At 59.2% G+C, this 226,088-nt stretch carries 225 protein-coding genes, 2 tRNA genes and 1 pseudogene (2 of these 228 cut by a window edge); 121 read left to right on the top strand and 107 right to left on the bottom strand.

Going from position 1 to position 226,088, the window contains the following annotated elements; translation table 11 throughout:
* The 15 genes from ASB65_RS01400 to sppA form a co-directional block, all read right to left on the bottom strand.
* Window positions 1–201, bottom strand: the 5' portion of a protein-coding gene (locus ASB65_RS01400) for a NifU family protein (protein WP_003503755.1). The gene continues 363 nt to the left of window position 1, outside the view; the window shows 201 of its 564 coding nt (coding positions 1–201); the start codon lies at window positions 199–201; the stop codon falls past the left edge of the window.
* A gap of 145 nt (window positions 202–346) precedes the next feature.
* Window positions 347–838, bottom strand: a complete 492-nt coding sequence (locus ASB65_RS01395) for a universal stress protein (RefSeq protein WP_003503758.1) — start codon at window positions 836–838, stop codon at window positions 347–349.
* Window positions 839–952: 114 nt separating this feature from the next.
* Window positions 953–2,017, bottom strand: coding sequence for a tryptophan--tRNA ligase (gene trpS / locus ASB65_RS01390; RefSeq protein WP_060722832.1), 1,065 nt, complete (start codon window positions 2,015–2,017; stop codon window positions 953–955).
* Between the two features lie 103 nt (window positions 2,018–2,120).
* A complete protein-coding gene (locus tag ASB65_RS01385) occupies window positions 2,121–2,525 on the bottom strand; it encodes a VOC family protein (protein ID WP_060722831.1) in 405 nt (134 codons plus the stop codon).
* Complete coding sequence (gene murJ / locus ASB65_RS01380) at window positions 2,525–4,114, bottom strand: murein biosynthesis integral membrane protein MurJ (protein WP_031234217.1); 1,590 nt, start codon at window positions 4,112–4,114, stop codon at window positions 2,525–2,527. The genes ASB65_RS01385 and murJ overlap by 1 nt, the downstream gene beginning before the upstream one ends.
* A 7-nt stretch (window positions 4,115–4,121) precedes the next feature.
* Window positions 4,122–6,950, bottom strand: a complete 2,829-nt coding sequence (locus tag ASB65_RS01375) for a [protein-PII] uridylyltransferase (protein WP_003503765.1) — start codon at window positions 6,948–6,950, stop codon at window positions 4,122–4,124.
* Window positions 6,951–7,046: 96 nt separating this feature from the next.
* The gene (mutS, locus tag ASB65_RS01370) at window positions 7,047–9,698 is read right to left on the bottom strand and encodes a DNA mismatch repair protein MutS (RefSeq protein ID WP_077998536.1); all 2,652 of its coding nucleotides are present in this window, start codon (window positions 9,696–9,698) and stop codon (window positions 7,047–7,049) included.
* A gap of 191 nt (window positions 9,699–9,889) precedes the next feature.
* A complete protein-coding gene (locus ASB65_RS01365) occupies window positions 9,890–10,771 on the bottom strand; it encodes a GNAT family N-acetyltransferase (RefSeq protein WP_003503769.1) in 882 nt (293 codons plus the stop codon).
* 94 nt (window positions 10,772–10,865) lie between these two features.
* Window positions 10,866–13,106, bottom strand: coding sequence for a hybrid sensor histidine kinase/response regulator (locus ASB65_RS01360; RefSeq protein ID WP_060722830.1), 2,241 nt, complete (start codon window positions 13,104–13,106; stop codon window positions 10,866–10,868).
* A 55-nt stretch (window positions 13,107–13,161) separates the two neighbouring features.
* Window positions 13,162–13,650: a signal peptidase II gene (gene lspA, locus ASB65_RS01355; protein ID WP_003503773.1), complete on the bottom strand. Its 489-nt coding sequence runs from the start codon at window positions 13,648–13,650 to the stop codon at window positions 13,162–13,164.
* Window positions 13,650–14,510, bottom strand: coding sequence for a TrmH family RNA methyltransferase (locus ASB65_RS01350; RefSeq protein WP_060722829.1), 861 nt, complete (start codon window positions 14,508–14,510; stop codon window positions 13,650–13,652). The genes lspA and ASB65_RS01350 overlap by 1 nt, the downstream gene beginning before the upstream one ends.
* Window positions 14,507–15,640 (bottom strand): class I SAM-dependent methyltransferase, encoded by a 1,134-nt coding sequence (locus tag ASB65_RS01345; RefSeq protein WP_060722828.1) that lies wholly within the window; start codon window positions 15,638–15,640, stop codon window positions 14,507–14,509. Before ASB65_RS01345 ends, ASB65_RS01350 begins: the two co-directional genes overlap by 4 nt.
* Before the next feature lie 93 nt (window positions 15,641–15,733).
* Window positions 15,734–16,075: a LapA family protein gene (locus ASB65_RS01340; protein ID WP_060722827.1), complete on the bottom strand. Its 342-nt coding sequence runs from the start codon at window positions 16,073–16,075 to the stop codon at window positions 15,734–15,736.
* 66 nt (window positions 16,076–16,141) lie between these two features.
* Entirely contained in the window at window positions 16,142–16,468 is a 327-nt protein-coding gene (locus tag ASB65_RS01335) for an integration host factor subunit beta (RefSeq protein ID WP_219256707.1), read from the bottom strand.
* A gap of 2 nt (window positions 16,469–16,470) precedes the next feature.
* A complete protein-coding gene (sppA, locus tag ASB65_RS01330; RefSeq protein WP_060722826.1) occupies window positions 16,471–17,424 on the bottom strand; it encodes a signal peptide peptidase SppA in 954 nt (317 codons plus the stop codon).
* A 234-nt stretch (window positions 17,425–17,658) separates the two neighbouring features.
* On the opposite strand from sppA, the gene lptC reads away from it, so the two are divergent.
* The 6 genes from lptC to ptsN all read left to right on the top strand — a co-directional run bounded on the left by lptC (window position 17,659) and on the right by ptsN (window position 22,887).
* Window positions 17,659–18,324: an LPS export ABC transporter periplasmic protein LptC gene (gene lptC / locus ASB65_RS01325; RefSeq protein ID WP_003503782.1), complete on the top strand. Its 666-nt coding sequence runs from the start codon at window positions 17,659–17,661 to the stop codon at window positions 18,322–18,324.
* Between the two features lie 13 nt (window positions 18,325–18,337).
* Window positions 18,338–18,901 (top strand): LptA/OstA family protein, encoded by a 564-nt coding sequence (locus ASB65_RS01320; protein WP_003503784.1) that lies wholly within the window; start codon window positions 18,338–18,340, stop codon window positions 18,899–18,901.
* 9 nt (window positions 18,902–18,910) lie between these two features.
* Entirely contained in the window at window positions 18,911–19,720 is an 810-nt protein-coding gene (lptB, locus tag ASB65_RS01315) for an LPS export ABC transporter ATP-binding protein (RefSeq protein ID WP_003503786.1), read from the top strand.
* A gap of 265 nt (window positions 19,721–19,985) precedes the next feature.
* Complete coding sequence (gene rpoN, locus ASB65_RS01310) at window positions 19,986–21,536, top strand: RNA polymerase factor sigma-54 (RefSeq protein WP_060722825.1); 1,551 nt, start codon at window positions 19,986–19,988, stop codon at window positions 21,534–21,536.
* Between the two features lie 234 nt (window positions 21,537–21,770).
* Window positions 21,771–22,343, top strand: a complete 573-nt coding sequence (gene hpf, locus ASB65_RS01305) for a ribosome hibernation-promoting factor, HPF/YfiA family (RefSeq protein ID WP_003503790.1) — start codon at window positions 21,771–21,773, stop codon at window positions 22,341–22,343.
* 82 nt (window positions 22,344–22,425) lie between these two features.
* On the top strand, window positions 22,426–22,887 hold the full coding sequence (gene ptsN, locus ASB65_RS01300) for a PTS IIA-like nitrogen regulatory protein PtsN (RefSeq protein WP_003503792.1): 462 nt from the start codon (window positions 22,426–22,428) through the stop codon (window positions 22,885–22,887).
* 81 nt (window positions 22,888–22,968) lie between these two features.
* On the opposite strand, the gene grpE is transcribed toward ptsN, so the two are convergent.
* Together grpE and hrcA are read right to left on the bottom strand one after the other, a co-directional pair.
* Window positions 22,969–23,604, bottom strand: a complete 636-nt coding sequence (grpE, locus tag ASB65_RS01295) for a nucleotide exchange factor GrpE (protein ID WP_003503794.1) — start codon at window positions 23,602–23,604, stop codon at window positions 22,969–22,971.
* Between the two features lie 114 nt (window positions 23,605–23,718).
* Complete coding sequence (gene hrcA / locus ASB65_RS01290) at window positions 23,719–24,810, bottom strand: heat-inducible transcriptional repressor HrcA (protein ID WP_003503796.1); 1,092 nt, start codon at window positions 24,808–24,810, stop codon at window positions 23,719–23,721.
* Window positions 24,811–24,945: 135 nt separating this feature from the next.
* On the opposite strand from hrcA, the gene rph reads away from it, so the two are divergent.
* Genes rph through hemW form a run of 3 tightly spaced genes read left to right on the top strand, consistent with a single transcriptional unit; the run spans window position 24,946 to window position 27,529 of the window.
* Window positions 24,946–25,662 (top strand): ribonuclease PH, encoded by a 717-nt coding sequence (gene rph, locus ASB65_RS01285; RefSeq protein ID WP_060722824.1) that lies wholly within the window; start codon window positions 24,946–24,948, stop codon window positions 25,660–25,662.
* A 17-nt stretch (window positions 25,663–25,679) separates the two neighbouring features.
* Window positions 25,680–26,324 (top strand): RdgB/HAM1 family non-canonical purine NTP pyrophosphatase, encoded by a 645-nt coding sequence (rdgB, locus tag ASB65_RS01280; protein WP_060722823.1) that lies wholly within the window; start codon window positions 25,680–25,682, stop codon window positions 26,322–26,324.
* Between the two features lie 5 nt (window positions 26,325–26,329).
* Window positions 26,330–27,529 (top strand): radical SAM family heme chaperone HemW, encoded by a 1,200-nt coding sequence (hemW, locus tag ASB65_RS01275; RefSeq protein ID WP_060723023.1) that lies wholly within the window; start codon window positions 26,330–26,332, stop codon window positions 27,527–27,529.
* 231 nt (window positions 27,530–27,760) lie between these two features.
* Here hemW and dnaA read toward each other — a convergent pair whose 3' ends face one another.
* The 4 genes from dnaA to mutM form a co-directional block, all read right to left on the bottom strand.
* Complete coding sequence (gene dnaA / locus ASB65_RS01270; RefSeq protein WP_003503801.1) at window positions 27,761–29,221, bottom strand: chromosomal replication initiator protein DnaA; 1,461 nt, start codon at window positions 29,219–29,221, stop codon at window positions 27,761–27,763.
* 871 nt (window positions 29,222–30,092) lie between these two features.
* Complete coding sequence (rpsT, locus tag ASB65_RS01265; RefSeq protein WP_003493474.1) at window positions 30,093–30,359, bottom strand: 30S ribosomal protein S20; 267 nt, start codon at window positions 30,357–30,359, stop codon at window positions 30,093–30,095.
* A 195-nt stretch (window positions 30,360–30,554) separates the two neighbouring features.
* On the bottom strand, window positions 30,555–31,328 hold the full coding sequence (locus ASB65_RS01260) for an enoyl-CoA hydratase (RefSeq protein WP_003503804.1): 774 nt from the start codon (window positions 31,326–31,328) through the stop codon (window positions 30,555–30,557).
* 33 nt (window positions 31,329–31,361) lie between these two features.
* Window positions 31,362–32,258 carry a bifunctional DNA-formamidopyrimidine glycosylase/DNA-(apurinic or apyrimidinic site) lyase gene (mutM, locus tag ASB65_RS01255; RefSeq protein WP_060722822.1) on the bottom strand — a complete coding sequence of 299 codons (897 nt, stop codon included), beginning with the start codon at window positions 32,256–32,258 and terminating at the stop codon, window positions 31,362–31,364.
* A gap of 143 nt (window positions 32,259–32,401) precedes the next feature.
* Between mutM and ubiE the strand changes: the two genes are divergently transcribed.
* The 3 genes from ubiE (at window position 32,402) to ASB65_RS01240 (ending at window position 35,867) form a co-directional block, all read left to right on the top strand.
* A complete protein-coding gene (gene ubiE, locus ASB65_RS01250; protein WP_003503808.1) occupies window positions 32,402–33,178 on the top strand; it encodes a bifunctional demethylmenaquinone methyltransferase/2-methoxy-6-polyprenyl-1,4-benzoquinol methylase UbiE in 777 nt (258 codons plus the stop codon).
* Window positions 33,179–33,214: 36 nt separating this feature from the next.
* A complete protein-coding gene (gene ubiB, locus ASB65_RS01245; RefSeq protein WP_060722821.1) occupies window positions 33,215–34,789 on the top strand; it encodes a 2-polyprenylphenol 6-hydroxylase in 1,575 nt (524 codons plus the stop codon).
* Between the two features lie 163 nt (window positions 34,790–34,952).
* The gene (locus ASB65_RS01240; protein WP_060722820.1) at window positions 34,953–35,867 is read left to right on the top strand and encodes a sterol desaturase family protein; all 915 of its coding nucleotides are present in this window, start codon (window positions 34,953–34,955) and stop codon (window positions 35,865–35,867) included.
* A gap of 7 nt (window positions 35,868–35,874) precedes the next feature.
* On the opposite strand, the gene ASB65_RS01235 is transcribed toward ASB65_RS01240, so the two are convergent.
* The 3 genes from ASB65_RS01235 to ASB65_RS01225 form a co-directional block, all read right to left on the bottom strand.
* Complete coding sequence (locus tag ASB65_RS01235) at window positions 35,875–36,249, bottom strand: MmcQ/YjbR family DNA-binding protein (RefSeq protein WP_003503813.1); 375 nt, start codon at window positions 36,247–36,249, stop codon at window positions 35,875–35,877.
* Window positions 36,246–37,451, bottom strand: coding sequence for a bifunctional phosphopantothenoylcysteine decarboxylase/phosphopantothenate--cysteine ligase CoaBC (gene coaBC / locus ASB65_RS01230; protein WP_060722819.1), 1,206 nt, complete (start codon window positions 37,449–37,451; stop codon window positions 36,246–36,248). The genes ASB65_RS01235 and coaBC overlap by 4 nt, the downstream gene beginning before the upstream one ends.
* Before the next feature lie 69 nt (window positions 37,452–37,520).
* On the bottom strand, window positions 37,521–39,104 hold the full coding sequence (locus ASB65_RS01225) for a peptide chain release factor 3 (protein WP_003503817.1): 1,584 nt from the start codon (window positions 39,102–39,104) through the stop codon (window positions 37,521–37,523).
* 90 nt (window positions 39,105–39,194) lie between these two features.
* Here ASB65_RS01225 and dut point away from each other — a divergent pair, with 90 nt between their 5' ends.
* The 3 genes from dut (at window position 39,195) to cysK (ending at window position 41,536) form a co-directional block, all read left to right on the top strand.
* Window positions 39,195–39,665, top strand: a complete 471-nt coding sequence (gene dut, locus ASB65_RS01220) for a dUTP diphosphatase (RefSeq protein WP_060722818.1) — start codon at window positions 39,195–39,197, stop codon at window positions 39,663–39,665.
* A 143-nt stretch (window positions 39,666–39,808) separates the two neighbouring features.
* Window positions 39,809–40,426 carry a LysE family translocator gene (locus tag ASB65_RS01215; protein ID WP_035212607.1) on the top strand — a complete coding sequence of 206 codons (618 nt, stop codon included), beginning with the start codon at window positions 39,809–39,811 and terminating at the stop codon, window positions 40,424–40,426.
* Window positions 40,427–40,567: 141 nt separating this feature from the next.
* A complete protein-coding gene (cysK, locus tag ASB65_RS01210; protein ID WP_003503821.1) occupies window positions 40,568–41,536 on the top strand; it encodes a cysteine synthase A in 969 nt (322 codons plus the stop codon).
* Between the two features lie 113 nt (window positions 41,537–41,649).
* On the opposite strand, the gene ASB65_RS01205 is transcribed toward cysK, so the two are convergent.
* The 10 genes from ASB65_RS01205 to rsmI form a co-directional block, all read right to left on the bottom strand.
* A complete protein-coding gene (locus tag ASB65_RS01205) occupies window positions 41,650–43,182 on the bottom strand; it encodes a YifB family Mg chelatase-like AAA ATPase (RefSeq protein ID WP_060722817.1) in 1,533 nt (510 codons plus the stop codon).
* Window positions 43,183–43,365: 183 nt separating this feature from the next.
* Window positions 43,366–44,325 carry a glutathione synthase gene (gene gshB, locus ASB65_RS01200; RefSeq protein WP_026363806.1) on the bottom strand — a complete coding sequence of 320 codons (960 nt, stop codon included), beginning with the start codon at window positions 44,323–44,325 and terminating at the stop codon, window positions 43,366–43,368.
* 243 nt (window positions 44,326–44,568) lie between these two features.
* Window positions 44,569–45,081, bottom strand: a complete 513-nt coding sequence (locus ASB65_RS01195) for a cupin domain-containing protein (RefSeq protein ID WP_060722816.1) — start codon at window positions 45,079–45,081, stop codon at window positions 44,569–44,571.
* A 109-nt stretch (window positions 45,082–45,190) separates the two neighbouring features.
* The gene (locus ASB65_RS01190) at window positions 45,191–46,291 is read right to left on the bottom strand and encodes a sn-glycerol-3-phosphate import ATP-binding protein UgpC (RefSeq protein ID WP_003503827.1); all 1,101 of its coding nucleotides are present in this window, start codon (window positions 46,289–46,291) and stop codon (window positions 45,191–45,193) included.
* Window positions 46,292–46,301: 10 nt separating this feature from the next.
* A complete protein-coding gene (gene ugpE, locus ASB65_RS01185; protein ID WP_003503828.1) occupies window positions 46,302–47,144 on the bottom strand; it encodes a sn-glycerol-3-phosphate ABC transporter permease UgpE in 843 nt (280 codons plus the stop codon).
* Between the two features lie 10 nt (window positions 47,145–47,154).
* A complete protein-coding gene (locus ASB65_RS01180) occupies window positions 47,155–48,120 on the bottom strand; it encodes a sugar ABC transporter permease (RefSeq protein ID WP_003503830.1) in 966 nt (321 codons plus the stop codon).
* A gap of 83 nt (window positions 48,121–48,203) precedes the next feature.
* Window positions 48,204–49,502, bottom strand: a complete 1,299-nt coding sequence (locus tag ASB65_RS01175; RefSeq protein ID WP_060722815.1) for an extracellular solute-binding protein — start codon at window positions 49,500–49,502, stop codon at window positions 48,204–48,206.
* Window positions 49,503–49,610: 108 nt separating this feature from the next.
* Window positions 49,611–50,171 carry a sugar O-acetyltransferase gene (locus ASB65_RS01170; protein ID WP_003503835.1) on the bottom strand — a complete coding sequence of 187 codons (561 nt, stop codon included), beginning with the start codon at window positions 50,169–50,171 and terminating at the stop codon, window positions 49,611–49,613.
* A 13-nt stretch (window positions 50,172–50,184) separates the two neighbouring features.
* Window positions 50,185–50,553, bottom strand: a complete 369-nt coding sequence (locus ASB65_RS01165) for a YraN family protein (protein WP_003503837.1) — start codon at window positions 50,551–50,553, stop codon at window positions 50,185–50,187.
* Window positions 50,543–51,481, bottom strand: coding sequence for a 16S rRNA (cytidine(1402)-2'-O)-methyltransferase (gene rsmI, locus ASB65_RS01160; RefSeq protein ID WP_003503840.1), 939 nt, complete (start codon window positions 51,479–51,481; stop codon window positions 50,543–50,545). The genes ASB65_RS01165 and rsmI overlap by 11 nt, the downstream gene beginning before the upstream one ends.
* 267 nt (window positions 51,482–51,748) lie before the next feature.
* On the opposite strand from rsmI, the gene dnaN reads away from it, so the two are divergent.
* The 6 genes from dnaN (at window position 51,749) to ASB65_RS01130 (ending at window position 56,466) form a co-directional block, all read left to right on the top strand.
* Window positions 51,749–52,867 carry a DNA polymerase III subunit beta gene (dnaN, locus tag ASB65_RS01155; protein ID WP_031233744.1) on the top strand — a complete coding sequence of 373 codons (1,119 nt, stop codon included), beginning with the start codon at window positions 51,749–51,751 and terminating at the stop codon, window positions 52,865–52,867.
* A gap of 194 nt (window positions 52,868–53,061) precedes the next feature.
* Entirely contained in the window at window positions 53,062–53,655 is a 594-nt protein-coding gene (gene pmtA, locus ASB65_RS01150) for a phospholipid N-methyltransferase PmtA (RefSeq protein ID WP_003503844.1), read from the top strand.
* A 96-nt stretch (window positions 53,656–53,751) separates the two neighbouring features.
* Window positions 53,752–54,348, top strand: a complete 597-nt coding sequence (locus ASB65_RS01145; protein WP_003503847.1) for a histidine phosphatase family protein — start codon at window positions 53,752–53,754, stop codon at window positions 54,346–54,348.
* A 4-nt stretch (window positions 54,349–54,352) separates the two neighbouring features.
* Entirely contained in the window at window positions 54,353–55,060 is a 708-nt protein-coding gene (gene pyrF / locus ASB65_RS01140) for an orotidine-5'-phosphate decarboxylase (protein ID WP_060722814.1), read from the top strand.
* A gap of 17 nt (window positions 55,061–55,077) precedes the next feature.
* Window positions 55,078–55,365 (top strand): DUF1330 domain-containing protein, encoded by a 288-nt coding sequence (locus ASB65_RS01135; RefSeq protein ID WP_060722813.1) that lies wholly within the window; start codon window positions 55,078–55,080, stop codon window positions 55,363–55,365.
* A 120-nt stretch (window positions 55,366–55,485) separates the two neighbouring features.
* Window positions 55,486–56,466 carry a complex I NDUFA9 subunit family protein gene (locus tag ASB65_RS01130; protein WP_003503853.1) on the top strand — a complete coding sequence of 327 codons (981 nt, stop codon included), beginning with the start codon at window positions 55,486–55,488 and terminating at the stop codon, window positions 56,464–56,466.
* A gap of 608 nt (window positions 56,467–57,074) precedes the next feature.
* Here the strand turns inward: ASB65_RS01130 and ASB65_RS01125 are convergent.
* Entirely contained in the window at window positions 57,075–57,881 is an 807-nt protein-coding gene (locus ASB65_RS01125) for an undecaprenyl-diphosphate phosphatase (RefSeq protein ID WP_003503855.1), read from the bottom strand.
* Window positions 57,882–58,039: 158 nt separating this feature from the next.
* Between ASB65_RS01125 and ASB65_RS01120 the strand changes: the two genes are divergently transcribed.
* The 13 genes from ASB65_RS01120 (at window position 58,040) to guaA (ending at window position 71,550) form a co-directional block, all read left to right on the top strand.
* The gene (locus ASB65_RS01120) at window positions 58,040–58,732 is read left to right on the top strand and encodes a glutathione S-transferase family protein (RefSeq protein ID WP_003503856.1); all 693 of its coding nucleotides are present in this window, start codon (window positions 58,040–58,042) and stop codon (window positions 58,730–58,732) included.
* Between the two features lie 80 nt (window positions 58,733–58,812).
* Window positions 58,813–59,964 (top strand): tRNA epoxyqueuosine(34) reductase QueG, encoded by a 1,152-nt coding sequence (gene queG / locus ASB65_RS01115; protein ID WP_026363808.1) that lies wholly within the window; start codon window positions 58,813–58,815, stop codon window positions 59,962–59,964.
* Between the two features lie 3 nt (window positions 59,965–59,967).
* Complete coding sequence (locus ASB65_RS01110; protein WP_060722812.1) at window positions 59,968–60,840, top strand: SDR family oxidoreductase; 873 nt, start codon at window positions 59,968–59,970, stop codon at window positions 60,838–60,840.
* A 427-nt stretch (window positions 60,841–61,267) separates the two neighbouring features.
* A complete protein-coding gene (locus tag ASB65_RS01105; protein WP_003503862.1) occupies window positions 61,268–61,636 on the top strand; it encodes a septal ring lytic transglycosylase RlpA family protein in 369 nt (122 codons plus the stop codon).
* A 61-nt stretch (window positions 61,637–61,697) separates the two neighbouring features.
* Complete coding sequence (locus ASB65_RS01100; protein WP_060722811.1) at window positions 61,698–62,987, top strand: RsmB/NOP family class I SAM-dependent RNA methyltransferase; 1,290 nt, start codon at window positions 61,698–61,700, stop codon at window positions 62,985–62,987.
* 155 nt (window positions 62,988–63,142) lie between these two features.
* On the top strand, window positions 63,143–64,420 hold the full coding sequence (locus ASB65_RS01095) for an imelysin family protein (protein ID WP_060722810.1): 1,278 nt from the start codon (window positions 63,143–63,145) through the stop codon (window positions 64,418–64,420).
* Between the two features lie 126 nt (window positions 64,421–64,546).
* Complete coding sequence (locus ASB65_RS01090; protein ID WP_236734514.1) at window positions 64,547–66,001, top strand: di-heme oxidoredictase family protein; 1,455 nt, start codon at window positions 64,547–64,549, stop codon at window positions 65,999–66,001.
* A complete protein-coding gene (locus tag ASB65_RS01085; protein WP_060722809.1) occupies window positions 66,001–67,122 on the top strand; it encodes an imelysin family protein in 1,122 nt (373 codons plus the stop codon). Before ASB65_RS01090 ends, ASB65_RS01085 begins: the two co-directional genes overlap by 1 nt.
* A 4-nt stretch (window positions 67,123–67,126) precedes the next feature.
* Window positions 67,127–68,221 (top strand): DUF1513 domain-containing protein, encoded by a 1,095-nt coding sequence (locus ASB65_RS01080; RefSeq protein ID WP_060722808.1) that lies wholly within the window; start codon window positions 67,127–67,129, stop codon window positions 68,219–68,221.
* A 51-nt stretch (window positions 68,222–68,272) separates the two neighbouring features.
* On the top strand, window positions 68,273–68,725 hold the full coding sequence (locus ASB65_RS01075; RefSeq protein ID WP_060722807.1) for a TspO/MBR family protein: 453 nt from the start codon (window positions 68,273–68,275) through the stop codon (window positions 68,723–68,725).
* A 79-nt stretch (window positions 68,726–68,804) separates the two neighbouring features.
* Window positions 68,805–69,254 carry a PaaI family thioesterase gene (locus tag ASB65_RS01070; RefSeq protein WP_003503875.1) on the top strand — a complete coding sequence of 150 codons (450 nt, stop codon included), beginning with the start codon at window positions 68,805–68,807 and terminating at the stop codon, window positions 69,252–69,254.
* Entirely contained in the window at window positions 69,251–69,889 is a 639-nt protein-coding gene (locus tag ASB65_RS01065; protein WP_060722806.1) for a 5'-methylthioadenosine/S-adenosylhomocysteine nucleosidase, read from the top strand. The genes ASB65_RS01070 and ASB65_RS01065 overlap by 4 nt, the downstream gene beginning before the upstream one ends.
* An 83-nt stretch (window positions 69,890–69,972) precedes the next feature.
* Window positions 69,973–71,550 (top strand): glutamine-hydrolyzing GMP synthase, encoded by a 1,578-nt coding sequence (guaA, locus tag ASB65_RS01060; RefSeq protein WP_003503879.1) that lies wholly within the window; start codon window positions 69,973–69,975, stop codon window positions 71,548–71,550.
* Between the two features lie 74 nt (window positions 71,551–71,624).
* Here guaA and ASB65_RS01055 read toward each other — a convergent pair whose 3' ends face one another.
* A complete protein-coding gene (locus tag ASB65_RS01055) occupies window positions 71,625–72,113 on the bottom strand; it encodes a hypothetical protein (protein WP_003503881.1) in 489 nt (162 codons plus the stop codon).
* A 143-nt stretch (window positions 72,114–72,256) separates the two neighbouring features.
* On the bottom strand, window positions 72,257–72,835 hold the full coding sequence (locus tag ASB65_RS01050; RefSeq protein ID WP_060722805.1) for a TetR/AcrR family transcriptional regulator: 579 nt from the start codon (window positions 72,833–72,835) through the stop codon (window positions 72,257–72,259).
* Between the two features lie 362 nt (window positions 72,836–73,197).
* Here ASB65_RS01050 and ASB65_RS01045 point away from each other — a divergent pair, with 362 nt between their 5' ends.
* Together ASB65_RS01045 and ASB65_RS01040 are read left to right on the top strand one after the other, a co-directional pair.
* Window positions 73,198–73,899, top strand: coding sequence for a methyltransferase family protein (locus tag ASB65_RS01045; protein WP_174014687.1), 702 nt, complete (start codon window positions 73,198–73,200; stop codon window positions 73,897–73,899).
* A 91-nt stretch (window positions 73,900–73,990) separates the two neighbouring features.
* Window positions 73,991–74,707 carry a 2'-5' RNA ligase family protein gene (locus ASB65_RS01040; RefSeq protein ID WP_060722804.1) on the top strand — a complete coding sequence of 239 codons (717 nt, stop codon included), beginning with the start codon at window positions 73,991–73,993 and terminating at the stop codon, window positions 74,705–74,707.
* A 202-nt stretch (window positions 74,708–74,909) separates the two neighbouring features.
* Here the strand turns inward: ASB65_RS01040 and ASB65_RS28640 are convergent, their stop codons facing one another.
* Entirely contained in the window at window positions 74,910–75,077 is a 168-nt protein-coding gene (locus ASB65_RS28640) for a hypothetical protein (protein ID WP_003503889.1), read from the bottom strand.
* A 234-nt stretch (window positions 75,078–75,311) separates the two neighbouring features.
* Here ASB65_RS28640 and ASB65_RS01035 point away from each other — a divergent pair, with 234 nt between their 5' ends.
* The 3 genes from ASB65_RS01035 to ASB65_RS01025 all read left to right on the top strand — a co-directional run bounded on the left by ASB65_RS01035 (window position 75,312) and on the right by ASB65_RS01025 (window position 77,476).
* Window positions 75,312–75,659, top strand: coding sequence for an ArsC family reductase (locus ASB65_RS01035; RefSeq protein ID WP_003503890.1), 348 nt, complete (start codon window positions 75,312–75,314; stop codon window positions 75,657–75,659).
* A gap of 12 nt (window positions 75,660–75,671) precedes the next feature.
* The gene (ybaK, locus tag ASB65_RS01030) at window positions 75,672–76,148 is read left to right on the top strand and encodes a Cys-tRNA(Pro) deacylase (RefSeq protein ID WP_003503892.1); all 477 of its coding nucleotides are present in this window, start codon (window positions 75,672–75,674) and stop codon (window positions 76,146–76,148) included.
* 89 nt (window positions 76,149–76,237) lie between these two features.
* The gene (locus ASB65_RS01025) at window positions 76,238–77,476 is read left to right on the top strand and encodes an aminopeptidase (RefSeq protein ID WP_060722803.1); all 1,239 of its coding nucleotides are present in this window, start codon (window positions 76,238–76,240) and stop codon (window positions 77,474–77,476) included.
* Between the two features lie 6 nt (window positions 77,477–77,482).
* Here the strand turns inward: ASB65_RS01025 and ASB65_RS01020 are convergent, their stop codons facing one another.
* Entirely contained in the window at window positions 77,483–78,346 is an 864-nt protein-coding gene (locus ASB65_RS01020; protein WP_060722802.1) for an EamA family transporter, read from the bottom strand.
* Window positions 78,347–78,427: 81 nt separating this feature from the next.
* Between ASB65_RS01020 and ASB65_RS01015 the strand changes: the two genes are divergently transcribed.
* From ASB65_RS01015 to ASB65_RS01005, 3 genes are all read left to right on the top strand, one after another.
* Window positions 78,428–78,928, top strand: coding sequence for a MarR family winged helix-turn-helix transcriptional regulator (locus ASB65_RS01015; protein WP_003503904.1), 501 nt, complete (start codon window positions 78,428–78,430; stop codon window positions 78,926–78,928).
* A 108-nt stretch (window positions 78,929–79,036) separates the two neighbouring features.
* Complete coding sequence (locus ASB65_RS01010; protein WP_003503906.1) at window positions 79,037–79,744, top strand: FadR/GntR family transcriptional regulator; 708 nt, start codon at window positions 79,037–79,039, stop codon at window positions 79,742–79,744.
* A gap of 54 nt (window positions 79,745–79,798) precedes the next feature.
* Window positions 79,799–81,001, top strand: a complete 1,203-nt coding sequence (locus ASB65_RS01005) for a mandelate racemase/muconate lactonizing enzyme family protein (protein ID WP_060722801.1) — start codon at window positions 79,799–79,801, stop codon at window positions 80,999–81,001.
* Here ASB65_RS01005 and xseA read toward each other — a convergent pair whose 3' ends face one another.
* Entirely contained in the window at window positions 81,002–82,600 is a 1,599-nt protein-coding gene (gene xseA, locus ASB65_RS01000) for an exodeoxyribonuclease VII large subunit (protein ID WP_060722800.1), read from the bottom strand.
* Window positions 82,601–82,788: 188 nt separating this feature from the next.
* Here xseA and ASB65_RS00995 point away from each other — a divergent pair, with 188 nt between their 5' ends.
* A complete protein-coding gene (locus tag ASB65_RS00995) occupies window positions 82,789–83,031 on the top strand; it encodes a hypothetical protein (protein ID WP_003507480.1) in 243 nt (80 codons plus the stop codon).
* A gap of 12 nt (window positions 83,032–83,043) precedes the next feature.
* Window positions 83,044–83,415, top strand: a complete 372-nt coding sequence (locus tag ASB65_RS00990) for a hypothetical protein (protein ID WP_060722799.1) — start codon at window positions 83,044–83,046, stop codon at window positions 83,413–83,415.
* Here the strand turns inward: ASB65_RS00990 and ASB65_RS00985 are convergent.
* The gene (locus ASB65_RS00985; RefSeq protein WP_060722798.1) at window positions 83,412–84,395 is read right to left on the bottom strand and encodes a Gfo/Idh/MocA family protein; all 984 of its coding nucleotides are present in this window, start codon (window positions 84,393–84,395) and stop codon (window positions 83,412–83,414) included. The genes ASB65_RS00990 and ASB65_RS00985 overlap by 4 nt on opposite strands.
* A gap of 180 nt (window positions 84,396–84,575) precedes the next feature.
* Between ASB65_RS00985 and ASB65_RS00980 the strand changes: the two genes are divergently transcribed.
* From ASB65_RS00980 to ASB65_RS00965, 4 genes are all read left to right on the top strand, one after another.
* Complete coding sequence (locus tag ASB65_RS00980) at window positions 84,576–85,136, top strand: cysteine hydrolase family protein (protein ID WP_060722797.1); 561 nt, start codon at window positions 84,576–84,578, stop codon at window positions 85,134–85,136.
* Window positions 85,136–86,119 (top strand): GlxA family transcriptional regulator, encoded by a 984-nt coding sequence (locus tag ASB65_RS00975; protein ID WP_060722796.1) that lies wholly within the window; start codon window positions 85,136–85,138, stop codon window positions 86,117–86,119. The genes ASB65_RS00980 and ASB65_RS00975 overlap by 1 nt, the downstream gene beginning before the upstream one ends.
* 109 nt (window positions 86,120–86,228) lie before the next feature.
* Window positions 86,229–87,179 carry an aldo/keto reductase gene (locus tag ASB65_RS00970; RefSeq protein ID WP_060722795.1) on the top strand — a complete coding sequence of 317 codons (951 nt, stop codon included), beginning with the start codon at window positions 86,229–86,231 and terminating at the stop codon, window positions 87,177–87,179.
* A gap of 1 nt (window position 87,180) precedes the next feature.
* Window positions 87,181–87,624, top strand: a complete 444-nt coding sequence (locus ASB65_RS00965) for a GNAT family N-acetyltransferase (RefSeq protein WP_060722794.1) — start codon at window positions 87,181–87,183, stop codon at window positions 87,622–87,624.
* Here the strand turns inward: ASB65_RS00965 and ASB65_RS00960 are convergent.
* Window positions 87,606–88,514 carry a LysR family transcriptional regulator gene (locus tag ASB65_RS00960; RefSeq protein WP_060722793.1) on the bottom strand — a complete coding sequence of 303 codons (909 nt, stop codon included), beginning with the start codon at window positions 88,512–88,514 and terminating at the stop codon, window positions 87,606–87,608. The genes ASB65_RS00965 and ASB65_RS00960 overlap by 19 nt on opposite strands.
* A 176-nt stretch (window positions 88,515–88,690) precedes the next feature.
* Here ASB65_RS00960 and ASB65_RS00955 point away from each other — a divergent pair, with 176 nt between their 5' ends.
* Complete coding sequence (locus tag ASB65_RS00955) at window positions 88,691–89,689, top strand: aldo/keto reductase (RefSeq protein ID WP_060722792.1); 999 nt, start codon at window positions 88,691–88,693, stop codon at window positions 89,687–89,689.
* Between the two features lie 52 nt (window positions 89,690–89,741).
* Here ASB65_RS00955 and pheT read toward each other — a convergent pair whose 3' ends face one another.
* The 6 genes from pheT to infC all read right to left on the bottom strand — a co-directional run bounded on the left by pheT (window position 89,742) and on the right by infC (window position 95,694).
* A complete protein-coding gene (gene pheT / locus ASB65_RS00950) occupies window positions 89,742–92,165 on the bottom strand; it encodes a phenylalanine--tRNA ligase subunit beta (protein ID WP_060722791.1) in 2,424 nt (807 codons plus the stop codon).
* A gap of 24 nt (window positions 92,166–92,189) precedes the next feature.
* Entirely contained in the window at window positions 92,190–93,272 is a 1,083-nt protein-coding gene (gene pheS / locus ASB65_RS00945) for a phenylalanine--tRNA ligase subunit alpha (protein ID WP_003507467.1), read from the bottom strand.
* On the bottom strand, window positions 93,265–94,143 hold the full coding sequence (locus ASB65_RS00940) for a lipopolysaccharide kinase InaA family protein (RefSeq protein WP_060722790.1): 879 nt from the start codon (window positions 94,141–94,143) through the stop codon (window positions 93,265–93,267). Before ASB65_RS00940 ends, pheS begins: the two co-directional genes overlap by 8 nt.
* Window positions 94,144–94,318: 175 nt before the next feature.
* On the bottom strand, window positions 94,319–94,723 hold the full coding sequence (gene rplT, locus ASB65_RS00935) for a 50S ribosomal protein L20 (RefSeq protein ID WP_003507464.1): 405 nt from the start codon (window positions 94,721–94,723) through the stop codon (window positions 94,319–94,321).
* A gap of 40 nt (window positions 94,724–94,763) precedes the next feature.
* On the bottom strand, window positions 94,764–94,967 hold the full coding sequence (rpmI, locus tag ASB65_RS00930) for a 50S ribosomal protein L35 (RefSeq protein WP_003493355.1): 204 nt from the start codon (window positions 94,965–94,967) through the stop codon (window positions 94,764–94,766).
* Window positions 94,968–95,157: 190 nt separating this feature from the next.
* Window positions 95,158–95,694, bottom strand: a complete 537-nt coding sequence (gene infC, locus ASB65_RS00925) for a translation initiation factor IF-3 (protein WP_077767695.1) — start codon at window positions 95,692–95,694, stop codon at window positions 95,158–95,160.
* Window positions 95,695–95,881: 187 nt separating this feature from the next.
* Between infC and ASB65_RS00920 the strand changes: the two genes are divergently transcribed.
* Window positions 95,882–96,670 carry an alpha/beta hydrolase gene (locus ASB65_RS00920; RefSeq protein ID WP_060722789.1) on the top strand — a complete coding sequence of 263 codons (789 nt, stop codon included), beginning with the start codon at window positions 95,882–95,884 and terminating at the stop codon, window positions 96,668–96,670.
* A 118-nt stretch (window positions 96,671–96,788) separates the two neighbouring features.
* The gene (locus tag ASB65_RS00915; protein WP_003507458.1) at window positions 96,789–97,403 is read left to right on the top strand and encodes a transglutaminase-like cysteine peptidase; all 615 of its coding nucleotides are present in this window, start codon (window positions 96,789–96,791) and stop codon (window positions 97,401–97,403) included.
* 56 nt (window positions 97,404–97,459) lie between these two features.
* On the opposite strand, the gene mbfA is transcribed toward ASB65_RS00915, so the two are convergent.
* Window positions 97,460–98,443, bottom strand: coding sequence for an iron exporter MbfA (gene mbfA, locus ASB65_RS00910; protein ID WP_060722788.1), 984 nt, complete (start codon window positions 98,441–98,443; stop codon window positions 97,460–97,462).
* Window positions 98,444–98,582: 139 nt separating this feature from the next.
* On the opposite strand from mbfA, the gene ASB65_RS00905 reads away from it, so the two are divergent.
* Together ASB65_RS00905 and ASB65_RS00900 are read left to right on the top strand one after the other, a co-directional pair.
* Window positions 98,583–99,056: a group III truncated hemoglobin gene (locus tag ASB65_RS00905; RefSeq protein ID WP_060722787.1), complete on the top strand. Its 474-nt coding sequence runs from the start codon at window positions 98,583–98,585 to the stop codon at window positions 99,054–99,056.
* A 178-nt stretch (window positions 99,057–99,234) separates the two neighbouring features.
* Window positions 99,235–100,338: a TRAP transporter substrate-binding protein gene (locus ASB65_RS00900; protein ID WP_003507447.1), complete on the top strand. Its 1,104-nt coding sequence runs from the start codon at window positions 99,235–99,237 to the stop codon at window positions 100,336–100,338.
* 6 nt (window positions 100,339–100,344) lie between these two features.
* On the opposite strand, the gene ASB65_RS00895 is transcribed toward ASB65_RS00900, so the two are convergent.
* Complete coding sequence (locus ASB65_RS00895) at window positions 100,345–101,439, bottom strand: helix-turn-helix domain-containing protein (RefSeq protein ID WP_060722786.1); 1,095 nt, start codon at window positions 101,437–101,439, stop codon at window positions 100,345–100,347.
* 146 nt (window positions 101,440–101,585) lie between these two features.
* Between ASB65_RS00895 and ASB65_RS00890 the strand changes: the two genes are divergently transcribed.
* Window positions 101,586–102,659 carry an alpha/beta hydrolase family protein gene (locus ASB65_RS00890; protein ID WP_060723020.1) on the top strand — a complete coding sequence of 358 codons (1,074 nt, stop codon included), beginning with the start codon at window positions 101,586–101,588 and terminating at the stop codon, window positions 102,657–102,659.
* A 19-nt stretch (window positions 102,660–102,678) separates the two neighbouring features.
* Here ASB65_RS00890 and ASB65_RS00885 read toward each other — a convergent pair whose 3' ends face one another.
* The 3 genes from ASB65_RS00885 to ASB65_RS00875 form a co-directional block, all read right to left on the bottom strand.
* Window positions 102,679–103,197, bottom strand: a complete 519-nt coding sequence (locus ASB65_RS00885; protein WP_060722785.1) for a GNAT family N-acetyltransferase — start codon at window positions 103,195–103,197, stop codon at window positions 102,679–102,681.
* Between the two features lie 19 nt (window positions 103,198–103,216).
* The gene (locus ASB65_RS00880; RefSeq protein ID WP_003507440.1) at window positions 103,217–103,798 is read right to left on the bottom strand and encodes a helix-turn-helix domain-containing protein; all 582 of its coding nucleotides are present in this window, start codon (window positions 103,796–103,798) and stop codon (window positions 103,217–103,219) included.
* Window positions 103,799–103,893: 95 nt separating this feature from the next.
* Window positions 103,894–104,295 (bottom strand): ketosteroid isomerase-related protein, encoded by a 402-nt coding sequence (locus tag ASB65_RS00875; protein ID WP_060722784.1) that lies wholly within the window; start codon window positions 104,293–104,295, stop codon window positions 103,894–103,896.
* Between the two features lie 72 nt (window positions 104,296–104,367).
* Here ASB65_RS00875 and ASB65_RS00870 point away from each other — a divergent pair, with 72 nt between their 5' ends.
* The 3 genes from ASB65_RS00870 to lepA all read left to right on the top strand — a co-directional run bounded on the left by ASB65_RS00870 (window position 104,368) and on the right by lepA (window position 107,742).
* Window positions 104,368–104,976, top strand: coding sequence for a GNAT family N-acetyltransferase (locus ASB65_RS00870; RefSeq protein WP_060722783.1), 609 nt, complete (start codon window positions 104,368–104,370; stop codon window positions 104,974–104,976).
* Window positions 104,973–105,842, top strand: a complete 870-nt coding sequence (locus tag ASB65_RS00865) for a carbon-nitrogen hydrolase family protein (RefSeq protein ID WP_060722782.1) — start codon at window positions 104,973–104,975, stop codon at window positions 105,840–105,842. Before ASB65_RS00870 ends, ASB65_RS00865 begins: the two co-directional genes overlap by 4 nt.
* A 61-nt stretch (window positions 105,843–105,903) precedes the next feature.
* Window positions 105,904–107,742, top strand: coding sequence for a translation elongation factor 4 (gene lepA, locus ASB65_RS00860; RefSeq protein WP_035213098.1), 1,839 nt, complete (start codon window positions 105,904–105,906; stop codon window positions 107,740–107,742).
* Between the two features lie 67 nt (window positions 107,743–107,809).
* Here lepA and ASB65_RS00855 read toward each other — a convergent pair whose 3' ends face one another.
* Window positions 107,810–108,217: a DUF2000 family protein gene (locus tag ASB65_RS00855; RefSeq protein ID WP_003507428.1), complete on the bottom strand. Its 408-nt coding sequence runs from the start codon at window positions 108,215–108,217 to the stop codon at window positions 107,810–107,812.
* A 94-nt stretch (window positions 108,218–108,311) separates the two neighbouring features.
* Between ASB65_RS00855 and ASB65_RS00850 the strand changes: the two genes are divergently transcribed.
* Window positions 108,312–109,088 carry an AraC family transcriptional regulator gene (locus ASB65_RS00850; protein WP_060722781.1) on the top strand — a complete coding sequence of 259 codons (777 nt, stop codon included), beginning with the start codon at window positions 108,312–108,314 and terminating at the stop codon, window positions 109,086–109,088.
* Here ASB65_RS00850 and ASB65_RS00845 read toward each other — a convergent pair.
* A complete protein-coding gene (locus ASB65_RS00845) occupies window positions 109,085–109,978 on the bottom strand; it encodes an NAD(P)/FAD-dependent oxidoreductase (protein ID WP_060722780.1) in 894 nt (297 codons plus the stop codon). The genes ASB65_RS00850 and ASB65_RS00845 overlap by 4 nt on opposite strands.
* 153 nt (window positions 109,979–110,131) lie before the next feature.
* On the opposite strand from ASB65_RS00845, the gene ASB65_RS00840 reads away from it, so the two are divergent.
* A complete protein-coding gene (locus ASB65_RS00840) occupies window positions 110,132–110,590 on the top strand; it encodes an Rrf2 family transcriptional regulator (RefSeq protein WP_003507420.1) in 459 nt (152 codons plus the stop codon).
* A gap of 76 nt (window positions 110,591–110,666) precedes the next feature.
* Here the strand turns inward: ASB65_RS00840 and ASB65_RS00835 are convergent, their stop codons facing one another.
* Together ASB65_RS00835 and ASB65_RS00830 are read right to left on the bottom strand one after the other, a co-directional pair.
* Window positions 110,667–110,984, bottom strand: a complete 318-nt coding sequence (locus tag ASB65_RS00835) for a hypothetical protein (RefSeq protein WP_003507415.1) — start codon at window positions 110,982–110,984, stop codon at window positions 110,667–110,669.
* A gap of 72 nt (window positions 110,985–111,056) precedes the next feature.
* Entirely contained in the window at window positions 111,057–112,469 is a 1,413-nt protein-coding gene (locus ASB65_RS00830; protein ID WP_060722779.1) for a PLP-dependent aminotransferase family protein, read from the bottom strand.
* Window positions 112,470–112,585: 116 nt separating this feature from the next.
* Here ASB65_RS00830 and ASB65_RS00825 point away from each other — a divergent pair, with 116 nt between their 5' ends.
* Window positions 112,586–113,461: a DMT family transporter gene (locus ASB65_RS00825; protein WP_060722778.1), complete on the top strand. Its 876-nt coding sequence runs from the start codon at window positions 112,586–112,588 to the stop codon at window positions 113,459–113,461.
* A gap of 3 nt (window positions 113,462–113,464) precedes the next feature.
* Here ASB65_RS00825 and ASB65_RS00820 read toward each other — a convergent pair whose 3' ends face one another.
* The 4 genes from ASB65_RS00820 to ASB65_RS00805 form a co-directional block, all read right to left on the bottom strand.
* Window positions 113,465–114,577: a GH25 family lysozyme gene (locus tag ASB65_RS00820; RefSeq protein WP_020812473.1), complete on the bottom strand. Its 1,113-nt coding sequence runs from the start codon at window positions 114,575–114,577 to the stop codon at window positions 113,465–113,467.
* A 178-nt stretch (window positions 114,578–114,755) separates the two neighbouring features.
* Window positions 114,756–114,944 carry a YegP family protein gene (locus ASB65_RS00815; RefSeq protein ID WP_003507411.1) on the bottom strand — a complete coding sequence of 63 codons (189 nt, stop codon included), beginning with the start codon at window positions 114,942–114,944 and terminating at the stop codon, window positions 114,756–114,758.
* 58 nt (window positions 114,945–115,002) lie between these two features.
* Entirely contained in the window at window positions 115,003–115,728 is a 726-nt protein-coding gene (locus ASB65_RS00810) for a type 1 glutamine amidotransferase (RefSeq protein ID WP_060723019.1), read from the bottom strand.
* Window positions 115,729–115,865: 137 nt separating this feature from the next.
* A complete protein-coding gene (locus ASB65_RS00805; RefSeq protein ID WP_003524478.1) occupies window positions 115,866–116,315 on the bottom strand; it encodes a DoxX family protein in 450 nt (149 codons plus the stop codon).
* Between the two features lie 145 nt (window positions 116,316–116,460).
* Here ASB65_RS00805 and ASB65_RS00800 point away from each other — a divergent pair, with 145 nt between their 5' ends.
* Together ASB65_RS00800 and ASB65_RS00795 are read left to right on the top strand one after the other, a co-directional pair.
* Window positions 116,461–116,766, top strand: a complete 306-nt coding sequence (locus ASB65_RS00800) for a SelT/SelW/SelH family protein (protein WP_003507408.1) — start codon at window positions 116,461–116,463, stop codon at window positions 116,764–116,766.
* Window positions 116,767–116,885: 119 nt separating this feature from the next.
* Window positions 116,886–116,972: transfer RNA gene (locus ASB65_RS00795), tRNA-Leu, on the top strand.
* A gap of 202 nt (window positions 116,973–117,174) precedes the next feature.
* Here ASB65_RS00795 and ASB65_RS00790 read toward each other — a convergent pair.
* Complete coding sequence (locus tag ASB65_RS00790; protein WP_020812471.1) at window positions 117,175–117,585, bottom strand: pilus assembly protein N-terminal domain-containing protein; 411 nt, start codon at window positions 117,583–117,585, stop codon at window positions 117,175–117,177.
* A gap of 413 nt (window positions 117,586–117,998) precedes the next feature.
* On the opposite strand from ASB65_RS00790, the gene ASB65_RS00785 reads away from it, so the two are divergent.
* The 9 genes from ASB65_RS00785 to ASB65_RS00745 all read left to right on the top strand — a co-directional run bounded on the left by ASB65_RS00785 (window position 117,999) and on the right by ASB65_RS00745 (window position 126,922).
* A complete protein-coding gene (locus tag ASB65_RS00785) occupies window positions 117,999–118,184 on the top strand; it encodes a Flp family type IVb pilin (protein WP_003507406.1) in 186 nt (61 codons plus the stop codon).
* Window positions 118,185–118,307: 123 nt separating this feature from the next.
* Window positions 118,308–118,820 carry an A24 family peptidase gene (locus ASB65_RS00780; protein ID WP_003507405.1) on the top strand — a complete coding sequence of 171 codons (513 nt, stop codon included), beginning with the start codon at window positions 118,308–118,310 and terminating at the stop codon, window positions 118,818–118,820.
* A 126-nt stretch (window positions 118,821–118,946) separates the two neighbouring features.
* Entirely contained in the window at window positions 118,947–119,753 is an 807-nt protein-coding gene (gene cpaB, locus ASB65_RS00775; protein ID WP_003507404.1) for a Flp pilus assembly protein CpaB, read from the top strand.
* On the top strand, window positions 119,750–121,333 hold the full coding sequence (locus tag ASB65_RS00770) for a type II and III secretion system protein family protein (protein WP_060722777.1): 1,584 nt from the start codon (window positions 119,750–119,752) through the stop codon (window positions 121,331–121,333). Before cpaB ends, ASB65_RS00770 begins: the two co-directional genes overlap by 4 nt.
* 56 nt (window positions 121,334–121,389) lie before the next feature.
* On the top strand, window positions 121,390–122,082 hold the full coding sequence (locus tag ASB65_RS00765) for a CpaD family pilus assembly protein (RefSeq protein WP_003507402.1): 693 nt from the start codon (window positions 121,390–121,392) through the stop codon (window positions 122,080–122,082).
* A gap of 34 nt (window positions 122,083–122,116) precedes the next feature.
* The gene (locus tag ASB65_RS00760) at window positions 122,117–123,400 is read left to right on the top strand and encodes an AAA family ATPase (protein WP_003507401.1); all 1,284 of its coding nucleotides are present in this window, start codon (window positions 122,117–122,119) and stop codon (window positions 123,398–123,400) included.
* A 33-nt stretch (window positions 123,401–123,433) separates the two neighbouring features.
* A complete protein-coding gene (locus ASB65_RS00755; protein WP_060722776.1) occupies window positions 123,434–124,906 on the top strand; it encodes a CpaF family protein in 1,473 nt (490 codons plus the stop codon).
* A 15-nt stretch (window positions 124,907–124,921) separates the two neighbouring features.
* Window positions 124,922–125,926, top strand: coding sequence for a type II secretion system F family protein (locus ASB65_RS00750; protein WP_003507398.1), 1,005 nt, complete (start codon window positions 124,922–124,924; stop codon window positions 125,924–125,926).
* Window positions 125,927–125,935: 9 nt separating this feature from the next.
* Entirely contained in the window at window positions 125,936–126,922 is a 987-nt protein-coding gene (locus ASB65_RS00745) for a type II secretion system F family protein (protein WP_003507395.1), read from the top strand.
* A 92-nt stretch (window positions 126,923–127,014) separates the two neighbouring features.
* On the opposite strand, the gene ASB65_RS00740 is transcribed toward ASB65_RS00745, so the two are convergent.
* Window positions 127,015–127,725, bottom strand: a complete 711-nt coding sequence (locus ASB65_RS00740) for a tetratricopeptide repeat protein (RefSeq protein WP_161974158.1) — start codon at window positions 127,723–127,725, stop codon at window positions 127,015–127,017.
* Window positions 127,726–127,981: 256 nt separating this feature from the next.
* Between ASB65_RS00740 and ASB65_RS00735 the strand changes: the two genes are divergently transcribed.
* The gene (locus tag ASB65_RS00735) at window positions 127,982–129,376 is read left to right on the top strand and encodes a leucyl aminopeptidase family protein (RefSeq protein ID WP_060722775.1); all 1,395 of its coding nucleotides are present in this window, start codon (window positions 127,982–127,984) and stop codon (window positions 129,374–129,376) included.
* 108 nt (window positions 129,377–129,484) lie between these two features.
* Here ASB65_RS00735 and pncB read toward each other — a convergent pair whose 3' ends face one another.
* From pncB to ASB65_RS00700, 7 genes are all read right to left on the bottom strand, one after another.
* Window positions 129,485–130,789 (bottom strand): nicotinate phosphoribosyltransferase, encoded by a 1,305-nt coding sequence (gene pncB / locus ASB65_RS00730; protein WP_003507389.1) that lies wholly within the window; start codon window positions 130,787–130,789, stop codon window positions 129,485–129,487.
* A 210-nt stretch (window positions 130,790–130,999) separates the two neighbouring features.
* A complete protein-coding gene (locus ASB65_RS00725) occupies window positions 131,000–131,359 on the bottom strand; it encodes a hypothetical protein (protein WP_031233701.1) in 360 nt (119 codons plus the stop codon).
* Between the two features lie 95 nt (window positions 131,360–131,454).
* Entirely contained in the window at window positions 131,455–132,306 is an 852-nt protein-coding gene (locus ASB65_RS00720) for a C40 family peptidase (RefSeq protein WP_060722774.1), read from the bottom strand.
* Window positions 132,307–132,324: 18 nt separating this feature from the next.
* Window positions 132,325–132,669 (bottom strand): MarR family transcriptional regulator, encoded by a 345-nt coding sequence (locus tag ASB65_RS00715; protein ID WP_003507384.1) that lies wholly within the window; start codon window positions 132,667–132,669, stop codon window positions 132,325–132,327.
* A 362-nt stretch (window positions 132,670–133,031) separates the two neighbouring features.
* Entirely contained in the window at window positions 133,032–134,138 is a 1,107-nt protein-coding gene (locus ASB65_RS00710; RefSeq protein ID WP_003507382.1) for a DUF475 domain-containing protein, read from the bottom strand.
* Between the two features lie 280 nt (window positions 134,139–134,418).
* Window positions 134,419–135,345, bottom strand: coding sequence for a DMT family transporter (locus tag ASB65_RS00705; protein ID WP_173992171.1), 927 nt, complete (start codon window positions 135,343–135,345; stop codon window positions 134,419–134,421).
* Window positions 135,346–135,458: 113 nt separating this feature from the next.
* A complete protein-coding gene (locus tag ASB65_RS00700) occupies window positions 135,459–136,340 on the bottom strand; it encodes a LysR family transcriptional regulator (RefSeq protein ID WP_060722772.1) in 882 nt (293 codons plus the stop codon).
* A 106-nt stretch (window positions 136,341–136,446) separates the two neighbouring features.
* On the opposite strand from ASB65_RS00700, the gene ASB65_RS00695 reads away from it, so the two are divergent.
* The 3 genes and pseudogenes from ASB65_RS00695 (at window position 136,447) to ASB65_RS00685 (ending at window position 140,298) form a co-directional block, all read left to right on the top strand.
* Window positions 136,447–137,943, top strand: a complete 1,497-nt coding sequence (locus ASB65_RS00695) for a CoA-acylating methylmalonate-semialdehyde dehydrogenase (RefSeq protein WP_020809675.1) — start codon at window positions 136,447–136,449, stop codon at window positions 137,941–137,943.
* A 225-nt stretch (window positions 137,944–138,168) separates the two neighbouring features.
* The gene (locus ASB65_RS00690; protein WP_060722771.1) at window positions 138,169–139,239 is read left to right on the top strand and encodes a YjgN family protein; all 1,071 of its coding nucleotides are present in this window, start codon (window positions 138,169–138,171) and stop codon (window positions 139,237–139,239) included.
* Window positions 139,229–140,298: pseudogene (locus ASB65_RS00685) on the top strand (M48 family metallopeptidase). Before ASB65_RS00690 ends, ASB65_RS00685 begins: the two are co-directional and overlap by 11 nt.
* Window positions 140,299–140,322: 24 nt before the next feature.
* On the opposite strand, the gene ASB65_RS00680 reads toward ASB65_RS00685, so the two are convergent.
* Complete coding sequence (locus ASB65_RS00680; protein WP_035213122.1) at window positions 140,323–141,372, bottom strand: Fe(3+) ABC transporter substrate-binding protein; 1,050 nt, start codon at window positions 141,370–141,372, stop codon at window positions 140,323–140,325.
* 173 nt (window positions 141,373–141,545) lie between these two features.
* On the opposite strand from ASB65_RS00680, the gene rirA reads away from it, so the two are divergent.
* The 7 genes from rirA to ASB65_RS00645 all read left to right on the top strand — a co-directional run bounded on the left by rirA (window position 141,546) and on the right by ASB65_RS00645 (window position 147,809).
* Window positions 141,546–142,016 (top strand): iron-responsive transcriptional regulator RirA, encoded by a 471-nt coding sequence (gene rirA, locus ASB65_RS00675; protein WP_003507367.1) that lies wholly within the window; start codon window positions 141,546–141,548, stop codon window positions 142,014–142,016.
* Window positions 142,017–142,186: 170 nt separating this feature from the next.
* Complete coding sequence (locus tag ASB65_RS00670; protein ID WP_035213120.1) at window positions 142,187–143,233, top strand: AbrB family transcriptional regulator; 1,047 nt, start codon at window positions 142,187–142,189, stop codon at window positions 143,231–143,233.
* 149 nt (window positions 143,234–143,382) lie between these two features.
* Window positions 143,383–144,294 carry an ABC transporter substrate-binding protein gene (locus ASB65_RS00665; protein WP_060722770.1) on the top strand — a complete coding sequence of 304 codons (912 nt, stop codon included), beginning with the start codon at window positions 143,383–143,385 and terminating at the stop codon, window positions 144,292–144,294.
* Window positions 144,295–144,373: 79 nt separating this feature from the next.
* A complete protein-coding gene (locus tag ASB65_RS00660; protein ID WP_060722769.1) occupies window positions 144,374–145,540 on the top strand; it encodes an ABC transporter permease in 1,167 nt (388 codons plus the stop codon).
* Window positions 145,537–146,475 (top strand): ABC transporter ATP-binding protein, encoded by a 939-nt coding sequence (locus ASB65_RS00655; RefSeq protein WP_003507360.1) that lies wholly within the window; start codon window positions 145,537–145,539, stop codon window positions 146,473–146,475. The genes ASB65_RS00660 and ASB65_RS00655 overlap by 4 nt, the downstream gene beginning before the upstream one ends.
* The gene (locus ASB65_RS00650; RefSeq protein ID WP_060722768.1) at window positions 146,472–147,212 is read left to right on the top strand and encodes an ABC transporter permease; all 741 of its coding nucleotides are present in this window, start codon (window positions 146,472–146,474) and stop codon (window positions 147,210–147,212) included. The genes ASB65_RS00655 and ASB65_RS00650 overlap by 4 nt, the downstream gene beginning before the upstream one ends.
* 108 nt (window positions 147,213–147,320) lie before the next feature.
* Window positions 147,321–147,809 carry a gluconokinase gene (locus ASB65_RS00645; RefSeq protein WP_060722767.1) on the top strand — a complete coding sequence of 163 codons (489 nt, stop codon included), beginning with the start codon at window positions 147,321–147,323 and terminating at the stop codon, window positions 147,807–147,809.
* On the opposite strand, the gene ASB65_RS00640 is transcribed toward ASB65_RS00645, so the two are convergent.
* The 7 genes from ASB65_RS00640 to ASB65_RS00610 all read right to left on the bottom strand — a co-directional run bounded on the left by ASB65_RS00640 (window position 147,806) and on the right by ASB65_RS00610 (window position 157,863).
* Window positions 147,806–149,107 carry an NAD(P)/FAD-dependent oxidoreductase gene (locus ASB65_RS00640; protein WP_060722766.1) on the bottom strand — a complete coding sequence of 434 codons (1,302 nt, stop codon included), beginning with the start codon at window positions 149,105–149,107 and terminating at the stop codon, window positions 147,806–147,808. The genes ASB65_RS00645 and ASB65_RS00640 overlap by 4 nt on opposite strands.
* A gap of 1 nt (window position 149,108) precedes the next feature.
* Window positions 149,109–150,470 carry a glutamine synthetase family protein gene (locus ASB65_RS00635; protein WP_060722765.1) on the bottom strand — a complete coding sequence of 454 codons (1,362 nt, stop codon included), beginning with the start codon at window positions 150,468–150,470 and terminating at the stop codon, window positions 149,109–149,111.
* 172 nt (window positions 150,471–150,642) lie between these two features.
* The gene (locus tag ASB65_RS00630) at window positions 150,643–151,890 is read right to left on the bottom strand and encodes an NAD(P)/FAD-dependent oxidoreductase (protein WP_035213090.1); all 1,248 of its coding nucleotides are present in this window, start codon (window positions 151,888–151,890) and stop codon (window positions 150,643–150,645) included.
* 101 nt (window positions 151,891–151,991) lie between these two features.
* Window positions 151,992–153,632, bottom strand: a complete 1,641-nt coding sequence (locus ASB65_RS00625; RefSeq protein WP_065694948.1) for an ABC transporter ATP-binding protein — start codon at window positions 153,630–153,632, stop codon at window positions 151,992–151,994.
* A gap of 5 nt (window positions 153,633–153,637) precedes the next feature.
* Window positions 153,638–154,783 carry an ABC transporter permease gene (locus tag ASB65_RS00620; RefSeq protein ID WP_003507348.1) on the bottom strand — a complete coding sequence of 382 codons (1,146 nt, stop codon included), beginning with the start codon at window positions 154,781–154,783 and terminating at the stop codon, window positions 153,638–153,640.
* Entirely contained in the window at window positions 154,783–155,877 is a 1,095-nt protein-coding gene (locus ASB65_RS00615; protein WP_060722763.1) for a microcin C ABC transporter permease YejB, read from the bottom strand. The genes ASB65_RS00620 and ASB65_RS00615 overlap by 1 nt, the downstream gene beginning before the upstream one ends.
* 141 nt (window positions 155,878–156,018) lie before the next feature.
* Window positions 156,019–157,863, bottom strand: a complete 1,845-nt coding sequence (locus ASB65_RS00610) for an extracellular solute-binding protein (RefSeq protein WP_060722762.1) — start codon at window positions 157,861–157,863, stop codon at window positions 156,019–156,021.
* Between the two features lie 205 nt (window positions 157,864–158,068).
* Between ASB65_RS00610 and mepA the strand changes: the two genes are divergently transcribed.
* The 4 genes from mepA to dapB all read left to right on the top strand — a co-directional run bounded on the left by mepA (window position 158,069) and on the right by dapB (window position 161,611).
* Window positions 158,069–159,130 (top strand): penicillin-insensitive murein endopeptidase, encoded by a 1,062-nt coding sequence (gene mepA, locus ASB65_RS00605; protein ID WP_060722761.1) that lies wholly within the window; start codon window positions 158,069–158,071, stop codon window positions 159,128–159,130.
* Window positions 159,131–159,229: 99 nt separating this feature from the next.
* On the top strand, window positions 159,230–159,613 hold the full coding sequence (locus ASB65_RS00600) for a methylglyoxal synthase (protein ID WP_003507338.1): 384 nt from the start codon (window positions 159,230–159,232) through the stop codon (window positions 159,611–159,613).
* A 22-nt stretch (window positions 159,614–159,635) separates the two neighbouring features.
* A complete protein-coding gene (locus ASB65_RS00595) occupies window positions 159,636–160,658 on the top strand; it encodes a glucokinase (RefSeq protein WP_003507337.1) in 1,023 nt (340 codons plus the stop codon).
* Between the two features lie 125 nt (window positions 160,659–160,783).
* Complete coding sequence (gene dapB / locus ASB65_RS00590; protein WP_060722760.1) at window positions 160,784–161,611, top strand: 4-hydroxy-tetrahydrodipicolinate reductase; 828 nt, start codon at window positions 160,784–160,786, stop codon at window positions 161,609–161,611.
* Between the two features lie 21 nt (window positions 161,612–161,632).
* Here dapB and phnF read toward each other — a convergent pair whose 3' ends face one another.
* Window positions 161,633–162,370: a phosphonate metabolism transcriptional regulator PhnF gene (phnF, locus tag ASB65_RS00585; RefSeq protein WP_026363830.1), complete on the bottom strand. Its 738-nt coding sequence runs from the start codon at window positions 162,368–162,370 to the stop codon at window positions 161,633–161,635.
* An 82-nt stretch (window positions 162,371–162,452) separates the two neighbouring features.
* Between phnF and phnG the strand changes: the two genes are divergently transcribed.
* The 16 genes from phnG (at window position 162,453) to ASB65_RS00500 (ending at window position 176,770) form a co-directional block, all read left to right on the top strand.
* On the top strand, window positions 162,453–162,914 hold the full coding sequence (gene phnG, locus ASB65_RS00580; protein WP_060722759.1) for a phosphonate C-P lyase system protein PhnG: 462 nt from the start codon (window positions 162,453–162,455) through the stop codon (window positions 162,912–162,914).
* Window positions 162,914–163,522: a phosphonate C-P lyase system protein PhnH gene (gene phnH / locus ASB65_RS00575; RefSeq protein ID WP_060722758.1), complete on the top strand. Its 609-nt coding sequence runs from the start codon at window positions 162,914–162,916 to the stop codon at window positions 163,520–163,522. The genes phnG and phnH overlap by 1 nt, the downstream gene beginning before the upstream one ends.
* A gap of 1 nt (window position 163,523) precedes the next feature.
* A complete protein-coding gene (locus tag ASB65_RS00570) occupies window positions 163,524–164,633 on the top strand; it encodes a carbon-phosphorus lyase complex subunit PhnI (RefSeq protein ID WP_060722757.1) in 1,110 nt (369 codons plus the stop codon).
* Window positions 164,634–164,766: 133 nt separating this feature from the next.
* Entirely contained in the window at window positions 164,767–165,669 is a 903-nt protein-coding gene (locus ASB65_RS00565; RefSeq protein WP_003507325.1) for an alpha-D-ribose 1-methylphosphonate 5-phosphate C-P-lyase PhnJ, read from the top strand.
* Window positions 165,666–166,442, top strand: a complete 777-nt coding sequence (phnK, locus tag ASB65_RS00560) for a phosphonate C-P lyase system protein PhnK (RefSeq protein ID WP_003507323.1) — start codon at window positions 165,666–165,668, stop codon at window positions 166,440–166,442. The genes ASB65_RS00565 and phnK overlap by 4 nt, the downstream gene beginning before the upstream one ends.
* 67 nt (window positions 166,443–166,509) lie before the next feature.
* On the top strand, window positions 166,510–167,217 hold the full coding sequence (gene phnL, locus ASB65_RS00555) for a phosphonate C-P lyase system protein PhnL (protein ID WP_003507321.1): 708 nt from the start codon (window positions 166,510–166,512) through the stop codon (window positions 167,215–167,217).
* Entirely contained in the window at window positions 167,214–167,831 is a 618-nt protein-coding gene (locus ASB65_RS00550) for a DapH/DapD/GlmU-related protein (RefSeq protein ID WP_003507319.1), read from the top strand. Before phnL ends, ASB65_RS00550 begins: the two co-directional genes overlap by 4 nt.
* A 237-nt stretch (window positions 167,832–168,068) precedes the next feature.
* A complete protein-coding gene (gene phnC / locus ASB65_RS00545) occupies window positions 168,069–168,929 on the top strand; it encodes a phosphonate ABC transporter ATP-binding protein (RefSeq protein WP_060722756.1) in 861 nt (286 codons plus the stop codon).
* A gap of 86 nt (window positions 168,930–169,015) precedes the next feature.
* Entirely contained in the window at window positions 169,016–169,921 is a 906-nt protein-coding gene (gene phnD / locus ASB65_RS00540) for a phosphonate ABC transporter substrate-binding protein (protein ID WP_060722755.1), read from the top strand.
* 70 nt (window positions 169,922–169,991) lie between these two features.
* Window positions 169,992–170,978: a phosphonate ABC transporter, permease protein PhnE gene (gene phnE, locus ASB65_RS00535; RefSeq protein ID WP_020811010.1), complete on the top strand. Its 987-nt coding sequence runs from the start codon at window positions 169,992–169,994 to the stop codon at window positions 170,976–170,978.
* Window positions 170,978–172,327 (top strand): phosphonate ABC transporter, permease protein PhnE, encoded by a 1,350-nt coding sequence (gene phnE / locus ASB65_RS00530; protein WP_060722754.1) that lies wholly within the window; start codon window positions 170,978–170,980, stop codon window positions 172,325–172,327. Before phnE (ASB65_RS00535) ends, phnE (ASB65_RS00530) begins: the two co-directional genes overlap by 1 nt.
* A 273-nt stretch (window positions 172,328–172,600) precedes the next feature.
* The gene (locus ASB65_RS00520; RefSeq protein ID WP_162266765.1) at window positions 172,601–173,299 is read left to right on the top strand and encodes a DUF1045 domain-containing protein; all 699 of its coding nucleotides are present in this window, start codon (window positions 172,601–172,603) and stop codon (window positions 173,297–173,299) included.
* On the top strand, window positions 173,296–174,432 hold the full coding sequence (locus ASB65_RS00515) for an alpha-D-ribose 1-methylphosphonate 5-triphosphate diphosphatase (protein WP_060722752.1): 1,137 nt from the start codon (window positions 173,296–173,298) through the stop codon (window positions 174,430–174,432). Before ASB65_RS00520 ends, ASB65_RS00515 begins: the two co-directional genes overlap by 4 nt.
* Entirely contained in the window at window positions 174,429–175,028 is a 600-nt protein-coding gene (gene phnN, locus ASB65_RS00510; RefSeq protein WP_020811012.1) for a phosphonate metabolism protein/1,5-bisphosphokinase (PRPP-forming) PhnN, read from the top strand. Before ASB65_RS00515 ends, phnN begins: the two co-directional genes overlap by 4 nt.
* Window positions 175,029–175,115: 87 nt before the next feature.
* Window positions 175,116–176,156, top strand: a complete 1,041-nt coding sequence (locus ASB65_RS00505; protein WP_060722751.1) for an AraC family transcriptional regulator — start codon at window positions 175,116–175,118, stop codon at window positions 176,154–176,156.
* Between the two features lie 368 nt (window positions 176,157–176,524).
* Window positions 176,525–176,770, top strand: a complete 246-nt coding sequence (locus tag ASB65_RS00500; protein ID WP_003507304.1) for a LuxR C-terminal-related transcriptional regulator — start codon at window positions 176,525–176,527, stop codon at window positions 176,768–176,770.
* 225 nt (window positions 176,771–176,995) lie between these two features.
* Here ASB65_RS00500 and ASB65_RS00495 read toward each other — a convergent pair whose 3' ends face one another.
* The 8 genes from ASB65_RS00495 to ASB65_RS00460 form a co-directional block, all read right to left on the bottom strand.
* Entirely contained in the window at window positions 176,996–177,985 is a 990-nt protein-coding gene (locus ASB65_RS00495) for an Ldh family oxidoreductase (RefSeq protein ID WP_060722750.1), read from the bottom strand.
* A gap of 150 nt (window positions 177,986–178,135) precedes the next feature.
* Window positions 178,136–179,059, bottom strand: coding sequence for an energy transducer TonB family protein (locus ASB65_RS00490; RefSeq protein WP_060722749.1), 924 nt, complete (start codon window positions 179,057–179,059; stop codon window positions 178,136–178,138).
* The gene (exbD, locus tag ASB65_RS00485) at window positions 179,056–179,541 is read right to left on the bottom strand and encodes a TonB system transport protein ExbD (protein WP_060722748.1); all 486 of its coding nucleotides are present in this window, start codon (window positions 179,539–179,541) and stop codon (window positions 179,056–179,058) included. Before exbD ends, ASB65_RS00490 begins: the two co-directional genes overlap by 4 nt.
* A gap of 6 nt (window positions 179,542–179,547) precedes the next feature.
* Complete coding sequence (gene exbB / locus ASB65_RS00480; RefSeq protein ID WP_060722747.1) at window positions 179,548–180,723, bottom strand: tonB-system energizer ExbB; 1,176 nt, start codon at window positions 180,721–180,723, stop codon at window positions 179,548–179,550.
* Between the two features lie 191 nt (window positions 180,724–180,914).
* On the bottom strand, window positions 180,915–181,652 hold the full coding sequence (hutC, locus tag ASB65_RS00475) for a histidine utilization repressor (RefSeq protein ID WP_060722746.1): 738 nt from the start codon (window positions 181,650–181,652) through the stop codon (window positions 180,915–180,917).
* Window positions 181,653–181,686: 34 nt separating this feature from the next.
* Window positions 181,687–182,472: an ABC transporter ATP-binding protein gene (locus ASB65_RS00470; protein ID WP_060722745.1), complete on the bottom strand. Its 786-nt coding sequence runs from the start codon at window positions 182,470–182,472 to the stop codon at window positions 181,687–181,689.
* The gene (locus tag ASB65_RS00465; protein WP_003507293.1) at window positions 182,472–183,245 is read right to left on the bottom strand and encodes an ABC transporter permease; all 774 of its coding nucleotides are present in this window, start codon (window positions 183,243–183,245) and stop codon (window positions 182,472–182,474) included. The genes ASB65_RS00470 and ASB65_RS00465 overlap by 1 nt, the downstream gene beginning before the upstream one ends.
* Window positions 183,246–183,385: 140 nt before the next feature.
* Window positions 183,386–184,327 (bottom strand): ABC transporter substrate-binding protein, encoded by a 942-nt coding sequence (locus tag ASB65_RS00460; protein WP_060722744.1) that lies wholly within the window; start codon window positions 184,325–184,327, stop codon window positions 183,386–183,388.
* A 208-nt stretch (window positions 184,328–184,535) separates the two neighbouring features.
* On the opposite strand from ASB65_RS00460, the gene ASB65_RS00455 reads away from it, so the two are divergent.
* Window positions 184,536–185,246 carry a YoaK family protein gene (locus tag ASB65_RS00455; RefSeq protein ID WP_060722743.1) on the top strand — a complete coding sequence of 237 codons (711 nt, stop codon included), beginning with the start codon at window positions 184,536–184,538 and terminating at the stop codon, window positions 185,244–185,246.
* Window positions 185,247–185,258: 12 nt separating this feature from the next.
* Here the strand turns inward: ASB65_RS00455 and ASB65_RS00450 are convergent, their stop codons facing one another.
* Complete coding sequence (locus ASB65_RS00450; protein WP_060722742.1) at window positions 185,259–185,777, bottom strand: hypothetical protein; 519 nt, start codon at window positions 185,775–185,777, stop codon at window positions 185,259–185,261.
* A gap of 78 nt (window positions 185,778–185,855) precedes the next feature.
* On the opposite strand from ASB65_RS00450, the gene ASB65_RS00445 reads away from it, so the two are divergent.
* Window positions 185,856–186,494 (top strand): trimeric intracellular cation channel family protein, encoded by a 639-nt coding sequence (locus ASB65_RS00445; RefSeq protein ID WP_003507278.1) that lies wholly within the window; start codon window positions 185,856–185,858, stop codon window positions 186,492–186,494.
* Between the two features lie 73 nt (window positions 186,495–186,567).
* Here the strand turns inward: ASB65_RS00445 and irrA are convergent, their stop codons facing one another.
* Window positions 186,568–186,987, bottom strand: a complete 420-nt coding sequence (gene irrA, locus ASB65_RS00440) for an iron response transcriptional regulator IrrA (RefSeq protein ID WP_060722741.1) — start codon at window positions 186,985–186,987, stop codon at window positions 186,568–186,570.
* A 316-nt stretch (window positions 186,988–187,303) separates the two neighbouring features.
* Here irrA and fabA point away from each other — a divergent pair, with 316 nt between their 5' ends.
* From fabA to ASB65_RS00415, 5 genes are all read left to right on the top strand, one after another.
* Window positions 187,304–187,819, top strand: a complete 516-nt coding sequence (gene fabA, locus ASB65_RS00435) for a 3-hydroxyacyl-[acyl-carrier-protein] dehydratase FabA (RefSeq protein ID WP_003507274.1) — start codon at window positions 187,304–187,306, stop codon at window positions 187,817–187,819.
* 75 nt (window positions 187,820–187,894) lie between these two features.
* A complete protein-coding gene (fabB, locus tag ASB65_RS00430) occupies window positions 187,895–189,118 on the top strand; it encodes a beta-ketoacyl-ACP synthase I (RefSeq protein WP_060722740.1) in 1,224 nt (407 codons plus the stop codon).
* A 6-nt stretch (window positions 189,119–189,124) separates the two neighbouring features.
* Window positions 189,125–189,931 (top strand): enoyl-ACP reductase FabI, encoded by an 807-nt coding sequence (gene fabI / locus ASB65_RS00425; RefSeq protein ID WP_003507271.1) that lies wholly within the window; start codon window positions 189,125–189,127, stop codon window positions 189,929–189,931.
* Window positions 189,932–190,119: 188 nt separating this feature from the next.
* Entirely contained in the window at window positions 190,120–190,716 is a 597-nt protein-coding gene (locus ASB65_RS00420) for a TadE/TadG family type IV pilus assembly protein (RefSeq protein ID WP_060722739.1), read from the top strand.
* Complete coding sequence (locus ASB65_RS00415; protein WP_060722738.1) at window positions 190,713–191,306, top strand: TadE/TadG family type IV pilus assembly protein; 594 nt, start codon at window positions 190,713–190,715, stop codon at window positions 191,304–191,306. The genes ASB65_RS00420 and ASB65_RS00415 overlap by 4 nt, the downstream gene beginning before the upstream one ends.
* 42 nt (window positions 191,307–191,348) lie before the next feature.
* On the opposite strand, the gene ASB65_RS00410 is transcribed toward ASB65_RS00415, so the two are convergent.
* The 3 genes from ASB65_RS00410 to ASB65_RS00400 form a co-directional block, all read right to left on the bottom strand.
* On the bottom strand, window positions 191,349–193,115 hold the full coding sequence (locus ASB65_RS00410; protein ID WP_080868376.1) for a sulfite reductase subunit alpha: 1,767 nt from the start codon (window positions 193,113–193,115) through the stop codon (window positions 191,349–191,351).
* Window positions 193,112–198,613, bottom strand: coding sequence for a glutamate synthase-related protein (locus tag ASB65_RS00405; RefSeq protein ID WP_060722736.1), 5,502 nt, complete (start codon window positions 198,611–198,613; stop codon window positions 193,112–193,114). The genes ASB65_RS00410 and ASB65_RS00405 overlap by 4 nt, the downstream gene beginning before the upstream one ends.
* 408 nt (window positions 198,614–199,021) lie before the next feature.
* A complete protein-coding gene (locus ASB65_RS00400) occupies window positions 199,022–200,350 on the bottom strand; it encodes an MFS transporter (RefSeq protein ID WP_003507259.1) in 1,329 nt (442 codons plus the stop codon).
* A gap of 249 nt (window positions 200,351–200,599) precedes the next feature.
* Here ASB65_RS00400 and cyoA point away from each other — a divergent pair, with 249 nt between their 5' ends.
* The 9 genes from cyoA (at window position 200,600) to ASB65_RS00355 (ending at window position 209,450) form a co-directional block, all read left to right on the top strand.
* Window positions 200,600–201,730, top strand: a complete 1,131-nt coding sequence (cyoA, locus tag ASB65_RS00395) for a ubiquinol oxidase subunit II (RefSeq protein WP_060722735.1) — start codon at window positions 200,600–200,602, stop codon at window positions 201,728–201,730.
* 72 nt (window positions 201,731–201,802) lie between these two features.
* Window positions 201,803–203,806, top strand: a complete 2,004-nt coding sequence (gene cyoB / locus ASB65_RS00390) for a cytochrome o ubiquinol oxidase subunit I (RefSeq protein ID WP_060722734.1) — start codon at window positions 201,803–201,805, stop codon at window positions 203,804–203,806.
* A gap of 5 nt (window positions 203,807–203,811) precedes the next feature.
* The gene (gene cyoC / locus ASB65_RS00385) at window positions 203,812–204,435 is read left to right on the top strand and encodes a cytochrome o ubiquinol oxidase subunit III (RefSeq protein WP_060722733.1); all 624 of its coding nucleotides are present in this window, start codon (window positions 203,812–203,814) and stop codon (window positions 204,433–204,435) included.
* Window positions 204,435–204,830 carry a cytochrome o ubiquinol oxidase subunit IV gene (gene cyoD / locus ASB65_RS00380; protein ID WP_003514416.1) on the top strand — a complete coding sequence of 132 codons (396 nt, stop codon included), beginning with the start codon at window positions 204,435–204,437 and terminating at the stop codon, window positions 204,828–204,830. Before cyoC ends, cyoD begins: the two co-directional genes overlap by 1 nt.
* 168 nt (window positions 204,831–204,998) lie before the next feature.
* Window positions 204,999–205,760 (top strand): SURF1 family protein, encoded by a 762-nt coding sequence (locus ASB65_RS00375; RefSeq protein ID WP_060722732.1) that lies wholly within the window; start codon window positions 204,999–205,001, stop codon window positions 205,758–205,760.
* Between the two features lie 113 nt (window positions 205,761–205,873).
* Complete coding sequence (locus tag ASB65_RS00370) at window positions 205,874–207,094, top strand: phosphopentomutase (protein WP_060722731.1); 1,221 nt, start codon at window positions 205,874–205,876, stop codon at window positions 207,092–207,094.
* Window positions 207,091–208,068, top strand: a complete 978-nt coding sequence (locus tag ASB65_RS00365; RefSeq protein ID WP_060722730.1) for an adenosine deaminase — start codon at window positions 207,091–207,093, stop codon at window positions 208,066–208,068. The genes ASB65_RS00370 and ASB65_RS00365 overlap by 4 nt, the downstream gene beginning before the upstream one ends.
* Before the next feature lie 97 nt (window positions 208,069–208,165).
* Window positions 208,166–208,795 (top strand): uracil phosphoribosyltransferase, encoded by a 630-nt coding sequence (gene upp, locus ASB65_RS00360; protein WP_003493096.1) that lies wholly within the window; start codon window positions 208,166–208,168, stop codon window positions 208,793–208,795.
* A gap of 133 nt (window positions 208,796–208,928) precedes the next feature.
* A complete protein-coding gene (locus ASB65_RS00355; protein ID WP_060722729.1) occupies window positions 208,929–209,450 on the top strand; it encodes a TIGR02281 family clan AA aspartic protease in 522 nt (173 codons plus the stop codon).
* Here ASB65_RS00355 and deoA read toward each other — a convergent pair.
* The 10 genes from deoA to ASB65_RS00305 all read right to left on the bottom strand — a co-directional run bounded on the left by deoA (window position 209,443) and on the right by ASB65_RS00305 (window position 218,671).
* Window positions 209,443–210,759, bottom strand: coding sequence for a thymidine phosphorylase (gene deoA / locus ASB65_RS00350; protein WP_081088388.1), 1,317 nt, complete (start codon window positions 210,757–210,759; stop codon window positions 209,443–209,445). The two genes, ASB65_RS00355 and deoA, sit on opposite strands and share 8 nt — an antisense overlap.
* Window positions 210,756–211,529: a deoxyribose-phosphate aldolase gene (gene deoC / locus ASB65_RS00345; protein WP_060722727.1), complete on the bottom strand. Its 774-nt coding sequence runs from the start codon at window positions 211,527–211,529 to the stop codon at window positions 210,756–210,758. The genes deoA and deoC overlap by 4 nt, the downstream gene beginning before the upstream one ends.
* A 2-nt stretch (window positions 211,530–211,531) precedes the next feature.
* Window positions 211,532–212,332 (bottom strand): purine-nucleoside phosphorylase, encoded by an 801-nt coding sequence (locus tag ASB65_RS00340; protein WP_003507243.1) that lies wholly within the window; start codon window positions 212,330–212,332, stop codon window positions 211,532–211,534.
* Window positions 212,332–212,736: a cytidine deaminase gene (locus ASB65_RS00335; protein WP_003507241.1), complete on the bottom strand. Its 405-nt coding sequence runs from the start codon at window positions 212,734–212,736 to the stop codon at window positions 212,332–212,334. The genes ASB65_RS00340 and ASB65_RS00335 overlap by 1 nt, the downstream gene beginning before the upstream one ends.
* A 4-nt stretch (window positions 212,737–212,740) precedes the next feature.
* Entirely contained in the window at window positions 212,741–213,712 is a 972-nt protein-coding gene (locus ASB65_RS00330; RefSeq protein WP_003507239.1) for an ABC transporter permease, read from the bottom strand.
* 6 nt (window positions 213,713–213,718) lie between these two features.
* Window positions 213,719–214,822 (bottom strand): ABC transporter permease, encoded by a 1,104-nt coding sequence (locus tag ASB65_RS00325; protein ID WP_060722726.1) that lies wholly within the window; start codon window positions 214,820–214,822, stop codon window positions 213,719–213,721.
* A gap of 7 nt (window positions 214,823–214,829) precedes the next feature.
* Entirely contained in the window at window positions 214,830–216,335 is a 1,506-nt protein-coding gene (locus ASB65_RS00320; protein ID WP_060722725.1) for an ABC transporter ATP-binding protein, read from the bottom strand.
* Window positions 216,336–216,418: 83 nt separating this feature from the next.
* Window positions 216,419–217,411 (bottom strand): BMP family lipoprotein, encoded by a 993-nt coding sequence (locus tag ASB65_RS00315; protein ID WP_003507232.1) that lies wholly within the window; start codon window positions 217,409–217,411, stop codon window positions 216,419–216,421.
* A gap of 215 nt (window positions 217,412–217,626) precedes the next feature.
* Entirely contained in the window at window positions 217,627–218,277 is a 651-nt protein-coding gene (gene msrA, locus ASB65_RS00310; protein WP_060722724.1) for a peptide-methionine (S)-S-oxide reductase MsrA, read from the bottom strand.
* Window positions 218,278–218,353: 76 nt separating this feature from the next.
* On the bottom strand, window positions 218,354–218,671 hold the full coding sequence (locus ASB65_RS00305; protein ID WP_060722723.1) for a hypothetical protein: 318 nt from the start codon (window positions 218,669–218,671) through the stop codon (window positions 218,354–218,356).
* A gap of 219 nt (window positions 218,672–218,890) precedes the next feature.
* On the opposite strand from ASB65_RS00305, the gene ASB65_RS00295 reads away from it, so the two are divergent.
* From ASB65_RS00295 to dnaJ, 3 genes are all read left to right on the top strand, one after another.
* A tRNA-Ser gene (locus ASB65_RS00295) sits at window positions 218,891–218,980 on the top strand.
* 296 nt (window positions 218,981–219,276) lie between these two features.
* Window positions 219,277–221,178, top strand: coding sequence for a molecular chaperone DnaK (gene dnaK, locus ASB65_RS00290; RefSeq protein WP_060722721.1), 1,902 nt, complete (start codon window positions 219,277–219,279; stop codon window positions 221,176–221,178).
* 89 nt (window positions 221,179–221,267) lie between these two features.
* Entirely contained in the window at window positions 221,268–222,404 is a 1,137-nt protein-coding gene (gene dnaJ / locus ASB65_RS00285) for a molecular chaperone DnaJ (protein WP_003507223.1), read from the top strand.
* Between the two features lie 69 nt (window positions 222,405–222,473).
* Here the strand turns inward: dnaJ and ASB65_RS00280 are convergent, their stop codons facing one another.
* The 5 genes from ASB65_RS00280 to ASB65_RS00260 all read right to left on the bottom strand — a co-directional run.
* Entirely contained in the window at window positions 222,474–223,025 is a 552-nt protein-coding gene (locus ASB65_RS00280) for a DUF924 family protein (protein WP_003507221.1), read from the bottom strand.
* Window positions 223,026–223,038: 13 nt separating this feature from the next.
* Window positions 223,039–223,251 carry a SlyX family protein gene (locus tag ASB65_RS00275; RefSeq protein WP_035213112.1) on the bottom strand — a complete coding sequence of 71 codons (213 nt, stop codon included), beginning with the start codon at window positions 223,249–223,251 and terminating at the stop codon, window positions 223,039–223,041.
* Window positions 223,252–223,399: 148 nt separating this feature from the next.
* Complete coding sequence (locus tag ASB65_RS00270; protein ID WP_003507211.1) at window positions 223,400–224,905, bottom strand: tripartite tricarboxylate transporter permease; 1,506 nt, start codon at window positions 224,903–224,905, stop codon at window positions 223,400–223,402.
* Window positions 224,906–224,914: 9 nt separating this feature from the next.
* Window positions 224,915–225,376 (bottom strand): tripartite tricarboxylate transporter TctB family protein, encoded by a 462-nt coding sequence (locus ASB65_RS00265; protein WP_035213079.1) that lies wholly within the window; start codon window positions 225,374–225,376, stop codon window positions 224,915–224,917.
* A 97-nt stretch (window positions 225,377–225,473) separates the two neighbouring features.
* A protein-coding gene (locus tag ASB65_RS00260; protein WP_060723017.1) for a tripartite tricarboxylate transporter substrate-binding protein crosses the window boundary here: on the bottom strand, window positions 225,474–226,088 show its 3' portion. 369 nt of this gene lie beyond the right edge of the window; 615 of the gene's 984 nt are visible here — the last part of the coding sequence; its start codon lies beyond the right edge, outside the window — the gene reads right to left on this strand; it ends in the stop codon at window positions 225,474–225,476.

Genomic DNA, 226,088 nt, shown 5'->3' with positions numbered 1-226,088 from the left:
GCCGTCCTTGGTGACGGTGATGAAATCGAAACCGAAATAAACGCCGGTAACCCCCGGAATGGTGAAGAGACGCTCCGCCAGCGGCGAAGCCTGCGCCTGCGAAGGATTGAGAAACTCCACCGTCCCGCTTTCCAGCACCACCTTGCCCGGCAGGAACTTCAGCGTGGTGGGGTTCGGCGTGGCTTCCGTCTGAATGAACATCGTCTTCTCCTTCGAGGTCGCCGTTCACGCCCCGTAATTTAGAATTCTTCCAAAAAATACGCCCGGCGAAGCTTCACTTCAAGCCCTGACATGATAATTACATTCAAGAAATCGTCAGCCCCTAAATCTTGCCTGAGCCTCGGGGTCAGCAGAGTGCGTCGATTTCCTCGTCCGACAACGTATCCGGCAGCACGGTGACGGGGATCGGGAAGGCTGCCCCTCGCCCGGCAATGGAGGAAACGAGCGGTCCCGGCCCTTCTTTAGTCGATCCCGCCGCCAGAACGAGAATCGCGATATCGCGGTCTTCCTCGATCAGCCCGTGGATCTGCTCGGTGGCGCTGCCTTCGCGAATGACAGCTTCGGGCTCGATGCCGATGGTCTCACGAACCTTCTGGGCGATCTTGGCGAGTGTGGCTTCCGCCTCCTCCCGCGCTTCCGCCCGCATGATCTGCTCGACACCAAGCCATTGCTGGAAGTCGCCTTCCGGGATCATGTAAAGCAGCACAAGCCCGCCATTGGAATTCTTGGCGCGACGACCGGCATAGTGCACGGCCCTTTCGCATTCCGGTGTGTCATCGATAACAGCGAGAAACTTGCGACGATGCCCTTCCAGACGCGACAGCCGTTTTGAAACCATTCTGCACTCCCTAGGTCCGCCGTGATCCGAGAAACCGCCCGACGGTTCGGGCGGAGATTATATCAAATCACGGCAGGCGCAAACCGCCCAACGCATCCGCGCAGCAGCGACCTGTCAGCGCAGGAAGCCGATGATATCGCGCACCTCGTTCATCGTCTTTTCGGCGATGGCACGCGCCCGCTCGCCACCTTGGCTGAGGATGGCGTCGATATGGGTCGGGTCATCGAGAAGACGGCGCATCTCATTATTGACCGGTGCCAGGACATTGACGGCAAGCTCGACGAGGGCCGGCTTGAAGGCCGAGAACTGCTGTCCGCCGAATTCGGCAAGAACATCGGCCTTGGTCCTGTCGGACAGGGCGGCATAGATGCCGACGAGGTTTTCGGCTTCGGCACGGCCTTTCAGGCCTTCCACTTCGCTCGGCAGCGCGTCCGGATCGGTCTTTGCCTTCCTGATCTTCTTCGAAATCGCATCGACATCATCCATGAGGTTAATGCGCGACAGATCGGAGGGATCGGACTTCGACATCTTCTTGGTGCCGTCCTTCAACGACATCACACGCGGTGCCGGACCGCCGATCAGGGGTTCCACCATCGGGAAATAGGCGTGCACCGGCTCATCGCCGACCGTGATATCGAGCCCAAGCCCCGCCTTGCGGATATGATTGCTGAAATCGATGTTGAATTTCTGGGCGATGTCGCGTGCGAGTTCCAGATGCTGCTTCTGGTCGTCGCCGACCGGAACATGGGTGGCGCGATAGACGAGAATGTCGGCGGCCATCAGGCTCGGATAGGCGAGCAGACCGAGCGAGACCTGCTCGGCATTCTTGCCGGACTTGTCCTTGAACTGCGTCATACGCTCCATCCAGCCGATGCGCGCCACGCAGTTGAACACCCATGCCAGTTCCGCATGTTGCGGCACGGCCGACTGGTTGAAGACGATGTGCTTCACGGGGTCGATACCGGCTGCGATGAAGGCGGCCGCAATCGAGCGAGTCTGCGCCTTCAGGTCGGAGTGAACGAGCTGGGCGGTGATGGCATGCATGTCGACGACGCAATAGATGCAGTCGTTATCTTCCTGCAGCGCCACGAACTTGCGGATCGCGCCGAGATAGTTGCCGAGATGCAGATTGCCGGTCGGCTGGACGCCCGAGAAAACCAGCGGCTTGAATGCGTTCATTGTCGTCCTCGAAAAGGCTTGTGGAGGGCCCCGCCCCATGGTTGGAATTGCACGCGCGCTTATGCACCCGCAGCCCCCAGCAATCAAGCGGTTTCAGGGCTTGTCAGCCGCGCGATTCCAGAAGATCCCAACGATTTCCGTAAGGGTCAACAAAGACCGCAACGGAGCCGTAAACCTCATGGCGCGGCTCCTCCAGAAAGCCCACACCGCGGGCAAGCATGGTCTCGTAATCGCGCCGGAAATTGTCGGTATGCAGGAAAAACCCGACACGCCCGCCCGTCTGGTTGCCAATGGCAAGCCTTTGCTGCTCGCCATCCGCCTCGGCAAGCAGCAGGGCGCCGCCCTCGGTCCCTTGCGGCTTCACCACCAGCCACCGTTTGCCGTCGCCAAGCGGCTGATCGGAAAGGCATTCGAACCCGAGAACGTCGCAATAAAACGCCTTCGCCCGGCCGTAGTCATCCACGACAAGCGTGACGAGCGCGATGCGGCGGTTTTCAGCAAAGGACATCAGCCCGCCTCCGTCTCGACGTTCTTTTTGCCGCGCTTGCGAATGGCTCTCTTCACCATGCCGATATCGGCCCCACCCGAAACGAAAGCCAGCACGAAATAAACCAGCATGGCCGCGAAGACGAGAGCCATGATGGTGCCAGCCCGGATGAAAATGGACGAGGCGGAAGACAGCTCGAATGTCAGCCAGGTCAGCGCATAGTGCACGAAACCGGCCATCAGGGCCGCGGCCAGCAGCAAACGCGGAATGCGGGTCAGCAGTGGAATATCCACATGCCAGTGACCGCGCCACAACAACATGCCGAACAGCAGAGCGGCATTGACCCAGCCGGCAGTGATTTCTGCAATGGCGATGCCGGGACCGCCAAGGCGCGGGAAGAGCGTCAGCGCCAGCGAGACATTCACGACAACGGAAATCGCCGCGAAGATCATCGGCGTGCGGGTATCCTCCCGAGCGAAGAAACCGGGAATAAAGGCCTTGATCAGAACGAAAGCCGGCAGGCCCAGACCGTAAATGCCGAGGATTTGCGCAACGGTGATGGTGGCCGAGGGCGAGAAATTGCCGCGCTCGTAAAGAAAACGCACGATGGGCTCCGCCATGACGAGAAGGGCCGCGGCGGCGGGCAAGGTCAGAAACAGCACGAATTCCACCGAGCGGTTCTGCAGGCTTCCCGCCTCGACCATATGGCCGCCGCGCAAAGCCCGTGCCAGTTCCGGCAAGAGCACGGTGGCCACCGCGATGCCGACGACGCCGAGCGGCAGCTGGTAAATCCGGTCCGCATAGGCAAGCGAGGAGATCACCCCTTCACCAGCAGAAGCGATATTGGTGTTGATCAGCAGATTGATCTGGGTAATGCCGCCGGTGATCGCCGCGGGCAGGGCAAGAACCAGAAGCCGCTGCACATTTTTGGTCATCCGCGGCCTGCGGAAGCCTATGCGCATGCCGGCATTGCGCACGGCGATCCAGACGATGGCAAGTTGCACCACCCCTGCCACCATAACACCCCAGGACAGGGCGTAACCCACCTGCAGAGGATCGTAATTCTTCCACCACGCCAGAGCGAGAACGCCGATGAGGATGATGTTGAGGAACACAGGCGCGATCGCGGCCGCAAAATAACGGTGCAGCGAGTTCAGCATGCCGCCCATCATCGCCGCCAGAGACATGCAGGCGAGATAGGGGAACATGATGGTCGCGAGCCGGACGGTGTTGTCGAATTTTACCGGATCTTCCAGGAAGCCCGGTGCAATCACGGTGCGCACGATGAACGGCATCGACAGTTCCATCAGGATCGTCAGCGCCAGGAGCACGGTGAAGAGAACACCGAAGACCTCCTCGGAAAAGCGCCTTGCGCCCTCCATGCCATTCGCCTCGATTTCCTTGGCGAAAAGCGGCACGAAGGCCGAATTGAACGCGCCTTCGGCAAAAAGTCGCCGGAAGGTGTTCGGAAAACGAAAGGCGGCGTTGAAGGCATCGGCCACGGGGCCTGTGCCGACGGCGGCGGCCATCAGGGTTTCGCGGAGGAAACCGAAGATGCGGCTGCCGAGCGTGGCGGTGCCGACGGTGGCGAACTTGCCGATCAGACTCATGGGCGCTTCAAGCCTTTGCCGTGCGCGCGGCAGGCAGGGCCGCCACGTCTGGATGGGCGATGATGCCGTTCGGCATGCGGTCACGCAATTCGTCTTCCTGTTCGCTCATCACGGCCTTCAGGCGCTGCGCAATGCTGGCCTGGCGGTTGTCGTTCGTCACCTTCTGGCCGAAGAGATCGGTCACATAAAAGGTGTCGATGACCTTTTCGCCGAAGGTGGTGATGCGGGCGGAGTGAATATCGAGCGACAGATCGGCAATGACAGCCGTCATATCAGCCAGAAGTCCCGGCCGGTCGAGGCACTCGACCTCGATGACGGTGAACTTGTTCGACAGCCCGTTGGAAATGATGACCGAGGGCGGAATGGTGAAAGCGCTTTTCTTCCTGCGGCTCTTGGTCCGCGTGGCGATCATTTCCGGAAGACGCTGCTTGCCGGAGAGAACCTCCTCGATGAGCTTGCCGACATTGTTGCCGCGCCGGGTCTCATCCTCGTCGATCGGAAATTCGCGATTGATCAGGATCGTATCCAGCGCCCGCCCGTCGGAGGTGGTGAAAATCTGCGCATCCGCGATATTGGCGCCAGCCGCCGCACAGGCACCGGTGATGATCGAAAGCAGGCGCGGATGGTCCGGCGCCAGTACGGTGATTTCCGTGATGGCATGGAAGGAATGGGTGCGCACCATGGTCGACAGCGCCTTTTCCTGCTTGTCGGCCTCGCGGATGAAGCGGGTGTGTCGCACCTGGTCTTCCAGCGCCACCGTCAGCAGATAGGGCTCGTAATGCAGCTTGGTGTATTTGCGCCGCGCCTTCTGGCCCCAGTCGTCAAGGGCGTCGTAAAGCGCCTGCCGGGCGATCTGCGCGCGTTCCTTGCGGGAGACTTCCGAGAAGCCGCCTGACAGAAGCAACTCGGTCTCATAATAGAGCGAGCGCAGCAGCTGCCCCTTCCAGCCGTTCCAGACCCCTGGACCAACAGCGCGAATATCGCAGACCGTCAGGATGAGCAGCATCTTCAGCCGCTCCATGGACTGCACCTTGTCGGCGAAATCGGTGATGGTCTTGCGGTCATGCAGGTCGCGCGTCTGGGCGACCATGGACATCAGAAGATGCTGCTCGATCAGCCAGACGACCATTTCGGTCTGCTTGCCGGTCAGCCGGAAGCGCTGGCAAAGCTTGCGGGCCACGCGCGCGCCAGCAATCGAGTGATCCTCCTGCCGGCCCTTGGCGACATCGTGCAGCAGCACGGCCACATAAAGCGCCTCGCGTTCCTCCACGCTCGGCATCAGCTGGTTGGCGAGCGGGTGGGCGTCGACAGCCGTTCCCTTGTCCACTTCCGACAACACGCCGACGGAGCGGATCAGATGCTCGTCCACCGTATAGTGATGATACATGTTGAACTGCATCATCGCGACGATCTTGCCGAATTCGGGGATGAACTTGCCGAGCACGCCGGCCTCGTTCATGCGCCGCAGCGTCAGCGCCGGATCGCGTCGCGAGGTAAGGATCGACAGGAAAAGCCGGTTCGCCTCCTCGCTTTCGCGAAGCTCATCATTGATGAGCGACAGCGAGCGGGTGACGACGCGCAACGCATCCGGGTGCAGTTCGAGATTATTGATATCGGCGATGTGGAAGAGCCGGATCAGATTGACCGGGTCGTTCTTGAAAACATCAGGCTTGGCGAGCGCAATGCGCCCCCGGTCCTCGACAAATTCCACCGAGCCGGGAATCTTGCGCACACGATGGGCGAAGCGGCTGAGAACGCCGGAAAGGCCCGGCACGTCTTTCGCCTGGCGATCCTCAAGTGCTGCGCAGACAATGCGGGTCAGGTCGCCCACATCTTTCGCCACGAGGAAATAGTGCTTCATGAAACGCTCGACGGCGGAAAGGCCCGGGCGCGGCTGGTAACCCAGCGCATCGGCGATTTCGCGCTGAATGTCGAAAGAAAGGCGCTCTTCCGCCTTGCCGGTGATGAAGTGCATCTGGCAACGGACAGCCCAGAGAAAATCATCGGCCTTTTCGAACAGCCGGAGTTCCGGCCGTGACAGGACGCCAAGCTTGACCAGATCGGCCGTATCGCGGACGTGGTAATAATATTTGGCGATCCAGAACAGCGTGTGCAGGTCGCGCAACCCACCCTTGCCTTCCTTGACGTTCGGTTCCACCAGATAACGCGTATCGCCCGCCTTGCGGTGGCGCTGGTCACGCTCGGCGAGCTTGGCGGCGATGAATTCCGGGCCGGTGCCGGTGACGACTTCCGACTCGAAACGCTTTTCGAGATCATCGGTCAGGGATTTCTTGCCGCAAATCGCCCGCACTTCCAGAATGGCGGTGCGAATGGTCATGTCGGATTTGGACAGGCGGATGCATTCATCCACCGTGCGGGTGGCGTGGCCGACCTTAAAGCCGAGGTCCCAGAGGAGATAGAGCACAAACTCCACGGCCTTGTGCATGTCAGGCGTGTTCTTGGCCGGCAGCAGGAACAGGAGATCGATGTCCGATCCAGGCGCCAGCGTGCCGCGACCGTAACCGCCGACTGCCGCGACCGCGATCTGCGGCGCATCCTTGGGATAGACATATTGGCAGGCGAGATCATAGAGGATTTCGATCAATCGGTCCTGAAGCCAGGAGATGCGCCGGGCGCAATCAATGCCGCTGCCATCGGCCTTCAGCAGTTCTCTAGCCTTTTCCCGGCCTTCCGCGCTGGCCTTGCGGAAAATCGGCAACAGGTCGGACCTGATATCGGCGGTGCGTTTGCCGTCTTCCTTAAAGATGATGTCGCATTCGCGCTTCAGCGCCGATACATCGAGAATGTCGGAAAAATCCAGGTCCTTGATGGCCATCTATGCCGGTATCCATGTCCTGTGGGATAATCCCACCGCTTGCGATGGGAGTGTCCTATAGCGAGTTTTAAAGGCGATGGACAGGCAATCTATCCCTTACGCCTTGCCAAGTTCTTTCTTCAACGCATAGAGCGCGTCCAATGCCTCTCGCGGCGTCATTTCGTCGGGGTTGAAGCCCTTCAGAGCCTCCTCCACCTTCGATGATCCGGCCTTGCGGGTTTCCTCGCGGCGAACCGCGATCTGGAACAGCGGCAGATCATCGATCAGCTGGCTGGCCGGGTTCTTGCGGTCGGCATCTTCGAGCTTCGTCAGCACCTCGCGGGCGCGCTCCACCACCGATGCCGGCAGTCCCGCAAGCCGCGCCACCTGAATACCGTAGGAACGATCCGCCGCGCCCGGCCCGACTTCGTGCAGGAAGATGACATCACCTTCCCACTCCTTCACCCGCATCGTGGCATTGGAAAGGCGGCCGAGCTTTTCCGACAGCACCGTCAGCTCGTGGAAATGGGTGGCGAAGAGGCCACGGCAACGATTGACCTCGTGCAGATGTTCCACCGCCGCCCAGGCGATCGAGAGTCCATCGAAGGTCGCCGTGCCACGGCCGATTTCATCCAGAATGACCAGCGAACGATCCGTCGCCTGATTGAGAATGGCGGCGGTCTCCACCATTTCCACCATGAAGGTCGAGCGGCCGCGCGCCAGATCGTCTGACGCACCAACGCGGGAAAACAGCCGGTCGACGACGCCGATATGGGCGGCCTCCGCCGGAACGAAGGAGCCGATCTGCGCGAGGATGGTGATCAGCGCATTCTGGCGCAGGAAGGTCGATTTACCGCCCATGTTCGGGCCGGTGAGCAGCCAGATCGCACCATTCTTGCCGCCGTTCACGGCCGACAGATCGCAATTGTTGGCGATGAACGGTCCAGCCGACTGCCGCCGTAATGCCTGCTCCACCACCGGATGACGCCCGCCCTTGATCGCGAAGGTCATGGAGGCATCGACGATCGGACGGCAATAGGCCTGTTCGGTTGCGAGATAAGCAAGGCTTGAGGCGACGTCGATAGTCGCGAGCGCGAAAGCACCGGCCTTGATCGCTTCCGCCTGCTGCACCACAGCCTCGACCATGCGCGCGAAGGCTTCCAGCTCCATGGTCAGAGCCTGCGCTGCGGCGTTGGCGATGCGGCTTTCAAGATCGGCAAGCTCGGTGGTGGTGAAGCGCATGGCGCCTGCCATGGTCTGCCGGTGGATGAAGCGCGCCTTGGCCTCATCCGTCGCCATCATCACATCTGCGTTGCCGGCCGTGACCTCGATGAAGTAGCCAAGCACATTGTTGTGCTTGATCTTGAGCGACTTGATGCCGGTCTCATCGGCATATTTCAGCTGCAGCCCGGCAATCACACGGCGCGACTGGTCGCGCAGCGCCCGCACCTCATCCAGTTCGGGATTGGCACCATCGCGCAGGAAACCGCCGTCCCGCTTCAAAAGCGGCAGGTCGTCGGCCAGCATCGAGCCAAGCATGGCTTCCAGCCCACTCGGCAGCGCTTTCAAATCCGCGAGCGCCGTCGCCAGCTCATCCGGCAACAATCCCTGATCGAGAATCGCGGCTATCCTTTCGGCCGAAGCCAGCCCCTGCCTGATGGCGCCGAGATCGCGCGGGCCGCCGCGCTCCAGCGCAAGGCGCGAAAGCGCACGCGGCATATCCGCAACCTGTTTCAGCGCATCGCGCAGGCCATCGCTGAGCGACACGTCATCGATGAGATAGGCCACCGCATCGAGGCGGGCATTGATCTTCTCCGGATCTGTCAAGGGTGACATCAGCCGCTCGGCCAGAAGCCGTGCGCCGCCGCCCGTGACAGTACGGTTAAGCGCATGCAGCAGCGATCCGTCCCTTTCGCCCGACAGCGTCTTCACCAGTTCCAGATTGGCGCGGGTGGCGGGGTCGATGAAAAGGGTGGAGGCCGCACTTTCACGCTCCGGCGCGCCAAGCGGCGGACGTTCGGCGATCTGGGTTTTTTCGACATAAGCGACGGCCGCAGCGGCAGCGGCCATTTCCACCCGCGAAAACGTGCCGAAACCATCGAGCGTCGAGACGTTGAAGTAACGGGCGATGCGCCCTTCCGCAGTAGCGCTGTCGAAAAGAATCGCCGGCTGCGGCACGGCCACACGACCGAGCACATCAAACACCGGTCGCAATTCCTCGTCATGGAACAGGCTGTCGGCGACAATCAACTCCCGCGGATCAATGCGCCAGATATCGGCGAGAAGCCGGGTCAGCGTGGTTTCCGCCAGACGGAAGACGCCGGTGGAAATATCGATCCAGGCGAGTGCAAACTGCGCCTCGGCGCTGCCGCGAATACGGGCGAGCGCCATCAGATAGTTGGATTCCGTCGGCGACAGCAGTTTTTCTTCGGTCAGCGTGCCGGGGGTGACAAGCCGCACGACATCACGTTTGACCACGGATTTCGATCCGCGCTTCTTCGCCTCGGCCGGGTCTTCCACCTGTTCGCAGACGGCGACGCGATAGCCGCGCAGGATGAGCTTCTGCAGGTAGTCATCCGCCGCATGGACGGGAACGCCGCACATGGGAATATCGTGCCCCATGTGCTGGCCGCGTTTCGTCAGCGTGATGCCGAGCGAACGGGAGGCTTCGACCGCATCGTCAAAGAACAATTCGTAAAAATCGCCCATGCGGTAGAACAGCAGCGAACCGGGATTGTTCGCCTTGATCTCGATATATTGCTCCATCATCGGAGTGGCCGTCGCGCGGCTCTCTTCCGAGATCAGGGAAGCGGTTGTCAGAACGTCCGTCAATGGCCTGCCGATGTCATATCGTGTTGCGGAAAAGGAGCGCCGACACTAGCGGCAATGCCCGCCCCTGCACAACACGCACCGAACAGCTGCCCACAGGAACATCCCGAAAGGTTCCGATCAAAAACCGGTCAGCCGTTGATGCGCTCGGTCTCACCGCCATAATAGCTGATGTAGCGGCCGGCGATGGACGATACGGGCAGGACCACGAGAACGTCCGTCGTGTTGAAGGCATGGTCAACAACCGCGCCGGAGCCGAACATGGCGCCAAGACGCATATAGCCCTTGATCAGCGGCGGCATGGCGTTCAGCGCTTTGCGGGCGTTGAGCGCCTCGGCCGGCACGAGGTCCATCTCATGATAAAGCTCGGGAAGGGCGGAAGCTGCCCACTCGCCCTTGGCCACGCAATTATGATGCAGGAAGGACAAGGCAAGCGCATGGGCCTCCGGCTGCACGCCGGGGAAGGAGGCGCAACCGATCATGGCATCCATGCGGTGTTTCACGGCATAGGCCCAATTGCCCTGCCAAAGAAGCTCGACGGTACGCTTGGTGCGATATTCCGGCAGCACACAGGAGCGGCCAAGCTCCATGAAGCGCTTGCCCGGATGGCGCGCAACGAGCCCGGCAATGTCGAACTCGCTTGCGGAATAGAAGCCGTTATTGGCGAGCGCCGTTTCCTGTCGCAGCAAACGATAGGTGCCGACGATCTGGTCTTCGCTGTCGCCTTCGATCGCCTTGTCGAGCACCAGCAGATGATCGCAGACGCTGTCCCAGGCATCGATGTCGCGCTTGCGGCGCATCGCATCTGCGGGAAGGCGCGCCTTCATTTCCTCGACGAAAACCCGGTAACGCACGGATTGCGCGGCATCGATTTCGCGTTCATTTCTGGCGAGCCGTGTTTCCAGCGTGCCTATACGACCGAAAAGACCCTCATTGTCCTGAGCTGTCTCGGGACGAGGACTAATGACAACATTGCTTTCACAAATGTCGTGATTGAGGATTTCGGCAACCATGGGGAATCGCTCCGCCACCAAAGAATTTTCCTGTCATAAATCACTAATTGACGACAGAATAGTGACAAAATGTCACCAGCGCGAGTCTGTCAAGTTATGATGGCAACAGGCGTTTCGCCTCGAGCAGCCGACGGATTTCCTCTACCAGCCGTCGCGGGTCGGCAGGCTTGGTCAAAACTGCGCCGGCACCGGCCTTCAGCAGGATTTCGGCGGTCGCGTCACTCGTATCTCCGCTGAGCACGATGACGGGAATATTCCTTTCCCCCTTCAGCGTATGGAGAAGGTCGGGAAGCACGTCCAGCCCCTCGCCGCCCGGCATGTTGAGATCGGAGACGATGAGGTCAGGCAAACGGGATGCGCTTGGCTCCAACGATTGCCGCAACGCCTCAAAGTTCTCGACAACACGGACGATAAAACCGGTTTTCTCCAGAACGGCGCGAACGATGCGCTGATTGACGGCATCGTCTTCGGCCACGAGTATCTCGATACCGCTCGCACCCTCCGCCACCCGCGACGAAAATCCCACATCGGGATGGTTGTCGTTGATCGCGTCCCGTCGCTCTATGCCGCGCAGACGGCCGCACAGGACGTCGATCAGCGATTTTTCGCGCAGCGGCCGGATCAACCAGGCATCGAAGGAAACATGCATGGTCGACGGCCGTTCTTCCGGGCTGACCAGCAGCGTGCGGCGAACATTCTGTTGCGGCCAATCCTTGAGCGCGTCCCTGAACAGCGCCGAAATGCGTCGGTCGACAATGATATCGGTGAGATCATCCGCCCGGGTGGCAGACTCCTTCCGCAGCTTTTCAAGATCTTCAGACTGGTGGATGAGAGTACATTGACCGCCGAAGGCTTCGATAGCCTCCATCGTCACCGCCGCCGCCACGCCCTTTGGCGCGATGAGCAGGACATTTGTATGCCGCAGGCAATGACGCCGTCCGGGATCCGCCATTTCGGCGGGTGCGCCGCCCGGCCGGAACGTCAGTTTGAAAGTGCTGCCCTTGCCCTTTCGGCTGGAAACCGTGAGGCTGCCGCCGAATTCCCGCACGATACGGGCGGAAATCGCAAGGCCGAGACCTGTGCCTGCGCTTCGCTGCGACAGCGGGCCTGCCTGTTCGAATTCACCGAAAATACGGGCCTGCTCGGCCTGGCTCATGCCCGGACCGGTATCTTCGACAGTGATGTGCAATTCGCTGTCGACCATGCGCGCCCGGATGACGACGCCGCCTTCCCGCGTGAATTTGACGGCATTGCCGAGGAGATTGAAGAGGACCTGACGCAGCCTTGCCGGATCGAAATCGAGATGATCAGGCACGTCAGGCGTAACGAAGGAGGTGATTTCTATGCCTTTTTCATGGGCCCGATGGGCCAGCATCTCAACGATGCTCTCGATCATCCGCCGCAGGTTTTCCGCGCGCGGATTGAGCCTGAAGCGACCCGCTTCCATCGTCGAATAATCCAGCAGATCCTCGACAAGCTGCACCAGCGACTGGCCGGACTGCTTCATGCCATCGAGATAATTGCGCTGCTCCTCATTGAGCTTCGTCTGCGACAGAAGATGGTTCATGCCGAGCATGCCGGAAAGCGGCAGGCGGATTTCGTGGCTTACGGTGGCAAGCAGCCTTGCTTTTTCGGCATCGGCCTTTTCGGCCCGCAACCGGGCATCTTCCCGCTCACCGAGCGCAAGCCGCTCTTCGGTCACATCTCTGGCGATACTGCTGATGAGAAGCCGGCTGCTTGCCAGATCGCGGGTCACGACATCATGCCAGGAAAAGATGCGCTGACCGAACGGGGTCGCGATCTCGACATCATAGGCGTGGACCTTGTCACCCGGGCGGAAAGCGATGCCGATTTCCTCGCAGCTCAGCCCTTCGGGGGCCGCACAGCCGGTCATTTCACGAAAGACCCGGTTCGCCTCAACGATGCGCCGGTTCATGTCGCGGATCACGACGATATCGCCCATGAATTCCTGCATTTCGGCAATCAGCGAGCGGTTTTGCGTTTGCCGCATCCGGAGATCGGAATCTGCAACCAGTGCGCCGGGATGCCGGGAGGATTCGCCGAAGAGCGCGTAGAGGAGGACACCGACAAGCACTGCGCCAAAGAAGGTTGCCAGCGCGACGGTAACCGCATAGGGCACCGCAAGCGCGATCAGGGCTGCGGAAAAAGCCCCAACTGATAGTGAAACGGCGACATAAAGCGCAATCGATCTGGCATCGGTCGCATGTTCTTCATCCCCATGGTGCGTTGTCGTATCGACACGATCCGCCGGCTGCGCCGCCGTGGCGGCCAGGCCATCTGAAACTTTCTGTCGAAGTCTTGCCAGTTCGCTCATAGGCAACCGCTACCACGGCAGCGGTTTTGATATGTTTGGCTGAAACCTTAAAATTTTACTTTTTAGCCGCCCGGGCGTGCAAAAACTCGTCGAGAATGACGCAGGCTGCGCCGATGGTTATGAAACTGTCGGCCAGATTGAAAACCGCGAAGGACCATGTCTGCGTGTAAAACAGGATATAGTCGATGACGTGACCGTAGAAAAAGCGGTCGAGAAGATTGCCGGCAGCACCTGCGATGATGAAGGCGAAACCGAGATGGGCAAAGGTTCGGTCCGCCGCCGTCTTGCGCCACAGCCACAGAACGAAGACCACGATGACGAGTCGCATGCTGACGATGAACCAGCCGTGCATATCCTCCAGCATCGAAAAGGCCACGCCGAGATTGTAGGTGCGGTACAGCGCCAGGAATGGAGCAACCGGAACCATCTCCTGCAGCGGCAGATAGGCTTCGACCAGCTGCTTGACGATCTGGTCCAGCACCAGTGCGGCAACGATCAGCGCAAAGGCCGGACCGAATTTCGAGAACAATGCCGCTTTGGCCATTACGTCACCGGTGCGAGTTCGAGGAGATGCCGCCGTGCTTCAAACAGCATGACGGCGGTTGCGATGGCGAGATTGAGGCTGTCGGCGCGGCCCTGTTGGGGAATGCGCGCCAGCTGGTCGGCCTTCCCGGCGAGTTCCGGCGGCAGGCCGGATTGTTCGTTGCCCATTAAGATCACGACCGGCTTGCCGGCATAATCGATCTTTCGATAATCAACCGAACCCGCCAGGTGGGTGGCGACGACGCTGACCTGCGCCGATTTTTTCCAGGACAGGAATTCTTCGACCGAAGCGCGGGCAACGGGCGTGGCGAAGACCGAACCCATGGTGGCGCGCACCGTTCCCAGCGAAAACGGATCCGTGCAATCACCGACGAGAATGCCGCCGGAAGCGCCCGCCGCATCCGCCGTGCGGATAATGGTGCCGAGATTGCCGGGATCACGCACCCGGTCGAGCGCGATATAGGTTTCGCCCTTTTCCGGGCGGATATCCTTCAGCGGCTTCCATTTCTGTTCGAAAATGCCGACAACCATCTGCGGATTATCGCGGCGGGTGATCGAGGCGATGCCCTTTTCGCTGACTTCGAGCACGAGCCCGCCCGTGGCGACCGTCTTCACCGCCGCCTGCTCCTCCAGCGGCTTGCCCTTGGCGGCCTTGGCATAAACCAGCGTCTTGATCGTCCAGCCGAGTTCGAGCGCGTCGATGACCAGCTTCAGGCCTTCAGCCATGAAGGTGCCGGTCTCTTCCCTGCCCTTTTTCTGGGTGAGCGCCTTGATATCCTTGATGATGGGATTGGCAAGGCTGGTCACTTCCTTGACCTGTCCAACCCGGCGCGCGGTGTTTTCACGCATATCCTTCATCATTTCGGCTCCCAGCGGCTGAACAGCGATGTGGAAAGCACGCGGCCCGGCGTCTTGCCGTCGAGCCCGGCTTCACGAATGACAAGCTCGCCTGACGCGACGACGCCACCGGCGCCGCGCATGGTTTCGCGCATCAGTTCATGCATCGAATAGAAGCTCGCCCGGATCGAATAGGCCGTCAGCACAAGGCCGAGCGCCTTGGGCGAGAGGATTTCGCGGCAGATATCCAGCATCAGCGGCAGATGGTCGAACAATTGCCAGACTTCACCATGGGTGCCGCGGCCGAATTTCGGCGGGTCGGTGAGGATGATATCGTAGCTGTTGCCGCGGCGCTCCTCACGCTGGATGAACTTCATGGCGTCTTCGCAAATCCAGCGGATCGGTGCCTGTTCGAGCCCGGCAAGCGCCTGGTTCTCCTTCGCCCAGCCAATCGCTTTCTTGGAGGCGTCGACATGGGTGACTTCAGCACCCGCAGCCGCCGCGACCAGCGAGGCGACACCGGTATAACCGAAGAGGTTCAGCACTTTCAGCGGACGGTCGGCCGTTTCGATGGCATGTTTCAGCCATTCCCAATGCACGATCTGTTCGGGAAAGACGCCAACATGCCGAAAGGCCGTGAAGCGGCCGAGAAATTCGACCCCGAGCAAGGACAGCGGCCATGTCTCGCCGAGCGCTTCCTTCGGAAAGCGCCAGCGGCCCATGCCGTCCTCATCGGTATCGCCGGTAAAGACGGCATCCGCATTCTGCCATACGCGGTCCGGGATCGAAGGCTTCCAGAGAGCCTGCGCCTCGGGACGGACGATGCGGTAATCGCCATATTGTTCAAGCTTCAGGCCGTTGCCGCTATCGATCAGATGAAAATCACCCGCGCCGCTCGATTCCAGAATGACCGGAACCTGTTCCGCGGGAAGCGCCCCGGTGCGCTGCATAAGTGCGCGCGCAGGGGCCTGTTCAACGGCGGTCGCTACGACGGGTTTTTCCTTCGGCGCGGCCTTCTGCACGCTGCGCACGGCATCCGGCTCGCGCTTTTTCGGCGCGGCATCCGCGCGACGCGCCGGCTTTACGGCATGAACCTGTTTTTTCTCGTTCCCGGCTCGCACACGATTGCCCGGCCGGCTGTCTTTTTTCTTCAATGGAAATCTTTCCGCTTTTGCCCGCGTCTTATTGCGCCAGCAAATAGCATTCCATGCGCCGCTCGCCTAGAGCCGGAACGAATGTCGGCGCCATCACTTTGCCGGGAGTTGGCCCGCCTGCGGCAGCTGTCCGGCGGCGGCCGCCTTCTGGCGGTTCGCCTCATCATGCCAGCGCACAGCCTCCTTGGCTTCGATACGGGCACGCTTGCGATGTTTGCCCTGCGCAAACCAGGTGGCCGCCGATCCCAGCAACACGCCGAAAATCACCGCCAGGAACAGGAAGACGAAAAACGGCGCGGTGAAGGACAGAACGCCGTCTTCCGGCCGGAACGGATTGAGCGCCAGCGTCACGGACTGGCGGTTGGCCACGCACAGAATGACGAGGATGACTGCCAGCGGAAGCAGGATGATGAGATTGATGATTTTTTTCGACATCCGACAATACTCCATCGCAGCGGGCGTTCCACCGGCTCCTTTTCAGTCGCCAGGCGGCAGGGACGATCAATCGTCCTCTTCGTCGCCCATACCGGGGTTCAGGCGCTCACGCAGTTCCTTGCCTGTCTTGAAGAAAGGCACCCATTTTTCCTCGACGAAAACCGACTCACCCGTGCGCGGGTTCCGGCCGGAACGCGAAGGACGGTTTTTGACCGAAAATGCGCCGAAACCACGAAGCTCAACACGATTTCCTGCCGCCAGGGCATCGGTGATTTCATCCAGCACCGCATTGACGATGTTTTCCACGTCACGGTGATAAAGGTGCGGGTTACGCGCAGCAACGATCTGCACCAGTTCAGACTTGATCACGGTTGCCCCCTGAAAGAATTGGATTTTTAACGCGGCTCAACCTGCCAAACGGAAACAAGACCGTCAAGAAACAACTTGTCCGCACCGAGCTGGCCGGGGCCTGCGAAGGGAATTAAATCGTCATATCCCAGAAACTTCGCTATTTGCGCAACACTGAAAAGCGAAAAAGGCGAACGGGACGACGGCGCGCGCCATTCGACGATCGGCAAATCCTTGGCAACACCGCGTGTTTCGAAATAGCTGCGAACTTCCTTTTCGCCGCCCAGCGTATCAACCAGCTTGTTGGCGAGCGCCTGCCTGCCAGTGAAAATCGATCCATCCGCCAGTTTCAGCACGTCTTCGCGCGGCAGCTTGCGGCGATCGGCCACAAGGTCGACAAACCAGCCATAGCTGTCCATCACCATGGCGCGGATCATCGACTTTGCCTCTTCCGGCGCCTCGTGGAACGGCGAAGGCTCCGCCTTCATCGGCGACGACTTGATTTCCTGCAACGAAACGCCGAGCTTTTCCATCAGCTGGCCAAGCTGCGGATACTGGAAGATGACGCCGATCGAACCGGTGATCGAGGTTTCGCCAGCAACGATGACATCACCCGCGGACGCGATCATGTAACCTGCGGAAGCGGCGAGCGTGCGCACATCCGAGACAACCGGCTTCTTTTCCGCCACGCCTCGAATGGCCTTGAAGATGCGCTCACCGCCATAGGTGGTGCCGCCTGGCGAGGAAATCGACACGATCAACCCTTTGACATTGTCGCTCTTGGCGATCTTGTCGAGCCGCTCGAGAAGTTCGGTATTATCGGTGATCAGGCCGGAGACCTCCACGCGGGCAATATGGGGCTTCGCACTTTGCTGCGGTCCATCCCATAAAAACCGGTAGAGACCGAAAGCGCCGGCGACGAGCAGAAGAACGGCGGCAATCCGCCAGAAAGTCAGCTTGCGGCGCAACCGCCTGCGATCCGCTATCACCATATTGTCCATAGAAACCTCTGTCATGCGCTTTTGCGTTTCAGGCCATATGGTTCTTCTAACGCGAAGCCGCAAGGAAACAATAAGGAAACCAGAATTACGATAAAATTCGCATTTCCCTTGCACCTCTCCAGACAAAAACCATATTGGCAGGACAAAGCACTCATGCCAAAGACATTTAGATAGAGACACAAGCTTCGATTGTGCGCCAGAATGGCGCCGGGGAAGCATTCCGGACCCACTCTTATGCTCGAAAGACTCCGCGAACCCGCGCCAGCATTCTCGCTGCCCAATGACCAGAACGGTGCCTATGACACCGCGCTGAGGCATTCTGCGCGCGTGAAACGGCTGAAAATCATTCTGCCGCTCGGCGCAGCCATCGTTTCGCTCGCCTTCATCGCCGTCTCGGTTATCCGAACCTGGGCGCCCGATGAGGTCTCTCTGGAGAGCGCGCGAATTGAAGACGGCAAGATCGTGATGGAAAAACCTGCCGTTGCCGGCCGCAACGAGAAGGGGATCGATTATTCCATGAACGCCGACCGTGCGTTGCAGGACATCGCCAACCCCAACCTGATGACGCTTGAGAAGGTTCTGGCCGCAGTGCCGGTGAATGACGGTATCGCCCAGGTGATCGCCCATGAAGGCATTTTTGACCGGGCCACCAACAAGCTGAAGATGACCGCCCCTTTTGACATCAATCTCAGCAATGGCATACAAGCGAAGTTCCAGTCTGCGGATGTCGATCTGAAGGCCGGGAAAATGAGCAGCCAGGAGCCGGTTTCGATCAAAACAAACGACGGCTCGATTGTTGCGCAATCGATTGACATCGCCGATAATGGCAAGACAATTACATTTTCGGGGCAGGTACGGGCACGTATCGCTGCATCCAATATCAAGAATGAAGGCAAGTGAGAGCCCGGTCCAGATGATGCAAATTTCCCGTCCCGTTTCCCTTGGCAAATCCGCCGGCCTCGCAGCCGCAGGTCTTGTTTTTTCGTGTCTTGCAACTGTGGCTTTCGCCCAGAACACCACCAGCAACATGCAGGGCGTCAAGCTCTCCGGCGACCAGCCGATCGCGATTGAAAGCGATCAGCTCGAGATTCGCGATCAGGAGCGCAAGGCCTATTTCACCGGCAATGTGAAGGTGGTGCAGGGAACGACCACCCTTCAGGCCGGCAAGATGACGGTGAACTACAAGGGCGAGGGTTCATCGCTCACCAGCGGCGACGCCAATATCGAAAAAATCTTCGTCGACAATAATGTCTATCTGACGTCCGAGACCCAGAAGGCGACGGCCGATCACGGCGAATTCGACATGGCGGCGCAGACCTTCATCCTCACGGGCAAGCAGGTCGTGCTGTCCGAGGGCACGAATGTCTTCACCGGCTGCAAGCTGACCGTCCTCATGAATACGGGACAGGCCAAGCTCGAAAGCTGCGGCGGCCCTGTTCGGATCATGCTTGATCCGAAATCCCAGAAAAAACAGTAGTCTTTCCTCGTGAAGATACCCTCGATCTCAAAGATATTCGGCGGCGGACGCAGCCGATCCGCGGACGCGGTCCCACCGGCGGACAAGACCCCCTATCAGGGCACGCTGATCGCGCATGGCCTGACGAAGACCTATAATACGCGTCGTGTCGTCAACGGGGTTTCGCTGGTCGTGCGCCGTGGCGAGGCCGTGGGACTGCTCGGCCCGAACGGCGCCGGAAAGACCACCTGTTTTTACATGATCACGGGCTTGGTACCCGTCGATACCGGCAAGATCGCCATCAACGGCAATGATGTCACCACCATGCCGATGTATCGTCGCGCCCGTCTCGGCGTCGGTTATCTGCCGCAGGAAGCATCGATTTTCCGCGGCCTCACGGTTGAGGAAAACATCCGCGCCGTGCTGGAAGTGCATGAGCCGGACGCAGCCAAGCGCAACCACAAGCTTGATGAGCTGCTGGAAGAGTTTCACATCGCGCAGCTGCGCAAATCCCCTGCCGTGGCGCTTTCGGGCGGCGAGCGGCGGCGTCTGGAAATCGCGCGCGCTCTTGCGACCGATCCGACTTTCATGCTGCTCGACGAACCCTTCGCGGGCGTTGATCCGATTTCTGTCAGCGATATCCAGAATCTGGTGAGACACCTGACAGCGCGCGGCATCGGCGTTCTCGTGACCGACCACAACGTCCGTGAAACGCTCGGTCTCATCGACCGCGCCTACATCATCCATGCCGGCGAGGTTCTGACGCATGGGCGTCCAGACGATATCGTCAACAATCCGGATGTACGCCGTCTCTATCTCGGCAACAATTTTAGCCTTTGAACCCAGAGCGGGATAGCGAAAAGTGTGTGCGGTTTTCGCTTGAAATCCCGCTCTAATTATATGATCTAGATCATGATTTAAGATTTTAGGTCGTTTCGACCTAAAATCATCATGATGGGCGCGCGAAAGATTCTTCATCGCGCCCCGCCCTGACGCTTGACCAAACAAGATAAAAAAGCAATTTTTGGGCCAAGTTCCATCGCCTCCGCAAAATTTATGAAAACTGTGGCCATGGAGAAGCTGTAAGGGGAGTTTCGCGTCCGCCATGGCATTGTCTGCCAGCCTTTTGCTGCGTCAAAACCAGTCTCTTGTAATGACACCGCAACTGATGCAGTCCATCCAGCTGCTTCAGATGACGCATTTCGAGCTGACGCAGTTCATCGCGCAGGAGGTGGAGCGCAATCCATTGCTGGAAATTGCGGCAAACGATGGCGATTTGAGCAGCGATGCCCCGGTAGAGGCGGAGAGTTTCGGCGACGCGGACAGCGAAGGCTCGGAGAGATCCGCCACGGTGACATCAGACAGTGACGATTGGTATGGCGATCGCGCCGCAAATCTCGGCGAGCAACTGGATACCAGCTTCGAAAACGTCTTTCCCGACGATGCTGAGCCCCGAAAAGCCGATGCGCCTGAACTGGCCGGCCAATGGAAATCCATGCCCGGTCAGGAGTCCGGGGAAAGTTATGACCTCGATGATTTCGTCGCGGCCAGACAGAGCCTCGGCGACCATCTCAATCAGCAATTGCCGCTCGCCATATCAGCCGCCGAGGACCGGATGATCGCCGATGCGCTGATCGGCCAGCTCGATGAAACCGGCTATATTGCGGCTGATGCCGTCGATGATGTCGCCGAACGGCTGGGAGCGGCGCCGTCGGCAGTCGAGCACGTCCTGAAGACGCTTCAGGGCTTCGACCCACCGGGTGTATTTTCCCGTTCCCTGAGCGAATGTCTGGCGATCCAGCTGGCCCAGAAGGATCGGCTAGACCCGGCCATGCGGGCTTTCGTCGATAATCTGGAACTTCTCGCGAAACGCGACTTCGCTTCCTTGAAAAAAATCTGCGGTGTCGATGAGGAAGACCTCCTCGATATGCTGGCGGAAATCCGCACGCTCAACCCCCGCCCCGGCGCAGGTTACGACTCGATGGTTTCGGAGACCATCGTTCCCGACATTATCGTTCGCCCCTCCTCCACCGGCGGCTGGCTGGTGGAAATCAACCCCGAGACCCTGCCGCGCGTGCTCATCAACCAGAGTTACTTCGCCGAGGTGTCGAAACATAAGGCGCGCGCGGGCGAGGATCAGGATTTTCTGGCCGAATGCATGCAGACGGCCCATTGGCTGACCCGCAGCCTAGACCAGCGCGCCCGGACAATCATGAAGGTGGCGACGGAAATCGTGCGCCAGCAGGATGCCTTCCTCGTCAATGGTGTCGACCAGCTACGCCCGCTGAACCTCAAGACGGTGGCCGACGCCATCAAGATGCACGAATCCACCGTCAGCCGGGTAACGTCCAAAAAATACATGCTGACGCCACGCGGGCTGTTTGAGCTCAAATATTTCTTCAGCGTCTCGATCAGCGCCGTGGAAGGCGGAGACAGCCATTCGGCGGAAGCGGTGCGTCACCGCATCAAGGCCATGATCGCGCAGGAGGCCGCCGAGGCAGTCCTTTCCGACGACGACATCGTCGACAATCTGAAAAAGAGCGGCATCGATATCGCCCGCCGCACGGTCGCCAAATATCGCGAGGCGATGAACATCCCCTCCTCCGTGCAGAGGCGTCGGGAAAAGAAGGCGCAGGCCAAGCTTTCCGCCTTCTGAGCAACGAGCCCATTCACGTTTGGGGCGGTTTTTTGCCGCACCATTGACTCTTGCCACGCCAGGGGCTAGAAGCCCGCCGCACACGTAAGCAAGGTCATTTGTAACGGATTCATCTCCACCGTCCATGGGCGTAAAATTCAAATGGAGGCTTTTTAAGGTCTTCGAAACGCTTGGATGCGCGCGCGGCTTGACGTAAGCTGGTACTCGCAAATCACTACAAAAAGGAAAATTTCCATGAGTGTGCGTGTATCTGGTAAACATATGGAGATCGGTGAATCTTTCCGTCAACGGATCGAGGACAATATAGGTCTGGCAGTTACCAAATACTTCGATGGGGGGTATTCAGGCCAAGTGACCGTGGAGAAGTCCGGATCGCGTTTTGCCGCCGACTGCAAGCTGCATCTCGATACGGGCGTTGTATTGCATGCGGCGGGTCAGGCAAATGATCCGCAAGCCAGCTTCGACGCCGCCGCCGAGCGGATCGAGAAGCGCCTGCGTCGCTACAAGCGCAAGCTGAAGGACCACCACAGTGGTTTGAATGGCGTGTCGCAGGAAATCGCCTATACGGTGATGGATGCTGTTCCCGATGAGGACCACGAGGTTCCTGAAGATTACGCACCCACCATTGTGGCGGAGAGTTCGAAACAGATTAAGACAATGTCAGTCGCCAGCGCCGTGATGGCGCTCGACATGACCGACGAACCGGTTCTGCTCTTCCGCAGCCCCGGCAAAGAATATCTCAACATCGTTTATCGGCGTCATGACGGCAATATTGGCTGGATCGACGCGGAAACGATCAAGAGCTGAACAGTCTGACAAGACGTGGGAGGCAGAGCGCGAAAATGCATCTGCCTCCTGCATCGTCTCGATGGCATGAAGGAAAAAGAGAATGGCGTTGGCAGATTTGCTGCAACAAGATGCGATTATTCCCGCCCTCAAGGTGAATTCCAAAAAGCAATTGCTTCAGGAGCTGGCTGCAAAGGCAGCCAGAATTACCGGAGTCTCGGAACGGGAAGTTTTCGACGTCATCCTCCAGCGCGAGAAGCTCGGCTCCACCGGTGTGGGCCACGGCATTGCCATTCCGCATGGCAAGCTCAACAGTATTCACCAGATCACCGGCGTTTTCGCACGCCTTGAAACGCCGGTCGATTTCGAAGCGCTGGATGACCAGCCGGTCGATCTGGTCTTCCTGCTGCTTGCGCCCGAGGGCGCCGGCGCGGATCATCTGAAGGCTTTGTCCAGAATTGCACGCGCCCTGCGCGACCCTGAGCTGGTGGCCAAGCTGCGCGCGACCGATTCTGACACGGCAATCTACGCCTTCCTCAATCAGGAACAGGCGACGGCGGCTTGATCGCAGGCCGGCTCTCTCAGTTTAACGGCAATAAAAAACGCGCCCTGAAGGCGCGTTTTTTATGACGTAAAGACAGATGCCTTACGCGTCTTTTTCATTGAGAGACGAGGTGCCCGGCTCGGCAGAGGCGGCTGTCTCCACCTTCGGGCCACCCTTGGCGACACCGACCATGGCGGGGCGCAGCACGCGATCGCCGATGGTGAAACCAGCCTGGACCACCTGCAGCACCGTATTGTTCGGAACCGCCGTATTCGGAATTTCGAACATGGCCTGATGGAAATTCGGGTCGAACTTCTGGCCCTCGGCATCGATCTTCTTCACGCCGTGGCGTTCCAGCGTCGACAGCATCGAACGTTCCGTCATCTCGACGCCTTCGATGAGGCCGTTGAGACCGGCTTCACCATTGGTCTTGAGCTCATCGGGAATGGCTTCGAGCGCACGGCGAAGATTATCGGAAACGGCGAGCATATCGCGTGCAAAACCTGCCAGGGAATAGGCCTTGGCATCCTTGACATCGCGTTCGGTGCGACGGCGAAGATTGTCCATCTCGGCCGCAAGTCGCAGGAATTTATCGCGCAGATCGGCGTTCTCAGCCTTGAGCAGCTCGACCGGATCGGGTTCTGCCGTTTCGGCCTGTTCTTCACCTGCCTGGGCAAGATCGACAAAATCTTCCGCGACGTCCGCGTCAGGTCCGGGCTTTTTTGTATCGTCGGTCATGACGTTCTCCAGATTTGAATATTGTTGGTTGCGCCCGATATCGAGCTTTGACGGGCAAAAATCAAGGCTTGCGGCGAAAAGCTTGCCGCATTCTCTGACCTTTGCGGGCTTGTCCTATCTTTGCTTGCGGGAAAGGCGCGCCATGATCTGCGCAGTATAATCCACCATTGGCACGATACGGGCATAATTCAGCCTGGTGGGGCCGATAACGCCGACCGCGCCCACGACGCGATTGTCCTCATCGCGATAGGGCGCGACGATCAGAGAAGAACCGGAGAGCGAAAACAGCTTGTTTTCAGAGCCGATGAAAATCCTGACCCCGGAGCCGCTTTCCGCGAGGTTGAGGATTTCGATGAGGTTTTCCTTGCGCTCCAGATCATCGAACAGCAGGCGCACCCGATCGATATCTTCTTCACCGGCGAGACCCTCCAGCAGGTTGGAGCGTCCGCGAACGATGAGGCGGCCAAGCTTGCCCTCCTCATTGTCACCCGCCCAGACGGCCAGACCGCGCTCGATGAGATCCTGCGCCAGCGTGCCGAGTTCCGATTGCAGTTCCGCCTGCTGCTTCTGGAACTGTGTCCGCAATTCCTGCAGCGTCTGGCCGGACAGATGGGCATTGATGAAATTCGCCGCCTCGATCAATTGCGATGACGAAATGCCGGCAGGCAATTCAATGATGCGGTTTTCGACCTGATTGTGATCGCCGACCAGCACGGCGAGCGCCTTGGTGGGCTCCAGCCTTATGAATTCCACATGTTTGAGGATGACATCATTCTTGGCGGTCAGCACCAGGCCGGCGCCGCGCGACATGCCTGACAGCATGCGGCTTGCCTCGGTCAACAACCCTTCCAACGACTGCTCGTGGCCGGCGACCGGCCCGATCTGACGGTCGATATTCGCCCTTTCTTCCGCGGGCAGATCACCCACCTGCATGAAGGCGTCGACGAAAAAGCGCAGCCCCGTCTGGGTGGGCAGGCGCCCAGCGCTGATATGCGGCGAATAGATGAGGCCGAGTTCCTCAAGATCGCTCATGACATTGCGGACGGAGGCGGGCGAAAGCGACATCGGCAACAGCCGCGACAGGCTGCGGGATCCGAGCGGCTCACCCGTATCGAGATAGCCTTCAACGATGCGCCGGAAAATTTCCCGAGACCGTTCATCCAGCAATGATGCCTGATCTTTTGATAGCGGTGCGGAAAAACCCATTTCGTCCGTTCTTTGTCGTTCAAACCAGCTCGCATCAATATAATGCGTTGCAACGCCGCGGCAAAATGGAAATTGGCTTTGCAAAAGCCCGGAGCGCGCCTTAGAAGGCAGGGACCAACATGGAGAGTGGATCATATGCGGCCTTCAGGCAGAAAAACCGACCAGATGCGCAAGGTTTCCTTCGAGCGCAATTTCTCGAAACATGCCGAAGGTTCCTGTCTGGTAAAATTCGGCGACACGCATGTGCTCGTCACCGCAAGCCTGGAAGAAAAGACGCCGCCATGGCTGCGCAACAGCGGCAAGGGCTGGGTCACCGCCGAATACGGCATGCTGCCGCGCTCCACCCATGAGCGCATGAAGCGCGAAGCCGCCTCCGGCAAGCAGGGCGGCCGCACGCAGGAAATCCAGCGCCTCATCGGCCGCTCGCTGCGCGCCGTTGTTGATCTGCAGGCACTCGGCGAACGCCAGATCAGCATCGACTGCGACGTCATCCAGGCCGATGGCGGCACCCGCACCGCTTCCATCACCGGCGCATGGATTGCGCTCCACGATTGCCTGAAGTGGATGGAAACCCGCAACATGATCAAGGTCGAGAAGGTTCTGAAGGACCATATCGCGGCGATCTCCTGCGGTATCTTCGCAAACCAGCCGGTGATCGATCTCGATTATCTCGAGGATTCCTCCGCCGAGACCGATGCAAATTTCGTCATCACCGGTTCCGGCGGCATCGTCGAGGTTCAGGGAACGGCAGAAGGCGCGCCCTTCTCCGAGGAGGAATTCCTGACGCTGCTCGGTCTTGCCAAGGCCGGATGCAGCGAACTGGTCACCCTTCAGAAACAGGCCATCGCCTGAGCCGACAGGAAAACGTGATGCGCAAGCTCGATACCAGAACGATCGTCGTCGCCAGCCATAACAAGGGCAAGATCGCCGAAATCGCCGATCTGATCGGGCCTTTCGGCTTTTCCGCCAAATCGGCGGCGGAGCTGAATTTCTCGGAGCCGGACGAGACGGGCACCACCTTCGAGGAAAATGCCGCCATCAAGGCGCTTGCCTCCGCAAAGGCATCCGGTCTTCCGGCTTTGTCCGACGATTCCGGTCTGGTCATCGACGCGCTTGACGGTGCGCCTGGCGTCTATACCGCCAATTGGGCGGAGACGGCCGACGGCACGCGCGACTTCGCCATGGCGATGCAGAAGGTCGAGGATGCGCTTGCCGAGCGTGGCGCATCGAAGCTGGAAGATCGCACCGGCCGCTTTGTCAGTGTGCTGTGCCTTGCCTGGCCGGACGGGCATGTCGAATATTTCCGTGGCGAGGTGGAAGGCGCTGTCGTTTGGCCACCGCGCGGAACGAGCGGCTTCGGTTATGATCCCATCTTTAAGCCCGAAGGTTATGACACTACATTCGGTGAAATGACCGCAGACGAAAAACACGGCTGGAAGCACGGCGATGCGTTTGCGCTCTCCCACCGTGCCCGCGCGTTCAAAAAATTCGTCGAAACCTGTCTGGAGGCATGAACCCGATGACCGGGGAGCATCAACTTTCTGCCCCCGGCGCATCGCTTCTGCCGGATACGGGCGATCCCGGTTTCGGGATCTATCTGCATTGGCCCTTCTGCGCGGCCAAATGTCCCTATTGCGATTTCAACAGCCATGTCCGCCACCGGCCGGTGGATCAGGAACGGTTTACGGCTGCCTTTCTCCGTGAAATGGAACATATGCGGACGCTGAGCGGCCCGCGCGTTGTGACCAGCATCTTCATGGGCGGCGGCACGCCATCACTGATGGACCCGCAGACGGTCGGCGCACTTCTCGATGGCGTCGCGCGCTTCTGGCATGTGCCTGACGGTATCGAGATCACCATGGAGGCCAATCCTTCCAGCGTCGAGGCGGAACGTTTTCGCGGTTATCGCGCGGCGGGCGTCAATCGTGTCTCACTCGGCGTGCAGGCGCTCAACGACCGGGACCTGAAGTTCCTCGGCCGCCTGCATGATGTTGCCGATGCCTTGAAAGCCATTCGGCTGGCGCGGGAGATTTTTCCGCGTATGTCCTTCGATCTCATCTATGCCCGTCCGAACCAGACGGTGGCCGAATGGGACGCGGAGCTAAAGGAGGCTGTCTCCTATGCCGTCGACCATCTGTCGCTCTACCAGCTGACCATCGAGGAAGGCACGCCTTTCTACGGCCTGCACAAGGCCGGTAAGCTCATCGTGCCGGATGGCGAGCATTCGGCCGTGCTTTATGAGGCAACCCAGGAAATCACCGAGCGTTACGGCATGCCGGCCTATGAGGTTTCCAACCATGCCCGGCCCGGCGCCGAAAGCCGCCACAACCTCACCTATTGGCGTTATGGTGACTACGCCGGCATTGGCCCCGGCGCGCATGGACGCCTGACGAGAGGCGCTTCCAAGCTCGCCACCGCCACCGAACGCCACCCGGAAAACTGGCTCGAAACCGTTGAGCGGGAAGGCCACGGCATGGTGGATCAGGAACTGCTCGGCGTCGACGAACAGGCCGACGAATTGCTGCTGATGGGCCTTCGCCTGCGCGAGGGCATCGATCTTGCGCGCTGGAGCGACCTTTCCGGCCGCGATCTCGATCCGGAAAAGGAAGAGTTCCTTCTGCAGCATGGTTTCGTGGAAAGGCTCGGCAATTCCCGCCTGCGCTGCACCCCTTCAGGCATGCTTATTCTGGATGCCGTGGTGGCCGATCTCGCCTGCTGATCCACAGCATCGACAACGCCTCTAACCACCAATAAAAAAGCGGCCCGAAAGCCGCTTGAGGGTGATGACGAAGTCTGAAAACTTGCCTTCATCATGCTCTGGCCAGTCCCGAGCATCTGCAACCTATTGATTTTATCATACGTGATCGAATCCTCGGGACAGGCCCGAGGATGACGTCGAATACGAGAGCGGCTTGCCAACGGACTGAAGCGGCCCGAAGGCCGCTTCTTTTTATGCGTTGTTTTCGTTGATCAGGCGCTTTAGCAGCTCAACCTCATGGCCAAGCTTGGTGTCACCGGAAATCAGTTCCTCGATCTTGCGCACGGCATGCAGAACCGTGGTGTGATCGCGACCGCCGAAACGGCGACCGATCTCGGGGAAAGAACGCGGCGTCAGCATCTTGGCCAGATACATGGCGATCTGGCGCGGCTTGACGATGACGCGGGTGCGACGGTTGGACACCAGTTCCTGCCGCGACACATTATAGTGCTTGGCGACGATGCGCTGAATATCCTCGATGCGCACGCGCTTGGCCTCACCCGTCCCGACGAGATGTGACAGCAGTTCATCGACACGGTCAACCGAGAGGTTCGGCTCAAAAGAGCGACGGAACATCAGCTGGTTAAAGGCGCCTTCCAGTTCACGTCCGCTCGCCGTCACGCTTTTGGCAACGTGGGTCAGGATTTCGTCCGAAATCTCGAAAGACGGATCGTCCTGGCGCGCCGAGCCGAGGCGGCGGTTGAGCATTTCGTAGCGCATGTCGTAATCGGGACCTTCGATCTCGATCGCCATGCCGCCCTGAAGACGGGAACGGACGCGCGGATCGAGCGATTCCAGCTCCCACGGCGCACGGTCAGCAGCGACCACGACCTGCTTGGCGCTGTCGAGCAGCATGTTCAGCAGGTGGCAGAATTCATGCTGGATCATCTTGCCCTGCAGGAACTGCATGTCGTCGATGACGAGCAGGTCGATATTGCGTAGCGTGTCCTTCAGCGTCAGGGCATCGTTGTCGCGGATTGCGGTTGCAAAACGCCACATGAAATATTCAGCTGTCAGATAGACCACGCGCGGATTGCGCGGGCTGTCGATGGCGGCATTGGCGATTGCCTGCAGAAGATGCGTCTTGCCGAGACCAACACCCGCATGGATGAACAGCGGGTTGAAGCGCACGGCACCGGCACCGGCTTCGGCGATCGTCTTTGCCGCCGCAAGCGCGACGCGGTTAGACGAGCCTTCAACAAAGGTATCGAAGGTGAAACGTGTGTCGAGCGGCGAGCCGAACAACGGCCCGGAACCGCCCTGACGCAGGGTCGCCTGCGAAGCCGCGGGCTGCGCGGCAGGCGTGGCGGGCTGCGACGGTATAAAGGACTTGTTCCGCGGAGCCGCACCAACCTCCGCAACGGGCTGCACCCTCTCCTCGGTCTGAGCCGGACGGATCGGGCGGCTGGCCGAGCGGACCAGAATCTCCACCTTCAGCACATCCGGATCCTCGCTCTGGACGAGGTTGGTGATCAGGTCCATGTAACGGTTGTTGATCCAGGACTTCAGAAAGGTCGTCGGAACGGTAAAACGGACGACGCTTTTCGAAACGGTATGGAGTTTGAGCCGTGCGAACCAGCTTGCATAGACCTCCGGACCAACCTGTGCCTTGAGCCGCGCGCTAAAACGTTCAAACAGCGCATCGTGCGTCATAGCCGATTTGTCCCCTGCCGCATCTGAGCAAGCTGCATCACGCGTCTTTGGTGCGCGGTCCCCATCAGCCACCGCACCCATCGCCAAATTCAATTGCATATTGCCGCCTTTCAAATTGCCAATCATAGCCTGACGATCAAAGATCGACCGCCAGGGATCCCCCTCGTTTATTTCTGCCCCCAAGCGTTCCCCTCGAAAGAACGCCAAAGGCGACTACTTGTTTGCGAGCCGGTTATCCCATTTCCCTCCCCCTCATGGAGAGGCCTGCGACACGCTAAAAACGCTCCTTTCGCTACAACCTTAAGGCGCATTCTTGAGGACAAAAAACCCCCGCCCGTTCCGGAGACCGAAACGGCACAAAAAGCTCCATGACCTGAAAAAACGGACCTCGAAAGACCCGTCAGCAAGAAGGTGAATATCGTCGATACGATCATCGAGATAATCTGTGGACTGAGATCCGCACCCCTTGTTGAAATGCATTTAGGCAGGATCGTGGGGAGAGATCAATGGCGTTTTTTCTGCAAAAACTCAGATCGGCCATTGACTCGCAAAGGCCGTTTTGCATCACCGACAGGGTGCGAAGCAGAATCGCTTATGAATCAATGAGATTCAATTTTGGCAATTTTAAAGAGCGGATTTTGGCAAAAAAATAAAAATCTTCTTGACTCAAAACTAGCCGCGACTTCCGTAGAGAAAGCCCCTGAGTTTTCCAGAGACCTCCAGCAAGTTATTGTTTTTACTGAAAATTTCCTGTCGTCCATCTGACATGCGTTTGTCACGTTACGGCAGCAATGGTTAACGGGCAGTTAGAATCACAAAAAGCCCGGTCAAAAGACCAGGCTTTTTGAATAATTATTTGTGATTAGCCGGATTAGGCGGAAAGAGCCTTAACGCGCTGTGCGAGACGCGACACCTTGCGGGATGCGGTGTTGCCGTGCAGAACGCCCCGGGTGGCGGCGCGCTGGATCTCGGGCTGAGCTGCCTTCAGAGCTTCGGTGGCGACTGCGAGATCACCGGAAGCGATGGCTTCCTCGACCTTGCGGATGAAGCCGCGAACGCGCGAACGGCGAGCCTTGTTGACTGCGGTACGGCGAGCGATCTTGCGGGTCGCCTTTTTCGCCGAAGTTGTATTGGCCATGTATGCCTCTCTTCGAATTCAAACCAAATTCCGCAACCATAGGATCGGGTCGTTAGAAGACCTCACGTAACCCAAGAATGCGGGAGTAATTTCGGACAAGCCGGATGGCTTTCCTTAACCGTGGGCGGGCATATACCGCTAAAGCTTACGCCCGTCAACGCGCAAAACGCTTAAAAGCGCCGATATTCCGAATCCTTAGCGATTCCGGAAAGCGGGTTTGCGCTTTTCCACGAAGGCGGCCATGCCCTCCTTCTGATCCGCCGTGGCAAAGAGCGACTGGAACGAGCGTCTTTCAAATCTCAGACCTTCTGAAAGCGGCACCTCGAAGGAACGATTGACGCTTTCCTTGGCCATGAGCACGGAGGCACGCGACAGGGAAGCTATGCGGGTTGCGGCCTCAACCGCCTCGTCCATCAGATTTGCAGCCGGCACAACACGCGACACGAGACCGGCGCGCTCGGCTTCCGCTGCATCCATCATGCGGCCGGTCAGAACCAGGTCCATGGCCTTTGCCTTGCCGACTGCCCGTGTCAGCCGCTGCGAGCCGCCCATGCCGGGGATGACGCCGAGGGTGATTTCCGGCTGGCCGAACTTCGCCGTATCAGAAGCGATGATAAAATCGCACATCATCGCCAGTTCGCAGCCGCCGCCGAGCGCAAAACCGGAAACGGCGGCGATAACAGGCTTGCGGGTGGCCGCAACCTCGTCCCAGCCGCCGAGAAAATCGCCGACATAGGCATCGACGAAATCCAGCCCCTGCATTTCCTTGATGTCGGCGCCAGCAGCAAATGCCTTTTCCGAACCGGTAATAATGATCGCACCGATGGAATCATCGGCGGAAAACGAAGACAGAATGTGCCGCAGCTCTTTCAGAAGCACCGAATTGAGAGCGTTGAGCGCCTTGGGGCGGTTGAGGGTGATGACACCCACCTCATCGCGTTTCTCGACCAGTATCGTTTCATAGTCCACGGCAGTCTCCCCTTCTCCGTTACTCCGACAGCGTTACTTCTGGCAGGCGGCGCAATAAAAGGTCGAACGACCGGCCTGCACCACCCTTTCAACCGTACCCCCGCAGCCGGGTGTCCGGCAAGGCTGGCCTTCCTGATCGTAGACCGAAAAGGAATGCTGGAAATAACCGAGCGTTCCGTCCGTCTGTATATGGTCTCGTAATGAGGACCCGCCGGCGGCGATGGCGTCGGCGATGACATCGCGGATTTTCTCCGTCAGATCGACGAGTTGTGCTTTGGGCCTGCCACCTTTCGTCACCAGCGTTCCCGCGGCCCGCAGGGGCGAAAGATGCGCGCGCCACAGCGCCTCACAGACATAGATATTGCCGAGGCCGGCGATGACCTTCTGGTCCAGCAGCGTGCTTTTCAGGGGCTGGCTTTTGCCCTCAAACCGGCTCGCCAGATAATCCGCGCTCAGCGCATTGCCTGTCGGCTCCGGGCCAAGCTCGGCAAAGGCCGGGTAAAGATCGAGCTTGTTGCGCTCCACCAGATGCATGAAGCCGAAGCGGCGCGGATCATTATAGATGACGCAGACACGCTCTTCTCCTTGATCGAGATGAAAGACGACATGGTCGTGCTTGCCGTCCTTCGAGCGGGCGTGATGAAACGCGCCGGGCGTCTTGTCAGCCTCATCCGTTTCCGCCTCGATACGAAACGAACCGGACATGCCGAGATGGGAAACGATCGTCAGCCCGTCTTCCAGCTCGATGAGAAGATATTTCGCCCTTCGTCCGAGCGATATGATCGTCTTGCCCTCGATCAGCCCCGCGAAATCCTCCGGGAAAGGAAAGCGCAAATCCGGGCGGCCGAGATGCAGCCTGCGGACCCTTGCCCCTTCCATAGCAGGTGCAAGGCCACGTCTGACGGTTTCGACTTCTGGCAATTCTGGCATCTGGCTTATCCGACAGTTTATCGTTAGGACCATGTGGTCTATACAGTGCACGCGAAATGTCGCGCCCAGGCGATGCGGCAACAGATAGCGTTGCCATGGCGTTTCCGCTATGGTCCGCCACGCAATAAATATGGAGACAGACGATGACCGACGCCCGTACCACTGCCCAAGGCGGCATGGAAACGTCCTATGGCTTCCACAAGGTGGACGAAGGCAAAAAGCAGGGGCTGGTCAACGAGGTCTTCCATAAGGTGGCCAAGCGCTACGACATCATGAATGACGTAATGTCGGCTGGCCTGCACCGGCTGTGGAAGGACGCGATGGTCTCTTCGCTTTCGCCGCGCAAGGACCCGTCCTACAAGATTCTGGACGTTGCGGGCGGCACCGGCGATATCGCCTTCCGTATCATCGAAGCCTCCAATCGTCTGGCGCATGCCACCGTTCTCGATATCAACGGCTCGATGCTGGCCGTCGGCGAGGAGCGCGCGGCAAAAAAGAAGCTTTCCGACAATCTGACCTTCGTGGAGGCCAATGCCGAGGAGCTGCCCTTCGAGGCGAATAGTTTCGACGCCTATACGATCGCGTTTGGCATTCGCAATGTGCCGCGCATCGATGTCGCGCTGAAAGAGGCACACCGTGTCTTGAAGCGTGGCGGGCGGCTGCTGGTGCTGGAATTTTCCGAAGTCGATATGCCGCTGCTCGACCGTGTTTATGACGCCTGGTCGTTCAACGCCATTCCGCAATTCGGCAAGATGATCACGGGTGATGCCGAGCCCTATCAGTATCTGGTCGAATCGATCCGCAAATTCCCCAATCAGGAAGATTTCGCGACGATGATCCGCACCGCCGGCTTCTCCCGCGTGACCTACACCAATTACACCGGCGGCATCGCCGCCCTGCATTCCGGCTGGAAGCTTTAAGACCATGGCCGGTAAAAGCAGGAGACAAGCATAAGCATGAGTACTTTGGGCGCATATTTCCGCCTCGCAAGGGTTGGCTGGGTTCTCGTGCGCGAAGGCGTCGTGCTGGCCCTGCCGTCCGACGACCTGCCTGCTCCCGCCCAATTATTGAAAGCGCTGCTGAAGCCATTCGCCCGCAGCAAGGCGAAACGGGCGCAGCGCAGCGACCGGCTGGCGGTGGCTGTGGAGCGGCTCGGGCCCTCCTATGTGAAGATGGGTCAGTTTCTCGCCACCCGGCCGGATGTGGTAGGCGCCGACTTCGCCGACGATCTCGCAAGCCTTCAGGACCGCATGGCCTTTTTCCCGGCCGCTGCGGCGAAGGCCAATATCGAGGGCTCGCTCGGACGGTCGGTGTCTGAACTCTACAGGGAATTCGGCGATCCGATCGCCGCGGCTTCCATTGCCCAGGTGCACCCGGCAATGGTGGATACACCAAAAGGGCCGCGCAAGATGGCCGTCAAGGTCATCCGTCCCGGCGTGCGCCAGCGTTTCCAGAACGATCTGGAGGCGATGTATCTGATTGCCGACCTGCAGCAGCGTTTCGTCCGCTCCGCCCGCCGCCTGCGCCCCGTCGAGGTGACGCGCACGCTGGAGCAGACCACCAAGATCGAGATGGATCTGCGGTTAGAGGCCGCCGCCCTTTCCGAACTTGCCGAAAATACCAAGGACGATCCGGGTTTCCGTGTTCCGGAGGTGGATTGGGAGCGCACCGGTCGCGATGTCGTCACCATGGAATGGATTGACGGTGTCAAGATGTCGGATATCGAGGGCCTGAAGGCGGCTGGCCACGACCTGAACAAGCTCGCCGATACGCTGATCCAGTCCTTTCTGCGGCATACGCTGCGCGATGGCTTCTTCCACGCCGACATGCATCCCGGCAATCTCTTCGTGGATGCTGAGGGCGAGATCGTTGCCGTCGATATGGGCATTGCCGGACGCCTTGGCAAAAAGGAACGCCGCTTCCTTGCCGAAATCCTCTACGGCTTCATTACCCGCGACTATATGCGGGTGGCTGAGGTGCATTTCGAGGCCGGTTATGTGCCGGGCCACCACGACAAAGCCAGTTTCGCGCAGGCGATCCGCGCCATTGGAGAACCGATCCACGGCCAGCCGGCCGAGACGATCTCCATGGGCAAGTTGCTGACGCTGCTGTTCGAAGTGACCGAACTCTTCGACATGGAGACGCGGCCGGAACTCGTCATGCTGCAAAAGACCATGGTGGTGGTGGAAGGCGTGTCGCGCATGCTCAATCCGCGCTTCAACATGTGGAAGGCGGCCGACCCGGTCGTTGGCGGCTGGATCAGGGACAATCTCGGACCGAAACGTGTCGTCACCGACCTGAAGGATGGCGTGAAAGCCGCCCTCAAGCTTGCCGAGGCAGCACCGGAGATTGCCGCCAAGACGGAAAAACTGCATTCCGAATTGATGTATATGAGCGAGAACGGCCTGCGTTTTGATGCGCAGACGGCGGAAGCCATTGGCAAGGCGGAAGCGCGCCACACCAAATGGGGACGGGTCGCTCTCTGGGTCATTGCGCTGACGCTTCTCTATATTGCGATCAGGGTGAGCTGAGCATTTCGGCACCGCTATGTGCCATGTTTGTGTAATGCATTGGAGCGATAAGGGTCTGATCTCTAGCCAAGACAGGTGATTGGTGCGGGTAAGGGTTGCTCGGAAGCCTGCGCGGAAGTGCGCCGATGGTAGAGACGGATACGCCGGACAGGATTTGATTTTGATGGCAAAAGCGCAAGTACTAAAAGCAGCCCTTTCCTATACCTCCTGGCCACTGGTGTTCGTCGGCGGCCTCGTCGGGTCCTATTTCGCTTTTACGAGCAGTCATCCAATCGCAGCCTTTCTCGCCGTTTATGCGGGCGCGGTTCTCAGCCTGTTTCTCCTCGAGCGCTATATTCCCTATGAAGTCGAATGGCTTGAGGGGGATGGTGAGACCATCAACAGCATCGGTCACACGCTTCTGACGAAGGGGCTCGTACAACTCGCTGCCGCCGCCGCAGCGATCTTCCCGATGGTAGCCGCGAATGTTCTGCAGCCGCTGGCGGCGATGCGGTTCGACCTGTGGCCTTCCCATTTGCCAATGATTGTCCAGGTCGCGCTTGCGGTGGCGATTGCCGAATTCGGTCTCTACTGGGCCCACCGCATTGCGCATGAAACGGTATTCTTCTGGCGGTTCCATGCCCTGCATCACAGCGTCGTGCGGCTCTGGGTCGTCAATACCGGTCGGTTTCATGTGGCCGACTCCCTGTTCAAGATCGCGCTCAGCCAGATTCCGCTTTATTTCATGGGTGCGCCGCTTCCGGTTTTCTGGTGGCTCGGCGCCGTGACCGCCTTCATCGGTATTTTGACCCATTGCAATGTCGATATGAAAACGGGGCTGCTCGATTATATCTTCAGCACGCCGCGCCTGCACCGCTGGCACCATTCGAAGCAGCTTCCGGAAGGCAACACCAATTACGGCGAAAACCTCGTCATCTTCGATCTCATTTTCGGATCCTACCACAACCCCGACCGGCCTTCTTCCACCGATATCGGCATCAAGGGTGAGATCGCAAAGGGGTTCGTGCCGCAGCTCCTGCAGCCCTTCACCAAAGAAGGCGTCCGCCAGATCATTGGCAAGGACAAGAAGGTCAACTGACCGTAAATTATAAACGGGGTGCGGTATCGATCACGATGCCGAGTTCGCCCCGCAGCTTTTTTGTCAGGCCGGCGGCGACAAGCTCGTAGGAACGGCGCACATAGTGCTCCAGTTCTTCCTGTTCGAGCGGTGAATGATCGGCAATCGAGACCCATTTGCGTTTGGCGAAATAGGGCGCCTGAGCAATGCCTTCGAGTGAGGTCAATATTTCGAAGCTCTCTTCCGAGCATTTCACCACCAGCCGCCAGTCCTCCCGCTCGCCAAGCACGGCAAAGACCTTGTCGCCCACCTTGGCGACATGTGAATCCCATTGATCGACGAACCGGACGCCCGGCCATTCGCCAAGCACCCTGTCGAATGTCTTGCGATCGAACAGGCTCATGCGAGTTTCTCCGCGATCAGTGCCGCCAGACGTTTTGCGACTTCGGTCTTGTCGAGATCCGGCCAGTCCTCGACACCGGCAGCTGAAATGATTTTCACGCTGTTGCGATCCCCGCCCATGATGCCGGTTTGCGCCGAGACATCGTTAGCGACGATATAATCCGCTCCCTTGCGTTCCAGCTTCGCCCGGCCGTTCTTCTCGATATCCTGCGTTTCGGCGGCAAAACCCACCACCAACGTCGGACGCTTTTCATGATGGCCGACGGTTTTGAGAATATCGGGATTTTCCGTCAGCTGCAGCGCCAGCGGCGCATCGCCCGGCTGCTTCTTGATCTTCTGTTCCGATGAGCCCGTCACCCGCCAGTCGGCGACGGCGGCGACCATGACGGCGATATCCGCCGGCAGCCTCGAGATGACCGCATCGCGCATCTCCTCGGCGCGCTCGACATGCACCGTTTCAACACCTGCCGGATCCGCAATCGTGACGGGGCCGGAAACCAGCGTGACCTTTGCTCCCAGCTCCGCCAGAGCCGCCGCAATGGCGTGGCCCTGCTTGCCAGAGGAACGGTTGGCGATATAGCGCACGGGATCGATCGGCTCGTGCGTGGGGCCGGAGGTGACGATCGCCGTTTTGCCATTCAGGGGCTTTGGCCCCTCATCCAGCAATGCGGCGACGGCTTCGACGATCTGCAATGGTTCGGCCATACGGCCAAAACCAGCCTCGCCCTTCTCTGCCATTTCACCGACCATGGGTCCGATGAAAAACACCCCGTCTTTTTTCAGCGTTTCGACATTTCGTACCATCGGTTTGGCAGACCACATTTTCGGGTTCATCGCCGGAGCCACCAGCACCTTACGATCCGTCGCAAGAAGAATCGTGGAGGCAAGATCATCTGCCAGACCGTGCGCCATCTTCGCCATCAGATCGGCTGTGGCGGGAGCCACCAGCACGAGGTCGCAGTCGCGCGCCAGCCTGATATGGCCCACATCCTGTTCATCCTGCCGTGAAAAAAGCTCGGTAAAGACATGGGTGGCGGACAGCGCGCCGACGGCAAGCGGGGTGACGAATTCCTGCGCGCCCTTCGTCATCACTGGCGTCACCTTCGCGCCGCGCTCTTTCAGGCGGCGGATGAGATCGAGGCTCTTATAGGCCGCGATGCCGCCGGAGATGATGAGGAGGATATGTTTGCCTGAAAGCGTCATGATGCCGGACCAGTTTCCCGTTTCAGGGGAAACTAAGCCCTTGGCATTCAAAGTGCAATCCGGCTGATGTCACGCCGCCTTGGCGACGTGATATTCCTTGATCGCGACCATCTTGATCGCCGGAAAACGCTCGGATTCGTAACGTAGCGAGAAGGCGTCCTGCGCCAGAAACACCGGATCGCCGTCCAGATCGCGAGCGATATCGCCGCGTTTGACGTTGAGGAACTTGTCCATTTCCGCCGGCTGATCGGAAGAAATCCAGCGGCAGACCGAAAAACGCGACATTTCGAAGGAGACCGGCAGGCCGTATTCGCCCATCAGGCGCTCCTTCAATACATCGAGCTGCAGCGCGCCGACGACGCCGACGATGGCGGGAGAGCCGTCTTCCGGCGAAAAGAGCTGCACAACGCCCTCTTCCGCCATCTGCTGCAGGGCTTCCTTCAGCTTCTTCGCCTTCATGGCGTCCTCAAGACGTACGCGCCGCAGGATTTCCGGCGAGAAGTTCGGAACGCCCTGGAAAACAAGATTTTCACCTTCGGTCAGCGTATCGCCGATGCGCAGCGTGCCGTGGTTCGGGATGCCCACCACGTCACCCGCAAAGGCGGTATCGGCCAGCTGGCGCTGCGAGGCGAAGAAGAATTGCGGCGCGGTCAGCCCCATCTGCTTGCCGGTGCGAGCAAGGCGCGCCTTCATGCCACGCTCCAGCTTGCCGGAGCAGATGCGGGCGAAAGCGATGCGGTCGCGGTGGTTCGGATCCATATTGGCCTGAATCTTGAAGACAAAGGCCGTCATTTTCTCTTCAGCCGCATGTACGGTGCGGGTATCCGCCACCTGATCGCGCGGCGGCGGCGCGAAATCGCCAAGCGCATTGATGAGGTCACGCACACCGAAATTGCGCAGCGCCGAACCGAAGAACACCGGCGTCATGTGGCCTTCGAGAAACGCCTGACGATCGAAAGGACGGCAGGCTTCCAGCGCAAGCTCCGTTTCCTCGACAAAAAGCTGCCGTTCATTTTCCGGCAGGCGATCGGCAACCGCCTGCGGGCCGTTGACCGGCAGTCCGTCAACCTGGGTATCGTTGCCACGGAAGGTATTTTCGGCGAGATTATAGGCACCACAGAAGGTTTTGGCGCGACCGACCGGCCAGGTGATGGGCGCGGTATCGAGCGCGAGCTTCTCCTCGACCTCATCCAGAATCTCGAAGGGGTCGCGGCTTTCGCGGTCCATCTTGTTGATGAAGGTGATGATCGGGATATCGCGCATACGGCAGACTTCGAAGAGCTTCAGCGTGCGCGGCTCGATACCCTTGGCGGCGTCGATGACCATGATTGCCGCATCCACCGCCGTCAGCGTGCGATAGGTGTCGTCGGCAAAGTCCTCGTGGCCGGGCGTATCGAGAATATTGAAGACCCGGTCGTTATATTCGAAGGTCATGACCGAGGTGACGACCGAAATGCCGCGCTCGCGCTCGATCTTCATCCAGTCCGAACGGGTCTGGATGCGATCCTTCTTCGCCTTCACTTCACCGGCAAGCTGGATCGCTCCGCCGAACAGCAGCAGTTTTTCGGTAAGCGTGGTCTTACCCGCGTCCGGGTGCGCGATAATAGCAAAGGTGCGGCGGCGGGAGACCGCCTCGGCAAGTGTTTCGGCCATCTGACAAATCCTGTGGAATTGCGGGCTATCTAGCGTTTCAGGCCCGCATTTGCAATTGACCTTGCCGCGATCTCGGCAAACTAATGCCGCATGACCGTTCAAAATGACAATAGCCCCCTTCTCCGTCTCGTCCGTCTCGCCAATGGCGCAGACCTCGAATTGCCGTCCTACGAAACCCGTGGCGCCGCCGGCATGGACCTGCGCGCTGCCGTGCCCGCCGGTGAAACGCTGACCCTGCAACCGGGTGAACGCGCGCTGGTCCCGACCGGTTTCATCTTCGAGGTTCCGCAGGGTTACGAGGCGCAAATCCGCCCCCGCTCCGGCCTCGCCATCAAGAACGGCATCACCTGCCTCAACTCTCCCGGCACAGTGGACAGCGATTATCGCGGCGAAGTGAAGGTCATTCTCGCCAATCTGGGGCAAGACGTTTTTATCATCGAACGCGGCATGCGCATCGCGCAGATGGTGATCGCGCCGGTAACCCAGGTTGTCGTGAGCGAGGTGACGGAGACCTCCGAGACGGCGCGGGGCGCCGGCGGTTTCGGCTCCACCGGCGTTTAGCCACACCGCTTGGCCGCCACGCTGGGAAGCCCGCTCGATCAGACCGTGTGTTCTGCCGTTGCGGCAGGACAGAGGGAGTGGACTGATTGTCTTTGCCGGGCAATTTCGCTATGGATTTGGCGGATTTTCCGGGAAACACTATCATGACGCTGACGACCCTTTTCGCTTATGCTACCGCCCTCTTCATCGCCGCCGCCATTCCCGGCCCCGGCATGACGGCGATCGTGGCGCGAGCTCTGGGTTCAGGCTTTCGGGAAACCTTCTTCATGGGTCTCGGGCTGGTGCTGGGCGACATGATTTACCTGACCGGTGTGATCCTGGGGCTGGCCTTCGTCGCGCAGACCTTTCAGGAAGCCTTCATGGTGCTGAAATTCGCGGGTGCTGCCTATCTTCTCTATATCGCCTGGAAGCTTTGGACCGCCGGCCTGCTGCCACAGGAGCTGAAGGCGAAGAAAAGCACCAGCATGCCGATGTCGTTTCTCTCCGGCCTGCTGATCACACTCGGCAACCCCAAAACCATGCTGTTTTACGTGGCGCTGGTGCCGACGCTGATCGATATCCGCATGATCGGCCCTTCGGAATATGCGACACTTCTCGCCATCACCTTTGTCGTGCTGATGGCGGTTCTCCTGCCTTACATCCTGCTTGCGGCCAAGGCGCGTAACCTCCTGAAAAGGCCTAGCGCCTTGACGATCCTCAACCGCACGGCGGCGGGTATTCTGGCGGGAACGGCGACCATGATCGCGATCCGCAGCACGTAAAACAAATTCGTGCATTTATGCGATTTGTCGTGAAATTATTCCTGTAATTCGGGAATATTAGGACGAACGTTCGCTAGCTTGAGAAAGCTATTGCTCCTATTCTGCCGCTCAAATCTTGCGGTCTTTACACAGGAGAATATCATGCCCGAAGCCAGAAAGCCCGGACGCGGACGCGTCTATTCCTCTATTACGGAAACAATCGGCGATACGCCGATCGTGCGGCTCGACAAGCTGGCGAAGGAGAAGGGCGTGAAGGCCAACCTTCTCGCCAAGCTCGAATTTTTCAATCCCATCGCTTCCGTGAAGGACCGCATCGGCGTCGCCATGATCGAAGCTCTGGAAGCGCAGGGCAAGATCACCCCCGGCAAGACCACGCTGGTGGAGCCGACCTCGGGCAACACGGGTATTGCCCTCGCCTTTGCCGCTGCCGCGAAGGGCTACAAGCTGATCCTGACCATGCCTGAAACCATGTCGGTTGAACGCCGGAAAATGCTGGCCCTGCTCGGCGCCGAACTGGTGTTGACCGAAGGTCCGAAGGGCATGAAGGGCGCCATCGCCAAGGCGCAGGAACTGGCCGAGACGCTGCCTGACGCGATCATTCCGCAGCAGTTCGAAAACCCTGCCAATCCGGATATTCACCGCAAGACGACGGCGGAAGAAATCTGGAACGACACCGAAGGCACGGTCGATATTCTCGTCTCGGGCATTGGCACCGGCGGCACCATCACCGGCACGGGCCAGGTGCTGAAATCGCGCAAGCCCGAAGTGAAGGTGATTGCCGTCGAGCCCGCCGACAGCCCGGTTCTTTCCGGCGGCAACCCCGGCCCCCACAAGATTCAGGGCATCGGCGCCGGTTTTGCGCCCGCCATCCTCGACACCGGTATTTATGACGAGATCGTCACCGTCACCAATGATGAGGCTTTCGAAATCGCACGTCTGGCGGCAAGGCTGGAAGGCGTGCCTGTCGGCATCTCCTCGGGTGCGGCGCTGGCGGCAGCCATCAAGGTTGGTGCGCGTGAGGAAAATGCCGGCAAGAACATCGTCGTCATCATTCCTTCCTTTGCGGAACGCTACCTTTCGACGGCGCTTTTCGAAGGCCTTGGGCTTTAAGCCAGGCTTTCAAGCGCAGTGCGATCCCGCATCCGATTAGCGAATATCCCGATGTGCCGCTGGCCCCGCTGGCGGCACAATGGTTTCTGAGGCAAAGCACCAAGGGCGACCTCCTACGCCGCCGCCGTAAGCCTTTCCCCTGCGATACGATAGGACACAGCTTCCGCCACATGGATGCGGCCAACCGTCTGCTTGCCATCCAGATCGGCCAGGGTGCGGGCAACCTTGAGAATGCGATGATAACCGCGCGCGGAAAACTTCAGCCGCTCGGCGGCATCGCGCAGCAATTGCAGCCCGGACGCATCCGGCTCGGCATATTTTTCTATCAGGGTCGTCGTGCAGCGAGCATTCGTGCGAATGGCGGTAAATCCCGCCGCCGCGTAGCGTTCCTGCTGCGCAAGGCGTGCCCGGGCGACCCGGGCGGCCACCACCGCACTCGGCTCGGCCACCACGGGGCGAATGAGATCGGCGGCGGAGACAGCGGGAACGTCGATGCGGATATCGATACGGTCTAGCAACGGTCCGGAAATGCGGGCCTGATAATCGGTTACACAGCGCTGGCCTCGGGCGCAGTTGAAACCCGGCTCTCCCGCCATGCCGCACCTGCAGAGGTTCATGGCCGCAACGAGTTGGATTTCTGCCGGATAGCTGACGCGGTGATTGGCTCGCGCAATGATGCATTCGCCCGTTTCCAGCGGCTGGCGAAGCGCATCCAGCACCTGCGGCGAAAATTCCGGGAACTCATCCAGAAAAAGAACGCCGTGATGGGCAAGCGAAGCTTCGCCCGGTTTGGCACGCAGCCCTCCGCCGATCAGCGCCGCCATGGTGGCGGAATGGTGCGGCGTGCGGAAAGGCCTGCGGTCCGACAGCTTGCCACCCGACAATTGGCCGGCGATGGAATGGACCATGGACACTTCCAGCAACTCCGCCACTTCCAGCGGGGGCAGGATGGAAGGCAAGCGGGCTGCGAGCATGGATTTACCCGAACCGGGTGGGCCGACCATCAGCAGATTATGGCCGCCAGCGGCGGCCACCTCCAGCGCGCGCCGGGCACTCTCCTGTCCCTTGATGTCAGCTAAATCAGGCAGATTAACCGGATTGGCGCGGATGGCGGGCGTCGGGCGCGCGAGAAGCTGTGTGCCGCGAAAATGATTGGCGAGTGCAATGAGACTGCGCGGGGCGAGAATATCGATACTGGCTCCGGCCCAGGCCGCTTCCGGCCCGCTTTCAGCCGGGCAGATCAGCTCCTTGCCGAGTGCATTGGCGCCGATAGCCGCCGGCAGGGCGCCCGAAACCGTACCGATGGTGCCATCAAGATTGAGTTCGCCGAGAACCACATAACGTCCCAGCATGTCTGCCGGTATCGCCCCCAAGGCAGCCATGAGGCCAAGCGCAATGGGAAGATCAAAATGCGATCCTTCCTTGGGCAAATCCGCAGGCGCGAGATTGACGGTGACTTTTTTCGCCGGCAGCGCCAGACCCGAAGCATGCAGGGCGGCCTGCACCCTCTCGCGGCTTTCGGCCACCGCCTTGTCTGGCAGGCCGACAATCTGGATGCCGACCTTTCCGGGTGCGACCATGACCTGCACCTCGACGGGCACACCCTCTATGCCCTGAAATGCAACCGTATTGACCCTTGCCACCATGGCCTGCCCCGCAAACCGGCCGCATCACCAGAGCTTCATGCCCTGTTGCGGCCACCCGCAAGCAACGTGCCACAGGGCAAAGAATAAAACAAGAACATCCAGCGAACAATTTCCCGCTGACGATGTATTTTAGTTGCATCTAGTTGCGCTCATGGAACAAAGCTGGATCGGCAGCAGGTCGCGTCAGAAATCCTGAGCTTCGCGCTTTTTCTCGATCGCGTCCCACAAAAGGCTTGCGACATCGGCACCGCCGAATTTGCGCACTTCACGAATGCCGGTCGGCGAGGTGACATTGATTTCTGTCATATAGTCGCCAATCACGTCGATGCCGACGAAGAGGAAACCGCGCTCGCGCAAGGCCGGACCGATGCGGCGGCAGATTTCCTTCTCGCGCGCCGTCAGTTCCGTCGGTTCCGGCCGTCCGCCGGCATGCATGTTGGAACGGGCATCGTTTTCCGCCGGTACGCGGTTGATTGCGCCCACGGGTTCGCCATCCACCAGGAGGATTCGCTTGTCGCCCTTTCGGACGTCAGGCAGATATTGCTGGGCGATGTAAGGCTCGCGGAACATCTGCCCGAACATCTCCAGAAGCGAGGAGAAATTGCGGTCGTCGCGCGCGGAATGGAAGACGCCCGCGCCGCCATTGCCATAAAGCGGCTTCAGAATGATATCGCCCATTTCATTGCGGAAGCGGGCGATTTCCTCCGCGTCCTTGGTGATCAACGTCTTCGGCATCAGGTCGGCGAATTCGGTGACGAAAATCTTTTCCGGCGAGTTACGGACCCAGGCGGGATCGTTGACGACAAGCGTTTTCGGATGAATGCGTTCCAGCAGATGGGTCGAGGTGATGTAAGCCATGTCGAAGGGCGGATCCTGACGCAGATGGATGACATCCATGGTCGAGAGATCGACACGCTCCGGCTCCGACAGGGAGAAATGGTCGCCCTTGATGTCGCGCAGTTCCATCTGCTCCACCGTGGCGTAAATCTTGCCATCGCGCATGGAAAGGCGCTCGGGCGTATAATGGAACAGCCGGTAGCCGCGTGCCTGCGCCTCGAGGCTCATGGCGAAGGTGGAGTCACCGGCGATATTGATGCCGGAGACATGATCCATCTGGATCGCGACGTTCTTGATCTTCGCCATGCGCATGTTCCTCTTGCAGCATGCGGACGCTTTCCCGGCCCGCCGTGCCCATTGCCTCGCCTTTTCAAGCTTCCCTGCAGTACCGGGAGGGACCCGGAAACGCTTCAGAAAACCCTGAAGATGTAGGGCAGCGATCATTCAAAGGCAACTGCTGCAAGCGGTGGTTCGTGTGAGTTTTATTGAACCTTCACAATTCCGTTGGCGGCGCCGCACCGGCCCCGCCCATCAGAAGGTTTTATGGGTTCAGGCCGCCAGCTTATAGGAACGGCCGGCAAACAGCTTGTTCTTGACGCGATAGGCGAGAGCCAGCGCCTTGGGGAACGGGCGACGCATGAAAGCGACCTTGCGGACATAATCATCCACCCGCCAGGTGGCCCATGTTCCCGCAGGGAAATAGGCGACATCGCCGACCCGCAGGATGCTGATGGAACCGTCTTCCGCGGTTACATGCACTTCGCCTTCCAGAATATAGACGGTTTCATCCCAGCCGAAGAACCAGCGGAATTCCCCCGCCGTGCAATCCCACATGGCGGTGCTGGAAGCACGGTCGCCGCTTCTGGAGTGATCCGCCGCGCGCGCCTGGGGGGTACCGGAAATGACCCAGTCCGGATTGATGGGGGCCGGCTGAAGCCGCAGATCGGTGCAGGATGCGCTGACGACAGCCTCGTCTTTTGACCGACGCAAATAGGCCGGCAATATCGGCATTGTGCGGACCGCCATGGTTGCCGCGGCAGCGAACATCATTTTGAAGGACATATTAGAAAACCCCCGTGAAATATTGGAGGTCTTCTATCATCGGGATCGTAACAAAGCGGTTTTGACAATCGGCGCAATTTTAGTCATCGCGCCGATTTCTGCGATGCGCTCAGGCCGTCGCCATCTGCGCGGGCTGCGCCGCCAGCTGCTCCGCTTTGCCGGCAATGCGCTTGCCGGTTTCGCTGGAGAAGAAATGCAGTTTTTCCGGCGCGATCGTCACGGAGAGCGCGGACGGAACCTCGACATCCGGCGGGAACGCAACCGTCAGACTCTGGTCGCCGATCATGCCGTGGATGAGACGCTGCGAACCCAGTTCCTCGATATAATCGACCCGAAGCGGGAAGCCCTGTTCACCTGCCGCAGCGAGGCGGAAATCTTCCGCCCGCATGCCCACCGTTATCGGGCCGGAGGTGGGTGCAAAACCGTCGAGCGCAAAGAGCGCCGGACCGACGGCAAGGCTATCGCCATGCAACTCGGCGTTCAGCAGGTTCATGGCGGGAGAGCCGATGAAGCTGGCGACAAAGGTGGAGGCGGGCGTGTGGTAGACATCAAGCGGCGCGCCGATCTGTTCGATACGGCCGCCATTCAGCACAACAAGACGATCGGCCAGCGTCATGGCCTCCAGCTGATCGTGGGTGACGTAAATAGAGGTGGTGCCGAGACGCTTTTGCAGACGCTTGATCTCGCCGCGCATGGAAACGCGCAGCTTGGCATCGAGGTTGGACAGGGGCTCGTCGAACAGGAAAGCCGCCGGTTTGCGCACGATGGCGCGACCCATGGCGACACGCTGCCGCTGGCCGCCGGAAAGGGCGCGCGGCTTGCGCTCCAGATAGGGTTCAAGCTGCAGCATACGCGCAGCTTCTGCCACGCGCGCATCGATTTCCGCCTTCGGCGTCTTGCGGTTCTTCAACCCGTATTCCAGGTTCTCGCGCACCGACATATGCGGGTAAAGCGCGTAGTTCTGGAACACCATGGCAATATCCCGATCGGCGGGATCGGTCTGGTTGACCACCCGGTCGCCGATCTTCACCGTGCCTTCGGAGATGTCCTCGAGCCCGGCGACCATGCGCAGCAGCGTGGACTTGCCGCAGCCGGAGGGGCCGACGAGCACGATGAACTCGCCGTCCCTGATGTCGATATCGACGTGATGCACGGCGCGCACGCCGCCATGATAGTCTTTGCAGACCTGACTGATTTCTATCGCGGCCATTTCGGTTTCCTTATTTGTCGCTTTCGGTGAGGCCCTTGATGAACCAGCGCTGGAAGATCACGACGATCATCACAGGCGGCAGCATGGCCAGAACGGCAAGCGCGAAAGCTTCGTTGTAATCGGGAATTTGCGAACCGACCCAGACCTGCAGGATCGACTTGATGCCACGCATCAGGGTGAAGAATTTTTCGTCATTCGTCATCAGCATCGGCCAGAGATACTGGTTCCAACCGTAGACGAACATGATGATGAAGATCGCCGCCATCATGGTACGGGAAAGCGGGATGATCACATCGATGAAGAACTTGACCGGACCCGCACCGTCTATGCGGGCGGCTTCCAGCAATTCCTCCGGAATGGATTTGAAGAACTGCCGGAAATAGAAGGTTCCGGTCGCAGACGCCAGAAGCGGCACGATGAGGCCGGTGTAGGAATTCAGTAGACCGAGTTTGCTCATGACCTCATAGGAGGGCATGATGCGCACTTCCAGCGGAAGGAGCAGCGTGGTGAAAATGATCCAGAAGGCGAGCGTTGCAAAACGGAAGCGGAAATAGACAATCGCATAGGCGGCCGTCATCGACAGGACGATCTTGCCGACAGCAAAACCGATGCCGAGGATCAGCGAATTCAGCACCATGTTGAGGCCCGTCACCTGTCCGGTGAAACCACCCTTCTGGGTCAGGACCTTTTCGTAGGTCTCGATGAAATTGTCGCCGGGAACGATCGCCAGACCGCTGCGGTGGATTTCCGCCGCCGTGTGAGTGGACGTCATAAAGGCAACGATAACAGGCAGGATCAGAAACAGCGCGCCAATGATCAGCACCAGATGATCGAGGGGTTTTGTCTTGTACATTGGTTTTCCCTCAATTGTAGTGGATGCGCTTTTCGATGAAGCGGAACTGGATGATGGTGAGAACAAAGACGACCAGCATCAGGATGACGGACTGGGCCGAAGAGCCGCCGATATCATTGCCGCGGAAACCGTCCAGAAACACCTTGTAGACCAGCGTAATCGGGTTGTTAGCGGCCTTGTCCTTCACCATCACGTCGATGACGCCGAATGTGTCGAAGAGCGCGTAGGTGATGTTGATGATCAGCAGGAAGAAGGCCGTGGGCGCCAGAAGCGGCATGATCACCGTCCAGAACCGGCGAAAGCCGGAGCGGCAGTCGATGGAGGCGGCTTCCCGCACGGAGACCGGAACGCCCTGGAGACCCGAAAGGAAGAAGATGAAGTTGTAGGGAATCTGCTTCCAGACCGCGACGACGATCATGGCGAAGGCCGTATCGAAATAATTGAGGCCGACCTTCATGTCCCAGCCGAGAAACGCAGCCATCTTCACGAAGGGGCCGATATGCTGATCGAAGAACATCATGCCGATAAGACCCGCGACAGGCGGCGCGATGGCGTAGACGGAAATCAGCACCGTCTTGTATGTCGAGCTGCCGCGAATGACCGCATCAGCCTTGACCGCAAGCAGAAGGCCGAGCGCCAACGAAAAGAAGGTTACCAACACGGTGAAAACAACCGTGAATTTGGCGATGCCGAGATATTCCGGGCTGAATATCGCATCCGAATAATTGGCGAAGCCCACGAAGGACGCGCCGAATCCGAAAGGGTCTTCGATAAAAAAGGAAGATTGCACGGCCTGAACGGACGGCCAATAGAAGAAGATGAAGATCACCGCAAGCTGCGGCGCCAGAAACAGATATGGCACGAAGGACGAGGAGAACTGCACGCGCTTCATGCCGGCTTCAGCAGCCTTCGGCGGTTTTCCGGGCTTTGCGGACCGGCCGGAAAATCGGCTCGGTTGTGAGGATGTATAGGCCACGTTTTCGCTTCCTTATCCAAGAGCGAGCCTCCCTTCCGGCGGAAAGGAGGCTCGACAACTATCGTTGGTTTAAAACGGGCCGATTAGCCGGCCGTCTTGGCGAAACGGGCGAGAATGTCGTTGCCTTCCTTCTCGATGATCTCGAAAGCAGCCTTCGGCGTGACTTCGCCGGAGAAGATGCGGTTATATTCGCGTTCCATGACGGCGCGGATCTGCGGATAGAAACCGAAGCGGTAGCCCTTCGACCATTCGCCGCCCGGCAGCGACAGCTGCTGGATACCGACTTCCGCAACCGGCTTTTCCTTGTAGTAGCCTTCAGCCTTGGCCTTTTCGTAAGCGGCCTTGGTGATGGCGACGTAACCGGTTGCCTTGTGGTAGAAGACCTGGATTTCCGGCGAGGTCAGGAACTGGAAGAAGTCAGCCACGCACTTATTTTCGGCTTCAGACTTGCCCGACATTGCAAAGAGAGCTGCACCGCCGATGAAGGAGTTGGTGCCGGCGCCCTTGATGGAGCCCCAGTAGGGAAGGAAGGTTGCCGAGAACGGCATGGTCGCCGTCTTCTGCAGACCGCCGAAGGAGCCCGAAGAACCGATCCAGAAAGCGACTTTGCCTTCTTCGAACGGCTTCTGGTTGTCGTTCCAGCCGGCACCATAATAGGCGAACAGGCCCTTGTCCTTCCAGTCCTTCAGCTTGTCGAACATCATGACGAGGTTCGGGTCGGTGACCTTGAGCTTGGTGTCAGTGACGCTGTCGTAACCATTGTTGTTGGTGGCGAACTGGATGTTGTTACGGGAGAAGAAGTTCTCCGTGAACTGCCAGGTCAGCTGCGACTGAACGAGAGGAATGTAACCGGCTTCCTTCAGCTTCGGCGCAACCTTCTCGAACTCTTCCCAGGTCTTCGGGGCTTCGACGCCGGCCTTCTTCAGGGCTTCGTCGTTGACATACATGATGGGAGCGGAGGAGTTGAACGGCATGCCGACAAACTTGCCGTCAGCGGCAGCGTAGAAATAACGCACGCCGTTGATGAAGGCGTCGCGGTCGAACTTGTAGCCGGCCTTATTGATGAGGTCTTCGGCAGGAATGACAGCGCCCTTGGCGTTGATGATGGTGGCAGCGCCAGCGTCAAAAACCTGGAGGATGTTCGGCTGTTCGCCCGAACGGAAAGCAGCGATGCCGCTGGCCAGCGCTTCTTCATAGGAGCCCTTGGAAACCGGCGTCAGAGCGCATTCCTTCTGGGCTTCGTTGAACTTCTGCGAAACTTCGTTGATGACTTCGCCGTTACGGCCGCCCATGCCATGCCACCAGCTGATGTTGGTAGCAGCCATGGAAGACGTCGCCGAAATGCTGACGGCCACTGCGGCCATGGAAATCTTCTTCAACATTACTAAATCCTCTCCACCATTTATTGGGGTGAGGATGCGAATAGAGGCGTTCGATGACGCCTCTTTGACAGTTCCATGTCAGATTTATTACAGCAGCTGGCGAAACTCTCAGTCGGCTATACGCTTTATGGGCCGAGCCGGATTTCCCACCACCGTCACGCCCGGCGGCACATTGCGCGTCACCACCGAACCGGCGCCGACAATCGCGCCGTCACAAATGGTGATGCCCGCCAGAAGGATCGCTCCGCCGCCGATCCAGACATCTCGCCCGATCGTCACAGGCTTCGCGATTTCAATGCCTTGCGCCCGCGGCACCGGGTCCAGATGGTGTTCCGCACAATAAATCTGCACAGCAGGCCCGAGCATCGCGCCATCGGCTATCGCGACCTTCGCGGAATCGAGAATGGTGCAGCCGGCATTGAGATAAACATTTTTGCCCAGCGTAATGTTGAAACCGTAAGCGCAATGAAACGGCGCTTCAAGAAATGCGCCTTCCCCGACAGAATTAAAGAGGGTGCGCAGCAGCGGTGCAATCGCCCCGCGCTCATCCGGCGGCATCGTATTGTGCTGGTGGACGGCCTTTCGTGCCCGCCAGCGCAATATATCCAGCTCCGTATCCATGCAGCTGTACCATTCGCCCGCGGCCATTTTTTCCCGTTCGGTGGACATTGTTTCCCTCCCCTCAAAAGGCGTCGATGAAATGCTGCGGCAGGCGATGCGGCAGGACCGCGACAATATCGAAACGCAGTGAAAACCGCGCGGCATCCTTGCGGCGGGCGAGCCAGAGATCGGCGGCCGCCCGGATGCGCTGCTGCGAATGGAAGCCGACAGCATCAACCGCACCGGCTCCTGAGGACCGCGCCTTGACCTCGATGATGGCAACGAGGTCCTTCTTGCGGGCGATGAGGTCTATTTCCCCCAGCCGGGTGCGATAACGAATGGCGAGGATGCGATATCCCTTCAGCAGCAGATAAAGTGCCGCCCAATATTCCGCAGCATGGCCGCGTCGTTCGGCTTTGCGCCTTTCATTGCTTCGCCCGTCAGCGGCCATCCGTTTCCTTCATATCCAGCAGCCTTTGATAAAGCTCCTTGCGCGGCAGGCCCGTCAGCTTCGCCGCTTCACCCGCGGCCTTGGCGGCCGACATGGTGGCGACGAGATCCTTCAGAAGCTTCTCGACATCCTCGATATCGGGTATCTCATCATAGGAGGGCGGCTCCACCAGAAGCACGATCTCGCCCTTCACCACCCGGTCGCCATCATAATAATCCGCAAGCTCGCCGAGCGTGCCACGCCGGAATTCCTCGAAAGTCTTGGTCAGTTCACGGCAGACCACGGCGCGGCGGTCGCGGCCGAGCACCTCCGACGCGACTTTGACGGAAGCACCGATACGATGCGGCGATTCAAAGAAGATCAGGGTTGCGGGGATTTTCGCCAGCGCGGCAAAACGGTCGCGCTTGCCGCGATCTTTCACAGGCAGAAAGCCTGCAAACAGGAAGGCGTCACTCGGCATGCCCGAGCCGACGAGGGCGGCAAGCGGCGCAGAAGCGCCCGGCACCGGCACGACGCGATGCCCGGCTTCAAGCGCCAGTTGACCGAGGCGATAACCGGGATCGGAAACCAGCGGCGTTCCGGCATCCGATACCAGCGCCACGGATTTTCCGGCCTCGAGAGCTGCGATGAGCTTCGGTCCCGCTTCGTTGGCATTGTGCTCGTGATAGGAGAGCGGGCGGGTGCGGATACCGTAACGTTCGAGCAGGATGCGGGTGACGCGGGTATCCTCGCAGGCGAGAACATCGGCCGAGGCCAGCGTTTCCAGCGCACGGATGGTAATATCACCGAGATTGCCGATGGGCGTGGCCACGAGATAAAGGGCGGGCTCCAGCGGTCGTGCCGCAATGGTGGCCGTGCCGATCCTGAAGCTCTTCTTGTCTCTGTTGTCGCTGTTCGATATTTCTTCCGTCACACGGCTTCCAATCATTCTGGCCGATCATTCCCGGCCGGTCGCTCCGGTTTTCCCTCTTTATGGGCAATAGAAAACCGGCGAACAAGCTCCATGGATGGTTCAAGCCTGTGGATCATGCTGTATAGCAGCAAAATGAGCGGCGGCAGACGCACTCGGCTCTTGCATTTTCTGCAATAACTCTGCCATTTTGCCCGTCCACATTGTCCGGCTTTGCGGCCGGTGAAGACTCTTCTTGCCGATCCGGCGGTGGCCGGTTCGCAACGGTTGAAAGCGGTAGCGTCCATGCGTATTACTCTTGAGCGGTCGAACCTTCTGAAATCGCTGAACCACGTCCACCGGGTTGTCGAGCGTCGCAACACGATCCCGATCCTGTCCAACGTCCTCCTGCGCGCATCCGGCGCCAATCTGGACATGAAGGCGACCGACCTCGATCTGGAAATCACCGAAGCGACCCCGGCCATGGTGGAGCAGGCGGGCGCCACCACCGTGCCGGCGCACCTGCTTTATGAAATCGTGCGCAAGCTGCCTGACGGTTCCGAGGTGCTTCTGGCGACCAACCCGGACGGCTCCTCGATGACCGTTGCCTCCGGCCGCTCGAAGTTCTCGCTGCAATGCCTTCCGGAGACGGATTTCCCCGACCTGACCGCCGGCACCTTCAGCCACACCTTCAAACTGAAGGCGACCGACCTGAAGATGCTGATCGACCGGACGCAATTTGCGATTTCGACCGAAGAGACGCGTTATTACCTGAACGGCATTTTCTTCCACACCATTGAAAGCAATGGCGACCTGAAGCTGCGCGCCGTCGCCACCGACGGTCACCGTCTGGCGCGCGCCGATGTGGATGCGCCCTCCGGTTCCGAAGGCATGCCTGGCATCATCATTCCGCGCAAGACCGTCGGCGAGCTGCAGAAGCTGATGGACAATCCGGAACTGGAAGTCACCGTCGAAGTCTCGGATGCGAAAATCCGCCTGACCATCGGTTCGGTCGTTCTGACCTCGAAGCTGATCGACGGCACCTTCCCCGATTACCAGCGCGTGATCCCGACCGGCAATGACAAGGAAATGCGCGTCGATTGCCAGACTTTCGCGCAGGCTGTCGACCGCGTCTCGACCATTTCTTCCGAGCGCGGCCGCGCCGTCAAGCTCGCGCTCACCAATGGCCAGCTGACGCTGACCGTCAACAACCCGGATTCGGGCAGTGCGACGGAAGAAGTGGCCGTCGGTTATGACAATGATTCGATGGAAATCGGCTTCAATGCCAAATATCTCCTCGACATCACCTCGCAGCTTTCCGGCGACGACGCGATTTTCCTGCTGGCCGACGCCGGCTCGCCGACGCTGGTTCGCGACACCGCTGGCGATGATGCGCTTTATGTTCTGATGCCGATGCGCGTTTGAAAACGCGCATTTCTCATCAGTTTCATCAAGAACGCCGGGGAACTGCTTCACCGGCGTTTTTTTGATTCGGCCGAAGAAGTTTCACGTCGAAAGCGAATTTTTCCAGTTACGACATTTTGCCTTGTTTTTGCGCCAAATGGGATCAACAGTACGTAACAGTTTTTTGATAATGACCAAAAGCATCTGAGGGAACTATGGCACTTAACCTGAAGCAACGGCTTGAACAGAAATTTGAGGAAGAAATCCGCTTTTTCAAGGGCATGGTCAGCCAGCCGAAAAAAGTCGGAGCCATTGTGCCGACGTCGTCGATTACAGCGAAAAAAATGGCGAGTGTCATCAACCCCCATTCCGGCCTGCCGGTTCTCGAACTCGGCCCTGGCACCGGCGTCATCACCAAGGCCATTCTGGCACGCGGCATCAAGCCGGAGAACCTGACCGCCATCGAATATTCGACCGATTTCTACAATCAGCTGCTCAGGAGCTATCCGGGCGTCAATTTCATCAATGGCGACGCCTTCGATCTCGATGCGACGCTTGGCGAGCACAAGGGCCAGATGTTCGACAGCGTCGTCTCCGCCGTGCCGATGCTGAATTTCCCCATGGCCGCCCGTATCAAGCTTCTCGACGAATTGCTGAAGCGCGTGCCCCACGGCCGTCCCGTCGTGCAGATATCCTACGGTCCGATCTCCCCGATCGTCGCGCAGCCGCACCTCTACCATATCCGCCATTTCGATTTTATCGTGCGCAATATTCCGCCGGCGCAATTGTGGACATATACGCGGGCCTGATTGCCCGACAGGATAGGCAAGGCCGTCATTTCCCGGTCGCGACGAATGGTTAGGGTGTTGATTTGCCCTTTCCATCGCCTTTGAGGACCGATTACCATGCATGCGCTCTACATCACCCATCCCCAGGTCAAGATCGATGCGGATGTTCCCGTTCCCGAATGGGGGCTTTCGGAGAGAGGGGCCGAGCGGGCACGGGAGGCGAGCCGCCTGCCCTGGGCGCGGTCATTGCGCCGCATTGTTTCCAGCGCCGAAACCAAGGCGATCGAAACCGCCCGCATCCTCGCCGAAACCTCCGGAGCGGAGATAGAGATCGTCGAGGCGATGCATGAAAATGACCGGTCTGCCACCGGCTTCCTGCCACCGCCGGAATTCGAGAAGGCGGCGGACTGGTTCTTCGCCAACCCCGAAGAAAGTTTTCACGGCTGGGAGCGCGCAATCGATGCGCAGGCGCGGATTGTCCGGGCCGTCAAAGCCGTTTTCGAGCGACACGATCCGCGGCAGCCGATCGCCTTTGTTGGTCATGGTGGCGTAGGTACGCTCCTGAAATGCCATATCGAAGGCCGTGACATCAGCCGCAGCAAGGACCAGCCGCCCGGCGGCGGCAATCTTTTCCACTTTTCCATCGCCGAATTTTCACTTGCAGCCGCGTCCCCCACATGCGACTGGACGGCAATGGAAACATGGCAGGGATAAGACAATGACCGCGCGCGAAAAACTCATCGTCGGGCTGGATGTTCCGACTGTGCAGCAGGCCGAAGACATCGTCTCGAAAATCGGCGATGAGGTTCTGTTCTACAAGATCGGTTACCAGCTGGTATTCGCCGGCGGTCTCGAATTCGCGCGTGACCTTGTGCAGAGCGGCAAGAAGGTCTTTCTCGACATGAAGTTGCTCGACATCGACAACACGGTTGCTTCCGGTGTCGAAAACATCGCCCGCATGGGCATGTCGATGCTGACCCTGCACGCCTACCCCAAAGCCATGCGCGCTGCAGTGAAGGCTGCTGAAGGTTCCGGCCTCTGCCTGCTGGGCGTCACCGTGCTGACCTCGATGGATGACGTTGATCTGGCCGAAGCCGGTTACGCGTCGGACGCCCGTACGCTGGTGCTGCGCCGGGCGGAACAGGCGCGCGAAGCGGGCATGGGCGGCATCGTCTGTTCGGCAGAGGAATCGACCGCCGTGCGCGAAATTCTCGGTCCGGATCTTGCCGTCGTTACCCCCGGCATTCGCCCTGCCGGCGCAGATCTTGGTGATCAGAAGCGGGTGATGACACCCTACGACGCCATCAAGGCCGGCTCGAGCCATCTGGTCGTCGCCCGCCCGATCGTTCGGGCGGAAGATCCGAAGGCGGCGGCCCACGCCATTCTTGATGACATGCTGCGCGCCAGCTTTCCGGCCAATCAGTAACGACAGGAGCAGATGAAATGGCAAAGGGATATTGGATCGCCCGCGTCGATGTACGCGACAGTGAGCGCTACAAGGACTATGTCACGACGGCAAAGCCCGCCTTCGAGCGGTTCGGTGCCAATTTCCTGGCCCGTGGCGGTGCCTTGACCGAGCTGGAAGGCAAGGCCCGTGCCCGCAATGTCGTCATAGAGTTCCCGTCAGTTCAGCACGCCATCGATTGCTACAACTCCCCCGAATATCAGGCAGCCGCCAAAATCCGCCAGGAAATCGCGGATGCGGAGATGGTGATCGTCGAAGGAATTTGACGGGCGTCAACCGCATTTCCAAAACCGGCCCCTGCCCTGCGACAACATCTCTTCACGCGCGCGCGGCTTTGGGCTAAGAGACTGAAAAACGCTTTATCGACAGCTTCTGAGGAGCCTCCCATGACCTTGGCCAACCTTCCACCCCTCGTCACCGTTTTTGGCGGTTCGGGTTTTGTCGGGCGGCATGTCGTGCGGATACTTGCGAAGCGCGGTTATCGTATCCGTGTCGCCGTACGTCGCCCCGATCTTGCCGGCTTCCTGCAGCCGCTCGGCAATGTTGGTCAGATTTCCTTTGCCCAGGCGAACCTGCGTTATCGCGACTCCATCGTCAAAGCCGTGGAGGATGCTGATCATGTGGTCAATTGCGTCGGCATCCTGACCGAAAGCGGTCGCAACACCTTTGACGCCGTTCAGGAATTCGGTGCGAAAGCCATTGCCGAGGCGGCCCGCGATGCTGGCGCCACGCTGACGCATATTTCCGCCATCGGTGCGGAAGCGGGTTCGCCGACCGGTTATGGCCGTACCAAGGGCCGCGCCGAAGCCGCCATCCATTCCATCCTGCCGGGCGCCGTGATCCTTCGCCCGTCGATCATTTTTGGACCGGAAGACGATTTCTTCAACAAATTCGCCAAGATGGCCCGCAGCATGCCCTTCCTGCCGCTGATCGGCGGCGGAAAAACCAGATTCCAGCCGGTCTATGTCGAGGATGTCGCCGAAGCCGTCGCCCGTGGCGTCGATGGCAAGCTGAAGCCCGGCGCCATTTACGAACTCGGCGGCCAGGACGTGATGACGTTCCGCGACTGTCTTGAGGCGGTTCTTGCTGCAACGTACCGCCAGCGTCCTTTTGTCGACCTGCCTTTCGGGATCGCCTCAACGATCGCCAAGCTCACTTCGCTGGTGCCGCTGATTAAGCCGCCGCTGACGGTCGATCAGGTGACCATGCTGAAAAAGGACAATGTCGTCTCCGCCGAGGCGGAAAAGAACGGCCTGACGCTGGAGGGTATCGGCATCACCCCCGTTCGCGTCGCCTCCATCCTGCCGTCCTACATGGTGCAATATCGCACCCACGGCCAGTTCTCAAACGCAGGTAAAGCTGCCTGAAGCTCAGGCCTGCAGCGCCAGCGATTTCAACGAAAGCGGGAGCCATTCCCGCTTTTTGTTTTTGCCCAATTCAATTGCAACCAAACCGCTATTCGTGCATTTTCTCCTCAACTGCAGGGGAGGTGTAGAATGAACTAAGGCAGATTTCTAAAGCCGGGTAAAAGTTAACGGCCGTCCGGCCGCCACAGGCAAGCGTGGCACAAGCGCAACTGTGGAAAAGACTTCGCATTAACCCGGTATTCAACAAGCTGCTTTATTGATATTCGCCACATTCCAAACATATCCCGAACCCTCACTTCACACACGGCGGCACGATCCGCGCGAACGAACGTCTGAAAGGCAATAATAAAATGGGCAGATCTATCGCACTCTTTTTTGCGTGTGCGGCTTTGGTGGTTCTGGCGGGTTCTTTCATGGCGCCGGGAACGGTTGCAGCGGGCAAGAGCGGTTGCGCTCCCGCCTACGGCGTCGACCCCTGCGCAACGGCTTCGATCAGCACCAACTGATCGGCCTTTAAAAGTTTCAAAGAAAAAGCGCCGCCGGTTCTCCGGGGCGCTTTTTCTGTTTTTGTTCGTTCATTACGGACGAGGGTTATTCCCGTCCTCGGCTCAGCCGAAAACCAGAAGCGCGATCAGCCCCAGCGAACCGATGGCGATGCGCCACCAGGCAAAGGGCGCAAAGCCCCGACGCGACACAAAATCCAGCAGAGAGCGAACAACAAAGAGGCCCGAGACAAAAGCGGCGATGAAACCGACGGCAATCAGCGCGCCGTCATCAAAACTCAGCGCATCGCGGTTCTTGTAAAGGTCGAGCGTGAAAGCGCCGAGCATGGTCGGCATCGCCAGAAAGAACGAAAACTCGGCGGCGGAACGCTTGTCCGTGCCCATCAGCAGCGAGCCGACGATTGTAGCGCCGGATCGCGAAGTACCGGGAATCATCGCAAGGCACTGGAAGAGGCCGATCTTGAAGGCAAGCGACGGCGGATAATCCATGATGTCGGTATATTTCGGTTTCAGCGGCAGGCGATCGACCGCAAGCAAAATGACGCCGCCGATGATCAGCACCACGCAGATGAGCATCGGCGTTTCAAACAGCACGGTCTTGATGAAATCATGCGCCAAGGCGCCGATTATCGCCGCCGGCAAAAAGGCGAGAGCGACGGCCAGCACGAAACGACGCGCCTTGGCGCTGGTTGGCAGGGCCAAGGCTATAGACATAAGCTTTTGAAAATAAACGAGAAGAATCGCAAGGATCGCGCCGAGCTGAATGAGGACGGCAAAGGTGTTGCCAGGTGATTTGAAGCCGAGGAAATGCCCGGCCAGCAGCACATGTGCCGTTGAGGAAACGGGAATGAACTCCGTCAGACCCTCGATAATGCCCAGCAGAAGCGCGCTGATGATCGATTGGTCACCCATGAGGTATCCTTCTTTTCAGGGGGAAGTGGCAATGGAAGGCAATTGCGTTAAACTTGTTTTAAAGTAGCCAAGCTCTTATAGCGTCTTGATGAAGCGAAACTGAAAAAGTTTTCCGGCAAATGCCGATCATGACAACCAATCGTAAAAATTGAGTACCGATGCCAACTCTCTATCACTCTCCGATGTCGACCGCATCCCGGTTCGTTCGTCTGATCCTTGCGGAATACGGGTTCCAGACCGATCTCGTGGAGGAGCAGCCGTGGGAAAGACGGCGGGAGTTTCTGGCGCTCAATCCGGCCGGCACCCTGCCGGTCTATCTCGATGACAATATGCGCTCGCTGAGCGGGCCTTATGTGCTTGCCGAATTTCTCGACGAAACGCATGGCGTTCTGAAGCGCGACCGCCGGCTTCTGGCGGAAGACCCGTTTCAGCGCGCGGAAATCCGTCGCCTGACGGAGTGGTTTCTGCAGAAGATGGAAAATGACGTGACCCGGCCGCTGGTGCGGGAACGGGTCTATAAATTGCAGATGACGGCGGCCCAGGGCGGCGGACCGCCGGATTCCAAGCTGCTGCGCACCGCCCGCAACAATATCCGCCAGCATATCAAATATCTGGAATGGCTGGCCGGTTCGCGCACATGGCTCGCCGGCGATCGGTTGAGCTATGCCGACCTTGCCGCAGCCGCCGGCGTTTCGGTGCTGGACTATCTCGGCGAGATCAACTGGCTCGAAGCGCCGATTGCCAAAGAATGGTATCAGCGGCTGAAATCGCGCCCGTCCTTCCGGCCGTTCCTGAGCGAGCGCATTCCGCGCCTTGCCCCCTCCTCCCACTACGCCGATCTGGATTTCTAAGTTCCAGTCCTGCTGGTTGTTTGCTGTGGCCTGCGGCTCAGCCTATATATGCCGCAGAATAGCCCGCAGGAGAAACGACCATCGACGTCGCGAGCGAAAAGCAGCGGATACGCGCGCACAAACTGACGGACTTCGTTCGTCAGGAAGCGCTTTCGCTCGGCTTCGATCTCTGTCGCATCACCGCCCCAGACAGCATTCCGCTCGCGCCGGAACGGCTGAGACAGTTTCTCGACAACGGCTATCACGGCACGATGGCGTGGATGGAGGAAACGGAAGCACGGCGTGCCGAACCGAAAACGCTGTGGGGCGACGTGCGCTCCATCGTCATGTTCGGACTGAACTACGGCCCGGAAGAAGATCCGCGCGACCTGCTTTCCAAACCGGACAAGGCCGCCATTTCGGTCTATGCCCGCAACCGCGATTATCACGACATCATCAAGGGGCGGTTGAAGGAGATCGCAACCCGTTTTGCCGCGCGCGCCGGCGAAGATGTGAAGGTCTTTGTCGATACCGCGCCTGTGATGGAAAAGCCGCTCGCCGCCGCAGCCGGTCTCGGCTGGCAGGGCAAGCACACAAACCTAGTAAGCCGCACCCATGGCTCATGGCTGTTTCTCGGCAGCATGTTCACCACGGCCGAACTCTGTCTCGATGAGGCCGAAAAGGATCATTGCGGTTCCTGCCGCGCCTGTCTCGATGCCTGTCCGACGGCTGCCTTCCCCGCGCCCTATCAATTGGACGCTCGCCGCTGCATCTCCTATCTCACCATCGAGCACAAGGGGCCGATCCCGCACGAGTTCCGCCCGATGATCGGCAACCGCATCTATGGCTGCGACGATTGCCTTGCCGCCTGTCCGTGGAACAAATTCGCGGCCAGCGCCTCCGAGATGAAACTGCAGGCGCGCGAGGATCTGAAGGAACCTTCCATCGCCTTCCTGCTCACGCTCGATGACGCTGCGTTTCGCAGTTTCTTCAGCGGCTCACCGGTCAAGCGCATCGGCCGCAATCGCTTCATCCGCAATGTGCTGATCGCGGCGGGAAACTCCGCAGACCGGCAATTCGTGGAACAATGCAAGGCGCTTGCGGAAACTGACCCTTCGCCCGAGGTGCGCGGCATGGCCGCATGGGCTTTGTCACGGCTTATGGACAGGGACGAATTCCGTACATACTCTGCCGGTCGCGCCCCGGAGCCTGATCCGGAGGCGGAAATGGAATGGCAACTGGCAGAGGCGTGAACCATGCATGTGATGATTTTTGGCGCGGGATATTCGGGCAAGGCCATTGCAAACGCGCTGAAACCCGAGGCCGCAAGCCTTTCCGGCACCACACGCAGCAAAGACAAGTTCGCAAGCCTCGCCACAGCGGGCATGACGCCGTTCCTCTTTGACGGGGTCCATCTCAATGACGAGCTCATCGCCGCCATGGGCAATGTGACGCATCTCGTACAATCCGTCGCGCCGGGCAAGGATGGCGATCCGTTGCTTGCGCTTCTGGGCGGCGATCTGAAAAAGTTCCTGCCCAATCTGACATGGGTCGCTTATCTTTCCACCGTCGGTGTTTATGGCGACCATCACGGCGCCTGGGTGGACGAGACGACACCCTGCCGCCCTGTTTCCGCGCGCTCCGTGGAACGGGTAGCCGCTGAGGCTGCCTGGACTGAAGCAGCCCAAAAGGCGAATGTGCCGCTTTCCGTCCTGCGCCTGTCCGGAATTTATGGCCCGGGACGTAATGCCTTCATGAATTTCGAAAAGGGAACTGCGCGGCGGCTTGTGAAGAAGGACCAGGTGTTCAATCGCATCCGCGTCGAGGATATCGGTGCCGCACTTGCCTTTCTGGCACGAAAAAACGAACGCGGTATCTTCAACGTGACAGATGATGAACCCTGCCCGCCGCAGGATGTGGTGAGCTTCGCAGCGACGCTGATGGGCGTGGAACCGCCGCCCGAGCAGGCTTTTGAAACCGCCGATCTGACGCCGATGGCGCGCTCTTTCTATGGCGAGAACAAGCGCGTTTCGAATGCCAGAATACGCGATCTTGGCTTCGATTTCCGCTTTCCGGAGTACAGACTCTCCCTGAAACAATTGTGGGAAAACGGCCTCTGGCGAGGCTGAGAATGGTCCCATCGAAAGCGATGAAAAATCCTTCCAATCCGGCTTTTGCGGATGGTTTTCGTCTTATTTCAGCTAATTAGGACTTTATTAACCATCCAAAAATCACTAAAATCGTAGTCATTAGAAAAATATTTCACTCACATTTCGTGAAGTGGATTCACGAAGCCGTGACTTGCAACAACATTTCCATTGAGCGTTGATTCTGCATTATTTTTTCCGAATTGTGACAGGGATGGCCAGACGACGCCTTTCCGGCTAACGATCACGAATATTACAGACTGTAACAGTTCGTGATTTGAGATCAGCTTTTTTTCGCCATTTTTCCCTCGCCCTACAATCTCGCATCAAAAGGCGTTCAGGCCAGTTCATGGCCGTTTAGCAAGGGCACAATCAATCGGCGCGGGGCCGATTTTCAGGGAAGCACAGTTTGTTGAATATCCGTCGTATAACTTTCACCGCTGCAACTATCGCCGCCTGTTCCATCATTGCGCCTCTTCAGGCGAATGCGGCAAATGGTTGTGGAGGCGCATCGTGGTATGCGTTGACCTCCAAGACTGCTTCTGGCGAGCGCATGAACGCCGCCAACCTGACCGCCGCCCACCGCTCGCTGCGGTTCGGCACCAAGGTCAAGGTGACCAATGCCCGCAATGGCAAGGCCGTTGTGGTGCGCATCAACGACCGCGGGCCGTTCATCAAGGGTCGCGTTCTCGATCTTTCCAAGGCGGCCGCCAAGAACATCGGCATGATCAACTCCGGCACCGCCAAGGTTTGCTACGAGATCGTCAAGGCCGATTGAGCCTTGCCCTCGCCGCCATTCGCGTCTACCAACCGGGCTTATCAGAAGAACGAGGTAGACAATGCGTTTAGGCGGGCGTTTGGCCGGAGCAATCGAAGTATTGGCGGATATTGAGGGACGCAGGCGTCCCGTCGCCGATGCTCTGAAAGATTGGGGCCTTGCCCATCGTTTCGCCGGTTCCGGCGACAGGGCGGCAATCGGCAACATCGTCTATGACGCGCTGCGCATGAAACTGTCGCACGCCTGGCTGATGGATGACGATAGCGCCACCTCTCTTGGCTACGCCGTGCTGCTGCGCCAATGGGGCAAGAGCTTTTCGGACCTTTCGGCAGAATTCGACGGCGACAAATTCGCTCCCGCCGCACCGGACGAACAAAGGCAACAGGCCTTTCTCTCCCGTTCCCTCGATGACGCACCGGCCCATATTCAGGGCGACATACCCGAATGGGTGCAATCTTCCCTCGAAACGGCATTCGGAGAGCGCTGGCTCGCCGAGGCGCAGGCGCTGAACGAGCGCCCCACGCTTGATCTGCGCGCCAATACCTTGAAAGCGACGCGCGACAAGGTGCTAAAGGCTTTGGAAGAAAGCGGCGCGGAAGCCACGCGTACCGCCCGGCGGGGCGTGCGCTTCCCCGCCGGCGAGGGCCCTTCCCGCCTGCCGAACGTCACCGCCGAACTGTCCTTCCAGAAAGGCTGGTTCGAAGTGCAGGACGAGGGCTCGCAGATTGTTGCCGATCTTGCAGGTGCGCATGAAGGCGAACAGATCCTCGATTATTGCGCGGGCGGCGGCGGCAAGACGCTGGCCATGGCTGCCAGCATGAACAATAAGGGCCAGGTCCACGCCTTTGACGCCGACCGCAAGCGCCTTGCGCCCATCATCGAGCGGCTGAAGCGGGCCGGCACGCGCAATGTGCAGGTCCATGACCGCGCATCAGGCCTTACGCCGTTTCAGGGAAAATTTGACCGCGTTCTGGTGGACGCGCCCTGCACTGGCACCGGAACCTGGCGCCGACGCCCCGATACCAAATGGCGGCTGACGGCGCGCAATCTGGAAGAGCGCGTGCAGCAGCAGGGCGAAGCGCTTTCGCAGGCCAAGGTTTTCGTGCGCCCGGGCGGTGAGCTGCTTTATGTTACCTGCTCGGTTCTGCCCGAAGAAAACGAACAGCAGGTCAGACGTTTCTGCGAGGAAAATACGGAATTCTCCATTGGCTCCGCGTTGCAGCGCTGGCAGACGATTTTTGGCGACAATGCGAATAAGCCGCATTCTTCCGACGGCAAGACAGTGACGCTGACGCCTGCAACCACAGATACGGATGGCTTCTTCTTCTGCTTGATGAAACGCAAAGCATAACGCCATCTTTGCAAGCACTGATTTTACTTGAAAAACAGCCCTCGATCTTGTTTCAAAGCATTCTAAACTAGAATGTTTGACACAAGTTTGTGATTGGGTCAGAACTCGCTTGCCGCAGCCTGAAGTCATTTCACGCCTGCCGAAGGAGAGGGATCATGATCCGCAAAACCATTCTCAGCGCGTCCTTCGCGCTTCTGGCCGCCTCGGCGGCCTTCACTGCGCTTCCCGCCCGCGCCGCGACCGACGCCGCCGCTGTCGTCAAGCATTATGCCGATGTCGCGCATGCCAAATATGAGGATTCGCTGACCACGGCAAAGGCGCTGGACAAGGCCATCGATGCGCTGATCGCGACGCCGAGCGAAGACACCCTGAAGGCCGCCCGGGAAGCCTGGATCAAGGCGCGTGTTCCCTATCAGCAGTCGGAAGTCTATCGTTTCGGCAACCCGATCGTCGACGATTGGGAGGGCAAGGTCAACGCCTGGCCGCTGGATGAAGGCCTGATCGATTATGTCGACGGTTCCTACGGCACGGAAAGCGACGAGAACGAGCTTTACGTGGCAAACATCATCGCCAATCCGAAGATCAAGATCAGCGGTGAAGAGGTCGACGCCTCCAAGATCACCCCCGAGCTGATCGAAAGCCTGCACGAGGCGGGCGACGTCGAAGCCAATGTGACGACCGGTTACCACGCCATCGAGTTCCTGCTTTGGGGTCAAGACCTGAACGGCACCGGACCGGGCGCGGGCAACCGCCCCTATACCGATTATGACAAGGCGAAATGCACGAACGGCAATTGCGACCGCCGGGCCGATTACCTGAAATCCGCCTCGACCCTGCTGATCAAGGATCTTCAGGAGATGGTGGATGCCTGGGCGCCGGAAGGCGAAGCCACGAAGACAGTGGAAGCCGACCCGAAAGCGGGCCTGACCGCCATTCTCACCGGCATGGGCTCACTCTCCTATGGTGAGCTGGCCGGCGAACGCATGAAGCTCGGCCTTTTGCTGCATGATCCGGAAGAGGAGCATGATTGCTTCTCCGACAACACCTATAATTCGCATCTTTACGACGCGATCGGCATCGCGTCGGCCTATACCGGCGACTATACCCGCGTGAACGGGACGAAGATGACGGGCGCCTCGCTGTCTGAACTGGTCGGCGCCAAGGACAAGGCACTGAACGACGAGATGCTGGCGAAGCTGAACAAGACACTCGACGCCATGCACGCGATGGAAAAGCGCGCCCAGACCGTTGAGGCCTATGACCAGATGATCGGCGAAGGCAACAAGGAAGGCAACGCCGTGGTTCAGACGGCCATCGATGGCCTTCTCGACCAGACGAAGACTGTCGAACGCGTCATAGCGGCGCTCGATCTCGGCAAGATCGAGCTTGAAGGCTCCGAGAGCCTCGACAATCCGAACGCCGTCTTCAAATAAGCGGCAAAGCGGGCCGCAGATTGCTGCGGCCCGTTGCTCTCCATCGCCCCTGTTGTCATGCAATTTTTGCTGCCGCCTACCCCTAAGCCGTTCTTCTTAACCGGGGCAGCCTGCCTTGTGGCGTCGATGGCGCTTGCCGAACCGCTGCGTAGCGATCTGACGGAGACAGATCGAGACCGCGTGCTGGCCGTGACCACCCCAACGACGGATTTTACCAGGCCGGAACCTTTCGAGGCCATGTCCGGCGGAGCAACGACCAGCACCGGCAAACCCGACAGCGGCGCGTTTTCGCATCCTTCCGCCACAATGCCTCTGGCGCGGAAACAGGATTTCAAGCTTGGCAACGCGCTGTTCCAGAAGCTCTGGGTCTCTTCTCCCTCCTCCACACAGGCCTCGGACGGTCTGGGGCCGCTTTTTAATGCCCGTTCCTGCCAGACCTGCCATGTGAAGGATGGCAGGGGTCGACCGCCCCTTGCCGGAGAAGACGCCGTCTCCCTCTTCCTGCGGCTGGCGCGACCGGCCCGCAATGAAGCCGAACGACAGGCCATTGCCAGCCACCAGGTCTTGAATTTTCCCGACGAGACCTATGGCTGGCAGCTTCAGAACCTGGCCATTCCCGGCCTCGCCGCCGAAGGCAAACCGGTCATCACCTATACGGAAAAGCCAGTGCAGCTACCGGGCGACGAGGTGGTGATGTTGCGCAAGCCCGACTATGCCGTGGCTAATCTGCAATATGGCCCGCTTGGCGCCGACACGACGCTTTCAGTGCGCATTGCCATGCCCACCCTCGGGCTTGGCCTGATCGAGGCCATTGCCGCGGCCGATATTCTGGCCAACGCCGACCCAGACGACAACAATGGCGACGGCATTGCCGGGCGTCCGGCATGGGTCAAGGATCATCGCACTGGCGAGATAAAACTCGGACGGTTTGGCTGGAAAGCGCAGAATGCCAGCGTGCGCGACCAGAGCGCCAGCGCCTTCTCCCATGATATCGGCATTTCCACGCCGGATGCGCCGAACGCCTATGGCGATTGCACCGACGCCCAGAATGACTGTCTGGCCATGCCGGCCGGCGTGCAGCCCAGGCTCGGGCCGGTAGAAGCGCCCGACCCGGTTCTCGATCTCGTGACCTTCTACACCGAAAACCTCGCCGTACCGCGCCGCCGCAATGTCGATGATCGGGTGGTTCTGCAGGGGAAGCAGCTTTTCTATGCCTCCGGCTGTACCGCCTGCCATACCCCGAAATTCGTCACCCGACGCGATGCCGCCGACCCCATGCATTCTTTCCAGCTGATCTGGCCCTATTCCGATTTTCTGCTGCATGACATGGGCGAAGAGCTTGCCGACGGCCAGCAGGTGGGTGAAGCAAGCGGGCGGCAGTGGCGTACCCAACCGCTCTGGGGCATCGGCCTGACACAAAAGGTCAATGGCAACGGTTTTTACCTGCACGACGGCCGGGCGCGCAGCCTGCCGGAAGCGATATTGTGGCACGGCGGCGAAGCGCAGAAAGCGCGCGACGCCTTTGCCGCCTTGCAAAAATCCGACCGGCAGGCTTTGCTGGCCTTTCTGGAGTCCCTTTGATGAACAATGCCATGCGAAAAATCTCCGGCCTCTTTTCCGTGCTGCTGCTTCTGGCCAATCAGCCGGCAAAGGCACAGGACGTGGAACTGATGCCGCCACCGCCGCTTGACCCCATGCAGGTGCGGGGTGTCATGGAAAAGGCTGTGAACGGTTTCATCCGTCCCGGCTATGACCACTTCCGGCAATCGGCGGAGACGCTGGAAGGCCGTATGAAAGCGTTTTGCGCCGCTCCGTCCCAAACGACGGAGACGGCAGCGCAGGCGGCTTTTGCCGATACTGTCTCGAGCTGGTCGACCATCGAGATCGTGCGTGTCGGCCCTGTCATCGAGAAGAACCGTTTCGAACGCGTGCTTTATTACCCCGACAAGAAGAGTCTGGGCCTGAAACAGGTGCAGCGTTATCTCGCCGAAAAAGATGAAAGCGTCACCAGTGCCGAACGCCTGAGCGGCAAGAGCGTTGCGGCGCAGGGGCTCGGCGCTCTCGAATTCGTACTTTACGGAACCGGAGCGGAAGAGCTGCTCGACAGGAAGGGTGATTTCCGCTGCCGTTATGGCGCCGCCATCGCCGGCAATATCGCCAATGTGGCGGCGGAACTTTCCGACAGCTGGAATGCACCTGATGGCGCGCAGAAGAACTGGACTGAGCCCGGTGCGGACAACCCCGTCTTTCGTGACGAGCGCGAGGCGCTTGTTGCCCTGCTCGGCATTCTCGTCCACGGCTCCGAGGCCATCCGCGACCAGCGGATCGAAACCTTCTACAAGGGGCCGGACAAGGCAAGATTTCCCCGCACCGCCATTTACTGGCGCTCCGGCCTGACCTGGAAGAGCATTTCAGCCAACATCAAGGCGGTTCAGACCCTGCTGCACACGGCCGGTATGGTCGAACTCGTGCCGCCCGACCAGCGCTCCATCATCAACTCCATCGATTTCATCGCCAAATCGATGATCCGCGTTGCCGGAACCATTGATACGGATGTGCAAAAGGCGCTGGATCAGGACGATCAGCGCGCCAAGGTGGATTATCTGCTGCTCAACGGCAAAGACCTGATCTACCGCCTGAACGATCAATATGGCGGCGCGATCGGCCTCAGCTCCGGCTTTTCCTTCGCCGACGGAGACTGAGCTGATGATCTCAGGCAAAAAGCCGATGCTGATGGACCGGCGAAGCTTCATCAAGGCGGCGGGCATTCCCTTCCTCGCCACGCTTGCCCCCGGCTCGCTGCATGCGCTGGAACGCGCCGACGCCGTCTTCGCTTCAGCCTTTCGCGCCCGTGACGGCTCCTACGGCATCGCGACCATCAGCGAGCGCGGCGAGATCATCGACCGCGTCACGCTTCCCGCCCGCGCCCACGGAATGGCGACGAGCCACGCGACCGGCATGACGGTGGCCTTTGCGCGCCGACCCGGCACCTTCTTCATGGCCTTCGACCCCGCGCGGCGCCACGAGCCGATCGTGATGCACACGCCGGAGAACCGCCACTTCTATGGCCACGGGCGATTCTCACCCGATGGCGCAATCCTTTATGCCAGCGAAAACGACTTCGACGGCAATCGTGGCGTCATCGGGCTCTATGACGCCCGCAACGGCTTTGCCCGCATCGGCGAATATGACGCGCATGGCATCGGCACGCATGACATGACGGTGAGCGATGGCGGACGGCTGATGGTGATCGCCAATGGCGGCATCGAGACCCATCCGGATTTCGGACGAACCAAGCTGAATATCGACAATATGCAGCCCTCTCTTGTGCTTCTCGATACGGCGACCGGTCAGTTGATTCAGAAACACGCAATGCCGGATCGTCTGCGGCAGCTTTCCACCCGCCATGTGGATCTCGGCGATGACGGGCGCATCTGGTTTGCCTGCCAATATGAGGGACCGCGCAACGACCTTCCACCGCTTGTCGGTCATTTCTCGAAGGGTGAGGATGTGTCCCTCCTGGACTTGCCCCAGGAAACGACGATGCGCCTTGCCAATTATGTCGGGGCCATCGCCGTCAACCGGCGCGATGGGCTGGTGGGCCTGACATCGCCCAACGGCAACGCCGCCGTGACCCTGGATGCGAAAACCGGGCGCGTTTTATCCGAGACGACGGTGCGGGAAGCCGCGGGCGTCGCCCCTGCCGCGAACGGCATTGCTGTTTCTTCCTATGACGGATTTTTCGAGACCGTGCGCAGCGACGTGGCATGGGACCAGCATATCGTGCGTCTCTCCAGCTAAAATACTGAAAAGGCACGGGAACAAAAGCATGGTCGGCGCATTGGATGCGTCATGAAAAACCTTACCGTGTACATTGTTTTCGTAGTTGCAGTTGTTGCCGTTGGAGCGCTGATCGGCGTCAACAATATGCCGGGCGAATGGTATCAATCGCTGCAGAAACCATTCTTCAATCCACCCAACTGGATTTTCGGGCCGGTCTGGACGGCGCTTTACGTGCTGATCGGCATTGCCGGCGCCCGCACCTGGATCAGGAAGCCGATGGGGACGCGTATGCGCCTCTGGTTCACGCAGATGATACTGAATTTCCTGTGGTCGCCGATCTTTTTCGGCATGCAGAGCCCGGCAGGCGCACTCGTCATCATCATCCCCATGCTGATCTGCATCATCGCCTTCATGGCGCTGACCTACCGCCGTGACCGCATATCGATGTGGCTTTTTACGCCCTATGCGCTGTGGGTCGCCTTTGCCACGGTGCTCAACGCAAGCATCAGCATGCTGAACTAATTCGGCTGCAAGCCCTTGCCTTGCCCGCCGCCACGCGCCATGTCAGTCTGCGACAGGGCAGAAGGCAGGCAGGTAAGCCATGGAGATCACGGATCCCGGCGATTTTCGTCAGCGGATAGAAAGCAGCTTTGCGCGCCAGGGCGTGGTGCAGGCGATCAACGCCGAGATCACCCGTATCGAACACCGGCTGGTGGAAATCGAACTGCCTTTTCATGAAAAGCTGACGCAGCAGCACGGCATATTACATGCGGGCGTCATCGCCGCCGGTCTGGATACGGCCTGTACCTATGCGGCCTATACGATCATCGAGCCTGACGCCTCGCTGCTGACCATCGAGTTCAAGGTCAACCTCATGTCGCCCGGACGCGGCGAACGGTTCCTGTTTCGTGGCGAAATCATCAAGCCCGGAAACAACCTGATCGTCGCCGATGGCCGCGCTTATGCGCTTTCGGACGGGCCGGCAAAGCTGATCGCCTCCATGACCGGCACCATGATGGTGGTAAAGGGTCGCGAGGATATTACCGGATGAACTACCGGCTTTTGCATGTTGCGGATAAATCCGTCCTCTTCGTCATGGCGGCTTCCGCCGAATACGGCCCCCATCTACAGGCCCGCATTGCGCCGCTGATGACCGGCGTCGGCCCGGTCGAGGCTGCGATTTCGGTAACGGCCGTTCTTGCCGGTCTCGATGCGGCAGACCATTTGCCCGACCTCGTCGTTTCTCTCGGCTCTGCCGGTTCACGCACTCTGGACCAAACGGGCGTCTATCAGGCGATTTCGGTTTCGTATCGCGATATGGACGCCTCCGCCTTCGGTTTCGAAAAGGGTCGCACGCCCTTTCTTGACCTGCCGGCCGATGTGCCATTGCCTTTCCTCATACCCGGCATTGCCGAGGCACGTCTTTCCACCGGCGCCAACGTGGTTTCCGGTGCGGCCTATGAGGCGATCAACGCCGACATGGTGGAAATGGAAACCTACGCCGTGCTCCGTGCCTGCCAGCGCTTCGGCGTACCGCTTGCCGGTCTGCGTGGTATTTCCGATGGCAAGGCGGATGTGAACCATGTGGATGACTGGACGGAATATCTGCACATCATCGACGAAAAGCTGGCGGAGGCCGTCGACGGGCTTTGCCGCGCCATTGAAGACGGTACGATCGCCCTTTGAAACCTTGCGATTTTCGCAAATTTCCGCTGTTTGACACCCGCTTCCGGGTTGCCTAAAGCCGCCATTTTCTTTAAAGGCTCGCCATGACCCAGATAGCCCATCCCGACAGCATTCTCATCATCGATTTCGGCAGCCAGGTGACGCAGCTGATTGCGCGCCGCATCCGCGAAGCCGGGGTCTATTGCGAAATCCATCCGTTTCAGAATGCCGCAGAGGCGTTTGAGAAGCTTCAGCCCAAGGGCGTGATCTTCTCCGGCGGCCCCGCATCCGTGACGGCGGAAGGAAGCCCGCGCGCGCCGCAGGCGGTGTTTGACAGCAAGGTTCCGATCCTCGGCATCTGCTACGGCCAGCAGACGCTCTGCACGCAGCTCGGCGGCGTTGTCGAGGGCGGCCATGCGGCGGAATTCGGCCGGGCCGATATCGACATCAAGAAGGCAAGCCCGCTTTTTGAAGGCTTCTGGGAACAGGGCAAGAGCTATCCCGTCTGGATGAGCCATGGCGACCGTGTAACGAAGCTGCCGGAAGGTTTCGAGGTCATCGCAACCTCCGAGAACGCGCCTTTCGCCATCGCCGCGGACGAGACCCGTCACTACTACTCCACCATGTTCCACCCTGAAGTGGTGCATACCCCTGACGGCGGCAAGCTGCTCTCCAACTTCGTGCACAAGATCGTCGGGCTTAAATCCGACTGGACGATGGCGGCTTATCGCGCCGAGATGATCCGCAAGATCCGCGAGCAGGTCGGCACCGGCCGCGTGCTCTGCGCACTCTCTGGCGGCGTCGATTCCTCGGTTGCGGCTATTCTCATCCATGAGGCGATCGGCGACCAGCTCACCTGCGTTTACGTCGACCATGGCCTGATGCGGCTTGGTGAAAGCGAGCAGGTGGTCGGCATGTTCCGCGACCATTACAATATTCCGCTTGTTCATGTTGACGCCGCCGATCTGTTCCTCGGCGAACTCTCGGGCGTTTCCGATCCGGAAGCGAAGCGCAAGACCATCGGCCGCCTGTTTATCGAAGTCTTCGAGGCCGAAGCGGCCAAGATCGCCGCCGACGGCAAGGGTGCTCCGAATTTCCTCGCACAGGGCACGCTTTACCCTGACGTCATCGAGAGCGTCTCCTTCTCCGGCGGCCCCTCTGTCACCATCAAGAGCCACCACAATGTCGGCGGCCTTCCCGAGCGCATGAACATGCAGCTCGTGGAGCCGCTGCGTGAACTTTTCAAGGACGAAGTACGTGCGCTTGGCCGTGAACTCGGCCTGCCGGACAGCTTCATCGGCCGCCACCCCTTCCCAGGTCCTGGTCTGGCGATCCGTTGCCCCGGCGCGATTACCCGCGAGAAGCTCGATATTCTGCGCAAGGCCGATGCGATCTATCTCGATGAAATCCGCAAGGCTGGTCTTTACGACACCATCTGGCAGGCTTTTGCCGTGCTGCTGCCGGTGCAGACCGTCGGCGTCATGGGCGATTACCGCACCTATGACTTCGTCTGCGCGCTGCGCGCCGTGACCTCGGTAGACGGCATGACGGCGGATTTCTATCCCTACGACATGAATTTCCTCGGCCGCGCGGCAACCCGCATCATCAACGAAGTGCGGGGCATTAATCGCGTTGTCTATGACGTGACGAGCAAACCGCCCGGCACGATCGAGTGGGAATAGGACTATAATCGACACAGTGGCGTTGCTACCGCAACGCCGCCATGTCGAAGGCAGTTTAAACGATGACGCCGCGACTAGTTCGCGGCATTTCTGTTTTGTCGTGTGAGATAGATCATCTGGGCGGCCAGGCCGACCACGAGGATCGCCAGCAACCCTGCCTGAACACCGAGAAGCAGCGGTGATTTCAGGTCCGTAACCAGAGGGTGACCGTCCGGAACACGACGCAGGATTTCGCTGGCCGTCGGGACCATCAAAAGAAACGCAGTGATGCTGAGACAGATGGTTTCAATATATCTGGCCAGGCGCGTTGAACCAAGAACGCGTTCGATGCCGTAACCTGCAAGCAGGAAAAGGATGGTCAGGACGCCAACGCCATAGCTGATCGGCTGATGCGCGACGAGGAAGACCGTCGCAGCTCCAATCAGCATGGAGACAAGATAGAGGGTGCCCGGCGCTGATCGCGGAACGATTCGACCGTAGCGGGCAAACATGTAAATGGCGGCGGGAATGGCCGGCAGGCTTCCAAGTGTATGGATCCAGCCAAGCGGAGAAATTCCGAACATGAGAGATTGCCTTTCTTGTCCAAAAGGACGGGGTGGTCCGGGAAGCAGACTGTCATCGACAAATCTGCCAGCTTAATGCTGTCTGTTGTTTCGGTGGCATGCCGCCCGGGCCACGCCTTCACGTTCCCCGCGAGGCTCCGATTTTAAGCGGTCATGCGCTCCAGCAGGGGGCGGGTTATTGCACCAAAAGTCGTCGCATCACCGTGAGCACGGGCGGAAAGCATCGCGCCGTGCACGGTGGCCATGAAGATTTCAGCATTGGCTCTGACAGTTCCGCTCAGCGCGATGCGCCCTTGGGCAACGCCGCGTTCCAGAACGGTGGTGAGCCAGTCCGAGAGACTTCGAAAATGCGCGCGCACTTCAAGAGCGACTGCTTCAGGCAGAACCGGAATTTCACTGGCGAGCAAAGCGCAAACGCAGAAGGGATGAGTGGCCTCGGCGATACAGCCCTCCCAATAGCCGATATAGGCGCGAAGCTGTTCGAGCGGATCGGAAACGTTTCGCTCCAGTTCGGCGATACCGGCTTCCGCCTCATGCCTGTATTGCGCAACCAGTTTTTGGACCAGATCGGTCTTGCTGGGAAAATGGTGGTGAATGCTCGCATTGCGAATACCGACCACAGCGGAAATATCGGCATAGCTGAAACTGTTGTAGCCGCCCTTTATGATCAGGAAGCGTGCGCAACGAAGAATTTCATCCGCTTTGGTTTGTGGATTTTTCATAGTAATTACCTACCAACTAGTAGGTAGAATGTCAACCCGAAGCCGTTTGCCTTATGGCTGCTGACGGAATCCCGCCGGAAACCAGATGTGCGCGGGGCCGATACTACGGGACGTACCGACTGCCGAAAGCGACTAAAAGATGAACCACCAAACAGTGATCGCCCATTCCGGTCCGCAAGCAGCTGTCGCGCGGTCGGCTAGACCCGAGACCGCTTATGCGTTTGACTTTCTGCGCTTTTTTGCCAGTATTCGACCGTCTTTCGCAGAGTACCGCCGGCCCCGCACCGCTTTAAGGGGTGTAATCAGTCCACCAGGACAGGCTGCCGTTCGTCCTATCGAGGACAATAGAAGGAAGCCCATCGATGACATCCGATGCCGATCCGAAGCCTATGTCACGCGCCGCCGCGATCCTGTACGCCATCAGTTTGCCGCTGGGCTTGATGGCCTTGGTTTTTCTGCCTGCGGGCAGGATCAACTGGTGCCCGGGCTGGATTTTCGTCGTGGTCGTCGTCGTTTCTTTTGGCCTTTCCGCGCTGGTATTGGCGCGTGTGAACCCGGTCATTTTCCGCGCGCGCAGCCGGTTCCAGCCGGGCACCAAGAAATGGGACCTGATTCTGGTCTCCGTGATCCTTTTGGCTTTTTTTGCTGAAATCCCGGTTGCGGCATTCGATGCCGGCCGGATGGAGTGGTCTGCCGTGCCGTTGTGGGTCGTGCTGCTCGGCTACATCCTGCTTGTCGGCGGTATTGCGGTTACGGCTTGGGCCCAGGCCGTCAATCCGTTCTTCGAGCCCGGGGTCCGCATCCAAAGCGAGCGCGGGCAGCGGGTGGTCACGTCGGGCCCATACCGTATCGTGCGCCACCCCGGTTACACGGCCGCAATCGGCATGTTCACTGGCATACCGCTCGCATTGAGTTCCTGGATAGCCCTGCTCCCCGCGGCTTTGGCCATCGTGCTGCTAATCATCCGTACCGGCTTGGAAGACCGCCTGCTGCAGGCCGAATTGCCCGGTTATTCTGAATATGCCCGTCAAAGGCGCTATCGGCTGTTTCCCGGTATCTGGTGAACGTCGCAAAGCTCATGTTCTCTTTTTGTTCTTTCAATTTTAACCGGTGATGGTAATATCGCGGCCCTGGCAAAGGCCATGGAGCACCGTCATGAGTTTCGAGTTGGCAGACGAAGGAAGCTCAAAGCAGCTTTGCTTCGAAGGGTGGGAGTCGGAGAAAATACGGCGTTTCAATCCGCGATTAAGCAGCAAGCTCCTAATCATGGTGAAACCGCCGGCAGCCTTGGCGGAACGAATTTTTGCCGATGCGTCGCGCCAAGCTGCGGGGCGGACGAAGCGTGAGGCCTATCCGCCGGAGCTTCTGCATATAACCCTGCTCTGTGTCGGATGTTTTGAGACCGTGCCTCGCGGGCTGGTACATCGGCTGAAGGCGACGCTCGGGGAAATCAAGGCGCGGCCCGTTCCGATCACATTCGATGGATCGTCGCTCTTCGGCAATCGCAACAGTCTGGTGCTACACAGTGGCAGCGAGATGCAGGAGCTTAAGGCTCTGGCGAAGATGGTGCAGCGCTCCCTTTGGCGAGCAAACCTGCCCTATGTCGCCGCATCGTCTTTTACACCGCATCTCACCATGATCTACGGCTGCGGGAAAATCGAGCTGATGCAGGTTGAGAAACCCTATAGCTGGCTGGCGGGGAACTTCGAACTTGTATTCAGTCACAATGGCGAAACGCGGCATGAATTGCTCGAGCGCTTCGCACTTTCGCCGAAAGCAGACCGTTATGAGCGGCCTGAAAGCCAGTTACATTTGCCGGGGAAAGTGATCGGACCTTCGAAACGGCCGATGCAAAGGGTGGCGATGCGGTAAGATGCACCCGAAGTGGCATAGCACTTCCCACGCCGATAGTCGTTTCCGCATCCGCTGTTGAAAGCTATACGGAACCTTGTTTTGCGAAGCCGGGGCGCTTTTCGCGCCATCCGCGTATCCACCGCGCCCGTCGAAAACCGATCCGGTTGTCGATCCTGAGCGCAAGCGAGGCGGTATCGCCTCGCAACGGATAATGGCCAGCTTAGAGCTGTACCTTGTCGAAAGCCTTACCGTCGATACCGAGAGCTTCGAGATCGGCACGGGCGGGCTTGCGATGTGCGCGAACAGCGGCCGAAACCGAGAGCGCTGCACCGAGAACGGCGAAAGTTTCACCGAAGAAGTTACGCGATGTCTTTGCAACCTGACGCATTTTTCTCTCCATCTTTGATGCCCAGATAATGGGCATTTCGGCCCCGTTCTACAACTCATGATGTAGCAGGGAAGCCATGCAGCTTTGCTCGCGCTCGTTCGGATATCAGCCATTGCGATTTTGCATGACTTAGCATCAAGACGGGGCAAATGCGCAGGGGCAATTCAGCGGGCGGGTTGAATAAGGCGGATATTTTGTTATGCCGGAGAGCTTGAAGACAAAGAGGCTGGCAGCATGACGATCACCATTTACGGCATCAAGAACTGCGACACGATGAAGAAGGCCAGAAGCTGGCTGGAGACCCATGGCGTCGACTATTCTTTCCATGACTACAAGGCGTCGGGCATCGACCGCGCCCATCTGGAAACATGGTGCGATGCCGCGGGCTGGGAAACGGTTCTCAACCGCGCCGGTACGACCTTCAAAAAACTCGACGACGGCCAGAAGACCGATCTGAACCGTGAGAAGGCTATCGCGCTGATGCTGGAGCAGCCCTCCATGATCAAGCGTCCGGTGCTGGAGGCGAAGGGCAAGATAACTGTCGGTTTCAAGCCTGAAACCTACCAGACCCTTTTTGCGTGACTGCAACCTGTCATGTCCAAAACAACACGCGCCACCCAGATGCTGACCAAGGCAGGCGTTGCCTTCACCACTGTCACCTATGATTACGATCCGAATGCAGACCGCATCGGTCTGCAGGCGGCCGAGGCGATCGGTGAGCCACCGCATCTGGTGCTGAAAACGCTGATGGCGGAACTGGATGGCAAGCCAGTCTGCGTCGTCGTCCCTTCGGATCGTGAGGTCAGCATGAAAAAGCTGGCCGCCGCCTTCGGAGGTAAATCCGCCAGCATGATGAAGCCTGCCGATGCGGAGCGCGCCACCGGTTACCATGTCGGCGGCATCAGCCCTTTCGGGCAGAAAAAACAGGTGCCGACGGCCATCGAGGCCGGGGCGATGACGCATGATTATGTCTACATGAATGGCGGGCAGCGTGGCTTGCAAGTGAGGCTTTCGCCCCGCGATGCCCAAATGGCGCTGGAGGCCATTGCCGCACCGCTGGTCGCCGATTGAAGCGCCGGAGGGCATGCCTGAAAGCATTTGGCTTTCGGGAGGAATGGGCTATGGTCGGCGCCTCCGATTGAAATAGACGAAGGCAGATCATGACAGTTTCTCCCATCGATCCCGTCAAACTCGAAAAACTGGCCGAAGTCGCCATCAAGGTCGGCCTGCAATTGCAGAAGGACCAGGATCTGGTGATTACAGCGCCGCTGGCAGCCCTGCCGCTGGTGCGATTTTTGACCAAACACGCCTATCTGGCGGGTGGCGGACTGGTCACCACCTTTTATTCCGATGAAGAAACCACGCTTGCGCGCTATCGCCATGCCAGTGACGCCAATTTCGACCGGGCTTCCGGCTGGCTTTATGAGGGCATGGCAAAGGCTTATGCCAATGGCGCAGCGCGGCTGGCGATTGCCGGCGACAACCCCATGCTGCTGGCCGAACAGGACCCGGCCAAGGTTGCCCGCGCCAACAAGGCCAACTCCACGGCTTACAAGCCGGCGCTGGAGAAGATTTCCAATTTCGACATCAACTGGAACATCATCTCCTATCCCAACCCGTCTTGGGCAAAGCAGGTCTTTCCTGATGTGACGGAAGACGAAGCGGTCCGCAGGCTTGCCGACGCCATCTTCGCCGCCTCGCGGGTGGATCTGGCCGATCCGGTCGCGGCGTGGGCGCAGCATAACGCCAATCTCGCCAAGCGCTCGGCATGGCTGAACGGCGAACGTTTCGCTTCGCTGCATTTCACCGGCCCCGGCACGGATGTGAAGATAGGCCTCGCGGACCGCCACGAATGGCATGGCGGCGCCTCCACCGCCAAGAATGGTGTGACCTGCAACCCGAATATCCCGACTGAAGAAGTGTTCACCACACCACATACGCTGCGCGTGGATGGTTACGTCTCCAGCACCAAGCCGCTGTCGCATCAGGGAACGCTGATCGACGATATCCAGGTGAAGTTCGAAGCCGGCCGCATCGTCGAAGCCAAGGCTTCCAAGGGCGAAGCTGTATTGAACAAGGTGCTCGACACCGATGAGGGCGCGCGGCGTCTGGGAGAAGTGGCGCTGGTGCCGCATTCCTCACCGATTTCGGCAAGCGGCATCCTGTTCTACAACACGCTGTTCGATGAAAATGCCTCGTGCCACATCGCGCTCGGCCAGTGCTATTCAAAATGCTTCCTTGACGGCGCCTCGCTGTCGCAGGAGCAGATCACGGCGCAGGGCGGCAATTCCAGCCTGATCCACATCGACTGGATGATCGGCTCCGACAAGGTGGACATTGATGGCGTGAAGCCGGATGGCTCCACGGTTCCGGTGATGCGCAAGGGCGAATGGGCCTGACGGGACCTATCTCGGCAACTGGCTGCGCTGACTGAGCCAGATGCTGAAAAGCACCGCGACGAAACCTGCGATCTGTGCTGGCGTGAGGCTTTGGCCAAGCGCCAGCCAGCCGAGCAGGGTTGCAACGACCGGGCTTAGAAAACCGAGCGATGCGGCGGCGGAAGGTTCGATACGGGTCAGCCCACGGAACCACAGAAAATAGGTCAAGGCGGCGCCGATAAGACCCAGATAGGTCATGCCGAGAATATTGGCCGCTGTCGGTGTCGGCAGGGCCGGCTCCAGGAAATAGGCGACCGGCAGCAGCAGGATGCCGCCGGCCGTCAGTTGCCACGCGGTGAATGTGAGGTTCGACACCGGCGGCCGCCATTTGCGGGTCAGCACCGTTCCAAAAGCCATGGATACGGCGCCGGCGAGACCTGCCGCCACGCCGATACCATCCAGTGCCGCACCCGGCGCAAGAACCAGAAGCGCGACACTGACAATACCCAGAAAACCGGCTGCGATGGCCAGCGGCCGAAGGGGTGCTGCGAGAAACAGCCGGGAGAGGCCAATCACGATCAGGGGCTGGACTGCGCCCACCGTTGCCGCCACGCCGCCCGGCAGCCGATAGGCTGAAACAAAAAGCATCGCCCAGAAGAACGAGAAATTCAGCGCCCCGAGAATGAAGCTGCGCGCCCACCAGATGCCCTGTGGCAGCTTTCTCACGAAAAGCAGCAGGAGCAGGCCGGCCGGCAATGCGCGCAGCATGGCGACATGCAGGGGATATCCCTGCGGTAAAAATTCCGTCGTGACGAAATAGGTGGTTCCCCAGATGGCCGGGGCAAGGGCGGTCACCAGCACATCGGCGGCATAGGTCGTATTTTTCTTCATTTCAAGAATCTCTATATCAAGATAAGTGCAATCTAGCTGATTTTATCTTGACGTCAAGATACCAGTTGTTATGCCTTGGGAATGAGCAAAGAACCGTTTGACCGCGTCGATCACATTCTGGCGCAATGGCACAGGGAGCGGCCCGATCTCGACGTCGGCCCCATGGGACTCCTCGGGCGCTTGAACCGTCTCACCACCCATCTCGGTCGAGAGGTGGAGGCGGTGCTGCTGAAGCATGGGCTTTCCTCCTCCGCTTTCGATGTTCTGGCGACATTGCGGCGCTCCGGTTCGCCCTACCAGCTCTCCCCCGGCGATCTGCTTGCCATGGCGATGGTAAGCTCCGGCACCATGACCAACCGCATCGACCAGCTTGAAAAAGCGGGGCTGGTGGAGCGCATACACAACCCGAATGACCGGCGCAGCGTCCTGATATCGTTGACGGAGCGGGGGTTTGCCATTGTCGAGGAAGCGGCCGGCGCTCACGTCGAAAACCAGCACCGTCTGGTTGCCGGCCTCAGCGAAGAAGAGCGTGCGACGCTGAACCAACTGCTGAAACGGTTTTTGCGAGATTTCGAAGAATAGGCTTTCCGGGCCGGGCAAACACGCAATGGCCGCGTGATGGCGCTTGTTTCGCCCCAGAAAATCCTGTAAGCAATTTTCCATAAACCTGTACTACAGGTTGGAGGAAAAATGTATAACGCCATTTCCCACGAAACCGGTCTCGTCAGCAGCACGATCGGCGCGATCACCCGCCACATCAGGGAAAACGAACTTGCCCCCGGTGCGAAACTCCCCAGCGAGCTTTCGCTCTCACAGCAGCTCGGCGTCTCCCGTACCGTCGTTCGCGAGGCCTTCAGGTCTCTGTCCGCCATGCGGCTGATCGATGTCAGCGCCGGCAAGCGCGCCACGGTGGCGACACTGGATCATGGTGCGATGTCATTGATGTTTGAACATGGCATTCACACCGAACAGATCAACATCCAGCAGATCTACGATGTTCGCCGTACGATCGAAGTTAGAACCGTAACTTTGGCAGCGCTGCGGCGAACGGATGCGGAAGCGCTCACCATTCTCGACCATGCCAACAATATGGAGCGGGATTTCGGCGACAACGACAAGGTCATGGAACACGATCTTGCCTTCCACCTCGCCGTTGCCAGAGCGTCAAAAAACCCGGTTTTCGAACTTATTCTCGGTGCCTTCCAGAATGTGACGCGCCAGACATGGCCGATCGGCTGGAAAAGCCGCACATCCGATGCGCAGCGCCATGCCGCAGGTGAACTTCACATCGCCATCGGACAGGCCATTGCCGCAGGAGACCCGCAAACGGCCTCAACGCTGATGGCGCGGCATTTCGATGAAAGCGTGCACGCGCTTCTGGCGGCCGGCATCGCCTGATTTTTTCAACACAGTCCCAGACGGAACACGACTTGCCTCTGGAGGAGACACTTCATGAAAATTACGAAACTTGAGACCGTCCGCGTGGCGGAACGGGCAAACCTGCTCTGGGTTCTGGTCCATACGGATGAAGGCATTACCGGGCTTGGCGAAACCTTTTATGGCGCCGAGACGGTGGAAACCTATGTGCACGAATATATCGCACCCCGCGTGATCGGCCGCGATCCGCTGCAGATCGATCTTCTGGCGCAGGACCTCGTCGGTTATCTCGGTTTCCGCTCGTCGGGAGCGGAGGTACGCGGCAATTCCGCTTTCGATATCGCGCTCTGGGATATTTTCGGCAAGGCCACCAACCAGCCGATCGCCCAGCTTCTCGGTGGTTTCAGTCGCAAGGAAATCCGCACCTACAATACTTGCGCGGGCACCGAATATATCAAGAAGGCGACCGGCCAGCAGACCGCCAATTACGGCCTCTCCGGCGGCAAGGATTATGACGATCTGAACGGCTTCCTGCACCGGGCCGACGAGCTGGCCCACTCGTTGCTCGAAGACGGCATCACGGCCATGAAAATCTGGCCCTTCGATGCGGCGGCGGAAAAGACACGTGGCCAATATATTTCGATGCCGGACCTGAAAAGCGCGCTCGAGCCTTTCGAAAAAATCCGCAAGGCGGTGGGCGACAAGATGGATATCATGGTGGAGTTTCACTCCATGTGGCAGCTTCTGCCCGCGATGCAGATCGCCAAGGCGCTCACCCCATACCAGACCTTCTGGCATGAAGACCCGATCAAGATGGACAGCCTTTCAAGCCTGACCCGTTATGCCGCCGTTTCGCCAGCACCTATTTCCGCATCCGAGACGCTCGGTTCCCGCTGGGCCTTCCGCGATCTCCTGGAAACAGGTGCTGCCGGCGTGGTGATGCTTGACATCAGCTGGTGCGGCGGGCTTTCCGAAGCGCGCAAGATCGCTTCGATGGCGGAAGCCTGGCATCTGCCGGTCGCGCCGCATGATTGCACCGGCCCGGTGGTGCTCTGCGCCTCAACGCATCTGTCGCTTAATGCGCCGAATGCGCTGGTGCAGGAAAGCGTGCGAGCCTTCTACAAGACCTGGTATCGCGATCTCGTCACCGCATTGCCGGAAGTGAAAAACGGCATGATCACCGTGCCGCCAGGTCCCGGCCTCGGCATGGAGCTGCATCCCGATATCGAAAAGACCTTCACCGTCAGCCGCCGCTTTTCGGATGCGGCGTCGATCTGATCAGAACAGGTTGCCCTGATCCGTTGGGCCAGAAGAAGCCGGTTTTGCCGGCTTCTTTTTTGGCGCGGTTGACGTATCCGGGGGCGGCGTCCCCTCTCCCGTTGTGATGGCAGAAACGCGGCCATCGGCAAATTCCATCGATACCGCAGCACCAGACGCGATGGTGGCAGCGCGGGTCAGCGGCCGGTTCTCCTCATCGCGGATGACGGCATAACCGCGCTTCAGCACGTTCTTATACGACAGCGATTGCAGAATGCGGTCATGGGAGGCAAGGCCCGCGCGGTTCTGCGTCATGCGGTGCAGCACGGCTGTATCGGCGCGGCGTGCAGCAGTGACAATGCGTTCCTTCTGCCGCTCCAGCTGGCCGAGTAGCCGGGCGGGAAGCGAACGCAGCGAAGAATCAAAGGCATCGACACGGCCTTTTCCCTGCAGCAGGCGGCGCTCAACCAGGGTCTCGGCCCGATGCATGCGCTCGGTAATCCGCTGCCTGTGCTGTTTGAGACCGTTCAGCAGGGTTTCCGGCCTGAGACCCGAGGCTGAACGTTCGAAGGCGCGGCGTTTGTTCAGCGTGGTCAATTCCAGTCCCCGCCCGAGACCGCTCGCGGCCTCATCAAACCGGCGGCGCGGCAAAGCGAGAAGCTGATCGAGCGAGGGCAGCGCCCGCACCAGCGCCCGCACGCCCTGACGGCGATTGTCCATCTGCCGCGATACCGAGCCGGAAAGGCGCGCGGCAAGGCCGGAAAGCTGCGCTTCCAGCTCGGCCCGCACCGGCACAGCCATTTCGGCGGCCCCCGTCGGCGTCGGCGCGCGAACATCGGCGGCATAATCGATCAAGGTCGTATCGGTCTCATGCCCCACGGCGGAAATCAGCGGGATTTTGCTCTCGGCAGCGGCACGCACGACGATTTCGTCGTTGAAACTCCAGAGGTCTTCCAGACTGCCGCCGCCACGGGCGACGATCAGTACATCCGGCCGTGCAATTTCACTACCGGGTTGAAGCGCATTGAAGCCGCGAATGGCGTTCGCCACTTCCTCGCCCGAACCTTCGCCCTGCACCTTGACCGGCCAGACGACGACATGCACGGGAAAGCGATCCGAGATGCGGTGAAGAATATCGCGGATGACTGCGCCCGTCGGCGAGGTCACGACCCCAATGACGCGCGGCATGAACGGCAGGCGACGCTTGCGTTCCGCATCAAACAACCCTTCCGCCGCCAGACGTCGACGGCGATCTTCGAGCAACGCCATCAGCGCGCCGGCACCTGCCGGTTCGAGGCTTTCTATGACGATCTGGTATTTCGAGGAGCCGGGAAAGGTGGTGACCTTGCCGGTGGCAATGACTTCCATGCCCTCTTCCGGGCGGAACTTCAGTCGCGAAAACGTGCCCTTCCAGATCACCGCATCGATGCGGGCACGATCGTCCTTCAGCGAGAAATAGGCATGACCCGAAGAATGCGGACCGCGATAGCCGGAAATCTCGCCGCGCACCCGCACCTGCTCGAAAGCCGTCTCCACCGTGCGCTTGATGGAACCCGACAGTTCGGACACCGAGAACTCGGCAAGATTGCTCAATGCTGCGTGGGAGAAGATATCGCTCATGCCCGTTTGTAACCAAAACCCGTCGATTCGGAAATGCCGGCACCGGCCCGGCCCATTTTAACGGCGATGAAACCATATCCTCAACTAACGAGTTAGGAAAATGGGGATTGGAGGAGAAAACAAGGGTTCGTTAGGGAAGACGGCGTTACGTCTGTCCCAGGCCCGGCAACCAAAGAGGAGGCGGCATCATGATTTTTCTTACCGCCACAGTGCTCGGCGTAACCGCAGTTGCGTTGCGTTCGGTTTTCAGCATCGTTTTCATCTGCATGATGATTATCGGTGCCTATGGCGTGGCGATTGCACTTTCTTCCACGGCCGTGCCCCTGATGTCGCTGCTTCTGGCGCTTGCCGGTTACAATTTCGGTGTCGTGGGTGTCGTTATCAGCCTTCTGGTGCTGCAGCGCCCACGTTCCACCCAGCCAACCCTCTAAAAGTCCACGGCCTTGAGGCTTCCGCACTTTGCGCTAACCGAGATTTGCGGACTGGCCACTGACCTCACCGTTACCTGTCTGCTTATTTTCTATCTCGGCGTCGATCCGCTCGCCGCCCGTTTGCCGGGCGCGGCAGCGGGGCTTGCAACAAGCTGGCGGCTGAACCGTTCGAGTGGTGAGGCATCAGCCGCGCTGAACAGCTTTCTGACAAATGCCGTCACGCTTACCTCGCGTATCGTCAGCGTCGGGCTGTTTGCCCTGCTGCAATGGCGCAACCCGCTGGTGCAGCCCCTCGTCCCGCTTGCCTTTTCAGCACTCGCAGCACTGTTGCTGGCGCTTTACGGCTATTGGCGGCTTCAAAGGCAACGGCAAAAGTCGGATTAAACCGTTTCCCACCCGTCCTTTTCCGCCGCCCGGTAAATGGCGTCGATGAAAAGCTGGTTCTTCCTCGAGCTTTCCAGCGTGACGACTTCGCCCTCACCCTTCGCAGCACGGGCAAAGGCCTCCGCCTCCAGCTTATATTGGCGGCTATCCTGAAACCGGAAGATTTGCGACTGGTTATGGGCCTGATTGGTCAGCTCGATCTCTTCCGCACCCCAGCGATTGGCGTTGAAGGGAGATTTGACCTCGATGTAACCGTCAGTGCCATGGAAAACCATCAGCTGGCGGGCGGCAAGCTGTGTGGCCAGATAAAAACTCAGTTCGAAACCGCCGAAATCGGCCCTGACGCTGGAATAGATATCGGTGCCAAATTCCTTGTCGCGCTCGACGGTGGCCTGCACGCGCCTCGGCTCCACACCGGTGACGAAGCGGGTCACGATGGTGGGGTAGACGCCGATATCGGGCAAGGCCCCGCCACCCAGTTCGGGAATATTGCGCATATTGCCGGGATCGCGGTTGAAATAGCTGAAAGCGCCCTGCACATGCTTCAGTGTTCCGATCGCGCCCGAGGCCAGCAACTCCTTCACCTTGGCCCAGACCGGCGCATAAGTAACCATGAAGGCTTCCGAGACGATGACGCGGTTGCGGTCACGCGCGGCGATGAGGGCGTCGATCTCCTCTGCCTTCAGTGCAATCGGCTTTTCGCACAGAACGTGTTTGCCGGCATCGGCGGCCTTGATGGTCCACTCCGCGTGCTGCGATGTCGGAAGCGGAATGTAAACCGCGTCGATGACATCGGAAGCCAGCATTTCCTCATAGGAACCGAAGGCGTGGGGCACGGAAAAACGATCCGCCACCGCGCGCGCTCTGGCGAGATCCCGGCTGGCTATGGCGCTGACCACGCAGTTCTGCGCATCCTGTATCGCCGGAATGACGTGATCCTGAGCGATTTTCGCCGTTGAGATTATTCCGAAGCGCAGCATACCGTTCTCCTGCTCTGCCATTCAACGGAAACTTACCATCGTCACACGTCATGGCAAGCCGCAGGTGCATGACAGAATATGATATGGCTGAATTTGTCCTCTCTTTGTCAGAATGCCCGCTTTTCTTCGAGCTGGATAAGAAGAATTATGCTACGCATGAACCCAATGGAGATACATGAAATGTCCTCTTCTCATACAGCACTGCTGGTCATCGACGTTCAGGAATCCTTTCGGCATGCCCCCTATTTCGAGGAAAGCGGTTTGGCTGCCTATCTGGAGAAACAGCAGGCGCTGATCGATGGCGCCAAAGCCGCGGGCATTCCAGTCGTGCAAATCTTCCATGTCGATGGCGACAAGGCCTTCTCAAAGGACAGTGGCTATATCCGGGCGCTGGATGGCGTGCGGATCACCCCTGATGTCACCTTTCACAAGAACCGCCATTCGGCTTTTGCCGGCACCGGCCTCGAAATCTGGCTGACACAGAAGGGCATCAACCGGCTGATCGTCTCCGGCATCCGCACCGAGCAATGTTGCGAAACCACCACGCGGCACGCTTCCGATCTTGGTTACAGCGTCGATTACGTCACCGAAGCGACGCTGACTTTCCCGATGACACATGCTTCCGGCACCGTCTTCAGCCCGGACGATATCCGCAAACGGACCGAACTGGTGCTGGCTGGCCGTTTCGCGCGCATCGTAAGCGTCAATGACGCATTGGCCACCGTCAAAGAGGCCGCCTGATGGATAGAGGCGGCACGCGCATCATTCCCTTTTATACGCTTGTGCCGCCACATGCGCTGTTGCTGGACATTGCCGGTCCGCTCGAAGTGATCCGTTATGCCAACGCGGAGCAGCGGGACATCCACTTCGACTGCCGATACATTGCTGCGAGTGGCGAACAACAATCTTCCATCGGCCTTGGACTTTCCGGGCTGGAGAGCTTGCCCGCGACCCTGCCGGAAAATGCTTTCCTGCTGATCTCGGGCAGCACGTCACGCTTCGACAATGATCCGCAGACACAGCGAGAGCGGCAGGCGCTGGCGGCATGGCTGCGCCGCGCGGTGCGTGCCGATACGACAGTCATTTCCATCTGCTCCGGCGCGCTGCTGGCGGGCGAAGCGGGACTTTTCGACGGGCGAAACTGCACAACGCATGCCGATTGCGTTGAAGGGCTGCGCCGCATCGCGCCACTGTCCCAGGTGGCCGAAAACCGCCTTTTCGTCGAGGATGGCAACCGCTTCTCGAGTGCCGGTATTTCCACCGGCATCGACCTGATGCTGCATGTGGTTTCCCGGCTGACATCCCCGGCCGTTGCGGCCCGCATTGCCAAAACCATGGTGGTCTATCTCAGGCGCAGCGGCAGCGATCCACAAATCTCCCCCTGGATGACCGGCCGCAACCACATCCACCCCGCCATTCACCGGGTTCAGGACCGTGTGATGGCCGAGCCGGCGCAGGACTGGTCGCTGGAGCGGCTGGCCGATATTGCCGCACTCAGCGAAAGGCATCTGTCGCGCCTGTTTCGCGAGCATACCGGCATCAGCGTCATCGACTATGTCAACCTGATGCGGGTCAATCTCGCCCGCGACATTCTCGCAAACAGCCGCCTGGATATGGAAGCCATCGCGGAAAGGGCGGGTTTTGCCTCCGCCCGGCATTTGCGGCGTGTCTGGCAACAGCACAATCGCCATCCGCCCAGCCATTATCGCGGTTTTCAGGCCTGATTTTTCGCAGACCCTGCCGCTGCCTGATGAATGCCATCAAAGGAATTGAATGGTTATGCCGGCAGGCAGTTGCTACCTTGCCATAAAGACAGCAACAGGAGCATTTTCCGTGGAAAAACGAAGTCTCGGCCGCACCGGCCTCTCCATCGCCCCGATCGTCTTCGGCGGCAACGTGTTTGGCTGGACAGCGGATGAGAAGACTTCCTTTGCCCTGCTCGACGCCTTTTTCGATGCCGGGTTCAATGCCATCGACACGGCGGATGTCTATTCCGCCTGGGTGGATGGCCATGTGGGCGGAGAGTCCGAGGCCATCATCGGCAAATGGCTGAAGCAGTCCAGTGTCAGGCGTGAGGATGCGGTGATCGTCACCAAGGTCGGTTTTGACAATCGCGGCCAGAAGACCGGTCTCAGCGCCAGGTGGATCGCGGAAGCCGTCGAGGCTTCCCTGAAGCGGCTGCAGACCGACTATATCGACCTCTACCTTGCCCACAAGCCGGATGCGGATGTGCCGCTGGAGGAAACGCTCGCCGCCTTCGCAAAGCTGAAGGAACAGGGGAAAATCCGCGCCATCGGCTGCTCAAATTATTCCGCAAGCCAGCTTCAGGACGCGCTGGACACGGCCGCAAAGAACAATCTGCCACGCTACGACGTGCTGCAGCCGGAGTATAATCTCTACAACCGCACGGACTTTGAAGGCCCGCTTGCCGATCTCTGCGTCAGGCAAGAGATCGGGGTGATCAACTATTACAGCCTTGCAGCCGGTTTCCTCACCGGCAAATATCGCGCCAAGGCCGACACCGAAGGCGTTGCCCGCAGCTACCGGGTAGGCGACTACGTCAACACACGCGGCCTTGCCATTCTTGGGGCCATGGATGCGGTTGCCGTGGAAACCGGTGCCAAGCTCGCCGATATCGCACTGGCCTGGCTGCTGCGGAAGAGTGCCGTGACGGCTCCAATTGCCAGCGCCACCAGCCTGTCGCAGCTCGAGAGCTTCAAACGCGCCGTCGATCTGAAGCTGACAGACGAGATGATGGCTCTTCTCGATAAAGCAGGTGCGTGACATGGATCTTACAATTCGCGACGCACAGCCGAGTGACCGGGCGGAATGGCTGCGCCTGTGGAACGACTACCTCGCTTTCTACGATGTCCACCTTGCCGACGACGTGACCGAGCATACCTGGGCGCGTATTCTCGACCCAGCCTCGCGTGTTTCCATGCGTGTGGCCTTGCTCGGCGACACGATGGCCGGTTTCGCCATCCATCACTTCCATGATTCCACCTGGGTCAAAACACCCGATTGCTATCTGGAAGACCTGTTCGTCGACGGCGCGATCCGCGGCAAGGGAACAGGTCGGGCGCTGATGGACGATCTCATCTCCATCTGCGCCGAAAAAGGCTGGTCACGGCTTTACTGGAACACGGACGAGCACAATCACCGGGCCCAGAATCTCTATAACAGCTACGTGAAAAGCGATGGCCATATCCGCTATCGCATCAAGTTCTGATCACCCCTGAAGCGGAAGAAATCCACGAAAGCCCTCAGCGCCGGGCGCATCTGCCGGCGCGAGGGATAATAGATATAAAAACCGTCAAAGGGCGCGCACCAATCCTCCAGCACGCGGATGAGCCTGCCCTCCCTGATATCGTCCTCGACGCGCTGTTCGAAAACGAAGGCAAGGCCTGCCCCATCTATTGCCGCCCGGCGAATGAGGCTCTGGTCCGACAGGATCAGCGGTCCCTGTACATCCACCACCAGCGGCTTGCCATTCTTCTCCAGTTCCCAGCGATAGATAAGGCCGCTCGCGAAACGCCGGCGGATGCAGCGGTGACGGATGAGATCCCTCGGATCGTATGGCGGCGGGTTTTCTGCGAAATAGGAGGGCGCGCCAACAATCGCGCCGCGCCATGCACCACTCGCTTTCACCGCAATCATATCCGCATCGAGGTGCTCTCCGAGCCGCAGACCGGCATCGAAGCCTTTCGCGACGATATCTTCGAAGCGATCATCCGTTGAGATTTCAAGTGATATGTCGGGATAGAGCCGCAAGAACTCACCCAGCCGCGGCACGATAAGATCCTCGGCCGCAAGCCGAGGCAGGGTGATGCGCAGAGGACCCGCCGGCCTTCCACCGTGCTCGGCAAGCGTCTGGATGACCGTATCGATATCGGCAAGAGCCGGTCCCAACGTTTCGAGCAGCAGTTTACCCTCCTCCGTCGGAGAAACGCTGCGGGTGGTGCGGTGAAGCAGCCGCAGGCCAAGGCTTTCCTCCAGCGAAGAGACCGCATGGCTGACGGCAGAAGGCGCGATGGCCAATTCGGCCGCGGCCTTGCGGAAGCTGCGGCCTTCGGCAACGGCGGCGAGAACGGCCAGCTGGGAGAGTTGCACACGGTTCATTGTTCTAAATGATAGAACAACCCAAGCGGATTTGCAGCGGTTATTTTTACCACCGATGGGCAGTATGTTTTGCCCGTACCCACTTCCCAAGGGTATATTAAACCGTCTTGGACACACATGCTCCGCCGCAAACCGCGGGATAGCTTTCAAGGCGTGCTCTGACAAAGGACAGGCAGATGAAACACAGAATCCTCGGAAAAGACCTCTCCGTTTCCGCACTCGGGCTTGGCTGCATGGGCATGAGCCATGCTTATGGACCTTCGGATGAAAGCGGTTCTATCGCGACGTTGCATCGCGCCGTCGAGCTTGGCGTCACATTGTTCGATACGGCGGAAGTTTATGGGCCGTTCAAAAACGAAACCCTCCTTGGCAAGGCTTTGAAGCCCTATCGCGATCAGGTGGTCATCGCCACCAAATTCGGCTTCCGCATCGACGGCAGCAAACCTTCGGCGGAAATGATCCAGGGTGTTGACGGTTCGCCGGCAAATGTTCGTGCCGTCGCCGAAGCCTCACTGAAAAGGCTGGGTGTCGATGTCATCGACCTCTATTACCAACACCGCGTCGATCCGGACGTGGCAATTGAAGAGACGGTCGGCGCAATGGCCGATCTGGTGCGGGAAGGCAAGGTGAAGGCGCTCGGCCTTTCGGAGGCGAGTGCGGCGACCCTTCGCAAGGCGCACGCCGTTCACCCGATTGCAGCCATTCAGAGCGAATATTCGCTGTGGACCCGCGATCCCGAAGAAAATGGCGTGCTGGAAACCTGCCGTGAACTCGGCATCGGCTTCGTACCCTTCAGCCCGCTCGGACGCGGCGCTTTGACAGGTGCGCTGAAGTCGCTCGACGGGCTTGCCTCCGACGATTTCCGCCGCAGCCTGCCGCGCTTCCAAAGCGAAAACTTCGATGCCAATCTGGCCCTCATCCAGCTGCTGGAAGATATGGCAGCAGAAAAAGGCGTTACCGCCGGGCAACTGGCGCTCGCCTGGGTCATGGCGCAGGGCGATTTCATCGTGCCGATCCCCGGCACCACGAAAATTGCCAATCTGGAGAAAAACGTGGCGGCAGCGGATGTCGCGCTGACGGCCGACGAAGTTGCCAGCCTCGGCGCATTGCTCTCTCCGACAAAGGTTGCGGGGGAACGTTATCCGGAACGAATGACGCGATTGGCCAATCGCTAAAAACAAAAAGCCGCGGCAACCGCCGCGGCTTTTATCATTTCGTCAGCTGCTTTCAGGCGCGCAGAACGCCGCCCGTCGATTTTTCGACATTGCCGACGATCTTGGCCGTCAGCGCCTCAAAATCCTCATCGGTCAGCGTCTTGTCGACCGGCTGGATCTGGACTTCGATGGCCACCGACTTGCGGTCTTCGCCGAGCGATGCGCCTTCGAAAATATCGAAGACATTAACGCCGGTGATCAGCTTGCGGTCAGCGCTCGTTGCGGCCTTGATGATCGCTCCCGCCTCGACAGACTTGTCGACCACGAAGGCGAAGTCGCGCTTGACCGCCTGGAACGGCGAAAGCTCGAGCGCAGGCTTGGTGCGGGTAGCCTTCTTCTTCGGCTCCTGCATGGCGTCGAGATAGACTTCAAAACCGCAATAGGCGCCAGAAACATCCAGCTCGGACAGTGTCTTCGGGTGGAATTCGCCGAAATAACCGAGCACGACCTTCGGACCCATCTTGATGGTGCCGGAGCGGCCGGGATGATACCAGCCGGGGCCGCCGGCCTCGATCTGCACATTGGCCATGGGCAGGCCGCAGGCTTCCAGCACCGCCAGCGCATCGGCTTTGGCGTCGTAGACATCCACGGGCTTGCCGCCGCCTTTCACAGCATTGGACCACATGCGGCCGCTGCCCGCCAGCGAGGCCGTGCCACGGCGGACACCGCCGGCAACGCGGCGCTGCGTATCAGGCGTATCGCCCTCATAGGTGCCGGAGACCTCGAAGATCGCGACGTCACCATAACCCTTGTCGGCATTGCGCTGTGCGGCAGTCAGCAGGCCGGGCAGCAGCGAGGGCCGCATATCCGACATATCGGCCGCAATCGGGTTGGCGAGTTTCAGCGCCGGCGAACCACCGCCGAACAACTTCGCCTGCGCTTCCGGGATGAAGGACCATGTGACGGCCTCGAGCATGCCGCGGCTCGCCAGCGCACGGCGCGCGGTGCGGGTGCGGATCTGCAGCGTGGTCAGGATACGGCCGTTGACAGCGCCGAAGCTTTCAAGCGGTTCCGGCTTGATATTGTCGACGCCATGGATGCGCATGACTTCTTCGACCAGATCGGCCTTGCCGTCGACATCGGGGCGCCAGGAGGGGACGGTCACGGAGACTCGCTCGCCCGTTCCTTCGACACCGAAACCAAGACCCTTGAGAATGGTGAGGCTCTCCTGCGAGGAGACTTCCAGACCCGTCAGGCGCTTGACTTCCGCCAGCGGGAAATCGACGACCTTGGGCTGATGACCCTTATAACCAACGACGCGGGCTTCGCCGGCAACGCCGCCGCACAGTTCCAGAACCAGTTCGGTGGTGCGCTCCAGACCCGGAACCATATATTCCGGATCGACACCACGCTCGAAACGATAACGCGCATCGGTGATGATGCCGAGCGAACGGCCGGTCTTGGCAATGTTGATCGGATCCCAGAGAGCAGCCTCGATCAGCACATCAACGGTGTTTTCGTCGCAGCCGGAATGCTCCCCGCCCATGATGCCGCCGATCGACTCGAGGCCCTTTTCGTCGGCAATGACGACATTGTTCGGGCCGAGCTTGTATTCACGCTGATCGAGCGCGAGGATCGTCTCACCATCCTTCGCACGGCGGACCGTGAGATCGCCCTTGACCTTGGCCGCGTCGAAGACGTGCATCGGCCGGCCCTGATCGAAGGTCATGTAGTTGGTGATATCAACGAGAGCATTGATAGGACGCAGGCCGATCGCCATCAGGCGCTGCTGCATCCATTTCGGGCTGGGGCCATTCTTCACGCCGCGCACGATGCGCAGCGAAAAGCCGGGGCAAAGCGCCGCATCATCCAGTTCCAGCTTCACATCGACGGGGGTTGCGCCTTCAACCTTGAAGGACGGCGCAGGCTTCGTCTTCAGCTTACCCAGACCGGAGGCGGCGAGATCGCGGGCGATGCCGTAGATCGAAGTGCAGTCCGGACGGTTGGGCGTGAGGTTGATCTCGATGATCGGATCGTCGAGGCCGGCATAGGATGCGAAGGAAGTGCCGACAGGCGCATCTTCAGGCAGATCGATGATGCCGTCGTGATCGTCGGAAATGTTGAGCTCCTTTTCGGAGCACATCATGCCGTGGCTTTCGACGCCGCGAATCTTGCCGACGGCCAACGTCACATCGATGCCCGGAACATACATGCCGGGACGAGCGAGCGCACCAACGAGGCCGGCGCGTGCATTCGGCGCGCCGCAGACGATCTGCACCGGCTTGCCGTCACCAGCATCCACCATCAGCACCTTGAGGCGGTCGGCCTCCGGATGTTTTTCAGCGGAAACGACCTTGGCGATGACGAATGGCTTGTAGGCCGCCTTGTCATCGACGTCCTCGACCTCGAGGCCAATCGCCGTCAGCCGCTCGCAAATCTCGTCCAGCGTCGCATCCGTTTCGAGATGCTCTTTCAGCCAGGAAAGAGTGAATTTCATGTCTTTGCTCCTTGGCTAACCGGATTAAACGCTCAAACCGCCGAACAGCGTCGGCATGTCGAGCGGGCGGAAGCCGTAATGGTTCATCCAGCGGACATCGGCGTTGAAGAAATCGCGCAGGTCCGGCATGCCGTATTTCAGCATGGCGATGCGGTCGAGGCCCATGCCCCAGGCAAAGCCCTGATATTCATCCGGGTCCAGCCCACCGGCGCGCAGCACGTTCGGGTGCACCATGCCGCAGCCGAGGATTTCCATCCAGTCCTTGCCTTCGCCGAACTTGACGATGGGGCCGGAACGGTCGCACTGGATATCCACCTCGAAGCTCGGCTCCGTGAAGGGGAAGAACGACGGGCGAAAGCGCATGACGACACTGTCGACCTCGAAGAAGGTCTTGCAGAATTCTTCGAGAATCCAGCGCAGATTGCCGACATGCGCCTTCTTGTCGATGACAAGGCCTTCGACCTGATGGAACATCGGCGAATGGGTCGCGTCGGAGTCCTGACGATAGGTCTTCCCGGGAATGACGATGCGGATCGGCGGCTTCTGACTTTCCATGGTGCGGATCTGCACCGGCGAGGTGTGGGTGCGCAGCACCTTGCGCTCGCCGTTTTCATCCGGCTGGAAGAAGAAGGTGTCGTGCATTTCGCGGGCCGGATGGCCTTCGGGGAAATTCAGCGCCGTGAAGTTGTAATAGTCGGTCTCGATGTCAGGACCTTCGGCGATCGAGAACCCCATATCCGCGAAGATGGCAGTAATTTCATCGACGATCTGGCTTATGGGATGAATGCGACCGCGCTCGGCCGGAGACTGACGAACCGGCAGGCTGACATCCACCGTTTCCGCTTTCAGCCGGGCGGTAATGGCGGCGTCCTTCAGCGCGTTCTTGCGCTCGCCGATGAGGTCGGTGATTTCGGTCTTGAGCTGGTTGATGGCCGCGCCGCGGGTCTGGCGCTCTTCCGGCGTCATGCTGCCAAGCGTCTTCAGAAGCTCCGAAACCGAGCCTTTCTTGCCAAGTGCGGAAACACGCACGGCCTCGATGGCCGGCTCATCGGCAGCAGTGGCGATCTCCGACATCAATTGCGATTTCAAGGTATCAAGTTCAGTCATCTTTTCCTGCCTTGCCGGTATTTTTAACAGCGGCTTCGGGGTTCACAGCATTCATCAAATAGTCGGTCGCCATGATAAAGCGTCGCAGATCACTACCCATCCGCACGCGCCCGATCAACCGGGCAACCGGTAAAAAACGCCCCAGAATGCCAGTCAGACGGCACAATTCTTCCAGCGCCCGGGACGGGGCGTTTTCGCGCCAGCGGGCAAAGGCGGCATCACAGGTTTTCGGCGCATCGCAGGCGCGTGTCGCGACCTGCAGAAACAGCAGCCAGATATCGCGGGCCTGCGCCGTCTCAAGCGGCATGACGTCCTGCGGGCGTTCCTCGAAATCCATGAAACCGACACGGCCGTCTGCGAGAAAGAAGTCACGCACATGCGGACGTCCATGGCAAAGACCTGCTGCATGCAGTTCGCCGAGCGCCTCGGCGGATTTTACCAGCAGGGCGTCATGCTCCGCCGGCATCGCGGTCTTTATCGTGTCCATGCGTTCCATGATGGTGGGACCGACATCCCCCAGGACAACGGCCGTCAGCGAAGAATAGATGATGGGCGGAACCGGAAAACCACGGACCTTGAAGGCCTGCAGCGTTTCGAGTTCACGGCGCATCAGGCCGGCGCCATCGAGCGGCGGCGACGGGCGCATAAAAGTGTAGGGGAGCAGCTTTGCGAGAAAGGTCTGCAACTTTATCCACCAGGACGGCGTTTCCGTGCCTTGGCGCTTGATCCAGACGGTCGTCGAAGAAAGTTCGAGTTTCTGCACACGGCGCTCGCTTTTAAGCAAAGCCCGCATCAAGGCTGCGATATCGCTATCTTCCAGATGGACGTGGAAACCCTTCGCCTTTTCCGCGTCGCTTGCGGCAACCAGCATTTTCTGCCCCCAATGGAGCCTGCCGGCCAAAAGCCGGATGCCCCACCCTTTTGGCAACCTCGGCGCAAAAGCGTTACGCACTTCTGCCGAAACTGCCGTGAATTCCAAAAAACGAAAACCCGCGCCGGAGGACCGGCGCGGGTTTCAAATGAACAACAGATTGTCCGCGCCGTAATTACTTTACAGCGGTTTCAAACTCGTTGGTCGTACCAGCATCCTTGAGGTACTCAAGCGCCTTCTTCGCTGCTTCGACGAGCGCGCCGAATGCTGCCGGCTCATGGATAGCCATGTCGGACAGAACCTTGCGGTCGACTTCGATGCCAGCCTTGTTCAGGCCGTCGATGAAGCGGCCATAGGTCAGGCCGAATTCGCGAACAGCAGCGTTGATACGCTGGATCCACAGAGCGCGGAAGTTGCGCTTGTTGACCTTGCGGTCGCGGTAAGCGTACTGCTTGGAACGATCCACGGCAGCCTTTGCTGCGCGGATGGTGTTCTTGCGGCGGCCGTAGAAGCCCTTGGCTGCCTTGAGTGTCTTGGTGTGCTTGGCGCGGGAAGTTACGCCACGTTTTACGCGTGCCATGTCATGATCTCCTTAAAGTGTCCAAAAGTGCGGAAAAGTCTCAGAGACCGTTCGGCAGGTAGTTCTTGACGACTTTCTTGCCGTCAGCTTCGGCGAGAACCATGGTTCCACGCGCGTCGCGAATGAACTTGTTGGTACGCTTGATCATGCCGTGGCGCTTACCGGCGGCGGCTGCAACAACCTTGCCGGTGGCGGTGATCTTGAACCGCTTCTTTGCAGCGGACTTCGTCTTCATCTTGGGCATTTTGCTACTCCGTTTTTGTATCGAAACAGGCAGACGAGGCCTATTTCAAGCTATTCAGGAACGGCCACGGCATGCCCTGCCGGACCGTTCGGACGCGCGCTTATAACCGCAGTCGGCTAAAAGCGCAACGGGGAATGAGAATTTCCCCTTGCGGTGGGATACGCGCCAGTGATGTGAACGCGTAAAAAGATTATTTCGGTGCGAGAACCATCATCATCTGACGGCCTTCCAGCTTCGGCTCGGCTTCAACCTTGGCAATCGCCTGGGTGTCTTCCTTCACCTGGAGGAGAAGCTTCATGCCGAGTTCCTGGTGGGCCATTTCGCGGCCGCGGAACTTCAGCGTTACCTTCACCTTGTCGCCATCATCAAAGAAACGGCCCATCGCCTTCATCTTCACGTCATAGTCATGCGTGTCGATGTTCGGGCGCATCTTGATTTCTTTAACTTCGACGATCTTCTGTTTCTTGCGCGCTTCAGCGGCCTTTTTCTGGGTCGAGTACTTAAGCTTGCCGAGATCGAGGATCTTGCATACCGGCGGTTCAGCGTTCGGCGAAATCTCGACGAGATCGAGACCGGCCTCTTCCGCCATTTTCAAAGCCTGATCCGTCGGCATGCTACCGAGGTTCTGGCCCTCTTCATCAATAAGCTGAACTCTGGGAACCCGAATTTCCCGGTTGGAGCGCGGGCCCTCCTTGACGGGGGCATCGGCTTTGAAAGGTCTGCGAATGGTCGTATTCTCCTGATCTGTTTCTGGATCACGTCAGCAAAAAACAGCTTGTTTGGTACAAGCGGCGGAAATGTCGTTATTGCCGTGGCGAAGTCAATAGCATATCTGCCCGAAAAGATCACCTGTTGCCACGGTTTTTGCAAATACGCCGCCGATATTGCACGAAAATCAGGAGAATTGCATATACATGACCGAACAAGCTGCTGAATTCCTGCATATAGGAGCGGGTGACGACGCCCGCAACATCGCTTTCCTCCATCGCTCCCCAACATCCCAGCCGAACGCACCAACGCTCGTCTGGCTCGGCGGCTATCGCTCCGACATGACGGGAACCAAGGCGGTTGAGCTCGATCGTTTTGCAGCGGAAAACGGCCTTGCCTGCCTGCGGCTCGATTATTCCGGGCACGGGGCTTCCGGCGGTGATTTCAACAAAGGCACGATCTCGAGATGGCTCGAAGAGGCACTTGCGGTGGTGCGTGCAAAGGCGCCGTCGCGTGTCGTTCTCGTCGGCTCGTCGATGGGCGGGTGGATTGCGTTGCGCATGGTCGAGGAGCTGCGCAAGGCGGGTGGCGCGCCCTCCGTCGCCGGTCTGGTTCTCATTGCGCCTGCGCCGGATTTCACGCAGGAACTGATAGAGCCCAGCCTGTCGGATGCGGAAAGGACCTCTCTCGCAGAACGGGGTTACTTCGAGGAACATTCGGAGTATAGCCCCCAGCCCAACATCTTCACCCGCGCGCTGATGGAAGACGGAAAGCAGAACCGGGTGCTCACCGGCATCATCACGACCGGCTGCCCGGTTCATGTTCTGCAGGGCATGCGCGACCCCGATGTTCCCTATCAGCATGCTCTGAAGCTCATCGAACATCTTCCCGCCGACGATGTGGTGCTGACGCTGATCCGCGATGGCGACCACCGGCTTTCCAGGCCGCAGGATATCGAGCGGATGCTCGCGACCATCAAAGCCCTTGCAATATAGGCATTTGCGCAACGCTCTTAACCATATTCAACGAGTCTTGCGCATCGCCGATTGCTAGAGATTGACTCAAACCCCCTATCCCTCTTAACTTTTCGTTAAGAATTAAGGGACGGGTTTCATGATGAACGCACCGCTGGCGCGTGCTCTGCTGTTTGCAGTTGCTGCCGGGCTAATGACTGCTGCCTCCGCCATGGCGGAAATCAAAGGAAGCCCTTCCATGGTGACGGGCGGGATCACGTCCCAGCCGATCGGACATTACGAGTTCTGTCAGAAATACGCCGACGAATGCAATATTCGCAGCAAGGCGACACCGCCCCCGCGCGTCACAGATTATGGCTGGGATGTCATTCGCGAGGTTAATACGTCCGTCAACACCACGATCGTGGCGATGACCGACCAGGAAATCTACGGCAAGGACGAAGTCTGGGAATATCCGACGACCGCCGGTGACTGCGAAGATTTCGTGCTGCTGAAGCGCAAGAAACTGGTCGAGCGCGGTTTTTCCGTTGCCGATCTGCTGATCACCGTCGTGCGTAAACCGGATGGTGAAGGCCATGCGGTGCTGACGCTTCGCACCACTGATGGCGACTATATTCTCGACAACCTCACCGACGATGTGAAGCTCTGGACCGACACCAACTATACCTATCTGAAGCGGCAGGCGTCCTTCAATACGGGCCGTTGGGTCTCCATCGAAGATGGTCGCGACGTTCTGGTTGGCGCATTGCGCTGACGCTTGGCTCCACGTTTGACAGATTGAGAGCCCGCCATCGCGGGCTCTTTCTTTTTTCATCCGTTGCCGATGATAATGCCGGCCGCCAGCACCAATGAGCCGCCGAGGACCACCTGAAACACCGCGCGCAGGAACGGCGTTTCCATGAAGCGGTTCTGAATGAAGGCGATGGCCCAGAGTTCCACGAAAACGACGACGGCCGCAATCGCCGTTGCTGTCCAGAAATGCGGGATGAGATAGGGTAAGGCATGGCCGAGACCGCCGATGGCCGTCATGATGCCCGAGGCCAGACCCCGCTTTACCGGAGAACCGCGACCCGAAAGCTTGCCGTCATCATGGGCCGCCTCGGTGAAGCCCATGGAGATACCAGCGCCGACGGAGGCTGAAAGGCCGATCAGGAAAGTCTGCCAGGTATCCTGCGTGGCGAAGGCGGCCGCAAAGATCGGCGCGAGCGTCGAGACGGAGCCATCCATCAATCCCGCAAGACCCGGCTGCACATAGGTCAGAAGAAACTGCCGCTTTGCGGTTTCCGCCTCTTCGGTCTTGCCATCTTCATCGAGATGTTTTTCTTCCAGCATTTGCGCGATCTCTTCGTGACCCCGCTCCGCCTCGGCCAGATCGCCGAGCAACTTGCGCGTAGAGGCGTCGCTGGTGCGCTTCACGGCCTCATCGTAAAAACGGATCGCCTGTGCTTCCATCAATTCGGCCTGGGCCCGGATTTTCTCGAGCGACAGGTTCTTCCCGAGCCAGTCTGGTGTGCGCTCGTAAAACCCACGCACGTGTTCGCGACGGATCAGCGGGATCGTCTCTCCGAAACGGCGACGATGCATGTCGATCAGGACATTTCGATGCTGCTGCTCGACCTCCGCCATATCGTCGAAGACTTTGGCCGATTGCGGATATTGCGCGCGCAGGTGATCGGCATAGGAACGATAGATGCGGGAATCGTCTTCTTCGGACGAAATGGCGAGTGCGAGGATTTCCTGTTCGCCGAGAGAGGAAAAGGGGCGTTTGGACAGGGAAAAAAGACTGCGAAACATGGCTGAAACCTTTTTAGAATAATTCTAAATACATCCGCCCTGCGCCGAGATCAAGTCATCTTAGAATAATTCTAATAAGGCAAAGGGTCGCATTGCAGGCCGCCTCGCAGCGGGGTAAATTCGCGGAAAAGGAAGCACCATGCAGGAAGACGTTGCGGCGAGAGCCGCCCACAGCGCGGAAATTCAGGACAGGGCGGAAAAGGCCATGGCGGAAATCGGCGTGGATGCCGGTTTCATCGACCTGCTGGTGGAAACATTCTACGGCCGCGTTCTTGAACACTCCACGCTTGGCCCGGTTTTTGATGCGCGACTCGCCGGGCGCTGGCCGGAGCATTTGGCCAGGATGAAACAGTTCTGGACGGCCGTCGCCTTCAAGAATGGCGGTTATGGCGGCAAGCCCGTGCAGGCCCATCTCGGGGTAAAAGGCATGTCGGCGGAGCTTTTTCCGCAGTGGCTCACGCTGTTTTCCGCCACGCTTGATGATATTGCGCCGAGCAAAGAGGCACATGACTGGTTCATGGAAACGGCGCAACGCATCGCCAGAAGCCTGACGCTTTCGCTGTTTTACAATCCCGCAATGGATGACCCGGCCTTAAAGCGCAGCATGCCTTAGCCGCAGCCGCGCCGAACAGCGAAAGGCCGGTACAAGCAACAATTGCCAAGCCGTGCGTAAGATCACGCAAGTTTCAAACATTCCCTCTTGATGGCCGCAGGGATAAATGTTTAGTAGCCGACGGGAGGCGTACCGTGCGGTTCGCCTGTAATATGCAGACATATCAGGGCTTATCGACATGGATCGCAGATCATTTATCCGCAAGGCGGGCGCCGTTGGCGCCGGTGTTACCGCAACGGCGCTGGCCGCTCCGGCCATTGCACAGGAAAACCCCAAGATCACCTGGCGCATGACGTCGTCCTTCACCAAGGGCCTCGACATTCTTTTCGGCGCGGGCCAGATCGTCGCAGATCATGTCAAGGAAGCCTCCGGCGGCAACTTCGTCATTCAGCATTTCGCCGGCGGTGAAATCGTGCCGGCGCTGCAGGCAGCGGATGCGGTGACGGCCGGAACCGTCGAAATGGCGCATACCTGCTCCTATTATTACGTCGGCAAGGATCCGACCTTTGCGCTCGGAACGTCGGTTCCCTTCGGCCTTAACGCACGCCAGACGAATGCCTGGTTCAACCAGGCCGGTGGCAACGAGCTGCTCAATGAATTCCTTGCCCAGCACAATATCTACTCGATCCTGCTCGGCAATACCGGTGCCCAGATGGGCGGCTGGTTCCGTAAGGAAATCAACACCATCGACGACCTCAAAGGCCTGAAGATGCGTATCGCCGGCCTCACCGGCCAGGTCATGCAGAAGGTTGGCGTGACACCGCAGCAGATCGCCGGCGGCGATGTCTATGCCGCGCTGGAAAAGGGCACGATCGACGCCACCGAATTTGTCGGCCCCTATGACGACCAGAAGCTCGGTTTCTACAAGGTCGCAAAATATTACTACTACCCCGCATGGTGGGAAGGCGGCCCGGCCGTTCATGCCTTCGTGAATCTGCAGAAGTTCAACGAGCTGCCCGAGAATTACAAGCGCATCCTGAAAGATGCCTGCGCCGCCGGCAGCGCCAGCATGCTGGAACGCTACGATGCGCGCAATCCGAAGGCGCTGAAGGAACTCGTGGCGCAGGGCGCTATCCTGCGCCCCTTCAGCCAGGAAATCCTCGATGTCTGCCACAAGGCCGCGCAGGACACCTATGCGGAGATTTCGGCCAAGAACGAGAGCTTCAAGAAGATCTACGAAAGCCAGCAGGCCTTCAAGAAGGACGCTTATCTCTGGGCGCAGATCGCCGAATATACCTATGACACCTACATGATGATCCAGCAGCGCAACGGCACGCTCTGATCCCCATCATTTCCCGACGATCTTCAAACGGTCATCCGGCATCTGCCGGGTGGCCGTTTTGTTTGGTGAGACCAGTTTCCACACTTCACGCTCCCGCCAGTCGACAGGGCTCATGCCGGTGACGCGGCGAAATTCGCGGTTGAAGTTGGATTTGGTCTGAAAGCCCGAGGACAACATGATCGCGGTTACCGATTGCTCCGTTTCCTCAAGCAGCCGGCAGGCTTCGCGGATGCGCAACTGGTTGACATATTGCGAGACATTGACGCCGAGCGAGCGATTGATCGCGCCTGATATCTGCCGGCTCGGCAGCCCGAGGCGTCTTGCAAGCCGCGACAGGTTGAGGTTCTCATCACGGTAAAGCGCCTGCGCCGCCATCAGCCGATCGACCCTTGCAATGATGTCCCGGTCCTGCTCGGATGGCTCCGGCGGCGGCGGCAATTCCGCGACCGGATCCATGGCCGTTTGTGGTGCTTTGCTTTCACCGGCCAACGCAGCCATGAGGCCAATCAACAACAGTCCGAAAAGATTGGCATTGCTGACGAGCGCTGCAACATTTTGCCCGTGCGCCCATTCGAAATCGAAAAACACCAGAAGATCGAACAGGGCGGAAACGCACAGGGCTAATGCGGCGATAATCAGCGCCCGGTGCGCGGAGGCGACGCTGGCGAATTGCGCCTCATCCAGCCCATCCGGCCCTTTTCTGCCAAGAAGAAGCAGGGCGACGGCGTGGCCGACGAAGATGACGATCAGTGCAAGATCGATCGCCATCGGCAAGGTGAATTCCATGATGACAATGAGCAAAGGCGACAGGACGAGATTGGCGAGCATCGCTCTCCTGCTTTCCGCCGCCACTCCCATCAGTCCGCGAAAGGCAATGTAGACGAGCGGCGGCAGGCAGGCTGCGAGGATCGGCAGAACATAACGCGTTTCGATGACGCCATACCCCCAGCGCAGGCCGACAAGGACGGATTGCACGGCACAAAGCACGATCAGCGCCAGAAAGGCCCGGTTGGTCCGCACATCGTCTCCACCTCGAAGGAAAACAATGAACATGACGACCAGCAGAAGCGCCACGACGAAAGGCAGCGGAATGAACAGCACGAATGATATCCCCGGAACACAACGACTTATATTGCCAGTTCATGGACCAGATCGCGTTTCGGGACGACCTTTAACGTGATCAAGGACGCGAAAAATATGTGGCGGCGCAGATTGAACCCCGTTCTTCCCAACCGCACGAGGTTTTCATGCGCCCTATCAGCACCATCACGACCATACTGTTTTCCGCTCTCGTCACCCAGCCTGTTTTTGCGGGCGAGGTGGTTGGCGCCAGCGAAACCACCATCCATTCGCCGGCACGCGGCAAGGACCTTGCCGTCACTGTCTGGTATCCATCCGACGGAAAGGGCACACAGACGCTTTCCGGCGAGGACCGGATTTTTCAAGGCACGCCCGTGTTCAAGGATGGCGCGGTGAAACCGGGTCGCCTGCCGCTTGTACTTCTGTCCCACGGCTCGGGTTCAAGAGTGTCCGGTATGGCATGGATCGCCGCAAAGCTTGCGAGCGAAGGTTTCATTGTCGCCGGAACCAACCATCCCGGCACCACCAGCGGCGATTCCACGCCCGCCGATACGCCGAAAATCTGGGAGCGAACGGACGATCTCTCCACGATCGTTACGGCCCTGGCGGCAGAGGGCAAATGGTCGAATGCGATCGACACGAAGAGGATCGGCGTTCTCGGCTTTTCGCTGGGCGGCAGCGCGGCGATGGAGATTGCGGGTGCGCGCGCCGATCTCGATGCCTATGCGCGCTATTGCGAAGACCATGCCACGATGATGGATTGCCAATGGTTTGCTGGCGGCCGGGGTTATCTCGATAATGAGCCGGTCAACGTGCCGAAGCTTGACCTCAGAACCCTCGACAAGGCCCGTTTCGAGCAGCAGAAACGTGATCCCCGCATCCGTTCCGCCGTACTGATCGATCCGGGCCTGGCGCTGGCCTTCAAACCGGACAGCCTGAAAGAGATCGATATTCCGCTGACCTTCATCAATCTCGGCAGCAAGGGCAAAATTCCCGCGGCTGTGCTTGCGGATAAACCCGCGGACGAAGTACCCGGCGCGACCTACCAGCAGGTGGATGACGCCAATCATTTCAGCTTCCTGCCGCTGTGCAAGCCGGATGCCGATGCGTTCCTCAAATCCATCGGCGAGCGCGACCCGATCTGCGAGCCGGCCGGACCACGGGACCGCGCCGATATTCACGCACAATTGGAGGCGATGATTGTTACCGCCTTCAACCGTATGCTGAAGCCGGGCCAGTGAGACGGCAAGTCTGAAAAAACTAGCCGATCCGCTTGTAGAACAGGGTGGTGCCGCAAAAGCGACCATCCGGAAACAGCGCGTAATCGGGAATAACGCCGATCCGTTCCCAGCCGAGGCGAGGATAAATCGCCTCGGCATCGCTACCCGTGGCCGTATCCAGAACCAGAAGGGTACGGCCACGTTTTACCGCCTCCTCCTCCACCTTTTGCATGAGCATACGGGCAAGTCCGAGGCCGCGTGCGGATGGGTGCACGAGAAGCTTCATCAGATCACCGCGATGCGGCTGATTGGGCTTCGAGGCAAGACCGACCTGCACGGTGCCCACCACCTTGCCATCCACCTCCGCCGCCACATGAATGGTCGCACCCTCGCCTGTCGTTTCCGCCACGGATCGCCAGAAGGGTTCAGCATCCTGTGGGGAAAAGGGCAACATGAAGCCGACGGACGCGCCGCCGTTCACGCAGGCGGCGAGGACTTCGCAGAGTTCAGGCAGGGCATCGATCGTCTCTTCCCGGTTCAACACGCGGATAGTGGCCATAAAAACTCCTGTGGGGAAATCAGCGCTGTCTTTGATCCAGCACGACGGCGTAACGGGCAGGTTTTTCGGAAGGATTGTGGAAGACGTGCCCTTCTCCCACCGGCATGAAAAGGCAATCGCCGGGCTCCAGCCGGTGAACGTCTCCGCCGCTTGTCATTTCCAGCACACCTTCGAAAAGCCAGACATATTGCGTCATCCCACGGCTTGCCGCATGCGGCGGGAAACCGACGCGCGCACCAGCCGGAAATTCCACCTCGACGATATCGACATCGGAACCCACACGCGGCGGGGAAATGGCGCGGCGGACATAGCCTGTCTCGGGATCTTTCCAGACCTGCTGGTCACGCTTTCTCACCAGCGGGGAAACAGCCTCTTCGTTTTCGGCGAAAAAGCCTGAGAGCGACAGACCAAGGGCTGCGCAGATGCGGGCAAGCAGCGACGCGGTTGGGCTCGCCTCCCCGCGCTCGATACGGGAAATCATGGCGCGGCTGACGCCGGATTCAGACGCAAGCCTGTCCAGCGTTAGGCCGTTTTCAGCCCGCAATGTTTTGATCCGCTCACCGATCGAGCGCTCAAGAATATGATCTTCGTTTTCCATCATACGAGAATTGCATTCTCGTATGATGGAGTCAATATCCATGATAATGGAAACAAGGATTATCTCTTGCCCGCCGATTGCGGGCGAGAAATCACGCCTTAAGCGCCGACCTGGGCAATCCAGTCGTTCAGATTATAGTAGTTCGTTACTCGGCTAACTTTTCCATCCTTCAGGTCGAAGAAGGCGCCGGCCGGCAGTACGTATTTCTGGCTACTCGCCTCGGGCAATCCCTCATCGGTCTTGAGATATTCACCATTGACGATGAATTCGGCGGAAACACGCTTGCCGTCATCGCTCGCCATGATGACCATATCGGTGAGGTTTTCCTTATAGCAGCGGTTCATATGGTCCATAAAGGAGGCGAAGGCGGCCTTGCCGGTCTGGCGCTCGCCCTGATTGATGTCGTGCACCACCTCGTCATGCAGAAGCGCCAGAAAGGCATCCATGTCCTGACGGTTGAAGGCTTCGTAATAGGCGCGGATGGTCTCGGCAGCGGTCATCGTCTTCTCCGTTCAATGCTTGCGCGGGTTTTCCATGACGGTATAACCAGTGCAACCGAAAGTGAAATGCCCATGACCGTCGAAATCAAGTCTCTTTCCGGCATTGACGCCACACCCTATTTCGATGATCTCGCGCGCCTGCGGATCGAGGTGTTTCGCGCTTTTCCCTATCTCTATGACGGTTCGCTGGATTATGAGCGCAAATATCTCGCGACCTATGCCGATACGGACGGCGCGGTCTTCGTGCTGGCGCTCGATGACGCCAGAGTGGTCGGCATGTCCACCGGCATGCCGATGGCGGCAGAGACCGATGAGGTGAAAGCACCGTTTGCCGAAGCGGGCTACGATCCGGACCGGATATTTTATTTCGGTGAAAGCGTGCTGCTGCCCGGCTATCGCGGTCACGGCATTGGAGTGCGCTTCTTCGAGGAGCGGGAGGCGCATGCAAAGAGGCTCGGCTTTAACCGATGCACCTTCTGCGCGGTCGAGCGGCCTGCCGACCATCCCCGCCGGCCGGCGGATTACGTGCCGCTCAATGCCTTCTGGGAAAAGCGCGGTTACCGCCATCACCCTGAACTGCGCACCAGCTTCACATGGCAGGACCTCGACGAGAGCGCCGAGAGCCCGAAACCCCTGTCCTTCTGGATGAAAACCATCGGTGCAGGAGATGGAGACAAATGACACGCCTCGCCGCCAGCCAATATGCCATCGAACTGATCGAGACATGGGAGGCTTATGCCGCGCATCTTTCCGCCATCGTCCGCGAGGCTAAGGAAAAAGGCGCCGAACTGCTGCTGTTGCCGGAATATTCGGCTATGGCGCTGACCGGGCAATTGCCACCCGACGAGCGTTCCGATCTGCATCGTTCCATCGAAGAGATACAGCCGTTGATCCCTTCCTGGGTGGAGCTTTGCGAGGAACTGGCGCGGCAACATCAAATCCTCTTCCAGCCGGGCAGCGCGCCAGTGAAGGACCCGGACGACAAGTTCCGCAACCGCGCATGGCTGTTCGGCCCGGATGGGCTGATCGGTTATCAGGACAAGCAGATCATGACCCGCTTCGAGCGGGAGCAGTGGAACATTCATGCGGGCGTCGAGGGACTGAAAGCCTTCGAGACGCCGATCGGCAAGCTCGGCATTCTCATCTGTTACGACAACGAGTTCCCGATGCTGGGCCGCAGGCTGGCGGAGCTTGGCGTCGAACTCGTTCTCGCCCCCAGCTGCACCGACACGCTGGCAGGTGCTTATCGAGTGCGGATTGGTGCGCAGGCTCGGGCATTGGAAAACCAATATGCCATCCTCTCCTCTCCCACCGCGGGCGAGGCCCCTTGGTCTCCTGCGGTTGATGAAAATCGCGGCCGCGCCGCACTTTATGTGCCTTCGGATTACGGCATGCCGGCATCCGGCATCATCGCGGAAAGCGAGAGTGATGCGGTGACGCAAAGCAGCCTTCTCATCGCCGATATCGATCTTGCCGCCGTTGCAAGGCTCCGCACCGAAGGGCAGGTTGCCACCCGCCGCGACTGGCCAGAGCAATTTGCGATCTAAAAAGCCCATTTTAAAAGGCTTTTAACCAAATTCCCGCTTTGCGGCATGAGAAGCCCCTGCTATAGCGCGGGACATGAGCACAAATTCGACCCGCACGCCCCTGGACCATATCCGCAACTTCTCGATCGTTGCCCACATCGATCACGGCAAATCGACGCTGGCCGACCGGTTGATCCAGTCGACGGGCGGCCTTGCCGAACGCGACATGTCGGAACAGGTTCTCGATTCGATGGATATCGAGCGCGAGCGTGGCATCACCATCAAGGCTCAGACCGTGCGCCTGCACTACAAGGCGAATAACGGTGAGACCTATGTGCTGAACCTCATTGACACGCCCGGCCACGTCGACTTCGCCTACGAAGTGTCCCGCTCGCTTTCGGCCTGTGAAGGTTCGCTGCTGGTGGTCGACGCATCGCAGGGCGTCGAAGCCCAGACGCTGGCGAACGTCTATCAGGCGATCGACAATAATCACGAGTTGGTCACCGTGCTCAACAAGATCGACCTGCCGGCGGCCGAACCCGACCGCATCAAGGAGCAGATCGAGGAGGTGATCGGCATCGATGCGTCCGACGCCGTGATGATTTCGGCGAAGACCGGGCTTGGCATTCCCGATGTTCTGGAAGCCATCGTCAATCGCCTACCGCCGCCGAAAAGCGAAGTCGGTGAAAACGGGCCGCTGAAGGCGCTGCTGGTTGATAGCTGGTACGACACCTATCTCGGCGTCATGGTTCTCGTGCGCGTCATCGACGGCGTGCTGAGCAAGGGTCAGCAGATCCGCATGATGGGTTCGGGCGCGAAATACGGCATCGAGCGCGTCGGTGTGCTGACCCCGAAGATGGTCAATGTCGACAGCCTCGGCCCCGGCGAGATCGGCTTCATCACCGCCTCGATCAAGGAAGTCGCCGATACGCGCGTCGGCGATACCATCACCGACGACAAGCGCCCGACGGCGCAGGCCCTGCCCGGCTTCAAGCCAGCACAGCCCGTGGTGTTCTGCGGTCTCTTCCCGGTCGATGCGGCCGACTTCGAAGACCTGCGCGCAGCAGTCGGCAAACTTCGTCTCAACGACGCCTCCTTCTCCTTCGAAATGGAATCGTCCGCCGCCCTCGGCTTCGGTTTCCGCTGCGGCTTCCTCGGCCTGCTGCATCTCGAAATCATTCAGGAACGCCTCGAGCGCGAGTTCAATCTCGATCTCGTCGCCACTGCCCCGTCGGTCGTCTATGAAATGACGCTGACCGATGGCACGGAAAAGGAACTTCACAACCCGGCCGACATGCCCGACGTTGTGAAGATCAAGGAAATCCGCGAGCCTTGGATCAAGGCGACGATCCTGACGCCCGATGAATATCTCGGCGGCATCCTGAAACTCTGTCAGGACCGGCGCGGCCTGCAGACGGAGCTGACCTATGTCGGCAACCGCGCGATGATCACCTATGAACTCCCGCTCAACGAAGTGGTGTTCGATTTCTACGACCGGCTGAAGTCCATCTCCAAGGGTTACGCCTCGTTCGATTACAACATCATCGACTACCGCGAAGGCGACCTCGTGAAGATGTCGATCCTCGTCAACGGCGATCCGGTGGATGCGCTGTCCATGCTGGTACACCGCTCGGCGGCCGACCGGCGCGGACGCGGCATGTGCGAAAAGCTGAAGGAACTCATTCCGCCGCACATGTTCCAGATTCCGATCCAGGCCGCCATCGGCGGCAAGGTCATTGCCCGCGAAACCGTGCGCGCGCTGCGCAAGGACGTGACGGCGAAGTGCTACGGCGGCGACGCAACGCGCAAACGCAAGCTTCTGGACAAGCAGAAGGAAGGCAAGAAGCGCATGCGCCAGTTCGGCAAGGTGGAAATTCCGCAGGAAGCCTTCATCGCCGCTCTGAAGATGAACGACGAATAAGCGGCAATCACTTGCCATCGTTCTTGAAGGGAGGCCCACAGCCTCCCTTTTGCGTTTTAGGGTCCGATCACCCGTGCAGCTTCGCGCCCTTGGTGATCTTGTCGACGATCTTCTTGTCGGCCCTCAGCGCCATGCCGACCACCTTGGCGTTGTCAGGAGAAAACTCCGAAAATACCTGGCGATTGGCGACGTCGTGCCCGGTAGCGAACATTTCCTCGATATAAAGCGATGTCGTGACGTCACGCTCGAGGGATCGCTGGTGGATTTTGCGCAGCGCCTCCTGATCCGTGGCCATGACGACGACAGGCTGGATGGACAGGGGATTATAGACGTTGCCTGCCCCGTCGCGGTATGGTTCTCCAATGATCTCCTTGGTCTGGGCGACGATCCCGGACATGAGGAATGCGGTAACGTTCAGTTTTTGCCACACGGCAAGGTCATCGCGAAGGATGACGGCGATCTTGGTATCAAACATGCGAACTCAATCTGGCTGTGGTTACGAAAGAGAAGCGACCCTAACGCCTCGGGGCGTCGGCGATCTTGAACGTTCGTGCAAATTCGAAGGGATCGTGCAGGCGCCCTCCAGCGAGGGCATCGAACGCATAGACGCGCGTTTTCACGGCAATGCCTATGCCCCGCATCGCCATGATACTTATGCGATTGGCGTCACGCTTTCCGGCGTCCAGACCTTTTCCTATCGTGGCACATCGCATTTCAGCATGCCGGGAAATGTCATCGTCCTGCATCCCGACGAGGTTCACGATGGCGGCGCGGGCACTGACGAGGGCCTGCACTATCGAATGCTCTACCTCCCACCGGAAAAAACGACGGAGGCGGGATATAACGCGCTGCCCTTTGCCCGAAATGCCATCATCGAGGACGAAGAATTCCGGCAATGCCTCATCGAGGCACTCGGTAATCTCGAAGGCGAACCGGACAATCTACTTCTCACCGACTGGCAATCGAGACTGGCGGATCTGCTCTGGAAACATTCAAACGGAAGCACCAGAACCATCAAGCGGATTGACCGCATCGCCGTTTTGCGATGCCGGGACTATCTGCTGGAGAATAGCGCCGACACCGTCGGTTCTGAAGAACTGGAACGGATAAGCGGGCTCGACCGCTTCACGCTTTTCCGGCACTTTCGTTGCCTGTTCGGCACGAGCCCGCACCGTTATCTCATCATGCGGCGGCTGCAGAAATGCAAGGACATGATGCGCGCAGGTACGGGTCTTGCCGAAACGGCCTTTGCCTGCGGTTTTGCGGATCAGGCGCATTTCACCCGGCATTTCAAAAATGCCTTCGGCATGCCTCCGGGCCGCTGGCTGAACCTCGTCTCACCCTAGAGCATTTCCGGAAAGAGGATCGACCGGTGAGCCGCAGCGCCCGCCATCGCGCCGTCGCCCACCGCAAGGGCGACCGAGCCGGCGGGTCTCGCCACATCGCCGCAGGCGAAGATGCCGCGTGTGGTAGTCTGTTTCATCGGGTCTGTGACGATGGTTGATCCCATCGGCCCCTCCTCCACCGCACAGCCGAGTTTTTCGATCCAATCGGCGGTGATCCGCAATATCGGCTGGGGGAAAAGGCCGGCCCAGGCAATGCTGCGTCCATCTGTCAGGACGACATCCGCATGCCCCGCAATTTCCCTGATGCCGGTTGTTTCCATCCGGACGCCGCGCGCTGTCAGCATCGAATACTGGTCCTCGTCCGGCTCGAATACGCCGTTGGTGAAAAAGGTCGTCTCACCCCAGTCCGGAAGCATCAATGCGTGGTGAATGGCCAAAGGTGAAGCGGCGATAACGCCAATCTTTTCCTGATTGAGCTCGTAACCATGGCAATAGGGGCAATGGAAGACAGAAGAGCCCCAGCGCTCCTTCAGCCCGGCGATACCAGGCAATTCATCGGTGACACCAATGGCGAGGATCAGCCGATCCGCAGTCTCACGGCGGTCGCCATCGATCTCGATTGCGAAATCACCAAAGGAGCCTTCGGCATCGGTCACCCTGCCTTCGGCCCATTTTATGGTCGGGTAACGTTCGATCTGGCGGCGCGCCTCGGCGATAATCTCGCCTGGCGCCTTGCCGTCCTGGCCGAGAAAACCGTGGGAATGGTTGGCGAAACGGTTTCTCCGTTCACCGGCATCCACCACCAGAATGTTTTTTCTGGCGCGTCCAAGCTGCAGGGCGGCTGAGAGACCGGCATAGCTGCCGCCGATAATGATGACGTCGAATTTCATGATGCACCCATCGTTTCAGGAGGAGGCGGAAGTGCCCGTTCATTTCACGATACTTATATTGTTACATGATTTTGGGAGTCAATGGTCACGCAACTTATATTGTTACGTCATCTCGAAGCTGGTAGCGTCGATGCAAACAGACGGATTTGAGCAATGAGACACGACACGCGCCTTTCACGGGTGCTGCATATTCTGATCCATATGGAAAAACATGAGGGCGCCGCGACCTCCGAGAGCATTGCGGCGATGCTTCAGACCAATCCGGTGGTGGTGCGCAGAACCATGGCCGGCTTGCGCGAGCATGGTTATGTGTCGTCGGAAAAAGGCCATGGCGGCGGGTGGGTGCTGGCGCGGCCGCTCAGCGAAATCACGCTGCTCGATATTTACCGGGCGCTTGGCGCACCGGAACTGTTCTCGATCGGGCTGGCAGGCGACAATCCGAACTGCGTCATCGAACAGGCCGTCAACACGGCGCTTTTTGACGCCATGAAAGAGGCGGAAAACATTCTGCTGTCGCGCTTCGGAAGCATTGCCCTCTCTCAGCTGGCACAGGAGTCCATTAGCCGCTGGTCCCGTCTTTCCAACGACCCTTCCGCGATGGAAAGGCTCTAACGGCGGGTGACGTTCACTCTTGCAAGGAAAAACCGCCCGCGCGGAGGCAGGCGGTTTTATCCTATCAGTAAGCCTATTACGGCTGGGTCTGCGTGCCGCCGGTAGTCGGGCTTGCCGGTGCGGTATTGTTAGCAGGCGGTGTTGCCGGAGTAGTCGGAGCCATCGGCGCCGGTGCCTGATCCGTTGCTGCAGGCGGCGTGGTGGAGGATGTCGTTGCCGGATCGGTGGTCGGGCCGCTCATCTGCGACCAGGCGAAAACGCCTACCAGAACGACAACGATGATAGCCAACCACGGCACCCAGGACGACGACGTGCGGGCACGCGGTTCATTGCTGATATTCACTTCCGGACGAAGATCGCGGTCCGGACGCGGGTTGTTGGGATCGAATGTCATGGTATTTCCTCCTCTTCATTCTGCGAAGAAAACGACGTTCACGGGATTTTGTTCCGATTCCTTCCAGAACGCCTACAACCGACGAGGTTCGGGCCCTTGCTGAAGTGCCTCCGCCAGCACCGTCATGACCTGCGGATCTGCCATTTGCGACACATTGAAACGCATGAAACCGGAGGCACTTTGCGACGAGCTGAACACATTGCCGGGGGCTAGCACCACCTGCCGCGAAAGCGCCCGGCGCGCAACATCGGCGGCATCGCTCCCATCCGGCAGGCGGCACCACAAAAACATACCCGCCTGCGGCTCGATCCACGGCACACATCCAATCGACTTCAGACGTGACGCCGCCTCCGGCATTACCGCCGCAAGACGCTGCCTGAGTGCCTCGACATGCTTGCGGTAACTGCCATCGGTCAAAAGCGAGAGGATCAGCGCCGCCGAAAAATGCGTTCCGCCAAAAGCGGTGGCGATCTTGAGATCGGTCAGGGCTTCCACCCACGCGACAGGTGCTGCAATGAAACCGCACCGTATGGAGGCCGACAGTGTTTTTGAAAAACTGCCTATCTGGACGACACGGTTCAGACCATCGAAGGCGGCCAGCCGGGGCGCAGCCTGGGTTTCGAAATCGGCAAAAATATCATCCTCGATGATGGTTAGCCCCGCCTGTTCAGCCAGCATCAACAGCCGATGGGCGGAAACGGCGGAAAGCCTTGCACCTGTCGGATTATGGATTGCGGAATTGGTGATATAAAGCCGGGGCTGATGATCTTTCAGCGCCTGCTCGAAAAGCGCTAAATCCGGCCCGGTTGGCGTATAGGGTACGCCGACGATCTTCACCCGATGCGCCCGCAGGAGGGCGTGGAAATTGAAATAACAGGGGTCATCGACAACAACCGTGTCCCCCGGCTGCAGCAGGAAACGGCACAGAAGATCGATCGCCTGCGTGCCGGAGTCGGTGAGCATGATCTGGCTGGCGCCCGCCTGCACCCCGTGTTCGGCCAGCCGGCGCGACAGAAGCTGGCGCAGCGGCAACAGTCCCATCGGGCTGCCATAATCGGTCAGCAGGGCGGCGTCGGCCCGGGCAAGCCCGCGCATGGCCCGCCTCAATGCCTCTTGCGGCATCCACGATACGGGAAGCCAGCCGCAACCGGGTTTGGCGAGAACGGAACTTTCATCCAGCGCCTGCCGCGAAACCCACAAGGGATCCACCGCCCTGTCGAGCTGCGGCTCGATATCGGCGAGCGAGAGGGGTGCAAGCGGACCTGAAACGAAAAAACCGGAGCCGGGGCGCGAGCTTATCGTACCCTCCGCCACAAGCCGGTCGTAGGCCTCGACGATGGTGGAGGTGGACACCTGCATGGTCTTCGCCAGAGCCCGCACCGATGGAAGACGCGCGCCCGGCACGAGGCTGCGCGAGGCGATGCGTTGCCGAACGCTTGCCATCACCTTTTCTATGCGCGTGCCAACAGCGACCTGTCCATCCATGATTCTCTCCAACCGTACCGCTCATGAAACCATAACAGTTTGTTGAAATTGTATATGATTGTCGCTGTTCCCGCCAGCCATTCGGGATCATGAAAGGCAGAAAGCAGGAGTTGACGATGGACAAGACGACGAGCGGCTGGCTGAGCGGCCTGACAGGCGTGGTAATATTCAGCGGTTCGCTGCCAGCGACGCGCATCGCGGTAACGGGTTTCGATCCCGTGTTCCTCACCGTCGCCCGCGCCAGCATTGCCGGCCTGCTGGCGCTGGCGCTGCTGTTTCTGTTCAGGCAAAGACGCCCGGCGCGCAATGACCTGACATCGCTTTTCATCGTCTCGCTTGGTGTCGTGGTGGGTTTCCCGCTATTGACCGCGCTTGCCCTGCGGCACATCACCTCGGCGCATTCCATCGTTTTCGTGGGGCTGCTGCCACTCGCAACCGCGATCTTTGCGGTGCTGCGCGGCGGAGAACGCCCACGCCCGGTCTTCTGGCTCTTTTCCTGTCTCGGCAGTGCGCTTGTTGCGGGTTTTTCGCTCTCGAATTCGTTTGCCGCCGGGATCGAAGCCTCGCTTGCCGGCGATCTTCTGATGCTTGGCGCAATCATCGTCTGCGGGCTCGGCTATGCGGAGGGCGCTGCCCTTTCCCGCAAGCTGGGCGGCTGGCAGGTCATTTCCTGGGCGCTGGTTCTTTCCCTGCCGGTGATGCTGCCGCTTGCCTTTTTCAGCGGGCCGGAAACGCTTGCCGGCATAGACCCGCAGGCCTGGGCTGGCCTTGCCTATGTTTCCCTGTTCAGCATGCTGATTGGCTTCATCTTCTGGTATCGCGGGCTGGCCCTTGGCGGCATCGCCGCCGTGGGGCAGCTGCAATTGCTTCAGCCCTTCTTCGGGCTCGCGCTTGCCGCCACCCTGCTGCACGAAGAGGTGAGCCCGGCCATGATCGGCGTGACGCTGGTTGTGGTGCTGTGTGTTGCGGGCGCGCGAAAATTCGCGCGCTGACCATCAGCTCGAGCGGCGATCCACCCAGCGATGCCATGCGTCTTCGCTGCCATTGAAGACATTGAGATCGATACGGCCATCGACGCCATGCGACAGGCCGGAACCGGAATATTGCCAGAACAGCCACTTGCGACCGGGATAAACCACCGACGGATGCTGGGCGACGGCGCGCAGCCAGAAGGGATAATCCTGGAATTCGCCCTGGAGGTTATCCTTGTAAAAATCGGGCGCCGTATAAATGATCGGCCGCTGGCCGTAATGGCGCTCAAGCTTGTCCATGAAGACCCGCATCTTTTCCAGCACGCGTTCGCGGGAATGGCGCATCTTGCAGCTCGATTCGCCGTTATATTCCACGTCGATGACGGGCGGCAGCGCGTCCGGATCACGCGGTACATTACGAATGAACCAGTCCGCCTGTTCGCTGGCGTTGCGGCACCAGTAGAAGAAATGGTAGGCACCGCGGCGAATGCCCGCTTCCTTTGCGCGCTGCCAATTGGTGCGGAACATCGGATCAAGATGATCACCACCATCCGTCGCCTTGATGAAGGCGAAATTCGCGCCGCGCGTGCGCAGCTGCGGCCAGTTTATATTGGCCTGCCAGCGGGATACATCCACCCCGTGGACCTGGAAATGACGGGGCTGAACCCTGCCGAAATTGATGGGCTTGGCATCACTGAAGCTGGAGCGGAAAATGCGCGAACGGATCTGAGCACCGGCGCTTGCCGCCGGGGCCGCCGCCATGGCCAATTGCACCGGACGCTCCATCTGGTTCATCGTGGGGCGCTCCGCCGGCCGCACCATTCCGGCCGCCTGTGGCGGAACCGGCAAACGGATTTCAGGCGCATCCTGCGTTAAGGACGCTTTGGGGGTGACGGCGGAAAAGGCCTTGGGTTCGTCAGGCACCGGCCCGCCCCATGCCAGAACTTGCTGCCGCGGCTGGGCGGCGATGGCCTGGGTGCCGACGCCTGCCTGCGGCACCGGCGCGGATGGCGTGACCGAACTCGTCGTTTCCTTCGAAGGCAAGCCGGCCATCAGGCTTTCCGGCCCGGAACTGGACGTGCAGCCTCCAAGCAGGAGGCAACCGAAGAGAAGTGCTGGCACAGCCGATGAACGCATGAGAACCCGTACGCAAAACAAATCGGGGGCACTCTGATGCCGCCCGGAGACCTCGAAATACAAATGCTAACGGAAGATTATCAAAAAAGACTGAATCTTATCTTTACGTCGGCACCTGCCGATGCGCCCGTCATTTCTGGCAGGCGAAACGCTTCGAGTTCGCGCGCGGCGGCGCGGCTCAGGCCGTCATGGCGGTCAGATCGACAGTGTCCGCACCGGGAGAATTTCTCTTTATCGATTCGATCGCGTGAATAGCCGATGCCTTCGCCTGGTATCCTTCCGAGGAGAACATCGTTTCGCCGTTGGAAGCCTTAAAGCGGAAACGATATTCGCCGGCCTTGTCCTGATAGATTTCGAATTTGTACATGATCTCTGCGCCTCCTTGCGCACGATAGTCCGTCCGCTGCAACTTTGTTCGGCCTCGATCACTTTCGCAACGGAAAATCGCCGCTCTGGATGAGGCGTACCCAGGCTCGGGCAATTTCCAGCCCGGCTGCATCGGCCATTTCTGCGCGCAAGCTGCGATGGTCGCGATAATTCTCCAGCCATCCCGGCGACATTCTTTCGACGGAAGTGGGGAACGTCTGACACCAGCCGTCAACCACGGCAGCGGAGGCTTCGAAATGGAATTGTGTGCCATAAACCGCCCGGCCGATGCGAAAGGCCTGGTTTCGCGTCGCGCCATTGGTCGCAAGTCGCGTGGCGTCCGGCGGAAGCGTAAATGTATCGCAATGCCACTGAAAAATGGGGAATGTCTTTTCGAGCCCAGCCAATAGCGGATCGGACCCGCCTTCTTCCGTCAGCGACACCTCTTCCCAGCCGAACTCCGGTGGACCGGAGAGAATATTCTCTCCCCCATAGGCGCGCGCCAGCAACTGGCTGCCAAGGCAGACGCCCATGACTGCCTTGTCCGCATCGCCAAAGGCTTTCATGAGAAGGGCAAGATCGGGGAGATAGGGATAAAGCGCATCGTCGAGCGCGTTCTGTTCGCCGCCCAGAACGACAAGCGCATCATGGTCGGCCGTATCCTTGGGGAGAGGCTCACCCGCATAGGCGCGGATGACATGGACTTCCGCCGCCGCTTCTTTCAGCGCGACGCCGAGCTGCCCATGCGGCGTACCCGCCATGTTTTCTATGATTGCAACGCGCATAAAACCTCGTGGCGACGACAAAGGATCCAATCGGCCAGAAATGCCGATCGAATCCAGCTTCACCACGAGAAAAATCGATTTTCAAGAGCCGCTACAGCATCAGTGTGACAATAGCGGATAAGCCGACCTGATACGCCCTAGAATTCACGCGCCAGCTTGGCGTCTGCCGAATGCCGGTTGCCGCCGCGAACGGCGAAGAACAGGAAAATCGCGGCCCAAAGAATCGACTTTTCCGCGCCGCCCAGACCTTCCGCCTTTACGATGCCGTGAAAATAAACCGTTACCAGAAGGACGATCATGGCCGCGAAGGATGCCGGCCGCGTGAACAGGCCGATGGCGACCAGAATTCCGCCGAAAAATTCCGTGGCGGCAAGCAGCGGTGACCAGAAGACGCCGGGGTAAAAGCCAAGGCTTTCCACCATGCCGACAGCACCAAAAGGATTGACGATCTTTCCGAACCCATGGGTGACGAGAAGAAGCCCGGCCGTGACGCGCAGAATGGTCTCTACCAGATCATGCGTCGCATTATAAAGCGGTGCGACCGCCGGAACGAAAAGACGCTGACGATTATTCTCGAACTGGGCCATAGGATCTCCACGTTTCAGCCTTCGACAGCTTCTCTGTTCGCAAAGCCGCATGATAAGAACAAGCATGCGCCCGGTAAAAACATGAGTATTATAGTTGACATTATCGTGAACATTATTGTCGCCGGGCGATGAAAGAGACCTGAGGATGACCAAGACCAAACCCCGCATAACCATCCGCTATTGCACGCAGTGCAACTGGCTGCTTCGGGCCGGCTGGATGGCGCAGGAAATCCTGCAGACCTTCGCTTCCGATATCGGCGAAGTCAGCCTCATCCCCTCGACCGGCGGTCTGTTCGAGATCTCCGTGGACGGCACGATCATATGGGAACGCAAACGCGATGGTGGTTTTCCCGGCCCAAAAGAACTCAAACAGAGAATCCGTGACATCATCGACCCGGAGCGTGACCTCGGTCATGTGGACAGAACGAAGCATGAAGGGCTCGACACCTGACCCGGCGACATGTTTCAACAGCCATAACCAAGTTTTTTCCCTTTAAAATCAATGATCGTCATAAAAGTTCAAAAAGTCTGTTGACACCGGGCGGCTGCCCTCGTACATCGCTCTCCGTCGCCCAGATGGCGGAATTGGTAGACGCGCCAGCTTCAGGTGCTGGTACTCGCAAGGGTGTGGAGGTTCGAGTCCTCTTCTGGGCACCATTCCATTTTTGATCTTAACCAGATCAAGAACTTAGCCGAAAAAACAGCAACATATAGCTGACCGGCAAACGCCAGGAAGCGTGTTGCTTTTTTTCGCTTTTAGCTACTCCCAGAAAAGCTGCAGGCACTCAGGGACAAGCGGCCTTCGTCCTCTTCGGAAGACCTCTATCTACAGCGCAGAACTCTGATGTGACTTGCTTCGTTACGGCTGAGCGTCTTTGTCGCCACTATTTTGCGAATGCTGCTCGCAGTTCGGCGTGCAGGACAGAACGGTCCGCTCCGTCTGGCGGAAAACTCGCACCGTATTACCCTCATCGATAGAGACGAGAATGCGTTCATCCACGATTGGATTGCCGTCGGCATCCAGAAGCACGAGATTGGTCGTGCCGAAACTGCGACCCGTCAGAACAATCGTGGTGGCATCGGCAACCGTGGCATCGGCGACCTTGGAGTTGCCGACAATAACCTTGCTGACGGCGCGGTCGAGACGAAGGACACGGGCGTGATTCATCGAAACACGCAATATGTCATCCTCAGCAAAAGCCGGCTGCAGCGAACCTGATAGAAAGACGGACAAGCCGACCACAATTTTCGCCAGTTTTCCGGATGACACGCGTTTGGTCCTTGCTCACTACCCGCACTTATTGCTCCGCAGAATGCGCGGTTTTAGTGAATGAAGCGTTAAATGGCAGAAATCCGCGAGGCGGATGGTAACCATGCGTAATGTATTGATATTGCCGCGTCTCTCCGCCCCGCCTCAAAACTGAACATCTGCACCTCTTCCCAAGGAAACTTGGTCGGAAAAGACAAACTGCCAGCAGTTGAATATATTTGTTTATCGGCAAATGTAAAAATGCAGGCAATACTTTTTTGTTTTATTTACCAAAAGAAACTCATCCTGCCGTTTACTTTGAGTTAATCGTTTTTTTTAAGCGCTTGGAAATCGCTCGGCTGTAGTTTGAACGCAACCGAACAACGGAGAACAGTTGTCGGCGTGCTGAACCAACACAAGTTAGGAGAGACCCTATGACCAAGATTTTCGCTCGTTTCCTCAAGGATGAATCCGGTGCTACTGCAATCGAATACGGCCTGATCGCTGCTCTGCTTTCAGTGGCAATCGTAGGCGGTGCAAGCATGGTCGGTACGCAGCTCGACGCACTCTTTGACGGCATCGGTACGACGATGCAGACGGCCCGAAACACGACGTTCTAATAGTTTTCGACCGCTGAATTGGGAATGCCGCTCAACCGTGAGCGGCATTTTCGTATTATACTGAATACCCGGATTCGTCTTCAATCCGCCTGGAATTGGCCGAGTAAAAAGGGAGTCTCCCTCGTGGTTATAGCCGCCATTTTTCTGACGCTTCCGCTCTGCCTTGCCTTCGCGGCATTCACAGACCTCTTGAGCATGACGATACCCAACCGGATATCGCTCATTTTGCTGCTGTCATTCATTTTGATCGCGCCTTTTTCCGGTATGGACTGGCAGACTTTTGCAATGAGCCTTGCAGCTGCCGCCGCCGTGTTTTTTGCCTGCTTCGCACTCTTTGCAGCCAATGTTATGGGTGGAGGAGATGCCAAGCTATTGACTGCCGCAGCAGTATGGTATGGCTTCAACCTGTCCCTCATAGAATTTTTACTTTCGGTGACCTTCGTTGGCGGCCTGTTGACTCTCGGCATTCTGCTCTTGCGGTCGCGCTCGCAGGAAATCATGGCCAGCGGCATTCCCCTCCCCGATTCCTTGCTCGCAGCAAAAAAAATTCCCTACGGGATCGGCATCGCCATCGCCGGTTTTTTGACCTATGGCAACGCACCGATCGTAGAAGCTGCCATCGCCAGTCTTTCCTGAGCGAATACTGTAATTGCCGAAATTAAAGGCCTGTTAACCACAAATCCACGCATAATATTAACCATAATTATACCAATAGCGCGTCATCCTGAGGGGAGAAGAATCTGATTCCTTCAAGGATCGAGCATGAAACCGTCGCGTATCGTCATTCTATCCGTTGCTTTGGTAGCCGCCGGTCTTGCCGGTCTTGTCGCCATGAAAATTTCCGGCACAAAGCAGGTTATCGAAAAAGCAGAAACGATCATCCAGAAAGAACCGACGGTTAACGTTCTCGTTTCCTCGGTCAACCTGCCGGTCGGCAGTCGCCTGAATGATAGTTCAGTGCGCTGGACTCCCTGGCCACAGGGCAACGTCGTCGATAGTTTCATAACGGAAACGAAAAGCCCGAACGCAATCATCGAACTTTCCGGTGCCGTCGTACGGCTCCCGTTATTCGAGGGCGAGCCGATCCGACCGGAAAAAGTCGTCGATTCCAGCGCTCGCATCATGTCCTCGCTTTTACCCGCCGGCAAACGCGCTGTTTCGACAGAGATTTCGGTTTCAACCGGGGCAGGCGGTTTCGTGCTGCCGAATGACCGTGTTGACGTGATCATGGTCCGCAAAGGCGACAACGGTAACTTTTTGACCGAGAATGTTTTGAATAACGTTCGTGTTCTGGCCATCGACCAGCAGATCAAGGAAGGCGAAGACGGTACGTCGGCAGTGGTTGGCGCAACCGCGACACTGGAACTGACGCCGGACCAAGCCAAGATTATGACCGTGGCGCAACAGATGGCGGATCGTCTCACGCTGGCTCTGCGCTCGGTTGCCGACGCGCAGGAAAACGACACGCTTTCGGCTGATTATCTTCTCAATGGCGGCGCCGGGCAGCCCGAAATTCAGGTGATCAAATCCGGCTCGATCGTCAAGGGCGGTCAAGGAGCATCACAATGATCAAGGGGTTCATGGCAAGGCGTTTCAAACAACACCTGCGTTCGTCGATGCTCGGCGGGCTTGCGTTCTGCGTGGCTTTTTCCGGCATTCCCGGCCAGCGTTCATCCGAATTTTTGGGTATCGGCGAAGCCGAGGCGCAAAGCGCGAGCATTGTGCGCATTACTGAGAGCGGATCAGGCATTCGCAAGCGCCTGAAGCTTGGTCTCAACAAGGCGCTGGTCATCGACCTGCCCGAGGACGCGCACGACATTCTTGTCGCCGATCCCAGCCTTGCCGATGCGGTAACGCGCACGTCCAGACGGATCTATCTCTTCGGAAAAACGGTAGGACAGACAAATATCTTTATTTTCGGCGATGGTGGGCGTGAAATCGTCAGCCTCGATCTGGAAGTAGAGCGGGATATCGTTGGTCTTGAAGCCAATATTCGTCGCTTCATTCCTGAATCCGACATCAAAGTCGAGATCGTCTCCGACAACATCGTTCTCACCGGATCTGTGCGCACGCCGCAGGATTCCGCGCGCGCAGTGCAGCTTGCCGAAGCCTTTTTGAAAGGTGGTGAAGCCACCACCCGCAATATCTCGCTGACGGGCGGCGACAACGGGGGTGACGCCGCGATTTTTGCCGAAAACCGCCAAGCATCGCAGATCGTCAACATGCTGACGATCGAGGGCGAGGATCAGGTGACACTGAAGGTGACCGTCGCCGAAGTCAGCAGGCAGGTGCTGAAGCAGCTGGGCTTCAACGGTTCCATCAGCAGTTCGACAAGCAACAACGGTTTCGAGTTCTCAAATCCTTCCAATCTCGGAAACGCAATCGACGGCGCGACGCGCATAGCCAGCGGAGCTATAGGCTCCGGCTCACTGAGATTTGCCTCCTACCTCAATGCCATGGAACAGGCAGGGGTGATGCGGACATTGGCGGAACCGAGCCTGACGGCGATCTCCGGCGAGCAGGCTAAATTTTATGTCGGCGGAGATTTTCGAATTGCTGCCGAACAGGATGTTTCGCTCGACAAGGAAACAGGCGTCGCGACCGTCAAACGCGACACGGAAACAGTCGACTACGGTATCACGTTGAACTTCAGGCCAGTGGTGCTTTCACCCGGCAGGATAAGTCTCAAGATCGAGACGAATGTGTCCGAGCCGACCTATGAAGGCAATGTCGTAACCGGAAATTACGGTCGGGGCATTCCGGGTTCAACCTACATGTCTGTCCGCAAGCGGGAAACATCCACAACGGTCGAGCTTCCTTCTGGTGGCTCGATCGTGATCGCAGGGCTCGTTCAGGACAATATCCGTCAGGCCATGTCCGGGCTTCCGGGCATGTCAAAGATCCCGATTTTCGGCACGCTTTTCCGCAGCAAGGACTTCCTGCGCAACGAAACGGAGCTGGTCATCATCGCAACGCCTTATCTGGTTCGGCCCGTGGCCCGCAACCAGATCGCCCGGCCGGATGACAACTTCAACCCGGAAAACGATGCCGCCATGTATTTCATGAACCGCGTCAACAAGGTCTATGGCCGCAAGGACCAGGTTCAGGCGGCGCCCTATCAGGGGTCAGTGGGGTTCATCTACAAATGACGACACGCACACAAAATCCCCTCTTCACAGTAAGCCCGGTCAGGGCAGGAAACGTCATGAAGGAAACCTATTCCTCCTTTTTCCCCTGCCAGTCCGGAAGAAGGACCGGCCTCGTTATCATTGCCGCGCTTGCCGCCGGCCTGTTACAGGGCTGCGCACGCGATCCGATGACCACCAACGCCATTCCCGACGATTATCGCACACGCCACCCGATCACCCTGTCGGAGGCGGAGCATTCGCTGGACATTCCGGTCTCGGCCAGCGACAGCCGGCTGACCACGGCGATGGCGGATAACGTCCGCGGCTTTGCTCAGAATTATGCGTCGATGTCGACTGGTATCGTTAATATTCAGACCCCGTCGGGATCGGCCAATTCAGCGGCCGCATCACGTATGGCGAAACAGATTCGCTCGACGCTTTCCGGTGCGGGTGTGGCACCGGGCAAGATCATGGAAACGCGCTATGCCGCTTCCCCGAATGGCGACGCCGCCCCTATCCGCCTGAGCTATGTCGCCGTTACGGCCATGACCGGCCAGTGCGGTCAATGGCCAGAGGACCTGTCAGACAATACCTTCGCAAACAAGAACTGGTACAATTTCGGGTGCGCTTCCCAAAGTAATCTCGCGGCGCAGATCGCCAATCCAATGGATCTGGTCGGTCCGCGCGGTATGAGCGCAATCGATGCGGAACGTCGCGCGGTAGTCATCGACAACTATCGACAAGGCAAGACAACGGCGACGCCGAATTGATGCGGCTCCAACAATTGTTACGGCAGGAAAGACCATGAGCGCTGTAGAATACGATATCAAGCCAAGTGGCGGCGGCGAAGCCGAGCCGCCATTGCGCGCTGCCGATATGGACCACCTCCGGCCCCTGCCCCGCATTTCCGTTCACGCTTTCTGCGTCAGCGACAATATGCAGGCCGTCATGGATGCACTGTCCAGCGACCGGCGCATGAGCAAGGTTACCCTGCGGGTGACGAAGGGCGACATCAATGCGGCCGCCACGATGTTTTCCGCGTCGCCCACACCCAATCTCATCATTCTTGAAACGGCAAGCTCAACCGCCTCGTTGCTGAACGATCTCGCGCCCCTGGCGGAGGTCTGCGATCCTTCCACGCGTGTCATCATCGTCGGCCGACACAACGACATAACGCTTTATCGCGATCTCATCCGCAACGGCATTTCCGAATATCTCGTCGCGCCGATCAATATGGCCGATCTCTTGGCTTCTATCGCCGCGATCTTCGTCGACCCCGAAGCGGAGCCGCTGGGCCGTAACATCGCTTTCATTGGCGCCAAGGGCGGCGTGGGTTCATCGACCATCGCGCATAATTGCGCCTTCGGCATATCGAGCCTCTTCTCCACGGAAACCATTCTAGCGGATATGGATCTTGCCTATGGCACGGCGAATATCGATTTCGATCAGGATCCCGCCCAGGGCATGGCTGAAGCGGTCTTCTCGCCGGAGCGACTGGACGAGGTGTTTCTCGACCGTCTGCTGACCAAATGTTCCGATCATCTGTCGCTGCTCGCGGCACCGTCGCTTCTCGACAGGACCTATGATCTCGATCGTCAGGCATTTCTGCCGATCCTCGAGGTTTTGCAGCGCAGTGCGCCCGTTGCGGTTCTCGATCTTCCCCACCAATGGTGCGACTGGACCCGGGCAGTCCTTGCGGAAGCCGACGAGGTGATCATTACGGCGGTTCCCGATCTCGCAAATCTGCGCAATACGAAGAATCTCTTCGACGCGCTGATCAAGCTGAGACCCAACGACAAATTACCGCATCTCGTTCTCAATCAGGTCGGTATGCCCAAACGTCCGGAAATCGCACCGGCGGATTTCCTCGAGCCGCTGGAAATCGAGCCGATCGCGATCATTCCATTCGACGCGCAATTGTTCGGAAATGCCGCCAATAGCGGACGCATGATCAGCGAGATGGATGAAAAATCCCAGACGGCGGAAACCTTCTCGCAGATCGCCCACACCATCACAGGCCGCTCCGTGCTGCGCAAAAGCAGACGCGGCGGCCTGGAAAAACTGAAGAATATTCTCAAGCGCAAGTAGGTCTTCCGCCTGCGCCCTTAGACGGAAACGCCGATGTTCGGAAAACGCGGGCCTGAAGGCCCAGCCAGAAGCACGAAGCCGGAACCTGTTGCACCTGTGCCCATGCAGGTGGCGACGGTGTCTGAGCCTCGCTCTCTTGCAATTGACGCTCTTGAGCCCGGCCAATCACCCATCACTCGTCAGGCTGCGGCGAGCCCACCGCCAGCGCAGAGAAAACGCACCCGCACGGAAGACTACTATAATACCAAGAGCCAGGTATTTTCCGCCCTTATCGATACGATCGATCTCTCGCAGCTCGCCAAGCTCGACGCGGAAAGCGCGCGCGAGGAAATTCGTGATATCGTCAACGATATCATCACGATCAAGAACTTCGCCATGTCGATTGCCGAGCAGGAAGAATTGCTCGAAGACATCTGCAATGACGTTCTGGGCTACGGGCCGCTGGAGCCGCTTCTCGCACGCGACGACATCGCCGATATCATGGTCAACGGCTCTGGCCAGACCTTCATTGAAGTCGGCGGCAAGACGATCGAGTCCGATATCCGCTTTCGGGACAATGCACAGTTGCTCTCCATCTGCCAGCGCATCGTCAGCCAGGTCGGCCGCCGCGTGGATGAGTCGAGCCCGATATGCGACGCGCGCCTGCCGGACGGATCGCGCGTCAACGTCATCGCACCACCGCTTGCCATCGATGGCCCGGCGCTGACGATCCGAAAATTCAAGAGGGACAAGCTGACGCTCGACCAGCTCGTGCGCTTCGGAGCGATCACGCCCGAAGGCGCGACATTGCTCAAGATCATCGGTCGCGTCCGCTGCAACGTCGTCATCTCGGGCGGCACCGGCTCAGGCAAGACAACACTTCTTAACTGCCTGACGAGCTTCATCGACAAGGATGAACGTGTCATCACCTGCGAAGACACCGCTGAACTGCAGCTGCAGCAACCGCATGTGGTGAGGCTCGAAACGCGTCCGCCGAATATCGAAGGGGAAGGTGAGATCACCATGCGCGATCTCGTCAAGAACTGCCTTCGCATGCGACCTGAGCGCATCATCGTCGGTGAAGTGCGCGGGCCGGAAGTTTTTGACCTGCTCCAGGCCATGAACACCGGCCATGACGGTTCGATGGGAACGCTGCATGCCAATACGCCGCGCGAATGCCTCAGCCGTATCGAATCGATGATCGCCATGGGCGGCTTCACCCTGCCGGCCAAGACCGTGCGCGAAATCATCTCAGGCTCAATCGATGTCGTCATTCAGGCCGCGCGTCTTCGCGACGGCTCGCGCCGGATAACGCAGATCACGGAAGTGATCGGCATGGAAGGCGACGTCATCGTTACCCAGGATCTGATGCGGTACGAGATCGAAGGCGAGGATGCCCAGGGTAAGCTGATCGGCAGACACGTATCAACCGGTATCAGCAAGCCGCATTTCTGGGATCGTGCACGCTATTACGGCGAAGAGAAACGCCTGGCGACCGCGCTCGATGAGATGGAAAAGACATCCTAAGGGAAAGTGACTGCCATGGACCCGACAATAATATTACTGGCCGTACTCGTCGCCATCTCGGCAGGAGCGCTCGCCTATGCCTTTCTTTTCCAGCAGATAGAGGTCGAAAAAAAGACCAACAACCGCTTCAAGCGAGTGCAGGCCGCCGAGACGGATCATACAAACATCAAAGCTGCACGAGACCGGGTCCAGGAACTTAGCAAACGCCGCAAATCCATGCAGGACAACCTGCGGGAAATGGAAAAGAAACAGAATGAAAAGGCGAAAAAAGCGAAGAATATCGGCCTGCGCGACAAACTAGTTCAGGCGGGGCTGGTGCTTTCCGCTCGGCAATTCCATCTGTTGAGCGCCGGCGCGGCTGTTTTCTTCGCTCTCATGGCCCTTCTTTACGGCCTGTCGTTGCTTCTCGCTCTGCTCATAGGAATTGTCGTGGCGCTGGGGGTACCACGGTGGGCGTTGGCGTTTATTCTCAAGCGCAGGCAGAAAAAATTTCTTGAAGAGTTTCCAAATGCGCTTGACGTCATGTGCAGGTCGATCAAATCCGGCTTACCGCTGAACGACGCGGTACGACTGATCGCATCGGACGGCCAGGAACCGGTGAAAACGGAGTTTCAGCGCGTCGTCGATGCGCAACAGGTCGGCATCGGGATCCCGCAGGGGATCGAGCGTATGATGCTGACCATGCCGCTTTTTGAGGTAAGCTTTTTCGGCACGGTCATCAATATTCAAGCACAAGCCGGCGGCAACCTCTCGGAAGCGCTGTCCAATCTTTCAAAGGTCTTGCGTGATCGCAAGAAGATGCGCGCGAAGGTAAATGCCCTTTCGATGGAGGCGAAGGCTTCCGCAGTTATCATCGGCTCGCTGCCCTTCGTCGTCATGCTGCTGGTGCATTTCACATCGCCCGACTATCTGTCGGTACTTTTCACCGACTTGCGCGGCCACATTATTCTCGGAGCATCCGCGATCTGGATGCTGATCGGAATATTCATCATGCGCCAAATGATCAATTTCGATATCTAGGGGCGTGGTATGACAGGAAATCTTCTTTCTCGCCTGACTGACCCACAAACGATCATCGCTATTCTTGTGACGCTCGCTGTTTTTGCGACCTTTTATACCCTCATTATGCCGGTTTTTGAGCGGAAAGATTTCGCCAAGCGCATGAAAGCGGTATCATCGGAACGCGACCTCATCCGTAGTCGCGAGCGCGACCGCATGGCGACCGTCACCAGAGACGGCAAAACCTCCCTGCGAGGCAACAATAACAAATCCGCCCGCCGCATCGTCGAGAAATTCAACCTGCAAGAAGCGCTGGCCGATAAGAACACAATGAACAGGCTGCGGGCAGCCGGACTTCGTTCACAAAACGCATTCAACACGTTCCTTGCCGCACGGTTTGTCTTGCCGTTTATTTTTCTGGCCATCGCCTTCACTTGGATCTTCATTCTCGGAAACCTCGCCGACAAAGCGTTTATCATCCGGCTAATGGCTGTGCTTCTTTTCGGTTATATCGGTTTTTACGCTCCCAATATTTACGTATCAAATCGCATGACCAAGCGTCAGGCATCAATCAAGCGGGCTTGGCCGGACGCGCTCGACCTTATGCTGATCTGCATCGAATCCGGGGTATCCATGGAAGCTGCCATGCGCCGCGTGGCGGAAGAGATGGGCGAGCAGTCACCCGAACTGGCGGAAGAAATGATGTTGACGACGGCGGAATTATCTTTCCTTCAGGACAGACGTGTCGCTCTTGAGAATTTCGGCACGCGTACCCAACTCGAAACCGTCAAAAGCGTGGTACAGGCGCTTATTCAGGCGGAGCGATACGGCACGCCGCTCGCCCAGGCGCTCCGCGTTCTCGCACAGGAAGGCCGCGATGAGCGCATGAATGAAGCCGAAAAAAAAGCTGCCGCGCTACCACCGAAACTGACTGTGCCGATGATCGTCTTTTTTCTGCCGGTACTGATCGCAGTCATTCTTGGACCGGCTATTATCCGCGTTCTGGACACATTCTGATAGAAAAATACCGCAAGGCGATTTGGGGCGATATTTGCGCCCCGGAGGCGACTGCTTGTCAGCCAGCCGCTGCACGCGGATGCTCGAACGCATCAACCAGCCGGTTTGCCGTCTTTTTTCGCCAGCTGCTGCCAGGAGTTCTGCTGCGAAAGCATCGCACGCAGATAGGTGAGGTTCGCCTGTGCCTGCTGCGCAGAGAGTTCCTGAACCGCGATGCGTTCGGCCTCGGCAAAGCGGCCCTGAAGACCGACCACGAGCGCGAGGTTCTGGCGGACGCGGCTATCGGCGCCCGGCTGGGCGATGGCCGATTGCAGATATGTTTCGGCAGTGCGCGGATCGCTCGACAGGACATAGGACATGCCGAGGTTGGACAATACGCTCGGATCGTTCGGCTTCAGGTCAAGCGCCTGCCTGTATCGGGAACGTGCCTCGTTCGAGCGTCCAAGCTGATCGAGCACGGCACCCTCGGCGGAATATAGCCGCCAATCCGGCCGGTCCGGCGTCTGTGCCCGCTGAATGGTCGAAAGCGCCTGCTCCAGCTGGCCAGCGGCGGCCTGTGACTTGCCATAGGCGGCAAGGACATCACGGTCCGCCGGATTGGCAATGGCGATCTGCTGCATGACGGCGAGAGCCTGTGTGTTCTTGCCGGTCATCATCAGCACGCTGGCATAATTCATGCCGACCGATTTATCCTTGGGGCTGCGTTCATAGGCTTTGCCGGCGCTCTCTTCCGCCTGGCGAAGCTGCTCCATGTTCATGTTGTCATAGGAGCGGGTGGCGGCGGAAATGGAGCCGGTGGACATGCGATCCGGCTTGTTGGTGCTCGCGCACCCTGAAACCGCAAGAACCAATGCGGCAAGACATGCTCCCCGCAGCAACCCTGTCCGGCCTGTCTCGCCCAAAGAAAATGCAGTCATGGCAGCGCCCCCGCCCAAGAATGATCAATCTTGCGCCCGACATACGACAGACTCACACGACGCAACTTTCGCTTAAGCAATAATCTGTTAACCCTAACAGAGCGTTAATCGCACCGATTCTCGACATTTACGGAAGCATACAATGGCGCCCTATCAGTTCATCGAACGCCCGACCCCTTTCAGCTCCAAGGCCGGCAGCACATTGCCGGTTTTCGCCGTCACGCCGGCCCATATCGAACAGGGCGCTATCGACCCAGTCGCGCTGGACTGGGCAAAGAAGGCGGGTTTCAAGGCAGAGGCAGGCGCCATCCTGCTCGTTCCTTCCGCCGATGGTTCGCTGGGCGGCGTGCTTCTCGGTCTCGGCAGCAATCCGTCCGAAATTCCCTTCATCACCGGGAAACTCGCCCGTGAGCTGCCGGAAGGCGAGTGGCACATCGAGACCGCACCGCTGACGGCAAATCGCCTCGCTCTCGGCTTCGGTCTCGGCAGCTATCGCTTCGACAAATACAAGACCACGAAGACCAGCGGGGCAAAGCTTCTCATTCCGCAGGATGCGGAAGACGGCGAGATAAAACGCGTTCTGGCCGGCGTTTTCCTCGCGCGTGACCTCATCAATGTCCCGGCAAACGACATGGGGCCGGACGAGCTTGAGATCGCCTTCCGTGCACTTGCCGCTCATTACAAGGCGAAGGTGAAGGTCACCACCGGCGACGATCTGCTCAAGGAAAACTTCCCACTGATCCATGCCGTCGGCCGGGCCAGCGAAAGCGCGCCGCGGCTTCTGGAGATGAACTGGGGCAAGAAGGGCAATCCTCGCCTCACCCTCGTCGGCAAGGGCGTCTGCTTCGATACAGGCGGCCTCGATATCAAACCCGCCGCTTCCATGGCGCTGATGAAGAAGGATATGGGAGGTGCGGCCAATGTCCTCGGTCTTGCGCTGATGATAATGGATGCGAAGCTGCCGGTCGATCTTCGCGTTCTCGTGCCCGCTGTCGAAAACTCCATCTCCGCCAATGCCTTCCGTCCCGGCGACATCTACCGCAGCCGTAAAGGGCTCACCGTGCAGATCGACAATACCGACGCCGAAGGCCGTCTTGTTCTGGCGGATACACTAGCCTATGCGGACGAAGATGCGCCGGACCTGATGATCGATATGGCGACGCTGACCGGTGCTGCCCGCGTCGCGCTCGGCCCGGATCTGCCGCCCTTCTACACCGATGACGAGGATCTGGCGCATGACATCGCCGAAGCCAGCATCGATACGGACGATCCGCTGTGGCGCATGCCGCTTTATATGGGCTACGACAAGGATATCCGCTCACGCGCGGCCGATATCACCAACGCGCCTTCGGGCGGCATGGGCGGATCAATCACCGCCGCCCTGTTCCTGAAGCGTTTTGTCACCAATACCAGACGCTGGGCGCATTTCGATATTTACGGCTGGTCTCTGAGCGAGAGGCATCATTCATCGATCGGTGGGGAGGCGCAGTGTATCCGCGCACTCTTCCATTACATCGCACACCAGTTCGCGAAGTAATCTGCTGATAGGTCAGGCTTCCACGGGCGCTTCCTCAACCGGAGCGCCCGTTTTCAATTCGGAGCATTTCCGGATGGAAAACCGGGCTCCAAGTTTCCTGGAAAAGCTTTAAACCAGAACTTTCTGTTCCTTGTGGTCCTCTTCACCAAAGAACTTCAGGTAACGCTCCACTTCGGCCGGATCGCCCGTTGCCTTCTGCGGATTGTCCGAGAGTTTCACCGCCGGCCGGCCATTGGCGTCGCTCACCTTGCAGACGATGGAGATCGGCTTGAGGCTGGCGATGGTTTTTGGCGCGCAGCCGGCAAAATCATTCGTCAGATTGGTGCCCCAGCCGAAGCTCATGCGAACCCGCCCTTCGAAGTGCCTGTAGGTGTCGATAATGGCGTCGACATCGAGACCGTCGGAGAAGATCAGCATCTTCTTGCGCGGGTCACGGCCCATCTTCTGCCACCACTCGATAATCTTTTCCCCGCCTTCGATCGGCGGCGCGCTGTCGGGGCGGAAACCCGTCCAGTCTGCCACCCATTCCGGCGCATTGCGCAAGAATGCGGCGGTTCCGAAGGCGTCCGGCAGCACGATCAGCAGGTTGCCGCCGTACAGCCGGTTCCAGTCCTTCAGGACCTGATAGGGTGCTGCGGCCAGCTCCTCATTCGTTTGCGCCAGCGCCGCGACCACCATCGGCAGTTCATGCGCGTTCGTGCCCACGGCTTCGAGATCGGAATCCATGGCGAGCAGAACATTGCTCGTACCGGTAAAAGCAGGCCCGATGCCTTCCTTCAGCGCCTCGACGCACCAGCGCTGCCAAAGGAAGCTGTGGCGGCGGCGGGTGCCGAAATCGGAAATGCGCAAGCCAGGCAGCTCCCGCAGCCGCTCGACCTTCTCCCACATCTTGGCCTTTGCGCGGGCGTAAAGCACATCAAGCGTGAAATAACCGAGCGAGCGCATGGCGCTGCGCGAGCGCAGTTCGTTGATGATCGCGAGCGCCGGGATTTCCCAGAGCGTCGTATCCATCCAGCGGCCATGAAAATTCAGCTCATATTGCCCGTCGCGCTTGAAAAGTTCGTATTCCGGCAATTGATAGCTCGAAAGCCAGGAGAGGAATTCCGGCTCGAAAATCTGCGAGCGGCCGTAAAACGTGTTACCCGCAAGCCAGATATTTTCTTTCTTGGAAAGACGCAGGGTGCGCGCATGATCCAGCTGTTCGCGCAACTCCATCTCGTCGATCTCTTCCGCCAGCCGCACTGTCTTCGTGCGGTTGATCAGCGAAAACGTCGCGTCGACTTCCGGATAGAGCTTCCAGATCATCTGCAACATCAAGAGCTTGTAGAAATCCGTATCAATCAGGCTGCGGACTATCGGGTCGAGTTTCCAGGTATGATTATGGACACGGGTGGCTATATCGGTCTTCGTCATACTCGCATTCCCCAATATCGGCCAAAGGTCAGAACAGCCGATGTCACTCCGCACCCCGGCAGGTATCAACCTGTCATGCGGAAAGATTTATCTGAAAAAGCGACAACAAGTCCAGAGCACTGGCCCGGCAAATGCCCGCCGCGACCGCCCGCGCATCGATTTTCCGAAGACCACAATGGGGTTTTCGGTCCGGTGTTCAAACATGCTGCTTCAGAAGGTCGGGTCTACGGGGTTTATGCCGGGATACCAGTCCTTGGAGACGGGATTTCTGCCGCCGAAACTGGAAATGCCGTTTTCGTCGGTGCAGCGATACCCCTGAACAGGAAGCCCACGGCTGCCGAAAACATCCCTGTAGGGACCTCGGGAATATCCGGTCACGCCGAGTGCGCTATGGCAGTTGTAGCGGACCTTTGGCTGCAGCGTGCGCGGATCCTTGACGCCGGGCAGGTTTGCATAGGCATCCGGAGCGGGGGCAAAACCGTTCTGGAAAACAGTCTGTGCCTGCGCCGACGCGCTCAGCAAAGCCGCCGTGAGGATCGCTGCCAATCGTGTCGCCGTTCTTGTCTTCATTGATGCCGGTCCCGTACCATCATTCAACCGATGTAGGCTTTCGGCGACCTCCACACAAAGGGCGTGGCAGGCACAATTTCGTGAAAGCCGCCGTCTCAGTCCTCCAACCGGCGGTAAGCAGTTGGCTTTTCATAAAGCCAGCCAATGCGCTCGATGGCCGCATCGAGATTTTCGCGTGCGACATTCATCGTATGGCCATTGGCATGGAGCAGCGTTTCCTCGTTTTCCATAAGGCCGACATGACCCTTCCAGAAGACGAGATCGCCGCGCCGCAATTCATCCCGCTCTATTTCCACGCCGAGCGACTTCACCTGCATGTCGGTATCGCGCAGGACCCGCCGGCCCGTCATGGCCATGGAAAGCTGCACGAGGCCGGAACAATCGATACCAAAACCGGAGCGGCCGCCCCAGAGATAGGGCGTCTCGATAAAGCGCCGCGCCACCGCCACATAATCTTCCTCAAGCGCCGCGTCGACGGTCTGGCAATGGGCAGCGATGATGCCTTCGCCCTTTTCGGTCAGCAGGTAACGGGTGCCGCGCGTCTCCGCTTCGCCGACGATGCGGATCAGGCTACCCATGGACAGCGCTGCGACCGGCGGTTTGCGCAATTCAGCGGCTGGGTAGAGAAAAGTGCGCGGTGCAATCACCCTATGGGTGGCGACAACGACATCGCCGATCGCCGTTTCCGGCACGTAACCGGCATACCCGTCCGCATCCGCCTGCACCCATGCCCAGCCGCTGGCCCTGTCGAAAACACGGATGGTTTCGCCAAACAGCAACTCGGTATCGATGCCGGCGGCAAGATCGGGCGTCGGCCGCAGGCCAGTAACCGGCAACACGATCTGGGCGGCCGTGCCGCTGACAAAACGTTCGGCCTGCACCACGCCCTGCAGTTTTTCATCGGCGAGGTCGGAGCGGAAGACATTCAGGCGGCGGTCGAGCATCATGGGTTTCACATCCAGAGGTTAGATCTTGCGCGCCTGATCAATAATCAGATCGCCGATTTTTTCCAGATAAAGCGCACCGGCCACCGTGCGTTTTATCACAACATTGCGCCTGTCCCGCTCATCCCGAACCCGATCGACCAGCCCGAGCGCGCCGAGACTGTCGAGCGCGCGGGTAATGACCGGCTTGGTGACCCCCAGCATGGCGGCAAGACCCCGGACAGTGTGCGGCGGCGGCACGAGATAAATCTGCAGCAGGATGGCGGTTTGACGCAAGGTCAAATCCGGCTGATCGTCAACGACCTGCGCCGTGGATACACGATGCCAGAGCCCCAAGGCCTCCGTGGGCGACAATTGTGCAGGCAAGCCGTGACCCTTCCAGTCGTTGTCCTACCGTTTTCATTCAACAGAGCGAAAAACTCAAGAACCATCCCGCACAAACAAAACCGCCGCACGGCGCAGATCCGAAAGATCGCGCGGCGCGGCGGCGTTTGTTGACCCGTTTTCGAGCCATAATGTCCCCTCTGGACTTGCAGAATGAGATGCAGGAAGCGTGCCAGTTTTGCTGCGGCGCACAAATATTCGCAAAAACAGAGACTTAAGGAGTATATTCTCCTTATGGCGAAATTTTCCGCAAAGAATTAATCGCAAGAAAAACAGGCAAAAAAGAATTTAATGCTTAAAAACTGCCTTCCGCCACGACAGCGGAAGGCAAGGGCAATCGCGGATCAGATTTCCGCGCCGCGTGCGGCATCGACCGCATCGGCATTTTGCTGCCGGTTATAGCGGATCGACGACCAGAGCGAGATACCGATCAGGCCCGCACCGCCAAGGCCCGTGATGACCTCGGGTATATGCACCATGGTCTGCACGTACATGATGACGGACAGGATAAGGATCGCGTAGAAAGCGCCGTGTTCCAGGTAGCGATATTCGGCCAGCGTTCCCTTCTCCACCAGCATGATGGTCATCGAACGGACGTACATGGCGCCGATGCCGAGACCGATGGCGATGATGAAGAGGTTTTGCGTCAGCGCGAAAGCGCCGATCACGCCATCGAAGGAGAAGCTGGCATCCAGCACTTCGAGATAAAGAAACGCGCCGAAGCCGCCCTTTGCTGCACCTTCCAGCATTTCCTGGCTGCGGTCGAGAATGCCGCCAACGACTTCCACCAGCAGGAAGGTCAAAAGACCCCAGATCGCCGAATGGAAGAAGGTGTTGGCCGCGACCGGACCAAGCGCCGGATCATCGCTTGCGCCGATGATGCGGGAAAAGACCAGCATGACGACAAGCACGAAGGCGATCTCGATGCCCTTGACAGAGGAATAGATCGCCGCCTTTTCTTCGATCCAGCGCACCCAGTGCACGTCCTTTTCATGGTCGAAGAAGAAGTTGAGGCCGACCATCATCAGGAAGGTGCCGCCGAATGCCGCAATCGGCAAATGGGCGTCCTGCATGATTTCCGCGTAACGTTCCGGCTGCGTGGCCGCCATCACAATTGCCGTCCACGGGCCGACATTCGCGGCAACGACGACGATGAGCAGCGGGAAGACGATACGCATGCCGAAAACGGCAATCAGGATACCCCAGGTCAGGAAGCGGTGCTGCCAGACCGGCGTCATATCCTTGAGCTTGTTGGCGTTGACGATGGCGTTGTCGAAGGAGAGCGAAATTTCCAGCACCGCCAGAACGACGCAGATGAAGAAGATCGTCGCCGTGCCGCCTACCGTTCCGGTCATTTCCCAACCGAGATAACCGCCGAGGATCAGACCGACCACGGTGACGATAAAAGCCCATTTGAAGTAGGAAAGCGTTTTTTTCTGGGTGGCGCTCATGTCCGGTCACCTCCCAAAACGAGGGCGTTTGCGGACCGACGCGGGGCGTCAGGCCGCACGCAGAAAGCACGCGCGCGAAGCACATTCAGGTTTTTCATAGTTTTTAATCCGCCGGCCAATTTTTGCAGGCGGTACCGACATCGCGAGAGCGCCGTAAAACTCTCGCCAGAGGGGCCCGGCACCTTTGTTTCCTCTGCCCTTGCGAGACAAATCATCGCAGGGCCCCTTCTTACTCCCTGAAGATCACGCCCTCGTCAAGTCCCGTGATTGTGACCAAAGATCAAACCTGCTCCGCAGCCAGTCTTTCGGCGGTGTCAAGACGACGCTTGAGCGTATTTTCGCGAAAGAAGATGTAAAGACCCGAAAGAACAATCAGGCCCGCGCCGACGACGATACTCGTCTGCGGCACATCACCGAAGAACAGCCAGCCGAAAATCACCGCCCAGAGCAGCAGCGTATATTGCAGCGGCGCGACGGTGGCGGCATCGGCGAGTTTAAGCGCCCGGTTGACCAGCACATGCGCCGCCATGGCGACGACACCGAGCAGGCCGAGGAAGGCCAGATCGAAACTGGACTGAACCGGCAGCCAGCCCGATGGCGTGAGGAACACCGCGACAATGCCCGCAAGTGCCGCACCAATGATCTGCCAGAAGGCGAGCACCGTATCGGGCGTATTGCGCAGCTGGCGGCCGGACAACATCATGAAGGCGAAGGCGGCGCTGCCGAGGATGGAAAAGAGCGCGGCGGAGGTGAGGCTTGCCGAGCTGGGTTTGAGCGCGATGAGAACACCGACAAAACCGATGGCGATGGCCGTCCAGCGACGCCAGCCGACCTTTTCTCCGAGCAGAAACGGCGAGAGCGCCGCCACGTAAATCGGAGCCGCAAGCCAATAGGTCATGACGTCGGCCAGCGGAAGAGACGCGACCGCGAAATAGAAACAGAAAAGCTCTGCGGTGGAGAAGAAGACACGCGCCACCTGAAGGCCGGGCCGCTCGATTTTCACGAGGCCGGAAAGGCCGGCTCTCCAGACGATCGGAACAAGAATGACAAGCGCTGCGGCGCTGCGGATGAGGATCACCTGACCCTGGCTATAGGTAGAGACGAGCCATTTTCCCATGGCGTCGTTCAACGCGAAAAGCAGCATTCCAAGCAGCATGACGGCCACGCCGAGGCCCGTCGGCGAAAGCTTTCGTATCATAGTCGACATGTCAGTTCCGATCTCCCAATGGTTGCATTGGTCGTCCAACCAGCCGTCCTTTGTCAAGCCCCGAACGGCCGGGTCGGTACAATTAATAGTACTAATATATCGGCATGCAGATATCAGGTGAAGATGCGCCGCTCTTCAGCCACCAGTTCCTGCAGAAAATCGACCACCGTGCGGACACGGACCAATTGGCGGGCGGATTCGTGATAGGCCGTCCAGTAGGATCGGCTGATGGTGAGATGCGGCATGATCCGCAGAAGTTCGGGATATTGCCCGGCGATGTAATTGTGCAGGATGCCGATACCGGCACCGGAGCGCACCGCCTCGGTCTGGCCGGTGGCGCTGGAGATTTCAAAGGCGGCGTCCCAGTCACGCATGATCTCGCCGGTATAGTTCAGGGAGGGCGAGAAGATCAGATCCTCCACGTAGCCTATCCGGCGATGGCGCTTCAGCGCTTCCACGTCCGCCGGCGTTCCATATTCAGCCAGATAATCCGCCGAGGCGTAGAGACCCAACGAATAATCGGTGAGCTTTGAAAACATCAGCCTGCCCTGCTCCGGCCTTTCGATGGTGATGGCGATATCGGCCTCACGCTGTGACAGGGAGAAAGAGCGCGGCACCGGAACGAGCTGGATTTTCAGATCGGGATAACGCGCCGTCAGCCGGCCAATTCGCGGCGCGAGGAAGGAAACACCGAGGCCATCAGGCGCGCCGATACGCACCGTTCCCGCCACTGCCGTGTCGACGCGGCCGAGATTGGCCTGGGCATTCAGCATTTCAGTTTCCATGCGCTCCGCCCCGGCAAGCAGACGCTGGCCTTCCTCCGTCAGCTCGCAGCCATTGGTGCTTCGCAGGAAGAGTTGCGTGCCGATCGCCGCTTCAAGTGCTGAAATCCGCCGGCTGAGGGTGGCGTGGTTGACGCCGAGCTTTCTGGCGGCGGAAAGAAACTGCCCGCTTCGCGCCACGCTTAGAAACAAACGCACATCATCCCAGTTCACGGCACTCTCCTTATGTGCATTTTTGCACAATGGATGCTTATTTCAGGCGATTGATTTGTGCAAATCGAAAGGTAATGCTGCGCCATCACATTCTGGAGGAAAACCCATGAAGGAAATCGGTCATTTCATTAACGGCAAGCATGTGCCCGGCACCAGCGGCCGCACATCCAATGTCTACAACCCGGCCACGGGGGAAGTGCAGGCGACTGTCGCACTTGCGAGCGAAGCCGAGCTGCGCGCCGCCGTGGAAAGCGCCAAGGCTGCGCAACCCAAGTGGGCCGCCACCAACCCGCAGCGCCGCGCCCGCGTTTTCTTCAAGTTCGTCGAACTTCTGAACCGCGACATGAACGAGCTGGCGGTGCTCCTCTCCAGTGAGCACGGCAAGACCGTCGAGGATTCCAAGGGCGATATCGTCCGCGGCCTCGAAGTCTGCGAATTTGTCTGCGGCATTCCGCATCTGCAGAAGGGTGAGTTCACCGAGGGCGCAGGCCCGGCCATCGACATGTATTCGATCCGCCAGCCGGTCGGCATCGGCGCGGGCATCACGCCCTTCAACTTCCCCGGCATGATCCCGATGTGGATGTTCGCCCCGGCGATTGCCTGCGGCAACGCCTTCATCCTGAAGCCATCTGAACGCGATCCGTCGCTGCCGATCCGCCTTGCCGAACTGATGATCGAAGCCGGTCTTCCGGCCGGTATCCTCAACGTCGTCAACGGTGACAAGGGTGCCGTCGACGCCATCCTGACCGATCCTGACATCGGCGCGGTCTCCTTCGTTGGCTCGACGCCGATCGCCCGTTACGTCTACGGCACCGCCGCCATGAACGGCAAGCGCGCGCAGTGCTTCGGCGGCGCGAAGAACCACATGATCATCATGCCGGATGCCGATCTCGATCAGGCCGTGAACGCATTGATGGGCGCCGGTTACGGTTCGGCCGGCGAGCGCTGCATGGCTGTTTCCGTTGCGGTTCCGGTTGGCGAGGAGACGGCAAACCGCCTCGTTGAAAAGCTCATCCCGCAGATCGAAAGCCTGAGGATCGGCCCCTATACCGACGACAAGGCCGATATGGGCCCGCTCGTTACCAAGGAAGCGCAGACGCGCGTCAGGGGCCTGATTGACAGCGGCGTTGAACAGGGCGCGAAGCTGCTGGTCGATGGCCGCGACTTCAAGCTGCAGGGTTATGAAGACGGTTATTTCGTCGGCGGTTGCCTGTTTGACCACGTCACCCCTGACATGGACATCTACAAGACCGAAATCTTCGGACCGGTTCTGTCCGTCGTTCGCGCCAAGAATTACGAAGACGCGCTCGAACTGCCGATGAAGCATGAGTACGGCAACGGCGTTGCGATCTACACCCGTGACGGCGACGCTGCCCGCGACTTCGCAAGCCGCGTCAACATCGGCATGATCGGCATCAACGTTCCGATCCCCGTTCCGCTCGCCTATCACTCCTTCGGTGGCTGGAAGGCTTCGAGCTTCGGCGATCTCAACCAGCACGGCACGGATTCGATCAAGTTCTGGACGAAGACCAAGACGATCACCTCGCGCTGGCCGTCGGGCATCAAGTCGGGTGCCGAATTCGTCATGCCGACGATGAAATAAGCCGAAAATCCGGCAATCGGAAAAAAGCCCCGCTGTTTTTGCAGCGGGGCTTTTTTTTGATTAAAAGAAAACCAAAATCATCAAGTTTTTCCTTCAAAATATTTCCACTTAAAGATGTTATGGCGTAAGACAGCCGTTGCGGCGTGGGGACGCCGCCAAACCGACGATAGCGGGGAAGCCTGCAACTCAATCTGCCCGGAGAGGGGCATGCCATGAGGGACCATTATGAGTGACATCTCTGTCAGCGTGGATCAGCGCGCAATCGAACGCGGCTCGTTCAGCGGAAATGCCAAGGAATATTTTGGAATCTGGATCGTCAATATTCTCCTGACGATCGTCACCATCGGCATTTATTCCGCTTGGGCGAAGGTGCGCCGCAAGCGTTATTTCAACGGCAACACCGTGCTGGCCGGCCGCGCTTTCGGCTACCACGCCACCGGCGGGCAAATCTTCAAGGGCCGCCTGATCGCCTTTGCCTTCATCGTCATCTCGCAGCTCATCGGTCTTATCCATCCGTTCCTGGTCTTCGTGCCGGCAATCCTGCTGATGATCTTCTTTCCATGGCTGATCACGCGCAGCATTCGTTTCAATGCGCGGGTGACGAGCTATCGCAATGTGCGTTTTGATTTTGTCGGCACGGCGTGGGGCGCTTTTGTCTCCATCCTGCTTGGCAGCCTCGTTGCGTTCTTCTCCTTCGGCATTCTGGCGCCGCTGTCCAGCCGCTGGGCAAACCGCTATATTTTCGGCAACCTGCGTTATGGCGACCGCCCCTTCAGCGCCGACCCCAAGATTGGCAAGCTCTATCGCGCCTGGATCATTCCCGCGATCATGGTGGTGATCGGCGGCATCGTGGTCGGCTTCTTCGGCCTTGCAGCCTTTGCGGCAAACAGTGCGATGCTCGAGGACGAGACTACCGCCATGGCCACGGCGCTCGCATCGCTCTATGTGGGCGTTTTCGGCGCATTTCTGGTCTATGGCCTTGCCGGCGTCGTTTATCGCACCGGCGTTCGCAATGTCGTCATTTCCTCCATGCTGCTGGATGGAAAGCATGACCTGCACAGCGACCTGCATCGCGGCCGCTATCTCTGGATCGTCATCTCCAACCTGATCGTCACCGTTTTCACCCTTGGTCTGATGCGGCCGTGGGCGGCGGTCCGCGAAGCGCGTTATACCGTGGAGCGCACGGCAATCCGTTTCAACGGCGATGTGGGCGAGGTCCTCTCCTCGATGGAAGCAACGGGGGCCGCCGTCAGTGCCGAATATATGGATATGGAAGGTTTCGAATTTGGTTTCTGACACCGGAGAAACCGTTTCGGGCGAGTGGCATACCGCTCGCTCCAACCTTTCCAGTGCCGCCAGGCTGAAGCTTGGCGGCACGGTCCTTCTCGTGCTCGATGCGAAGGACAACCACGTCAGAACCCAGGCCGAGATAAAAACGGTCGAGATCAGCCACCGGGTCGGCACCATCCCCCGGGAGTTGCATTTTCCCGACGGGTCGCTGTTCGAAACCCGCGACAATGACGGCGTGGACCGGCTGCTTGGCCAGCCCATTGCCAAGCGATCCGGTTTCGTGCCCTGGCTGGAACAGTTCGCCCCCGGCTGATCGGCACCCCCCCCGCAGCCGTTCTTCTGGTTTACGGCCCCTACAAGCGGGCGCTTCCGGCGCTCGTGGAACTGGCGGTCGCGGGAACCCCGCCCATCGTTCCGCAGGTCATGTCGGCCAGTACCATGCAGGCCCTCGACCAGGCAGTCTTCTCTCCAAGCGAACTTCCGCAGGAAGAGCAGGACGCCATCCGCTCTGAATTTTCCCGGATCGCCGCCCATGCGGAAGGTTCGCCTGACGACTACAAGCTGAATTTCCGCAAGGGCGGTTACATCGGCCCCAATGCCTTTGCACTGCCGGATGGCACGCTGGTATTGACGGACGAGCTGGTGGAGCTGGCCGGCAACGACAGGCAGATGATCGCCGGGGTTCTCGCCCATGAAATCGGCCATGTCGAATATGAGCACAGCCTGCGGCAGCTATACCGCGCCGCCGGGGTTGCCGGTCTTGTCATGCTGATTGCCGGCGATGTCGGTTCGGCCATGGAGGACATTCTTACCCAGGGCGGCGGACTTCTGGCGCTATCGCACTCGCGCGATGCCGAGCGGCAGGCGGATCAGCGCTCCGTGGAACTGATGCGCAAGGCCGGGCTTGACCCCACTGCCATCGAACGCTTCTTCGCGCTGCTGGAAGAAAAACTGGGCGACAAGGGCGGCACCAGCATTGTCTCCACCCATCCCGGAACGCCGGAAAGGCGCAAGGCTATCCTCGACTACAACGCTTCGCTGGACAACAAGCCGGCGGGTAACTGACCCGCCGGTATACGGAAAACGGCTTCAGTTGGTCGGGCCGTCGTTGAAACCCACTTCATCCACCAGTTCGGATGCCTGCTTGCGACGGGCGGCGATGTCCGTCAGCGGCAGCTTGTCGGGATGGATGGGACCGAAACCCTTCACCACGTCGGAAGGCTCGGCACCGGGCAGCACCGGATATTCGAAGACTTGTTTAGCGTAAATCTCCTGCGCCTCGCGAGAGGCCAGGAATTCCATGAGCTTCAGCGCGTTGTCCTTGTTGGGTGCGTATTTCGTCAGCGCCATGCCGGAAATATTCACATGTGTGCCGCGATCGCCCGCATTGGGGAAGATCACCCGCACCGATCCAGCCCATTCCTTTTCTTCCGGCTCGCGATCATTGGTCAACATCAGGCCGACATAATAGGTATTGCCAAGCGCGATATCGCACTCGCCGGAAAAGATCGATTTCGCCTGGCTGCGGTCTGTTCCGTCAGGCTTGCGGGCGAGATTGTTCTTCAGACCCGTCAGCCACGTGCGGGTATAATCGACGCCGTGATGGGCGATCATCGAGGCGATCAACGCGATATTGTAGGAATGCTGGCCATCGCGAATGCAGATCTTGCCCTTCCACTTGGAATCAGCAAGCTCCTCATAGGTAATGTCCTTCTGTGTCACCCGCTCCTTCGAAGCGTAGACAACCCTACCGCGCGTCGTGAGACCAAACCATTCGCCCTCGGGATCACGCAGGTTGGCGGGGATATCCTTTTCGATGACGGGATCGCCCAGAACCGGCTGGGTAACCTTGCCTTCCTTCGCCTCGACGAGACGGGCGATATCAACCGTCAGCAGCACATCTGCGGGTGAATTGACACCCTCGGCCTGGATGCGTTCGACCAGCCCCTTGTCGAGGAAAAGTACATTCGCCTCTATGCCGGTTTCTTTGGTGAAGGCATCGAGCAGCGGCTGGATCAATTCAGGCTGGCGATAGGAATAGACGTTAACCTCCCCCTCTGCCAGAGCGGCGGGCGCGAAGGAAAGGATCGTCAGCCCTGAAAAAACGGCAGCGGAAAAGTATGATTTCAAGCTTGCCATTATGAATGCCTCCATTACATTCCGATTCTTGACTTGTTTGTTCATGAATCATCAGGACGGTCAACAAGGCTGTTTAAGAAATATCTGATGGGTGCCAGTTTTTTCAGTTTCTGGAATTGTTCTAAACTGAAAAAGAGACTATATAACTCCACATTGAGAGTTAGGAGACCAGCATGCGCTTGACCAAACAGACCAACTATGCCGTTCGCATGTTGATGTATTGCGCCGCCAATGAAGGCCATCTGAGCCGCATTCCTGAGATCGCCAGAGCCTATGGCGTTTCGGAGCTGTTCCTGTTCAAAATCCTGCAGCCGCTCAACAAGGCGGGCCTGGTGGAAACCGTGCGCGGCCGTAACGGCGGCGTGCGCCTTGGCAAACCCGCTGAAAAAATCAGTCTGTTCGACGTGGTGAGAGTGACTGAAGACAGCTTCGCCATGGCCGAATGCTTCGAAGATGGCGCTGTGGAATGTCCGCTTGTGGACAGCTGCGGCCTCAACTCGGCGCTTCGCAAGGCGCTCAATGCGTTTTTTGACGTTCTGGCGGAATACTCGATCGATGATCTCGTCAAGGCTCGGCCGCAGATCAACTTCCTGCTTGGCCTGGACACGGAAATGCCGAAGGTCGCTGCCCTTCCGGCTGCCTGATCATCCCATTTCCTCCTCGGCAATTGTCATAGCCCGTGTCCTTGAGGTCACGGGCTTTTCTTTTATGGAAGACGCGCGAAATATAATATTTTTGATCCCGCGTGTTGACGTCGCGAACGGAAGCGGCGCATTTGGTCACGAGCTTTTTCAAGCAACCAATCAGCGTCGCAATGATCATCAAGCCTGAATTCCATACATTTGCGCTTACCGCGCTCATCGGCAGCATAGGTGCGCTGCTCGCCAGCCTCATCGATATCCCGGCACCCTTTCTGTCCGGCCCGGCGCTTGCGGTGACGATCACGGGGCTCGCCGGCATAAGGCTTGGCGTTCCCGCTTTCATCCGCAATGCCTGTTTCGTCGTCGTCGGCATTTCGATGGGAACGAGCGTGACGCCCTCCGTGATAGATGCCGCGAAGACCTGGCCCGTGAGCTTCGTCGTCGTGCTCGTCGCTGTCGTCATCATGCTCTATGTCGCTTACTGGATCCTGCATTACGGCTTCGGTTACGACCGGACAACGGCGATGCTGGGCGCCTCTCCCGGTCATCTCAGCTATATCATCAGCCTTGGTGCCGAGACGAAAAGCGACCTTGCAACCGTCAGCATCGTGCAAAGTGTGCGGGTGCTGGCGCTAACACTTTCCGTGCCGCTGATCGTGGAATATTTCGATCTCGTCAGCACGGAACCGCTTGTCACCAACCCGCCAATGGGCCTGTTCACGCTGGCGCTGACCATCGGCGCCTCGCTTCTGACCGGCTGGCTTTTCCTGCGCTGGAAGTTTCCGGCCGCACTGCTGCTGGGCGGCGTCGCCATTTCCATCAGCACCCACATTACCGGCCTTACCGAGGGTGGTGTTCCCACCTGGCTCAGCCTGCCGGTTTATGTGCTGATCGGTTGCCTTATCGGCACACGCTTTTCGAATGTCTCGCTGATGGACGTGCGGAAAGGCTTTCTGGCGGGTTTCGTCGTCACAATCGCCGTGATGCTGATTGCCGGCAGCATTGCCTGGATGATTTCCGGTGTGACCGGCGTCCCGCTCAATGCCGTCATGATCGCCTATTCACCGGGTGGCCTGGAAACCATGGCGGCGATGGCAGTGATGATGCATGCCGATACCGCCTATGTCGGCTCCCACCACGTCATCAGGCTTCTCTTCCTCTCCGTTCTCATGCCGCTCGTCATGGGCAAGGATGCGCGCAAGCGGGACGACGAAGCCTGACGAAAGCGGCCATCGGCACCGACGGGAGCCATCGACGCGAAAATGCGGATGGCGTGCAACCTTTTTTCTTTCCGGTCGTTGATACTCCGCCGCAATTGCGGCGGCGATCTTTCGCCTGTTCGGCAGGCTGACCCACCGGAGGAACATTGATGAACCGCTTGATGACGTTGACGGGCGCCGGACTTGCGCTTGCCTTTTCTGTTTCCATCGCTCAGGCGCAGGTGGTGGTGTCGTCGAAGATCGACACGGAGGGCGGCGTTCTTGGCAACATCATTCTCGCTATCCTGAACCAGAACAAGATCGAAACGACAGATCGCATCCAGCTTGGCGCCACACCGGTTGTGCGAAAAGCGATCACCGCGGGCGAAATCGACATTTATCCTGAATATACCGGCAACGCCGCCTTCTTTTTCTCCAAGGCGGACGATCCACTCTGGAAAGATGCCGCCAAGGGTTATGAAGAGGCCAAAACACTCGATTACGATGCCAACAAGATCGTCTGGTTGACACCATCGCCGGCCAACAACACCTGGGCAATTGCCCTGCGCAAGGATGTCGCCGACAAGAACAATCTGAAGACGCTTTCCGACTTCGGCAAATATGTTGCCGGCGGCGGCGAGGTGGTCCTTGCCGCTTCTTCCGAATTCGTCAATTCCGCCGCAGCGCTGCCTGCATTTCAGACCACCTATGGCTTCACCATGAAGCCTGACCAGCTGATCACGCTTTCCGGCGGCGACCCCGCGGCCACGATCGCCGCCGCCGCCAACCAGACGAACAACGCCAATGCAGCCATGGTCTATGGCACGGATGGCGGCATCGCCCCCTCCGGCCTTGTGGTGCTGGAGGACGACAAGCATGTGCAGCCGGTCTATCAACCAGCACCGATCATTCGCGAAGAGGTTCTCAAAAAGCACCCGAATATTGAGGAACTGCTGAAACCGGTGTTCGAAAAGCTCGATCTGGCAACGCTGCAGGATTTGAACGCCCGCGTGCAGGTGGGTGGCGAACAGGCCAAGACCGTGGCGCTCGACTTTCTGACCAAGAACGGTTTCGTCAAGTAACACTCGCGGCGCTGGAGCGGGCTTCGGGAACGGAAGCGTTCTCCTGGTCCCGCCCTAACCCAGGGGAGGGAAGCTGGATTTGACGAAATGGCCTGACAAGGTGGGCGTACTGATTTCGTGCCTGCTTCTTTATGCGCTTTTTATATCGCCCTTCATGACATTCCGCGCAAACCGGATCGTTCAGGGCGAAACAAGAACGGTCTTCGAAGCCCTTCCGGCTGCGGCTGCCGCCGTTCTCACCACCATCATTCTCCTTGCGGCTTTCATCGCATTTTTCCGCTTTCCCGCGCGACTGAAGCTCACAGTCGCGCTGGCCGGCCTTGCTGCACTGGCGGTTTTTGTCGGCCAGGCGGCGTCTTTCCTCACGCCGCAGGGCAATGGCTTTGCCCGCGTTTCGCCCGCCAGCGGTTTCTGGCTGATATTTGCCGGATTGGCTCTGCTCACGACTGTTTGTATTGCCCGTCTCCAGCCGAAGCCCGCCGTTAGGATTTTGCTGTTGCTGGTGGCGGTGGCTGCGCTTGCGGCGGTGCTGACAAGCGGCCTCTGGAACGATCTCTCCATCATCAAGGAATATACCGGCCGGGCCGATATATTCTGGACCGCGGCCCTGCGGCACGTGGAGCTTGCCATCGGCTCGCTGATCGCGGCGACCATCGCGGGTATTCCGCTCGGCATCCTCTGTTACAAGGTCGAACGGCTGCGGGCGGGGGTGCTGAATACCCTCAATATCGTCCAGACCATCCCCTCCATCGCCCTTTTCGGTTTGCTGATCGCGCCGCTCGGATGGATCGCGGCCACGGTCCCGGGTGCAGCGAAGATCGGCATTGCCGGCATCGGCATGGCGCCCGCCTTCGTGGCGCTGTTTCTCTATTCGCTGCTGCCGGTGGTTTCCAACACGGTGGTCGGCCTTGCCGGGGTTTCGCAGGCGGTGCGGGAAGCGGCGCGCGGCCTTGGCATGACACCGGTGCAACGGCTGCTGCGGGTGGAATTTCCGCTGGCCATGCCGGTCATCCTCACCGGTATTCGCATCGTGCTGGTGCAGAATATCGGGCTGGCGACGATCGCGGCCCTGATCGGCGGCGGTGGTTTTGGCGTTTTCGTGTTTCAGGGCATCGGGCAGACGGCCATGGACCTCGTGCTGCTTGGCACCGTGCCCACCGTTCTTCTCGGCTTTGCCGCCGCGATCACCCTCGATGCCCTCATCGACAGCAATCTCTTCAGCGCAGGCGGAAGGCAAAAGGCATGATCGAGATCGACACCATCACGAAACGATATGGCGATACGACCGTCGTGGATCAGGTATCGCTAACGGTAGCGCCGCGCACCGTCACCGTCATCGTCGGCACCTCGGGGTCGGGAAAAACCACCCTGCTGCGCATGATAAACCGGCTGGTGGAGCCAACATCCGGCATGATCCGGATCGACGGAGAGGATGTCAGCGCGATACCCGGCTTCAAACTGCGCCGCCAGATAGGCTATGCCATTCAGGGCCATGGCCTGTTTCCGCACCGGACGGTCGCCGAAAATATCGCGACCGTGCCGCAGCTGATCGGCTGGGACCGCAAGCGCATCGCGGCCAAGATCGATGCGCTGATGCACCTCTTCCAGCTTGACCCCGCGCTCTATGCCGACCGTTTCCCACATGAACTCTCAGGCGGCCAGCAGCAGCGCGTCGGCGTGGCGCGTGCGCTGGCCGCCGAACCCAACATTCTCCTGATGGACGAGCCCTTCGGCGCCTTGGACCCGGTGATCCGCGCCAAGGCCCAGAACGATCTTCTCGATATCCAGAAGAAGCTCGGCGTGACGGTCGTTCTCGTCACACACGATATGGACGAAGCTTTTCATCTGGCGGATCGTATCGCCGTGATGGACAAGGGCCGCATCGTCCAGGACTGCCCGCCATCCGAGCTCGTGCTGAAACCGGCGACGGATTTTGTCCGCACCATGATCGGCGAAAACGAACGGGCGCTGAAACTGCTTTCGGTTCTCTCCGTTGCAGACATCGTGGAGCCGGGAAGTGCCGAGGGTGAACCGCTCACCGAACATACAAGCCAGCGCGACGCCCTGTCGGCAATGTTATGGGCGGGTCGCGATGCCTTGCCGGTAATCAAGGCTAACGGGCAACCCGCCGGCCGCGTGCGGCGTGACGTTCTCCTCCAGCGTGCCGCCGGCGCCCCATGAAAAACACCTTATCCCTGTTTGCCCTCGGTTTCCTGACGCTGGCGCTGATCATCTTCCTCGCCGTGCCGCAGGTCTTCGCACCGCTGTTCCGCCCTCTCGTGCAGGCCAATGCGCCGGCGATCTACACGCAGGCAAATCTGTTTTCCCTGACGCTGTCACATCTAACCACAGTCGCGATTGCGACCGGGCTCGCCACACTGACGGCGGGCGCGCTTGCGGTTCTCGTCACCCGGCCATTCGGGACGGATTTCCTGCCGCTCTCGCGCAGCATCGTCAATATCGGCCAGACTTTTCCGCCCGTGGCGGTGCTGGCGCTTGCCGTACCGATAATCGGTTTTGGCGAAAAACCCACGCTCATTGCGCTGTTTCTCTATGCGTTGCTGCCAGTTTTCGAAAATACGCTGACAGGGCTGACCACCCTGCCCGCCACCGTGATGGATGCCGCGAGAGGCAGCGGCATGACCGGCTGGCAACGGCTTCTCAAAGTGGAATTGCCGCTCGCCCTTCCGGCCATTCTGGCGGGCATCAGGCTTTCGGCGGTCATCAGCCTTTCCACCGCTACCATCGGCTCGACAGTCGCGGCGCATACGCTCGGTGAAGTGATCATTGCCGGTCTGCAATCCAACAACCTCGCCTTCATTCTGCAGGGCGGGCTTATCGTTGCGGCGCTGGCGATCCTGATTCACACCGGCTTTTCCGCGCTGGAAAAAGCCGCAGCCCGCAAAACCGGGCACTGACATGGGCAAGCCCCGCATTTTTGTATTCCCGATATCTGCCGCACATGTTAGGGGCTGACCGTCGAAACAGAAATATCAGAGGTTCGGGTGACACAGGCAATTGTCGTGATGGGAGTGAGCGGCTCTGGCAAGTCCACGGTCGCAGAGGAACTGGCGGAAAAACTGGGTATTGCCTTCATTGAGGGCGACAAGCTTCACCCTAAATCCAATGTCGATAAAATGTCCGAGGGTATTCCCCTGACTGACGAAGATCGCTGGCCCTGGCTCGATCTGATCGGCGCGGAACTGCGCAAGGGCATCGAAAATAACGGTGTCGTCGTTTCCTGCTCGGCGCTCAAGAAAATCTATCGCGACCGGCTTCGCAAGGCTACCGGCGGCCCGCTTGCCTTCGTTTATCTGGATGGCAGCCTGGAACTTCTCAGCCGGCGCATGGGTGAACGCAAAGGCCATTTCATGCCACTTTCGCTGCTGCAGACCCAGCTTGCCACGCTGGAAGTGCCGACCGGCGAACCGGGCGTCGTAACCGTCAGCATCGACACCACACCCGAGGATATTGCGAAAAACGCACTTTCCGGTTTGAAGGCGGTAACGTTCTAAAATCCGAGCCTGTCGCGCATGCCGTACCACCATGCACCAAGCACGGTCAGCGGCACGCGGAACGTCTTGCCGCCCGGGAACGGATAGTTCGGCAGCGAACTCCAGATATCGAAACGTTCAGCGTGACCGGCAACGGACTCGCCCAATATCTTGCCAAGCAGATGCGTGGTCGTGACGCCATGGCCGCTGTCGCCATGCGAAAAATAGATATTGTCCGAGAGCCTGCCCATATGCGGGATGCGCGTCAGGGTCAGCGCGAAATTGCCGCTCCAGGCGAAGTCGATCTTCGTCTTTTCTAGTTGCGGGAAGGTCTTCAGCATGTTCGGCCGGATCACGCCCGTCAGATCGGCAGGGTCGCTGCCGCCATAACCGATGCCGCCGCCATAGAGCAGGCGATTATCCGAGGGGCGGCGGTAATAATCGAGAATGTAATTGGCATCCTCGACGCAATAATCGGCGGGCAGAAGCTCCTCAATCAGGTCGGCATCGAGCGGCTCCGTCGCCATGACCTGGCTTGAGACGGGCATCATCCGCTCGCCGATTTCCGGTAGCAATGTGCCGAGATAGGCATTGCCGCAGACGAGAACATATTTCGTCCTCACACTGCCCGTCGCGGTCCGCACGACGGGGTTCTCCCCCTGCTCTACCGCAATGACCCGCGAATTTTCGAATATCCGAGCACCGAGGCTTTCAGCCGCCGCCGCTTCCCCCTGCACCAGATTGAGCGGGTGGATGTGGCCACCGAGGCGGTCGATCATACCGCCGGCATAACGGTCCGTCTTCACATACTGGCCGACATCCGCCTTGGAGACCATTTCGAGCCCGCCATGGCCGTGTTTTTCCCAATGGGCCTTGTGAGCTTCCATTTCGCGGATCTGTTTCGGCGTAAAGGCGGCAAAGAAACCGCCATCGACGAGATCGCAGTCGATGGCGTATTTCGCGATGCGGCTGCGGATGATAGCGCCGCCTTCAAGCGACATTTCTCCAAGCTTCACCGCCTTTTCGTGCCCGTAACGGCCTGCGATGGTCTCGAGATCACGGCTATAGCCGTTGACGATCTGGCCGCCATTGCGACCCGAAGCGCCGAAGCCGACCCGCACACCTTCAAGAACGATGACGGAATAGCCGCGCTCACTGAGTTCAAGCGCTGCGGAAATGCCGGTGAAACCGCCGCCGATGACGCAGACATCCGCTTCCAGCGCGCCTTCAAGTGTCGGCCGCACGGATTTGACATTGGCGGAGGCCGCGTACCAGGAGGATGTGTGGCCGGGATTGGGAATGTTCGTTACCTCAGCCATCTCACACCGTCCTGATATAGGCGTCATATTCGACGTCGGTTACACGCAGGGAAAATTCGGAAAGCTCCTGCTGTTTGCAGGCGGAAAACAGCGTCCGGTACTTCTGGCCGAGCGTCGCATAGGCAAAGCTCGATCGTGTGAAGCGCTGCAATGCATAGTCCCAGTTGGTGGGCAGCGGCTCGTGGTTGATCGCGTGGCTGTCGCCGGCAATCGCGCCGCCGGGTTGGCGTTTCTCCTTCATGCCGGCAAGCGCGGCGCTCAGGATCATCGCGACAACGAGATAGGGATTGGTATCGGCACCGGCGACGCGATGTTCGATACGCGTCGCCGCCTTGCTGGCAACGATGACACGCACCGCCGCCGAGCGGTTGTCGATGCCCCAGGAGGCATAGGTTGGCGCATGTTCGCTGGGGGTCAACCGGCGATAGGAATTGGCATGGGGCGCGAAGATCGCCATGCTTTCCCCCATGTTTTCCAAGAGGCCGCCAACCGAATGCATCAGCGCATCCGACGGGCCATTTTCCCCGGCGTAGATGTTCCTGCCGTCCCTATCGATAACGGAAAAATGCACATGCATGCCGTTGCCGGCCTGCAAACCGTAAGGCTTGGCCATGAAGGTCGCGTCGAGATCGTGCCGGCGCGCCACGCCCTTGACGATGCGCTTCAGGAAAACGGCAAAATCGGCGGCCTGCAGGGCATCCGGCACATGGTTGAGATTGATTTCATATTGTCCGGGGCCGTTTTCGCGCAGCGTCGTATCGGCAAGAACGCCCTGCGCCCGACAGGCTGTGGCAATGTCATGGAAGACATCCTCGAAATCCTGCAATTCGGAAATCGACAGAACCTGTGTCTGGCCCGTATGCCACCGGCCCTCGCGGCTATGCGGCGGACGGACCGGGTCAAGTGCAGAGCGGACGGGATCGATCAGGTAAAATTCGAGTTCGGTCGCCACGACCGGCGTGAGACCGGCCTTTTTATAGGCGCTCAGAACCTGCGCCAGAACATGGCGCGGATCACCATAAAAACCGGTTCCATCCGGATTTTTCATCGCCAGCAGAACCTGTGCTGTCGGCCTGCCAAGCCATGTGACCCGCGACAGCGTGCCGGGAACGGGGAAGCAAAAACCATCGGGATCGCCCGTGCCTTCCGCAAGACCTGCGGCATGCACATCCCGCCCCCATATATCCAACGCATAAACGGAACGGGGGATAGCCATTCCCTTTTCAAGAACGTCGATTGCCCGTTCGCGCGGAATCCACTTGCCGCGCGGCACACCATTCGCGTCTATGACGAAAGCTTCAAGTATTTCGATATCGGGGTTATCGGCGAAAAATTTCTTTGCGTTTTCAATATCATCCATCATGCACCAGCAAGCCGTTTCCATCTCGTTTCATGCGCAGCGAAGGTCGCTAACGAAAATCGTCCTGCTGCTGATAGATGAGAAACCTCGCCACCATGATGACGTTTGCCCCTTTTCCCCTTTGCACTTGACCATGTTACGTGGCCTGTCCCCGGAAGGCCAGCGGATTTAGCTATCAGGGATTGAACCTTTCCGGGCGATAGGCGTCGATGGCGATAACAGGCGTTTCGCCCAGCATGGTTTCCGCCAGCACACGGCCGGTGATCGGCCCAAGTGTGAGGCCGTGATGGGCATGCCCGAAAGCAAACCACAACGTTTTATGACGCGGTGCTTTGCCGATGATCGGCATCATATCCGGCGTGCAGGGCCGCGCGCCCATCCACGGTTCCGCATCCAGCCTGCCGCCAAGAGGAAAGACGGTGCGCGCCACCCGTTCCGCCCGCTCGATCTGCACGGGAGATTTCGGTGCATCGCGCTCGGCAAATTCCGCACCCGTCGTCAGGCGGATACCCTTGCGCATCGGCGCAAGGAAATACCCACGCTCGGCATCGATCAGCCAGTTATTGAGCTTCGTGCCCTCCTGGGGCGCATAATGCATGTGATAGCCGCGCTTCACGCCAAGCGGGAAACGGTAACCCAGCCGTTCCGTGACGGTATCCGCCCAGGGACCGAGCGCCACGACGGCATGTTCGGCCTCGATTGCGCCGGTCTCGGTGCGCACCGTCCAGCCGCTTGTCGTTTGGCTGAGGGTGAAGGCATCGCCCCGGACAAAAGTTCCGCCGAGGCTTTCAAACAGTTTGACATAGGCAAGCGTCAGCGCGTGCGGATCAAGCACCGACCACGGGTCATCCCATTTCAGCCCGCCGACGAAATCCCGGCTGAGATGCGGTTCGGCCGCGGCAAGCTTTTCGGCATCGAGTTTGGTGTGGGATATGCCGTGCTCGCGCGAAAGACGCTCGGCAAAGGCATAATCAGCGTCCCGCCTTGCGGCGGTCCTATAGGCCTGCATCCAGCCATTTTTCACGATCAGATCGCCGGCCTTGGCCTCGTCGATCAGGATGCTGTGCTCGGAAACTGAATGTTCGATCAGCGGCGTATAGGCGCGGGCGATCGTGGCATGCCGCATGGCTGCGGAATTATACCAGTAACGGCCGAGGAAAGGCGCCATTCTCGGCAGGGCAGAGGGCCTATAACGGACATCGATCCTGTTGTTCAGCGAATAGCGCAGCAGCAGCGCAAGGTCGTGCGTGAAGCCATAAGGTACCACGCCCTCTCTCTGGATCAGCCCCGCATTACCGAAAGAGGTCTCTTCGCCCGGTCCGCGCCGGTCCACCAGCACTACCGATTTGCCCCTCCGGGCCAGTTGCAAAGCGACAGAGACCCCGATGATCCCCGCTCCCAAAACGACCACATCCGCTGCCATCGCAATCAATCCGTTTCCATGTCACGTTCATCGCAACATGGGTCGGCATTTTCCGCGAAGCAACAGAAAAATCATTGCCTTAATGGAAAATTCGACGCGCCTTACTGGCTGACCGCTTTCGTTTTCACCGCCTCGATATTGAAGGCCGCCGCCAGCAGCGCCTTGGTATAGTCCTGCTGCGGGTTGGCGAAAATATCCGCCGCCGGACCGCTCTCCACCACCTTGCCGTGGCGCATAACAATCAGGTCGTTGGCAAGCGCCTTCACCACCTTCAGATCGTGGCTGATGAAGAGATAAGCCAGCTCGTGCTTTGCCTGGAGATCGCGCAAGAGATCGACCACCTGCGCCTGCACACTCATGTCGAGCGCGGATGTCGGCTCATCCAGCATGACGAAACGGGGTTTAAGCACCATGGCGCGGGCAATGGCGATGCGCTGGCGCTGGCCTCCGGAAAACTCATGCGGATACCGCCAGCGGGTGGCCGGATCGAGGCCGACCTCTTCCAGCGCAGTGGCCACACGGGTATCGCGCTCGTCGGCCGAAAGAGATCGCTCATGCACTTTCAGGCCCTCGGCGACGATCTCGCCTACGGACATGCGCGGGCTGAGCGAACCGTAAGGGTCCTGAAACACCACCTGCAGCCGGTTTCTGAGCGGCTTCATCATTTCATAGGAATAGTGGTCGATCGACTGGCCGATGAAGCTGATACGTCCCTCAGACGCGATCAGCCGCGAGAGAGCCAAACCGAGCGTCGTCTTGCCCGAGCCGGATTCGCCCACCACGCCCACCGTCTGGCCTGCACGCAGGGTGATATCGATACCGTCGACCGCTTTCACATGGTCGACCACCCGACGCATCAGCCCCGCCTTGATCGGGAACCAGACCTTGATATCGTCGCCCTGCATGACCACGGGTTTGCTGGCGTCGGAAAGCGGCGGCTCACCCTTCGGTTCGGCAGCCAGAAGATGGCGGGTATAGGCGTGTTGCGGATCGGCAAACACCTGCTCCACCGTGCCGGTCTCGACGATCTTTCCCTTGGTCATGACGCAGACGCGGTCGGCAAATTTGCGGACGATACCGAGGTCATGGGTGATGAACAGCATGGACATGCCGTGCTGCGTTTTCAGATCACCGAGCAGCTCGAGAATCTGGGCCTGAACCGTCACGTCAAGCGCCGTCGTGGGTTCATCGGCGATCAGAAGTTTCGGCCGGTTGGCAAGCGCCATGGCGATCATCACACGCTGCCGCTGGCCGCCGGACAATTCATGCGGATAGGCCTTCAGGCGCTTTTCCGGTTCGCGAATGCCCACTTGAAGCAACAGTTCCAGCGTACGCGCCCGCGCGCCCGCGCCCGTAATCGCCTGATGCAGCTCCAGAATCTCGCCGATCTGCCGCTCGATGGTGTGGAGCGGGTTGAGCGAGGTCATCGGTTCCTGAAAGATCATCGTGATGTCGTTGCCGCGCACGGCGCGAAGCGCACGTTCCGGCAGGGTCAGCATATCCTTGCCGTCGAACAGGATTTTCCCCGAAGGATGGCTCGCTGCCGGATAGGGCAGCAATTTGAGGATGGAATTCGCCGTGACCGACTTACCGGAACCGGATTCGCCAACGAGGGCGACGACTTCGCCCGGCATCAGGTCGAAGGAGACCTGATCGACGGCGATGCTGGTCGCGCCGCCCTGATGGAAGGCGACGGAGAGATCACGGACAGAGAGAAGCGGCTGAATATTTGTTTCCGTCATGGCGATCACCGGAACGTCTTGCGTGGGTCGAAGGCGTCTCTAACCGCCTCGCCGACGAAGATAAGGAGGGAGAGCATGATGGACATGGTGAAGAAGGCGGTGAGACCAAGCCAGGGCGCCTGAAGATTGTTCTTGCCCTGCGCGATCATCTCGCCCAGCGACGGCGATCCCGGCGGCATGCCGAAGCCGAGGAAATCGAGTGAGGTCAATGTGGTGATCGAACCGGACAGGATGAAGGGCAGGAAGGTCAGCGTTGCCACCATGGCGTTGGGCAGAAGATGCCGGAACATGATCGTCCAGTTGCCGACGCCAAGGGCGCGGGCGGCGCGGACATATTCGAAGTTTCTGGCACGCAGGAATTCGGCCCGGACGATGCCGACGAAGCCAACCCATGAAAAGAGCAGCATGATGCCGAGCAGCACGAAGAAGCCCGGCGGCAGGATGGCCGCGATGATGAGCAGGATGTAAAGCACCGGCATTGACGACCAGATTTCGATGAAACGCTGCAGAAGCAGATCCGTCCAGCCGCCGAAGTAACCCTGAATGGCGCCGGCCGTGACCCCCACGAGGGCGGACGCGATGGTGAGCGTCAGGCCGAAAAGAACGGAAATACGGAAGCCGTAGATCATCCGCGCCGTGACGTCGCGCGCCTGATTGTCCGTTCCAAGCCAGTTGAGATTGCCGAGCGTGCAGCCGGGATCGGCATTGCCCTGCGGATAGGCCGAGCACCGTTCCTTTTCATCCATCAGCCAGAAGGGCGCGGTGGGAGCGGAATGCGGAATATTGGAATTGACCGTCTGATAGGAATAACGGATCGGCGGCCAGATCATCCAGCCATTGGCGTTGATCTCATCCTGAATGAAGGAGGATTTGTAGTCGGTCTGGGCCAGGAACCCACCGAATTTTTCCTCCGGATAATCGACCATGACCGGCACCAGAATCTCACCCTTGTAGGAGGCGAGGACGGGTTTGTCATTGGCGATGAATTCCGCGATCAGGCTCAGGAAAAACAGGATCAGGAACAGCCAGAAGGACCAGTAACCGCGCCGGTTTGCCTTGAAATTCTGCCAGCGGCGCTTGGTGGTTGGCGAAAACCACGGACGCTTCGGTTTCACCAGCGTTTCCGTTTCTGCGGTATGGGCAAGTGTCATCACACGTCCCTCCGCTCGAAGTCGATACGTGGATCGATCCATGTATAGATCAGGTCGGAAATCAGGCCGACCACGAGGCCCATCAGCGAGAAGATGAAGAGTGTGCCGAACACGATCGGGTAATCACGGTTGACCACCGAGAGATAACCGAGGCGACCGAGGCCATCGAGCGAGAAGATGTTTTCGATCAGCAGCGAACCGGTGAAGAAGGCCGAGATGAAGGCGCCCGGGAAACCGGCGATCACGATCAGCATCGCGTTGCGGAAGACGTGGCCATAAAGAACCCTGCGTTCGCTAAGACCCTTGGCGCGGGCGGTGATGACATATTGCTTCTTGATCTCGTCGATGAAGGAATTCTTGGTCAGAAGCGTCGTCGTCGCAAAAGCCGAGAGCGACAGCGCGATCAGCGGCAGGGTGAGGTGCCAGAAATAGTCGATGATCTTCTGCCACCAGTTCAGCTGCGCAAAATTATCCGACACCAGACCACGCAGCGGGAACCAGTCGAAGAACGAGCCGCCGGCGAAGAGGACGATGAGAAGAATGCCGAAGAGGAAGCTCGGCACCGCATAACCGATGATGATGATGCCTGATGTCCAGACATCGAAAGTCGAGCCGTCGGAAACGGCCTTCTTGATGCCGAGCGGAATGGAGATGATGTAGGAAATGATCAGGATCCAGAAGCCGAGCGACATCGACACCGGCAGCTTGTCGATGATGAGATCGATGACAGACGAGTTGCGGAAGAAGCTGTCGCCGAAATCGAAGCGGATATAATTCCACATCATCTCAAGAAAGCGGGTAAGCGGCGGCTTGTCGAAACCGAACTGTTTCTCAAGCTTGGCGATCAGCTCGGGATCAAGCCCCTGCGCACCGCGATATTTCGAGCCGCTTTCATCGAAACCGCCGGATTGGCCGAGAAGATCGCCGCCGCCGGAGAGACGGTCAGAAACGCTGTCGCCCTGCCCCGTCAGCTGCGCGACGACCTGTTCCACCGGCCCGCCGGGCGCGAACTGGATGACGAGAAACGAAATGCCCATAATGCCGATAATGGTCGGGATCATCAGCGCCAGACGTCTGAGGATATAGGCGCCCATCAGCCCTCGCTCCCGGCCGATACGTCAGCGGTTTTCGTTTCTGTCAAACCCGGTCCTTTCCTGAAAGCGCTGCCTGCGCGCTTTAAGCGATTCGTCTCGCCCTATGTGAATCAAGCCTTTGCCGCGAAAGCAAGGCCGGCGTCAGTTTCCGGCCTGGCTGGACCACCATGCATCAGGAAAACCGACACCATATTCGGGCAGGTTTTCCGGGCGAATGAGCGTATTCCAGTAAGCGATGAACATCTCGCCACGGTAAAATTGCGGTATGACGTAGCTGTTGGCCAGCAGCACCCGGTCGAGCGCCCGTGCCGCAGCCACCTGCTCATCCCGGTTGGGCGCGAATATGACCTTCCTGACCAACGCATCAACGGCCGGGTTCTTGATTCCGGCAATATTATTGGATCCCTGCCGATCGGCGGCGGCCGAGCCCCAGAAATCCGCCTGTTCGTTACCCGGGTTCGCCGAGGTCGCCCAGAGCTTGACGATCACGTCATAATCGAAACTGCGGGTGCGGTTGGTATATTGCGAGGCGTCGACCGTGCGGATCGTCGCGTTGATGCCGATCTTCTTCAGGTTCTGGACATAGGGCAGGATGGTTCTTTCCATGCCGGCGGAATCGATCAGAAACTCCATATCAAGCGGCTGTCCGCTCGCCGCATTGACCATGCGGTTGCCGCGCAGTTCGTAACCGGCCTCCTTCATCAGCTTGACCGCCTCGCGCAGATTGTCGCGCTGCTTGGCCGGATCACCGGCGACCGGGTTGCGATATTCTGTCGTGAAGACTTCCGGCGGAACCTGATCCTTCAGCTCCTGCAGAATTTCCAGCTCGCGACCGGTCGGCAGTCCGGAAGAGGCCAGTTCACTGCCCATGAAGAAGCTGTTGATGCGCTGGAATTGACCATAGGCCAGCGTCCGGTTCAGCTCCTCGAAATCGAAGGCGTAATTGAGCGCCTTGCGCAGTTTCGGGTTCTGGAACTTCTCCCTGCGCATGTTCGGCACGAAGGCCTGCATGATGCCGACGGAACGATAGATGTTCGGCAGCTCTTCCTTCTTGACGCGGCCCTCCTTGACGGCCGGAAAATCATAACCGGTGACCCAGCGGCTGGAGGAGGCTTCCTGCCGGAAATCGACGGTGCCGGACTTGAAGGCCTGAAAGTCCACATCCTGATCGGCAAAGAAGGTGTAGGCGATGGTTTTGAAATTGTTCATCCCCACATTCACATTGACGTCCTTGCCCCAGTAGTCGTCGCGGCGTTCATAGGTGATTGTGGAGCCGGGAGAGACTGACGCAATCTTGTAGGGGCCCGAGCCCATGACCGGCTCCAGCGTGCCGCGCGAGATGTCGCGCGGCTTGCCGTCCGGGCCGGCGGCTTCCCACCAGTGCTTGGGAACGATCAGCAATTGGCCGACGATCTGCGGCAATTCGCGATTGTTCTTTTCATCGAAAGTGAAGGTGATGTCCCTTTCGCCGCTCACCTCTGCCTTGGTGACATGGATGTAATAGGTCGCGAGCTGCGGGCTGAGGTCCTTCGCTTTTTCGAAGCTGAAGACGACATCCTCTGGCGTCACCGGCTTGCCATCAGCCCATTTGGCGTCCGCACGCAGCCGGAAGGTGGCCTTCGAAATATCGTCGGGATAGCTCACCCCCTCGGCCAGCAGGCCGTAGGAGGCAGACAGCTCCTCTTCCGTCGACTTCATCAATGTATCGAAAACCAGCGAAAGGCCCGTCGCCGCCTCACCCTTGGCGAGCAGCGGATTGAGCGTGTCGAAGGTGCCCGTCGTCGACAGACGAAGCGTGCCGCCTTTGGGTGCCTTGGTGTTCACATAGTCAAAATGATCGAAGCCATCGGGATGTTTCAGTTCCCCGACCGTCGAAATCCCCTTTCGCCATACATCGGCCGATTGTGCGGAGGCCGTCGCCGGTATCAGCAAGGCGGATGCCGCAAGGGCAATGAGGAGACGGGATTTCAGTGGTGCCAATATCATTGGGGGAATGTCCCTGTTTTCGTGTTTGTTGGAGAGAGCATAAAACAAAGATTGGCAAAAAACAGATGCACCGGCTCACAAGCTCTTTATCGGCGCCTTTATCTTCCCGGTTTGCGAGATGCGGGGCGAAACATGGTTTCAACAAAATCCCGTTCCAGTTTATCCTGAGGGGAAGAGAATCATCTGATCGGACGGGCACGACTATATGACGGCGGGATCATCGAGAGTTTTCAAGGCGGCCATGCTGGCGATTTCGGTCGTCTCCGCACTGCAGTTGCAGATGGAAACCGCATCGGCCGAGGACAGGCCCGCAAAAGAAGTGTTCGGCCATATGGCGCTGCCGTCCGCCACGGGCTCGCAGCCGATCGGCTCCTATGCCAAGGGCTGCCAGTCCGGCGCCATCGCCATGCCGACTGATGGTCCCGGCTGGCAGGCCATGCGCCTTTCCCGCAACCGGCGCTGGGGCCAACCACAGCTTATTTCTTTCCTCGAGCAATTTTCGCAGGACGCACAGAAGATCGGCTGGCCGGGATTGCTGCTCGGCGATATTTCCCAGCCGCGTGGCGGCCCGATGCTGACAGGCCATGCGTCGCACCAGATCGGCCTCGATGTCGATGTGTGGTGGCGACCCATGCCCACCCCCCGGCTGACCGTGGAGCAGCGCGAAACGGTGCCTTTCGTTTCCATGCTGGACAAGAGCAAGTTCCTGACGGTCGATGACCGCAAATGGTCGCCGCTCAATGCCCGGCTGGTGATGATGGCGGCAAGCTATCCGCAGGTGGAGCGCGTCTTCGTCAACCCGGCCATCAAGCAGAAACTCTGCCAGACCTGGACCGGCGACCGCACCTTCATGGGCAAGATCAGGCCGATCTATGGTCATGACGAGCATTTCCACATCCGCCTCGAATGCCCGCCCGGCGCGCCCAATTGCAAACCGCAGGCGGCCGTGGGCAAAGGTGACGGCTGCGACAAGTCGCTTGCCTGGTGGTTCAGCAAGGAACCATGGGCGCCGCCGAAAAAGGACCCCAATGCCAAGCCGGTGAAACCGCGTCCGGTCATGGTCTCCGACCTGCCTTCCGCCTGCGCTGCCGTGGCTGCGGCCCCTTCCGCCAACCGCCAGGGCATTGCCGCCCAGGCCTATTCTCCAGCGCCGGTTCAGGCCCCGGCCGCGCGCCAGCAAAGCGTGGAACAGGTCATTCAGGCCGCCCCCGCCCTGCAGCCGCCTTCGGATATTCCGCTTCCGACCCAGCGTCCGACATTGAACTGAAACAGAAATGAGGCATTCAACAGCTTCCCTTTTCAAATGGCGGCAAGCTGTTATAGAAGGCTTCAAATCGATTTAATTCTTTGAGGACAGGCTGGGACCATGGAAGGACAACGCTGTATCGCGCTCATCGCTCACGACGAGAAAAAGGACGATATGGCGGATTTCGCCCGTCATCACCAGAAGGCGCTTGCCGGTTTCAGGATCGTCGCCACCGGCACAACCGGCGGGCGGGTACAGGAAGCCTGTCCCGGACTTGAAGTCACTCGCCTCAAAAGCGGCCCCCTCGGCGGTGACCAGCAGATCGGCGCGATGATCGCGACAGGCGAAGTCGACATGCTGATCTTCTTCACCGATCCGCTGACAGCCATGCCGCACGATGTTGACGTGAAGGCGCTGACCCGGCTTGCCACGGTCTATGACATTCCCATGGCGCTCAACCGCGCCACCGCAGAAAACCTCATCGACTTCCACGTCGCCAATTGACACTCCGACAATGGAACAGGCAATGCCGAAGACGTCCGATACCGAATATCTGTCCTTTCCGATCCTTCTTGGCGACATCGGCGGTACCAACGCCCGCTTTTCCATTCTGATCGATTCCTTTGCGGAACCGGTGCACCTCACCACCGTGAAGACGGCGGAATATCCGACGATCGACGACGCCATCCAGCAGGCGGTTCTGGACAAGACCTCGCTTCAGCCGGTCTCGACCATTCTTGCGATTGCCGGCCCGATCGAAGGTGACGAGATTCCGCTCACCAACTGCCATTGGGTTGTCAAACCGAAGGACATGCTGGCCAATCTCGGCCTGAAGGACGTCATCGTCATCAATGACTTTGAAGCGCAGGCTCTCGCGATTGCAGCACTGGACGACGATAACCGCGACGCCATCGGCTCCGGCAAAAAAGATGTGCTGGCTTCGCGCGTCGTTCTTGGGCCAGGCACAGGGCTTGGTGTTGCCGGACTGGTTTATGCCCGCCATATGTGGTTTCCGGTGCCTGGCGAAGGCGGGCATATCGATATCGGCCCGAGAAGCGCGCGCGACTATGCGGTTTTCCCGCATATCGAAACCATCGAAGGCCGCGTCGCCGGCGAACAGATCCTCTGCGGGCGTGGGCTGGTCAATCTTTACCGTGCCGTCTGCAAAGCCGATGGCATCGAACCCGTCTTTTCCGATCCGGCCGACATCACCTCGCACGGGCTTTCGGGCAAGAACCCGCAGGCTAAAGAAACACTTTCGCTGTTCAGCACCTATCTCGGCCGGGTGGCAGGCGATCTCGCGCTGATCTTCATGGCCAAGGGCGGCGTCTATCTGGCCGGCGGCATTTCGCAGAAGATCGTTCCGGCGCTGAAAAGCCCGGAGTTCCGGGCCGCCTTCGAGGACAAGGCGCCGCACAGCGCGCTGATGCGGACCATCCCGACCTTCGTCGTCACCCATCCGCAGGCCGCCCTTTCCGGTCTCGCCACCTATTCAAGAACGCCATCCGATTTCGGCCTGTCGCTGGACGGGCGACGCTGGAGAGCCTGATCGCTCGGGCTGTTCTTATGTGATGCTTGCGAAGCGGGCGGACGGTCTTTAACGTCGCTGCGTAAACATCCAACATCCGATACCGGCGGGTTCCGATCCGCCCGACATGAAAAGTGAGTGACAGCATGGGCAGCAGCGGCATGAAACTTGTGGTGGTCGGCGCGGCGGGCCGCATGGGACAGGCGCTCATCCGCCTCATTCACCAGACCCCTGGCGTTCAGCTGCATGCCGCCGTCGCACGCGAAGGCTCCGCTTTTGTCGGCCGCGACGCCGGTGAGATCGCCGGTCTTGGCCCGATCGGCGTCGAGATCACCAGCGATCCTTTGCAAGCCTTCCTGCATGCGGAAGGGGTGATTGATTTCACCTCTCCGGCAACCAGCGTCACCTTTGCGGGCCTCGCCGCGCAGGCTCGCATCGTGCACGTCATCGGAACCACGGGCTGTTCATCGGAAGATGAGGAAAAATTCAAGGCGGCGTCGCGCCATGCCCGCATCGTCAAGTCGGGCAATATGAGCCTCGGCGTCAACCTGCTCAGCGTTTTGACGCAGCAGGCGGCGCAGGCGCTGGATGCGCAGAACTGGGATATCGAAATCCTTGAAATGCACCACAAGCACAAGGTGGATGCGCCTTCGGGTACTGCATTGCTGCTCGGCGAAGCAGCAGCGGCCGGTCGCAAGGTTGATCTCGCGGCCTCTTCCGTTCGCGTGCGCGACGGGCATACAGGCGCGCGTGAGACCGGCACCATCGGTTTCGCTACGTTGCGCGGCGGTTCCGTAATCGGCGAACATTCGGTGATCTTCGCCGGAGAGGGAGAGCGCGTGGAGCTTTCCCATTATGCCGGCGACCGCTCCATCTTCGCACGCGGGGCAATTGTGGCGGCACTCTGGGCCTTCGACAAAAAGCCGGGCTTCTATTCGATGCTGGATGTGCTGGGCCTATCGCAGACGGAATAAGCTTCCGCTGCGGCTTTCACCTCAATTTTCCACCGTGAATTCCACCGTATCAGCCGAAAAACGGCTGATGGCATATTGCACCGGCACGCCATCCATATCGGCATTCAGCGCCTGGGTGACGAGCAGGATCGCGCCCGGCGACAATTCGAGATCGGCCAGATCCTGCGTATCCGCATGGCTGGCGGAGATGACGGTGGAAATGCGCACGTAGTCCGCCACGCCGAGCATCTGGAAAGCCGCCGTGATCGAGCCGCTTTTCTGATAGGCCTCGCCTATTCCGGCAAAACGGTCGGCCGGGAACCATGTGGTCGAGCGGGAAACCGGGCGGTTATCCGCCTTGCGCAGCGTTTCGAGGCGCACCAGCGGCGCGCCTGGTGGCACTTGCAGCCGCGCCGCCAGATCGGCATTGGCCGGCTCGGTGGTGTGGGACAGAAGCAGCGCCTCCATTTCCTTCACCTGATCGCCGATGCCCTCCGTAAATCGCGTGCGCCGTGAAATCGGAAAACTAAGGCGCTCCTTGCGGGCGATCATCGTGCCGCGCCCCTGCATAGGCTCGAGAATGCCTTCGCTGGCAAGAGCGGCAATGGCGCTTCGCACCGTATGGCGGTTGACGCCGAATTTTTCGGCCAGGATCATTTCCGGCGGCAACATGCCGGTTTCGTCGTGATCGCCTGCCGCGATCTCGCCTCTGATCCGGTCGGCGATCTGCCGCCAGAGCGCCACGCCGTTCTTTCTTTTCATTGCTGCCGCAGGGCTCATGTCACACGCTTGTCATTCATCGACGTTAATTGTAGCTTATATTGTATAGTTGTCTATATCAATAGACATTAGAGGTCAAGCGATGAATAACGAAGCTGCGAATATACATGCGGAGAGGAAGCGAGTGGCGGCCCTTCTTGCCCGCGCCACCGTTCAGGAACTCGAAACCGTCTGGAACCGGCAAGATGCCAGCCCGCAGACGGAAAATGTGCGCGGGCCGGAAACCGGCCTCGTCATGGTCAAGGGTCGTATCGGCGGCGGCGGCGCACCTTTTAATCTGGGTGAAACCACCGTTACCCGGGCAACGATCAAGCTCGCATCCGGCACGGTCGGCCACGCCCATGTTCTTGGCACCGGCCGCAAAAAGGCCTGGTATGCCGCCGTTTTCGACGCCCTCTGGCAGGAAAGCCCGACGCGGAACTTCATCGAGGCCGAGCTTCTTTCCCCGGTCGAAAAAAGGCTGACCGCCGAAAAACAGCGCAAGACCAAAGAAACTGCCGCCACCCGGGTCGATTTCTTCACCATGGTTCGAGGAGAGGATTGATGAGCGTCAAGGCCGAAGCACTGACCGGCGGTTTTTCTGACACCGTCTTCGATTCCCAACGGATTTTCAAAAAGCTGATGGACGGCATGGCCCGTCCGGGCACACCGCAGACCATCGAAACGGCGGTCCCCCCGCCGCTACCGCTTGGCGTTGCAACAGGCGCGGTTCTACTGGCGCTTTGCGACCATGATACGCCCGTCTGGCTGAGCGGCCCGCTGCGCAAGACCGCGGTGCCGGGCTGGATCGGATTTCACACCGGGGCTGTGGCGACGGAAGAAAAAAGCGCGGCACATTTCGCCGTCATCGAGGCGGGAAGCGCCATTGCCTCCTTCGGCCTCTTCGCCCAGGGCAGCCAGGAATATCCCGACCGCTCCACAACGCTTATCGTCGAGTTGCCTGATCTGGACGGTGGACGGGAACTGCTGCTCTCTGGCCCCGGCATTCGCCACGTCAACATCATCAGCCCCACCGGCCTGCCGGACATATTCCCGAGGCTGTGGGCGGAAAACAATGCCGCTTTCCCGCGCGGCGTCGACGTCATCCTGACATCCGCCGACCGATTTGTCTGCCTGCCGCGCACGACGCGCATCAAACCCGTGGAGGCATAAGATGTATGTTGCTGTCAAAGGCGGAGAGACCGCCATCGCCAACGCCCACCGGCTTCTGGCCGACAAGCGGCGCGGAGACCGCGACCTGCCCGCGATGACCGTTGCGCAGATCGTTTCGCAGCTTTCGCTCGCCGTCGACCGTGTAATGGCGGAAGCGTCCCTTTATGATCAGTCGCTTGCGGCGCTTGCCGTCAAGCAGGCCCGCGGCGACATGATCGAAGCCATCTTCCTGCTGCGCGCCTACCGCACCACGCTACCGCGTTTCGGTTATTCGGTTCCGGTGGACACCGCCGGCATGACGGTCCAGCGCCGCGTTTCCGCAACCTACAAGGATTTGCCCGGCGGACAATTGCTGGGGCCGACCTTCGATTATACCCATCGCCTGCTTGACCCCACTCTTTTGGAAGACGAAGCCGTCGAGACCGCCACCCAGCGGGAAGGCGAGCCTGATTATGTCATGCGGGTTTCCGACATTCTGGCCGAGGAGGGGCTGATCGAAAGCGACGGCGATATGCCTGATGATCATATTGCCGGCGACCTGACGCGGGAGCCGATGGAATTTCCGATGGCGCGTGACCTGCGTCTGCAATCGCTGGCGCGCGGTGATGAGGGCTTCCTTCTCGCACTCGCCTATTCGACGCAACGCGGTTACGGCCGCACGCATCCCTTCGTCGGCGAAATCCGCATCGGCGAGGTGGAGATCGAACTGGACGTGCCGGAACTCGGCTTCTCCGTTTCGCTCGGCGACATCCAGGTCACCGAATGCCAGATGGTGAACCAGTTCAAGGGCTCGGCTAAGGCGCCGCCGCAATTCACCCGCGGTTACGGTCTGGTGTTTGGCCAGAGCGAGCGCAAGGCGATGGCCATGTCGCTGGTCGACCGGGCGCTGCGTGCGGGCGAATTCGGCGAGGATGTCGTCGCCCCCGCGCAGGACGAGGAGTTTGTCATCTCACATGCCGACAACGTGCAGGCGACAGGCTTCGTCGAACATCTGAAATTGCCGCACTACGTGGATTTTCAGGCCGAACTTGGTCTGGTCAGGAAAATGCGTGCCGATTTCGAGGCGATCAACGCCGATGGCGCGGAGTGGATGGGCGATGCGGCCGAATAGCTCAGCGGCTGCCCTGCTCACCAAACCAAAGGGCGCAAAAGACGGTCGATGCTGCAAAGACAGCAAAGAACACGGCTGCAAGAATTCCAATCTCCATGAGCTTGTACTCCTTTTTTCACAAGGCTAACGCGCAATGCTTAAAGAAGTTTCATTTGACGACGGGCTGGCCGCCTACAACTTCGCCTATCTGGACGAACAGACCAAGCGGATGATCCGCCGGGCGATCCTGAAAGCCATCGCCATTCCCGGTTATCAGGTCCCCTTCGCTTCCCGCGAAATGCCCATGCCCTATGGCTGGGGCACCGGCGGCGTGCAGCTGACAGCCTCCATCCTCGGTCCCGACGATGTACTCAAGGTCATCGACCAGGGCGCCGACGACACCACCAACGCCGTCTCCATTCGCGCCTTCTTCCAGAAGGTGGCGAATGTTGCCGTCACCACCCGCACGAAGGATGCGACCATCATCCAGACGCGGCACCGTATTCCGGAAGAGGAGCTGCATTCGGGCCAGGTCCTGGTCTATCAGGTTCCGATCCCCGAGCCCTTGCGCTTCCTGGAGCCACGCGAGACCGAAACCCGCGTCATGCACGCGCTGGAAGAATATGGCCTGATGCATGTCAAGCTTTACGAGGACATCGCCCGCAACGGTCGCATCTCCACCACCTACGCCTATCCGGTGAAGGTTGCCGGGCGTTATGTTATGGATCCATCCCCGACCCCGAAATTCGATAATCCGAAAATGCATCTCTCGGACGCATTGCAGCTGTTCGGCGCCGGGCGCGAAAAACGCATCTATGCCGTGCCGCCCTATACGGACGTCGTCAGCCTCGATTTCGAGGACCATCCGTTCGAGATCCAGCGCTTTGACAAGCCCTGTGCGCTGTGCGGTGGCGAGAATGTCTATCTGGACGAGGTAGTGCTGGACGACAAGGGCGGGCGGATGTTCGTCTGCTCCGATACCGACCATTGCGAGGACCGCCGCGCCCATGGCCACAAGGGCCATCTGCTGGCGGATGTGAAGGAGGCTGCAGAATGACCGACGCACCGCTTTTGAAAGTCAGGGACGTCTCCAAATATTATGGCGACCGCGCCGGTTGCCGCAACGTCTCCTTCGAGCTTTACCCGGGTGAGGTTCTGGCCATTGTCGGCGAATCCGGTTCCGGCAAGACGACACTGCTCAACTGCATTTCCACCCGGCTCATGCCAACGGCCGGCAGCGTGGAATATCGCATGCGCGACGGCTCGGTGCGTGATCTCTACCATATGGGCGAGGCCGAACGGCGTTTCCTGATGCGGACCGACTGGGGTTTCGTGCACCAGAACCCGGCGGATGGACTGCGCATGGCGGTTTCGGCCGGCGCCAATGTCGGCGAGCGGCTGATGGCCGTCGGCAACAGGCATTACGGCAATATCAGGCAATCGGCCAGCGAATGGCTGGAGCGGGTGGAAATCGGCACCGACCGTATCGACGACCAGCCCCGCGCCTTCTCGGGTGGGATGCGCCAGCGCCTGCAGATTGCCCGCAACCTCGTCACCTCGCCGCGCCTCGTCTTCATGGATGAGCCGACCGGTGGCCTCGATGTCTCCGTGCAGGCGCGTCTGCTCGATCTGGTCCGCGGCCTCGTCAATGATCTCGGTCTCGCCGTTGTCGTCGTCACCCATGATCTCGCAGTCGCGCGGCTGCTGTCTCACCGCATGATGGTGATGAAGGGCGGTGATGTCATCGAGCACGGCCTGACCGACCGCGTGCTGGACGATCCACGCGAGCCCTACACGCAACTGCTTGTTTCCTCCATTTTGCAGGTCTAGCCGCGTGATTCCGAAAAGTGGACCCCGGTTTTCGGATAAAATCACGCGCAGGAAGAAAGAACCCACCATGACGACGCCTCTCATCGTTTCGGAAGTCTTCAAAAGCTTCACCATGCATCTTCGCGACGGCATCGAGCTGCCTGTCGTCCGCGACGTCAATTTCTCAGTCTGCAGCGGCGAATGTGTCGTGCTCGGCGGTCCTTCGGGCATCGGCAAAAGCTCGATCCTGAAAATGCTCTATGGCAATTACGCCATCGACAGCGGGCAGATTCTCATCCGCCATGAGGGTGAGGTCGTCGATATCGGCAATGCCTCGCCGCGCAAGATTCTCGATATCCGCCACCGCACCATCGGTTATGTCAGCCAGTTCCTGCGTACCGTGCCGCGTGTCGCGGCCATCGACGTCGTTGCCGAGCCGCTTCTGGCGCGCAAGGTTGCCACTGAGGTTGCGCGCGAACAGGCGGCAGCATTGCTTTCGAAGCTCAACCTGCCGCGGGAACTATGGTCACTGCCGCCGGCAACCTTTTCGGGCGGTGAGCAGCAGCGCGTCAACATCGCGCGCGGTTTCATCACCGATCATGCAATCCTGCTTCTCGATGAGCCGACGGCTTCGCTCGACGCCACCAACCGGCGCGTTGTGGTGGACATGATCCGGGAGAAAAAAGAAAAGGGCACGGCGCTGCTCGGCATCTTCCACGACGAAGAGGTGCGCGAAGCCGTGGCCGACCGAATTCTCGACGTTTCGCAATTCTCCCCCCGGAAGGCCGCAGCATGAGCGTGAAAGTCGGTCTCGAACCCGTCATCCACGAAAGCGCACGCGTCACCAATTCCTCGATCGGCCGCTACACCGAAATCTCGGAACGCTGCCGCATCGAGGAAGTCGAGATGGGCGATTACTCCTATGTCATGCAGGATGGTGCGATATGGTGCGCCACCATCGGCAAATTCGTCAATATCGCCGCTTCCGTCCGGATCAACGCTACCAATCACCCGATGCAGCGGGCGACGCTGCATCATTTCACCTATCGCGCTCACAGCTATTGGGACGACGCCGAGGATGAAACGGACTTCTTTGCCGCCCGCCGCGCCAAACGCGTGGTGATCGGCCACGATGTCTGGATCGGCCATGGCGCAACGATCCTGCCCGGCGTCACAGTTGGGAACGGCGCGGTGATCGGGGCGGGTGCGGTCGTCTCGAAAGACGTTGCGCCCTATACCATTGTCGGCGGCGTACCCGCACGGCTGATCCGGGAACGCTTCCCGACGGAGCTGGGCCGGCAAATGGATGATCTGAAGTGGTGGGATTGGGATCACGGAACATTGCGCGTCGCTCTCGACGATTTCCGCAACCTGGATGCCAAGGATTTCGTTGCAAAATATGGTGGGTGAAATCTCACCTCTGGCAAGGCAAGTGCAAATCCCGGGGCGAAACCCCGGGATTTTTGTCGATACACTCTAAAATGCCGGCGAATTTCAACGCCCTGACATGCCTCTCGAGAGCTTCGTCGGCGAACAGGTGGACGCCAAGCCCAGGGAAATCTGTAATATTTTATTCATCAAACTGACATCCCCACTTCACGCGCCGCTGTTACGTCGAACCCCGTCAAAAGAAGATTGGACGGGGAAATGAGCTTTCACCTGAAGCAAGTCACGCGCCGTTTCGGCAAGCACACTGCGGTCGATTCCGTTGATGTCGAGATACCGCAAGGTCAGATGGTCGGCGTGATCGGACGCTCGGGTGCGGGAAAATCGACGCTGCTGCGCATGATCAACCGCCTCGTTGACCCCTCCTCGGGTTCCATTCATTTCAACGACACGGAAGTTTCGGCGTTGAGGGGCGCGGCGCTCCGCAACTGGCAGCGCGACTGCGCCATGATCTTCCAGCAGTTCAATCTGGTGCCGCGCCTCGACGTGCTGACCAATGTCATGCTGGGCCGCCTCAATCACCGTTCGACGGCGCTCAGCCTGTTCAACATCTTCACCCATGAAGAGCGCCTGATGGCGATCGCCGCGCTGGAGCGGCTCGGTATTGAGCATGTGGCCATGCAGGCGGCGGGCACGCTTTCCGGCGGCCAGCAGCAGCGTGTCGCCATTGCACGTGCGCTGATGCAGTCTCCGAAGATGGTGCTGGCCGATGAGCCGATTGCTTCGCTCGATCCGCTGAACGCCAAGATCGTGATGGACGCGCTGCGTGACATCAATGAGCGCGAAGGCATCACCGTCATCACCAACCTGCATACGCTGGATACGGCGCGCAATTATTGCGAACGCATCATCGGCATGTCTCAGGGCCGCGTCGTCTTCGACGGAACGCCCGCCGAACTGACGGCTGCGGCCGTTACAGAGATTTACGGAACCGATTCTCAAGGCTCCGGCATCGACGAGACCATGACCTCGACCAGCATCAACATTCCCGGCGCGCAGCTTGCCGCGCGTCCGGTGCAGCAATCTGCCGGCCCCGAACCGCTCGCTCTCGCCGGGCTCTGAGGAACCGCTCAGCATCGTTTGCGCCCGCGTCAAGGGCCGAATACTTCACAACAAACTCCGGCTTGCCGGGAAACAGGAGAAAGTCCATGTTGAAGAAAGTCCTTCTTTCGGCAGTCGCCCTTGGCGTTCTGGCCGGTTCCGCCATGGCTCAGGACGTCAAGGTTCTGCGCATCGGTCTCGACGGTTCCGAAAACGAAGCCGACCAGATCCGCAACACCAAGTGCGTTGCCGATGGCCTCAAGGCTGCAACCGGCGTTTCCGAAGTTCAGGTTTTCCCGTCGCCGGACTATAACGGTGTCATCCAGGGTCTGCTCGGCGGCACCATCGACATCGCCTCCATGGGCGCTTCCTCCTACGCCAAGATCGCTCTGGCCGATCCGAAGGCCGTCGACCCGATCCTGACCACGGCTGGCGCTGACGGTTCGACCGGTTATTACACGATCATGGTTGCCCGCAAGGACAGCGGCATCAAGACGCTGGCAGACGCCAAGGGCAAGAAGATCGGCTTCGCCGACCCTGACTCCACCTCCGGCTTCCTCGTTCCGAACGTGGCTATTCCGAAGGAAACCGGCGTTCCGGTCAAGGAATACTTCTCCGAAACCGGTTTCGGCGGCGGCCATGAGAACCTCGTTCTCGCCGTTCTCGACAAGAAGTTCGACGTCGGCACCACCTTCGGTTCGGGCGTCGGCAAGTGGGAAGAAGGCTACACGGCCGGCAACCTCTACCAGATGGTCAAGAAGGGCAACCTCGACATGGACGATATCGTCGAAGTCTGGAAGTCGCCGCTGATCCCGAACGGCCCGCTCATGGTCACCAACAAGCTCGGCGACGCGATGAAGCAGAAGGTCGAAAACTTCTTCATGGAACTGCCGAAGAAGGACCTCGCCTGCTTCCAGGGTTTCACCCAGGGCAAGAACACCGCCTACATCAAGGTCGACCCGTCCTTCTACCAGACGATCATCGACGCCCGTAAGTCCGTTATCGGCGGCTGATCCTCAGATCATATCCGGAAGCGGCGGTGCCCAGCGGCACCGCCGCTTTTGCCAATAAAGGAAAAGCGGCATGGCGACCACACTGCACCATGGCACCCTCTCGCCCGAGAGGTTGAGCGCATCGTCCCAGACGGTCATGCGCCACTATCAACAGCAGCTTGCGACACGGCGGATCTATACCGTCATTTCGCTCGTGATCTTTCTCGCCATCCTAGCCGCCTCGCTGAATTTCGCCAATGCGGCCAATTCAGGCAAGTTCTTCGAGCGCCTGCCCTATTTCTTCGATTTCATGAAGACCTTCGTGCCCGATAGTCCGCTGGAAATCTTCCGTGCGATGTTCGACCTGCCGTCGCCCTATGCGGATGGTTCGCTGAAATACAACTATGTCGCGGACCGCGTTTACATCACCGATGGTTTCTACATCCCCCACTTCATCTACCAGCTGATCATCACCCTCAATATTGCACTGGTCTCGACAATCATCGGCACGGGTTTTGCCTTCGTGCTCTGCTTCTTCGCCTCCACCAATCTCGTCGGCGCCGGCCTCGTGCGCTGGGTGGTGCGCCGGGTGATGGAAGTGCTGCGCGCCTTTCCGGAAATCGTCGTCGCCGGGCTGCTCACCGCAATCCTGTCGATCGGTCCGATCGCGGCGATCATCGCGATTTCGGTCCACACGATCGGTGCGCTAGGCAAGCTCTTCTTCGAAGTGGTGGAAAATGCCGACATGAAGCCGGATGAAGGCCTGCGCGCCGCCGGCGCCAACTGGCTGGAGCGGGTGCGTTTCGCCATCGTGCCGCAGGTTCTGCCCAATTTCGTTTCCTACGCCTTGCTGCGCGCCGAAATCAACGTACGCGCCTCCACCATCATCGGTGCGGTCGGCGGCGGCGGCATCGGTGAGGTCTTTCGGCTGTCGATTGGCAACGATCATGCGTCGAAGACCTATGCCATCATCATCCTTCTGCTGATCACCATCATCGCCGTCGACCAGTTCTCCAGCTGGCTGCGCCGCAGGCTGATCGGCCAGCAATCCTTCGAATTCGGACGGGGAGCGGCCTGATGTCGTCCAGCTTCATTCTCAACACCGCCGACCGCGAAAGATTGACGGCTACACATCCGCAGGTGTTCAACCGCAGTTTCATGCAGCGATATGGTCTGCTCGTCGGCCTTCTCGCCGTCACTGCCTATCTCATCGGCTGCTTTTTCTTTTTCAATGTCGGTCCGGCTTTCATGCAGGGCCGCTGGGATCGCGCCTCGAGCTATATTCAGGACTGGTACTCCTGGCGCGCCCAGCCACGCCTTCGTTTCGAAGACGGCAAGGTTCAGCCGCAATGGTCGAGCCGCGGTCAATATCCGACAAATGCAAAGATCGACTGGCTGCAGCCTTTACCGGATGGCGGCTATAGCGTCGTCTATGCGGGCTCGGACAACCGCCTCGACGTGACGCCGACACGGGTGGATGTTTATGTCGACGGCAAGAGCTACCCTGTTATCATCAACGACGATGCAGCAGTCGCACCACAGGGCCTGCCCGACGAAATCCAGCAGGACGGCAAGAAGGTCCTCGTGCATTACGGTTTTGCCGGTCAGGCGGAAATCCGCATCAGCCAGGTCTATGTGCAGCGCCGCTTCCTCGGATGGGCGAACTTCCTGTTCGACACCAAATCGGAATTCTGGGGCAAGGGTTATGGCGAACTCGCCGCTGTGGCGCTGTGGGGAGAGAGGCTCGATCCCGAGCGCTCCAATATCGGCCACATGGTCGATGATTTCCTCGACAACAGCGTCTGGCAACATGCCGATATTCTTTCCAAGCTGATGCAGACGCTGGTCATGGCCTTTGTCGGCACGCTGTTCGGTACAGTCGTCGCCCTGCCGCTCGCCTTTATCGCCGCGCGCAACATTACCGCCAACAAGGCCGCAAACTGGGGCATGAAGCGCCTGTTCGACTTCCTGCGCTCGATCGACATGCTGATCTGGGCGCTGTTCTTCACTCGCAGTTTCGGCCCCGGACCGATCCCCGGCATTGCCGCGATCTTCTTCACCGATACAGGAGCGTTGGGCAAGGTCTATGCTGAGGCGCTGGAGAATGTCGATGACAAGCAGCGCGAGGGCGTCAAATCGGTCGGCGCATCCCCGATTGCCGTCAATCGTTTCGGTGTGCTGCCGCAGGTTCTGCCGGTCTTCATTTCGCAATCGCTTTATTTCTGGGAAAGCAACACGCGCTCCGCCACCATCATCGGTGCGGTGGGTGCGGGCGGCATTGGTCTTAAACTACTGGAAGCGATGGGCACCAATGCCGACTGGGACAAGGTCGCCTATATGGTTCTGCTTATCCTCCTGGTCGTTTTCCTGTTCGACCATATCTCTAACTCACTGCGTTCGCGCCTGATCGGCAAAACACAGCACTGAGCTTTGATGGGGTGGGATGACGAAAGTCGCAACGACGTTCGTCATCCCATCAGGACACTCGCGCAGTCCTTATTTCTGCCAGCCGCACCGCCTCGTCAGGTCCTTCTGTGTCTTCGGCATATTCTGAAGATTTGCCGCATTTCGAATGCGCTTTTTTCCTTCCGCATCATCATTCTGTCACGGAAACCGATTACCTCGCACTCCTGACCTTGCGGGAAGCGGGCGAGTCACGCCAAATAGCTTCTCATCCTTGGTTTCCCATGACACTGAAGAGTGCTTGCCGTGCGCTACGCCATCTATTTTTCTCCGGCTAAAGATCATCCGTTGACCGAGGCAGCGTCACGATGGCTGGGCCGCAATGCATTTTCCGGCACATTGCATGACGACCACGACGACTATGCCGAGATGACGGAGGAGCCTCGCCGCTACGGTTTCCACGCGACGCTGAAGGCTCCTTTCGAACTTGCCGAAAAATACAGCGAAGCGGAACTGCTCTCGGCGTTTGAAGATTTCGCAGCCAGCCAGTCCGTCTTCGAGATTCCGCGCGTCGTTGTCGGTGCGCTAGGGCCTTTTTACGCACTGGTCCCCGACCGCATCTATCAGCCGCTGCAGGATTTTGCCGCCGAGATCGTCGACCATTTCGACCGGTTTCGTGCACCCCTCTCGGAGACCGATATTGCCCGTCGGCGGCCACAGATGCTGACGGAAAGCCAGCGGCAAAATCTGTCGCTCTGGGGTTATCCGCATGTCATGGATGATTTCCGTTTTCACATGACGCTGACCGGCCGCATCGATGAAACCGAACAGCCCGCCATGCAAGAGGTGCTGTCGGCGCGGTTTTCCGAATTCGTTGACAAGCCTCTCACTATTTCCGGCCTCGCTTTGTTCATTGAAGAAACGCGCGGCGCACCCTTTACCGTTCATAGCTGGCACCCCCTTGGCCAGCCACCAAAGAAAGATGCGAACCCATGACCGAGCACGCCCTTTCCAATGCCCGTATCGTTCTGGAAGACGATATTATTCTGGGATCCGTCCTGATCCGTGACGGCAAGATCGCCGATATCAGCGAGGGCGCTTCCAAAACCGGCGAAGACCTTGAAGGTGACTTTCTGATCCCCGGTCTGGTGGAACTGCATACCGACCATCTGGAACAGCATTATTCGCCGCGTCCCGGCGTGATCTGGGACAAGATTGCCGCCATTCAGGCGCATGACGCGCAGGTGGCCGCCTCCGGCATCACCACCGTGTTCGACTGCCTGCGGCTTGGTTCGGATGAGGATGGCGGCTTCGAGAAGGGCGAAATGCGGGAAATGGCTGACGCCATTGAGGCTGCGGCGGATCAGAACCGCCTGCGCGCAGACCACCTGCTGCATCTGCGCTGCGAAGTGGCGTCCGCCGACGTACTGGACCATTTCGAAGACTTCGAAACGGATCCGCGCGTACGGCTGATTTCGCTGATGGACCACTCCCCGGGTCAGCGCCAGTTCCAGTCCATGGATCAGTATATCTTCTATTATCAGAAGAAGCGCGGATTGAGCGACGAGGCCTTCGCCGAATTCGTGCGGCGCCGGCAGGCCGCGTCAGCGGAATATTCCACCAAGCCCCGCGATTATCTGGCCGCCCGCTGCGCCGAACGCGGCATCACCGTTGCGAGCCATGACGACGCCACCGAAGCACATGTAGGCGAAGCGATCGGCCACGGCGTGAAGCTGGCGGAATTCCCGACCAGCGTCGAAGCCGCAAAAGCCTCACACAGCGCCGGCATGAGCGTACTGATGGGTGCGCCGAACATCGTTCGCGGCAAGTCCCATTCCGGCAATATCGCCGCCCGCGATCTCGCCGAGATCGGCGTGCTGGATGTTCTTTCTTCCGACTACGTGCCGTTCAGCCTGCTCTTCGCACCGTTCCTGCTTGCCGACCAGGTGGAAGCCATCACCCTGCCGGAAGCGCTGCGCATGGTCACCGCCACGCCCGCCCGGACGGTTGGCCTACTTGATCGCGGTCGTATTGCGACGGGATTGCGGGCCGATCTGGTCCGGGTTCACCGCGAGGATGGCGTGCCGGTCGCCCGTTCCGTCTGGCGTCAGGGCAAGCGCGTGGCATGACCGACGATGGGCAGGATAACCGGCGCGAACAATCGCCCGGTACGATGATCGTGGTTGTCGGGCCGAGCGGGGCCGGCAAGGACACGCTGATGGATTATGCGGCGACCCAGCTTTCCGGCCGGCCGGGTTTCCACTTCACGCGTCGCGTCATTACCCGCAGCGGCGACGCGGGCGGTGAAAATCACGATGCCGTTTCGATGCACGAATTCAATCGCCTGAAAGATGCAGGCGCCTTCGCGGTTTCCTGGGAGGCACATGGGTTGAAATACGGCATTCCAGCTGCCGTCTATCATCATCTCGACGCGGGAGACGTGGTCATCGCCAACGGGTCACGTTCCGCCCTGCCCCATTTCGGCACCGCCTTTTCCCGTCTCAAGGTCGTGAACATCGTCGCACAGCCGGACGTGCTGGCAAGGCGGCTGGAGCAGCGCGGACGGGAAAGCCGGGAAGATATTCTCCGACGGCTGGAACGCAGTTCCCTGACGGTCGTCGGGGACTTCGACGTGACGACCGTCGATAATAGCGGCGCAATCGAAGACGCCGGCAGAACCATCCTGCGGCTATTGCAGCAGAGTGTCGGCTCCAGCCGTACTTAGAATCCCGCAGCCGGGCTGCTCGACAAACGCTGTCTCAGGGCTTACCATCAGGCGACAATTTCCAAACATGGTACGCCAAGGCGAGGGATGCCTGAAAAAAGGGTCAGTGACGAGATAAGTGTGGTGGCCGGTCTGGCTGCCGGCGTCAGCAATTATGCCAGTTCACGGGGCATCGATATCACTCCCATCTGCAAGGCTCTTGATATTGATCCCGCCACATTCAGCAGCCTGACGGAACGCATCAGCCTCGATAGATTTTCCCGTCTGCTCGAAACCTGCGCACTGATTTCCGGTGACGACGCCTTTGGCCTGCAATGCGCCTCCGCCTTTCCAGCGGGCGCATCCGGCGCGTTCGGATATGGCCTGATCAGCGCGCCGACGGTACGGGCCTTCCTGCGCTTTCTTCAGGACCATGTCTATTACGCCACCAACAACAGCAATTTCACCATGGTAACGGATGCCACGCAGGTAACCCTGTCATGGTCCTTCGCACCGGTGATTGCCAAACGCGATCAATATGTGGATTTATCGCTCGCCGTCCTGGTACAGCGCCTCCGTGATATTCTCGGAGATCGTATCAACCAGATCGAGATCGGTCTGGAGCGGCCGAAACCGAATAATATTCAGCTATTTAAAGAAAAAATGACCCGGCGCGTCAGTTTTTCCCAGCCGATCCATACCATGCGTCTTCCGGTATCGCTTCTCGATGTGGTCAATCCGAATACGGATGAGCGGCTGTTCGAACTGATGAATCTGCAATGCCGCATGTTGCGACCGGAGACATCGGCGGATGCGACCCATTTCATCGACCAGGTGAAGCGGTATATGCAGATGCGGCTCTCGGATGCCGAGCTTTCGCTCAGCGAGATCGCTCCCTATTTCAACCTGTCGGAACGGAGTTTTCAACGGCGGCTCGCTGAGCTCGGCACCAATCTCAACGAGATAAAGGATGCCATTCGCAAAAACGCCGGTTTTAAACTCCTCGTGGAAAGCGATCTTCCGGTATCCGACATCAGTTACAGGCTTGGCTATTCGACGCCAGGTGCGTTTTCGCGTTCCGTTTCCCGCTGGTTCGGGGCAACACCGACGGACATTCGCAAGAAACACGCGCATCATTCCACCGGATGATACATGTTTACGGTATCAATATTTCGGAATGACGCATTTAATTTGAGAAATATGTCGCCTCTCATCGCAATATGTGCCGAAACATAACAATAAAACGAAAAACTTGGCGCGAGATGTTATTCTATCGGCGTAGTACATCGCCTATTAGAGCGCCGCATATCCCTAGGGTGTGGCCAAAAACATTCCAGAGCTTGGAAGCTCCGCGCCGCGGCCTTTTACTGCATAATTCCCGATGCCAGATGAAACCTATTGGCGAAACTAACGTTTCTGTTCGCGTCTAGACAGAGCGGTTAGCGAGCTGGTTTCGGGGAATGAATCATTGCCTGATCGTGCCCCGGGAAGGTCAATCTCTTTTGAGGCTGAAAGAAATGTCTTCAAATACGCCGCATGAACATCGCCAGACACGCGAAATCATCCTTTCGGAGCGTGAGCGGCAATATCTCGGGCTGGTGGCGAGAGGCAAGCATCCCTCCCACGTCGCCTTGATTACAGGTGCGGACGAAGCAGACGTGAAGGATACTCTTGAACGCGTGCGCCAAAGGCTGGGCGCGGCCAATCTGCTGAATGCCGTCAGCATCGCACTGCTGCGCGGCCTGATCGAACAGGAAGCGTAGTCACCACCTGCTCAAGTCCAAGCTTACGCGAACGTCCCCTCCCGTAAGCTGAAAACCGAATGAGCGGCTTTCTGCGTCAAAATCCTTCCATATCAATGGCGGGATGGCGGACCAAAGGTGGGCTGGACATGATGTCCCGCCCTATCGACGCAGATGCAAAGCAGCCATTTACGGTTTGCCCGGCGGGTCCTATTCGACCCGCCGGGTTTTATTATTGTGGGGACTTTAGAGCGATTGAATTTCGGCCAGAATATCGCTTTCGATCACGATGCCACTTTCCAGCGCCTGTTTGCGAATACCCTGACTGCGACGACCGGGCAGACGCACACTTTCCTGTTTTTCGATCTCGCCGGCGATAAGCGCCAGCCGCTCGGTAAAGGCCGCGCCGCCCGACGATACCGGGTCAATGGCGATGATCGTGTGGCCGAGGGAGGGCGGAGCGCCCTTGTCGTCCAGAAGCGAAGAAGCCTGGAATGCGAAGTTCCCGCCGGTAATCGCAGCGGCCATGATCTCTACCATCAACGCCAGCGCAGCCCCCTTGGCCTCACCTGCGGGCACCATAGTACCCTCTATGGCCTCTTCGGGATCGGTCGTCGGCCGGCCGTTTCGGTCGAGCGCCCAGTCGCCGGGGATCGTTTCACCCTTCTGGCGGGCGGCCATGATCTTCCCGCGCGCGACCTTGGAGAGCGCGAGATCGATGACCAGCGGATCGGCGCCGCCGACGGGGGTGGCGAAGGCGATTGGATTGGTTCCATAAAGCGGTTTGCTGCCGCCCCAGGGCGCCATGGATGCGGGCGCGTTGGCGAACATGAGCGCGACAAGACCCATTTCGGCGAGCCGCTCGACGGTCAGCGCCATAACACCGGCATGATGGGAGCGGTGGATCGCGGCGAGCGCGATGCCCTGCTGCCGGGCCATTTCAGGCAACTCCCCAAGGGCGCAATCGATCGCCGGATAGGCATAACCGTGATTGGCGTCGATGGAGAGCACACCCGGCTTCACGCGCGTCGCCACCGGACGCGCCTTGCCATCAACCTTTCCAACCCGCGCCTGGCGGACATAGACGGGGATGCGACGAAAACCGTGGCCACCCTGGCCAGCCGCCTCGGAGGCGACAAGCGCCTTCGCCACCGAACGGGCGTTTTGCGGCAGAACGCCGTTGCGCTCAAAGATAGAGGATACGAGATCCTCCGCCTCTGCGATTGAGAATTTCATGATTTTCGTGATTCCTGTTGGCTTGCATGCGATGGGACGGATTGGTCCTACTCTGCGGTATACGGTCGCTGCAAATCAACATGGAAAATAAACCGGGCATCCCATCCTCTCCCGAGTCGGGATGCCCTTTTGCAGTCGGGCTGTTTCACCTTACTTGAAAAGAATCGGCAGCGTAAAACTCGTATTTGCCCCTGGAGGCGGCGGCGAGACGGACGCTTTTTGTATGACGGCCAGAAGCTTCTGGTCCATTGCCGAGTCACCGGTAGATGAAATAATCCTCGCACCGCCGACGGAACCACCGCTGTCTATCTTGAATGAAACCGTAATGGCCATTCCCGAATTTCCAGCGGAACGGGCCAGTCGCCGTCGCATCGCCGAGCGCACTTTCGCATCCCAGGCAGCATTTGACACGGACGAGGACGAGAAGGAGCCGGCATTACTGCGCGATGCCGCCGTTCGGTCGGACTGCTGAGCCTCTATCTTGGCCGTTTCCCGAAAGTCTGAGGCCTGTTGCGGTTTGGGACGCTGGCGCTCGACCTTCTTTTTCTCTTCCGGCTCTTTCTTTTCCACCTTCTTTTCGACAGGTGGCGGCGGAGGCCGTATGACGGGCAAGGGAACCTCGACATTTTCGAGTTCCGCCATCATCTGTTCCTGAACGGGATCGATCGGCTCCACCGGCTCGGGAATTTCCTGCGGTTCGACGATCTCCTCGACCGGCGGTTCCGGTGGCTGCACGGGCTCTGGCGGCGGCGTTTCCGCCACCGGCTCCGGTGGCGGCGGCTCTTCGGGGGCTGCTTCCTCCACCGGTTCGCTGCTGTCGCTCTTTACCTCTTCGGCGTCTTCGACATCCTGCGCCTGCGTCGTTTCTTCGGTGTTGACGGCTTCCGGTATCGCCGCCATTTCGATCATGATCGCGGCAGGCGGCGGCCCGCCAGCATCCAGCTCCTCCGGCTCCTGCATCAGATAATAGGCAAACCCGGCATGAACGCTCAGCATGAGCACCGCCGCGGCGGACCACAGCGTCACTTCCCCGAGACGGGAATGCCGGGCCTGCGGATAGCCGTTTTCACTCATGGCGCGGTTCCCTGCCCCGCCGGCGCTGCTGGTTGGCCAGCGGCAGCGGGCTGCGATGCGGCAGTCGCGTTTTCCAGCCCTACAAGGGCGATCTTCAGATAGCCGGCATCTCTCAGCAGGTTCATGATTTCCATGAAGTGACCATAATCAACCGCTTTATCGGCGCGCAGGAAGATGCGCGTATCCTTCTTGCCACCCGTCTGCCGGTCGATAGCTGCCGCCAACGCTTCGCGGGCAACCGCATCATTGCCGAGATTGAGCGACAGATCGTCCTTGACAGTCAGATAGAGCGGCTCTTCCGGGCGCTCCGCCGGTTTGGCGGTGGATGCCGGCAGATCGACATTCACATCAACGGTGGCGAGCGGTGCGGCCACCATGAAGATGATGAGCAGAACAAGCATCACGTCGATGAAGGGCGTGACGTTGATCTCGTGGTTTTCGGAGAGATCGTCTCCGCTATTTTCGCGAATGCCGCCAGCCATGACCGATCACCGTCCAACCAGCGACACGGCGGGCTTGCTGGCGCTGCCCGGCGGAATGCGGCGGAAATCGAGGTCGCGGCTGACAAGGCGTTCCACGCCGGCTGCGGCATCCGCCAGCAGATGGCGGTATCCGGTGATGGAGCGGGCGAAGACGTTGTAGATTACAACGGCCGGAATAGCGGCGACGAGACCGATGGCGGTAGCGAGCAGCGCCTCGGCAATACCCGGCGCGACAACGGCGAGATTGGTGGTCTGCGATTCCGAAATGCTGATGAAAGAGTTCATGATGCCCCAGACGGTGCCGAACAGGCCGACAAAGGGGGCGGTGGAACCGATGGTCGCCAGAACACCCGTTCCGCGCGACATACGGCGACCCGCATGGGTTTCGATACGCGACAGCGCCGAAGAGACACGTTCCTTGATGCCGCCGCCATCCGTGTGTTCGACCACCGCGTCGGAAAGCTGCATTTCATGGGTCGCCATACGCAACATCAGCGCTGCCGGGCCGCCCTTCTTCTCGACGGCCTCGGTGGCCTCGTTCAAGGTTTTTGCCCTGCGAATGACCTTGAGCGTCGCGCCGGCGCGCACCCGCGCACCCGCAAGCTCAATTGATTTTGCTACCCAGACCGTCCAGGTGACCAGCGATGCGAAGGCAAGACCGATCATCACGCCCTTCACGACCCAGTCCGCCGCCATGAACATGCCCCATGGAGACAGGTTATGCGGGATATCCGCGCGATGTTCGGCGCTTGCTGGCGCAGCGCTGACAGGCTCTATCGGGGGCGCGGCTTCATTCGGCGCGGCCGTCTGGTTCGTCTGCGCGGGCTGCGTCGGCTGCGGCGCGGTATCTGTCGCGGGCTGTGTGGGTGCAGGTTGGGCCTGTGCGGGTTCAGTTGACGGGGGCTGCGATGGTGCGCTAGCGGACGGTTGTTCCGGCGCTGTCGCAGAAGGCTGAACGGGCGCGGTGGCCGGAGCACTCGGCGCTGCAGGAGCCGCCGGCTGGGCGGGCTGAGCCGCTTCCGTTTGCGGTGCCGGCTGTATCTGGGTTTCCGATGCCGTCTGAGCGAAAACCGCGCCGGCGTTTAAGCCGGCCAGCAAGGTGACAGCCATGGCAAGGGAGAGATGCCATGTTGTATTTGCCCTGTTGAAAGATGCGGAAGAAGTTGAGGTCTCAGCTGACATAATTTTTATCCCGGATTTCCGTCGATGAACTCATCCGCAGATTGACCGGATTTTAAACCGGGGCCATCAACGGATGCCGTCGTGAAAGCTTGACGTTCCGATAATAAACCTGAGTTCTTTTGACAACTATTATATTGCCAAAAGACGACCCGTAAACTCTTCTTTACAAAAAATTGACCGATCGACGGTCTTCAGCTGTTCTGTGAGGGTGAAAACTGCGCAATAAGCGCATGTCGATCGCCTGGATAGGTGACCCGGACGCGGGTAATATGATCCGCCCCATGCCAGGTCCGCCGATCAATGACCAGACAGGCCGCACCGGAAACGATACCCAGCGCCATCGCATTTTTACGGTCGGCGGAAACGGCGCTGATACGATGTTCGGCAGCGCTCCAGGGCACCATCTTCAGCAGCCACGTTCCTGGCCCAACCTGCGAAAAATCCGCAAATTCGGCGTCAGGAACGGCGGTGGCATTGATGATGCGTTCTTCAAGGCAAAAGGGAACGCCGCCGGCAAAATGCGTGCAGGTGAGTTCCAGAACCGGGGCATCGGCCGCAAGGGCCATGGCTGCGCCGTCTTTTTCCCCTGCAGGGCGCAGATGTCGCTTGTCGAGACGATAACCGTAAACGAGACCGAGCGCCTGCACCTCCCGTTCAATGTCATGGATCTCCAGCACGGCCGATTGCGCATGGGGCTGGCGAACGAAAGTGCCGAGACGCCGGCGTCTTTCAATCAGGCCCCGCTGCACCAATTCGCTGAGAGCCTTGTTCACCGTCATGCGCGAACAGGCATATTGCCGGGTCATTTCGTGTTCGAAGGGAATACGATAACCCGGCGGCCACTCACCCGACATGATGTGGCGCTCGACATCATTGCGGATGCGCTCGTGCAGCGATTTTTCCTGAAGATCGGCGCCTGTGCTCCTCATACCGATACTTCCATCCTCCCGTTTGCCGGATCAACTATCCATGGGCAGCGGCGGCAATCGCCTCGCTGCGTATTTCCTCCGTAAGCTTGGCGCGCAGCTGCGAAAATTCCGGGCTGGCCTTGACGGTGTAGTGGCGCGGATGCGGCAGGTCGACCGGTGTGATCGACTTGATACGGCCCGGCCTTGCGGACATGGTCACCACACGCGACGCCATGAAGACCGCCTCCTCGATATCATGGGTGACGAAAATGACCGTCTTCTGCTCCCGCTCCCAGATACCGAGCAGCAATTCCTGCATCAGCCCGCGCGTCTGGTTGTCGAGAGCGCCGAAAGGCTCATCGAGCAGCAGGATTTTCGGGCCGTTCGCCAGAGCGCGGGCAATCGCCGTTCTCTGCTGCATGCCGCCGGACAATTGTTTCGGCCAATGGTTTTCGAAGCCGCGCAGGCCTACCTTGTCGATATAGCTATCAACGATCTCCCATTTTTCCTTCTCGGCCACGCCGCGTTCGCGCAGGCCGAAGGCGACGTTTTCGCGGATCGTCAGCCAGGGAAACAGCGTATAGGACTGGAACACCATGCCGCGATCCGCCCCCGGGCCCGTCACCGCCTTGCCGGAGAGAAGGACCTCACCCGTCGTCGGGCGGTCGAGACCGGCGATGATGCGCAGCAGGGTTGATTTCCCGCATCCCGACGGGCCGAGGATGGTGACGAAATCATTGCGGGGGATTTCCAGATTCGTCGGCTGCAAGGCCAGCGTCGGCTGCCCGCCCTGAACACCGGGAAAGGTGCGGCTGACGCCCTTGATAATGAGTTCGCTCATCAGGCAAGCCTCCAGGCGAAAAGCTTCCGGTTCAGCGATTTGAACGCGAAATCGGAAATGAGGCCGATAATGCCGATGACGATGATGCCGAAGATGATCTGGCCGGTCGCCATCAGCGCCTGGCTGTTGATGATCATATAGCCAATCCCCGAGGAAGCGCCGATCAGTTCCGCCACGATGACATAGGTCCAGGCCCAGCCAAGGACAAGGCGGAGGATTTCGGCAATATCGGGCGCATTGGCGGGAATGAGGACACGGCGCACCACGCCCCGGTCCTTCGCGCCCAGCGTATAGGCTGCCTCCACCAGATCCCGGCGCGTGCCGGCAACCGCTACGGCCACCATCAGGATGATCTGGAACACCGCACCTATGAAGATAACCAGCAGCTTCTGCATCTCGCCGATGCCGGCCCAGAGAATGAGCAGCGGCACGAAGGCGGAAGCCGGCAGATAGCGCGCGAAGGAGACGAAGGGTTCAAGCAGCGCCTCGATGGGCTTATAAGCTCCCATGGCGATGCCAACCGGCACAGCAATGAGCGACGCCAGCACGAAACCACCCACCACGCGCCAGATCGTCATGCCGATATCGCTGGCAAACCCCTGATCGGTCAGAAGATAGATGCCGTCCTTCAGCATGGTAATGGGGTCGGCCAGAAAGGTTGGCGACACGAAGCCGCCCAGCGTGGCAAAGCCCCAGGCGGAAAAAAACAGCACGAAAAACAGGATGCCGAGGATAATCCTCGTACTGTTCGTTATGGGTTGAAGAGGTTGCATCTGTCGCCTGTCTAAAAAACCGGCGCGGCATTTTCGCCGCGCCATCAGAGCGCCGTGCGCCTGTCGTGGTGCACAAATCGACGCTCTCACTTATTTTTGGCCGCAATATTCCCCGCAGGGAATGCGGCCGCCTTTTTCTGTCACTTGATGAAGGAGGTATCCGCGAGTGTCGAAAGATCGGGTTTCGACTTTATCACGCCGATTTCCAGCAGCAGATCGGCCGATTTTTCAGAGAAGGTCTTGAATTCACCCTCGAAAAACTTCTGGTTGGCGGCCTTGTCCTGCCATTCGAGGAACTTTGCCGAAGCGGCAAAGGCCTCGCCCGCCTGCTTCACATCCGCTCCCATCGTCTCATAGGACTTTTCGGGGTCGGACTTGATGAGGTCGAGGGCCTGGAAATAGCTATCCGCCAGGGCTTTCGCCGCCTGCGGATTGGCCTTCAGGAAATCCGGCGTGCAGCCGAACGTATCCATAACGGCGGGGTAATCCAGCGTCGTCGCGAGAATCTTGCCCTTGTCGGGCGCGGCGCGCACGGTGGAGAGATAGGGCTCATAGGTCATAGCCGCATCGTTCTGGCCGGCGACGAATGCCTGCGCGGCCGGTCCCGGCTCAAGGTTGACGACTTTGACGTCTTTGAGCGTCAGACCATTCTCCTTGAGAATCCAGGCAAGGAAGAAATAAGGGGACGTGCCCGGCGCAGACGCTGCAACCGTCTTGCCCTTGAGATCCGTGATCTTCGAGACATCGCTGCGCACCGCAATGCCATCGGCGCCGTGCGATTTGTCCATCTGGAAAATCTGCGTGGATTTCACACCATTGGCATTCCACGCGATCCATGTCTCCACCGTGGTGGCGGCACACTGGATATCACCAGAAGCAAGGGCCAGATGCCGGCTGGCCTGCGGTATCTTCTTGATATCGACCTTCAGGCCATTCTTTTCGAAAATGCCGGCCTGCTTGGCAAGCGTCAGCGGCGCAAAACCAGTCCAGCCGGACATGCCGATCGTTACCGACGTCTCGGCATAGGCTGAAGCGGATGAGACGAGCGCTGCAATGGTGGCGAGAACCCACGTTTTTCTCATGATCTGAACCCCTTTTGATTTATTTTTGTGCGATGTTGTTTTTCGCTTTATTTGAGGCATGGTAGGCAGGGATTTTATATTTGTCTAGACAAAATAGAAGCTTCCGAGCGCCTCCAGAACGATTGCAAACGCACCGCCCGGCATTCTAGACATAGGATAACACGGCCCTCTGCACGGGCATGCTGTTTTTCCATATCGAGCTCTTACCATGACCAGACAAAGACGTCGCAGTATCATCAGAGCAAGGCGGACCGGAACTGGAATTGCGCTGGTTGCCGCCATTTCCTTCATCGCCGGCATGACGGATGCCGTGGGCTTGCATATTTCAGGCGACTTCGTGTCCTTCATGACCGGCAACACCACGCGCGCTGCCGTTTCGGTGGAGGCCGGCCTCTATTCCCATGCCGCAAAACTGCTTTTCGCGATCATCGCCTTCGTGGCGGGCAATGCCGGCGGCATCGTGGTGGCGCATAAGTTCGACCGGCGCATCTTTGCCGTCCTGATGGCGGTGGGATCGCTGGTGGTCATTGCCGCGCTGCTCGGCGACGAGGCCTCCGCTCTCGCGCAATTTTATTGCGTCGTTTTCGCCATGGGCATGGTCAACGCCGCCGTCGAACATATAGAGGGGCTGCCGATCGGGCTTACCTATGTGACAGGCGCTCTTTCCCGCTTCGGCCGCGGCATTGGCCGTTTTCTTCTGGGCGAACGAAGCCTCGACTGGGGTATTCAGATCGTGCCCTGGCTCGGCATGATCAGCGGCGCAATCTGCGGCGCCATTCTGGGCGCCACGCTGCAGTCCAATGCCCTGTGGGTGGTTGCGGCCACGGTTTTCGCCGTCGCCATCGCCACCCTCATCATTCCGCGCTCGCTTCGGCAGCGCTACAATCAAAGGGTCAAAATCCGGCGGATTACGCCGTGAAGATCGTCGCCGTCACTTTCGCGAGATGGTGACGAATTTCGTGCCGCGCACCCGCACCGTCATCAGGCAGGGTTCCTTGTCGGTGCGCTCGCAATAACGCGGGTGCATCTTCAGCACGAAAACCATGTTGCCGAAACGCTTGATGAAATCATAACCGTAAATCCGGGCCGTCGCGATCATCAGATAACCGCCCTCTTTCACCTGGACGTAAAAATTATAGGGGCATCCCTCTTCGTCGCAGGCACGGCCTTTTTCGCCATCGCAATCGAGAACGCCATGATTGACGACGGCATCCATCAGCCCGTCATTGTTGATATCCAGCCGCGTGACGAAATCGTCGCCGAAGGCCGCCACCTTGCACTCGTTGCGGAAATGGTCCTTTTCATAAATCTCGGGGTCACTTACCAGCTGCTGCTGCGCCGAGAGTGTCACCGGAAACATCAAGAGAACCAGCGCCTGAAGAGCGGCAACGAGAGCGATTCGCACGGCATTTTCCTTTGCATCCGTTTCGGTTATGGATGTTGCGATCATCCGGGCGGCCAGCCTAGAGTTTAGTGCTTGCGCGACACTGACGTGTTCGCCGCCCGTGTTTCCGGGGGGAACCTTTTCATGACGCTTCTAGGTTTTCTCGATTATGCCGGCGTCGCCGTCTTTGCCGCAACCGGCGCGCTCGCCGCCTCGCGCAAGCAGCTCGACCTGATCGGCTTCCTGTTTTTCGCAGCCGCGACCGGCATTGGCGGCGGCACGGTGCGTGATCTCGTGCTGGGCAGGACGCCAGTGTTCTGGGTGATAAACCCCACCTATATTCTCGTCTGCGTCTCGGTCGCGGTGCTGCTGTTCTTCACCGCCCATCTTTTCGAATCCCGTTACCGGGTGCTGATCTGGCTCGATGCGCTCGGCCTTTCCGCCTATTGCGTCATGGGAGCAGCCAAGGGTCTTGCCGCCAGCGGCTCCGCAACAGTCGCCATCGTCACCGGCGTTTTGACGGCGACATTCGGTGGCGTACTGCGCGATATTCTCGCCGGGGAACCTTCCGTCCTCCTGCGGCCGGAGATCTATATCACCTGCGCGCTTTTGGGCTCCTCCACCTTCATTGTCGTCTATTTTTTCGGCGCACCGCTTTATGCCGCATCAGCGGCGGGTTTTCTGACGGCATTTGGCATCCGGTCCGGAGCGCTGATCTTCGGCTGGACTTTCCCGCCCTACAAGGCCAAGCCAGGCAGGCGGCCAGAAGATGTCATGAAGTGACATAAAACGACCGGTGAAAACAGAAATGGCGCCCATGGGCGCCATTTTCACATCCGTTATCGGACAAAGGGCTTCAGCCACGCTTGCGGCGAAGGCGGATGACCACGTCCACACGGGCGATTTCCATGCCTTCGGGTGCTTCCGGCAGATTGTCGATCTGGAGGTTATTGACGGGAATATCGAGAACCTCGTTCTCGCCCTCCACGAAGAAGTGGCGGTGATCCGAAACGTTGGTGTCGAAATAGGTGCGGGCGCCTTCCACAGCGAGAACGCGGATGAGACCGGCTTCGGTGAACTGGTGCAGCGTATTGTAGACCGTGGCGAGAGAAACGGGCACGCCGGCGGTGACCGCCTCATCATGCAGTTCCTCGACCGTCAGGTGGCGATCGCCCTTTGCGAAGAGAAGATCGCCCAAAGCCACACGCTGTCGCGTGGGGCGCAGCCCCGAGCGCCGCAGCCTCGTTCCGATATCCAATGTGGCGTCAAATGCCATGCAATCCCATTCCGAGCACAGGAGTAAAACTCATCAATTGCATTAGCATATATCTTTTGCAGCGAGCGCTTTCAATAGTTTCAGCGCCGTCAGGCGCGGCAAATGGCGGCAAACCGGCCATTCTTGCAAATTTCCTCTGGTTCCAGCCGGATGGTTCCTGTATGCGGACGGCATATTGAGGTAATGACTTCTGCAAAGAAGGTTCGAAGACAAAGAATGACGCCCGAGCGGCCTCTGCCCTTGCAGCGCTTCATTTTGAACCTAACTTGCTCTAGTGAAGTCGATCAACACCAGTAACTGGGGAAGTGAAAGCGGTATGGCAACGAGGCAATCAAGTTACAATTATGAGGAGATCCTGTCCTGCGGTCGCGGCGAATTGTTCGGCCCGGGAAATGCACAGCTCCCATTGCCCCCCATGCTCATGGTCCATCGCATTACCGAAATTTCCGAAACCGGCGGCGCCTTCGACAAGGGTTTCATCCGTGCCGAATATGATGTCAGCCCCGACGACTGGTATTTCCCCTGCCACTTCCAGGGCAACCCGATCATGCCGGGGTGCCTCGGCCTTGACGGCATGTGGCAGCTGACGGGTTTCTTCCTTGGCTGGCTGGGCGAAGAAGGCCGCGGCATGGCGCTTTCCACCGGCGAAGTGAAATTCAAGGGCATGGTTCGCCCTCACACGAAGCTCCTTCAATATGGTATTGATTTCAAGCGCGTGATGCGCGGTCGTCTGGTGCTCGGCACCGCCGACGGCTGGCTGAAGGCGGACGGCGAAACCATTTATCAGGCGACGGACCTGCGCGTAGGCCTGTCGAAGGAAAAGGCTGCCTGAGGCAGACGGAATAGTCCTGACAAACGCCGGGCGGCTTCGGTCGTCCAGCCGAAATCTTAAGAAAAGGTCCCTTTCATGAGACGAGTTGTTGTCACCGGCCTCGGTATTGTTTCTTCCATCGGCGGTGATGCCGCTGAAGTCACCGCATCCCTGCGCAATGCCAAATCCGGCATTTCATTTTCGCCGGATTTTGCCGAACACGGTTTCAAATGCCAGGTCTGGGGCAAGCCCTCTCTCGACCCGACCGATCTGGTAGACCGCCGCGCCATGCGCTTCCTGTCGCAGGGCGGCGCGTGGAACCATGTGGCCATGAAGCAGGCGATCGCCGATTCCGGTCTCGAAGAGAGCGATATCAGCGGTAATGAGCGTACCGGCATCATCATGGGTTCGGGCGGTCCTTCCACCCGTACCATCGTCGAAGCCGCCGATATCACGCTGAAGAACAACAGCCCGAAGCGCATCGGCCCCTTCGCCGTGCCGAAGGCCATGTCCTCCACCGCTTCGGCCACGCTCGCCACCTGGTTCAAGATCCACGGCGTCAACTATTCCATCTCGTCGGCCTGCTCCACCTCGGCGCATTGTATCGGCAACGCGGCTGAAATGATCCAGTGGGGCAAACAGGACGTGATGTTCGCAGGCGGCCATGAGGATCTCGACTGGTCCATGTCCAACCTTTTCGACGCCATGGGTGCCATGTCGTCCAAATATAACGATACGCCGGACGTTGCCTCGCGCGCCTATGACGTCAATCGCGACGGTTTCGTGATTGCCGGCGGTGCTGGCGTGCTGGTTCTCGAAGAGCTGGAACATGCAAAGGCGCGCGGCGCCAAGATTTATGCCGAAATCGTCGGTTACGGCGCGACCTCCGACGGTTACGACATGGTGGCTCCCTCAGGCGAAGGCGCGATCCGCTGCATGCGGCAGGCGCTTTCCACCGTCAAGGGCGATATCGACTACATCAATACCCACGGCACCTCGACGCCGGTTGGCGACAGCAAGGAAATCGGCGCGATCCGGGAAGTCTTCGGCGACAGGATCCCGCATATCCAGTCGACCAAGTCGCTCACCGGCCATTCGCTGGGTGCCGCCGGCGTTCAGGAATCGATCTACGGCCTGTTGATGATGCAGGAACGCTTCATCGGCGAAAGCGCGCATATTTCCGAGCTCGATCCGGAATTTGCAGGCGTCCCGATCGTTCGCAGCCGCATCGACAACGCCAAGATCGACACCATCCTTTCCAATTCCTTCGGCTTCGGCGGCACCAACGCCACGCTCGTCTTCCAGCGTCATAACGGATAATTGCCAATGAACGGCATCATGCAGGGTAAACGCGGCCTCATCATGGGCGTCGCAAACAATCACTCCATCGCCTGGGGTATCTCCAAGGCGCTTGCGGCACAGGGCGCGGAACTCGCCTTCACCTATCAGGGAGAGGCGCTCGGCAAGCGTGTGAAGCCGCTCGCCGCCGAACTCGGTTCCGATTTCATCGTGCCGTGCGATGTCGAGGATGTTGCCTCGGTCGACGCGCTTTTTGCGGCGATCCGCGAAAAATGGGGTGTACTGGATTTCGTCGTGCACGCCATCGGCTTTTCCGACAAGAACGAGCTGAAGGGTCTCTATGCGGATACGACGCGGGAGAATTTCAGCCGCACCATGGTCATTTCCTGTTTCTCCTTCACGGAAATCGCCAAGCGCGCCGCCGAACTGATGACGAACGGCGGCTCCATGCTGACGCTGACCTATAATGGTTCACAGCGCGTCATTCCGAACTACAATGTCATGGGCGTCGCCAAGGCGGCTCTTGAGGCATCGGTTCGTTATCTCGCCGCCGACTACGGCCCACGCGATATCCGCGTCAACGCCATCTCGGCCGGTCCGGTCCGCACGCTGGCGGGCGCCGGCATCTCGGATGCGCGGGCGATCTACGCATGGAACCAGAAAAACGCGCCGCTTCGGCGGACGGCGGATATCGATGATATCGGCGGATCGGCACTTTACCTGCTGTCCAGTCTCTCGCGTGGTGTTACCGGCGAGTGCCACTATGTGGACTGCGGTTATAACATCACCTCCACGCCGACGCTGGAGGTTCTCTCCAGAGCGGATGCGGAATAATCGCCCGTTTTCAATTTCGACAAAAGCCCGGCCATGTGCCGGGCTTTTATATTGCGGGTCGTATCAATTTCGGAATTCACTAAAGTATAATTCATTGGAGTAACTGAATTTAAACATCGGGTGGTTATGGTCCGCAACAAATTCAACGGTTGCGCTTGCCGCATATTCTTAGAGATAGACACCACCTCATGCGACTGGCCAGACTGAAGCCATTGCTGGAAAAATTCGGAGTCTCGCGCGACGGGACCGCAGCCATCGAATTTGCGATCCTCGCCATTCCCTATTTCCTTGTTGTTTTTGCGATCATCGAAACCTTCATCGCCATGATGGCAGAACAGGTGGTCGTCAATGCCACTGAAAACATGGCCCGGCGTCTGAGGACCGGGCAGATAAGCAGTTCGATTTCGAAAGAGGATTTTCGCAAGAGTTTCTGTAGTGAAGTTTCAGTGATGATTACCTGCTCGGCGGATGAGATCAAAAAGGAACAGAAACTCTATATCGATCTTCGCTCCTTCACCGCCTTCAAGGATATTCCGACCAAGATACCGCTCAAAGCGTTTGGCGAATATTACGATCTTGATACGGCCCAATTCGGCTTCAAGCCGGGTGGACCGGAAACCATCAACATGTTGCGCGTCTATTATCGCTGGCGTGTGATCGCCGATATCATCCGGCCGTATCTGACCAAGATCCGACCGGCCGACGGGTCGATGCCCTCGCATTTCCTCATTGTCGCGACCGGTGCTTTCATGAACGAGAAATACATCACAAGCGGGGGCTCATGATGGCAGGGATGGTGTCCGTCGCGACGAAGTGCAAACGACGCCTGATGGCGCTCGCCTCAAGCTTTGCAAAAGACAGGCGCGGCGTGGGCGCGGTGGAGTTTGCGATCCTCTTCCCTATATTGCTCGCGCTTTATGTGACCTCTTTCGAGTTGACGATCGGCTATAATACCTACAAACGCGCAAGCAGCGCCGCCGCCACTATCAACGACCTGATATCGAAGACGGGTTCCGTCGACAAAACGTATCTTGCGGGCATGCAAGATGTCGCATCCGCGGTCTTTGCGCCCTACAGCACAAAGGGTCTGCAACTGAAGATCAGCGGCATCAAGATCGACGCGCAGAAGCAGGCCAAAATTGTCTGGTCCTGGAATGAGAAAAACCAGAGACCCTACGCGGTAGGATCAGCGGTCGCGGTTCCGACACGGCTGCTCGCGGAAAACAGCTTCCTCATCCATGTCGAGCTTTCCATCCCGCATGAATTGCTGATGTTCATGACAGATATTTCCTCATCCGGGGTAAAGTCGATCACCATCGGCCGTGATTATTTTTTCAAGCAGCGCGATACAGAGACCGCCTGCACCAATTGCTGACGCAGTTGGGCGCAGACGGTAATCTTTCATCCAGGGAAATCTCTAGTAGACATCGCGCAGATAGCGTTTTTCGCGCTTCAGCCGGTTCACATAATCGCTTGCCGCTTCGGCAGAAATGCCGACCTCATCGCTGACGATACTATGCAGGGCATCATCGACATCTTTCGCCATGCGGGTCGCATCACCGCAGACGTAGAAATAACCGCCCTCTTCAAGCCATTGATAGAGCGCCTTGCCGTTCTGCCGCATGCGGGTCTGGACATAGATCTTCTCCGCCTGATCCCGTGAAAAGGCGAGGTCGAGACGGGTCAGCACGCCGTCGCGGCTCATGTCGGCAAGTTCGTTTTCATAAATGAAGTCCGACTGCCGGTGCTGATCACCGAAAAACAGCCAGTTCTTGCCCTTGGCGCCGCGCGCCTGCCGTTCCTGCAAAAATGCCCGGAAGGGCGCGATGCCCGTTCCCGGTCCCACCATGATAACAGGCGCATCATTGTCCTGCGGCACACGGAATGACTTGTTCGGCGAGACGAAAATTCCGGCATTCCGTCCAGCCTCCACCCGGTCGGCCAGATAGGTGGAGCACACGCCGCCGCGCTCACGGCCCTCGGCACGATAACGAACGCTGGCAATCGTCAGATGTACGCTGTCTTTCGCAACCAGAGGGCTGGAGGATATGGAATAAGCCCGGTGCTGCAGCGGCTTCAGCAATGTCACGAATTCAGCGACATCAAATAGCGGCTTTCCGCCGAGATTGATGAGGTCGAGAATATCCTTGCCCCAGAGAAAGGCGGCCATCTGCTCCTTGTCTCCGTTTGCGATGATGTGGCTGAGTTCCTCATGCCCCGCACGCTTGCCGATTTCGGCGACGAGTTCGCGCGAGGGAGTCGATATCTCGAACATGTTGAGAAGCGCATCACCAACGGGCCGGTCCAGCCCGCTGATTTGGCTGTCCGCGGCCGCTCCGAAGTGTTCCAGCAGCGCGCCCGCCAGTCTCGGATCGTTCAGGGGCACGACGCCAAGAGCATCACCCGCTTCATAGTCGAGCCCGCTTTCGCCGAGACCGAATTCGTAGTGACGAATCTCCTTGGACGATCCGGGACCGGACAGGCGGCGATTGACGCTCACCTCAGCCGAATAGGGATTCTTGCGGTTCCAGCCCTGCTTTGTCGGCACAGTAGGTTCGGCGACATCGGGCATGACAGCTGCCGCATTGCCGCCGTCGACAGCAAGCGCAAGCGGCAGGGTCTCGCCGATCCATGCGGCGGCCGCATCCTCGAAGTCGATATCGCAGTCGATACGCGTCTTCATCCGCTTGCCGCCAAGTTGCTCGAACCGCGTATCGATGAGCTTGCCTGCCTGGCAGAAACCGTCATAACCGGTATCGCCAAGCGCAAGCACGGCAAAATTCATCTCGTCCAGACGCGGCGCGGCGTCGGTGGAAAGTGCTTCCCAGAAAAGCTGGGCATTGTCAGGCATTTCACCTTCGCCGTAAGTCGAGGTGACGACGATGACCCGCTTCATGGCACCGAGACCGTCCATCGAGACATCATCCAGCGCAGCCACCACCGGCCGCATGCCCTGCGCACGGGCGGCGGCGGCGATATCCATGGCTAAGGCCTCGGCATTGCCGGTCTGGGTGCCGAAGAGAATATTCAGCAGGCTGGCCGCCGCCTTTGGGGCAGCGGCGGCAACAGAAGTCTCCATACCTATGGCGGCGCGGGAATGGAGCCCGGCCAGAAAACCGGAAAGCCATGCGCGCTGATCACCATTGAAGGGCGCGTCTTCAGGAATATAAGGTATCTTCATCATGCTGCCCTGTGGCTGGATGCGGTGGCGAGATCTGGAATGGCACGCGCCGCGAAAAGCTCCTCGAAGCCCGGGAGGCGGCCGATCCTCTCGATGTTTTTCCGGTTCTGCTGAATGATCCAGCCATAGGTGCCGGGGCTGTCCACCGACCAGATGTTGCGGCGCGCCAGCGCCTGCTTGTAGTCGTCGAGACGCTTGGCGGCGATCATCACCGCAAGCTGTTCATCGCTATGATCGGAGAGCGCCTCGCGGGCGTATTTCAGCAAACGCTGCATCAATGCGTAGTCTTCCGTGAGGATGAGATTGCGTACGGCTTTTTCGATTGCGGGATCGGAAGGGCCCGCCGCCATCGGCAGCCGCTGCAGGGCGATTGCCTGCGCCATGCTCAACACCGTGTAGTTGTTGAGAAGCGCATACATGTCCTCCGTGTCCGTCTCGCCATAACCCGGTACGGTTCCGTTCAAAACGGCCTTACGGTCGCGGTAAGCGAGCTTGAACTTCCGCACCTGATGGGCGGCAAGCGCAGATGCCAGTTCCTCCAGCAGCTCCTTGCGGGGCTTCGCCTTCAGAATTTCATCGCTGTCCTGATAAAGCAGCAGGGCGCGCGGCATGCCATAGACGAAATTGTGCTGTTCGCTCTCCCAGTTTTCCAGAAGCCATGCGGCCTTGGCCGAGCCGGTCTCCGCGACATGCCAGGTCAAAAGCTGATGGACTGCCTGATTGTGGATCGCGGCCTGTTCGTCCTCACCGGTGATCGAACCGAGCAGGATGGAATCGTGGCTGACCTTCTTCGGCAGATCGCCATAGGGATCATACTGATAGACGAAACCGCCGCTCATGCCGTTGCCGAAACCCTTGCCGAAATGGCCAAGGTTGAGAACGGCACCGTTGGTCATGTATTCGCAGGCGAAATCGCCCACGCCTTCGACCACGGCGGTCGCGCCGGAGTTACGCACCGCGAAACGGTCGCCCGCCTGACCCTCGACGAAAGTGCGGCCGCCAGTGGCACCGAACAGCGCGAAATTGCCGACCAGCACATTGCCGCCAGCCTCTTGCGAACCGCCGCCCGGAGAGCGTACGACGATGGTGCCCCCGCAGGCGCTTTTGCCAACGCCGTCATTGCAGGTGCCGGTATGGACCATGACCATGCCGTCATTGCAGAAAGCGCCGAAGGACTGCCCGGCCGACCCTGAAGTATCGACGCGCACCGACCCAGCCTCGAGGAACCGGCGGCCACGGCTGTCCTGCTTCACTGCCGGCAGCGCATCCGCCTCTTCGTCGGAAAGCTCGTGGTTCAGCATGCGCTCGATATCGACGGCGAGCTGGCCGCCGACGCTCTTGTTGCAATTGTTGAGGAAACGATTGCCGCCAAGCTCGATGTTTTCCCGTCTGCTGTCGATCAGTGCCGAGCGGACGAGTTCGATGAAGGCATCGTCCAGCGCGAAGTCCTTTTCCATATAGACGGGGTTGTCGATCTTCACTTCCTCGACCACGGCAAGCATCGCCCGGAGGTCAAGCTGGCCGACGCTGGCCGAATGATCGAGAAGGTGAAGAAGATCGGAACGGCCCCGTGCTTCGCGCAGCGAGCGCAGCCCGAGTGCGGCCAGGATCTCGCGGGTCTCATGGGCGATGTTCATGAGATATTGCGCCAGCGCGCGCGGATCACCGTTGAAAGCTTCCTGATTGGTAGTGAGACCCGCTGGGCACTTGATGTTGCAGTTCTTCGCCATCACGCATTTCAGCATCATCAGCGCCGTGGTGCCGAACTCGAAACTGTCACCGCCGAGAAGTGCTGATTTCACCACGTCGCTCGCCGTCTGGTGCGCGCCGGAGCAACGCAGCAGCACCTTGGCGCGCAGGCCGGTGGCGCAAAGCGCCTGATGCACCTCGGCAATGCCGATTTCCGCCGCACGGCCGGTATATTTGAGGCTGGTCACGGCGGCTGCACCCGTGCCGCCGGTATTGCCGGCAACGTTAATGACATCCGCCCCAGCCTTGGCGACGCCGACCGCGATCGTGCCGATACCTTCCGACGAGACGAGCTTGACGATGACGCGCACACGCGCCGCCTTGGCGTCATGGATGAGCTGGGCCAGATCCTCGATCGAATAAGTGTCGTGATGCGGTGGCGGCGAGACAAGCTCGACGCCCGGCGGGCCGCCGCGCGCGGCGGCAATTTCGACCGTCACCGTGGGGGACGGTAATTGCCCGCCCTCGCCCGGCTTCGCACCCTGGCCGATCTTGATCTCGATTTCCTCCAGCATCGGATCGGCAAGATAACCGGCCCAGACGCCGAAACGGCCGGAGGCGAACTGCTTGATGCGGGAGGCGCGGATGGTGCCGTAACGGGAAATATGCTCGCCGCCCTCACCCGAATTGGACATGCCGCCGACCATATTGGTGCCATGCGCCACCGCCTCATGGGCAGCCGCGACCAGCGCGCCATGGCTCATGGCGCCCGATGCTAGGGTCTTGGTGATCTCGCTGGCCTTCTGCACGGCATCAAGCGGAATGCCTGCCGGCGCGGTACGGATGAGAGACAGGTAGGTGAATGCCTCGCCCTTTGCCTGAACCAGCAGCGCGCCGCCTTCCAGCCAATGGCCGGGGATATCCGTTCCGAAGCGGTCGAGCAATGACTGGCCGAGTGCGGCAAGCCGGACAAGTTCATGACCCTGCGGGCCGGTCAATTGTAGCCGGAACGCACCGTCTCCCGCGCTCTCGCAAAGCAATCCGCGCACCATGAAGCTGTTATTGCCATGCCGGGAAAAGCGACCCATTTCCCGACGGAACTCTTCTGCCGAACCGGCGAATGTCACATCGGCCGGCAACTCCAGAACATCGCGCAGGGCAGCAGGACGGCGCGACCTTTCTTCCGCCATCATGCGGGCGAAGGCGCGATAGCCGGGCGTTACCTCGAAGGCGTCGATCGCCTCCGGGGTCAGCCGGTCGAAGCTATTGTGATAATAGGCCGCATCGTTGAGACCGAAGGCATCCTCCAGCCGGTTGAGCGGCAGGAGGCGTAGCGCCTCTTCATTATCGGTTCCCTTGTCGAAACCGATCTTTTCCTCCGTCATGTCCACGAAGCCGCGCACGGCCGTCGTGCCATAGGAATGGCCGGCCCCTTCGGCGCGCTCCTTGAAAAGACCGAGCAGGGGAATGTCATTTTCACCCTTCACAGATAGCGCCTTCCGGTGCCAGTCAGCCACCGCCTGCGCAATGACAGCGAAATTGACGCCGCCGACCGGCGTCTTCACATTCGGGAAATAACGCTTCAGCACCACGTCGTCGGTATCGAGGAAGTTCGGCTCGAAGAACTCGCCGCCAATATAGCTTTCCGCCGTGCACAGCCCGACCTTGCCCATGGTCTTCATCAGCGACTTTTCGGCCGCCTTGGCGAAGCGCTTGAAGGCCTTGTCGGCATCGGCTCCGAATTTCTCCTCGGCGCGGAATTGCACGCCGAGCGGATAGACGGCCGAAGCGCCGAAGCCGAGGCTTGCCGCAATGTGATGCGAAGAGGAAAACTGCCCGCTTTCAACGATCAGCGAAACGCGCAGCCGCAGGCCCTCCTCGATCAGCCGCTGATTGATGGCGGAGACGACCATGATCATCGGCAAAGCCGCACGGCCTGCCGAGACATGCCGGTCGGTGATGATGGCAATGCCGCCTTCCTCAGCCGCAAAAGCCACAACCTCACCGCAGAGGCCGTCGATTGCCTGCCGCAGGGCCGTTTCATTGGCGTGCGCAACGTCGAAGACCGGCGAATAGAGCATTTCGAAACGGCGAAGAGGCGTCTCCGACTGTTCGCGAATACGCAGCATGTCGAGGTGGGTCAGGATCGGGGAACGCACGACGATCTGGCGGGCCTTCTTCGAGCCGCTGTTCGGCTTTGCGCCGAGAGCCACGCGCAGCGTCATGCCATCGGCCTCACGAATGCTGTCGAGCGGCGGGTTGGTGACCTGCGCGAAGCGTTGCGAGAAATACTTGGCAACCCCGCCTTCCTGATCGGAAAGCGCGTTGATGGCGTTGCCGTAACCCATGGCCGAAATTTTTTCCGCGCCGGAGGCTAACATCGGGTCCATCAGGAACTTGAAGCTTTCCTGATTGTGCGAATAGGCGACGTAGCGCTGGTGGCGTTCCAGATCGCCATTGTAACGAAGCGGCGAGCCCTGCTTTTCCGCCGGCACTTCCGGTAAGTCATCAAGCATTACCCGGGATTCGGACAGCAGCGACGGATAGTCCCTCCGCGCTGCCAGAAGCTCCAGCGCCTCGACGGTGGAAAAGGCGCGACGTTCGGCGTGGTCGTAATAGAGCATGCCGCCCGCCTCGATGCGGCCGCGGCGGATGACGCTTTCTGCCGGAAAGGCGATCTGCCCCGCCTCCGACATGACGCAGAGATAATCCTCCGTCTCGACGGTGCGCAGCGGGCGCAGGCCGAGACGATCGAGACGGGCACCGATGATGGTGCCATCGCCGAAGATCAGCGCGGCCGGACCATCATTCTTCTCCTCATAGAGCGAGAAATATTCCAGCATCGCTTTGACGCCCGGCGACAGGGTATCGTCGTTTTCCCATGCCGGCGGCATCATCGAGACCACGGCGGTGACGAGGTCGAGACCATCCTCCATCACCCGCGCCTGCAGGGTCTGGTCCAGCCGGCAGCTGTCCGATTGGCCCTTGGGCCTGACAATGCTGGCATTCTTCGCCAGCGCCACGGCCGCTTCCGACAGCCGGTTCTTCTTGTCGGTGTTGAGCTCACCATTATGCGCCATCAGGCGGAAAGGCTGCGCCATGGAGGGGTGTGGATCGGTATTGGTGGAAAACCGCGTGTGGAAAAACATCGTATGCACTTCATGGCGCGGATCGGTGAGGTCGCAGAAATAGGGCATGACCTCGTGCGAGTTCAGACGCCCTTTGAGCACCTGCGTACGCGCACTGAGCGACAGCGGATAAAAGCCGGCGAGTTCCGGCACGGTATAGGCAAGCGCTTCGATGGCAAGCAGCGCCTTGTGGATGCGCCAGTCGAATTCGACGAGAGTTGCGCATTCCACTGGCGCCGAAAAGACCCATTGCCGGATCGGCAATTGGTAAGGGATGGCAGCGGGGCGGATGGCCGCGTCATTCACCGGCACGTCGCGGACGATCAGGATCGAAAACCCCTGCTCCTGCAGCGCACTGCAGATAATGCCAACCGCCTGATCGTGGAATGCGGGGTTCTGCGGCAGGAAAAAATTGCCGACGCCGAACCGGCCAGCCTTCAAGGCGTCGTTCCCCGTCAGCTTCTGGAAAAAGGAGAGTGAGAGATCAAGCGAAACGCCGGCACCGTCACCGACACCTTCCGCCGACATGCCGCCGCGATGCGGCACGGCACAGAGCGCCTCGTGACCGCGCTTGAGCACATCATGCGTCTGCACGCCGTCCTTGCGGGTGATGAAACCGACGCCACAGCTGCTTTTTTCAAAAGCGGCATCGTAAAGGCCGAATTTTTGCTCCGTCACACTCAAGGCACTCTCCTCTCATTGCGCATTTCGCGCGGCATCACCCTCTTTTCCCGAAATCCGGCGCGGCAACCGGCATTCTGCGGGCGGAGCCGCAGGCGACCTGGCTGCTCCTCTTCTTTTCTGCTTATCGGCGTTTAATGGCGCGAACGGTCGTTTTGCGGCCGTCAAACGGCGTGGCGGCGATGGCCGCTTTTTCGCAAATAATGATCGTCGTCGTTCGCATCGCGTTCCCTGATGGCCGGCTTTCCGGCGATGAGACACACTCAATTATGTCAGTAGTGCTTACATAATATTTCATGATCGACCGAGTCAAGATTAAAATCGGCCTTGCGCAATAAAAAAACAAAAACGCCGCGAAATCCGACAGGATTCCGCGGCGCGATGGCTGCAGGGATTTTTAAATTGCCGAGATCACTCCGACGGCATATCCAGCGTACGGCTGAACCAGAGGGCAATCAGGGTACAAAGAGCACCCGACATCAGATAGATGCCAACCGCGAAAAGGCCGAATTTGGACGAAAATCCGAGTGCGACCAGCGGTGCGAAACCGGCCCCGATCAGCCAGGAAATATCCGAGGTGAGCGATGCGCCGGTATAACGGTATTCCCGACTGAAGCGGGAGGCGAGTGCGCCGCCCGCCTGACCGAAGGACAGGCCAAGCAGCGAGAAGCCGATCAGCACGAAGAGATAGCGACCGATATCGCCCGAACTCAGGAGAACAGGGGCCACGAGGCTGAAGAGCCCAATCAGCACCGCCGCGACAGCCAGAAGCTTCCGCCGGCCGATCCTGTCGGCCAGTATGCCTGAAACCACGATCATGCCGCCAGCGATGATGGCGCTGACGAATTGCACGAACAGGAAGTCCGAGACACGCTGGCTGGTGTTGAGCGAAACCCAGCTCAGCGGAAAGACCGTGACGAGATGGAAGAGCGCAAAGCTCGCCAGCGGCACGAAGGCACCGGTGGCGACCACCGGAAACTGCGAACGCAGCATCTTGAACATCGGGCGCGGTTCCAGCTCATGCTGCTCCAGCATGGCCTGGAATTCCGGCGTCACGATCATGCGAAGACGGGCAAACAGCGCGAGAACATTGAGCGCCAGCGCCACGAAGAAGGGGAAACGCCAGCCCCAGGCAAGGAATTCCGCATTGGAAAGCTGCGTGACGAAGACGATGAAGAAGGCGCTGGCGAGGCCAAAGCCCATGGCCGCACCGATCTGCGGCATCATGGCGTACCAGCCGCGCTGCTTCGGCGGCGCATTCATGGCGAGCAGCGAGACTAGACCGTCCCAAGCGCCGCCAAGGCCAAGACCCTGGCCGATGCGGAATACCGCCAGAAGACAGGGGGCAAGCACGCCTGCTTCCGCATAGGACGGAAGAAAGCTGATCGCCATGGTGGAACCACAGAGCGTGAAGAGGGCGGCCATCAGCTTCACGGCGCGGCCGAATTTTCGGTCGATCTGGAGGAAGATCAGCGAGCCGATCGGCCTTGCGATAAAGGCCAATGAGAAAACCGCAAAGGAATAAAGCGTGGCCGTCAGCGGATCGACGAAAGAAAAGAAGACATGCGGGAAAACGAGCGCGGAGGCGATGGCATAGATGAAAAAGTCGAAAAATTCCGTCATTCTCGCGAGAATGACTGCAATCGTGATGCGATCCGGATCGACCTTGACGGGCCCGGCCCCATGTCCGTTCGCTTCCGGCGCCTGCCCAAAGGATGGAGCAGCATTCGTATAACTCATAATATCCCTCCTGCGTCATGGACGAACCATTTCCTGTAACGCCCCGGCTCCTCTTCCGTTGCGTTACGATGCGACGGATTGTCACACGCACCCTACGTAACGTCAATTGAAGTTTGGCAATAAAGGGTTGCCCAGTCGGTCGACCATGCGATAATGCACGCGCTCCGTCTTCAAACGTAGCTCTGCCCGAGACATGGTGCATCGCGAAGGTTTCGCTGCACCGCGACAATATACCTCATTTGAAAAATGATGTTCGGCAATTATTCGCGGCATAATCCAAACTGTACGAGTTCAAAGAACGTGCGCACGATCAAAAAAATCCTATCCGCCCTTCTGGCAATCCCGGCTCTGCTGCTGCTCAGCGGCTGTAACCTCGTGGTGATGAACCCTTCGGGCGACGTCGCCATCCAGCAGCGCGACCTTATCATCACGTCCACGGTTCTGATGCTGCTCATCATCGTCCCGGTCATTGCCCTGACACTGTTCTTCGCATGGAAGTATCGCGAATCGGGGAAAGCCGAGGATTATGATCCCGAGTGGCACCACTCCACTCGCCTTGAAATGGTTATCTGGTCGGCTCCGGTCGCCATCATCCTGATGCTCGGCACCGTGACCTGGATTTCCACCCACCGTCTCGACCCCTATCGCCCGCTGGAGCGTATCGATGAGAACCGCCAGGTGACCGCCGAAACCAAGCCAATCACGGTCGAAGTGGTGGCCATGGACTGGAAGTGGCTGTTCTTCTATCCCGAACTCGGCATTGGCAGCGTCAATGAATTCGCCGCTCCGGTTGATGTTCCGATCAATTTCAAGATCACCGGCACGACCGCGATGAACTCCTTCTTCGTTCCAGCGCTTGCGGGCCAGATCTATGCCATGGGCGGCATGCAGACCAAGCTGCATGCGGTCATCAACAAGGAAGGCGTCTATGACGGCTTCTCGGCCAACTTCTCCGGCCCCGGCTTCTCCCATATGCGATTCAAGTTCCATGGTCTGAGCCAGCAGGGCTTCGACCAGTGGGTTGCGAAGGCGAAGGAAGGCGGCAAGGGCTTTGGCCGGCAGGAATATCTGGAATTCGCCAAGCCTTCCGAGCGTGAGCCGGTGCAATATTTCGCTTCGGTCGATCCGGAGCTCTACAGCGCCATTCTCAACCGCTGCGTTGAGCCGAACAAGCTCTGCATGCGCGACATGATGCATATCGACGCCAATGGCGGCGGCGGCAAGGAAGGCATCGACATCGCCAAGGCGCTGAACTCCGTCGTCTGCACACCGCTTGCGCCTTACGGCGTCGCCAGCGGCCCCCAATCCACTCCGGCTGCGATCGAAGGTCAGACTTTCGAGCCTGCGGCGCTGCCGGAAAAGAAACAAGTCGCTGGCTGACGATACGTCCCGGCATTCTGCGGCGCGGCCTGTCCGCGCCGAATTTACGTTTTCGAATCGCAAGAGGCTAAAATGATCGTCAATTCCGATCAAACGTCGTTCCTGTTCGGGAAGCTGACATGGGAGTCCATCCCGCTTCACGAGCCCATTCTTGTCGCGACCTTCGCGGCCGTGGCTCTGGGCGGCATCGCCGTCGTCGGCGCCCTTACCTATTTCCGCCTGTGGGGTTATCTCTGGAACGAATGGTTCACGAGCATCGATCACAAGAAGATCGGTATCATGTACATCATTCTGGCGCTGGTCATGCTCTTGCGCGGTTTCGCCGACGCGATCATGATGCGCGTTCAGCAGGCGATCGCGTCGGGCGGATCGGAAGGTTACCTTCCACCCCACCATTACGACCAGATTTTCACGGCCCATGGCGTCATCATGATCTTCTTCATGGCCATGCCGATGATCACGGGTCTCATGAACTTCGTCGTGCCGCTGCAGATCGGCGCCCGCGACGTTTCGTTCCCCTTCCTCAACAATTTCTCCTTCTGGATGACCACGGCCGGCGCGGTCATCACCATGATCTCGTTGTTCATCGGTGAATATGCGCAGACCGGCTGGCTCGCCTATCCGCCGCTTTCCGGTATCGACGGCAGTCCGGGTGTGGGTGTGGACTATTACATCTGGGGTCTGCAGATCGCCGGTGTGGGAACGACGCTATCGGGCATCAACCTGATCGTGACGATCATCAAGATGCGCGCCCCTGGCATGACCATGATGCGCCTGCCGATCTTCGTCTGGACGTCTCTGTGTTCGAACATCCTGATCGTGGCATCCTTCCCGATCCTGACCGGCACGCTCGCCCTTCTGACCCTTGACCGTTACGTTGGCACCAATTTCTTCACCAACGATCTCGGCGGCAATCCGATGATGTATGTTAACCTCATCTGGATCTGGGGCCATCCCGAAGTTTACATCCTGGTGCTGCCGGCTTTCGGCGTCTTCTCGGAAATCGTTTCGACCTTCTCCAACAAGCGTCTCTTTGGTTATGCCTCGATGGTTTACGCCACGGGCGTCATCACCATCCTCGCTTATATCGTTTGGCTGCACCACTTCTTCACCATGGGTTCCGGCGCAAGCGTCAACGCTTTCTTCGGCATCACCACGATGATCATCTCGATCCCGACGGGTGCGAAGATCTTCAACTGGCTCTTCACCATGTATAAGGGCCGCATCAAGTTCGATGTTCCGATGCTGTGGACGATCGGCTTCATGATCACCTTCGTCATCGGCGGCATGACCGGCGTTCTTCTCGCCGTTCCGCCTGCGGACTTCGTGCTCCACAACTCGCTGTTCCTCATCGCCCACTTCCACAACACCATCATCGGTGGCGTGGTGTTCGGTGTGCTTGCGGGCATCGTCTACTGGTTCCCGAAGGCCTTCGGTTATCGGCTCGATCCGTTCTGGGGCAAGCTGTCCTTCTGGTTCTGGTTCATCGGCTTCTATTTCGCCTTCATGCCGCTCTATATTCTCGGCCTGATGGGCATTACCCGCCGTATCAGCCAGTTCGAGGATAATTCCCTGCAGATCTGGTTCCTCATCGCCGCCTTCGGCGCCTTCCTGATCGCGCTCGGCATCGCCTCCTTCGTCATCCAGCTCATCGTCAGCTTCCTCAATCGCGAAAAGCTGCGCGACGTGACCGGCGACCCCTACAACGGCCGTACGCTGGAATGGTCGACCTCGTCGCCGCCGCCGGCCTACAACTTCGCCTTCACGCCGGTTGTGCATGACGTCGACGCCTGGGCGGACATGAAGAAGCGCGGTTACAACCGTCCCAAGGAAGGCTTCATCCCGATCCATATGCCGAAGAACACCGGCGCAGGCATTATTATCAGCGCCATCAGCGTGGTTCTCGGCTTTGCGTTGGTGTGGCACATCTGGTGGCTTGCGGCTCTGTCCATGCTCGCTATCATCGCGGTCTCCATCGCCCATACCTTCAACTACAATCGCGATTACTACATTCCTGCCTCCGACGTTTCGACGGTCGAGGCGGAACGTACGAAGCTGCTTGCTGAACAGGCGTAACGAATATGGCTCATACACCTGCACAAAGCGTCGACGGCGCTGAACCGGTCTTCTACCTGAAGGAAGACCACCACCCGGAGAACGGCACCTCGCTGGGCTTCTGGCTCTATCTGATGAGCGACTGCCTCATCTTCGCAACGCTGTTTGCCACCTATGCCGTTGTCGGCCGCAACTATGCGGCCGGTCCTTCGGGCGCCGACCTTTTCGATCTGAAGCTGGTGGCGATCAATACCGGCTTCCTGCTTTTCTCCTCCATCACCTATGGCTTCGCCATGCTGGAAATGGAAAAGCAGAAGGTGAAGGCCACGCTGGTCTGGCTCGTCGTCACCGGTCTCTTCGGCCTCGCCTTCCTTGCCGTGGAACTCTACGAATTCCACCACCTGATCGCGGAAGGCGCCGGCCCGCAGCGCTCGGCGTTCCTGTCAGCCTTCTTCGCGCTGGTCGGTACGCACGGACTGCACGTCACCTTCGGCATCATCTGGCTCGTCACGTTGATGGTTCAGGTTACCAAGCATGGCCTGATCGCGGCAAACAAACGCCGCCTGATGTGCCTGTCGATGTTCTGGCACTTCCTTGACGTCATCTGGATCGGCGTCTTCTCCTTCGTTTATCTCATGGGAGTTCTTTGATGAGTTCCGAAGCACACGCACACCACGACGCGCATGGCGACGACCATCATCACCATGATGGCGCCAGCCACGGCACGTTCAAAAGCTATATGATCGGCTTCGTCCTGTCGGTCATCCTCACGGCGATCCCGTTCTGGCTGGTCATGGGCGACGTTCTTGAAAACAAGACGCTGCTGGTCATCGCGATCATGGGTCTCGGCGTCATCCAGATCTTCGTGCATATGATCTACTTCCTGCACATGGACACCAAGTCCGAAGGCGGCTGGACCTTCATGGCGCTGATCTTCACCGTCGTGGTGCTGCTGATCACGCTCTCCGGCTCGCTCTGGGTCATGTACAACATGAACAAGAACATGATGCCGCTGCACATCGAGGATGTGAAGAACCTGCCCTGAGCAGCAGATATCAGCGGCCTGCCGGTTTTCCGGCGGGCCGCGTTCCGCGCCAACACATAACCCCATGAATCCCGGTGCGATTTATGGGGTTATTTGCTGGAGGAAGCCCCCGGTGGACGCCAAAGCAGATGGCCTTTCCCGCCAGCCGCGCTTCGCAAGGACCGTGACATGAGTGACACCACACCCCACAACCGGCGTATCCGCCCCGCCGCGATCATCGTTCTGTTTCTGACCGTTGTCCTGACGGGTCTGCTGCTGGTGCTCGGCACATGGCAGATCAAACGCCTTTCCTGGAAGCTCGATCTTATCGAGCGCGTCGAAGCCCGCGCCGATGCCGACCCCGTCGATGCCCCTGCCGCCGGCGAATGGCCAGCACTCAACGACCCCGCGGGATACGAATATCGCCGTGTGAAACTGTCCGGCACCTTCCTCAATGACAGGGAGGTTCAGGTCTATACGGTCACAGACCTCGGTCCCGGCTATTGGGTGATGACGCCGCTCAAGCGCGACGATGGCTCCAGCATCATCGTCAATCGCGGCTTCGTGCCGTCCGACAGGCGTGACCCGTCCTCCCGCCGGGAAGGCGAACCAGCCGGCAACGTCGAGATCCCCGGGCTGATGCGCGCGCCCGAAACCGGCGGGCTTTTCCTGCGCACCAACGATCCGGCAAATGGCCGCTGGTATTCCCGCAATATTCCTCAGATCTCGCAGGCATCCGGCCTTTCCGATGTCGCGCCGTTCTATGTCGACGCCGACGCAACACCCAATCCGGACGGCCTGCCGGTCGGCGGCAAGACCATGCTCACCTTCCCCAACAACCACCTCTCCTATGCCGTTACGTGGTATATTCTGGCGGCCATGGTGGTGGCCGCGGGCTGGTATGTCCTGCACAATCTCAACGCTCCCAAATCGAAACGGGGCGAGGATTGAACGACCGGTTTTACCGGATGGTTCATAAAAGCACTTCCTTCTTCACGTTTTGCTGATCTATAACGACAGCTCGGCCTGACATTGCCCGTCGGCGCATTTTGTTTCGGTGAGTTATGGCAAGAGCATTTCTTTTCGTTCTGGATTCCTTCGGTGTCGGCGGTGCACCCGATGCGGAACACTATGGCGATCTTGGCGCGAACACGCTTGGCCATATCGCGGAATTCTGTGCCGCGGGCGCTGCCGACAAAGCCGGGCTTCGCTCCGGTCCGCTGAAACTGCCGAACATGTGTTCGCTCGGCCTGCTGGAGATCGCGAAACAGGCAAGCGGCGACATTCCCGCCGGCATGGAACCGCCTGAGCGTATTTTCGGCCTTCACGGTTCCGCCAGTGAAATCTCCAAAGGCAAGGATACGCCTTCCGGCCATTGGGAGATCGCCGGCACGCCGGTAACGTTCGACTGGGGATATTTCCCGACGGAGGGCGGCGCCTTTTCTCCCGATCTGGTGGAGGCCATTTGCAGGCAAGCCGATATTCCCGGCATTCTCGGCAATTGTCATGCTTCCGGCACAGAGATCATCGCGAAGCTCGGCGAGGAGCATATCAGGAGCGGCAAGCCGATCTGCTACACCTCTTCCGATTCCGTATTCCAGATAGCCGCGCATGAAACACATTTCGGGTTGCAGCGGCTCATCGCGCTCTGCGAGACGGTGCGCAAGCTGCTCGATCCGCTGAATATCGGCCGCGTCCCCGCCCCCCCCTCCATCGGCGAAACGGGCACACCCTCCGAGCGCCCCGGCAACCGCCGCGATTTTTCCGTTCTGCCACCGGAACCGACCCTGCTCGACAGGCTTGTGGAGGCCGGCCGCAAGGTGCACGCGATCGGCAAGATCGGCGATATCTATGCCCATCAGGGTATCTCGCGCGTCATCAAGGCAAATGGCAACAGCGCCCTGATGGACGCAACGTTGCAGGCCATCGACGAAGCTGAAAACGGCGATCTCGTCTTCACCAATTTCGTCGATTTCGACATGCTTTACGGCCATCGTCGCGACGTTGCGGGTTATGCGGCGGCGCTTGAGGCCTTCGATGCGCGCATCCCCGAAATCCATCGCAAGATGGCGCCTGGCGATATCGCCCTTCTCACCGCTGATCACGGCTGCGACCCCACATGGCGGGGCACCGACCATACGCGGGAAAGGGTGCCGATCATGGCATTCGGACCGGGTATCCGTTCCCGTGATGTCGGCATCCGTTCAAGCTACGCCGATATCGGCGAAAGCATCGCCCACCATCTTGGCATCGAGGCCGGTTCACACGGCAGGAGCTTCATTTGACATCCCATTTGCTGAAAGCGGAAATCCACTGCCATCTTGAAGGGGCGGCATCGCCCGCGCTTGTCGCACGACAGGCGGAGAAATACGGCATAGACACCAGCGGCTTTTTGCGCGATGGCCAATATGTCTGGTCGGATTTCGCCGAATTTATCCAGTGCTACGATGCGGTGGCGCAGGTGTTCAAGACGGACGAAGACTACGCGGTTCTGACGGAAACCTATCTGACTGAACTTGCCGAGGCCAACACGATCTATAGTGAACTGATCGTCTCGCCCGACCATGGTGACCGCATCGGGCTCGGTGCAGACGCCTATCTCGCCGGCATTGCCGAGGGCATCAGGATCGCCAAAGAAAAGACCGGCATCGAGACCCGCATCATCGTCACCGGCGAGCGCCACTTCGGTCCTGAACGGGTGATCGCAGCGGCGGAATATGCAGCACGCGCCCGGCATCCACTGGTGACCGGCTTCAACATGGCGGGCGAGGAGCGCATGGGTCGCGTCGCCGATTATGCGCGCGCCTTCGATATCGCCCGCGATGCGGGTCTCGGGCTGACCATTCACGCGGGCGAGGTTTGCGGCCCTGAAAGCGTTGCCGATGCGCTCGATCTCGTCAAACCAGCCCGCATCGGCCATGGCGTGCGCGCCATCGAAGATGCCGGCCTCATCGCCCGGCTGGTCGAGACGGGAACGGTTCTGGAGGTCTGCCCCGGATCGAACATCGCACTCGACGTTTATCCCGATTTCGGCAGCCATCCACTCAAGGCGTTGCACGACGCGGGGGTGCGCGTCTGCATCAGTTCCGACGATCCGCCATTTTTCTTCACCTCGCTTGCACGGGAATACGCGCTGGCCGCGGACGAGTTCGGTTTCAGCGATGCCGAGATCAACCGCATGACCCGAACCGCGCTGGAATGCGCCTTCGTGGACGAGGAAACGCGCAACCAGCTGCTCGCAAAACTCGATTTTGCGTGACGCTGCGGTTCGCGGGGTAAAACCGCGAAGAAGGCTTGCGAAAAGCGCACTTTCGGTGAATGACAAGGACACAAGATAAAAAAGGAAGGCCAGTTTCATGGACGGCGTCACAGTCATCGAACATCCGCTGGTGCGGCACAAACTTACCATCATGCGCAAGAAAGAAACCTCGACGGCCGGCTTCCGCCGCCTGCTCAGGGAAATCTCGACGCTGCTCTGCTATGAAGTGACGCGCGACCTTGAAATGACGATGGAAACCATCGATACGCCGCTCGAAACCATCGAGGCTCCGGTGCTGGAGGGCAAGAAGCTGGTTTTCGCCTCCATCCTGCGCGCCGGCAACGGCCTGCTGGAAGGCATGCTGGAACTCGTGCCTTCGGCGCGTGTTGCCCATATCGGTGTGTATCGCGATCACGATACGCTGGAGGCCGTCGAATATTACTTCAAGGCCCCCGAAAGTCTCGATGCGCGCCTTATCATCGTTGTCGATCCGATGCTGGCAACCGGAAACTCCTCGATTGCCGCCGTGGAAAAGCTGAAGGAACGTGGTGCGAAGAACATTCGCTTCCTGTGTCTGCTGGCCGCCCCCGAGGGCATCAAGAATTTCCGTGAAGCGCATCCCGATGTGCCGATCTACACCGCCGCAATCGACAAGCAGCTGAACGAAAAGGGTTACATCGTTCCTGGCCTCGGCGATGCCGGCGACCGCATGTACGGCACCAAGTAATACCGTTCATCATTGCTTAACCGCTTGAGCCATTCGCCGCACGCAACGCGGCGGATGGCTTTTTCTTTTAAGATTTCAGCATGTTTTGCGCCTATGCTGCATGTGGATAAACCTTGCGATTAGGAGCAATCACTTGCTGGCGCGTGCGATTTTTCTGCTTGTCGGTCTTTCGGTCAGCGCCACGCAGATCCCGGCGCTGATGGAAAAATTTCAGCCACGCCCGGAAACCGGCGCGGCAAAATCCGATGCCACCGCCGAACTTGCCAAACCGCAGCCGGTGTCGCTGGGCAGCGTCAGTCTGAAGGCGGATGCGCGCGGTCATTTCAATGCCACCTTCCGTATCAACGGCAAATCTTTCGACGGGCTTGTCGACACAGGCGCCTCCACGGTCGCCATCAACGAGACGATCGCCCGGCGGCTCGGTTTCGGCGTCAACAGCCTCGACTTTAAATATGCGATCTCAACCGCCAACGGCCAGACCATGGCGGCCTATGTGAAGCTCGACCGCGTGGAAATCGGCACGATCCGTGTCCAGAATGTCGATGCCATGGTGCTCAAAGACAATGCGCTGAGCAACATGCTGATCGGCATGAGCTTTTTGAAGCAATTGTCGTCATTCAAGGTGTCGAACGGCGAAATGCGGCTGGTCAGATAATCCGCTCAAGAACCACGTTGCCGGTCTCTGTCACAGAGTCCCCAATCCCGTAACAGGCCGCAATCCTTTCGGCGGCGCGTTCCGCTTCTTCTTTCGAAGCCGCGTGGACGAGGGCGATAGGTTCGCCCTTTTCTACTTTTGTGCCGAGCGGCAGGATGTCCGAAATACCGACCGCAGCGTCGATGGTATCCGACGGTTTTCTTCTGCCGCCGCCAAGCTCGACAACGACCATACCGAGATCGCGCGTCGCACAGGATGCGAGCCAGCCGCTGCGCGGAGCCGGAACAGGGAGAGTGGCCGGTGCGGATGGCAGGTAATGGGACGGGCGGTCAACGAAATCCGAAGGCCCGCCGAGTGCCGAAACCATCCGCGCAAAGACCTCCATGGCCCTGCCGGAGGAAAGAGCGGCCACAGCGAGCGCCTCGCCTTCATCCAGCGTAATAGCGCTTCCGGCGTGCACCAGCATTTCAGCAGCGAAGGCGAGCACGACCTGTTCGAGACGGGTACCCACCTTGCGGCCAGCCAGAAAATCCAGGCAATTGACGATTTCGACCGCATTACCCGCGGCATCGCCAAGCGGCTGGTTCATGTCGGTTATCAGAGCCGTCGTCGGCAGGCCCGCGCCATTCGCCACATCGACCAGCGCGCGGGCGAGATTGCGGGCATCCTCCACGCTCTGCATGAAAGCACCGTTACCGACCTTCACATCCAGAACCAGCGTCTGCAGCCCGGCTGCAAGCTTCTTCGACAGGATGGAGGCGGTGATCAGCGGTATGGAATCCACCGTCGCGGTCACGTCGCGGATGGCATAGAGGCGCTTGTCGGCGGGGGCGAGATCGCCCGTCTGGCCGATGATGGCGCAGCCGACCGTTTTCACCGTCTGGCGAAACAGCGCCTCGTCCGGCAAGACGTTATAACCGGGGATCGCCTCCAGCTTGTCGAGCGTGCCGCCGGTATGGCCGAGACCCCTGCCGGAGATCATAGGCACGGCGAGACCGCAGGCGGCAACGATGGGAGCAAGCATCAGGGAGACATTGTCGCCGACACCGCCGGTCGAGTGCTTGTCCGCCACCGGCCTGCCGATATCGCTCCAGGACAGAACATCGCCGCTGTCGCGCATGGCGAGCGTCAGCGCCACCATCTCGTCCCGGTTCATGCCGCGGAAAAACACAGCCATGGCAAAGGCCGCCGCCTGGCCTTCCGATATGCCGTCTTTCGAAAGCGCGCTTATGAAAGCGGCGATCTCCTGCGGTTCCAGAGACAGGCCACCACGTTTGCGGCGGATGATTTCCTGCGGGATCAAGCTCAATCCCCGCTGGCAGCCTTGGCCGGCTCACCGCCGGCCAGCACGTTCAATACGTCGTCGAGGACGCCGGAAGCGCCGAAACGGAAGGTGGACGGCATGGCCCAGTTGGGCGCCATGATGGTTTCCGCCAGCCGCAGATAAAGCGTGGCGTCTTCCACCGTACCGATGCCGCCAGCGGGCTTGAAGCCAACCTTTTGCCTGCTGTCGCGGATCGCCTGCAACATGATGTCGGCCGCTTCCAGCGTGGCGTTGATCGCGACCTTGCCGGTAGAGGTCTTGATGAAATCGGCCCCCTCGGCAATGGTGATCTCGGAAGCGCGACGGATCAGCGCCTTGTCCTTCAGCTCACCGGTTTCAAGAATGACCTTGAGAAGCACGGGTGCTGCGCAGGCCTTACGCACAGCGGCCACCATGGTGGAAACCGCCGATTCATCGCCTGCTATGAATTTGCGATAGGGAATGACCAGATCGATTTCGTCGGCGCCGTCGCGGATCGCGGCCTCGGTTTCCGCGACCACGTTTGCGACGTCGAGGTCACCCGAAGGAAAGTTGACGACCGTGGCGATGCGGATCGCGTGGTCCTTTCCGAACGCCGCACGCGCCTGAGCGACGAAGCGGGGCCAGATGCAGATCGCCGCCGTATTGCCATATTCCGTATGCGCCCTCTGGCACAAAGCAGCAATCTGCTCAGGCGTGCAGTCTTCCTTGAGGTTTGTCAGGTCCAGCAAGGACAGTGTCAGGGCAGCCGCTTCGCGCGGACGCTGGAGTTCCATGGTCACGCTCCTCCTGCGATCATTTCCTTCAGAATGGCGGCAAGCCTCTTGCCACCCACGGGAGCCATATCCTTGGTTTCTTCATGGCTCAGTTCCGCGCCGGTCATGCCGGCACCGTAATTGGTAATAACCGATGCGGCGGCAACACGCATCCCGAAAAAGCGAGCAAGGATGACTTCCGGCACGGTGGACATGCCGACGGCATCCGCTCCCAGCAGCCGCGCCATACGGATTTCCGCGGGCGTTTCAAAGCTCGGGCCGGAAAACCACATATAGACACCACCGAACAAAGGCACCGTCGCGCGGATCGCGGCATTGCGCATGGCAAGCATCAGATCAGGATCGTAAGCTGTCGTCATACCGACGAAGCGTCGGTCGCTTTCCTCGCCGATCAACGGGTTCATGCCGGAATAGTTGATGTGATCGGTGATCTGCATGACCGAGCCGGGCGGCATATCCTGCCTTACCGAACCCGCCGAATTGGTGAGGATGAGTGACTGCACGCCGAGACCAGCCAGCGCCCCGATGATCGCACGCATGGCGGAGGGATCGCCCTTTTCGTAATAATGCACCCGGCCGGAGAGCATCATGACCGGTTCACCACCGAGATAACCGGCCACCAGCTCGCCCGCATGGCCAGAGACGCCACTTGCGGGAAAACCAGGGAGTTCGGCATAGGGCACCCGGATCGGATCGCTGACCTCTTCCACCAGAGAACCCAGACCCGAGCCGAGGACGATGGCCACGCGCGGCATCAGGCCGTTCAAGCGCTCCACCAGAATATCGATCAGCATATCCGGCATCAGGGCAGCTCTGTCTTGAAGCTGAAGGGCAAAAGCTCTTCCATGGTCATGACCTTCTGGACGCCGGTTTCGTCGCACAGATAGACTTTCGTCTCCGGCGTGGCGAATTCGGCGATCTTCTGCCGGCATCCGCCGCAGGGAGGGCAGAGAGCAAGCTTTTCGGCGATGACGGCGATTTCGCTGATCTTTTTTGCCCCACCCATGATCATGGCGCTGATGGCGGAAGGTTCGGCGCACCAGCCCTGCGGGAAGGAAAGGTTCTCGATATTGGCGCCCTTGTAGATCTTGCCGTCTTCGGCGCGGATTGCTGCACCAACCGGGAATTTCGAATAGGGCGCGTGGGCAAAGGCCATTGCCTCCACCGCTGCCTCGAACAGGGCATGGGATTGGGTATCGGAGGACATAAGCTTAACGCTCCTTCGCATAGGCAACGCCACCGGCCTTTGGTGGCTTGGCGACGCCGATGAAACCGGCAAGCAGGATGCAGGTCAGAATATAGGGCATGGCCTGGAATATCTGCACCGGCACCTCGCCGATGCCGGGCACGGATTTGCCCTGCATGAAGTTGGCAAAGGCATCCAGAAAACCGAACAGCAGGCAGGCGAACATGACCGGCACCGGCTTCCATTTTGCAAAGATCAGCGCCGCCAGCGCGATATAGCCCTTGCCCGCCGACATGTTGGCAATGAAGGCCGCCGATTGCGCAACGGCGAGATAGGCGCCCGAAAAACCACAAAGGAAACCGGCAACGATAACGGCGCGGTAGCGCATCCACGTCACCGAAATGCCTGCCGTATCGACGGCACCCGGATTTTCACCGACAGCGCGCAGACGCAGGCCGAAACGGGTGCGATAAAGCACCCACCAGGACAGCGGCACCGCCAGAAAGGCGAGATAGGTGAGGATGTTATTGCCGGAGATTACGTTAGCGTAGAGCGGGCCGATGAAAGGCACCTCCCGCATCGTATCCGCACCGGGCAAGATGATCGGGGCAAAACGGCCCTCCCCCGGCAATTGCGGCGTGCGGCCGCCCTGCCCGAACCAGGCCTGCCCCAGAACCACGGTCAGACCGGCAGCAATGAAGTTCAACGCCACGCCCGATACGATCTGGTTGCCGCGATTGGTGATGACAGCGAAACCATGGATCAGCGAGAACAGGATGGAGACGGCAATGCCGGCCAGCAGACCGGCCCAGGGATTTGCGGTGATATAGGCAACACAGGCGGACGCGAAGGCCGCCGCCAGCATCTTGCCTTCAAGGCCGATATCGAACACGCCGGCGCGTTCGGAAAAAAGCCCGGCAAGCGCGGTGAAGAGCAGCGGGATGGTGAGACGGACGGTCGAGCCGAGGATGCTGACCATCATATCGAAGAAATCCATATCAGCTCACCCCTTTGCCAAGCGCTGGTAGATGTGGACGATCGCCGGCCGGTACATATATTCCAGCGCGCCAGCGAAGAGGATCACCAGACCCTGAATGACCACGATCATTTCGCGGGTAATGTTAGGCATTTCGAAGGAAAGATCCGCGCCGCCCTGATAGAGAATGCCGAACAGCAATGCCGCGAAGATGATGCCGAGCGGGTGGCTTCGCCCCATCAGCGACACGGCGATGCCGACGAAACCTGCGCCACCGACGAATTCCACCTGCAGGCGGGCGGAAGCGCCCATGACAGGGGTCAGCGCCATCATTCCCGCCAGACCACCAGAAATGAGCATGGCGATGATGACGGTGCGCGCATAGGGAATGCCGGCATAAACGGCCGCTGAAGGGCTGACGCCGAGCGTGCGCATCTCGTACCCGAGCTTGGTGCGCCAGATCAGCACCCAGACGAGGAAACACATGACCAGCGCGATGATGAAGGAGACGTTGAACGGCGCCGGCCCGAGCTTGAGGCCGAACAGCGCCATCAGCCAGTCCAGCTTCGGCAATTGGCCACCGGCCAAGAAGGTGCGCGTTTCCGGGGCCATCTTGCCTGGCACGATCAGCACATTCACCAGCAGATAGACCATCAAGGCCGCGGCGATGAAGTTGAACATGATGGTGGTGATGACGACGTGGCTGCCGCGTTTTGCCTGCAGCCATGCCGGAATGAAAGCCCAGGCCGCGCCGAAAAGTGCAGCACCGATGACGGCGAAGGGCATCGTCACATACCAGGGCACATAACGGTCGAGCGCAAGCGCCACCAGTGCGGCACCCAGCCCGCCAATATAGGCCTGACCTTCGGAGCCGATATTGAACAGGCCGGCATGGAAAGCGACCGCAACGGAGAGGCCGGTGAAGATGAAGCTCGTCGTGTAAAACAGCGTGAAGCCGATGGCGTCGCCACGACCGAGGGCGCCTTCGACGAGCAGGCGAAGTGCCGCCAGCGGATTTTCACCGATGGACCAGACGACGAGGCCGGAAATCAGAAAGGCGGTGACGACGTTCAGCAGCGGCAGCAGGCCGTAGCTGATCCAGTTTGGCAGGGGGGTGGAAGCGGTGCTCATTCATGCCTCATGCGGCGATGCCGGCCATCATCAGGCCCAGCGTCTGTTCTTCGGCTTCCGCCGTTTTTTCTCCAACGACACGCCCGGCGAACATGACCATGATCCGGTCCGAAAGGGAACGGATTTCATCGAGTTCGACCGAAACAAGCAGGATAGCCTTTCCGGCATCGCGCATTTCAATGATGCGGCGATGGATGAATTCGATGGCGCCGATATCCACGCCGCGGGTCGGCTGGCCGATGATCAGCATCTTGGGGTCACGTTCGATTTCGCGGGCGACGACGATCTTCTGCTGGTTGCCGCCGGAAAAATTGGCGGTCTTCAGCTGCGGGTTCGGCGGACGGATATCGTATTTCTCGATTTTTTCGACCGCATCCTTGCGGATGGCTTCGGGGTTGAGGAACGGTCCCTTGCCGTAGCGCTCATCGTGGTGATAGCCGAGGATGGAGTTTTCATATTCCTCGAATTTCAGCACCAGCCCCATATGGTGTCGGTCTTCCGGAATATGCGCGAGACCGAGCTCGCGCAAAATGGCCGGATCGGGACGGTCGACCTTCTGTCCGGCCACCCATATCTCACCCGAATGGGGCTTGCGGATTCCCGCGATCGCCTCGAGAAGTTCGGACTGGCCATTACCCGCCACACCGGCGATGCCGACGATTTCACCGGCACGGACATCGAGCGAGACATCATCCACCATGGTGACGCCGCGGCTGTCCTTGACAGTGAGATTGCGGATGGAAAGCAAAACCTCGCCCGGCGTCGTCTCACCCTTTTCCACCCTGAGCAGCACCCGGCGGCCGACCATCAGTTCGGCCAGTTCCTCGACGCTGGTTTCGGAGGTCTTGCGGGTCGCCACCATTTCGCCGCGGCGCATGACGGAGACGGAATCCGTTATCGCCATGATCTCGCGCAGCTTGTGGGTGATAAGGATGACAGTCTTGCCCTGCTCGCGCAGGACGCCGAGGATCTTGAAAAGGTGATCGGCTTCAGCCGGAGTCAGAACACCGGTCGGCTCATCGAGGATCAGGATTTCCGCGCCACGATACATGGCTTTGAGGATTTCGACACGTTGCTGCAGGCCAACGGGCAATTCCTCGATCACCGCATCGGGATCGACTTCCAGCCCGTAATCGTCCTCGAGGCGCTGCAGCTCCTTGCGCGCGGCTGCCCGACCCTTGGCGAGCGATGCTCCGCCTTCCGCGCCCAGCATGACGTTTTCAAGCACGGTGAAATTTTCCACCAGCATGAAGTGCTGATGCACCATACCGATGCCCGAACTGATCGCGGCCTGACTGTCGCGGATCGAGACCGGCGCACCATTCACCCGGATTTCGCCGGCATCGGCCTGATAAAAACCGTAGAGGATCGACATCAGGGTCGATTTTCCGGCGCCGTTTTCCCCGATGATGCCGTGGATCGTGCCCTTGGCAACGGTCAGATTGATATTCTTGTTGGCGTGAACGGCACCGAATTTCTTGTCGATGCCCACGAGTTCGATTGCTGGGTCCATACTCAAACCGAAACCTCTCCGAAGGCTGGATATGAAAAGGGCGCAAGATGAAAAATCATCATGCGCCCCAGTCACATATCATATCATTTCGGGCAGGAATTGTCCGCCATATAGTCATGAACCTTGACGTTGCCGGCAATGATGTCGGCCTTTGCCTTGTCCACGGCGGCGGTCATTTCCGGTGTGATCAGGGCCTTGTTGTTGTCGTCAACAGCGTAAGCGACGCCGTCTTCCTTGACGCCCAGCGCAACGATGCCGGGGGTGAACTTGTCGTCCTTGGCATCCTTGTAGGCATTGTAGACAGCCAGATCGACGCGCTTGACCATCGAGGTCAGAACCGAACCGGGATGCAGATGGTTCTGGTTGGAATCGACGCCGATCGAGAACTTCTTGTTGTCGGCGGCGGTCTGCAACACGCCGATACCGGTCGCACCAGCTGCCGCGTAGATCACGTCAGCACCCTGGTCGATCTGGTTCTTGGTGAGTTCACCACCGCGCACCGGATCGTTCCAGGCAGCACCCGTGGTGCCGGTCATGTTCTGGAAGACTTCGATCTTGTCGTTCGCGGCCTTGGCGCCCTGCGCATAACCACAGGCAAACTTGCGGATCAGCGGAATATCCATGCCGCCGATGAAGCCGACCTTACCGGTCTTGGAGGCCATGCCAGCCAGCAGACCAACGAGATAGGAGCCTTCGTGCTCCTTGTAGACAACGGAGCGTACATTCGGCAGCTCGACGACGGAATCAACGATGACGAACTTGGTATCGGGGAATTCGGCTGCGACCTTTTCCATGGCCGAGGTCCAGGCGAAGGAGACAGCAACAACCGGGTTGAAGCCCTTGCTCGCGAAGTTGCGGATAGCCTGTTCACCCTGCGTGTCGCTGGTCGGTTCGAAGTCGCGGTAGTCGATGCCCGTTTCCGCCTTGAACTTTTCAGCGCCGGCCGCAGCGGCTTCGTTGAACGACTTGTCGAACTTGCCGCCCGTGCCATAGACCAGTGCCGGCTTGATATCGGCGGCGAGCGCGGAAGCCGACATTGCGGCAAGCGCAAAAAGCGTCAGAAGGGATTTTTTCATTGTGCAGCCCTGTTGTTGCAATTGATATTTTAAGGGTCCTCCCGCAAACCCGTTGACCGGGAATGTCTGCGGAACCGCCAGCCGTGTTTCCCGGCTGTGCTTGGCTCATATCCTTGCATGGCTCAATGAAAAATTCATCCGGTTTTTTTGACCCGGTGGAAAAACTTTATTCTGGCGCTTTTTTGGTCTTTCCACCGGGGCGACCTGCAAAAAATCTAGTCGATATTGCAGCTTACGCCCGTTCCCCTGAGGCCGCAGTAGCCACCCGGGTTCTTGGCAAGATATTGCTGATGATAGTCTTCAGCGTAATAAAACTTTTCAAGCGGCCCGATCTCGGTGGTGATGGCACTGCCATGGCCAGCCTCCTCCAAAGCCTGTTGAAAAGCATCGCGGGCCTTCTGCACCTGCTGCAACTGGCCTTCCGTCGTCGCGTAGATGGCGGAACGATAGGTCGTGCCGACATCGTTGCCCTGTCGCATGCCCTGCGTCGGATCGTGCTCCTCAAAAAATATCTTCAAGAGGCCCGAGAGCGAGATCACGGCCGGATCGTAGACAACCTTGACCACTTCCGCGTGGCCCGTCTGACCTGTCGTCGTCTCCTGATAGGTGGGATTGCGGGTGAAACCGCCGGCATACCCCACCGCCGTCACCCACACACCCGGCGTTTTCCAGAACAGCCGTTCCGCGCCCCAGAAGCAGCCCATGCCGAGATAGATGGTTTCAAGGCCGTCGGGATAAGGCCCCTTCAAAGGCCGGCCATTGACGAAATGGGCCTCCGGCACCGCAAGCGCCGCTTCACGGCCAGGCAAGGCGGTTTCTTGCGTCGGCATCGTCGTCTTTTTTGAAAGCGTATCGAACAGGAACATTCGGTCCTCCATGCGGCCAGCTCCGCCGCTTTTCATGGTTCACATCTGCGGGCGCGCGCAATTCGGCTGACACAAGTCAGGCTGACAAACGCCTCATCGGCCTGTGTTTCCTGTACCCCGCCATCCAGCAGAGCAGGGAAAGCGCCAGGGAAACGGCAAATGCGGGCACCGCCGTCAGGGCATTTTCAATGAAGCGCCACGCTTCAGGGTGAATATAGTGAGCCAAGGCCGCTTCCACCATGGTGCGGGAGGCAGGAAGAAGATAGTTCCAGACGGACAGGATACCGGTGATGTCGACCGAGGATGTGGAAACCGAGCGGATCGAATCGAGCACGCCCAGAAAAACCGCCGCAACGAGGAAAAGAAAGCTCAAAAACCGCAAAAAAGCTTTCATTGGTATACCTCGCTCACGATCTGCCCGTCGGACAGCCACTTTTTGAAACCTATAATGCATCGATAAAGGTGGGAAAACCGGTTTGCAATCGCGTCGGAACACAGGAAATTGCCGACATTTCAAAAAACTGTCAGATTCGTGTTGATCCCTGCGAATTCATCGGTATATATCGCGCCGTTCCAGTGATTTGCATTCTTCATGACATGCAGACTTGAAAAAGGACAGGTGGCCGAGTGGTTTAAGGCGCACGCCTGGAACGCGTGTGTGCGTGAAAGCGTACCGTGGGTTCGAATCCCACCCTGTCCGCCATTTCACCTCATCTTCACCGACTTACATATGAACCTTGGTGTTGCCGACCGTGTTGCAAGGACGTAGCGTCAAAGTCGCGTTTTTCCGCTTCCGCATGCGTTGATGGCTATGCTTCTGCACAGACAAGGGATTCATCCGCTTTTTGCTGCTCTTACCCCTCTCTTGCGCCTTGCAGCAGGAAAAATCGCTCCTTATATACGCCGCATAACTGCAGCGAATACTGCAAATCCAAGTCAAGGAGTTGTCAATGGAATGCCTCACGGGGTTCCGACGGCTCGCTTCAAGGAGAGAAGAGCATGGCAAAAGTAATCGGTATCGACCTTGGCACGACCAATTCCTGCGTCGCAGTGATGGACGGCAAGGACACGAAAGTAATTGAAAATGCGGAAGGCGCGCGCACCACGCCGTCCATGGTGGCATTTTCCGACGATGGCGAACGCCTTGTCGGCCAGCCGGCCAAGCGCCAGGCGGTCACCAACCCGACCAATACCCTGTTTGCGGTAAAACGCCTTATCGGCCGCCGTTACGAAGACCCGACCGTCGAAAAGGACAAGGCTCTTGTCCCCTTTGAAATCGTCAAGGGCGACAATGGCGACGCATGGGTGAAGGCTCAGGACAAAAATTATTCCCCGTCGCAGATTTCCGCGATGATCCTTCAGAAGATGAAGGAAACGGCTGAATCCTATCTCGGTGAAAAGGTCGAAAAGGCCGTCATCACCGTTCCGGCCTATTTTAACGACGCCCAGCGTCAGGCAACCAAGGATGCCGGCCGCATTGCCGGTCTGGATGTTCTGCGCATCATCAACGAGCCGACCGCGGCAGCGCTTGCTTACGGCCTCGACAAGAAGGACGGCAAGACCATCGCCGTTTACGACCTTGGCGGCGGCACCTTCGATATTTCCGTTCTGGAAATCGGCGACGGCGTTTTCGAAGTGAAGTCCACCAATGGTGATACCTTCCTTGGCGGTGAAGACTTCGACATGCGTCTCGTCGAATATCTGGCCGGCGAGTTCAAGAAGGATCAGGGCATCGACCTGAAGAACGACAAGCTTGCCCTGCAGCGCCTCAAGGAAGCTGCCGAAAAGGCGAAGATCGAACTGTCGTCCTCGCAGCAGACCGAAATCAACCTGCCGTTCATCACGGCTGATGCTTCCGGCCCGAAGCACCTGACGCTGAAGCTGACCCGCGCCAAGTTCGAAAGCCTGGTCGATGACCTCGTGCAGCGCACCGTTGCGCCTTGCAAGGCAGCGCTCAAGGATGCCGGCGTTTCCGCTTCCGAGATCGATGAAGTCGTTCTCGTCGGTGGCATGAGCCGCATGCCGAAGGTGCAGGAAGTCGTTAAGCAGCTGTTCGGCAAGGAGCCGCACAAGGGCGTGAACCCGGATGAAGTGGTTGCCATGGGCGCCGCCATCCAGGCCGGCGTTCTGCAGGGCGACGTCAAGGACGTTCTGCTGCTCGACGTGACCCCGCTGTCGCTCGGCATCGAAACGCTGGGTGGCGTCTTCACCCGTCTGATCGATCGCAACACGACGATCCCGACCAAGAAGAGCCAGACCTTCTCGACCGCCGAAGACAACCAGTCGGCCGTGACCATCCGCGTTTCGCAGGGCGAGCGCGAAATGGCCCAGGACAACAAGCTGCTCGGCCAGTTCGACCTCGTCGGCCTGCCGCCGTCGCCGCGCGGCGTTCCGCAGATCGAAGTCACCTTCGATATCGACGCCAACGGCATCGTGCAGGTCTCGGCAAAAGACAAGGGTACCGGCAAGGAACAGCAGATCCGTATCCAGGCCTCCGGCGGTCTTTCCGACGCCGACATCGAAAAGATGGTCAAGGACGCCGAAGCCAATGCGGAAGCCGACAAGAAGCGTCGTGCAGGTGTCGAAGCCAAGAACCAGGCCGAAAGCCTCGTTCACTCCACCGAGAAGTCGGTGAAGGAATATGGTGACAAGGTTTCCGAGACCGACCGCAAGGCAATCGAAGACGCCATAGCCGCCCTGAAGACCGCTGTCGAAGCCGCTGAGCCGGACGCAGACGACATTCAGGCGAAGACCCAGACCCTCATGGAAGTTTCCATGAAGCTTGGTCAGGCCATTTACGAAGCGCAGCAGGCCGAGGCCGGTGATGCTTCTGAAGGCGGCAAGGACGACGTCGTCGACGCCGACTATGAAGAAATCAAGGACGACAAGAAGTCCGCATAATCGCGTGACTTCCCGTCTCCTGACAACATATGCAAGACATCCGGCTGCCGAGTGCAGCCGGAAATCCATTTGCGGGGCTTGTTAACTTAATGGCGAAAGCAGACTTTTACGAAACACTCGGCGTCAGCAAGACCGCGGACGAAAAAGAGCTGAAAAGCGCCTTCCGCAAACTCGCGATGAAATACCATCCGGACAAGAACCCGGATAACGCCGAATCCGAGCAGAAATTCAAGGAAATCAACGAAGCCTACGAAACGCTGAAGGACCCGCAGAAGCGCGCGGCCTATGACCGTTTCGGCCACGCCGCATTTGAAAATGGCGGCATGGGCGGCGGTGGCGGCTTTGGCGGCGGCGGTTTCGCCAATGGCGGCTTCTCCGACATCTTCGAGGACATCTTCGGCGAGATGATGGGTGGTGGCCGTGCGCGCCGCTCTTCCGGCGGGCGCGAACGCGGCGCCGATCTTCGCTACAACATGGAAATCACGCTGGAAGAAGCCTTCACCGGCAAGACGGCGCAGATCAGGGTTCCTACCTCGATCACCTGTGATGTCTGTTCGGGCTCTGGCGCCAAACCAGGTACACAGCCGAAGACCTGCGCTACCTGTCAGGGTTCCGGCCGCGTGCGCGCAGCACAGGGCTTCTTCTCGGTGGAACGCACCTGCCCCACCTGCCATGGCCGCGGGCAGACGATCTCCGATCCGTGCGGCAAGTGCCATGGTCAGGGCCGTGTAACGGAAGAGCGCTCGCTCTCGGTCAACATTCCCTCGGGTATCGAAGACGGCACCCGCATTCGCCTGCAGGGCGAAGGCGAGGCCGGCATGCGCGGCGGTCCGGCGGGCGATCTCTATATCTTCCTGTCCGTGCGTCCGCATGAGTTCTTCCAGCGCGACGGTGCCGATCTTTATTGCACCGTACCGATCTCCATGACGACGGCAGCGCTTGGCGGCACCTTCGATGTCACGACACTCGACGGCACCAAGTCACGCGTCACGGTTCCGGAAGGCACCCAGCCGGGCAAGCAGTTCCGTCTGAAGGGTAAGGGCATGCCGGTATTGCGTTCTGCGCAGACGGGCGATCTCTATATCCAGATTCAGATCGAAACCCCGCAGAAGCTCAGCAAGCGCCAGCGCGAGTTGTTGCAGGAGTTCGAGCAGCTCTCGTCGAAGGAGAACAATCCGGAATCGACGGGCTTCTTTGCCAGGATGAAGGAATTCTTCGACGGCTGATTGCCGCCGGTCCCAAGCTTTTAGAACGCCGCCATTCCCTTGGGACTGGCGGCGTTTTCGTTTTTGGGCTCAGCCGGAAAAGCCGCCTTCTTCCAGATATTGCCGTTCCTCCGGCGTCGTTTCCCGCAGCAATATGTCGTTGCGATGCGGAAAGCGGCCGAAACGTTCGACGATATCCCGATGCTCTTCGGCATGATGAAGATAAAGCCCGCCAAGCGGCTGGTTCAGGTCGCAGGCACGCCGCTGGGCGGCGATATCCTCCGCATGGGAAAAGGGCAGGTAGAAGAAGACGCGCAAATCCTCGCTCACGGCCTGATCATGGCCACGGCGAATGGCCTCGTCGGCGAAAAGCCGCACCAGGGGGTCTGTGGCATACATGTGGGCGGTGCCACGAAAACAATTGCGCGGAAACTGATCCAGCAGAAGCATCAGCGCAAGGCTGCTTTCCGCACCCTCCAGCCAGTCATCCAGTTCGCGCCGTGCTGCCGCGAAATGGGTATCGCGGAAACGGTCGTGGAAATGACTGTCGAAGGCGGCATCCTTGTCGAACCACTTGTCCGGCCCGGCCTTCTTCCAGAAATCGACGATATCGGCGGCAAGCGCGGCTGTGTCGTTTTTCATCTGCTCTTCCCTGTCAATAATGCGGCGGCCGGGTGATCGCAGGCGCGTCCAGCGATTGCTCCTCAAGGCTAAGGAACCTCTCCGTCAAGCGGTCGAGCTTGGCGCGGGTCTGCTCCACCACCTTCCACTGTTCCGCCAGCTGGTCGGACAGTTCCTCTATCACCTTCACCTGATGCGCGACCGTCTCCTCGAGCGCGATGATCCGTTTTTCGGTTTCCGACGTCATATCGACCTCTCTTTCCAGCCCTTCCTTGGGCCTAAAAGCTTGCGAGTCAACCATATGTCGCTTTCGTGAAGCGAATTCGTCATGGTGATCCGGAAACGGAAAAAGCCGGCGATGTTTCCATCGCCGGCGTCGGGAAGTTTGATATTGCTTAGTCTTCTTCTACGAAAACCTCTTCTCGTTTCTTCTTCACGCTTGGCAGGAAGACGACGATCAGCACGGCCAAAGCGATGAAAAGCAGTGTGGCGCTGATCGGCCGGGTGACGAAGGTGGTTGGATCACCGCGGGACAGGATCATCGCGCGACGCAGGTTTTCCTCCAGGAGCGGGCCAAGCACGAAACCGAGGAGCAGCGGCGCCGGCTCGCAGCGCAATTTCACCAGCACGTAGCCGATGAAGCCGAAGAAGGCGACGGCATAGAGATCAAAGACGTTGGAATTGACGCTATAAACCCCGATGGCGCAGAAAGCCATGATGATGGGGAACAGCACGTAATAGGGCACCGTCAATAGCTTAACCCACAGCCCGATCAGGGGCAGGTTCAGGACAACGAGCATCAGGTTACCGATCCACATGGAGGCAATGATGCCCCAGAACAGCGCCGGCTGCTCGATTGCAACGTTTGGACCCGGCACGATCCCCTGAATGATCATCGCCCCAATCATCAGCGCCATCACCGGATTGGCGGGGATGCCGAGCGTGAGCAGCGGGATGAAGGAGGTCTGGGCGCCGGCATTATTGGCCGATTCCGGACCGGCCACACCGGCCACCGCGCCATGCCCGAATTCCTCCGGGTTCTTGGAGACGCGTTTTTCCACCGTGTAGGACGCAAAGGCCGCGAGGATGGCGCCGCCGCCCGGCAGGATGCCGAGCGCGGAACCGATGGCCGTGCCGCGTAGCACCGGGCCGACCATTTTCCGGAAATCCTCCCGCGTGGGCATCAGCCCGCTGACCTTGGCGATCAGCACCGAACGGGTGCGCTCGTTTTCGAGGTTGCGCAGGATTTCGGCGATACCGAAGACACCCACAGCCACGGCGACGAAGTTCAGACCATCGGCATATTCGCGGATGCCAAGGGTGAAGCGCGGCGTACCGCTGTAGATATCCGTGCCGACCAGACCGAGCAGCAGACCAAGCACGACCATGGCCAGCGCCTTGACGATGGAGCCATGGGCAAGGGCGATGGACGAAACGAGGCCGACGACCATCAGTGAGAAATATTCCGCCGCACCAAACTCCAGCGCAATTGCGGTCAGAGGCGGCGCAAAGATCGCGACGAGGAAGGTGGAAACCGTGCCGGCAAAGAACGAACCGATGGCGGCAATGGCGAGAGCAGCCCCTGCCTTGCCCTTGCGCGCCATCTGATAACCATCGATGGCGGTGACGGCAGAGGAGGATTCGCCGGGCATGTTGATCAGGATGGCCGTGGTGGAACCGCCATATTGCGCGCCATAATAAATGCCGGCGAGCATGATCAGCGACGAGACGGGCTCGAGCTGAAAGGTGATGGGCAGCAGCATGGCAATGGTCGCCGTCGCGCCGATGCCGGGCAACACGCCGATCAGGGTGCCGAGCAACACGCCGATCAGGCAGAAGAACAGGTTTGCCAGCGATGAGGCGGTGACGAAACCGAGAGCAAGATTATCAAGCAAATCCATCGCAGCACCTCAAAATTTAAGCCAGGGGCCGAAGCGCTGGAACGGCAGGCCGAGACCGTAATTGAAAACAGCGACGGAGAAGGCCGTGATGGCTGCGGAAAGAATAATCGCCATGATCGGACTCATCTTGTGCGAGGCAAACGAGGCGATGAGCGCGCTAAAAAACAGCGCCGGCACGAAACCAAGACCCCGGACAGTAAAACCGAAGAAGATCGGCGCGGGCAGGATGAAGAATATGCCACGCCATGCGATCGCTCCGATCCCTTCCCCGGCCGGGCGGGCTGAGCGGAGGAATATGATGCCACCGAGCAGAATGAGGATAATTGCCAGAACGAGCGGGAAATAGCCCGGCCCCATACGAAAGGCGGTTCCGATCTCCAGCCCATAGGACTGCAAGGCGAAAAAGACGCCAAGTCCCATAAAAATTGCCCCGCAGACTGCCTCGGCAGGGTCATTAAATAATGACTTCATGAAAGATGCCCCTCCACCGCGGCCGGCATCACACCGGTCCGCCTGTTAAAATGATCACGGTCGACCGGCGGCGATGCCGCCGGTCCTTCCGCGTTCATCAGTCGGCATATTGGCCGGCAGCTTCGATCACCGGCTTCCAGCGGGCGATTTCGCTTTCGAGCTTGGCCTTGAGTGCCGCCGGCGTCGCATCGCTTTCCGAAGAGGGCGTGGTGCCCAGTTCTGCAAAACGAGCCGCGACATTCTTGTCCTTCAGCGCGACCTGCAGCGACTTGGAGAGCTTTTCGTTGATTTCAGCCGGCGTGCCCTTGGGCGTATAGATGCCGTGCCAGATGCCAACCTCAAGCTTCGGCAGGCCCGCCTCGACGACCGTCGGCACGTCAGGCAGCACGTCCAGCCGCTTGGCCGTGGTTACGGCATAGGCTTTCACGGTTCCGCCCTGAATCTGCTTGGTGGTGTTGGTGGTCTGGTCGCACATGATGTCGACCTGGCCGCCGAGCAGATCGGTCATGGCCGGCCCAGTCCCCTTATAGGGAACGGTGACCAGTGGCGTCTCGATGGCGCTCATGAACAGCATGCCGCAGAGATGCGAGGCAGCGCCAATGCCGGCATTGGCAACCGTGACCTTGTCCTTGTTCGCCTTGGCGTATTCGATCAGACCCTTCAGATCCTTCGTCTCAAGGGTCTTGCGCGACAGGATCGTCATCGGCACTTC

Origin of the sequence: Agrobacterium tumefaciens str. B6 (assembly GCF_001541315.1) — a bacterium.
GTDB lineage: Bacteria > Pseudomonadota > Alphaproteobacteria > Rhizobiales > Rhizobiaceae > Agrobacterium > Agrobacterium radiobacter.
Note: the sequence above shows the minus strand (reverse complement) of the source record. Positions and strands in the feature narration are given on the sequence as shown.

What these genes read in the sequence shown, in the direction of transcription:
- ASB65_RS01395 (WP_003503758.1), bottom strand. Translation starts at nt 838, where the DNA reads ATGGTTTCAAAACGGCTGTCGCGTCTGGAAGGGCATCGTCGCAAGTTT.
- trpS (WP_060722832.1), bottom strand. Translation starts at nt 2,017, where the DNA reads ATGAACGCATTCAAGCCGCTGGTTTTCTCGGGCGTCCAGCCGACCGGC.
- ASB65_RS01385 (WP_060722831.1), bottom strand. Translation starts at nt 2,525, where the DNA reads ATGTCCTTTGCTGAAAACCGCCGCATCGCGCTCGTCACGCTTGTCGTG.
- murJ (WP_031234217.1), bottom strand. Translation starts at nt 4,114, where the DNA reads ATGAGTCTGATCGGCAAGTTCGCCACCGTCGGCACCGCCACGCTCGGC.
- ASB65_RS01375 (WP_003503765.1), bottom strand. Translation starts at nt 6,950, where the DNA reads ATGGCCATCAAGGACCTGGATTTTTCCGACATTCTCGATGTATCGGCG.
- mutS (WP_077998536.1), bottom strand. Translation starts at nt 9,698, where the DNA reads ATGATGGAGCAATATATCGAGATCAAGGCGAACAATCCCGGTTCGCTG.
- ASB65_RS01365 (WP_003503769.1), bottom strand. Translation starts at nt 10,771, where the DNA reads ATGGTTGCCGAAATCCTCAATCACGACATTTGTGAAAGCAATGTTGTC.
- ASB65_RS01360 (WP_060722830.1), bottom strand. Translation starts at nt 13,106, where the DNA reads ATGAGCGAACTGGCAAGACTTCGACAGAAAGTTTCAGATGGCCTGGCC.
- lspA (WP_003503773.1), bottom strand. Translation starts at nt 13,650, where the DNA reads ATGGCCAAAGCGGCATTGTTCTCGAAATTCGGTCCGGCCTTTGCGCTG.
- ASB65_RS01350 (WP_060722829.1), bottom strand. Translation starts at nt 14,510, where the DNA reads ATGATGAAGGATATGCGTGAAAACACCGCGCGCCGGGTTGGACAGGTC.
- ASB65_RS01340 (WP_060722827.1), bottom strand. Translation starts at nt 16,075, where the DNA reads ATGTCGAAAAAAATCATCAATCTCATCATCCTGCTTCCGCTGGCAGTC.
- sppA (WP_060722826.1), bottom strand. Translation starts at nt 17,424, where the DNA reads ATGGACAATATGGTGATAGCGGATCGCAGGCGGTTGCGCCGCAAGCTG.
- lptC (WP_003503782.1), top strand. Translation starts at nt 17,659, where the DNA reads ATGCTCGAAAGACTCCGCGAACCCGCGCCAGCATTCTCGCTGCCCAAT.
- ASB65_RS01320 (WP_003503784.1), top strand. Translation starts at nt 18,338, where the DNA reads ATGATGCAAATTTCCCGTCCCGTTTCCCTTGGCAAATCCGCCGGCCTC.
- rpoN (WP_060722825.1), top strand. Translation starts at nt 19,986, where the DNA reads ATGGCATTGTCTGCCAGCCTTTTGCTGCGTCAAAACCAGTCTCTTGTA.
- hpf (WP_003503790.1), top strand. Translation starts at nt 21,771, where the DNA reads ATGAGTGTGCGTGTATCTGGTAAACATATGGAGATCGGTGAATCTTTC.
- ptsN (WP_003503792.1), top strand. Translation starts at nt 22,426, where the DNA reads ATGGCGTTGGCAGATTTGCTGCAACAAGATGCGATTATTCCCGCCCTC.
- grpE (WP_003503794.1), bottom strand. Translation starts at nt 23,604, where the DNA reads ATGACCGACGATACAAAAAAGCCCGGACCTGACGCGGACGTCGCGGAA.
- hrcA (WP_003503796.1), bottom strand. Translation starts at nt 24,810, where the DNA reads ATGGGTTTTTCCGCACCGCTATCAAAAGATCAGGCATCATTGCTGGAT.
- rph (WP_060722824.1), top strand. Translation starts at nt 24,946, where the DNA reads ATGCGGCCTTCAGGCAGAAAAACCGACCAGATGCGCAAGGTTTCCTTC.
- rdgB (WP_060722823.1), top strand. Translation starts at nt 25,680, where the DNA reads ATGCGCAAGCTCGATACCAGAACGATCGTCGTCGCCAGCCATAACAAG.
- hemW (WP_060723023.1), top strand. Translation starts at nt 26,330, where the DNA reads ATGACCGGGGAGCATCAACTTTCTGCCCCCGGCGCATCGCTTCTGCCG.
- dnaA (WP_003503801.1), bottom strand. Translation starts at nt 29,221, where the DNA reads ATGACGCACGATGCGCTGTTTGAACGTTTTAGCGCGCGGCTCAAGGCA.
- rpsT (WP_003493474.1), bottom strand. Translation starts at nt 30,359, where the DNA reads ATGGCCAATACAACTTCGGCGAAAAAGGCGACCCGCAAGATCGCTCGC.
- mutM (WP_060722822.1), bottom strand. Translation starts at nt 32,258, where the DNA reads ATGCCAGAATTGCCAGAAGTCGAAACCGTCAGACGTGGCCTTGCACCT.
- ubiE (WP_003503808.1), top strand. Translation starts at nt 32,402, where the DNA reads ATGACCGACGCCCGTACCACTGCCCAAGGCGGCATGGAAACGTCCTAT.
- ubiB (WP_060722821.1), top strand. Translation starts at nt 33,215, where the DNA reads ATGAGTACTTTGGGCGCATATTTCCGCCTCGCAAGGGTTGGCTGGGTT.
- ASB65_RS01240 (WP_060722820.1), top strand. Translation starts at nt 34,953, where the DNA reads ATGGCAAAAGCGCAAGTACTAAAAGCAGCCCTTTCCTATACCTCCTGG.
- ASB65_RS01235 (WP_003503813.1), bottom strand. Translation starts at nt 36,249, where the DNA reads ATGAGCCTGTTCGATCGCAAGACATTCGACAGGGTGCTTGGCGAATGG.
- coaBC (WP_060722819.1), bottom strand. Translation starts at nt 37,451, where the DNA reads ATGACGCTTTCAGGCAAACATATCCTCCTCATCATCTCCGGCGGCATC.
- ASB65_RS01225 (WP_003503817.1), bottom strand. Translation starts at nt 39,104, where the DNA reads ATGGCCGAAACACTTGCCGAGGCGGTCTCCCGCCGCCGCACCTTTGCT.
- dut (WP_060722818.1), top strand. Translation starts at nt 39,195, where the DNA reads ATGACCGTTCAAAATGACAATAGCCCCCTTCTCCGTCTCGTCCGTCTC.
- ASB65_RS01215 (WP_035212607.1), top strand. Translation starts at nt 39,809, where the DNA reads ATGACGCTGACGACCCTTTTCGCTTATGCTACCGCCCTCTTCATCGCC.
- cysK (WP_003503821.1), top strand. Translation starts at nt 40,568, where the DNA reads ATGCCCGAAGCCAGAAAGCCCGGACGCGGACGCGTCTATTCCTCTATT.
- ASB65_RS01205 (WP_060722817.1), bottom strand. Translation starts at nt 43,182, where the DNA reads ATGGTGGCAAGGGTCAATACGGTTGCATTTCAGGGCATAGAGGGTGTG.
- gshB (WP_026363806.1), bottom strand. Translation starts at nt 44,325, where the DNA reads ATGGCGAAGATCAAGAACGTCGCGATCCAGATGGATCATGTCTCCGGC.
- ASB65_RS01195 (WP_060722816.1), bottom strand. Translation starts at nt 45,081, where the DNA reads ATGTCCTTCAAAATGATGTTCGCTGCCGCGGCAACCATGGCGGTCCGC.
- ASB65_RS01190 (WP_003503827.1), bottom strand. Translation starts at nt 46,291, where the DNA reads ATGGCCGCGATAGAAATCAGTCAGGTCTGCAAAGACTATCATGGCGGC.
- ugpE (WP_003503828.1), bottom strand. Translation starts at nt 47,144, where the DNA reads ATGTACAAGACAAAACCCCTCGATCATCTGGTGCTGATCATTGGCGCG.
- ASB65_RS01175 (WP_060722815.1), bottom strand. Translation starts at nt 49,502, where the DNA reads ATGTTGAAGAAGATTTCCATGGCCGCAGTGGCCGTCAGCATTTCGGCG.
- ASB65_RS01170 (WP_003503835.1), bottom strand. Translation starts at nt 50,171, where the DNA reads ATGTCCACCGAACGGGAAAAAATGGCCGCGGGCGAATGGTACAGCTGC.
- ASB65_RS01165 (WP_003503837.1), bottom strand. Translation starts at nt 50,553, where the DNA reads ATGGCCGCTGACGGGCGAAGCAATGAAAGGCGCAAAGCCGAACGACGC.
- rsmI (WP_003503840.1), bottom strand. Translation starts at nt 51,481, where the DNA reads ATGATTGGAAGCCGTGTGACGGAAGAAATATCGAACAGCGACAACAGA.
- dnaN (WP_031233744.1), top strand. Translation starts at nt 51,749, where the DNA reads ATGCGTATTACTCTTGAGCGGTCGAACCTTCTGAAATCGCTGAACCAC.
- pmtA (WP_003503844.1), top strand. Translation starts at nt 53,062, where the DNA reads ATGGCACTTAACCTGAAGCAACGGCTTGAACAGAAATTTGAGGAAGAA.
- ASB65_RS01145 (WP_003503847.1), top strand. Translation starts at nt 53,752, where the DNA reads ATGCATGCGCTCTACATCACCCATCCCCAGGTCAAGATCGATGCGGAT.
- pyrF (WP_060722814.1), top strand. Translation starts at nt 54,353, where the DNA reads ATGACCGCGCGCGAAAAACTCATCGTCGGGCTGGATGTTCCGACTGTG.
- ASB65_RS01135 (WP_060722813.1), top strand. Translation starts at nt 55,078, where the DNA reads ATGGCAAAGGGATATTGGATCGCCCGCGTCGATGTACGCGACAGTGAG.
- ASB65_RS01130 (WP_003503853.1), top strand. Translation starts at nt 55,486, where the DNA reads ATGACCTTGGCCAACCTTCCACCCCTCGTCACCGTTTTTGGCGGTTCG.
- ASB65_RS01125 (WP_003503855.1), bottom strand. Translation starts at nt 57,881, where the DNA reads ATGGGTGACCAATCGATCATCAGCGCGCTTCTGCTGGGCATTATCGAG.
- ASB65_RS01120 (WP_003503856.1), top strand. Translation starts at nt 58,040, where the DNA reads ATGCCAACTCTCTATCACTCTCCGATGTCGACCGCATCCCGGTTCGTT.
- ASB65_RS01110 (WP_060722812.1), top strand. Translation starts at nt 59,968, where the DNA reads ATGCATGTGATGATTTTTGGCGCGGGATATTCGGGCAAGGCCATTGCA.
- ASB65_RS01100 (WP_060722811.1), top strand. Translation starts at nt 61,698, where the DNA reads ATGCGTTTAGGCGGGCGTTTGGCCGGAGCAATCGAAGTATTGGCGGAT.
- ASB65_RS01095 (WP_060722810.1), top strand. Translation starts at nt 63,143, where the DNA reads ATGATCCGCAAAACCATTCTCAGCGCGTCCTTCGCGCTTCTGGCCGCC.
- ASB65_RS01090 (WP_236734514.1), top strand. Translation starts at nt 64,547, where the DNA reads ATGGCGCTTGCCGAACCGCTGCGTAGCGATCTGACGGAGACAGATCGA.
- ASB65_RS01085 (WP_060722809.1), top strand. Translation starts at nt 66,001, where the DNA reads ATGAACAATGCCATGCGAAAAATCTCCGGCCTCTTTTCCGTGCTGCTG.
- ASB65_RS01080 (WP_060722808.1), top strand. Translation starts at nt 67,127, where the DNA reads ATGATCTCAGGCAAAAAGCCGATGCTGATGGACCGGCGAAGCTTCATC.
- ASB65_RS01075 (WP_060722807.1), top strand. Translation starts at nt 68,273, where the DNA reads ATGAAAAACCTTACCGTGTACATTGTTTTCGTAGTTGCAGTTGTTGCC.
- ASB65_RS01070 (WP_003503875.1), top strand. Translation starts at nt 68,805, where the DNA reads ATGGAGATCACGGATCCCGGCGATTTTCGTCAGCGGATAGAAAGCAGC.
- ASB65_RS01065 (WP_060722806.1), top strand. Translation starts at nt 69,251, where the DNA reads ATGAACTACCGGCTTTTGCATGTTGCGGATAAATCCGTCCTCTTCGTC.
- guaA (WP_003503879.1), top strand. Translation starts at nt 69,973, where the DNA reads ATGACCCAGATAGCCCATCCCGACAGCATTCTCATCATCGATTTCGGC.
- ASB65_RS01055 (WP_003503881.1), bottom strand. Translation starts at nt 72,113, where the DNA reads ATGTTCGGAATTTCTCCGCTTGGCTGGATCCATACACTTGGAAGCCTG.
- ASB65_RS01050 (WP_060722805.1), bottom strand. Translation starts at nt 72,835, where the DNA reads ATGAAAAATCCACAAACCAAAGCGGATGAAATTCTTCGTTGCGCACGC.
- ASB65_RS01045 (WP_174014687.1), top strand. Translation starts at nt 73,198, where the DNA reads ATGACATCCGATGCCGATCCGAAGCCTATGTCACGCGCCGCCGCGATC.
- ASB65_RS01040 (WP_060722804.1), top strand. Translation starts at nt 73,991, where the DNA reads ATGAGTTTCGAGTTGGCAGACGAAGGAAGCTCAAAGCAGCTTTGCTTC.
- ASB65_RS28640 (WP_003503889.1), bottom strand. Translation starts at nt 75,077, where the DNA reads ATGCGTCAGGTTGCAAAGACATCGCGTAACTTCTTCGGTGAAACTTTC.
- ASB65_RS01035 (WP_003503890.1), top strand. Translation starts at nt 75,312, where the DNA reads ATGACGATCACCATTTACGGCATCAAGAACTGCGACACGATGAAGAAG.
- ybaK (WP_003503892.1), top strand. Translation starts at nt 75,672, where the DNA reads ATGTCCAAAACAACACGCGCCACCCAGATGCTGACCAAGGCAGGCGTT.
- ASB65_RS01025 (WP_060722803.1), top strand. Translation starts at nt 76,238, where the DNA reads ATGACAGTTTCTCCCATCGATCCCGTCAAACTCGAAAAACTGGCCGAA.
- ASB65_RS01020 (WP_060722802.1), bottom strand. Translation starts at nt 78,346, where the DNA reads ATGAAGAAAAATACGACCTATGCCGCCGATGTGCTGGTGACCGCCCTT.
- ASB65_RS01015 (WP_003503904.1), top strand. Translation starts at nt 78,428, where the DNA reads ATGAGCAAAGAACCGTTTGACCGCGTCGATCACATTCTGGCGCAATGG.
- ASB65_RS01010 (WP_003503906.1), top strand. Translation starts at nt 79,037, where the DNA reads ATGTATAACGCCATTTCCCACGAAACCGGTCTCGTCAGCAGCACGATC.
- ASB65_RS01005 (WP_060722801.1), top strand. Translation starts at nt 79,799, where the DNA reads ATGAAAATTACGAAACTTGAGACCGTCCGCGTGGCGGAACGGGCAAAC.
- xseA (WP_060722800.1), bottom strand. Translation starts at nt 82,600, where the DNA reads ATGAGCGATATCTTCTCCCACGCAGCATTGAGCAATCTTGCCGAGTTC.
- ASB65_RS00995 (WP_003507480.1), top strand. Translation starts at nt 82,789, where the DNA reads ATGATTTTTCTTACCGCCACAGTGCTCGGCGTAACCGCAGTTGCGTTG.
- ASB65_RS00985 (WP_060722798.1), bottom strand. Translation starts at nt 84,395, where the DNA reads ATGCTGCGCTTCGGAATAATCTCAACGGCGAAAATCGCTCAGGATCAC.
- ASB65_RS00980 (WP_060722797.1), top strand. Translation starts at nt 84,576, where the DNA reads ATGTCCTCTTCTCATACAGCACTGCTGGTCATCGACGTTCAGGAATCC.
- ASB65_RS00975 (WP_060722796.1), top strand. Translation starts at nt 85,136, where the DNA reads ATGGATAGAGGCGGCACGCGCATCATTCCCTTTTATACGCTTGTGCCG.
- ASB65_RS00965 (WP_060722794.1), top strand. Translation starts at nt 87,181, where the DNA reads ATGGATCTTACAATTCGCGACGCACAGCCGAGTGACCGGGCGGAATGG.
- ASB65_RS00960 (WP_060722793.1), bottom strand. Translation starts at nt 88,514, where the DNA reads ATGAACCGTGTGCAACTCTCCCAGCTGGCCGTTCTCGCCGCCGTTGCC.
- ASB65_RS00955 (WP_060722792.1), top strand. Translation starts at nt 88,691, where the DNA reads ATGAAACACAGAATCCTCGGAAAAGACCTCTCCGTTTCCGCACTCGGG.
- pheT (WP_060722791.1), bottom strand. Translation starts at nt 92,165, where the DNA reads ATGAAATTCACTCTTTCCTGGCTGAAAGAGCATCTCGAAACGGATGCG.
- pheS (WP_003507467.1), bottom strand. Translation starts at nt 93,272, where the DNA reads ATGACTGAACTTGATACCTTGAAATCGCAATTGATGTCGGAGATCGCC.
- ASB65_RS00940 (WP_060722790.1), bottom strand. Translation starts at nt 94,143, where the DNA reads ATGCTGGTTGCCGCAAGCGACGCGGAAAAGGCGAAGGGTTTCCACGTC.
- rplT (WP_003507464.1), bottom strand. Translation starts at nt 94,723, where the DNA reads ATGGCACGCGTAAAACGTGGCGTAACTTCCCGCGCCAAGCACACCAAG.
- rpmI (WP_003493355.1), bottom strand. Translation starts at nt 94,967, where the DNA reads ATGCCCAAGATGAAGACGAAGTCCGCTGCAAAGAAGCGGTTCAAGATC.
- ASB65_RS00920 (WP_060722789.1), top strand. Translation starts at nt 95,882, where the DNA reads ATGACCGAACAAGCTGCTGAATTCCTGCATATAGGAGCGGGTGACGAC.
- ASB65_RS00915 (WP_003507458.1), top strand. Translation starts at nt 96,789, where the DNA reads ATGATGAACGCACCGCTGGCGCGTGCTCTGCTGTTTGCAGTTGCTGCC.
- mbfA (WP_060722788.1), bottom strand. Translation starts at nt 98,443, where the DNA reads ATGTTTCGCAGTCTTTTTTCCCTGTCCAAACGCCCCTTTTCCTCTCTC.
- ASB65_RS00905 (WP_060722787.1), top strand. Translation starts at nt 98,583, where the DNA reads ATGCAGGAAGACGTTGCGGCGAGAGCCGCCCACAGCGCGGAAATTCAG.
- ASB65_RS00900 (WP_003507447.1), top strand. Translation starts at nt 99,235, where the DNA reads ATGGATCGCAGATCATTTATCCGCAAGGCGGGCGCCGTTGGCGCCGGT.
- ASB65_RS00890 (WP_060723020.1), top strand. Translation starts at nt 101,586, where the DNA reads ATGCGCCCTATCAGCACCATCACGACCATACTGTTTTCCGCTCTCGTC.
- ASB65_RS00885 (WP_060722785.1), bottom strand. Translation starts at nt 103,197, where the DNA reads ATGGCCACTATCCGCGTGTTGAACCGGGAAGAGACGATCGATGCCCTG.
- ASB65_RS00880 (WP_003507440.1), bottom strand. Translation starts at nt 103,798, where the DNA reads ATGATGGAAAACGAAGATCATATTCTTGAGCGCTCGATCGGTGAGCGG.
- ASB65_RS00875 (WP_060722784.1), bottom strand. Translation starts at nt 104,295, where the DNA reads ATGACCGCTGCCGAGACCATCCGCGCCTATTACGAAGCCTTCAACCGT.
- ASB65_RS00870 (WP_060722783.1), top strand. Translation starts at nt 104,368, where the DNA reads ATGACCGTCGAAATCAAGTCTCTTTCCGGCATTGACGCCACACCCTAT.
- ASB65_RS00865 (WP_060722782.1), top strand. Translation starts at nt 104,973, where the DNA reads ATGACACGCCTCGCCGCCAGCCAATATGCCATCGAACTGATCGAGACA.
- ASB65_RS00855 (WP_003507428.1), bottom strand. Translation starts at nt 108,217, where the DNA reads ATGTTTGATACCAAGATCGCCGTCATCCTTCGCGATGACCTTGCCGTG.
- ASB65_RS00845 (WP_060722780.1), bottom strand. Translation starts at nt 109,978, where the DNA reads ATGAAATTCGACGTCATCATTATCGGCGGCAGCTATGCCGGTCTCTCA.
- ASB65_RS00840 (WP_003507420.1), top strand. Translation starts at nt 110,132, where the DNA reads ATGAGACACGACACGCGCCTTTCACGGGTGCTGCATATTCTGATCCAT.
- ASB65_RS00835 (WP_003507415.1), bottom strand. Translation starts at nt 110,984, where the DNA reads ATGACATTCGATCCCAACAACCCGCGTCCGGACCGCGATCTTCGTCCG.
- ASB65_RS00830 (WP_060722779.1), bottom strand. Translation starts at nt 112,469, where the DNA reads ATGGATGGACAGGTCGCTGTTGGCACGCGCATAGAAAAGGTGATGGCA.
- ASB65_RS00825 (WP_060722778.1), top strand. Translation starts at nt 112,586, where the DNA reads ATGGACAAGACGACGAGCGGCTGGCTGAGCGGCCTGACAGGCGTGGTA.
- ASB65_RS00820 (WP_020812473.1), bottom strand. Translation starts at nt 114,577, where the DNA reads ATGCGTTCATCGGCTGTGCCAGCACTTCTCTTCGGTTGCCTCCTGCTT.
- ASB65_RS00815 (WP_003507411.1), bottom strand. Translation starts at nt 114,944, where the DNA reads ATGTACAAATTCGAAATCTATCAGGACAAGGCCGGCGAATATCGTTTC.
- ASB65_RS00810 (WP_060723019.1), bottom strand. Translation starts at nt 115,728, where the DNA reads ATGCGCGTTGCAATCATAGAAAACATGGCGGGTACGCCGCATGGGCAG.
- ASB65_RS00805 (WP_003524478.1), bottom strand. Translation starts at nt 116,315, where the DNA reads ATGGCCCAGTTCGAGAATAATCGTCAGCGTCTTTTCGTTCCGGCGGTC.
- ASB65_RS00800 (WP_003507408.1), top strand. Translation starts at nt 116,461, where the DNA reads ATGACCAAGACCAAACCCCGCATAACCATCCGCTATTGCACGCAGTGC.
- ASB65_RS00785 (WP_003507406.1), top strand. Translation starts at nt 117,999, where the DNA reads ATGACCAAGATTTTCGCTCGTTTCCTCAAGGATGAATCCGGTGCTACT.
- cpaB (WP_003507404.1), top strand. Translation starts at nt 118,947, where the DNA reads ATGAAACCGTCGCGTATCGTCATTCTATCCGTTGCTTTGGTAGCCGCC.
- ASB65_RS00770 (WP_060722777.1), top strand. Translation starts at nt 119,750, where the DNA reads ATGATCAAGGGGTTCATGGCAAGGCGTTTCAAACAACACCTGCGTTCG.
- ASB65_RS00765 (WP_003507402.1), top strand. Translation starts at nt 121,390, where the DNA reads ATGAAGGAAACCTATTCCTCCTTTTTCCCCTGCCAGTCCGGAAGAAGG.
- ASB65_RS00760 (WP_003507401.1), top strand. Translation starts at nt 122,117, where the DNA reads ATGAGCGCTGTAGAATACGATATCAAGCCAAGTGGCGGCGGCGAAGCC.
- ASB65_RS00755 (WP_060722776.1), top strand. Translation starts at nt 123,434, where the DNA reads ATGTTCGGAAAACGCGGGCCTGAAGGCCCAGCCAGAAGCACGAAGCCG.
- ASB65_RS00750 (WP_003507398.1), top strand. Translation starts at nt 124,922, where the DNA reads ATGGACCCGACAATAATATTACTGGCCGTACTCGTCGCCATCTCGGCA.
- ASB65_RS00745 (WP_003507395.1), top strand. Translation starts at nt 125,936, where the DNA reads ATGACAGGAAATCTTCTTTCTCGCCTGACTGACCCACAAACGATCATC.
- ASB65_RS00740 (WP_161974158.1), bottom strand. Translation starts at nt 127,725, where the DNA reads ATGTCCACCGGCTCCATTTCCGCCGCCACCCGCTCCTATGACAACATG.
- ASB65_RS00735 (WP_060722775.1), top strand. Translation starts at nt 127,982, where the DNA reads ATGGCGCCCTATCAGTTCATCGAACGCCCGACCCCTTTCAGCTCCAAG.
- pncB (WP_003507389.1), bottom strand. Translation starts at nt 130,789, where the DNA reads ATGACGAAGACCGATATAGCCACCCGTGTCCATAATCATACCTGGAAA.
- ASB65_RS00725 (WP_031233701.1), bottom strand. Translation starts at nt 131,359, where the DNA reads ATGAAGACAAGAACGGCGACACGATTGGCAGCGATCCTCACGGCGGCT.
- ASB65_RS00720 (WP_060722774.1), bottom strand. Translation starts at nt 132,306, where the DNA reads ATGATGCTCGACCGCCGCCTGAATGTCTTCCGCTCCGACCTCGCCGAT.
- ASB65_RS00710 (WP_003507382.1), bottom strand. Translation starts at nt 134,138, where the DNA reads ATGAGCGCCACCCAGAAAAAAACGCTTTCCTACTTCAAATGGGCTTTT.
- ASB65_RS00705 (WP_173992171.1), bottom strand. Translation starts at nt 135,345, where the DNA reads ATGTCGACTATGATACGAAAGCTTTCGCCGACGGGCCTCGGCGTGGCC.
- ASB65_RS00695 (WP_020809675.1), top strand. Translation starts at nt 136,447, where the DNA reads ATGAAGGAAATCGGTCATTTCATTAACGGCAAGCATGTGCCCGGCACC.
- ASB65_RS00690 (WP_060722771.1), top strand. Translation starts at nt 138,169, where the DNA reads ATGAGTGACATCTCTGTCAGCGTGGATCAGCGCGCAATCGAACGCGGC.
- ASB65_RS00680 (WP_035213122.1), bottom strand. Translation starts at nt 141,372, where the DNA reads ATGGCAAGCTTGAAATCATACTTTTCCGCTGCCGTTTTTTCAGGGCTG.
- rirA (WP_003507367.1), top strand. Translation starts at nt 141,546, where the DNA reads ATGCGCTTGACCAAACAGACCAACTATGCCGTTCGCATGTTGATGTAT.
- ASB65_RS00670 (WP_035213120.1), top strand. Translation starts at nt 142,187, where the DNA reads ATGATCATCAAGCCTGAATTCCATACATTTGCGCTTACCGCGCTCATC.
- ASB65_RS00665 (WP_060722770.1), top strand. Translation starts at nt 143,383, where the DNA reads ATGAACCGCTTGATGACGTTGACGGGCGCCGGACTTGCGCTTGCCTTT.
- ASB65_RS00655 (WP_003507360.1), top strand. Translation starts at nt 145,537, where the DNA reads ATGATCGAGATCGACACCATCACGAAACGATATGGCGATACGACCGTC.
- ASB65_RS00650 (WP_060722768.1), top strand. Translation starts at nt 146,472, where the DNA reads ATGAAAAACACCTTATCCCTGTTTGCCCTCGGTTTCCTGACGCTGGCG.
- ASB65_RS00645 (WP_060722767.1), top strand. Translation starts at nt 147,321, where the DNA reads ATGGGAGTGAGCGGCTCTGGCAAGTCCACGGTCGCAGAGGAACTGGCG.
- ASB65_RS00640 (WP_060722766.1), bottom strand. Translation starts at nt 149,107, where the DNA reads ATGGCTGAGGTAACGAACATTCCCAATCCCGGCCACACATCCTCCTGG.
- ASB65_RS00635 (WP_060722765.1), bottom strand. Translation starts at nt 150,470, where the DNA reads ATGATGGATGATATTGAAAACGCAAAGAAATTTTTCGCCGATAACCCC.
- ASB65_RS00630 (WP_035213090.1), bottom strand. Translation starts at nt 151,890, where the DNA reads ATGGCAGCGGATGTGGTCGTTTTGGGAGCGGGGATCATCGGGGTCTCT.
- ASB65_RS00625 (WP_065694948.1), bottom strand. Translation starts at nt 153,632, where the DNA reads ATGACGGAAACAAATATTCAGCCGCTTCTCTCTGTCCGTGATCTCTCC.
- ASB65_RS00620 (WP_003507348.1), bottom strand. Translation starts at nt 154,783, where the DNA reads ATGACACTTGCCCATACCGCAGAAACGGAAACGCTGGTGAAACCGAAG.
- ASB65_RS00615 (WP_060722763.1), bottom strand. Translation starts at nt 155,877, where the DNA reads ATGGGCGCCTATATCCTCAGACGTCTGGCGCTGATGATCCCGACCATT.
- ASB65_RS00610 (WP_060722762.1), bottom strand. Translation starts at nt 157,863, where the DNA reads ATGATATTGGCACCACTGAAATCCCGTCTCCTCATTGCCCTTGCGGCA.
- mepA (WP_060722761.1), top strand. Translation starts at nt 158,069, where the DNA reads ATGACGGCGGGATCATCGAGAGTTTTCAAGGCGGCCATGCTGGCGATT.
- ASB65_RS00600 (WP_003507338.1), top strand. Translation starts at nt 159,230, where the DNA reads ATGGAAGGACAACGCTGTATCGCGCTCATCGCTCACGACGAGAAAAAG.
- ASB65_RS00595 (WP_003507337.1), top strand. Translation starts at nt 159,636, where the DNA reads ATGCCGAAGACGTCCGATACCGAATATCTGTCCTTTCCGATCCTTCTT.
- dapB (WP_060722760.1), top strand. Translation starts at nt 160,784, where the DNA reads ATGGGCAGCAGCGGCATGAAACTTGTGGTGGTCGGCGCGGCGGGCCGC.
- phnF (WP_026363830.1), bottom strand. Translation starts at nt 162,370, where the DNA reads ATGAGCCCTGCGGCAGCAATGAAAAGAAAGAACGGCGTGGCGCTCTGG.
- phnG (WP_060722759.1), top strand. Translation starts at nt 162,453, where the DNA reads ATGAATAACGAAGCTGCGAATATACATGCGGAGAGGAAGCGAGTGGCG.
- phnH (WP_060722758.1), top strand. Translation starts at nt 162,914, where the DNA reads ATGAGCGTCAAGGCCGAAGCACTGACCGGCGGTTTTTCTGACACCGTC.
- ASB65_RS00570 (WP_060722757.1), top strand. Translation starts at nt 163,524, where the DNA reads ATGTATGTTGCTGTCAAAGGCGGAGAGACCGCCATCGCCAACGCCCAC.
- ASB65_RS00565 (WP_003507325.1), top strand. Translation starts at nt 164,767, where the DNA reads ATGCTTAAAGAAGTTTCATTTGACGACGGGCTGGCCGCCTACAACTTC.
- phnK (WP_003507323.1), top strand. Translation starts at nt 165,666, where the DNA reads ATGACCGACGCACCGCTTTTGAAAGTCAGGGACGTCTCCAAATATTAT.
- phnL (WP_003507321.1), top strand. Translation starts at nt 166,510, where the DNA reads ATGACGACGCCTCTCATCGTTTCGGAAGTCTTCAAAAGCTTCACCATG.
- ASB65_RS00550 (WP_003507319.1), top strand. Translation starts at nt 167,214, where the DNA reads ATGAGCGTGAAAGTCGGTCTCGAACCCGTCATCCACGAAAGCGCACGC.
- phnC (WP_060722756.1), top strand. Translation starts at nt 168,069, where the DNA reads ATGAGCTTTCACCTGAAGCAAGTCACGCGCCGTTTCGGCAAGCACACT.
- phnD (WP_060722755.1), top strand. Translation starts at nt 169,016, where the DNA reads ATGTTGAAGAAAGTCCTTCTTTCGGCAGTCGCCCTTGGCGTTCTGGCC.
- phnE (WP_020811010.1), top strand. Translation starts at nt 169,992, where the DNA reads ATGGCGACCACACTGCACCATGGCACCCTCTCGCCCGAGAGGTTGAGC.
- phnE (WP_060722754.1), top strand. Translation starts at nt 170,978, where the DNA reads ATGTCGTCCAGCTTCATTCTCAACACCGCCGACCGCGAAAGATTGACG.
- ASB65_RS00515 (WP_060722752.1), top strand. Translation starts at nt 173,296, where the DNA reads ATGACCGAGCACGCCCTTTCCAATGCCCGTATCGTTCTGGAAGACGAT.
- phnN (WP_020811012.1), top strand. Translation starts at nt 174,429, where the DNA reads ATGACCGACGATGGGCAGGATAACCGGCGCGAACAATCGCCCGGTACG.
- ASB65_RS00505 (WP_060722751.1), top strand. Translation starts at nt 175,116, where the DNA reads ATGCCTGAAAAAAGGGTCAGTGACGAGATAAGTGTGGTGGCCGGTCTG.
- ASB65_RS00500 (WP_003507304.1), top strand. Translation starts at nt 176,525, where the DNA reads ATGTCTTCAAATACGCCGCATGAACATCGCCAGACACGCGAAATCATC.
- ASB65_RS00495 (WP_060722750.1), bottom strand. Translation starts at nt 177,985, where the DNA reads ATGAAATTCTCAATCGCAGAGGCGGAGGATCTCGTATCCTCTATCTTT.
- ASB65_RS00490 (WP_060722749.1), bottom strand. Translation starts at nt 179,059, where the DNA reads ATGAGTGAAAACGGCTATCCGCAGGCCCGGCATTCCCGTCTCGGGGAA.
- exbD (WP_060722748.1), bottom strand. Translation starts at nt 179,541, where the DNA reads ATGGCTGGCGGCATTCGCGAAAATAGCGGAGACGATCTCTCCGAAAAC.
- exbB (WP_060722747.1), bottom strand. Translation starts at nt 180,723, where the DNA reads ATGTCAGCTGAGACCTCAACTTCTTCCGCATCTTTCAACAGGGCAAAT.
- hutC (WP_060722746.1), bottom strand. Translation starts at nt 181,652, where the DNA reads ATGAGGAGCACAGGCGCCGATCTTCAGGAAAAATCGCTGCACGAGCGC.
- ASB65_RS00470 (WP_060722745.1), bottom strand. Translation starts at nt 182,472, where the DNA reads ATGAGCGAACTCATTATCAAGGGCGTCAGCCGCACCTTTCCCGGTGTT.
- ASB65_RS00465 (WP_003507293.1), bottom strand. Translation starts at nt 183,245, where the DNA reads ATGCAACCTCTTCAACCCATAACGAACAGTACGAGGATTATCCTCGGC.
- ASB65_RS00460 (WP_060722744.1), bottom strand. Translation starts at nt 184,327, where the DNA reads ATGAGAAAAACGTGGGTTCTCGCCACCATTGCAGCGCTCGTCTCATCC.
- ASB65_RS00455 (WP_060722743.1), top strand. Translation starts at nt 184,536, where the DNA reads ATGACCAGACAAAGACGTCGCAGTATCATCAGAGCAAGGCGGACCGGA.
- ASB65_RS00450 (WP_060722742.1), bottom strand. Translation starts at nt 185,777, where the DNA reads ATGATCGCAACATCCATAACCGAAACGGATGCAAAGGAAAATGCCGTG.
- ASB65_RS00445 (WP_003507278.1), top strand. Translation starts at nt 185,856, where the DNA reads ATGACGCTTCTAGGTTTTCTCGATTATGCCGGCGTCGCCGTCTTTGCC.
- irrA (WP_060722741.1), bottom strand. Translation starts at nt 186,987, where the DNA reads ATGGCATTTGACGCCACATTGGATATCGGAACGAGGCTGCGGCGCTCG.
- fabA (WP_003507274.1), top strand. Translation starts at nt 187,304, where the DNA reads ATGGCAACGAGGCAATCAAGTTACAATTATGAGGAGATCCTGTCCTGC.
- fabB (WP_060722740.1), top strand. Translation starts at nt 187,895, where the DNA reads ATGAGACGAGTTGTTGTCACCGGCCTCGGTATTGTTTCTTCCATCGGC.
- fabI (WP_003507271.1), top strand. Translation starts at nt 189,125, where the DNA reads ATGAACGGCATCATGCAGGGTAAACGCGGCCTCATCATGGGCGTCGCA.
- ASB65_RS00420 (WP_060722739.1), top strand. Translation starts at nt 190,120, where the DNA reads ATGCGACTGGCCAGACTGAAGCCATTGCTGGAAAAATTCGGAGTCTCG.
- ASB65_RS00415 (WP_060722738.1), top strand. Translation starts at nt 190,713, where the DNA reads ATGATGGCAGGGATGGTGTCCGTCGCGACGAAGTGCAAACGACGCCTG.
- ASB65_RS00410 (WP_080868376.1), bottom strand. Translation starts at nt 193,115, where the DNA reads ATGATGAAGATACCTTATATTCCTGAAGACGCGCCCTTCAATGGTGAT.
- ASB65_RS00400 (WP_003507259.1), bottom strand. Translation starts at nt 200,350, where the DNA reads ATGAGTTATACGAATGCTGCTCCATCCTTTGGGCAGGCGCCGGAAGCG.
- cyoA (WP_060722735.1), top strand. Translation starts at nt 200,600, where the DNA reads ATGTTCGGCAATTATTCGCGGCATAATCCAAACTGTACGAGTTCAAAG.
- cyoB (WP_060722734.1), top strand. Translation starts at nt 201,803, where the DNA reads ATGATCGTCAATTCCGATCAAACGTCGTTCCTGTTCGGGAAGCTGACA.
- cyoC (WP_060722733.1), top strand. Translation starts at nt 203,812, where the DNA reads ATGGCTCATACACCTGCACAAAGCGTCGACGGCGCTGAACCGGTCTTC.
- cyoD (WP_003514416.1), top strand. Translation starts at nt 204,435, where the DNA reads ATGAGTTCCGAAGCACACGCACACCACGACGCGCATGGCGACGACCAT.
- ASB65_RS00375 (WP_060722732.1), top strand. Translation starts at nt 204,999, where the DNA reads ATGAGTGACACCACACCCCACAACCGGCGTATCCGCCCCGCCGCGATC.
- ASB65_RS00370 (WP_060722731.1), top strand. Translation starts at nt 205,874, where the DNA reads ATGGCAAGAGCATTTCTTTTCGTTCTGGATTCCTTCGGTGTCGGCGGT.
- upp (WP_003493096.1), top strand. Translation starts at nt 208,166, where the DNA reads ATGGACGGCGTCACAGTCATCGAACATCCGCTGGTGCGGCACAAACTT.
- deoC (WP_060722727.1), bottom strand. Translation starts at nt 211,529, where the DNA reads ATGGAACTCCAGCGTCCGCGCGAAGCGGCTGCCCTGACACTGTCCTTG.
- ASB65_RS00340 (WP_003507243.1), bottom strand. Translation starts at nt 212,332, where the DNA reads ATGCCGGATATGCTGATCGATATTCTGGTGGAGCGCTTGAACGGCCTG.
- ASB65_RS00335 (WP_003507241.1), bottom strand. Translation starts at nt 212,736, where the DNA reads ATGTCCTCCGATACCCAATCCCATGCCCTGTTCGAGGCAGCGGTGGAG.
- ASB65_RS00330 (WP_003507239.1), bottom strand. Translation starts at nt 213,712, where the DNA reads ATGGATTTCTTCGATATGATGGTCAGCATCCTCGGCTCGACCGTCCGT.
- ASB65_RS00325 (WP_060722726.1), bottom strand. Translation starts at nt 214,822, where the DNA reads ATGAGCACCGCTTCCACCCCCCTGCCAAACTGGATCAGCTACGGCCTG.
- ASB65_RS00320 (WP_060722725.1), bottom strand. Translation starts at nt 216,335, where the DNA reads ATGGACCCAGCAATCGAACTCGTGGGCATCGACAAGAAATTCGGTGCC.
- ASB65_RS00315 (WP_003507232.1), bottom strand. Translation starts at nt 217,411, where the DNA reads ATGAAAAAATCCCTTCTGACGCTTTTTGCGCTTGCCGCAATGTCGGCT.
- msrA (WP_060722724.1), bottom strand. Translation starts at nt 218,277, where the DNA reads ATGTTCCTGTTCGATACGCTTTCAAAAAAGACGACGATGCCGACGCAA.
- ASB65_RS00305 (WP_060722723.1), bottom strand. Translation starts at nt 218,671, where the DNA reads ATGAAAGCTTTTTTGCGGTTTTTGAGCTTTCTTTTCCTCGTTGCGGCG.
- dnaK (WP_060722721.1), top strand. Translation starts at nt 219,277, where the DNA reads ATGGCAAAAGTAATCGGTATCGACCTTGGCACGACCAATTCCTGCGTC.
- dnaJ (WP_003507223.1), top strand. Translation starts at nt 221,268, where the DNA reads ATGGCGAAAGCAGACTTTTACGAAACACTCGGCGTCAGCAAGACCGCG.
- ASB65_RS00280 (WP_003507221.1), bottom strand. Translation starts at nt 223,025, where the DNA reads ATGAAAAACGACACAGCCGCGCTTGCCGCCGATATCGTCGATTTCTGG.
- ASB65_RS00275 (WP_035213112.1), bottom strand. Translation starts at nt 223,251, where the DNA reads ATGACGTCGGAAACCGAAAAACGGATCATCGCGCTCGAGGAGACGGTC.
- ASB65_RS00270 (WP_003507211.1), bottom strand. Translation starts at nt 224,905, where the DNA reads ATGGATTTGCTTGATAATCTTGCTCTCGGTTTCGTCACCGCCTCATCG.
- ASB65_RS00265 (WP_035213079.1), bottom strand. Translation starts at nt 225,376, where the DNA reads ATGAAGTCATTATTTAATGACCCTGCCGAGGCAGTCTGCGGGGCAATT.